Below are 230,686 nucleotides of genomic sequence, written 5' to 3' on the forward strand. Positions count from 1 at the left end.
ACTTCAAATGATTATATGGCCTCTTGTAAAATATAGTAAGAATAAAATTTGTTTGCCGGCTAAATTTTAATCATATGCAACATGAAAGACAGATACACAAAAAACCTCGCTTCAGCGAGGTTTTTTTATTCTTTGATATCTTCATTACAGATTAAAGAGCTTATAAAAATAATAGCAAATAATAAAGAAAAAGCACTGAAAAATTATGTTACAAAATTAACATTTTTATAAAAATCACATATATTATGAAGAAAAATATGGTATAATTTTCAATAGATTCATATAACTTGATATTAATTCGTAGGATTTAAAGGGGTATTGATTATGGAAGCTAACATGGAAAAAACATATGACAATAAAAATTATTTAACATATAAGAAGATATTTTTTACATGTATATATTCAATATTATCTGCATTAATTGTATCCTTTATAATATGCAGGTGGTATTGGGACGCTAATGAAGAATTAATACACGCAGTGTTAGAGTTAATAAGCATTATTATCGGAGTTGCTACATTTTTAATTGTTTGGTATCAAAGTGAATTAGATAATGAAGTAAATAAAATCTTAGGTTTTGGTTTTTTAATTGTATCTATATTAGATCTATTACATGTGCATTATTATAAATACATAGTTTTAAAGGATATAGCTAATGGGCAGTTATCTATGCTACTTGAGATATTGTCACAATTATTTCAAGTTATAACGTTAATGATGTTTTCATACAAACCCTTTTCTTCAAAGAATAGTAAGTATAAGATGCTTAGTTTAACTGTCATTATAATAGTGGTGATACCCTATTTATCAAAATTAACATATAAGTGGATTCCACGGCTATATAATGAAAAAGGAAATACTGCTTTTAGAATTATGTTGGAATTATTAATAATAACCTTGGTAATTGTAACATTAAATAAGTTAAGATCTCGAATTGAAGAAACTCATTTTGTAAGGTTTCAGTATATATTTCTTTCTGTTATTATGATAATTCCTTCAGAGCTTTGTTATATAGTATTTAATAGCAAGAATTCATTTTATGTAGTATTGGCATATTTGTTTAAGATAGGAAGTTATTACTTTCTTTATAAGGCGGTTTTTTCGTGCATGATAAGATATCCCTATACTAAACTAATAGAGGGTAAGCAACGATTAGAAGATATTCTAAACGATATTCCTATTGCTATATATACATATAATAGTAGCAATAGAGTAGACTTTGTAAATAACAAGTTTGAAGAATTATCAAGGCATGAGAAAAGTTCAATAATAGGATTAAATAATAAGGAATTATCGAAGGTTATACCTAAGGCAGGTAATGGAGAAGAAGAAAGGTTATTTGATAAAGAAACATTGCTTGATAAGGTGTACGAAAATGACAAAGAAGCCAAAAATATAGTAAGAACTTATATAGATGGAAATGGAAATCCTGTAAAGGTACTTGTAAATGTGTATAAGATAAGAAATGGTGCACTTGTTTTAATTAATGATATAAAAAGGGAACAAGAGATAGATAATTTACATTTACAAACTAAGGCAATATTAGACTCCATAGCAGTCCCGATAATGATTTTGGATGGAGATAATAAAATAACTGCTTGTAACAATTCTTACTTAGAAATCATAGACAGAAGTGATATAGATTTGGTTGGAATGAGCTACGAAGAACTAAGGAAGGATATAGGCTTTATAGAAACTAAAGGTTCTTTAGCACTAAATCAAGATAAGGATGTTAACAAGGAGTATGAAGGTTATTTAACAACTGGAGATGGTTTAAGTAAGCAAATATCAGGAACATATTCGCCTATACTTAATATTGATAACGAGACAATTGGTGCAATTTCAATTGTGCAAGATCTAACAGAGAAGAAAGAAAAACAGCAAAAGTTAATTAACCAAGAAAAACTAGCACTTTTAGGGCAATTTGGAGCTACTATAGTTCATGAAACTCGAAATTTCTTAACCACCATAAAAGGCAGCAGTCAATTAATTGACCTTTATTCCGAAGATTTAAGAATAAAAGAATATGCAAGAAGGATAGATACTAGCACTGATGAAGTAAATAGAATAATAACTGACTTTTTAAGTTTATCAAAGCCAAGAGAAACAGATCTTTTAGAAGTCTCTTTTAATGACTTGATATTATCAATGAAAGGTATAATTGAAACATCATCTCTACTAAAAGGAATAGATTTAGTACTTGATCTTGATTACGATGAAAGGTATATACTGTGTGATGAAACTCAGATTAGGCAAGTGATACTTAATATATGTAAAAATGCTGTAGAAGCTATGTATGAAGTCAACTCTCCAGTTTTACGTATTAGCAGTGGACTAAGAACAGATTCTAATGAGATATTTATAAAGATATCCGATAATGGTAATGGAATACCAAAAGAAATGATTAAAAAAATAGGTACACCATTCTACTCTACAAAGAAAAATGGTACTGGATTAGGAATGAATGCATGTTTCAACATAATAGAAGAGCATTGTGGAAAAATAGAAATTCAAAGTGTGGTAGGAGAAGGAACAACATTTACTATTGTGATACCTTATATAGATGAAGATTTGGAAGATATAATATAGTAATTAAATTTTTATATAGGAACCATGTGTTAAAAGCACTAATCTTTAAGGGTTAGTGCTTTTAATGTTTCCAAATGAATAAGCTCGTTAAAGCATCTGATGGCTAAACACATAACTTCAACGAAGAGTCTTATAAGTATATATTTATTATTTATTCTTTTTGATTAACATTTCTTCAAAAGATTGAACTGCATTTTTAGTGAAGTTGCCTCCTTCAGCACCGCCTATCATACCGCATACTTTAGAACTTGTGTTGCCCCAATAGCCATCCTTAGGTAACTCTATTCCTAATTCTTTAGCTTGTTCTGACTTTGTATCTAATTCATTTACTTTTTCTCTCATAAAAATATCTCCTTTAAATTTATTAATAATACTGTTGAGAATCTATTTTTAATTAATCTAAGTACACACCTTTATTGATTTCCTTAATGAATTTTTTTATTCTTTTCGAAAATTTTTGTAAGTAATTTACTCATTTCTATGATGTAACAATATAAAATCGCTAAGATAAATTGTAGCAAGATAGATTATAAAAGCTATTATATATAAAAAGGCAATAATATATTTTGTACAAGCTTAGATGAAAATTATAGATAAATATTGATATAGATACGATTTATAAATACCAGTGCTGTAAGGAGAGATAAATTGATTTTAATAAACAGTTTATAGTTTATGTGACTTATCAGAAAACGGAGGATAAGTATGGATATTAAGACGAGATTAAAAAATTATGGATTATGGATTTCAGTAATAGCATTAGTTCCTATGGTTTGTAAAGCCTTTGGATTAACTATACTGCCTGATAATTATAATGAAATTGCAACTGGAATTTTAGGTATACTCGTGCTTTTGGGTATATTGAATAATCCTACAACTGAAACTAATGGTTTTAAAGATGATAAAGGAAGTGGAAATAAAAAAGGTAAACCTATAAGAAAGTATAATTTAAAAGAGGATAAAGTTGATAAAAGAGATTACTATTTTAAGAATCATATTCTTTCAAAATCTGTACAATTGCCTAAATCAATAGATTTAAGAGAAAAAATGCCACCTATATATGATCAAGGGGCACTTGGGTCTTGCACTGCTAATGCAGGATGTGCTAACAAGTCATACTTCATAAACAACAGATTACAGTTTTCAAGGTTATTCCTTTACTATAAAGAAAGATTAATTGAAGGGACCATATATCAGGATAGTGGGGCTTCAATAAGAGATATATGTATTGCTTTAACAAAGTATGGTGTATGTGAGGAGGACTTCTTTCCTTATGACACTACTAAATTTACACAAATGCCTTCATTACTAGCTGATAAAAATGCACTCCGATATACTATAAACTCGTATCATAGAATTACTTCTGTGGAAGAAGTTAAGCAAGCTTTAGCTAATTTACTCCCAGTATTGCTTGGAATAAATGTTTATGAAAGCTTTGAGAAAGTTGGGAAAAACGGTATTGTACCTATGCCTGGAAATTTTGAATCAGTTCTAGGAGGTCATGCTGTACTTTTAGTAGGATACGTTGATGGTGCAACAACAATCAACAATACACCACAAAAACTATGTGATTTTATAAGAAAGAAAACAAGCTCACAAGGGTATTTCATTCTTAGAAATTCATGGGGAACTGATTTTGGAGATAAAGGTTATATGTATCTTCCTTATGAGGTTTTTGAGAAAATTAAGAATGATATATGGGTGATATTTCAATAGGCCTTTACTATATTAGTATTGTAAACTGTATGATTTAAATAATGAAGATGTAATAACTATTAACATTAACGGACATACTACTTAAATATTTGTATTTAAAACAATACCTTCGATAAATCGGTGAAAAATTATTTTTATAGATTTCAATGAGAGTAGTATGTCTAAAGATAGAATATATTACTTGTGCAATTGTATAGATGAACCACTTAGTAATAGAATTTATATTTTTAAATTCTCTCACCACAACCCGTGAGAGTTTTAAAAATAGGTTTCGGATCGAAGTGGTTCATCTTTAATAGAAATAAAAGCTCTTAGTGTTCAATGTTAATATTTATTTAAATGATATAAGTCAATAGATAGATGAAGGTTAACAATATTAATTTTATGTAACATAACCACACAATAAATATTCATCGTTTGTTAAGTTTATGGAAAAGTGTACGATAAATAATTATACTATACATAATAGGAAGTGACTTCTATGGGATACATAAAGGTAAAAAAAGCAGCGTTAAAGGTATTTGCTCAAAAAGGATTCGATGGAACAACAGTAAAAGAAATAGCAACTGAATCAGGGCTAAAACCATCGTCTATATACTCTCATTTTTCTAGCAAAGAAGAATTGTTTATGATTATATGGGAGGAATGTATGAAAAAGGCCTCAATGTCGATAAAGCCATTAATTGACTATGTGGGAACAGCTGAAGACTTCGATGCTAAAGAAATTCTTTACAAGCACTATAATACTATAATTTCTCATTTTACTAAGAATAGAGAAGATTATCTTTTCCTAAAGCAGGCATCATTATTTGCCAATGCTAAAGAAACTGTTAATAATGAAATCTACTCTAACTTTATGATCAATTCTAGAAGTATAGAATTTTACGCAAAATTTTTTTCTAAATTGAAAAATGAAAATAGAATAATTGATGAAAGTAATGAAAATTTATTTTATACATATATTGCCGCAATGTTAGGTTATCTTGAGCAGAGCGTAATTTACAATATCCCTTTAGATAAAAAGTTTTCAGATAGACTTTGGGAAGGATTTTGGAAAAGTATAGAGAAATAAAAAAAATTTTACAAGAAAACGAACGATTATTCGTTTTGTATTAATTTATTAAGAATTGGGGGAAGCAACATGAAAAAATGGTTAGGAAATTTAAAACTTTCAACAAAAATAGTGAACTTAGTTGTTATTATTTCGATTTTTATAGCAGCGACAGGATATTTAGGTCTTAGAAATATGAATAAGATAAATTCTAATGCCACGGTAATGCATGATTATAGTTTAAAGAATATTAATCAAATTAATAAGTTTAGGCAAGCTTATTCGGATATAAGAACAGATTTATTAAATATGGCTTATAAAGAAAAAAAAGATCCAGGCGAGGCTGAGGAAATTGTAAAAGAGATTGATGATTTAACAAAGCAGAGCAATGATATGTTTGCAGCAATAAAGGCAAGCAGTGAAAGTGTAAGGAAATATAAAAGCAAAGAAGATGGTGAAAAGGATAAGCAAATATTAGATAACATAGAAAGCTCCTCTAGGCAGTATTTAGAGGCAGGAAAAAAGATAAGTGAGTATGCTTCAGCGGGAGATTATACATCAGCAATGGCGCAAATGTCTAGCACATCTAAAATTAGAGATAGCCTATTTAATAGTTTAAATGACTTAAGCGCTGTTTCTATAAATGAAGCAGATCAGATTTATGCCTCAAATAATGCTACATACAGCAGTTCGAAAATACAGATAATAGTTATATCTGCATTTGCATTTGTTATTGCACTATCATTAGGATTGATTATTGCAACTATGATTTCAAATAAACTAAAGAAGGTAGTAGTTTTTGCAGAAGACTTAGGGAAAGGTATATTGGATGCAGATATAGATATTGATTCGAAAGATGAAATAGGAAATCTTGCTAAAGATTTAAATAGAGCTAAGGATAATATGAAGGTACTTATATCTGAAATTATATATGGGTGTAGTGATATAAGCTCTGCAAGTGAGCAGTTATCTGCAACTTCTCAGGAAGTTGCATCAAAGATGCAAGTTGTAAATGAATCTACTGAACAGATAACAAGAGGAATACAAGATTTAAGTGCAACTACTGAAGAGATCAGCGCATCAACTCAAGAGATAGGAAATACAACAAATGATTTAGCCGATAAGGCAGAAAAGAGCTTTAAATCTGCTGTAGAAATAAAGAAGAGAGCAGAAGAGGTTAAGGCAAAGGCTACAAATAGTCTTGAAGAAGGAACAAAAATATACACAAGTAACAGAAACAATATCATAAAATCAATTGAAGACGGAAAAGTAGTAAGTGAAATAGGAATCATGGCAAAATCAATAGGAGAAATTGCAGAACAAACTAATCTTTTAGCTTTAAATGCAGCAATTGAGGCTGCAAGAGCTGGAGAAATGGGTAAAGGTTTTGCAGTGGTAGCAGATGAGGTTAGAGGACTTGCAGAACAATCATCTCAAGCTGTTGCAAATATAAATTCACTTATAGAGAGAGTTCAACAGGCTTTCCTAAACTTATCTAAAAGTGGACAAGATGTTCTTAAATACCTTGAAGATGATGTTAAGCCAACCTATCAATTGTTTATGGATACAGGTATACAATATGAAAAGGATGCTGAGTTTGTAAATATGATGGCTAGTGATATTGCATCTGCATCAAAGCAGATGAAGGAAGTTATAGAGCAGGTAGCCTTTGCTCTAGAAAATTTATCATCTACTGCTACGGAATCAGCAATAAGTTCTGAAGATATATTAATAAGTATTAATGAAGTTACTCATTCAGTAACAGAAGTATCAACATCTTCTCAAAGCCAGGCTGGAACGGCTCAAGCTTTAACTGAACTGGCAAATCAGTTTAAGGTTTAGAGGTTATGATTATTTAGCACCCAAAAATATAAAGGAAGTATAATACAAGCATCTATAGTAACTTTCTTGAAGAAGATTACTATAGATGCTTTATTTTTGTAATGGAAGTTCAAATTTGATTTTTATAAGTATAGGAGATAGAATTTTATTTGAGAATTAAGAAATTTGAAATCCTAGCTTAAAGGAAGTGTTTCAAGTGGAAAACCAACTAAATAAAATTAATCAAATGTTTCTTATAGGTTCAACTGGAAGAAATAGTGGAAAGACTACACTAGCAACAGCAGTAATTAAAAAGTTTAAAGAAGAGTTTTCCATAATCGCATTGAAGATAACAACAATTGAACATAAGGATGGAAAGTGTCCTAGGGGCGGAGATGGCTGTGGAGTTTGTACAAATATACAAGGCAATTTTGAACTTATAGAAGAGGTTAGTACTAGTAGCAACAAAGATACTTCACTTTTACTGAAAGCGGGCGCAGAGAAAGTGTATTGGCTAAAATGTTTACAGAGTCATTTAGATGAAGGTATAGAGTATTTTATGTCTGTTTTAGCTAAGAATTCTTTAATTATATGTGAGTCCAATAGTTTAAGAAATGTTATAGTTCCAGGAAGCTTTGTCATGATTAAAAATGTAGGAAGTAATATAGCAAAGAAGTCTGCTAGTGCAGTAATTGGAAAGGCAGATTTTATCCTTGAAAGTGGTTTTTCAAATAGCATAGATGATTTTGTGTCTAAAGTAGTAGTTGATAAAGAAGACATGAGCATAAAAATAAATATTGATGTGTAAGAAAAATGCCTCATGTTAAAATAGCTCGCTGAAGGATGTCGCTTCAGCGACTTTTTTACTGTATGGGAAATTATAAAATTTTCAATGTATCTAAACCTAGATATTTCAATGCTTTTATAAGTTTTTTATGGCTATACAGTAAAAAATAAAACTTATTCGCCTGCCAGATTTTCCTCATATACATTTGGAAAGGCAGATGCGTTAAAAAAGCTCACTGAAGAAGGTCGCTTCAGCGACTTTTTTATGATAATATATATATTAAATGTTAGACATACATAAAGATTTTGATGAATTTATCTAAGTGATTTTTGCCATAGATGCTTGATAAATACAAGCCGGAGTTCTATAAAGTTAAGTATATAACACTAAGAGAGAAGAGGAAAGCGGACTTATGGATAGGATAATTTGTATAGTTGGTGAAAGTGGAAGTGGAAAATCAACTATAGCAGAAGAACTTTCAAAAAAGAATTATAATTATATACAAAGTTATACTACAAGAAAACAGAGATATGAAGGAGAAAAAGGACACATATTTGTTGACTATGAGGCTTATATAGAAAGCACTATAACTAATGATCAGAAATCTAATATAATAGCCTATACATATTTTGATGGAAATCATTACTGGGCAAACAGGCAGCAATATAGAGATAAGGGTGCATCAATTTATATTGTAGATCCAATTGGTGTTCGTGAACTGAAGGAAGAAGTAAAGGATGCTGAAATAATAGTTATATATTTGAATGCAGATGAAAAGGTTCGTTATAACAGGATGTGTAGAAGAAAGTATAATGAGGATAACCTGTATGACGAAGAAATATATATGAGAATAAAACATGATAAAAATGCATTTAAAGTGATAAGATGTGATTATGTTGTTGATTCTAACAGAGAGTTAGAAGAGGTATTATCTGATGTAGAAACAATAATTGAAAGCATGGATAAAAGTAACGTTTAAAAATTTAATATGATAGGTGATTATTTTATCCACTACTTCACAAAATATTCTAAATTTGATAGAATATTTATATAATAATTTTAAATTAGTTAGACAAAGCTCGTCTTCAATAAATATTGGAGCGAGCTTATTTTTCAGGTAGAATTGGGCTAATAAATATAAAGATAACTGCTAATAATTTAGAATTTTTAACAAGACAAAATAGGGGGCAAATAATGATGGTGGAGTGTAATGAATTTACCAAAGAGCAATTTTTGGAGGCAACGAATAGGATAAAGGATGTATTGAAAGAAACCAAACTTGTTTATAGTAATATTTTTAGTAAAGAATCGGGTAATGATATATATATAAAGCCAGAAAATCTTCAAGTAACAGGAGCTTTTAAGATAAGAGGTGCTTACAACAAAATAAGTAAGCTTACTGAAGAAGAAAAGAAAAAGGGACTAATAACATCTTCTGCAGGAAATCATGCTCAAGGGGTAGCTCTTGCTGCTCAAAAATTAGGAGTAAAAGCAACTATAGTTATGCCAAAAGCTACTCCATTAATCAAGGTTGAAGCTACAAAGAACTTTGGAGCAAATGTTGTGCTTCATGGGGATTGTTATGATGAGGCTTATGAAGAAGCGAAGAGATTAGAAGAAAAAAATGGATATACATTTGTGCATCCTTTTAATGATATAGATGTTATAGAAGGTCAAGGAACTATAGCAATTGAAATTTTAAATGAACTAAAAGATGTAGATTGTATAATAGTACCTGTTGGTGGCGGTGGACTTATTAGTGGAATAGCTGTTGCAGCAAAATTAATTAATCCTAATGTAAAAATAATAGGTGTAGAACCAGAAGGTGCAAATGCAGTAAAGCTATCAATTGAAAACAATAAAGTTGTTTCTCTAGATAATTTAAAAACAATTGCTGATGGTGTAGCAGTAAAAACTCCTGGTGATTTAAATTTTAAAATAATTAAAAAATATGTAGATGAGATAGTAACAGTTTCTGACCTAGAAGTTATGGAAGCTTTTCTGATACTTCTTGAAAAGCATAAGCTTATAGGAGAAACTTCAGGGGTGTTACCTTTAGCTGCTTTAAGAAAGATAAATGAAAAAAACAAAAAGATAGCATGTGTAATTAGTGGCGGAAATATAGATGTTTTAACAATTGCATCAATGATAGACCGTGGACTTGTATCTCGTGGAAGAAAGTTCTGCTTTACTGTTGAACTTTTAGACAAGCCAGGACAATTACAAAAAGTGTCCCAAATACTAGGTGATTTAAATGCTAATATAATAAAGCTTGATCATAATAAGTTTAAAACCTTTGATGCTTTCATGCAGGTTCAACTAGAAGTTACGGTAGAAACAAATGGTCATGAACATGTTCAGCTAATTACTGATGAATTAGAAAGAAAAGGCTTTAAAATAGTTAAGGTATATTAAAAGTTAATGAACTAAAGGAAGTTACGTAGCTTTCTTTAGTTCATTTTTATTTAGAAAAATTTATATTAAAGAACATTTATCAAATTAATTCTTTGCGAAGACTCATTAAAGCATCGGATGAATAACCAATTAATTTCTATTTATTTGTACTTTCAAAATAAGAAAAACTTATTTTAATAAAAAATGATATAATTTAAGAAAACTATGCTATTTAGTTGGAGGATTTATTTATGGGTAGAATAGAACTAGTTATCTTCGATATGGATGGGTTAATGTTTGATACAGAGGCACTTACTAAGAGAGCTTGGCAAGAAGTAGGTAAATTACATAATTATGATATTCCAATGCAATTTCTTTTAGGACTTCTAGGAATGAACAGCGCTTCTATATCTAATCAATTTAAAACAGTATTTGGACAAGACTTTCCATTTGATAATATGTATTCAGAGCAAGGCAAGTGCGTAGCTAGGATAATTGAAGAAGAAGGTCTTGGAATAAAGAAAGGACTTATAGAACTTCTAGAATATCTACAAGAAAATAACATAAAAAAAGCAGTAGCTACTTCAAGCAGTAGAGAAAGAGCTTCTAAACTTTTAAAAATAGCAGGTGTTTTTGATAAATTTGATAGAGTTATTTGTGGCGATGAAGTAACAAAAGGTAAGCCAGATCCAGAGATATTCTTAACAGTTTGCAAAAAGCTAGATGTTGCTCCTGAAAATGCCATAGTACTTGAAGATTCAGAAAGAGGATTAGAGGCAGCAGTAGCTGGTGGTATGAGATGTATATTAGTACCTGATCTAGTAGAACCTTCAGAAGAGCATGTAAAAAAGGCATATGCTAAGGTTGCCGATTTAATAGAAGTAATTAATTTAAAAGAGCTATTTGAAGAAATAATTTAAATTTTCATTAGGAAACAGTATAGAAGTATAATTTCTATACTGTTTTTTACTGTATAGGAAATGATAAAAATTTTTTCTAGCTAAATCTAGTGATGTCTAAAAATAAAATATAACGATAAAAAGAATTTATTATATTTAAGAAAACTCTAGATTAATATACAAGAAATGCTATAATTTATATAAGAAAATTCTGTCTATTAAAGAAAGGGTTGCTAGAATGACCTTATGTAGATATATGAATGGAGGATTATGATGGGGTTAAATTGGAGTTTAAAGGAAATATATAGCTCTTTTGAGGGTGAAGATTTCTTAAATGATTTAAAAAGAGCTGATGAATTATCAGGATTATATGAACAACTAGCTGAAAGTATATGTGAGTCTCATGATGATGAGAAAAGTAAGCTTGAAGAGTTTATAAATAAATCTAGTGAAGTTGAAAGTTTATTCAGCAGACTATTTTCTTTTGTTAATCTTACATTAAGTGTTGATACAAAAAATAAAGCAGCGCTTAAGTACTCAGATGTCTTACAAGAAAAAAACAGTAGATTTGCTGAGCCAAATGCTAAGATAGAAAAGTGGATAGGTGAAGTCAAAGAGATTGATAAATTAATCAATTCCTCAGGTCTTTTGAAGGAACATGAGTTTTTCTTAAAAGAAATAGTAGCAGGAAGTAAATACTTATTAAGTGATAAAGAAGAATCACTTATAGCTAAACTTAGAAATACTGGATCAAATTCATGGTCAAAACTTAGAGATCTTTTAACTTCAACCGTACTTGTAGATATTGAAGTAGACGGGGAAATGAAAGCACTACCTCTTACTGTTGTTAGAAATATGGCATATGATAAAGATTCAAAAGTAAGAAAAAATGCATATGAAGCGGAGTTAAAGGCTTATAAAAAAGTAGATGCTGGTATTGCAGCAGCATTAAACGGAATAAAAGGGGAAGTTATAACTTTAGCTAAGCTAAGAGGATATAAATCTCCACTAGAAGAAACTTTGATTAAATCAAGGATGGATGAAGAATCTTTAGAGGCTATGCTGACTGCTATGAAAGAAAGCTTGCCTACTTTTAGAAAATATTTGAGAAGAAAAGCTGAGCTTTTGGGTTATAAAAATGGATTGCCATTCTATGAACTTTTTGCACCTATGGGAGATGTAGATATGGAATTCCCATATGAAAAAGGACAGAAGTTTGTTGAAGATAACTTCAGAACCTTTAGCGATAATCTTGCTGATTTTGCAAGAAAAGCTTTTGATAGTGATTGGATAGATGTTATGCCAAAGGAAGGGAAAGTTGGAGGGGCCTTCTGCTCTAATCTTCATTTTATAAAGCAGAGTAGATTCCTTTTGAATTATGGAAATGCCTTCGGAGATGTAGTAACTTTAGCTCATGAATTAGGTCATGGATATCATGACGACTGTGTTAAGGATAAGAGTGTACTAAACTCTGATTATCCAATGCCTATAGCTGAAACTGCATCAACTTTCTGTGAGACTATTGTTAAAAAAGCTGCAGTTAAAACTGCCACAAAAGAAGAAGCATTCTCAATTTTAGAATCAGAGATAGGTGATTGTACTCAAGTAATAGTTGATATCTATTCAAGATTCTTATTTGAAAGTGAGCTGTTTAGTAGAAGAGAAGAAAGTGCATTAAGTGCAGAAGATTTAAATGAAATAATGCTTAAGGCACAAAAGGATTCTTATGGAGATGGTTTGGACCCTGAATATTTACATCCGTATATGTGGGCCTGCAAGCCACATTACTATGATGCAGAATATAACTTCTACAACTTCCCATATGCTTTCGGATTATTATTCGCAAAAGGTCTTTATGCAGAGTATCTAAAGAGAGGCGAAGAATTTGTTAAGGTGTATGATGATTTACTAGCATCTACAGGTGATAGGAAAATAGCTGATGTTACTAAGATTATAGGAGTGGATATACACTCAGTTGACTTCTGGAGAAGTTCCTTAAAGATAGTAGAAGAAGACATAGAAAGATTTATCGAACTTAGTAACGAAAACTAGTTTTTATAGTGCAGCTTAAAATTCATGACCATAAAACAGGGTTAATTTCAACAGTACCTAAAATAAAAGGTTAAAATATAGAAGCTTTCTATATTTTAACCTTATTTTTTTATAATAATTATTGTGATAAGTAGAGAAAAATAAAGTATAACTATTAGATAATTTGTTATACGGTTATCTCAATTCTATTGCCTTCAGGATCTAGTATACAACTCTCATAATAGCCATCTCCAGTGGTTCTTGGTCCACTGACAAGAGTATAACCGTCATCTACTAGTAGTTTTGTTAATTCATCTACCTTTTCTACACTTCCAACAGAAAAGGCTACGTGAGCATAACCAAAGCACTCATAATCTTTAGAAACATTTATTGAAAGAACAGTGGGTTTCTCCATAATTTCTAGCTTAGAACCATCATTAAAAGATAGAAAATATGAGCTGAATTTTGTTTTTTCGTTATGATACTTTTCATTAGGGACAGCATTGAAATACTTTGTGTAAAAGTTTTTTGTCCTCTCCAAGTCTCTAGTCCATACTGCTAAATGTGCAATTTTCATTGAATCAACCTTTCTTTATTTTTATATAAGTTATCCTTTAATTAACAATATTGTATCATAGTTAAGTAAATATAAACTAGTTTAATTCTAACAATTTTCAAAATTTTCAGTGATAATATAAAAGAATACATTCTTATTGACCGACGGTCGGTCGGTGAAGTATAATAAATTATAATATTTTAATATAAGGAGAATTAATTATGAAAAATAAAAGAAGGCTATTTTTATTAATAATGTTTTTTACATTACCAATTACGCTTAACTTTTTTTCTCCATACATCATAATTGATGGCTTATTTAATAAGATTATATCGGGAGCATTTCTAGTGTGGACAATTATGGCAGTTTCATCGCTTTTTATAGGTAGGGCCTTTTGTGCTTATATTTGTCCATATGGCGCTTGGCAGATGATAATAGATAGATGTATTGAAAAGCCTCTTAAGAAAATCAAAGGCTTAAAGATTTTAAAATATATACTTGGAGCTACTTGGGTTTTTGTAATAGCTTTTGCTTTAATTTCTAGTAGGGAATACAAGTTAAATTTGTTTTATCTTACAGAAGGTTATGTTAGTGTAGATAAGATTTCTAATATTATGGGCTATTTTACTATATTAACATTACTGGCAGTTTTACCACTTGTCTTAGGTAAGAGAGCTACTTGCTATTACTTATGTCCAATGTCTATTTTGAATATAACAGGAAGTAAAGTGAAAAATAAATTTAATATTCCTTCTTTAAAATTAAAAGCAGAACCAAGCAATTGTAAAAAATGCAGTGCTTGCAATAAGAGTTGTCCTATGAGTATTAATGTTATGGAAAAGGTTCAGCATAATAGTATGGAATCTTCAGATTGTATACTTTGTGGTGAATGCAGTAAAGCATGTAAGTTTGGCGCTGTAAATAGAATTTGTGGAAAAGATAGAGTAGATAGAAAGGTCGTAGAAATGAAATGAAGAGAATTGTAAAAGATCCATTGGAAAGAAAAAATGAAATAATGGATAGGTCTCTAGAACTCTTTATTGAGAAGGGGTATGACAATACCTCAATCAATGAAATAGTTAACAGTCTATCTATAGCAAAAGGAACCTTCTATCATTATTTTACTTCGAAGGAAGAAATACTAGGTGAACTTTTGAAAAGGCGGTTAGATGAATATATAGTACCATTAACAGCTATCTATAATTCAAATTTAGATCCTAATTCTAAACTTGAAGCAATTTTAAAAGCAATGTTTTTAGGAACTAATAGTAACCTTATGCTTGTAAATACTGAGAGAGATGGTAGTAACTTAAAGCTAAATAATGCTTTAGAGGAAGAATTCTTTAATAGATGTTATCCTCTTATTTTAGGAGTAATAAGAGAAGGACTTGAACAAGAAAGCCTTCAAGTGGATTTTCCAGAAGAAGTTGTTGAAATACTTTTAAGAGGAATACAGAAATTTATAAATAAGCATTTCAATGAACTATTAGATAAAAATTCCTCTATCCACATACTTAAATCACTTGAAGATATTTTTAATAAATTGATAAAGTTATCAAATGGAAAAATAGAATTAATCCCCAAATACTAAATTTTAATGGAATAAAAAGTAGCATTTATGGACCTCCATAGATTTATCACTTAATATATGATAAAATATACTCATAAATAATAATTATTAGATGTTTCAAATAGCATTATAAATACATATTTATAATACTATGATTTAGATTTTTCTTATGTTTAAGGATATTATTGAAATTGATTAGTTATGCAGGAGATGGCTCACCAATTAGTTTCAACACTATGCTTAACAGCGTCTATATATATGAGTTTAGAGATGGAGGTTATTTGATGATAAAATTAATCGCAACAGATATGGATGGAACATTACTAAATAGCAAGGGGGAACTTCCAGAGGGGTTCTTTGATACTTTGGATGAATTGATAGATAGAGGTGTGATATTTGTAGCAGCAAGTGGAAGACAGTATTATACACTAGCTGATAACTTTGGCAAGGCTAAGGACAAGATGCTTTTTGCTGCAGAAAATGGTTCCTTTGTTGTTCATAACGGAAAAGAATTATTTTCTAAGACATTACCTAAAGAAACTATCATGGAAATTTTGAAAGAAGTAAGTAGTATACCTAACTGTTTTCCAGTAGTATGTGGCAAGAAGTATGGATATTATAAAGATACAAATCCTAAGTTCTTAAAAGAATTACAAAAATATTATTATAATAGAAAGCAAGTAGATAATCTTGAAGATATAGAAGATGATTTCTTAAAGGTAGCAATTTTTGATTTAGAAGGATCAAGCGAGAATTCATACAAAAAGATTGATAAGAAGTTGAAGGAAGAACTTCAAGTTACTGTTTCGGGACAAAACTGGGTTGATATCTTCAGAAAAGATATAAATAAGGGAGTTGCAATTAACTACCTTCAAGAAAAGTTCAACATAACCCATGAGGAAACTATGGTATTCGGAGACTATTTTAATGATATCCAAATGCTTCAAAATGCGTATCATAGCTATGTTATGGTAAATGCACCAGATGAGTTAAAGAAATACGGAAGATTTATGGCTAAAAGCAATGATGACAATGGTGTAATTGAAGTAATCGAAAGAGAAGTTCTTAAAAAGGACGCTTAATTTCAATACGCTGATTTAGCAGTACCAAATTTTCCTCATATTCATTCGGAAAGGCAAATGCGCGAAAAAAAAGCTCGCTTCAGCGACTTTTTTTTTATTTTATATTAACATAATTTTAAATTTTTAACTATTACTTGTAATAAGTTATGGGGAGATAGTAATATTATAACAAGTATTTGGATTATAATATGTATATAGTTCTGTTTGTGGTTTAGGGGGGGGTATATGATAAAATATAAAAATTGTTTAGATGTAACTATTGATGATATATTTAAGGCGTTTCAGGATGGATTCTCGGACTATATAATAAAACTTAATGTTAATAAGGAAGATTTTGAAGAAAGATTCTTTGGTACAGAAGGGAATTCTAAAGAATATTCTTTCGTAGTGTATGACAGTAATAAGCCTGTAGGATTAATGCTAGGTGGTATAAAAGAATATGAAGGAATAAAAACTTTGAGATGTGGAGGCTTAGCAATTCATCCAAGCTATAGGGGTGGTTGGATAAGCAAGAGACTTTTCCAATTACATCAAGAGATTGCAAAGAGTAAAGGTTGTAGTCAATTGTTTCTAGAAGTCATAGTTGGAAATGATAGAGCAATCAATTTTTATAATAAGATGGGATATAGCAAAATTTATGATATATCCTTTTACTCTAATGATAATACAAGCAACTTGAGAAAATACCATAATAAAAAACTGGTTATTAAGGATATAACATTTGGCCAGTATAGAGAAATATGCCATAGATATGATGGACATGTTAGTTGGCAAAATGCTTATGAATATCTAAGTTTATCAAAGGATACATACTATTATGGAGGATTTATTGATGATATTCTTATTAGTGGACTAAGCATAAATAAATCAGGAAAGATAAGTTTTATTTATATAGATAAGAATTATAGATTAAGTGGAGTGGGTTCATCTCTAATTAATTATGCTGTTAAAGAATTAGGGATAAATATGATTACTGCTAGTTTTGTTAATAATAGTCAAGCTTTTGGGTTTTTAGTTAAGAATGAATTTAAGAAAATGCCTATATCCCAATATGAAATGTATAAGATTTTGTAGCATAGTATTTATAATTTATCAATAATTTTCTACTTGAACATTTTAGACATTAGCTATAACATAAGACTAAACATAGGGGGTGTTAATCAATGGTAGCAATAATAAAAGCACTAATGAGAGCAGTGAATGATATTCATGATGTTTTTATACAAAAAGCACAGGGCTCTGGATATAACCTTACGGACAAACAACTTCATTTTATAATTATAGGAATCATAGGTATCTTAATTTTTGCAGGAACCCAAATGCTATTTAAATGGCTCGCAAAGTATAGCATTACAGCTATATCATTCATATATACTTTTACAGTACTACTGGTAATAGTTTTTGGTATTGAAATAGAACAAAAAATAACTAAACGAGGAAATATGGAGTTTGCAGATATAGTAGCTGGTATATGGGGATTCTTATATATATTCATAATTTACTTAATAATAAGAATAGCTGTATATCTAATAAAACAATATACTAATAAAAGAAAAGTTAAGAAGCAGTAATCTTGACTATAATAAATATGAATACTATAATTTAGTTGACAATTTAATAAGTTCTTATTGGTGCTTCAGTTGCACAAATACATTTGTTCAATAGAAGTTAAAAGGGAAAAAGGTGAAAGACCTTTGCAGCCCCCGTTACTGTGATGATGACAAAATTTGCACTAAAACTTAAGATATTTAAGTTTTAATCCACTGAGTTAAGGATGTCTATCTAATAGATTCAAAGTATACCAATGTTTGTATTTTTAGGAGGTATAGTTTGTAGTTAAAGTTTAGATGTCTATGAATGTACCACTTCGTAATAAGTTTTACAATGAATTGGCACATCTATATAAAGAGCTTGGGAAGGAGCAAAAAGTAGGATGATTCAAAGCCAGAAAACCTGCCATAAGAAAAGTTAATTTTCCGGGGGGGAAAAATTACTGTTAATAAAGCAAGTTTTACTGATATAAAATTATTTTGCTTAGGGTTTGAGTACATTTAAACTTTAATACAATGCTAATAATGTTTATATTGTTGAAAAACAAGAGTATTTTGTGTGCGGATATAAAAATACTTTATGTAATTATAGCTTTATTAATTATGAGAGTAAGTTTTATCTATTTTATAAGTTTTAATATAGATATATTGATTCGAAGAGTAATTATAAAGACCTCCTTAGGGAGGTCTTTTATTTTTATGTTGTATAGTATTGAAGCCTAAGGGTAAATAGTTTTAGTTGGGGAGGATTAATATGCAGGAAGCATGTCTAATAGAAGATATAGAACCTTTAAATGAAAAATCTATGGCTGAGGCCAAAGAAAGAATGGATAACTTGGTGAAGCCTATAGGTAGTCTTGGAAAACTTGAAAAAATGTCTATAAAGTTATCTGGAATAACAGGTGAATTATATAATAATATCGAAAAGAAAGCAGTTATTATAATGTGTTCTGATAATGGGGTATGTGAAGAAGGTGTGGCCTCAGCTCCGCAAGTAGTTACTGCGACTCAAACAGTAAATTTTATAAAAGGAGTAACGGGAGTAGGGGTTTTAGCAAGACACAACAATTGCGATTTAAAGGTTGTAGATATAGGTATCAATGAAGAAATAAATCATAGTGAACTAATAAACTGTAAGATAAGAAAAGGTACATCAAACATTGCTAAAGGTGAAGCAATGACAAGGGAAGAAGCTCTTACAGCTATTAGAATAGGAATTGATTTGGTTTCAAAGCTTAAAAATGAAGGATATAACCTGATAGGCACTGGGGAGATGGGAATAGGAAACACAACTTCTAGTTCTTCAATATTAATTGCCTTAACTGGTTGCACTATTGAGGAAGCTGTAGGTAGAGGAGCAGGACTTACGGATGAAGCCTTCGAAAAGAAAAAGAAGGTTATAAAAAAGGTTTTAGAAATAAATAAACCTAATATAAACGACCCAATAGAGGTATTGCATAAGGTTGGTGGCTTTGATATAGCTGGACTTGTAGGAGTATATTTAGGTGCGGCAAAGTATAGGATGCCGGTAGTTATTGATGGATTCATTTCTGCAATTGCAGCATTAATAGCCTATAGGTTAAATAACGTTACTAAAGATTTTATGTTTCCATCTCATATATCAATAGAAAAAGGATATAACTTAGTTTTATCAGAGTTAGGTTTAGATCCTATATTAGATTTATCTATGAGATTAGGTGAAGGATCTGGATGCCCATTAGCTTTCAATATATTAGAAGCTTCTACAAAGATAATGAATGAAATGGCAACCTTTGAAGAAGGTAATGTAGATTTAAATGATTATAAGGGGCTTTGGGAGGGGAAAATATGATTACGTTAGTAACTGGTGGTGCAAGAAGTGGAAAGTCTTCTTTTGGAGAGTCGATACTTGAAAATGAACCAGAGGTTTTATATATTGCAACTTCAATACCTTTTGATCAAGAAATGAAAGACAGAGTTAAGAAGCACAGAGAGCAAAGACCAAGCCATTGGCATACCTTGGAAAGCTATAAGGATTTTCAAGCTGAATTTGAAAAAATATTAGGTGGTAATATAGTTTATAACGGTGTAATCGTTGATTGTATAACCATAATGATTTCTAATATATTATTAGAAAATTTAAGTGACGATGGCAATGATGACTATGATTTAATTGAACAGAAGGTTATGTTTCAGATTGATAATTTAATAAAAGGTCTAAGAAACTTTAATTGCAAAGCAGTTATAGTCACTAATGAGGTTGGAAGTGGAATAGTGCCAGAAAACAAGTTATCTAGGGAATTTAGAGACATAGCTGGACGAGTAAATCAAAGATTAGCAAAAGAATCAGATGAAGTTTACCTAGTTGTGTCAGGTATACCTGTAAGGATTAAGGGGGAATAAATTGAGAAAGTTTATTTTAATCATACAGTTTATGACTAGAATACCTATAAATTTAAGTTTGGAGGTAAAGCGAGAGGATTTTGCTGATGCAGTAAGATACTTTCCTTTAGTAGGACTTATAATAGGTGCAATAGATTTACTTATATATATAATTACATGTAAGCTATTCCATGGCATGCTGCCAGTGGTATTTACTATGATATCACACATTATTGTTACTGGAGGTCTGCATCTAGATGGGTTAAGTGATACTGCCGATGGAATATTTTCAGGTAGGAGTAAGGATAAGATTCTTGAAATTATGAAAGACAGCAGAGTTGGAACCTTTGGAGTGTTGGCACTTGTTGCACTGATGCTTTTAAAGTTTTCAGCAATTGAAGAACTTTCAAGGGTTAACATATACTCAGCGCTTTTAATCTCGCCAGTGATTAGTAGAACTTTAACTACACTTTTGATGTATAAAAGAAGATATGCAAGGGAGAAAGAAGGCTTAGGAGATCTTTTTATAGGAAAGATTTCTACACTAACCTTTAGTATAGCATTGGCTTTGGGTATAATCATAACTTTAGCTGTGGGAAGAACTTATGGACTTATAGTTATAGTTATAGGCTTTATTTTTACAGTATGCTTTAGATCCTATATAGAAAAAAGGCTAGATGGTATAACAGGAGATATCTTAGGAGCCAGTGTTGAGTTAAATGAAGTACTTGTATTGGTAGTTTTCTGTTTATTACAGAATATAATTTAAACATATATTTTACGGTGTGGTTAAGAGTATTATTTGAAATTAAATGGTTATGCAGGAGATGCTATATGAGCGAGCTATTAGAATTAAATGATTTTTTCAGATGGAATGGCGTTAAAAAACTGTACTGTTCGAACGTAGTGAGTTTACAGTTTTAGCCATGGAATATGAGAAAATCATATTAATTCTTTGCACAAGCTCATTAAAGTATCGGATGACTAACCATTTAATTTCAATACAGTGCTTTAATAGTGCCATATTTTAAAGTTGTTCATCTTTAAGAGGAGATAATATGAAACTTATTTTAATAAGGCATGGAGAGACAGAGGGAAATCTTAATGGAATCTATCAAGGAATTAAGGATTATCCCTTAAGTGAGGAAGGAAAACTACAAAACCTAAAGCTAAAGAGTAAGTTAGAAAATATAAATGTAGATAAGGTTTATTATTCTACAATGGAAAGAGCAAAAAAAACAGCGGATGCTATTTTTGATTTTTCAAGCAGTGCAATTTATTTTGAGGAAAACTTGAGTTTTAATGAGATAAATTTTGGACTTTGGGATGGTAAAGATTATAAATATATAAGTAAAAATTACAGCGAACAGTTTCAAAGTTTTATAGATGATTTTAAGATTTTTAAATTTCCTGAAGGGGAAAGCTTTAAAGATTTTTATAATAGAGTTAGTGAAGGAATTAGAAAAATTATAAAAGTATCAAAGGAAGAGGATAATATAGCAATAGTGGCTCATGGGGGAACTATAAGGGTAATATTATGTGAGCTTTTAGGTTTTAATTATGAAGGATTCTATAAATTTAATATTAGCCATGGATGCTATAGTTTGCTCACTGTATGCAAAGACAGTGCTGTTTTAGAATTTCTAAATAAATAGATTGATTTTAAATCATATTTCAGGAGGAACAAAATTTGAAAAATATAAAGAAGTTAGCAATTATAATAATGGCATTAGTATTTACCTTATCACTAATGGCATGTACAAAGAGTGAAACAAAAAAAGAAGAAGTTAAAGGTATAAAAATAACTGATTCATACAATAGAGAAGTTTCTTTGGATAAGGTACCTCAAAGAGTAGTAACATTATCACCAGGGGCTACTGAAACTATATTTGCTTTAAAAAAGGAAAGTATTTTAGTAGGAAGATCAGACTATGATGATTACCCAGCTGAAGTTTCCAAGATAGAAAAGGTTGGTGGGTTAGAAAATCCTAATATTGAGAAAATAACAGAGCTTAAACCTGACTTAGTAATAGCTGGAGCACATTTTTCTAAGGAAGTACTTAAAAAGCTTGAAGATTTAGGCATAAAGGTTGCAGTACTTTATGGAGAAGATAATTTCGATGGAGCATATAAAAATATTCTAGATACAGCAGAAGTTTTAGGAGTTAAGAATGATGGACAAAAGATAGTAGATGAAATGAAGAAAAAAGTTTCAGAGGTTGAAGAAAAAATAAAGAATTCTAAAAAAGTTAAACTATATTATGTTGTTGATTTTGGTAAGCAGGACTTTACTGCAGGTGGAGATACTTTTGTTGGTCAGCTTATAGAAAAAGCAGGTGGAGATAATATAGCTAAGGATGTTAAGGGATGGAATTACAGCTTTGAAAAAATAGTTGAGAATAATCCAGATGTTATAATATTATCTGATAAATATGATGCTAAGAAGAGATTTATACAAGCAGATAGATATAAAGATCTTCCTGCAGTAAAAGCAAACAAAGTCTTTGAAATTGATGATAATATGTTGGTTAGACAAGGGCCAAGGCAAGCTGACGGCTTAGAGGCACTTGCGAAAATATTACATCCAGAGGCTTTTTAAGGAGTAGTTAAATGAAGAAAAAAAGACTACTATCAGTACTTTTTATCTTACTGATAGTTTTAGTAATAGCTTCTGTTACGGTAGGGTCAGCTTCGCTAAAATCTACTGATGCAGTTAGATTAATATGGCTAAAGCTAATTGGTGTGAATATAGATTCAACATATGAAAAAATAATATTTAATATAAGATTACCAAGAATAATACTGGCAGCCTTAGTAGGGGCAGGACTTGGAGTAAGTGGAGCTGCTTTTCAGGGGATATTCAAAAATCCAATGGCAGATCCGTATGTTCTTGGAGTATCTTCTGGAGCAGCAGTTGGTGCTACTATTTCTATTGTTTTTAGGTTAGAAGCTTATGGTATGGCTTTTACCACAGTCCTTGCTTTTTTAGGAGCTTTTATTTCCCTAATTTTAGTTTATAACATAGCAAAGGTAGGAAAAAAACTCCCAACAACCACATTATTACTTGCAGGTGTGGCGATAAATTTTCTCTTTTCATCGGTTATATCACTTTCAATGATTTTACATAGAGAAGCCATGGAAAGAATAATATATTGGACCATGGGGAGTTTCAATGAATCATCCTATAGCCAAATATTGATTATTGCACCTATAGTTATAGTTATATCAATTAGTTTTCAGCTACTTTATAGACAATTTAATATAATAGCTTCTGGAGATGAAGGTGCATATTCTTTGGGAGTTGAAGTAGATAAGATTAAAAAGCTGATTATTGTAGTAAGCTCAATTATGATAGCTGTAATAGTTTCTGTAAGTGGGGTTATAGGGTTTATAGGACTCATAATACCCCATGTTGCAAGACTTATTGTTGGAGCAAACCATAGAGAATTATTTCCTTTTTCTTTTGTTTTAGGAGCTATATTTTCACTTGGTTGTGATACCTTGGCTAGAATACTAATTGCTCCTACAGAATTACCTGTCGGCGCAATAACAAGCCTTTTTGGAGCTCCATTTTTTATATATCTTCTTTGGAAAAGAAAGAGAGCGTGAATATGTCTATAATAGATATCATACAATTACAATATGATGTAAATAAGGTAACTATATTGAAAGATATTGATTTAACCTTTGAAGCGGGAAAGTTCTATTCCATTGTTGGACCAAATGGAAGTGGTAAAACAACTTTGATAAAGAACATTATAAAATATCTTAGTCCTTCTGAAGGAACGGTTATTGTTGAAAACAAGGATGTTAATAAGATAAAAGCTAAAGAATTTGCTAATATAATAAGTTATGTGCCTCAAGATACAGTGCTTGAAATGGAGTTTTCTTGTTATGATGTAGTAATGATGGGGAGAAATAATAAGATAAGCTTTCTTGGAACTGAGACAAATGAGGATATAAAAAAGGTTGAAGAGGCAATGAAAGCAACTGAAGTTTTTCAGTTAAAAGATAAGCTGATTACAGAAATAAGTGGAGGCGAAAGACAAAGAGTTTTGCTTGCTAGAGCCATAGCACAGGATAGTAGGTGCATAATACTTGATGAGCCACTATCTAATTTAGATATAAAGCATCAATTAGAGATTATTGATATTCTAAACAAGCTTAGGGATTTAGGAAAAACTATAATTGCTGTACTTCATGACATAAACTTAGCTTTGAATTACACTGATCATGCAGTGATGATGAAAAACGGGAAAATATTTTATTATGGAAAGACAGAAGATGTTATAAATGATAAGAATATAGAAGAAGTTTATGGAGTAAGTTGTAAAATAGTATCAATTGAAGGGGTAAGGCATATAATATTTACTAGAATATAGATGTACCACTTCATAATTAAATTTATATTTTCAAGTTGTCCTCTCAGAACCCAGAGGAGTTTCGAAAATAGTTATCAGATTGAAGTGTTCATCTTTAAATAAACTTGAAATTATAATAATTTATACGTGTCATAAAATCTTAAATTTGCTTTATTTTATGACACACATGAATTATTAATAATTACCAAAAAGTCGCTGAAGCGACCTTCTTCAGTGAGTTTTTTACGCATCTGCCTTTCCGAATGTATATGAGGAAAATCTGGCAGGCGAATAAGTTTTGTTTTTTACTGTATATCCGTAAAAAACTTTTAAGGCCATCAAAATCTCTAGGTTTAGCTAACTGAAAAATTTTATGCTTTCCTAGACAGTAAAAAGGCATCACTACTTAGCAGGAGGCTTTGCAGTGGTGCTTTTTAATTACTTCTTAGTCTTAAAAATGCTACTGAGAACTCTTCCGTCAGGAGAAGGAAGTTCAGTGCCCATAATCTTTGATATAGTTGGAGCTTCATCTAGCAAACTCATTTCTCCGATATCAAAGTTTTTCTTAATATTTCCGCCACTTATCAAGAAGAAGGTTTGATAATCTTCTTTAAAAGGTGAATAACCGTGAGTTGCTTTGTCGTATTTTTCTCCAACCTCTTCTATAGTTTCACCATCTAGATCGTTTGAAAAATAGTAGCCTTTTTTAGCTTCTAACATAATTGAACAATTGTTGTCTATTCCTAAGTTTTTCAAATCATCTCCACTTAGAATTTCTTCTAAGCAATCATCGTTGTTACTTGAATAGTCTTTAAGTAACTGGATGACTTTGTCCTTCGATTCTATATCATTATCTTTTATATAGATATAGGCTGAACCATCGCAGTTATTTAGGTAAACTTTAGGCTCTTGAAGCTTTCCTTTCTCATCTTTAGTTATATAACCCTCTTTAACAAATAATGTGTTTAACTTTATGACCTTATTTGTATCCATAAGAGAGTGATCTCCTAATACTACAACAGTAGAGTCTTTATAGCAATCATGGCTGTTTAAGGTATCAATAATTCTTCCAAGTCTTACATCATGTCTTCTTAAGGCATTAGTAATCTCATCATTTTCTGTACCATGATGATGTTTATTAGTATCAACATCAGTAAGATGAACCATTAGAAAATCAACTTTCTCTTTTTGTAATAGGTAAAGTGCGCACTCAGTAGAGAAATTATCTAGGTGAGGCTGGTTCTTTCCTTCTCTGAGATAGCCGTATTTAAAATTCATCAAAAGCTGATAAGAAAGCGTTCCACTATATAAAGATATCATAGGCTGTGTTAACCACCAACGATTTGCAAAGATTTCAGGCATATTATAATCTATTGCAGCCTTACCTGTTACAGGCCATAAAATTGCGCCAGTAGTATAGCCTTCCTTTTTAGCTAAATCATAAATTGTGTCACAGTTAACCTGAGATTTAAACCAGAACCAATCAGGGGAGTCCACACCTGGTTGTAATAATATATTGTTAATTACACCATGATTAGCAGGTTTTTTACCTGTTACAATTGACACATGAGCTGGATAAGTTAGCGATGGATATATACTATTAACCTTATAGGAATAAGAACTTGAACTAAGTAATTTACTAAAGTTAGGAAGAGTTTTTAAAAACTCAAAATCTTTTCTTCCAAGACCATCTAGAGAAATTATTATAATAGGATTATCTTTCATTTATTAAACCTCCTAGTTACTTGTTATACCAGTGAATGGTAGTATTATTAGTAACATTGTTTTTTATATAAAGATGCATTAGAGTAGTCCTAAACTATTGTTAATTTTGAAAATAGTTTAGGCCTAGAGAGTCATTATACTTTAAATTAAGTTATACCTGTTTGATAATCGTGGATCTTGGTGATTATTGAACATATGTAACTTAATGATCAAGTTATGAACTATATAAATAACATCTTATGATATGTTTCCTAATTCCAGTATAGGCTTGTACAACAAAAATTTAAACCCTTAGCGTGTTACATTCACTAATATTTAATATTTATAATGCGAGACAAGTCTACATAAAGTACTACTAAATTGCAACTAAATGGATATTATTGTAGTTTTATAAATAGAAAAATATATAAATAGAAAAATATGCGTTTATAAGGCAATAAAAATAGCTTGACAATGTTTACAGTGGTGATATAATTAAAGCATAATCAAATAAATCCATTAGGATTGTTACTACATAGTAGGCAAGACCTAAATTAAAGTATGTTTTTCCAGCATATTTTAATTTAGGTCTTTTATATTTCCGCGGAATATAAAAGATGCTATTATTATCAATCTTAATAGGGTATGAGTTGATAAAATACAATCTCCGGAGTGATAACATGAAAATAGAAAAGATTTTAAATAATAATGTTGTTACAATTATTGATGAAGATGGTATTGAGCAAGTAATAATGGGTAAGGGAATTGCATTTAAAAAAGTGTTAGGTGATGAAATTGAAGAAAAAAATATTGAAAAGATATTTAAACTAGATAGTAAAAATGCATCTGAACGCTTTAAAAGTCTCTTAAATGAAACACCTATGGAATATGTGGAGATATCAAGAAACATTATAAAATACGCAGAAAAGACATTGGAGAAAAAATTTGAAGATGTAATCTTTTTAGCTCTAACAGATCATTTAAACTTTGCAATGAAAAGAATAAAAAAGGGTTTACCAATTAAAAATGAAATGTTATGGGAGATAAAAAGAATATATAGAAAAGAATATTCTATAGGCATATGGTCTATTAATTATATTAAATACAAGCTTGGCGTTGATTTGCCAGAAGATGAGGCTGGATTCATTGCGTTACACATAATTAATGCAACGCTTGGTGAAAGTATGCCGAACACTATGAATATAACAAAGCTTATACAAGATATTTTGAGTATAGTGAAATATCATTATAAGATAGATGTTGATGAGGAAGCTTTGAGTTTTCATAGATTTGTAACCCACCTTAAGTTTTTTGCACAAAGAATGTTTGGCAAAAAGCAGGAAGTGTCAGGAGACGATAGCCTGTATGAAGTGGTAAAGGATAAGTATAATGAAGCCTATCTTTGTGTAAAAAAGATAAGGGATTATATAAAAATTACTTATGATTATGAGCTAACAAGTGAAGAAATAGTATATCTAGTTCTTCATGTGCAAAGGCTTACTAAAGACAAATCAGTTGCAAGTAATATGTAAACTATTATTGAAATAGTAGTTAATATGTTACAGGCTTATTAAGCTAACTTTATTCTTTAGGGAATTATTTCAGATATATTTTTTGATAAGTATGCGTAGCAGAATTAAAAACATAAAATACGTTAAATAATAATTAGGTCTAAAATTAAATAGAAATTTTAGGATTGTTACTGAGTTTAAATTCAGATTTACCTTATATTGTATGATAGCAAAGGAAGAACTTAAAAATATATCATATAATAAGGTATATAGAAATTATACAACTGCAGGCAAAACCTAAATTGTAGCAATATTAGTCTAGATACGCGAATACATCTAGAGTCTATAATTTGCTTCAGTTTAGGTTATTTTTTTTGTTTAAAAACTAAAATTTAAGTTTACATTACTTATATAGGAAGGTGGATGAATCAATGGATTATAAAAAATTAGCATTAGATATCGTACCTCTTTTAGGAGGAGAAAAAAATATAGAAAGTGTTACACACTGTGCTACTAGATTAAGATTTGTTCTGAATAATGATTCTTTAGCAAAGACAAAAGAACTGGAAGATTTAGAGGGAGTAAAAGGAGCTTTTTTAAGTTCTGGACAATACCAAATTATAATAGGGCAAGGAGCAGTTAATAAAGTTTACGAACAACTTATAAAAGGAACTTCCATACAACAGTCAACAATCAATGATCAGAAAAAAGCTGCTACAAAGAAGATGAATCCTCTACAAAGATTTGCAAGAATGTTATCTAATATATTTGTACCAATTATACCAGCAATAGTTGCATCAGGACTTCTCATGGGGGTTCTTGGTATGTGCACAAAATTTGGTTGGCTAGAAGGAAAGAGTGGAGTATTCCAGCTTCTTGATATGTTCTCAAATGCTGCGTTTGTTTTCTTACCTGTGCTTATAGCATTTTCAGCTGCTAAGGAGTTTGGGGCTAATCCGTTTTTAGCTGCAGCACTAGGCGGAATATTAATACATCCAAATCTCCAAAATGCTTGGAATGTTGGAGGTGGAATTGAGAAGTATATAAACATACTTGGATTTAATATAGGAATGGTAGGTTATCAAGGTACAGTTCTCCCAATATTAATTGCAGTCTGGATTATGTCATATATAGAAAGAGGACTTAGAAAAGTAGTACCAAACGTACTAGATATATTGCTTACTCCTTTCTTAACTTTGATGATAACTGGATTCTTCTCATTTATGATAATAGGACCTTTAGGAAGATTTTTAGGTGATGGAATATCTTTTGGATTACAAGGTTTATATAATACAGCAGGGCCAATAGCTGGATTGATTTTTGGTGGATTGTACTCAACTATAGTAATTACAGGAGTTCACCATAGCTTCCATGCAGTAGAAGCTGGATTAATAGCAAACAAGGCTATAGGAGTTAACTTCTTACTACCAATATGGGCAATGGCAAATGTTGCTCAAGGTGGTGCAGCACTTGCAGTATATTTTAAGACAAAGAATGAGAAGATGAAAGCTATTGCGATGCCAGCATCAGTTTCATGTTTACTAGGGATTACAGAAGCAGCTATATTTGGGGTTAACTTAAAGTTAGTAAGGCCATTTATCGCAGCAGCCATTGGTGGTGCCTTAGGTGGTGGTTATGTTACATTAATGAAAGTTGGAATGAGTGGTATAGGAGTAACTGGTATACCAGGAATAGCTTTAGTAACAGGTTCTACAATGATTAATTATATAATAGGGATGTTAATAGCTTTTGGCGGAGCATTTATAGTAACTTTTATACTAGGTTTTAAAGAAGAAAATGAAAGCAGTAAAAACGAAAAAGGTAACATTGAAAAGTCAGTGATAGAAGTTATAAAAAGCCCAATGACTGGAGACGTTGTTCAATTAAAGGATGTTCCAGATGCAACTTTCTCTTCAGGAGTTATAGGAAAGGGGATAGCTATATATCCTAAGGACGGAAAAGTTGTAGCTCCAGTAAGTGGTACAGTATCAGCAGTATTTGATACAAAGCATGCTATTGCGATAACTTCATCAAAAGGCACAGAAGTTCTAATCCATATAGGTATCGATACAGTTAAGTTAAATGGAGAAGGATTTAAGGTTTATGTAGAGAGTGGAGATATAGTGATGCAAGGAGATCTACTTGCAGAAGTTGATGTGGATTTTGTAAAGAAAAATAACTTTTCGCCAATTACTCCAGTAATCATAACAAATTCTGATGATTTTTCTTCTGTTAGTGTTACAAATGAAGTATATAAAGATAGTTTAGAAGAAATTATGGAGATAACGATTTAGTATTGATTAAGCATGCATTAAAATTAGTGCATGCTTAATTATGATATATAGCCTTCATTTGAAAAACAGTTTATGTATTTAAGATTTTATCATTGAGATATGGGGCAATAAAGCTCAGTGATGATTGATATACGTTTACAAATTCAAATATGATATAATGAAGTTAAATGTAAATTACTGTAACTAATCTTTTGATTAATAAGGAGTATGATTTTATGAATAACATTTTTTGTATAGGGGAATTACTTATAGATTTTATTTGCTCTGATATAAATAGCAGTTTAATTGAAGGAAGTAATTTTATTAAGAAAGCAGGCGGTGCTCCTGCAAACGTAACTGCTGCCATTGCAAAGCTAGGGGGAAGCGCCTATTTTGGAGGAAGTGTAGGAGAGGATGCCTTTGGTGTGTTCTTAAAGAATACTATTGAAGTTGTTGGAGTTAATACGTCCTACATGAAGTTTATAGAAAAGCAAAATACAACCTTGGCATTTGTCTCTTTAAAAGATAATGGGGAAAGAGATTTCATATTTAATAGGGGAGCAGATGAAAATTATGAACTAAGTGATTTAGAACAAAAAGAAGTTACTGATGGTAAGATAATTCATTTTGGTTCTGCAACAGCTTTATTAGGAGGAAGTTTAAAAGCAACCTATACTGAACTAATGGAAAAAGCTAAGGTTAAAGGAACTTTTATCTCCTTTGATCCTAACTTTAGAACTGACCTTTGGCGTGGAAGAACTAATGAGTTTATTAAAGTATCTAGATGGTGCATGAAGCACGCTGATTTTGTAAAGGTAAGTGATGAAGAGGCTTTACTTATATCAGGAAAAAGTAATATAGAAGAGGCTGCGAAAGAAATCGCTTTAATTGGAAATAGTATTGTAGCAGTTACTTTAGGAAAAGAAGGAACTATGATTACAGATGGAAATTTTGTTGATATTATAAGGAGTATTAATATAAAATCTATAGATTCAACTGGAGCAGGAGATGCCTTTGTAGGAGCGGTTTTATATAGATTAGCAAATCTAGAAGAGCCTAAGGCTAGTGTTAGAGACCTTGATACAATGAAAGATGTAATAGCTTTCGCCAATAAAGTAGGAGCAATAGTATGCACTAAACTTGGAGCAATAGCAGCTTTACCAACATTACAGGAAGTTAATGATTTTAGGTAGGTGATTCATGTTGAATAAAGAAAAAGAATTAATAGACAGCGCTTTAGAAGAAATTGATAAAAAAATAAGTGTTGTTGAAAGTGATTATTATAGACCTGTATTTCATATAGCTCCAAAAGTAGGATTACTAAATGATCCCAATGGATTTGTATTCTTTAATGGGTACTACCATTTGTTTTATCAATGGCATCCTTTTTCAACAAACCACGGCTTAAAATACTGGTATCATTTAAGATCAAAAGATTTAGTGAATTGGGAAGATCTAAGAGTTGGATTGGTGCCGTCAAACTGGTATGAATCTCATGGATGCTATTCTGGAAGTGCAATAGAATATAATGATGAAATAAGGATTTTTTATACTGGAAATGTAAAGAACTCTGAAGGCAATAGAGAATCCTACCAATGTATGGGCAGCTCTAAAGATGGTATTAACATAGAAAAGAATATGCAAAATCCAATAATAAAGTCTCAGCCTAAGGGATATAGTGCACATTTTAGAGATCCAAAGGTGTGGAAAGAAAATGAATTGTTTTATATGGTTTTAGGTGCTCAAACTGATGATTTAGAAGGAAGAGTGTTATTATATAAATCAGAAGATCTCAGTGATTGGGACTTAGTTGGAGTAGTTTCTGGTAGTAACATAAATGGAAACAATGCTATGGGATATATGTGGGAATGTCCTGATTTATTTTCTATTGGTGATAAGGATGTATTGATAACTTGTCCTCAAGGCATTAAAGAGCAAGGTATACTATACAATAATAGATATCAAGCAGGGTACTTTACAGGAAAGTTAGATTATATGACAGGAGCTATGGAACATGGAAGCTTTAATGAGTTAGACAGAGGTTTTGAGTTTTATGCACCGCAGAGTTGTAAAGATTACTCTTCAAGAAGAGTAATGTATGGTTGGATGGGTATGCCAGAAGAAGAGGAACAGCCAACTAAGGATTTTGGATGGATGCATATGCTTACACTACCTAGAATACTTGAGCTTAAGGAAGAAAAGATATACCAGAGGGTTCCAAAAGAATTAGAAAAACTAAGAAAAGAAAAAACTTCAGTAGAAAATATCCATATTAACAATTGTGAAATAACTTTAGAGAATTTTTATGGCGACGTTTATGAACTACTTTTGGAGTTTGATATAGAAGAATCTCAAGATATAGGGATTAAGTTAAGATGTTCCGATGATGATTCGGAATACACCCTACTTAACTTCAGTTCTAAAACTAATTTATTTACTGTAGATAGAACTAGCTCAGGAAAGTATCTTGGGGGTAAAAGGCAGTGTAAGTTAAATATCAATAATAAGTTAAAACTTCAAATTTTTTCAGATAGGTCTTCTCTAGAAATATTTATAAATGATGGCGAAGAAGTGTTTACTTTAAGAATATTTCCAAGTATAGAAAGTAAGAATATAAGATTTATAGCTAAAGACAAGAAAGTGAAACTAAATAAAGCAACATTATGGACTTACTAGTAAAAAAGCAACCTCATAAAGGTTGCTTTTTTATTCTTTATTAACTGCAAGGGCTTCATTACGTACGTTTAGAAAAAGCATATGCGCAAAAAATTAACTAATGAGAGGCTTATAAGCAATTTTTTTATGTTTTCTTAAATGAAATTATTTTATAAAAAACAATAATACTGTGAAAAATATTAAAATTATATATATTTTATTAATTAATTAATAAAAATAACCTAGAAAAGAAATAAGTATTGATAATTGGTATAAGATGGAATAAAATGTTGTAATGTACTATAAATGTAATTTTATTTTCATATATCAAGCTTTTGTATATAAAGATAAGAAAGCTTGATAAGGTTATAACTTATATTTAAAAGTACAGATAAAACCTTTAATACTAGGTATTATGGGGTTTTATAACAGCCTATTATAAATTAAAAGGGGGTAATATATTGAGAAAAACTAATAATAAGATACTGTCTTTGTTGGTTGCATTTTTACTTTTTTCATCTTTCTTTACCAATATAGGTAGTGTCCAAGCTAAAGCAACGGACAAGCTTGATGCTAGCACAGTTAAACAGAAATTGATTGAAAGTATTAAAAACCAAGAAGCTAAAAAAGCAAGCAAGATTAATACTTCAAGCAAACTTGCTAGTCAAATTTCTAACATTAAGGATGATGATACAAAAAAACTTAATGGCAACGATCCTAATGAAGTTGTAAGGGTAATAGTTCAACTAGAAGGAAAGTCAGCTGTTGAAGGGGAAGCTAAGGGGATTTCATCATCAACTCCAATAAATAACAAGACAGTAACTGGAGCTATACAGAAGGTTGAGGATTCTCAATCAGCTGTTATAAGTAAGGTAGAAAGTATTACTGGATCTAAGGTTAGAAGGACCTATGGTTACTTAGTTAATGGATTCAGTATTGAAACTAAGAGAGCAAATATCTCTAAAATTCAAGCGGTTTCAGGAGTAAAGAGTGTAACAGAGTCAAGAACTTATTATCCTGATATGAAATTTGCTGATGCTCTAACTCAGGCTTATGGTACATGGCAGGACTTAGGTTATAAAGGCCAAGGAATGGTAGTTTCTATTATAGATACAGGAATAGACTATACCCATAAAGATCTTACTATTACCGATCCGTCAAAGGCTAAGTTAACAACTACAACACCAAAGGGACCAGGAAAATTTTACTCTGTAAAAGTTCCATATGGATATAATTTTGCAGATGGTACTGATGATGTTGTTGATAAGAATCCTAATACTGAAATGCATGGTATGCATGTAGCTGGAATTGTAGCTGCTAATGGTAAGGAATCAGGAGTTGACACTTTTAGTACTGTAAGAGGGGTAGCACCTGAAGCACAGCTTTTAGCTATGAAGGTATTTACAAATAATCCCGACAGTAAAGGTGCTTATGATGATGATATCATATCTGCAATAGAAGATTCAGTTCTTCATGGAGCAGATATTATAAATATGAGTTTAGGTTCAGAAGCTGGGTTCCAAGATGCAAATGATCCGACTCAAATAGCAATAAAAAATGCTACAGATAGTGGAACTGTTGTTGTAATTTCAGCAGGAAATTCTGCTATATCTACAGGAGATTCAGCAAATAGGGTACCGCCGTTGAATCTATTTGGAACAACTGATACTGCAACTGTAGGAAGCCCAGGGGTATCAAAGGATGCAATTACAGTAGCATCTTTTGAAAATACAAATATAACAGGAACTGCTTTTGACTATAGTTCAGGAAATGGTTCAGGTCTTGCTCTTTATTCAAAGAGCGAAGTTGATCCTGTAACTGCATTAACCAGTAAATCAGGATACCAGTTAGTAGATTGCGGACAAGGTAACAACACAATTGAAGGTACTGGAGATGATTTCTCTGGTAAAGACCTAGAAGGTAAGATTGCTTTAGTGCAAAAAGTTAGTGGTACTTTCGGAAACAAAAAACTTGCAGCTCAAGCTGCAGGAGCAATAGGAGTTATTTTCTATAATGCTGAGGGAGATGACTCTATTCCAAATACAGCTGCTAAGCCAGGGGTCACTATACCATGTATAAATGTATCCTATTCTTCTGGAGCAAAACTAAAAGGTCTTATAGCTAGTGAACTTTTAGTTCAATTTAATGGGAAATATACAACAGGTGCTAATCCTAATGCAAGTGATTTATCAGCATTTACATCTTGGGGACCAACACCAGAATTAGATTTTAAACCTGAGATATCTGGACCGGGTGGGAATATATGGTCTTTAGCTAATAGCAATCAATATCAATCAATGAGCGGTACATCAATGGCTTCACCTCATGTAGCTGGTTCAGAAGCATTAATAGTAGAAGCAATTAAGGCTAATAATCCAGATATTACTGGAAGAGCTTTAGTAGAATTAGCTAAAAAGACTACAATAAATACTGCTAAGATAGAGTATGACAAGTATAATAATTCAGTTCCATACTCACCTAGAAGACAAGGAGCAGGTTTAATTCAAATAGAATCTGCAATAAAAAATAAAGTTACTATTGCAGATAATAATGGCAATGCAGCGGTTGCATTAAAACAAATAGGACAAACCGTTTCTTTTGATCTTACTTTAACAAACTATGGTAAGGATGCTTATAGTTATGATCTAAGCGATACTGGAGTGCTAACAGAAGTTTCCGATGCACATACTGGTGCTGTGAAAGAAAAAACTATAAGTGGAGCAAGTGTAAAGTATAGCGCAAGTAAGGTAACAGTTCCTGCAAATGGAACAGCAAAAGTTACAGTTACTATAGCTTTGCCTGATGGCTTTACAAAACAAAATTACGTTGAAGGATATATAAAATTTGACTCTTCAAGTGCACCATCATTAGTTGTACCATATATGGGCTTCTATGGAGATTGGTCAGCATTACAAACTGTGGATGCTCCAATGTGGGACTCTAGTAGTATAGTTGGCACAACTAGTCTTTGGGGTAACTTTTTAGGATTCTTTATTCCTTGTGGTATGGATGCAGAGGGTAAAATAAACAAGGATAAGATAGCATTCTCAAAAGGAGAAACTGCACTATTCAACGTGGTAACGCCTAACCTGTATATGCTTAGAAATGCAAAAAATCTACAGGTTCAAGTGTTGGACAAGGGTAAGAATCTAATAAGAACTATTTCTTCTGAAAATAATGTTAAGAAGAATGTTCTTGAAGATGAATTAGCAAAAGACATATATGGTACTATGGACAATCAAGGTACATGGGATGGAACATTATATAATGCAGAAACAGGAGAATATGAAACAGCTCCTGATGGACAGTATTATATAAGAATTCAAACCACAACTGATATTGAAAATTCATCTACTCAATCTGTAGAACTTCCAGTAAAAATTGATAGCGAGGCTCCAGTAATAGATATTGTATCTGAAAAAACAGCTACTAACGGAACTTATAAGCTTCAATGGAAGACTTCAGACAATTATACTGGATTTGATGGTACTTTTGCTATTGTTGTAAATGGAGAGTTAGTATCTGATGAGCAAATGAAAAACTTAACTTTAACAGGAGATACTTATTCAATTGATGTGCCTTTAAAGGATGACACTGTTAATTCTATAGCGATAGCATGTGCAGATTATGCATCTAATATAGGGTTAAAGATAATAAATGTAAAAACAGGTGCAGTACCTGAAGTTTATTTGGCTAATCTAAAGGGTGGTGAAAAGTTTAATAATGATTCTATAAAAATCATTGGTCAGGTTCAGTCAGATGTAAAAACACTTACTATAAACGGTTTAGATGTTGAGATTGGCGATGAAGGAATATTCGATCAAAAGATAAAGGTTAAAGAAGGAAGTAATACTATAAATGTAGTTGCAAAAGATGCCAACGGAGATGAGGTCTATAATCAAAACTATAACGTTTCTGTAGACACTGTAAGCCCAGTTATAAGCATTACTTCACCAACAGTATCAGAAGATGGGTATATTTATACTGATAAGCATAGTGTGACAATTAGTGGAAAAGCAACTGATTCCTCAGGAGTAAAATTAATTGTGAATGGAAGGTCAGTTGATTTAAATGATGATGGAACGTTCTCGGCTAATGTAGATGTATATGGTAATACACTTATACAGATATTAGCAGAGGATGGGTATCAAAATACTACGAAGAAGGATTTAACAGTTGTTTCTCCAGTTAACTCTGATCCTTTTATGCTAGGTTTTGACAATCTATCTTCATTTGCAGTTCTTACTCCACAGGATGTAAAGAATGATATATATACTGTAACTGGTAAGGTAAATCATAAGGTTCCAGTGTTTAAGATTAATGATCAAAATGTTACTGTGAAAGATGATTTAACCTTTAGTACTGATGTTAAGCTAGCTCAAGGTAATAATATAGTTAAGGTTTATGCTGAAGACAACACGGGTACAGTAGTATTTAATTATTCATATAAAATATTATATGATTCAACTGCACCAAAACTTGAGGTAAGTAATCCAGTAGCTAAAGCCGATGGAAATGTGTACACTAACCAAGACAGTATTACATTAAAAGGATTAGTTAATGATAATACTTACGGATACAGCTTGTTTGTAAATGGAAATGCAGTTCTATCTTACGATAGATATCCAGCTACTGGCGAATCACCAGATAAGCCATTTAGCTACACAGTACCATTAACAAGTGACAAGAGTATCGTAAAAATTGAACTTGTTGATGAGTTTGGAAATACAACTGAAGATGTTATAAATGTAGTTAAGGATAAGGTTGCACCAAAAGCTGCTACGTTGAAATCAGATAATACTGAATTAACCAACAAGGATGTCAATGTTACTATAGCAACTGATTCTTCTGATAAAGATATCGATAAAGTTGAATATAGTTTTGATAATAGTGTTTACTTACCATATACTGGACCTATTAAGGTTGTAAGTAATGGAAAAGTATATGCTAAAGTAACGGATTATTCAGGGAACTCAACTACATCTTCTATAGACATATCAAATATAGATAAAACATCACCTGTAATAACTGTTTCAGGAGTAGAGGATGGAAAGACTTATATTAATACAGTAATTACTCCAAAGGTAACAACTGATAAGGATGCTGCAATTGCGTTAGTACTGGATGGAAAGAGTTATGATGGAACTACGGCTATATCATCAGTAGGAAATCATAAACTTACTGTCACTGCAACTGATAAAGCTGGTAATGCAACCGTAAAAGACATTAATTTCACTATTACTGCTCAAACTACTGCAGATACAGCTTCATTAGTTAAGTATATAGATAGTTTAATCGATCAATCCAAACCAGGAGATAAGATTAGTATAGATTCAACAAATGTACCAACAGTTTCAAGCTCAATATTTAAAGTGCTACAGCATGCAGATGTACTTGCAAGCTTTAATACTAACTCACCTTTAGGAGCTGTAACTTGGTCATTTAATGGTAAGGATATAACAAATACTGAGACAAGTGTAGATTTAGGACTTAATGCTACTGCACCAAGTGCGGATGCAATTAAGAAATTAGATGGTAATTCTCAGATATTCTCATTTAAGTTTGAAGGAAATCTACCAGGTAAAGCAGTGGTTTCATTACCGGTTGATACTTCAAAAATTGATATATCAAAACCTATATATTTATATCATTATAATCCTGATGCTAAGAGTGTGGATAAAGTAGGGGATGCATTAACTGCATATAAGAAGGGTTCATTATATTATGTTGATATAACAATAACTCATTGTAGTGACTACTTCCTTTCATTAAATGGCGGGGTTAAGGTAGCGGCTGCAAATCCAACTCAACCAAATACAGGAACAGGTTCTAACACTGGTAATACAAATACAGGTACAAGTACTAATAGTGGTTCTACTAACACTGGAACTACAACAACTTCAACTAGCACTCCAGAAATAATGCCAAAGACTGGATCAGTTATTGATTCTAATATACTTATAGTATTTGGAATCTTAGCAATAGCCGGCGGTGCTGTTATTATAAGAAGAAAAAGATTGAATTAATAAAAAACAGGTATCTCATTTCTGAGATACCTGTTTTCTTATTATTAATCATATTAATTCTTTTCGTAAGCTTATTAAAGCATCGGATGCGTGACCACTGAATTTCAACACACTAATTAGGTAAAAGTATAGTGATACTAGCTAACGGTTATTTAGCATTTAATGCTACTATGTTTAACAAACTCCATGGCTTGTTAAAGTGTGGTTGGAAGAAGAAATCTACGAATGCAAGTTCATCAATAGTCATTTTATTTTGAATTACAACAGACATAGTATTCATTAATTGAGTTAAGTCTGTCTTTGAAATAAGTTGAGCTCCGAGTATTACTTCTGAATCAGCTTCATAAACAACTTTTATTGTCACGGAATCAAAAGTTGGCATGAATTCAGGTCTGTAATTATCAGTAACTGATGTTGTTTTTATATTAAAGCCTGTAGCTTTTGCGGATTCTTCTGTAAGACCTGTTGATGCAATATTGTATTCATAAATCTTTATTCCTGAAGTTCCTTGAGTTCCAAGGTGCTTAGTTGTTGGTTTAACTAAGTTTCTTGCAATTAATGTACCCATTCTAACTGCATTTGTAGCTAGAGGGATGTATTCTCTTTTGCCAGTTGGGTTATAAATTACTGAGCAGCAGTCACCAGCAGCGAAAACATCTTCTTTGCTTGTTCTCATATATTCGTCTACTATAATTGCTCCATTTGGAAGCATATCTAATTTTCCTTTGAATAAATCAGTACTTGGTCTAAAGCCTATGCATAAGATAACAAGGTCAGCTTCATACTCACCTTTATTTGTTATAACCTTAGTAACTTTTCCATCTTCACCTTCAAATTTGCTTACAGTTTCACCTAAAGCAAGCTTAACTCCACGATTAGCAAAAGCCATCTCAGCAGTATCAGTAAATTCTTTATCTAAATATTTACTTAAAATTCTATCCATACTATCTATTAAAGTAACTTTCTTTCCGTTAGCTTCGAAGGCTTCAACAAGTTCAACACCTATGTAACCAGCTCCAACTACTACAATTCTATCTGCTTCCTTAGCTTTTTCTATGATTGTGTTTGAATGATAGAAGTTCTTTGAAAGAAGTATGTTATCTAAGTCAATCCCTTCAATTTTAGGAACTATTGGCCACGAACCAGAAGTAATGATTAATTTATCAAATGAATCTTCGAATTCTTCACTTGAATTTAAATCTTTAACTTTTAACTTTTTAGTATCAAAATCAATATCTAAAACATCATGGGACATCTTTGTCTTAACTCCAAGTTCTGCTAATGCTTCAGGAGAACTATAGAATAATCCTTGAGGATCCTTAACTACTCCTCCAACATACAATGCGATTCCACAAGATAAGAATGATATATTATCATTCCTTTCATACACTGTTATTTCTGCATCAGGATATTTCTTTGCTGTATTTACTATTGCTGCGGTTCCTGCGTGAGTACAACCTATAACTGCAACCTTCATTTTATTTCCCTCCATATAATAAATATAAATTATCTACAAATAATTATTATTGCTTGTATATATTTTAACAAGAGTTTGTTAAAAAATCTATATATTTTTTATTTTTCTTCCCAAAAATAATTATATGCAAGGAAATTCTAGTAGGAGAATAAGTTTTGGTTTTTACTATATATTCTTATAAGGCTTGCAAAGCTATTAAAACCTTCAGGTTTAGCCTGCATAAAAAAATCATTTTCCTATATAGTAAAAAAGATTGCATATAGATAAACTACTTCATACTAGAATTTATCCAAATAAAGATTCGTAGAACCATCGAAATCTTTATTTGGAGTTTAGTGACTGAAGTAGTTTATCTGTACATGCAATCTTTAAAATTTATAAAAATACTAATTTTTATTTAATGTTATATCTCCAGAAGTTGTATGAAGAGATAACTTGTTAGTTCCATTACCGTAAGAACCGCTTAGGCTTCTCTTACCGGAAGAAGTGTTGTTTAGAGAAAATCTGCTATTTATATCACCTGAAGTAGATGAGGAATCAAGAGTAAACGAGCTGCTATCAGGTAAACCTAATCTCATATCTCCAGAGGTTGAGTGAGCATCGATATTACCTATCAAATTAGCATACTTTATAGTTATATCACCTGATATAGTTGAAGCTTTAGTAACTCCTTCAAAATTATCAAAATCTATTTTGCCTGAAACAGCATCCGCTACAAGCTTGTTGCTCGTTATATTAGATCCAGACATATCACCAGAAACTGTTTTTATATTAAGAGAATCTACTGTAATATTAGATAGTTTAATATCTCCTGATGTAGTTACAGCTTCGAGATTAATAAACTTTTTATCAGACAAAAGTATATCTGCAGATACTGATGATACAGAAAGATTTTTTGAGTAATCTTTAGGAAGATATATATCTACCTTTGAATTTAGTGAATAGCTTCCGAAAAAAGAACTTTTTTGAATGGAAACTTTTATAGTAGATCCATTTTTAGAGTATTGAAGTTTTGGGGCAGTTAATTCAGAACTACTTCGTAGACTGCCTGATAAAGTAACTTTAATTTTATTTTCATTATTTTCGTGAAATACTATATCACCACTTACAAAAGATAATTGGATGTTGTCTACACCATCTAAATTTTCATTGATTTCGTCATTAAGATCATAATTATATTTATTAAAGCCGGTACTAAAGTTGAACCCTTTGTTAATATTAAAAGAAAAGTCATTACCATTATTAATTAATTGTGAAAAACTAAAATTAGATAACTTCAGTATTATAGCTGCTGAACCGTAGCATATTAACATTATAGCTGCTAACATTATACAAAATCTTTTCATAAATGTATTTTTCATTTTATCACCATCCCTATCTGAAAACGGATATTATCCATTTTACAAATTTAATTATGAGCATTACAAATGCTTTGATTAGGTAGAAGCATCCTATAGTGCACAATATACCTAGAGCTAAAGTTCCTATACCGATTAATAGAGAAGCAGTTGCAGGTAAAGCTGCAATACCTGTAGGGATGGTAAATATACCGAAAACTGAACCGAAAGTAGTGCCTAGAGCAACAGCAAGACCAGCTATAGCTATTCCAAAAGCTCCAGCAACTAAACCAATCATTCCTCCAAGGATTCCAATTATTATTCCTAGTATTCCTGGACTAAAAAGTAATAATAATACTATCAGTATTATAGCCAAGGCCTTGTTATTGGAATTAACATTGTTGTTATTGTAAGTTTGGCTGCTTTGAGTGTCGTTATAATAGTTTCGATTTGTACCACTTCTATATTGATTTACGATAGCGTGAGGATCTCCTAATTCATTTATTATTTGATCTTCAGTTTTTCCTTGTGCTAAGCCTACGTCAAAATGTTCTTCGTAGTCATAAAGTATGTCCTTGCGTTCCTTATCTGGGAAATCAAGTAATCCGTTTGAAAGTATATTAAGAAATTGATTTTTGTCCATCAGGATTTTCCCCCTTAATAATCATATTTACACTTTTTGAGAAGCTAAACCATTCTGTTTCTAATTCTAGCTTTGTTTTGTACCCGAGTTCTGTTAGTCTGTAATACTTTCTTGGCGGACCTTCTTGAGATTCTTGTAGATAAGTTGTGAAGTAACCTTCCTCTGTAAGTCTTCTTAGTATTGGATATATAGTTCCATCTGATATTTGAATGTTTTTTGATATTTCGTTTACTAACTCATATCCATAACAATCTTTCCTGGCCAATACAGAAAGTACGCATAGTTCTAAAACACCTTTCTTTAACTGTATATTCACTAAATCACCTCTTTATTAATTTTAAATATCCTAAAAACAATTTTTTTTATCTAATGTATTTATTGAAAAGTTTATATTCATCTAAGAAGTTGATTTTCTAATTATTGGATAGCTTCTTCATATCTATAGTATATGAAACGGTATTATATAATGCAAGGTACTAAACAATGTTTAAGAAAATCTTAAGAATTGGATAAGCTGTCAAGAATATATAACGTTAGATTATAAAAATATCTATGAAGCAAGGTATATTTAATAATAGAAATGATGATTATTATGTTTTTTAAATAATGAAGGTAGGATATATGCATCTATAATATAGAAATTATCGAGGAAAAGTTATATTAACTATTCAGTATATGAGGCATATTTGATCTATATACTTAGAAACAGTACCTGGTGTATCAATATAAGAAATACTTATTATTTTTAAGTATTACATAGGAAATTAAATCTAATACACATATTTGGCTGAAATAGAGATATATACAAGATAAGACACATGTTATTATAAAACACGTCGCTGCGACAAGGTTGTAGTGATGAACACAAACTTTTGAATAAAGATTTTTAAATAAATTAAAAAAGTTCAAAAAAATGTGTTGACAAGAAAATCTTACGGTGGTAAGATATAAAAGCTGTCAGAAAAACAGCAAAACAACTTGGTCTTTGAAAATTAAACAGAGAAGATAAACAAAGTCTAAAACTAGACTTAAACTAAACCAGCAATTCTTTTGAAAAAAGACTTACTAAGTAAGTAAGCTATGATTAAACTTTAAATTGAGAGTTTGATCCTGGCTCAGGACGAACGCTGGCGGCGTGCCTAACACATGCAAGTCGAGCGGAGAAAGTTCTTCGGAACTTTCTTAGCGGCGGACGGGTGAGTAACACGTGGGTAACCTGCCTTATAGAGGGGGATAGCCTTCCGAAAGGAAGATTAATACCGCATAACATTTTCGTTTCGCATGAAATGAAAATCAAAGGAGCAATCCGCTATAAGATGGACCCGCGGCGCATTAGCTAGTTGGTGAGGTAATGGCTCACCAAGGCGACGATGCGTAGCCGACCTGAGAGGGTGATCGGCCACATTGGAACTGAGATACGGTCCAGACTCCTACGGGAGGCAGCAGTGGGGAATATTGCACAATGGGGGAAACCCTGATGCAGCAACGCCGCGTGAGTGATGAAGGCCTTCGGGTTGTAAAGCTCTGTCTTTGGGGACGATAATGACGGTACCCAAGGAGGAAGCCACGGCTAACTACGTGCCAGCAGCCGCGGTAATACGTAGGTGGCAAGCGTTGTCCGGATTTACTGGGCGTAAAGGGAGCGTAGGTGGATATTTAAGTGGGATGTGAAATACCTGAGCTTAACTTGGGTGCTGCATTCCAAACTGGATATCTAGAGTGCAGGAGAGGAAAGTGGAATTCCTAGTGTAGCGGTGAAATGCGTAGAGATTAGGAAGAACACCAGTGGCGAAGGCGACTTTCTGGACTGTAACTGACACTGAGGCTCGAAAGCGTGGGGAGCAAACAGGATTAGATACCCTGGTAGTCCACGCCGTAAACGATGGATACTAGGTGTGGGGGTTTCAACACCTCCGTGCCGCCGTTAACACAATAAGTATCCCGCCTGGGGAGTACGGTCGCAAGATTAAAACTCAAAGGAATTGACGGGGGCCCGCACAAGCAGCGGAGCATGTGGTTTAATTCGAAGCAACGCGAAGAACCTTACCTAGACTTGACATCTCCTGAATTACCCTTAACCGGGGAAGTCGGTACCTTTGGTACCGACAGGAAGACAGGTGGTGCATGGTTGTCGTCAGCTCGTGTCGTGAGATGTTGGGTTAAGTCCCGCAACGAGCGCAACCCTTATTGTTAGTTGCTACCATTTAGTTGAGCACTCTAGCGAGACTGCCCGGGTTAACCGGGAGGAAGGTGGGGATGACGTCAAATCATCATGCCCCTTATGTCTAGGGCTACACACGTGCTACAATGGCAAGTACAAAGAGACGCAAGACCGTGAGGTGGAGCAAATCTCAAAAACTTGTCCCAGTTCGGATTGTAGGCTGAAACTCGCCTACATGAAGCCGGAGTTGCTAGTAATCGCGAATCAGCATGTCGCGGTGAATACGTTCCCGGGCCTTGTACACACCGCCCGTCACACCATGAGAGTTGGCAATACCCGAAGTCTGTGAGCTAACCCGTAAGGGAGGCAGCAGCCGAAGGTAGGGTCAGCGATTGGGGTGAAGTCGTAACAAGGTAGCCGTAGGAGAACCTGCGGCTGGATCACCTCCTTTCTATGGAGAAATTATTAAGTACTGATGCATTTCAGACTTAATATATACGAATTCTGGTTAGAATCTCTCTCTGTTTAATTTTGAGATACCAAGTATCTCAGATTGTTCTTTGAAAATTGCACATAAGTTAAAGTAAAGATATTTACTATTCTTTGTAATAAATTGATTGCTAAAATGCACGCTAGTATTTTAGTAAATCAGCAAATTTGTAACTCAAATTTGATTTGATAGGTCAAGCTACAAAGGGCGCATGGTGAATGCCTTGGCATCAAGAGCCGAAGAAGGACGTGACAAGCTGCGATAAGCTTTGGGTAGGCGCAAATAGCCTGTGATCCAAAGATCTCCGAATGAGGAAACTCACGTAGGTAACCCTACGTATCCTATAGTGAATACATAGCTATAGGAGGGTAAACCTAGGGAACTGAAACATCTAAGTACCTAGAGGAAGAGAAAGAAAAATCGATTCCGTCAGTAGCGGCGAGCGAAATCGGAAGAGCCCAAACCAAAGATTTATCTTTGGGGTTGCGGACAGAACATAACATTGGTGGCTATTGTAATTGAAGATATCTGGAAAGATACACCGTAGAAGGTAATAGTCCTGTAAGTGAAACAAGAAGACCATAGTTCTGCTCCAGAGTACCACGAGACACGTGAAACCTTGTGGGAAGCAGGGAGGACCACCTCCCAAGGCTAAATACTACTTGATGACCGATAGTGAAGAAGTACCGTGAGGGAAAGGTGAAAAGAACCCCGGGAGGGGAGTGAAATAGAACCTGAAACCGTGTGCCTACAACCGATCATAGCACCATATGTGTGTGATGATGTGCTTTTTGTAGAACGAGCCAACGAGTTACGGTATGTAGCGAGGTTAAGTACTTAAGGTACGGAGCCGAAGGGAAACCGAGTCTGAATAGGGCGACTAGTTGCATGCCGTAGACCCGAAACCGGGTGACCTATCCATGGCCAGGTTGAAGCGAAGGTAAAACTTCGTGGAGGACCGAACCACGTTGGTGTTGAAAAACCATGGGATGAGCTGTGGATAGCGGAGAAATTCCAATCGAACTCGGAGATAGCTGGTTCTCCCCGAAATAGCTTTAGGGCTAGCGTCGGATATGACTAATGGAGGTAGAGCACTGAATGGGCTAGGGGGCATATCGCTTACCGAACCTTATCAAACTCCGAATGCCATATAGTATTAGTCCGGCAGTCAGACTGCGAATGATAAGATCCGTAGTCAAAAGGGAAACAGCCCAGATCGTCAGCTAAGGTCCCAAAGTATAAGTTAAGTGGAAAAGGATGTGGGATTTCTAAGACAACTAGGATGTTGGCTTAGAAGCAGCCACTCATTAAAAGAGTGCGTAATAGCTCACTAGTCGAGAGATCCTGCGCCGAAGATGTTCGGGGCTCAAACTTATCACCGAAGCTACGGCTAGCAGATTTATCTGCTGGGGTAGGGGAGCGTCGTAATCGGGCTGAAGTCGTACCGTAAGGAGCGGTGGACTGATTACGAGTGAGTATGTTGGCATCAGTAGCGAGAACTAGGTGAGAATCCTAGTGGCCGAAAACCTAAGGTTTCCTCAGGAAGGCTCGTCCGCTGAGGGTTAGTCGGGACCTAAGCCGAGGCCGAAAGGCGTAGGTGATGGACAATCGGTTGATATTCCGATACTACTGCAAATCGTTATTACCGATGGAGTGACGCAGGAAGATAGAGTGTGCTAGCTATTGGATGCTAGTCTAAGCACTTAGGTATACAGGTAGGCAAATCCGCCTGTATTAGCTGAGGTGTGATGGGGAAGGCCTTTTAGGCTGAAGTACTTGATTCTACGCTGCCAAGAAAAGCTTCTAGGGAGAAATGTAGTACCCGTACCGCAAACCGACACAGGTAGGTGAGGAGAGAATCCTAAGGCCGGCGGAAGAATTACAGTTAAGGAACTCGGCAAATTGACCCCGTAACTTCGGGAGAAGGGGTGCCTACGAGAGTAGGTCGCAGAGAATAGGCCCAAGCAACTGTTTAGCAAAAACACAGGTCTCTGCTAAAGCGAAAGCTGATGTATAGGGGCTGACGCCTGCCCGGTGCTGGAAGGTTAAGGGGAATCGTTAGCGGTAACGCGAAGCGGTGAACTTAAGCCCCAGTAAACGGCGGCCGTAACTATAACGGTCCTAAGGTAGCGAAATTCCTTGTCAGGTAAGTTCTGACCCGCACGAATGGCGTAATGACTTGGGCACTGTCTCAACTGTAAATCCGGCGAAGTTGTAGTGCAAGTGAAGATGCTTGCTACCCGCGATTGGACGGAAAGACCCCGTAGAGCTTTACTGTAGCTTAGCATTGAGTTTCGGTATTGTCTGTACAGGATAGGTGGGAGACTTGGAAGCATCCTCGTTAGGGGATGTGGAGTCGTCCTTGGGATACCACCCTGACAGTACTGGGATTCTAACCGGGCACCATGAAGCTGGTGACGGGACATTGTTAGGTGGGCAGTTTGACTGGGGCGGTCGCCTCCAAAAAAGTAACGGAGGCGCCCAAAGGTTCCCTCAGAACGGTCGGAAATCGTTCGTAGAGTGCAAAGGCAGAAGGGAGCCTGACTGCGACACCCACAAGTGGAGCAGGGACGAAAGTCGGGCTTAGTGATCCGGTGGTACCTCGTGGGAGGGCCATCGCTCAACGGATAAAAGCTACCTCGGGGATAACAGGCTGATCTCCCCCAAGAGTCCACATCGACGGGGAGGTTTGGCACCTCGATGTCGGCTCGTCGCATCCTGGGGCTGAAGTAGGTCCCAAGGGTTGGGCTGTTCGCCCATTAAAGCGGCACGCGAGCTGGGTTCAGAACGTCGTGAGACAGTTCGGTCCCTATCCGTCGCGGGCGTAGGAAATTTGAGAGGAGCTGTCCTTAGTACGAGAGGACCGGGATGGACTGACCTCTGGTGCACCAGTTGTTCCGCCAGGAGCATAGCTGGGTAGCTACGTCGGGAAGGGATAAACGCTGAAAGCATCTAAGCGTGAAGCCCACCTCAAGATTAGATTTCCCATAGCGTAAGCTAGTAAGACCCCTCGAAGAACACGAGGTTGATAGGTCGGAGGTGTAAGCATGGTAACATGTTCAGCTGACCGATACTAATAGGTCGAGGGCTTGACCAATACAAGATATTACAAAGTAAACTTAAGTGCAATTTTGAAAGAATAATCTTTCAATATCTAGTGATGATGCGTCTAAGGGTTACACCCGTACCCATACCGAACACGAAGGTTAAGACTTAGACGGCTGATGGTACTGCATGGGCGACTGTGTGGGAGAGTAAGTGGTCGCTAGGTTCATGGCTCCTTGGTCAAGCGGTCAAGACACCACCCTTTCACGGTGGTAACAGGGGTTCGATTCCCCTAGGAGTCACCATAACTTATATAACTCGATTTACTTCCGGAGTTTATCGAGTTTATATATGTGTAGAACGTAATAGGGCTGAAGCCTATAAATGAATATATAAGGAGTTACTCTTAAGGGTAATTCCTTATTTTTGTCTATAAAATTAGTATTTTTTTCGGAGAAAATGTAGAAAAAAGTTGTTTTTATAAAAAGTATTGATTTATTCACAAAAAAGCCGATTTTTATATTAGTTGTCCACATTTTTGTATACAAACCTGTGAATAAATGTGGATAAGTAGTGGGAAAACTAATATTTATTGCCATATGCCATAAGAAAATAATATAATTAGGTTAATTATTAGAGTTTAGCATACTCAATTTAATAAATATGCTACAACAAAATAGTATATAAACCTACAAAAACTTACATAAAAGCAATAATTATAAGGGAAGATATAAATTTTATGGTTAAGTATTAACATTGCACACATTTTATGTGGACAATATGTGTGAATAATGTGGATAACTATCTTAAATATATTATGAAGGTGATTAATATGTTAATAGAGAAACCTGTGCTAGAAGCAGTATTCGTTAAAAGGCCAAATAGATTTCAAGGGTATGTAGTACTAGAAGGTAAGGAAATAATGACTCATGTTCCCAATACAGGGAGATGCAAAGAAATCTTGATACCAGGAACAACGGTTATACTTAGAAAGGAGGATTCGCCGGAAAGAAAAACACAATATGATTTAATAGCTGCATACAAAGGGGAAAATCTCATAAGTATAGATTCACATATCCCAAATAAGGTAGTACAAGAGGCACTGATAAATAAAATGATTCCTTCCTTGGAGAAATATAATATAATAATGAGAGAAAAAACTTTTGGAAATAGCAGATTTGATTTTAAACTTAGTGATGATATTGGCTCAGAATATTATTTAGAAGTTAAAGGAGTGACTTTAGAAAAAGATGGAATTGCTAGCTTTCCAGATGCGCCTACTGAAAGAGGGAGAAAGCATTTATTGGAACTTGTAGAGGTTAAAAGACAAGGAAAAGGAGCTGGAGTTATATTTCTTATACAACTAGATGATATAAAAGCATTTACGCCTCATGATGAAACAGATCCTGAATTTGGTGAGGCATTAAGATATGCAGCTAAAAATGGGGTTGATGTCTTTGCATATTGCTCTGAGGTTACTCCAAACAGCATAACTTTGAAAAGGGAAGTTCAAGTGATATTATAGTATATAGAATATATTGTAAGGTAATTTTAGGGGGAATGACATGAAATTCGTATATTGTCCACTTTGTGGGAAGAAGCTTGAAGAAAGACATAGTTGGGATGAGGGGGGAGTACCATATTGTTCAGAGGATGATATGATGTTTTTTGATGTGCCAAGACCTTGTATTGTTGTTGCCATTATAAAGGAGAATAAGATACTGCTACTTAAGCAAAGCTATATATATAAAAATTCAAAAGTACTTGTTTCAGGTTATATCAGCCCCGATGAAAAAGCTGAAGATGCTGTTTATAGAGAGGTAAAAGAAGAAACGGGATTAATAGTAGACAACATAAAATATTTAGGTAGTGATTATGTTAAAGGGAAAGATCTACTCATGCTTACATATATAGCACACTACAAATCAGGAGAAATTATAAAGTCTTCGGAAGTGGAATGGTTAGATTGGAGCAATATTGAAGATGCAATAGGTGAAATGACTGAAGATAAGATAGGAAAAGCAGTAGTTAGGAAGATACTTAATGAATTAAAATAATTATATTTGTTATATTTTGAATAATATTGTCATATGAATTAAAGAAAAATTAATATAAAAAAAATGACAAGAGAAACTTGTTGTATTAAAATATAGTTAATTTTCAAATTATTTTTATTCTTTAGGAAATTGTAATAAGGCAAAATTCGTTTGTATATATATTTTAATTGTAAAAGAGTTTTTGCTTAATTTCTTTGATATTTACAATTTATTAATTATATATTTTTATGGAAGGGAAAGGGGGATATTTAAATGATAGGAAATACAAATAAAGAGCCAAAGTATGTACCTGAGATTAAAGGAGCTCTAAGAAATCACTTAATAGAAATGCCTGCAGTTATAAGGGATGCAAGTGGAATAAAGATATTCGGCAAAAGAATAAAGTCATTAGTATTTACTACTGATGTTGCAATAATAAAAAACACTAATGCTGATGCAATAATTGCAGTATATCCATTTACTCCTCAGCCTATTATTACTGAAGCTTTGATGCTTGCTGCAGACGTTCCAGTTTTTTGTGGAGTAGGAGGAGGTATAACTCAAGGAATGAGAGTTATAAATCTTGCATTGGATGCGGAATTTAAAGGTGCTATGGGAGTTGTAGTAAATGCACCTACTTCAAATGAGATTGTAAGTAAATTGAGAAATACAGTAGATATACCGATAATAGTTACTGTTGTATCTGAAAACGATGATTTTGAAGGTAGAATAGAAGCAGGAGCTAACATATTAAATGTCTCAGGTGGGAAAAATACTGCCGAAATAGTCCGTAATGTAAGAAAGAAGTTTCCAGACTTCCCTATTATCGCTACAGGCGGACCAACAACTGAAAGTATAAAAGAGACGATAATTGCAGGAGCAAACGCTATAACATATACACCTCCTAGTTCTGGTGAGATATTTAGCGAACTTATGGTTAAATACAGAAGTGATAAAGAATAGCGATATATCTATATAGATGATTTCTTAAGCATAATTTAAGAGTGAATCATCCTTGAAATGTAGACTTTGGAAGTACATTCTATATTAATTATTTCTATTTTGTATTGCATATTTATTTTAATATGATATCATAGTAGTTAAATTATAAATAAAATTGAATAATGTCGAGTCGTTAATAATATTAAAGTATTATCCGATTCAACGTATTAAACGAAACCTAGGGTAGAGGTGCTGTTTTTAAAAGTATTTATTTGGAGCTGGCAAGTGTAGATGAATAAAGAAAGGAAAAATAGCCGAAGAAGATAACTTGGCGAAGTTTTTTTCTGGTTATATATATAATATGTATATAACTGTCACTTTAAAGAAAGATAATTATAGTGTTATCTTTCAATTATTAAAGTGGAGAGCTACAAGGGATTAAGAATTGCGATATAGTATTTTCAAAGGCTTTTGATATATTTTAGAGTTATATCATAAGATAAAAATTCATTTCTGCAATTTCACCTTATAGCGAATTCTACCCGTCACAGATATTTTCTGTGACGTTTTTTACTTTTTTAGAGGCTATAAAATTAAGTATCACAGAATCTTAAATGCTTTGGCTAATTTTACATATGCCTGATTGCACTATTTGATGTTGAAGAATATCATAATTTAGGAGTGGCACTTAAATCATAATAAGGTAAAGAGTAAAAGAGATCTTATTAGTTAAAATTGGGGAGGCAATGTTTATGAAATTGTTTGGAAGTATGAATATTGATGAGAATGTATTATCAATCAATGGGGTTAGAGCTACAGAGCTTGCAGAAAAATATTCTACACCGCTGTATGTTTTTGATGAAAATCTTATTAGACAGAATTGTAGAGAATATTACAATGGATTTAATTGTGAAAATAGAAATAATAGAGTTGCGTACGCTGGAAAGGCATTCTTAACTCTTGCAATGTGCAGGATTATAAAAGATGAGAATCTATATTTAGATGTTGTGTCAGGTGGAGAGCTTTTTACAGCATATAAATCTGGATTCCCGTTGGAAAAAGTATATTTCCATGGAAATAACAAGACAATTGACGAAATTGAACTAGGAATCGATCTTGGTGTAGGTACTTTTGTAGCAGATAATGAAATGGAGATAGAACTTATCGACAAGATTGCTAGAAAGCATAATAAGAAGCAACGAATTTATTTAAGAATAACTCCAGGTATAGAAGCTCATACACATGAGTATATCAAGACTGGTCAGCTAGATTCAAAATTTGGCTTTGCATATATAGGCGATAATGTATTAAATGTTGTTAATAAGGTTTTATCATTACAGAATGTAGAACTTTCTGGGTTACATTGTCATATAGGATCTCAAATATTCGATATAACACCTTATGAAGATGCAACTGAGATAATGCTAACAATTATTAAGGATATTTATAATGCCACAGGATATCTAATAAAAGAACTTGATCTTGGAGGTGGTTTCGGAATTTATTATAATTCTGATGATGAACCAAAACCAGCAAGTGAATACTGTGCAGCAATCTTAAGTAAGGCTGATCAAGTTTGTGAAGACTTAGGATTAGATATGCCTATACTTACTATAGAGCCAGGAAGATCTATAGTTGGAAATGCGGGAATTACATTATATAAAGTTGGGTCAATTAAAGAAGTTCCGTCAATAAGAAAGTATATATCTGTAGATGGTGGAATGACTGATAATATTAGACCAGCGTTATATAATGCTGAATACGAATCAATAGTAGCTAATAAAGTCAATTCTGACGAGCTAGAAGACGTAACCGTAGCTGGAAAGTGCTGCGAATCTGGAGATATATTAATAAATAATATAAGATTACCAAAGGTTCAAACTGGTGATTTATTGGCTATAATGTCAACAGGTGCCTATGGTTATTCTATGGCTAATAATTATAATAAGGTTCCTAAGGCAGCTGTTGTTATGATAAAAGATGGTGAAGATAGACTTGTTTGTAAAAGAGAAACTTATGCAGATGTAATTAGCAATGAAATATAGAATTATATTATAAAATTGAATTTTAAATCAAGTTTAAATTTAGTTTTATTAGAAAGTTTATCTGTATAAACTAGTAATTGAAGATTTACACAGAGTGTTGAATATATCGACACTCTGTTGTTTTTTACTTTCAATGAAACATAATATAAGTTAAACAGTAAAATAGAAGAATGTGGCGCCTATATATTATTTTTAAGGCCAAACTATTTACATAAAGGTAGAAAAGGTATATCATATAATTCACCCAATTAAATTTTATACAATGCATTTACAGCAAGTGGAAAAATAACCTTTAAATTATCTATCTACAATAGAAAAAAAAATTTATTATGATATACTTATATAAGGTGTATTTTAATTGTTAAGTAGTTCAGCTAAAGATGTACTACTTCGATCCGAAAGCTATTTTTTAAGCTCTCACGAGTTCTGGTGAGAGAATTTAAAAATAATAAATTTCATTACGGAGTGATGCATACATAATAGAGGAGATAATATGAAATCATCTAAAGAATATATAATAATAGATAGAATAGAAAACAATATTGCCGTTTGTGAGGTAAATGAAGAAATTTTTAAAATTAATGTCAATAATATTGAAGGAGTACCTAAAGAAGGCGATGTATTGGTAAAAAAAGATTCAATTTATTATATAGACAGAGATTTAACAGATAAAAGGAAATCAATTGTAGAAGATTTAATGAAAGGTATGTGGAATGATGGAGAAAAGTAGTAATAGAAATCCTATGGTCAAATTTTTATTAGATTGGGTAGTACCTATTGGTGCAGCTATATTGCTTGCCATGCTTATTAATAAATTTCTTTTATACAAAGTTTCAGTTCCAACAGAATCAATGTATCCAACTATAAAAAAAGGTGATCAAATGTTTGTGACCAAGATTTATAATCCTCAAAATATAAAAAGAGGAGATATATTGGTTTTTTATTCAAATGAGCTTAAAGACTTACTTATAAAAAGAGTAGTTGGGTTGCCTGGAGAAACTGTAGAGATAAAAGATAATGGAGATGTTTATATTGACGGCAAATATCTTCAAGAAGATTATGTAAAGAATCCAGATAGTAAAACAGGAAGTTTTAAGATTCCTGAAGGAAAGTATTTAATGCTCGGAGATAACAGAGCTAATTCTGCAGATGCAAGATATTGGAACAATCCATATATTGATGCTAAGGATATACAAGGAAAAGCAAGAGTTAGGGTTTTCCCATTTGACAGGATTGGGCTACTAAAGTAGTTTATCCAGAGAAAGATAATTTTAAAAATGTAAGTTCAATTATAAAGAGAGCAATTTATATAATATGACAAATGAAAAGAGGTGCAAATATGTTTAAGAATAATAAGAAATGGCAATATGCTATTATATATGGAATAATAGCTTTAGGGTTATTATTTGCTTTTAATTATACTAAAACTGAGATGATGACAGAGAATATTACATATGATGAATTTCAAAGTATGTTAAAAGATAAAAAGGTAGATACTGTAACTATTACAAGTCAAAAGCTAACTATAATACCAAATAAACAAAGCAGTGATTATGGTAAGATACTATATACAGTGAACCTAGGTGATAAAGATCTTGTTAAAAACTTACAAGATTCAGGTGCAAAATATCAAGGAAAGCTCCCAGATGCATTTCCGGTGGCAGATTTAATACTTTATTGGGTTGCACCTATAATATTCTTCTTTATAATAGGCAGATTAATGTTTGGTAAGATGGATAAGAAGATGGGTGGCGGAGTGATGTCTTTTGGCAAGAACACTGCTAAGCTTTATGCTGAAGATGAGACTGGTAAAACTTTTGCAGATGTAGCTGGTCAAGAAGAAGCAAAAGAATCACTGAAAGAAATTGTAGATTTTCTACATGACCCTAAAAAATATCAAGAGATAGGAGCTAAATTACCTAAAGGAGCTCTTTTAGTAGGACCTCCAGGAACAGGTAAGACTCTACTTGCTAAGGCAGTAGCTGGAGAAGCAAAGGTTCCGTTCTTCTCAATGTCTGGATCAGACTTTGTAGAGCTTTTTGTCGGTATGGGTGCTTCAAGGGTAAGAGATCTATTTAGACAGGCTGAAGAAAAAGCTCCATGTATAATATTCATAGATGAAATTGATGCTATCGGTAAGAGCAGAGATGGGGCTATCCAAGGTAATGATGAAAGAGAACAAACTCTAAATCAATTACTTGCTGAAATGGATGGATTCGATTCTTCTAAAGGGGTAGTAATTCTAGGCGCTACTAACAGGCCAGAAATACTTGATAAGGCTTTATTAAGACCTGGAAGATTTGATAGAAGAGTCATAGTTGATAGACCAGACTTAAAAGGTAGAATATCTATACTAAAAGTTCATGCAAAAGATGTTAAAATGAGTGATAATGTAGATATGGAAGCACTAGCAAAGAGTACTCCAGGCGCAGTAGGAGCAGATCTTGCAAACATAGTTAATGAAGCTGCACTTAATGCAGTTAAAAATAATAGAAAATTTGTACTTCAACAGGATTTAGAAGAAGCAGTGGAAGTAATAATAGCAGGTAAGGAAAAGAAGGATAGAATCCTTTCACCTAAAGAAAAAAGAATAGTTGCTTTCCATGAAGTAGGTCATGCACTTGTAGCGGCCTTACTGAAGAATACTGATCCAGTACACAAGATTACAATAGTCCCAAGAACCATGGGAGCATTAGGTTATACTATGCAACTTCCAGAAGAAGAAAAGTATTTGGTTTCTAAAGATGAGATGATTGATGAAATTACAGTTATGCTTGGTGGAAGGGCTGCAGAGGAGATTGAATTTAATATCATATCTACAGGAGCTTCAAACGATATTGAAAGAGCTACACAATCTGCTAGAAGCATGGTCACTATATATGGTATGACTGATAAGTTTGATATGATGGCATTAGAATCTGTAAGTAATAGATATCTAGATGGAAGACCAGTTCAAAATTGTTCTGCTGAAACTGCAGCTCAAATTGATGAAGAAACCTTACAGATAATAAAGAACAGTCATGAAAAGGCAAGAGAAATATTAAGAAATAATAGAGACTTATTAAATGATATTTCAAATGATCTTTTAGATAAAGAAACTTTATCAGGAGAAGAGTTTATGGTATTTGTATATGATAAATATCCAGAACTAAAAGTAGAAAGAGAAAAAAGAGAAGCAGAAAAGAAAGAGTTTGAAAAGCTAGAAAAAGAAAGAAAGAACAAGAAGAATGATGTTCCAGTATATTCAGATCTGGTTTTAGAATCTAGTATAAATGAAGTTACTTCAGAATTAATGATTGATGGTAATAGTGGTACTGTTCAATCTTAATATCTATATATTGTTAAGTTTATTTTAAGATAGAGAAAAAGTTTCCAAAGGGGAACTTTTTCTTCATTAATTTAAGGGAAAGGTGATTTGAATGGAAGATAATAACTCAAGCAGGGAGAAAGAATTACAATTACTATTTGAGGAAGAAAAGTTAAGTGAAACCTTAAAGATAGTAAATGATGAAATTTTAAATTACCTAGAAAAGCGCAAATACATATCAGAATACATAATAGATTACAGAAAGAATGTAATTGAAGAATACAGAGACGATGAAGATAAGGTTACGGAATACTTTGATCATGAAAGATATGTTAAAGAAGAAGCATTTAAAACCATAGACAGAAAACTAAAAGAGCTTACTATATTAAAGGAAAATCCGTACTTCGGAAAAGTAGGCTTTATCGAAGACGAAGATTTATTAGAAAGTTTGTATATTGGAAGATTTGGAGTTACACAGGAAGGTAGATATGAACCTATAATTGTAGACTGGAGAGCTCCAGTAGCAGCACTTTTTTATCATGGAAGTTTAGGGAAAGCTGCCTACAATTCACCTGCTGGGGACATAGAGACTGATATAAAGGAAAGAAGACAGTTTATTATAAAAAAGGGAAAACTTCAAGGAATGTTTGACTCTGAAGTAGATGTTAAAGACGATATATTACAGATGGTTTTAAGCTCTAACTCAAGCGAAAAGCTTAAAGATGTTATAATGACTATTCAAGGCGAACAAGATACAATTATAAGAAGACCTAGAGAAAAAACTGTGGTTGTAAATGGTGTTGCAGGTAGTGGAAAAACTACTATAGCTCTTCATAGGGTAGCATATCTTTTATATAATAACAGAAAGCAACTTGGGGATAAGGTTTTAATATTAGGACCTAATTCTATATTTATGGAATATATATCTACAGTACTTCCTAGCCTTGGAGAAGTTGGGGTTAAGCAAGATACTATAACTAGCTTTATTATAAAACAAATTTCCTTAAATGAAGAGATTATGGAATTTCCTAAGTACATGGAAAAGGTACTATCGGGAGATAAGGAATTTATTGAAGATATTAAACTTAAGAAATCCAAAGTGTTTATTGGCAAGTTAGATGAGCTTATACAGGATATAGAGCAAAGTTATTTTAAAATTAAGCCTGTTAATTACTTTGGAGAAGAGATAGTAGGCGTAGAAGAAATAAAAAATATGTTTGAAAAAGATTATTTATATATGCCTATATTTAGAAGAAGTCAAAAAATTAAAAGAGTTATCATATCTAAAATAAAAGATAAACGTGATGAAAGAATTTGGAAATTAAATAAAGAAACAGAAGAATATAAAAAGAGTCTAAAGCCAGATGATTTATTGATAGAAGAAAATAATATTGAATTCAATAGAAGAATAAAGATCAGAGAGATAGTAAGAGAACTTATGAACTCTAGAGCGGAACTAGAAGAATGGATAGATAATGAATCAATATTAAATATTTATAATAAATTTAATGGATACAAAAAGCTCACATCAGATGATTTAGCACCTATACTATATCTAATGATAAAACTTGATGGTAAGAAAGCTAAATCTGATATTAGACATATAGTTATTGATGAAGCGCAGGACTATAGTGAATTACAATTTAAAGCTATTAAGGAACTAACAGGCTGTAAAAGCATGACTATAGTTGGAGATACAAATCAAAGACTAGTAGATATTGAGCAAGAAGCAGCTATGCTAAGAATTGAAGACATTTATCCAGAAGATGATGTTGAGAATTATGGCCTAAATATAAGCTATAGATCTACTATGGAAATAATGAATTATGCTAACAAGTTCCTAAAGGAAGAAAAAGTCATTCCACTAGTAAGACAAGGAAAAGAAGTAAAATCAGTAGAAATAGCATCTGAAGAGGATTTAATAGATGAAATACTTATGTCTATAGAAGATTTTAAAGACGAGGGGCTAGAAAGTATCGCGATCATAACAAGAAACTCTGAGGATATGAATAAGATATACTCAAAGGTACGTGAATTTGCTCCTGTTATGAAGTTCCATAGTGAAGATGTAATTTATAATGGAGGAACTGTTATTATTCCATCATACTTTGCTAAGGGATTAGAATTTGACGGGGTTATCATAGTAGATTTTAACTATGAAAAAGATAAAGATGAAGACTTAATAAAGTATATAATGAGTACTAGAGCTTTGCATATGCTAAAAGATATAAACGTTAATTTATAATTATAAATAAAAACTTATAATTATATATATATATCATTAATATATTAGTGCATAAAATGTTTTGAATAAACATTTTATGCACTTTTTATTTTAAATATGCTTAATAAATAATAATTAGAATTGTAATGATAAAATATTGAGTAATCAAGAAATACCAACGGATTTATTTATTTTATTCTTTATTTAAACGATGTAATATTTGCATATTTATAAATGTTAAAAAAATATTAAAAAATACTTGCATAAAAATGAATATATAATGTATAATTATACTCAGTTCAAGGAATAATATTTATTTCTAAATGGTAAACTATATTATGTTTAATTATAGAAAGGGGTCTTAAAATGAAAAAAGGTATATTAAAAACAGTTTTAGCTACTGCCTTGGTTGGGATAATGGCATTTAGCGTGGTTGGATGTACAAAGAAAAATGATTCTACAGGAGCGACTACAACTACTAGCGTTGTAGACAAAATTAAAAAGTCAGGTAAGCTTGTATTAGCTACAAGTGCAGACTATCCTCCATATGAATTCCATAAATCAGTTGATGGTAAGGATACAATAGTAGGTTTTGATATCGAAATAGCAAAATCTATAGCTAAAAAGCTTGGTGTTCAGCTTGAAATTAGCGATATGAAGTTTGATGGATTAATAGCAGCTTTAAAAACAAATAAAGCTGATTTAGTAATTGCAGGTATGAATCCAACTGATGAAAGAAAACAAAGTGTGGATTTTTCAAACATATATTATACAGCTACTCAATATGTAGTAGTTAGAGCCGAAGATAAGGCTAAATATACATCCTTAGAATCTCTAGCAGGAAAGGCTATAGGAGTTCAAAAAGGTTCAGTGCAAGAAGGTTTAGGAAAAGATCAAATAAAGGATTCAAAGCTTCAATCAGTAGGAAAAATTCCTGATGTAATACTTAACTTAAAGAATAAGAAGGTTGATGCTGCTATCGTTGAAGGTCCAGTTGCAAAGCTTTATGTAGAAAAGAATAGTGACTTAGCAATAAGTGATGCTAAATTTGATCTAAATCCATCAGAACAAGGTTCAGCAATAGCTGTTGCTAAGGGTTCAGATGACTTATTAAAGCTAATAAACGAAACTTTAGATGAATTAAAGAAAGATAATAAGATAGATCAATTAGTAATAGATGCAAGTAATTCAGTAGAATAATTTTTTGAAACAAGATTTGATTTTAGTATTTTAAGCAATATGCAGTAATGGGGCTATAAATTTAAATTGGGGCTATGTAAAGATATCAATGAAGTATAGTAGGTAGGGGTGCCTGCTATATTTCATATTATTAGGAGGTAATTGGGTTGGGTTTTGCAGATATTTGGAATAAGTACCATGGCTTCTATATACAAGGAGCAGAGTTAACAATAGTTCTAGCATTTTTTACTGTAATTTTTGGTACAATAATAGGACTTTTTCTAAGTCTTATGAAATTATCAAAAAATAAAATTTTAAAGTTTATAGGATCAGCTTATATAGAAATTATAAGAGGTACACCTATATTAGTGCAATTGTACATCATATTCTATGGATTAGATTATATAGGAATACATCTTTCAGGAATTATGTCAGGTGTTATAACTCTATCTATAAACAGTGGTGCATATGTTGCAGAAATAATTAGAGCAGGAATAAATGCAGTTGATAAAGGACAAACAGAAGCATCTAGAAGTTTAGGACTTACTAAAGGTGCTACAATGAGATATATAATAATACCTCAAGCTTTAAAGAATATACTACCAGCTTTAGGTAATGAATTTGTTACAATAATAAAAGAATCATCAATAGTATCTGTTATAGGAATAGCAGAACTTATGTATAAGGCGGATACAGTAAGAGGAAATACCTTTGAACCTTTTACTCCACTTATAATTGCGGCAGGTATTTATTTTGTAATGACATTTACATTATCTAAATTAGTAGCAGCATTCGAAAGGAGGCTAGGGGCAAGTGATATACGTTAATAATTTGCACAAATATTTCGGTAAAAATGAAGTTTTAAAGGGAATAACTGACCATATCCAAAAAGGAGAAGTGGTGGTTGTTATAGGACCAAGTGGTTCAGGTAAAAGTACTTTTTTAAGATGCTTAAACCTACTTGAGGAACCAACAGATGGGGAAATAATATTTGAAGGAAATAATATAACTGGTAAGAACGTTAATATCAATAAGATAAGAGAAAAGATGGGGATGGTATTCCAACAGTTTAACTTATTCCCACACAAAACAGTTTTAGAAAACATAACTCTAGCACCTATTAAAGTAAAAGGACTTAGTAAAGCACAGGCTGACGAAGTAGCCTTTAAGCTTTTAGATAAGGTAGGTCTTAGAGATAAAGCTACTGCATATCCAGCATCATTATCCGGTGGACAAAAGCAAAGAATTGCAATAGCAAGAGCGCTTGCAATGGAACCAGATGTTATGTTGTTTGACGAACCTACTTCTGCTTTGGATCCAGAAATGGTAGGAGAAGTTCTTAGCGTTATGAAAAGTCTTGCTTCAGAAGGAATGACAATGGTAGTTGTAACTCATGAAATGGGCTTTGCAAAGGAAGTTGGAGATAGAATATTATTCATGGATGGTGGAGTTATAGTAGAACAAGGTACACCTGAAGAAATATTTGATAATCCTCAAAATGCAAGAACACAAGATTTCCTATCAAAAGTACTTTAAAAATTATGCTTTATAATTAAGTGTTTTCAAATTCTCTCTTGAAAGTTAAGGAGAGAATTTGAAACACATAAACATATAAAAGTTTCGCCGTGCTAAAGAAACTACTTATAAAAGATATTTAATTTGAGATTTCTAAGTTTTTGTATATAAGATGTTAAGTGAAATTTATTAATATAGATGTATATGAAGATATAAGACTTCAATCCCAAAACTATTTTCAAAACTTCTCTGGGTTCTGAGAGGCGACATTGAAAATATAAATTTTACTATGAAGTGGTACATCGATAAGAGTAGAAGTTTGAAATTGATTATCTTTAAAGAGTTTTATCTGAAAAGTTATTAAGTTAAGGATAGATTTTACATTTAGCTTAGAGTTAATTTGCCAACCCAAATATAGGTTTTTAGATTGATTATTAATTTATAAAACTTGTTTATTTATCTGATCAATTTATAAGCAAGAGTTATAAAATAATGTTGATTTAAATCCTATACTGTTTTTATATACAAACCCCAATTAGAACACTATTCACTGTTGTGAATAGTGTTCTTGTGTGTATATTGAAACTAGATTTAGATAAATAATATGTTTATGTTTATTAATGTTGTTGAAATCAATTCTTTGCGAATACTCATTAAATATGAATAACTATAAACCTAAAAGCGCAAATTTAATTGTAGAGTTGTCCAACTAAAGAGCATCGGATGGATAACGGATTAATTTCGACGCAATGCTTTACAGAAATTCAAATATTAATAAATTGAAACAATTTCATATTTTTATAGTATATAATATTTAAATAATATATAATAATTCATGGTAACGAGATAAAGATGTAGCACTTTAATCTGAAGATATAATTTTAATTACGAAGTGGTTCATCTATAAGAATAAATTCAGTAGTTGTTTAATGAAAATGACATACATATGAGGTGATTTGATGGGCGAGAAAAGTTTTTTAATGAAGGCTAAAAGACTTAAAAAAGAAATGATAATTCCAGTAATCTTCGGAGTTATACTTATGTTGAAATCCATGGTTTTCTTAGCAATGCTTAGAACTCCAAATTCTTCTTCTTTGGATTTTCACAGGATGTATTTTACTCCACCACCAATATGGGCTCACATAGCTTGTATAGTATTGGTGATTAGTATAAGCTTTTTATTTAGAGCTAAAGGTAGGCTTAGATACCTTATAATACTTGATTTATTAGTTAGTATATTGTTACTAGCAGATATTTGGTACTATAGAGCCAATGGAACCTTTTTATCTATTAGGCATATTTTATACCCTACATTATTTAATCCTGTAAAAAAGAATCTATTCTTGCCTGCGGCAGTTGATATATTATATTTTATTGATTTTGTATTTATTGCGGCTTTAGTAGTTAAGTTCAAGAATAAGATAAAATCTGAGGAAAGATATATATTTGCATTTGCAGCTACTTTTGCATTTTCAATAGTAACATTAGTTTCATCCTATTACTATATAGATGTTATGGATGGTACAAAAGGCGAAAAGATGCTTTTCAAGATTGCATGGGCACCGTTTCAAACAATGTCAGATATGAGCCCGCTAGGTTATCATGGATATGATATTTATAAAACAATTTATGAAAAAAACGCCGTTAAGCTTTCTAGTGATGAAACTGAGAAAATAACTCAATGGTTTGAAGATAATAAAGAAAACTTACCTGACAATGAGTACAAAGGAAAGTTTAATGGTAAGAACTTAATATTTGTACAGGTGGAATCCTTAGAAAACTTTGTTATTGGACAAAAAGTCTACGGTCAGGAAATAACACCAAATTTAAATAGACTTATAAATAATAGTTTGTACTTTAATAATATTCATGAACAAAATAATAACGGTACTAGTTCAGATGCAGACCTTATGGTAAATACCTCAATATTACCTATAAGGCAGGGAGCAACCTTCTTTAATAATCCATATACTCCATTTACTACTCTACCTAACTTAGTGAAAGAAAAGGGGTATAGCACTGTTTCTACTCATCCAGAAGTAGCTGGAAACTGGAACTGGACTGAAGTACATAGAGGTTCATTAGGTTTTGATAATATATGGGATATAAGTAAGTTTAATGTGGATGAAGTTATAGGACTTGGATTATCAGATAGATCATATTTAACTCAAGTTGCTGATAAGTTAAAGAGTATGCCAAAACCATTTTATTCGTTCATGGTTACCCTTACAAGTCATGGACCTTTTGATATGCCAGATCAGTATAAAATGTTAAGTTTACCACAAGAATTTGACAAAACTATACTAGGAGCATATTTCCAAAGCGTAAGATATACCGATGAACAAATAGGAAATTTCATCAATAAACTAGATAAAGAAGGAATCTTAAAGGATTCTATAGTAGTTATATATGGAGATCATACAGGTGTTCACAAGTTTTACCCTGCACAACTTAAACAAGTTAAGCTAGAGGGAGACTGGTGGCAAAAAGATGATAAGGGAATACCATTCATAGTATATAGTAAAGATTCAAAAGGTGAGACTATTTCAAAGGCAGGCGGTCAGATAGATTTCTTACCAACTATATCATATCTAATAGGTATAGATAGAAACAAGTTTGACAGCAGTACTATGGGAAGAGTATTAGTAAACACTAACAGAGACGCAACCATATTAAACTATGGTCAGATTATTGGAACACCTAAAGATGAAAAAGAAAAACAGCATCTAGAGGATTCCCTTCAGATTAGTGATATGTTCATAAGAGGTAAATATTTAAATAATAAATAGTTTTAAAAAGTGCTTTAGGAATATAAATCTTTCCCAAAGCACTTTTTTCTGTGTAGGAAATTATTAAATCCTAATGTTAGCTAGCATAGTAATTTCAATATATTTGAACAGTTCTTTAGGTTGTTAGAATGGCACAAAATATTTCACAAGCAGGAAGATATATATAATGAATCAATGAAGCATACTTAGTTCAAACTCATTTTTCTATAAGTGTAATTATAAGCTTGATAAATGACAATGCGATTGAAAGTACCAGTGAATTTAACGCATTTATTAATTCAATTACTAAGCTAAAAACTTGTGATGAGCAATTTTAGAATGAATACGATGGTTTAAATAATAAATATGCTGCATAGCTTGCTTGCAATATGTGGTAATTGGCATATATTACGTATGACTTAGCACTATTGGATATAAAATTAGATGGTGCTGAGGATATCTCAAGGGAGTCACAAGTGTTATTTGATTTGTAAGTTACAAAGAAAATTAAAAACTTAAAACTTAAAACTACTCTGGAACATGGAATATACATTAACGGAGATAACTTAAAAATTGATCTTACGAAAGTACTGTTTTATGGTATGGTGATATCGACTTGCAAAATGGATTTTGTGTATATTGGTATGTTTAACTTACTTGAAGTAATGGGAACTAATACAAATATAACTCAATTTTATCCCAAGTATGATCTATCATTGAAGATAAAGACAGATAATAACACCACGTTTAATGTTGGTGATTAAGCTATAGTTGTAGGCAATGGGGGTAATCCAATAGACGCTAGTATATTTTATCCTTAATGTGTGACTATAGCTAGAGTTTAAAAAAGAGATACCCATTATTTATACTTAGATTTTTATTCACCTTTTGACTTTTGTAGTAAAAAGGATGCGCATTACTGTGGGATGATTGGAATAGTGAAGTGGACAATCCTATTTTAACAAGTACAAAACTTACTAAAAATAATACCAAGAAAGAATGTTATATTTAAAAATATGGTTATAAACTATAAGGTTATAGTAAGTGGAAGTGTTAATGACGGATATAATACAAAATTTCCATTATTAATTAATTTTCACATACCATTAATCATAAAAATATTTCATTATTTGGTACAGATATTATTGGAGCAGGAGAAGGTTATTTTAGAAGATTTAATAATTGAAATCAATGCCATATAGAAAATACTAAATCAAATGGTGAGCTTTATAATGTTGATTGGAATTCTGGCAGAGTTCATTTGAAAAAAATTAGCTATTGTAATAATTTGGAATATTAATTTGCCTTGTATGGTATGTGTGAACACAATATTGAATTTGAAAATTGTACTGCTTCTATATATTTAGAAGGAAATGGGACTGATAAATTCTAAATATAATTAGTGACATAACTTATAAAAATTGCAATGCAACATTAAGTCCAGCCTCTAACGCATATGTTAAAAATTTAAAGCTTGTTGCATCTACAATAAACATTTGCGTGATAAATGCTTTAAATATTAGTATTAAAAAAAGTATTATAACATATGATATGAGACCACAAAAAAGAGTGACAATAAAAAACACTAGATTTACTTTGTGCAATGACAGTCAACTAATATTAAATGTTATACATAACAGATTAGTTTTTAATGTTTACGACTTAGATAAAATCTCAATTTTATCTTCTGAGGTTATAGCAACAATAATAAGTGTTGTTATTGCTGTTAATTTTCACAATCTTCCGAAAATAATGTTTGATAAAAATGAAATTAATTATATAAGCTTATGTATTTTAATATATCGAGTGAGAGATTCGTTTTAAATTTTATTAATAATTCTGTAAAAAAGATAAAAATAGATAGCACATATGTAAAGCTGTTATTTCAATTAATATTTAAAAATACAATAGGATATTCCAATATTAATGAAATTAAATTTCACAATACTAATACAAATACAGAATATTATCTGAGAATAAACCAAAGTGAGATTTCTCAAACAAATAAGGTTAGTGACTAGACAGATTCAAGTGTTTTTATAAATGATAATGGAAATACGTTATATGATGAGATTGGAACAGTTCAATTTTATTCAGTACAAGGAACTGGATTTGTATAGAAAAACAACTTTACGAATAATATAATTAAAAATTTAGCAATTGGAGATGATTGTGATGCTACACCAAATATTAAATATAAGGATATGAGCAAATGGATAAATACAAAAACACTATCTATTAATCAAATTTGTGATATAATATATTTGCTAGAAAAAGGATATTTAGTTATATAATGGAGGGTATATAATGCTTTTAAAAAACACTGACACTACCGATAAATATTTCATATCTGCATTTTACGTAATAATTATATTTACATTTATATTATTTGATTACTTGCGGAGCTATATTTTCAAAACAGAATATATATATATTAATTTTGTTGCTATATTTTTTACTTTATTATTACTTATGAATAGATTATATAAAAAACAATATAATGAAAAGATATTGTATGCTTTTATTATGTGTGCCTTCTTCGCTATAATTTCAGCATATTCAGCAACTTATAGTAAAGGGAATTATATGTTAATAATGGGTTGTTATATTATGCCTTTGCTGTTAATAGGAATGAATTGCAATGATTTAACTATTGAAAGTATTTATTTAAGATTTTTAAAGCTTTTAAACTTTATAGTATATGTTATATTGTTACTAGGAATAATAGATTATATAAGCAAAGGTAACGTACAACAATTTTTAATTAATAAACAATACTTTACAGGAAGAATGATTGAATTGGTTTATTATAATTTGGAGGGTGGAGTTTATAGATATTATTCATTTTGGGGACATCCTTTAAGAAATGCCGAAATTTTTTTGATATATTTTGTGATTAACAATATTTTTAATAAATATTATTATGTAAAAGAAAATCCTATAAAGATTTCAATAATTACATTAATAGGTGTTACTATCGCAAACAGTAAAATTGGGTTTTTGTTAGCTTTGATTTTAATTATATTTCTGAATTCAAATTCTAATAATAGAGATAAAACAAAACATATATATGGGGGAATTATTCTTCTAATTATAGTGCTATTTATGAACTCTGGTATTTTTAATAGTACAATAGTGCAGAGAATAGCAGGAGATTCAGATCTTAGTAGTGGTAGAAATCAAATTGTCAGCGCTATAATTGATGGATATGTAGATAGACCTCAACTTTTAGGTGGAGGATTAGATTATTCTTATTATATTCGAAATTTAACAGGGTATGGTGCAACAAGTTTTGAATATCCACCTATAATGTTTGCATATGATTTAGGGGTTGTAACAACGGTATTGATGTATATATTAATTGCAATATATCCAATGATAACATTCTTTAAGCATAAAAATTATTATATTTTGTTTTCATTTATAATAATATTGCTAGATGTAACATCTTATAATGGCTTAACTAACAGAGGAGATTTTATGTTTCAATATTGTCTGATAATATTTTTATTGCTAAATATAGATAGAGCAGTATTTACGAATGTAAGATACCAATCTATCCATATTAGCGAAAATATGGATACTAATGTGCTTTGATGGATAGCATTAAGACAAAGTATAGCATGTGATGTATAGTTACCCAGAGAGAGTGGACATCATATGGCAGTATTAAGGCAAGATATAACTTTACATCGAGAAGTTTTAGAGAAATTTTGCGAAATAGCAGGTAAAAAAGAAATTAAAGTTTCTACTGGATTAATTTAAATATGAAGAGTTTATTGAGGAAAAAGAAGCTCTGGAAGAAATAATAAAGAATAAAAATTAAGGCATTCGAGAGAATGTCTTTTAATTTTAATAGAAATGTAGGGATTGAAAGGGGAAAATGTATTAAACTTAAATAATGATAAATTGCAATAACAAATTGAACTAATTTCTATTTATGACTTAAACACTTGTATTTACTTAGATTGCATAAATTTCATCTAGGTGGGCCTCAAATAAATCTTCAGGAGTTTGGTAGTTAAGTATTCTCCTAGGAAGAGTATGCATCCATTCTTCTATGAAAGCAATATCATTACAAGTATAGGTTGAAATACGGTTACCCTTCGGGATAAAACGACGTATCAGAACATTATGACGCTCAGTAGTACGTTTTTCAAAAGATGAGAATGGATGAGTAAAGTACACCTTTGTGTCAGTTTCATTTTCAAGTGTGGATAAATTAGCAAACTCTGAACCATTATCTCAAGTTATAGTTTTGAAAACCTGACTAAACTGCTCGCCAAATGAGCTGCGTACACTATTAAGAGCATCAGTAACAGCTTCATTGGTAAGTCCGTGTTCTTTACGGCTAATAAACCAAGGTCTATATAGTTATACAATGTTTTTGTGCAGACCATTTGAGAACGCTCGAATATACCGTTAGCGATAGGTTCGCCATCACAAGCATCTGGTGACCATGAATCATTTTTTATTTTATCTACAGTATAGTTGATAAAATTACAGCATTTTAAGCGCTTAAAAATACTGCAACAGTTTATGTGGTTCTTTTTATAAACGGCTTCGCCAGTATCGCCAAGGTATACTTCAACGTAATTTCCTCGCTTAATTTGAATGGTAGTTCCACGATGAATTCCATTTAGAATAGTGTTTGATTGGTCCGCCTAGTTCCTTTGCTATCCTATAAGCTGAGTGGCCATCTTTTAGGCGAAGCTGGAAAATCATACACTCTTTAAAATTCAAATATTTATTTTTACGTGATTCTGTATTAGTATTTTGATAGTCCATAGTAATTATCCTCAGTGTATGTTTTGGTTTGGTGATTAAATCATAACACAGAATAATCCACTATGGATTTTTTTATTAGTTCAATTTCATTTTACAACAGGTCAAACTTAAATAATTTAGAAAAATGTTTTTTGTATCAAGTCAACAGGATAAAAAGTATATTGGCGTAGAAATACTAATGCAAGGATTTGAAAAGCCATAAATTATAATAAGCGAAAATACTAATTTCGATGGCAAGCTTGTTTATTATAAGAGATCTTATAACGATGATATAATACTTAAAACTTTCAATGGAATAAAGATTATATGATTCACATATGGAGATTATTTTGCAGATATTGAGAAAGATTTGATTCGCATGTGAAAGTATTAGTATAGATTAGTGTAAACTTAGTGATACCAATAGTTACAATTACATAAGAAGAGGTGAAGAAAAATATTACAATGTAAATAAATCTTTTGTTAGGATTTACAACTGCTTTTATTATATTAATAATGAGGGAGGAGATAATTGTGCGAATTTTTCAGATTCTGTTAAATGAAATAAAGGATAAATACATTGTTTAGAGGGTAATGAAAAAACTTGATGAAGTTGCTGAATATTATTTATTAAAAAAGCAATTTATACGTTATTTAAATCAAATTGAAATTTGCATGAACTTAAAGAATATAAAATATACCATATAGAGTGGGCTGATATACTACTCTAAAGTAGACAAATTGAAAAATAAAAATGTTTTATTAGAATGGGAGTGTTTTTGTGTCTGGAAGAACTAAATATATGGAAGAAGAAAGGTTTGAAATTAAAATTACATACAGCTGCATTTATTTATTCATATAAAGGTTGGTAGTATACAAGTCTTATATTTTACAATAAACTTAAGAAATATAAATTAAATAAATAGATGTTTACATGAGATAATTGCTTGGACAGCAATCCTTAGGAATCGCTCTTTAGGCATTTTAAAGATGAAGTCAATATAAGTGTATGCAAAACTATAAATGAACTAAAAAATGAGGTAGATAACTATATGATTTATTATAATAATTATACATATCAATGTAATAAAAAAAGATAACTCTTGCTCAATACAGGAATCATCTTCTTAATTTAGAGTATCTTTTTTATAATATCATTGCAAATGGTATATTTTAAAGATGGCTTCAGTGAGTTATATAATTTTAGCCATTCAATTGAAGAAAATCATATTAATTCTTTGCTAAGCTCATTGAAGTATCGGAGAGGTGATACCTTAATTTCAAATTGTTATTATATAGTTAGTCAAAGTCCTTATATATTGTTATAACGCAGTTGTATTGAGGACGAGCTTCTTTAATAGAAGTTATAATTTACTCTTTAAGTTGAACCTCAGACATTATTTTTGTAAGCTTCAATGAACTTACCACGATATCAAATATTAGATTCTTCTTCTCCCCTTCTAAAACTATCCTAAAATCATGCAGTGACTTAATTAAACGGTTGTATTTAATTATTTTTTAATTTCTTCTTTAGCAGATTTTATCCCCTCATCTTCAACAGATATAGGATTCATATGGATAACTAGATAGATATTAAGCTTTTGTGAAAGTTCTCTTTCAGTAGTATCTATTATGTTATGTATTTTCATTATGTTTATATCTGCTGGAATTTCCGCATGTATTGATGCCATACATCTTCCAGGCCCATAGTTATGAATTATTAAATCATGAACACCTGCTACAAAGTCGTATGAAAGAAATCCTTAATTTATAGAGCTTACTAGGCTTTCATCTGGAGATGAGCCTATAAGAGGATTCATAGTTTCTCTTACAAGGGAAAAGCCAGAATATAGTATAAATAGCGCAACAACAATACCTATATATCAATCCAAAGGAAAGGTTGTGAATCTTGCAATAAAGAAAGATACAACAACTACACTGGTTGTAAACATGTCTACTAAAGCATCTAATGAAGAAGCCTTTAGAGCAGAAGAGTCGATTTTATCTCCAATGAACTTATTAAATCTGATAAGCCATATTTTAAATATAATTGATATTAAAAGAAGTACAAAAGGAACCCATTCAAAAATAACTGGCTCTGGATTGATTATTCTTTGAAAAGAAGACTTTACAAATTGAAATCAAACAAGCATCACCATAAAGGCAACTATCAATGCTGAAATATATTCTAATCTCCCATGTCCATAAGGATGTTCTTTATCTGGAGGCATATTAGAAAGCTTAAATCATACTATTGTAATTATAGAAGATGCAGCATCAGATAGATTGTTAAAGGCGTCTGCCATAATGGAAATACTTCCTGTAAATAGGTCAACAGTGACTTTTATTAAAAATAAATTCGCTATAATCCCAATAACACCTGCAAAGTAGCCAAGTCTAGTTCTGACTGTATCACTTTTATAATCAGGACTGTTTTTAGAAACCTTTTTTATTAAATAATTAGATAACATATAAATTAAAACCTCCTTCCAAAAGTTATTTAGACGTATAACTTTCTATTTAAATTAGTATTTTCAAAATCTCCCTATTAATATTTTCAAATTTGCATTACAGAATACTGGGTAATTTTTGAAAACAACTAGTAAGTATTAAATTTGCTTATTGTACATACTTTTCTATGGATTTTCAACAGAAAACAGATATATTTATAATTAAATAGAATTTTATATTTAAAATAACACATAAAAAATAAGTTAAAATTAAGCAGAATTTGCTATAAGATGCTATAATATAGATATATTAAGTGGTTTAATGAAAGTTATTTGATAAGTTTCGATTAATTTTGAGGGGTAAATCATATGAAGAAAAAGTTACTAACCGCGCTTATAATATCATCAACTATTACTTCAATGGTTGTTACAGAAGAAGCTGTACAAGCTTTTGGCGAAGAACAAAGTAAAGATACTGCTACCAATTCAGAACAGCAAAATGCTGCTGCAAATTCTGATACGCCAGTGTTAAACGGAATAAAGGTAAATAAGCAGCTAATAGATATAAATTATACGAAAGGTATAAATATAGTACCTAAATACATAGTTATTCATGATACAGATAATAGACAGCTTGGTGCTAATGCAATGAATAACAGAAACTATTTTGCTAACCATCCAGAAGCAGAGGCGTCTGCACACTATACTGTAGATCAAAGCAACATAATCCAGTGTCTTGAGAACACTTGGAGAGGGTGGCATTGTGGAGATAGATATAACCCTATAATAAATAATTCCAATACTATAGCTATAGAGTTATGTGTAAATCCAGATAATAATTTTGATAAAACGTTGCAGAATGGAATAGCACTTACGAAGTATCTTATGCAAAAATATAATATACCAGCTGAAAATGTTGTAAGACATTACGATGTTTCAGGTAAGATATGTCCTAAAATGATGATTAAGGACAGACCAGAACTTTGGACATATTTCAAATCAGTTATTGCAGGACAACAGACAAGTAATGGTAGTGTTCCAGCTACTGCAGAACCTAAAGCTAAAGGAAGCTTAGTTAATGTTTCTAATTCATTAAATGTAAGAGAAAAAGCTAGTGGAACTTCCACAGTAATAGGAAGTATTTTAACTGGTCAAACAGTGAATCTATATGAAGAAGAGAATGGTTGGTATAAGATAGATTTCACTAAAGATGGGCTAAAGCAATATGGATATGTAAGTAAAAATTATATAGTGATTACTCAAGGATCGCTAACTACTACTAATGATAATACTCAATCAGGAAGTGGAAGTACTGGTTCGACTGGATCTTCTAATGGCGGACAAACATCTGGAGGTAGTCAGCAAGGCACAGCTGATAAAAAGGGGAAGGTTACTAATATTTCAACTAATCTAAATGTTAGATCAGCGGCTTCTTCGTCAGCAACTGTTCTAGCTTATCTAAAGAATAATACTGAAGTTAAGATAAACTATGAACAAAATGGGTGGTATAACGTAACCTTTGATAGTAATAAAACCGGATTTGTGAATAAGCAATATATTTCTATAATAGACACTCCATCCACTACAATACCTAGTAATGGAACATCAACGCCATCTACACCAACAACATCAACTGGAGGAACGTCAACCACACCGACAGTACCAACTAGTGGGCAAACTGATAATACAACTACTGTTCAAAAGGGAAAGGTTGTCAATATATCAACTTCCTTAACTATGAGAAAAGGTGCAGGTGCTAATTATTCGGCTATTGCTTATTTACGTAATGGTACAGAGGTTCAGGTAAAATCTCAACAAGGAGATTGGTACCAAGTCGTAAGTGGAGATAAAGAAGGATATGTATCAAAAAATTACATACAAATAACGAGCACTCAAAGTAGTTCCAGTGCAGGAACGAATTCTGGACAAACTACTACAAACCCTAAATCAGCTACCATAATTAATGTTTCTACAAATCTTAATGTAAGACAGGGAGCTGGGACCAATACACTTGTTATAGGCTATTTACTTAATAATGCTAGTGTTAAGGTTATATCTCAGGTTAATGGATGGTGTCAAATAGAATTCACAACCAATACAGGAACTAAGCAAGGATACGTTAAAGCAGATTATATAAAGATATAAAATAATAAATCATTGTTAAAGCGTTGTGTTTAAATTAAGGGTCATGCATCCAATGCTTTAATGAGCTTACGCAAAGAATTAATATGATTTTCTCATATTCCATGGCTAATTTAAACAATATTATTAAACATAGATATTACTAGAAAATCCGTTATTTTAATATAGCGGATTTTTCTATTTTAGCAGGGTTTGCTAAAGTATATTCAATAATTTGATAATATAGGAAATATTAAATATAATATATTAAGATGATGATTATAATAGGATACTATTTAATTAATAATAATTAAGAATAGATATTAAATATTTTTAGTATAAAAACTTTAGCTAAATTATTAAGATGTTAAATTATAAAATTATAGAGGTGAATTATGGAAATACAGTTAGCAAAGGAACTTATAGATTTTTTATATGAAAGCCCAACAGCTTTTCATGCAGTTGAAAATGTAAAAAAGGAATTGACTAAAAACGGTTTTAAGGAACTTAAGGAAGAAGAAAGCTGGAAGCTAAAAAAGGAAGGGAAATATTTTGTTACTAAAAATGATTCTGCACTTATAGCATTCAAAGTTGGAACTGGAAGAATAGAAGAGAACGGATTTAAGATAATAGGTGCACATACAGATTCTCCAACCTTTAGAGTGAAGCCAAATCCAGAGATTACAGCAGAAAACAAATATATAAAGTTAAATACTGAAGTATATGGTGGGCCTATACTAAACACTTGGTTTGATAGACCGCTTTCGTTAGCTGGCAGAGTAACTATAAGAGGAAAAAATCCTCTGTTTCCAGAAACTAGGCTTGTAAATATTAATAGACCAATACTTGTTATACCAAACTTAGCTATTCATATGAATAGAGAGGTTAATGATGGGGTTAAACTAAATAGACAAAAGGACACACTTCCTTTACTATCGATGATAAATGAAAAGCTTGAAAGTGGTAAGTATTTGATTAACACTATAGCAGAAGAATTAAAGGTAGATACTGAAGATATATTGGATTTTGATCTGTTTTTATATGAGTTTGAAAAAGGTTGTATAATGGGATTAAATAATGAATTTATATCTTCATCAAGACTTGATGATTTAGCCATGGTTCATGCCGGGATAAATGCAATGATAAATACTCAAGCATCTGCAGCTACAAATGTTATGGCTTGTTTTGATAATGAAGAAGTAGGAAGTGAAACTAAACAAGGGGCAGACTCGGAGCTTTTAGCTCATATACTAGAAAGAATAGTGCTATGTCTAGGAGGAGATAGAGAACACTATTTTAGAGCACTTGCAAAATCCTTCTTAATATCTGCAGACTTAGCTCATGCAGTTCATCCTAACAACGGAGAAAAGCATGATCCAGTACTTAGACCAGTTGTAAATGGAGGACCTGTTATAAAGATAGCAGCTTCTCAAAGCTATACCTCTGATTCGAACTCTTCAGTAGTTTATGAAGAAATATGCAAAAAAGCCGGAGTGCCTGTCCAAAGATTTGTTAATAGATCGGACCTAAGAGGTGGATCAACAATAGGGCCAATATCCTCAACTCATCTTCATATAAGATCTGTTGATATGGGAACTCCAATTCTTTCTATGCATTCTGTAAGAGAACTAGGAGGAGTAAAGGATCATTATTATTGTATAAAGTCTTTTGAAACTTTTTATAGTATATAGTTTTGATGTGCCTTTAAAATTGTTCGTCAAAACTAGTGAAAGTTTAAATACTGATTTTGGACTAAAGTAAAGGGTTCCTATGGCGAAACTTAATTTATACTTGTTCGAAAATCTCGGCTTCTGGAGATTTTCGGGCATATGTAAATTAATAGTTGAGCTAGTAACCCTATATACGTTTTTAATTGAATAAGATTAATAATATTGTAAAAATCATAAGTGAATTAGGCTCACTTATGATTTTTTTCATTTTATATGGGTTATATTTAGGCGTAAAAATGGAGTTTATGTACAAAAATAAAAAAAACTAATGGACAATCACTATAATTCTGCTACATTTGGAAAAAATAAAATGTACACTATAGAGAGGGAAGGAAAAAACTTATGAAGATACTTGATTCAGTTAACTGCAGAAGGAGAATAATGTATTCTCTAAAAGAGAGTTATAGTAGAATTTTAGAAAACTATCAATATATTAATCAGCAAGTAAAAGAGAATAAAGATATAGTTGGGGCTGCAGAATGGCTTTTAGACAATATTTATGTTATAGAAAAAGAGTATAAAACTATTAAGATAAATATGCCATGGGGATATTTCGAAAATCTTCCCTTGGTTAGTGGAGAAGAGTCATGTCCTAAAATATATCTTTTAGCTAAAGATCTTCTTAAGTCTAATGACGGAAAAGTAGAGGAACACGACACAATAAATTTCCTAAAAGGCTGTGATGATAAAGAGTATATAACTTTAGGAGAGTTATGGGCTTTTCCTTTGATGTTAAGAGTTGCGTTAATAGAAGGTATAGCAACAGTTACCGATAAGCTTGCATATATCCAAAAAGAAAAACAAAGCGGAGAAGAATTAGCTTATAGAATAATAGATAGCAGTAATAATGATAGTTTGGCAGACACAGTTGAAGAAATAGGCAAAAATAATGAGAAGTTCTCAATTGAAATGGGTGAAAAGTTATTTAGAGTTTTAAGAGATAATTCCATAGATAATGATGAACTTTATAAGGTATTAGAAAAGAAGATAACAAAAGAAGAAAATTTTGAAGATGCCATTACAGGAGAGTTTATAAGAGAAAATAAGCTTCAACTTTCTATGGGGAATTATATAACTTCACTTAGAACCATAGATGCTATTAGTTGGAAGTATGTTTTTGATAGTGTATCCCGAATAGAAAAGCTTTTGAGTGAAGATCCTGAAGGAACCTATAGTAATATGGATTTTGACTCCAAGGATTTCTATAGACATAGAGTTGAAGAAATAAGTAGATCTACAGCAAAAGAGGAATGGAAAGTAGTAGAAGAGGCTTTGAAATTATGTGAGATTGCTAAGTCTTTTGAAAACGAGAGATACAAAGCTCATGTAGGTTATTATTTGCTAGATCAAGGAGAAAAAGATTTAGAAAAAAGCATAGGTAAGTTTAGGAGTAAGAAAGCAGTAGCGCCAGGGAGATTTATATTATATCAAATATGTCTAATCATATTATGCGAAATAATAGTTATATCTTTAGCATATGCTTTTGATCCTTATATGTCTACAGGAGAACTAGTTACTGGTGCTTTAATTGTACTATTGCCTATATCTGAGGTTGTGGTCGGGTTTATGAATTGGAGTATAACTAAACTTTATAAGCCGGATTTCTTGCCTAAGCTGGATTTTGAAAAAAATATACCTGAGGATTCTAGAACCTTAGTTGTTATACCTGCTATATTTAGCAGTAGTCGCAAGGTAAAGGAACTTATGGATTCTTTAGAGGTTTACTATATAGCGAATAAAGATGATAACTTTTATTTTGCATTGTTAGGAGATCTAGCTGATTCTAAAAATGAGGAAGAAGAAACAGATAAGGACATAAATTTTATTGGAAAAGAGTCAGCAAAGCTACTAAATGAAAAGTATTTTAAAGGAAAATCAGAACATTTCTTTTTCTTTAATAGAAAGAGAGTGTTTAATGATAGAGATAACATTTGGATGGGCTGGGAGCGAAAAAGAGGAAAGCTCATGGAATTCATGGCTATTCTAAGAAATGATAGAGAAACTAGCTACAATGTTATTAGTGGCAATATAGATGAACTTAAAAAAGCTAAATATTTAATAACATTGGATGCAGACACAGTACTGCCTATGGGGGCAGGGAAAAAACTAGTTGGAGCCATGGCTCATATTTTAAATTCAGCTATTGTAAACAATGAGGGCAGAGTAATAAGAGGATATGGAATAATGCAGCCTAAGGTAGATATGAAGATCGAGGCTTCAGAAAAAACTATATTCACTCAAATATTTGCAGGTGATGGAGGGATAGATGTATACTCTAGCGCTGCATCAGACTCTTATCAAGATTTATTTAAGGAAGGTATTTTCACAGGAAAAGGTATTATAAATATCGATACATTTTATAATATTTTAAAAGACGAAATCCCTGAAAATACAGTTTTAAGTCACGATTTATTAGAAGGTTCATATACAAGATGTGCACTTTTAACTGATGTAAATGTAGTTGATGGATATCCAGCTTCTTATAAAGCTAGCTGTATGAGATCTCATAGATGGATTAGAGGAGATTGGCAGATACTACCTTGGCTATTTAATAAGAAGCTAAAGTTATTATCTAGATGGCAGATATTTGATAACTTAAGAAGAAGTATAGTAGCACCATGGATTGTAATTAGTCTATTCATTACTGTAATTGTATTAAAAAATGGTATGCTGTGGGATATATTCACCCTTCTAGGAGTAATATCACTTGTAGCCTTTGCTTTCACAGACATGATGATTACACCTAAATATAAGAAAAAAGATATACTAAGAAGTTTAAAGCAAGTACTTTTAACAATAACTTTCTTACCAAATCAATGTGTAATAATGTTAGATGCCATAATAAGAACTATATATAGATCAACTATATCTAAGAAAAATATGCTTCAGTGGCAAACTTCAGCAGATGTTGAGGCTGCATGTAGTAAAGATCTATACAGCTATTTCAAGTATATGTGGCTCTCATCACTTATAGGTGTATTGTATTTGATAGCAACCTTTAATAAGTCAATATCTTTAGGAAGTACAAATTTATTAATATCTATTTTATGGATTATAAGTCCTCTAATAGCTTATTTAATAAGTAAGGAAGATAGAAATGCGACAACTACCTTCAATGAGATACCAGAAAAGGATAAGCTGCTTATAAGAACCTTAGGCAGAAGAACATGGGCTTATTATGAGGATTTTGTAAATGAAGAAAATAACTATTTAGCACCAGATAATTTTCAAGAAGATCCTAACAATGGAGTGGCTTTTAGAACCTCACCAACTAATATGGCAATGGGGCTTATGTCAAATATAGTTGCAAGGGATATGGGGTATATTACACTTTTCGATACAGTAGATAGGATAGAAAAAATTCTTAATAGTATGGATAAATTAGATAAGTATCATGGTCATTTTTTAAACTGGTATGATACAAGAACAAGGACTCCATTATGGCCTAGATATGTTTCTACTGTTGATAGTGGAAATTTAGTAGGATATCTATGGGTTATCGAAGAAGCTTTAAGTGAATATTTAAAGAAACCACTTATATCAGATAATCAAAGAAACTCATTGATAGACACAATGAGCATTATTGAAGAAGAAATTAAAGATAACGGAATATTTAAATTAGAAAAAGAGACTATACGTAGTGAAGATATGAATTTGAAGAATTATATGGAGACACTAAAAGATATAGTAGATAAGTGTTTAAATATAGAACTGGAAAACAAACAAAAAGAGTTATATTGGATAGCAAAGCTAAAAAAAGAAGCTGTAATGAAGCTGGCTGAGTTAGGAGAAATTATAGAATCCTGTAGTGAAGAAAATGACGATGATGATAGATTGAATGAACTAGGAAATATATTGTTAAAGGTTCCAGTTACCAATCTCGAAGCTGCTCTAAATAATAGCTTGGCTAAAAAGTCTGAGTCGAATAATAAGGAAATACAGATTAAAACTAGTCCTGTTGCAGATTTAATAGCAAAGATAAACAATATAATCGGAAGACTAGATGTGATGGCTACTGAAACAGATTTCAAGGTTTTATATAATAGTCATAGAAAGATATTCTCAATCGGATACGATATGGAGAACAATACTTTAGGAGATAACTGCTATGATTTGTTGGCATCTGAAGCAAGGGCTGCATCTTTTATAGCGATAGCAAAAGGTGATGTAGAGTATGAACATTGGTTTAAGTTAGGTAGAGCTATAACCACAGCTTTTGGTATAAAGAGCTTAGTTTCTTGGAGCGGAACAATGTTTGAGTATTTTATGCCAGCCTTAATAATGAAAAATTACGAAGGAACTCTATGGGATTTAACATATAACTCTGTAATAGAAGCTCAAAAGATCTATGCCAATAAAAGAGGTATTCCTTGGGGAATATCAGAGTCAGCATTTTATCATTTTGATGTAGCAATGAACTACCAGTATAAAGCTTTCGGTGTGCCAGGAATAGGATTAAAAAGAGGCTTGGTAGATGAGTTGGTAGTGTCACCTTATTCAACAGTAATGGCATTAAGTTTTGCACCATTATCTTCAATAGAAAATATGAATACCTTGATAAATAAAGGCATGATAGGAAGATATGGATTTTATGAAGCTATAGATTTTACTGAAGAAAGAGTAACTAGAGGAAAACAAGAATCTCCAGTTAAATGCTTTATGGTACATCATCAAGGCATGAGTTTAATGTCACTTGATAACTTTGTAAATGAAAACATACTCCAAGAAAGATTTCATAAGCTTCCTCAAGTAAAGGCTTTTGAGTTATTACTTCAAGAAAAACAAGGATATCATGAAATATTTACTAGAAAGCAACAATTTGATTTGCCAGAAATTAAGGTTGAGCAAGAACCACTTATAGTAAGAGAATACTCTTCAGCTACAGAAAATCCAGAGGTTCTTCTGTTATCAAATGGTTCATATTCCACAATCATAACCAATAGTGGAAGTGGGTTAAGTAAAAAAGGTGAAATGACTGTGAATAGATGGAAGTCAGACACTACAGATGAAGGTGGAGGAGTGCTATTCTACATAAAGAATTTGAACTCTAATGAATACTGGAGCCCTTCATATGAACCATGTAGAGTAGCTGGCGATGAAGAAGTAGTTCAGTTTACTTTAGATAAAGCATTCTTTAAGAGAAGTGTTGGAAATATTGAAAGCTCTATGGAAGTATGTGTATCTTCACAATATGATGCAGAAGTAAGAAAAATCACTTTAAAGAATAATTCTGAAAGCGTGAGAAATATCGAGATAACAAGTTATATGGAAGTTACTTTAGCGCCCTTCAGTGCTGATGTGGTTCATCCAACTTTCTCAAATTTATTTATCACAACAGAGTATGATGAAGATAATAGATGTATCATAGCTAAAAGAAGACCAAGAGCAAAAGGACAAAAACAACATCATCTAGTTCAAAAGGTGGTAAGTGATGGTGATATTATAGGAGCAGTATCCTATGAAACTGCTAGAGCAGACTTTATAGGAAGAAATAGAAATCTAAGAGCTCCAAGGGCTATGGATAACGATACTGCATTAAATAATAGTGTAGGTATAATACTGGATCCTATTATATCTATGAGAGTTATGGTAAAGGTACCTCCAAAGCAAAAAGTATCAGTATCCTATGTTACTATTGCAGGTGATAGTAGAGAAGAGGTTATGAAAATTGCAAGCAAGTACACAGATAATAGTTCCAGTGAAAGAGCTTTTATAGGTGCAACTCAGCAGGTAGCTTTAGAAATGAAGTATTTAGGTATAAAATCATTTCAAGCTAACCTATTCCAATCATTAGCCTCAAATATATTATTTCTAACTACTTGGAGAAGAGAAAATGAAAAATACATAAAGGCATTAAGTAAACATCAAAGAGACTTATGGCCTTATGGAATTTCAGGAGACCTTCCTATACTCATGCTTGTGATAAAAGAAGAAGCTGATATGGACCTTCTTAGACAAGTGATTAACATGCATTACTATTGGAGAAGCAAAGGTCTTAAGTCAGATTTACTAATATACAATGATGAAGAAACTTCTTATGATCTGCCAGTACAAAAAAATATAATAGAGCAAGTTAATACATCCCAATCAAGAGATTACTGGAATAAACCTGGTGGAATATACCTTCATAGTAAAAGCACCTTAGGTGATGAAATGAGAGATTTCTTATTAGGTATAGCAAAGCTTGTTATTAGCTCTGATAAAGGCACTTTGTTAAATCAGATGAAGCAATGGGAAGCAAAGGATAAAAAGGTTAGAGATGATGTGATTTTAAGGCACAAAGAGCTTCAAGGATATGATATACCTAGAAGAGAGACTATACTTCGAGAAAATGCCAATACAGATAAAGATAAGAATGAAAAAGATATTAAGTATAATGGATTTAGTAGTTATGAAGGAAGTATAAACTATAAATATAATATAGAAGATTTAGATTTCTTTAACGGTTATGGTGGGTTTAAGAAGGATGGCAGTGAATATGTAGTTGTATTAAATGATCATAGAGATACACCTGCACCTTGGATAAATGTAATATCAAATGGGGACTTTGGATTCCATGTTTCTGAAAGTGGATCTGCCTATACTTGGATTGGAAACTCTAGAGAAAACAAGATTACTCCTTGGAATAATGACTGGGTTATGGATACTGCAACTGAATGTTTATATTTAAGAGATGATATAAACGAAGAGATATGGAGCATAACACCTAAACCATTAAGAGATACAGGGGAATATGTTGTAGAACATGGTTTTGGTTACTCTAGATTTAGCCATGACTATCATAATATAAATGGTAAGACTACTATGTTTTGCTCTATGGAAGATAATATAAAAATATTAAAAATAGAACTTGAAAATAGTGGAGAAGATCAAAGAATAATATCATTATATTATTATGCACAGCTAGTATTAGGGGTTGTTCCTCAACAATCAGCTCAATATGTATCAACTTATATTAGTGAAATGAATGCAAAGGAAAGTAATAAAGATAAAAAGGAAAGATTCATATGGGCTAGCAATCCATACTCTGCAAACTTCGGTAACTATAAGAGCTATCTAAAGTTTTATGGAGGAGATGAAGAGAGCTTTACTGGTGATAGAGTTGAGTTCCTAGGGAGAAATGAAGGACTGGGATATCCAGAAGCTTTAAGACTTGAGAAACTATCAGATACAGTAGGAGGAGGCTTAGATCCATGCCTAGGTGCTCAAACTAAGATTACAATGAAACCAAAAGAAAAGAAAACCCTGATATTAATGTTTGGTGCAGAAGAGAGTGTAGAAGCTATAGGAAATTCTATAAATAAATATAGCAATCTACAATATGTGGATGATACTTTGACTAAGGTTAAAGATTACTGGCAAGGTTTCTTAGGAACAGTCAAGATAAAGACTCCAGATAAGTCAATGGATTACATGGTAAATGGATGGTTGATGTATCAAACAATGAGTTGTAGATACTGGTCAAGAACAGCCTTCTATCAATCCGGTGGAGCTTATGGATATAGAGACCAACTTCAAGATTCAATGTCTTTAGGAATACTAGATGAAACAATTACGAGAAATCAAATTCTTAGGAGTGCTTCGAGACAATATGAAGAAGGAGATGTTCAACATTGGTGGCATCCTGTGGTAAACAGTGGTATAAGAACAAGATTTAGTGATGACTTATTATGGTTACCTTACGTTGTTGCAAAGTACCTAAAAGCTACTGGTGATTATAGTGTTTTAGAAGAGGAAGCCCCTTTCTTATATGATGACCCACTTAAAGATGGAGAAGATGAAAGATACTCAGATAGATTTGAGTCTAAATCTTCTGGAACAGTCTATGATCACTGCATAAGAGCAATAAAATATGCGTTGAAATATGGAGAACATAATATACCTTTAATGGGTAGCGGTGACTGGAATGATGGAATGAGTACTGTAGGTAATGAAGGAAAAGGTGAAAGTGTATGGCTTGGATGGTTCTTATATGAAATACTAGGAGATTTCACTGAAGTAACTAGTTATAAGAACGACAAAGAGAATACGAAAAACTTTACCGACAGCAGAAACTTCATCCTAGAAAATCTTGAAAAGAATGCTTGGGATGGTGGCTGGTACAGAAGAGCATACTTTGATGATGGAACTCCATTAGGTTCTAAAGAAAATGATGAATGTAGAATTGACTCTTTAGCACAAAGTTGGGCAGCAATAACTGGTGGTGGAAAGCCAGAAAGAGTTAAAGAAGCTATGGACGCTATTGAGAATAATTTGGTAAAAGAAGATAAAGGAATCATACTTCTGCTAAATCCACCATTTAATAACTCAAAATTAGAACCAGGATATATCAAAGGATATGTACCTGGAGTAAGAGAAAATGGAGGCCAGTACACTCATGCTGCAGTTTGGGTTATTGTAGCAATGGCAAAGCTTGGAATGGGCAATAAGGCATGGCAATATTTCAATATGATAAATCCAATCAACCATAGTTCTTCAGAATTATCAAGTAAGACCTATAAGGTAGAACCTTATGTAATGGCTGCAGATGTATATCTCCAAGAACCACATGGAGGTAGAGGAGGCTGGAGCTGGTATACAGGTGCTTCAGGTTGGATGTATAAGGCAGCAGTTGAATATATGCTAGGCTTTAATAGAAGTTACGACAAAGGCTTCAAGATAGAACCTTCTATACCAACTAATTGGAAGCAATATGAGATAGAGTACAATAAAGACAATATGCATTATCACATAGTAGTAACACAAGATATTAATAAGGCTACTAATTCCAGTGATAAAAAGCCATCAAAAACAATTATTTTAGATGGAAAAGTACTAAAAGAAGATATTATTCCATACCTAGAAGGAAATCATGAAGTAGAGGTACAGATATAAGTTTAAATTAAAGATGAACTGCTCCAAACCCAAATATAAATATATTTTCAAAACTCTCTCGACCTCTGGCAAGAGAGTTGGGAAACGTAAATTTAAGGCTGAAGTGGTTCATCAATAAAAATGCATGTTCAAAAATCATAATTGATGATTTAGAACATGCATTTTCTTTTAAGATATGTTTAACAATATTGTTAAAATTAAATGGTTAGACAGGAGATGCTATATGCGCAAGCTCATTAAAGCATCGGATGATTAACCACTTAATTTCAACGCAACGCTTTAATAGCAACTTCTTTTAATCTGAGTCCTGATCTTCATATAAGGATTGGTCAGTATAATCAAATTCCATATATGAAATGTTGTTTGATACAATAGGATCTGTCTTAGGATTAGGTAATTTAGTATAGGTATTTCCAGTTTGAGAAAGAGAAATTAAGTCATGTCCTTCAGGTGAATACCAATCTCTATCATTTGGTAAATAAGTTTTATTGGTAACTTTACTTTTGTTTGTCATAAATCTCACTCCTTTAGTTTTTAAAATTAACCACTTCAAGCTGAAAATATAAGCTTAAATATAAAGTGGTTAATTTATAGTATCTCAAATTTTACTAATTTTATATTGTAAAAAAGACCCATGAATTTTATAATAATGATAGGAATATATATTTAATTAGTCCAGATTAAGGATATGGCTTTAAACCTATCAATTAAAGGTGGACCACTTCAATAGGAAATCTATTTTAACATTTGTTTAGGTTTTAAGAGAAGAATTTAAAGATATTGCTATGTTTAATTTCAATATGGTGTTTTAACCGCACCAGAAATATAAATTTTATGATGAAGTGGTCATCTAATATATGTTTAATAAATATATATATTAATTGGGTTAAAGTAAATTTCATCACATAATGAATAGGAGGAGAATTATATGACAGAAGTAAATCAAGTATACAAATGTGAAGTGTGTGGTAACATTGTTGAGGTAGTAAATCAAGCGGGTGGAACTTTAGTTTGCTGTGGAAAGCCAATGACTCTTAAAAAAGAAAATACAACTGATGGAGCAAAAGAAAAGCATGTTCCAGTAGTAGAAGCTGTTGAAGGCGGAGTATTAGTTAAGGTTGGCGAAGTAGCTCATCCAATGACAGAAGAACACTTAATACAGTGGATAGAAGTTATCACTGAATCAAAAGTACTAAGAGGTACATTAAAAGCTGGAGACAAGCCAGAAGTGTATTTTAACACTGGTGATGAAAAGGTAGTAGCAGTTAGAGAATACTGTAACTTACATGGATTATGGAAAGTAGAACTATAAAAATAGCAATATAATTTTTAAAGGAAGCAGAACAAGCTTCCTTTTTTGTGGTATTAATTATCGCTGTTGAAAATTATATATAGTTCCTAGCTCAACTATTAATTAATACATGCTTACATAATTCAGGTGTGTGATTTTCTAACAAGTATAAATTCTATATAGGAGCTCTTTGCAAGTTTTATAAACAAAACTTAACATTAAAATTAACTTATAGATTTGGGTAAGAATGTAGAAAATTTGTTATAATAAATATATAGATAAATTGTTTTACAATTAGATTTGCAAGATAAAGATCGTACTTAAAGTACTTATTTGTATTCACTTATAAATTCTTTAAGTATAGATTAAATTGGTATATCTAAAGATGCACCAGTTCGAACCAAAACTATTTTTAAAACTCTCACGGGTTATGGTGAGAGAATTTAAAAATAATAAGTTTTATTACGAACCGGTACATCTAAAGATGAAACACTTCAATCAGAAATCTATTTTCAAAACTCCTCTGGGTTCTTAGAGGAGAATTTGAAAATATAAGTTTAATTATGAAGTGATTCATCTATATACAGTAATAAATAGGAGAGGATGAACTTCTGATGAAATATAAACTAATATGCCTAGACATGGATGGTACACTCTTAAGTAGTCCAAGTACCATAAGCGAAGAGAATAGAAATGCTGTATTGCAGGCTTATAATAAAGGAATAAAGATTGCTATAACTACTGGAAGATTGTTTACATCAGCAAAATATTATGCGGATTTAATTGGGATAAAGGTGCCAATAGTTGCTTCAAACGGTGCATATGTTAGAGAAAAAGATAGAGAAGAAGTAATATACAAATCTTCACTTAATGATGATCAATTAAGAAGAATTTATGAAGTTATAAAAAAATATGACCTTCTAACATATTTTAATACTCATGATACCTTAATATCAGAGAGCGTCGTAGGAGAAAGTCATGGTTATAAAGTTAATAATAAGGAATTGCCAGAAGAAAGAAGAATAAAATTCGATGAAGGAACAGACTTTAAAGAAGCATTTAAGAGACATGAAGGTGAGATTCTTAAAGCCATATGCGTTGAAGAAGCAGATATAGATAGGCTGATGAAAGCTAAAGCAGAATTGAGACAATATAAAGATCTTGAAGTGGTAAGTTCATGGACTAACAACTTTGAGGTAATGAATGCTGGTACATCTAAGGGAAACGCAGTAAAGAACTTGGCAGAAATGCTTGGCATAAAGCAAGAGGAGATAATATGCATAGGAGATAGCGAAAATGATTTATCAATGATAAGATATGCAGGTCTTGGTATCGCTATGGGAAATGCACCAGATGAAATTAAAAAAGAAGCAGATTATGTTACAGATACAAATGTAAATTCAGGAGTGGCAAAGGCTATAGAAAAGTTTGTATTGTAAGATAGTAATAAATGAAAGAGCTGTGAGATGAAGTACATCTAAAATGTTATACCTAGCATTTTAGAATATATTCAAAAGCAGCTCTTTTTTGTTTAGTTATATGCATAATTTAGGGGAAGTTCAAAGATATTATTGGAAATTAGGTGTTTATACAAGAGACGCTATATGATTGAGTAACTAGAATTAAATGATTTTTTCGATGGTCAATCACTTAATATCAACAGGGTGATTTAACAACATATAAATAAATCTTACATGGATAAAACACAATAAATATTAGTGAGATAAGTATTAATACTTATTTATACTTTTATAGCATAAAGTTAATCTTAAGGTAAAATTTATATTAGTGCTATTTAATAAATTTTCCAATTGTTATAAAATGAATATATTAAATTTCAAATTTAGAGGTGATAAAAAAATGTATGGAATAACTCAATGTTATATTTATAATTCAATAGATTCTTACAATAGTGAAATGCCAGATGTTACAGTGGAAGTAAAGGATGTTAAGCAAAACGGTGATTATCTTACTCTTCAAGATACCAGTGGATATACTCATATTGTGAATTTGACGAAAGTATTTGCTGTGACTTATAAAGCAGGGCAAAGTGCTGGATATTAAAGCAGGAGATAATAATGCGACGAACTGAAATAGATATTTACAAAGTGTATGATAATTGGCAGAAGGGGTTAGAAGAATTTCAATGTTATTTTAAAGTAACCCCTTTTGCTACCATGAAAAATTATACTGATTTTTTACTAGATGGTACAATTTCACCTAGTAGTGATAGTATAGATAAATTCGGTAAATTAAAACATAGATTTGAAGCTGATAGCCTATATATTATTGATTTTGAAGTGAACTTAGCTTTAGATATGGCCCTATTATTAAATAACGAAGTTAAAGTAAAGCCTATTTTATCCTTTAATCATATCTTCCATACTTTCGGAATAGTTGGGGATGAGAATATGGCTCAGAGATTACTAGTATATAGTGATAGGTTAGAGCTTATAAATCCAAAAGCATACTGCTTCGTATTGGACAAAGATAGGTATAAGGAAGATTATACCTGTGATTATATGAAGTTCAATAATCAATATGAAATAACTGAAGAGGAATTGCCTCCTGCAGACATGTTAGAAGCACTTGGGATAAAAAATATTGTATATATTTCTGAGGATTATGTAAAAGAAGATGTAAAGTATTATTTAGAATACCTAAGAAGAAGTGATTTTGATGTTGAAGAAATTCTAGAGTTTTAAGGGAGATATAGTAAATGGATGAAAAGTGGAAAAAAAGGGCTTTAGCATTGTCAGTTGCAACTGCAGTAAGCTTAGCAAGTCCTTTGTACAGTGAGGGAAAGTTGATTGTTAAAGCAAATTCTAATAATGGAATTTCAGAAGATGAGGAACAGGAAACCATAGATCAATTTGAGAATGATGACGCTTATCATGGTACTGGTTCTACTGCAATAATATTTCCATCAAATGTACCTATACTACTTAGGGGAAAGGCAACAAAGTTTTCTTCTGATAGCTGGAAAGCATGGCAAGATGGAAAAGGTCTTTATGGGTACAAAAGTGATAGAATGACAAGCTCTTCGAGTTAATAAGGATGTAACACTTCAAACCGAAAACCATTTTTAAAACTCTCACGGCTTCTGGTGAGAGAATTTAAAAATATAAATTTAAAAATGAAGTGGTACATCAAAAAAAAGAAAAGAGTGATTTTTATGCAAAAAAGTCATTATGATGGATATAAAAGCCTTAGTGACATGATGATGTTTAAATATGATATGGTCCATACCACAAGAAAAAATGATGTGTTTGCTGATGAACCAGCGTTTATAAGCGAAGCTTTAGCAAATAATTTTAAAAAAAGTAGTGAAATTCTAAATACTCTTATAGAAAGAATCCTTAACGGAATCAATAAAGAGTTTGAAGATGTAAAACCATATATACCAGATTTCAAATATAAAGATGAGATAATAGCTATAAAAAGAAAACTACCTGAAACCTTGTGGGTTAGATATGATGGATTTAGAAAAGAAGACGGAATATTTTATAGCGAGCTTAACTATGATAAGCCTTGTGCACAGAGAGAGTGCAGCTTTAATTCAACATTTGAAAATGCTTTTGGTGATAATTTTGATAAGGATTTACGCAGTGTATTCAAAAGGATTTGTACTGAAGAGATTCCAGATAAGAAAGAGCTGAATATTGCATTTTTGACTGCACCTTCTAGATATGAAGAGACCCATCTAGCGATGTATATTAAAGACTTACTTGAAGACAGTAAACATTTCTTTATCTTAGCAGGGCCAGATAATTTCAATGTAGTAGGGGATAAGGTTTATGCCTTTAATAAACAAATCGATGTAATGATAAGATTATATCCTACAGAATTCCTATATGAAGTAAGGGATTTTGAACATATCTTAAGGCTCCATGACAATAATAAGTTCTTAATATTAAATGATCCGAGGGTAATAATAGCTCAAAGTAAAAGCTTATATGCATATTTATGGGCACTAGCAGAGGATAAAGATTCAAGGCTTAGTGAATTAGAAATTAACGTAATAACTTCAGTACTACCTAAAACTGAGATTTTAAGTGAAGACAATTTTTATAAAGCTCTACGTGAAAAGGATAAGTATGTTGTAAAGCCTGTGTTCGGAAGATATAGTATAGATGTATTTATAGGAATTCTTCATGATGAAGCAGAATGGAAGGAAAGTATGAAATATGTTGAAGAACAAATGCAGTACAAAAAATTCATACTTCAAGAATTCTGTGAAATAGAGATGGAGACTGCACCTTATTACGATGAGAGATTTAGCTATGATGTTGAGGCATTTGGTAATTATGGTATATTCTTAAGTGGTCATGATTTTATAGGTAGTTGTATAAGATGGAATGATGACTATCTTACTGAAGAAGAAAGCACTTGGATAAGTTCTGTAAGTATAAATAAATCACCTCAATTAAGGATAATAAGTCCTAATATTGATATGGAAGCTTTAAAAAAAGAGGCTATATTAGAACATGGATTCACAGGGATTTATGCAAAGAATTATGAGTATCTAAGTAAAGAAATCATTGTAATGGAAGATGGCAAGGTCCAAGAATTAAAGGATGCCACTGAAAAATTAGCATCTATTTTTAAGAAAACTGCGAAGTTAATATATAACAATCTAGATTTATACGGAGATATACTTGGAATACAAAATCTAGAAGAAACTATTAAACGAGAATTTACTGATGAGCTCATATTTATAGGTAGAATGGATTGGATATTAGATAAGTACGGAAACTTTAAGGTGCTGGAGCTTAATGCAGAAACACCAGCTGGAGTGTGCGAAAGTCTTGTAATTGATAAGCTTTATTATGATAGGATAATATGTGACAATGGTCTTAAAGTTAATAGAATCAATGATAAATTAGAATCACTGATTAAAGACCAGTTTTATAAGATATTAGAAGATGCAAGAAGAAAGAAAACTGTAAATACAGTGGCTATTGTATCAGCAACCTATTATGAAGATTGGTATACGATAAATAGTATATACGATGCTGTTAAAGGTGAATATATTAAAGAAAATAAAGATACTCGCGTAAAGTTACTTATAGGTAGCATATATGATATTGAAGTTAAAGATGAGCAGTGTTATTTGTATGGAAATAAAATAGATTGTTTTTATAGATTTTATCCTTTAGATTGGTTTTTTGAACCACAATATGAAGTTGAAGCTATAGGCAAATTAATAAATAAAAGCATATTTTCTATTAATCCAACATGGTCCATAATACCTCAAAGTAAAGGCTTTTTTAGTGCAATTTATGAGCTATTAAAGTACAACTTTTATGATGAAAAAGAAAGAATGCTTATAAAAAAATACATTCCGTATACAACCTTTGATCCCACAACTTTAAATGGGGACTATATTGTAAAGCCATTGCTCGGAAGAGAAGGAGACAAGGTAAGATTATCTTATGAATTAGACCAATTACCTGATTATGATTGCATATTTCAGGAGACCATAAAAGGAGCTACTCATAAATTTACAGTAAAGTCTAATTTAAGTACTTGGAAGGAAAATTTATATCCCATAATTGGTACTTATATAGTTGGTGATACCTTTGCAGGAGCATATACTAGAGTTGGCTCTAAAATAACAAATAACATATGCATGTATTCACCTTTATATACAATGGAAGGAGAAGTGGTTAAATGAGTGAAGATGATAAAAAGCCAGCCATAAATAAAAACCTAAATACAGTTCCTAAGAATCCTTCCAAACTTAGGGACGCAAGGTTTAATAATAAAGCTGTTTCTAAAGAAAAAGAAAAAATGTATAACCCTTCATTGATAAAAACTAATAAAAAAGTTAAGAATCCATCTATGAATAAAAAGTATAACTACTTAAATGATGAAGATAAAAAATCATTAACTCTGGCTAGAGTTCTTTTAGGATTATTTAGCGGTGTTGCAATAATAGCAGTATTTATAATCTTGATAGTAAGCAGCAATAGTTCAGATGATAATATGTATAAAGGAAAAGCGTACTTTGAATACTTAGGTATAAGCGAAGCTAGTGCTTATAATGAAAAATTAGACAGCAAATACGACCTTGTAAAAACAGATAACTATTATGCAGGTACCTTTAGTTCAGATGGAGAGAATTATTATAGATTTGAAGTAGAGAAGCAGGGTGAAAAGTCCTATGATATGGAAGTCAGTTCATTGCAGTGTAGTGTATCTGAAGAAGATAATCTAGATAAAGGATATGTTGAGGTATTCAAACGAACCTACAGATCTACATCAGGAAAGTTTTCAGGAAAAGATGTAAATGTATTTTACTACAAACTTCATATACCTAAAGGAACACTAAAGACTTTTGAATAATTTATATAATATTTAATTTCATAAAAAACATTAAATATAAATTTTGAATAATAATAAAAAACAGTAGAAAACTACTATAAGAAGTTTTCTACTGTTTTTCTGTTGTTTTAACATTAAAACAACTTATGAGATTTAATGAGCAAATCTCACAGAGTGACTCTTTGATGATGATGATGATGATGATGGACTTGTTCCTTTAAAAATGAACTCACAAAGCTCATTCTTATTTATCAATATTGCTAAACCTAATGGGATTAGTAACCCTATTAGGGTGAAAATTACGTAGTTATAATTAAACAGTGTTTCAAAATAATGATTTAGTGGAATATGCAAATACATTATTATTAATGAATTTGCTCCAGCAAGTTTAAGGAAGCTTGCGATAGAGCCTAGGTGTTTTAGTTGAGTTAAATGATAACTTATAGAAAGTATAAATATTGTAAATGTTATTGGTACTAATAAATCTAAGAAGTAATATCTAAACTCAGAATATTTTATATTCATATAATAATAAATTTGAAGATCAGTATTTAATTTTAAATAACTGATTGCAAGTACTCCGCTTATTATTAATGTAATTTTATTATTAACAAATTTCAATAAATCTTTAGCATAATAACCAATTGCGTAGTATGGTAATGTAATCATTAGTACATCCAAATTCCAAGGGATATAGTTAGCTGTTGTTATATCTACTACATTTTCAGGTACTGTAGCTAAAACAAATGCATGACCAGCAACATATAATCCGATTAATAACATTATTAAAGCTTGGTTTGATAATAATTTCTTTCCATAATGAAATAATACCTTAGTAAGGAATAAGCAAGGAATAAACCAAAATACACCTGGCATCATTTTACCAGCATATATATGCTCATAACTATAGTAAACTATATTTGGTAGTGAAAAATCCTGAGGATTAGTCATAAATGTTAGCGCCATATCAACTATTGAAAATGCTATATAAGGAATAAAAAACTTAGTAGCTTGTGATTTTATACTTAACTTATTCTTGTATAATAGACCGCTTATTATAAAGAACGCAGGCATATGAAACCAATACATATATTGAGCGAAAGGAAAATCGCTATGACATAGAATAACAGTAATAATTAGGATACCTTTTGCAATATCTAAATAATCCACTCTTTTAGAGCTTCCCATAATGAATCCCCCTGTTTCTATAAATATTTACCTAAAAAGTTTTAACGACCTTTTAACAAAACCTATTTTAGCACAAAAAATGAGGCAATCTTTAGTTTTCAGATATCTTTAAAAAAAAGTTTATCATTGTGGGAAAGTGTGTGACACTTTATGTGATAGAGAGATGGTCAATAAAAAGGCAACACATTTTTTAAACAAGTATTTCCCTTAATATGAAAATAATAATTAGCAAAAAAATAGCTAGTTAATTATAGAATGATAATTTTTTATAATAAATATACAAAATAATTAGAAGGTACTAGAAAAAATAAAACTAGGTGTTACAATATTGTAGAGGTGATAAGTATGGTTAAAAAACTTAACTGTGACTGGTCTGTAATAAAAGCCTTTAACAACAACATTGTTTTAGCAACAAATAATGAGAGTGAAAAGATATTATTTGCAAAAGGGATTGGATTTAATAAAAAACTAGGAGACATTATTAAAAGTGGCACTCTAGTAGAAAAAATATTTACCATAGAAGATGAAAAAAACAAAAACAATTTTAAAGAAATAGTGAATAGAAATGATGAATCTTTCGTAGCACTTTGTGAAGAAATCATAAGAGATATATCAGATAAATTAGGAGAAGAATTAAGTGAAAACATTCATGTTGGGCTTATTGATCATATAGATTTTGCGGTAAAGAGATTGAGGAACAAAGAAGAAATACAGAATCCTTTTATTAGTGAAATCCAAACTTTATATAATTTAGAATTCGAACTTGCAAAGCAAGCGTCTGTAAGACTAGAAAAAGAATTAGGAGTTGAGATTCCTGACGGTGAAGTTGGATTTATAGCACTACATATACATTCTGCTAGAAAGAATGGAAAGTTGTCAAACACTATGAAATACAGCTTTATAAATAATTCGATTTTAGAATTTATAGAAGAGGAACTCAATTTAAAGATTGATAGAAAATCACTAGACTACGCAAGATTTATAACTCATGTTAGATTTGCTTGTGAGAGAATTGTGACGAATAAAACTATTAAGAATGAACTTAAAGACACTATAAAAAGGCGTTATAAACAGTCGTATAAGCTAGCAAAAGAAGCTGCAAAAGTAATAGAAGAACAGTTAGAAGCAGAAGTCACTGTAGATGAAGTTGCGTATCTTGCCATTCACATAGAAAGATTGAAAAATATATAATAAAATTTCATTGAAAACGTTGCAATATTTATTAATATGATATATAATAAGTTTTGTAAAGATGAATAGCTTGATTGATTTATTTCTTTCGGCGTGTTACCTAAGTTAGGGCATTAGCTGAAAAGGGAGTTTTCCCTTTTCGGCTTTTTTTGTTTTAATAAAAACTTACGTAATAACATATATTATTATAAAAGAATTAATCGTCAGAAAGAAAGTCATAGCAATTATCTAATTTTATTTATTAATTAACTATTTTTTCTTTACAAAATTAATAGTAATAGGAGTGTTGAAAAATGAGTAAAGAAACTAACAGAACCTTAGCTTTCCTTCAAAAAATAGGTAAAGCCCTCATGACACCAGTTGCAGTAATGCCAGCTGCAGCAATATTGCTTAGATTAGGTCAAAGCGATGTTTGGGGATGGACAGGAAATGCATATTTAATGAAAAATGGTATTCCAATAATTGCACAAGCTGGAGATGCTATTTTTGGTACATTATATCTTGGTAAAGGACCAACAGCTACACCAATATCAATCCTAGGATTATTATTTGCAATTGGTATAGCAATAGGTCTTGCTGAAGAAAACAATGGAGTTTCAGCATTATCAGCAGCAGTAGGTTTCTTAGTATTACAAAAAGTTGGATCAGCTATAAATCCAGCTATAAACATGGGAGTTTTCGCAGGTTTCATAGCCGGTATAACCGCAGGACTTTTATATAACAAATTTAAAGATATCCAATTACCACAATTCCTTGGATTCTTTGGTGGTAAGAGATTTGTACCTATAGTTACCTCTTTCTTGATGATTGTGCTAGGGGTAGTGGCAGGATATGTATGGCCATCTATACAAAACGGTTTAGATGCATTTGGTAACACAGTTGCTAATGCTGGCCCAGTAGGAACTTTCGGATTTGGACTATTAAACAGATTATTAATTCCATTTGGATTACATCACGTTATGAACTCAATATTCTGGTTTGCATTTGGTACATTTACAAATGCAGCAGGCGAAGTAGTTAGAGGAGATTTAACTAGATACTTTGCAGGGGATCCAAACTCAGGTGCATTCATGACTGGATTCTTCCCAATAATGATGTTTGCATTACCAGCTGCTTGTTTAGCTATGATTACTGCAGCTAAAAAAGAAAAGAAAAAAGAAGTTACAGGTATGCTTTTAGGTATAGCATTAACTTCCTTCTTAACTGGTATCACAGAACCAATCGAATTCTTATTTATGTTCCTAGCACCTCCTCTATATGCTATCCATGCAGTATTAACTGGAGTAGCAGGAGCTGTAACTTATGCATTAAACATGAAATTAGGTTTTGGTTTCTCAGCAGGTTTCATAGATTATGCTTTAAACTTCAGTAAACCAAATACTCATAACCCTATAGGTATTGCTTTAGTAGGTGTTGTATTTGCTGTTATTTACTACTTCATTTTCTTATTCTATATTAAGAAGTTTGACGTTAAGACTCCAGGTAGAGAAGATGATGATGAAGCTGTTACTGATACAAAGAGTAGTGCTTCAAAGTCTAGCAAATTATCTGATAAAGCAGAAGTTATATTAGCTGCAATAGGTGGAAAGAACAATGTAGAATCTATCGATGCTTGTGTAACTAGAATAAGATTAACTTTAAATGATACATCAAAATTAGATGAAAAGGCTTTAAAACAAGCAGGTGCATCAGGTATATCAAGACTTGGTGAAAACAATGTTCAGGTTGTTGTTGGAACATTAGCAGATCCACTTGTTTCACAAATAAAGAAATTAATGAATAAATAATTTTTATTAAATGAATAACTATTGACTCAATTAATTAAGAAACTATTTAATTAATTAAATGACTAATTAAGTATGTGAATAAATAATTAATTAAGAAAATAATAGAGTATGACATTAAAGTTTTGACTTAAATTTCAAGAAAATATAGCCATATCACCGAGTTTCAATTTGGTGATATGGCTTATTTAAATATCAAGAATACAACTTTGAAAAATGAAGATATTGAAGTACCAATTCGGATTTAAATTTATATTTTTAAATTCTTTTACAAAAAGCCGTGAGAGTTTTTAAGATAGATTGCGGTTCGAATTTGTACATCTGTACATATTAAACGACAGGAAAGAAATAAAATTTATTTTTCTGTAAGAATTTTTTCACTAATGTTCAAATAATGTAGATGTGCGAAAAACTGACTGAAGAAGGTCACTTCAATCAGTTTTTACAACATATAAGAATTTGTTAAATAAATGTTGGTACTGATTAAAAACATTAACATGTGGCAAGCATTAAGAGGATAGCTCAATTATTAAATTTTCTTAGAGAGGTGTTCCTTTTGCTACAGCATGACGTTGAATTAAAAAAGTTTGATCTGCATACTAACAAGGTTCTAAAAAGAGATTTTTATAAAGATAGAGTTGTAGAAGTTTGCCCAATTTGTGAATCAAATTGGTATATTAAATATGGTTTTTATAATGGAATTCAAAGATACAAATGCAAAGTGTGTCAAAAAACCTTTTCCCGTACAACTAATTCATTGTGGAGTTATTCAAAAAAGAATGCTAGAACTTGGATGGAATTTACTGAATTAATGACAGAAAATAAGACTTTAAAATTTTGCGCTGAAAAGCTAAATATAAGTATTGGGACAGCTTTTTATTGGAGACATAAAATACTTCAAGCGTTAAGTCTAGATTCCATTCCAGATACTCTATCGGGAGTTGTACATGTAGGAAAAGTTATTATAAAAGAAAGCTTTAAAGGATGTAGAAATGCAGAAATAATTGCTTCATCAACTCCAAGAGAGGACATTTGGGTTATTGGTGCAAAAGGACAAGAAGACTCTATGTTTATAAAACCGATATTTAAATATCAGTGGGATCGAAGAGCTTTCAATGAGAAAGTTTACTGCAAAATAGAAAAGAAATCATACATTGCACCATATGGAGACAGATATATAAATTCAGTTGCATTAAGACATAATAGAAATAAATCAATTAAGGTAGAAACCGAGTATAGAATAAAATATCTTTGGCCAAATTTGAAAAAGTGGCTATCAATCTTCCATGGGGTGGCATCAAAATATCTGAAAAGATACCTTAGTTTCTTTATAATCATGAACTTGGATAAGGTGCTTGATTACATGGATTTGATATATGATAGATTATTTGAAGGAAATAGATTTATAAAAACTGATGAAATAAGAATCATAAATTCACTTTTTTAAAGAAGCTATAGCTTAATATGATTTCGAATAATCCATGAGAGGTATATCGCCAACTCGGATGTTTATTTGATTATAATTTAACATTATTAAAGATAAACTCTTGCTGGTGATGAGAATTAGTAAAGTTGTAAGAGACTTACAGCATTATAAAACATTAATAATACTGTAGAGCGGCTACTGTGACTTTAAAAAAATTAAAAAGAATGGAGAGTAGTATGACTCTGAAGAAATTAACAAGACTGCAGAGCAGCCACTAGTACTCCGAAGAAATTGATAAGCTTTTAAAACAGTTAAGATCACTATGAAGTGATTAAAAAGAGATATAATTTTATTCGAAAGCTGTATCTAAAACTCTATTGGGGTGTGATAGGTTCGGGGAAGATTATTTAAAACACAAATTAAGGTACAAGGTTGTCCACTTATCTATGAATTTTTAACAACATTTAATTGATAAATAATTGTATAAAGAAAAAATAGATTGTAGGCATAGAGATATGGAAGATAATGGTGTGTTTGTTCTGCTAAAATACACGGATATAACTACCATCCTATTTGATCTAGTAAATATTTTAATAAGAAAAACAGATATAACATGGTGATTTTGTAATATATGTTCATATATTATTGAAAACTTCCTTGTAAATTGCTATAATTAGCTTGTTTTGAGTTAAATATATATGTATGGACATAATGCAATTTAAATAGAGGTCTTTGCTATTTTAGCGTAGACCTTTTTTGGAGAGTGAACCAATGTAATAATTATTTATGGTATAATATAATTTTACGCAACGTTTAAGATTATTATTGAATTTAAGAAATGGTTTATGTTGTTCATTAATAAAGGAGGATTAGCTGTGGCAGATTTTGTTGAAGAAATAGAGAAAAGACGTACCTTCGCTATAATTTCTCACCCAGATGCAGGTAAAACTACACTTACAGAAAAGCTTCTATTATATGGAGGTGCTATAAGACTTGCAGGATCAGTAAAGGCTAGAAAGGCATCTAAGCATGCTGTTTCTGACTGGATGGAAATAGAAAAACAAAGAGGTATATCAGTTACGTCATCGGTTATGCAGTTTAACTATGATGGATATTGTATTAATATATTAGATACACCTGGACATCAAGACTTCTCAGAAGATACTTATAGAACCCTTATGGCAGCAGACAGTGCAGTAATGGTAATTGATGCAGCGAAGGGAGTAGAAGATCAAACAAGAAAGCTTTTCCATGTTTGTTCTTTAAGAGGAATTCCTATATTTACGTTTATAAATAAGATGGATAGAGAAGCACAAGATCCATTTACATTATTAGAAGATATAGAAAGAGAACTTGGAATAAAATCATATCCTATGAATTGGCCTATAGGTTCGGGAAAAGATTTTAGAGGAGTATACGAAAGAAATAAGAATTCTATAGAGGTGTTTAACGGTGGAAACCATGGACAGACAGCAGTAAATGCAGTTGAAGGTGATGTTTCTGATCCTGTATTTAAAGATCTTCTAGGTGAAGGGTTACATAATAAGCTAATGGAAGATGTTGAGCTTCTTGATATTGCAGGAGACGATTTTGACATAGAAAAAGTAAGAAGTGGAGAGTTATCACCAGTATTCTTCGGATCAGCTCTTACAAACTTTGGTGTGGAGCCATTCCTAAGAGACTTCTTAAAGCTTACTTCTTCACCACTTCCAAGAAAATCAAACCAAGGTGAAGTAGATCCTTTCAAAGAGGAGTTTTCAGCCTTTGTATTTAAGATTCAAGCAAACATGAATAAAGCTCATAGAGATAGAATAGCCTTTATGAGAATATGTTCAGGAAAGTTTGAAAAGGGAATGGAAGTTAATCATGTTCAAGGTGGTAAAAAGTTAAAGCTTGCACAACCTCAACAATTCTTGGCTCAAGATAGAGAAATTGTTGAAGAAGCATATGCTGGAGATATAATAGGTGTATTTGATCCAGGTATATTCGCTATTGGAGATACTTTATGTGCCAATAGTTCAAAGTTTAAGTTTGAAGGTATACCAACCTTTGCTCCAGAGCATTTTGCAAGAGTAAGACCAGTTGACACAATGAAGAGAAAACAATTTGTCAAAGGTGTAACTCAGATAGCTCAAGAAGGGGCTATCCAAGTATTTAAGGAATACTATGTTGGTATGGAAGAAATTATAGTTGGAGTTGTAGGTGTACTTCAATTTGAAGTTCTTGAATACAGATTAAAAAATGAATACAACGTTGATATTAAGATGGATAGATCTTCTTATAGATATGTAAGATGGATTGAAAATGAAGATATAGATGTTGATAAGTTAAACTTAACTTCAGATACAAAAAAAGTTAAGGACTTTAGGGATAGAAATCTTCTTATATTCCAAAATGACTGGGGTATAAGCTGGGCTCTTGATCATAATAAAGGTCTCGTACTTTCTGATATTGGTAAGACAGAAGAATAATTTTTAAAAATTATTTTATAAAAAGTAAATTTAACACTAATAGTATTTTAAATTAATGCTATTAGTGTTTTTTATTCTTTAGGAAATTATATCTCAATTATATTTGTGGGCAATTATGTAAATAAACTTAAGCATAGTATAAAATTAAAGAATAAAAAAAGACAAAATAGGCGAGAACGCTTTTAATATATTTAATTAGTTATTGATTTTTAAGAAAAAATCAATAGTAAATAATAATAATATGTGATATAATGTCGAATCAAGATTATAAATATTTCATATATATACATATATTGAGAGGTAATGAGAATGAATGTAAAGGAACTTCTTTCTTTTATAGCTTTTATATTTTATATTTATATAGGTGTATATTCTTTTTTTAATATAAAGAAGAATATTGAGAGCCTTTTATTCTTAATTATTTGCGTTAGCTTAGCCTTTTGGTCTTTTGGGTATGTTTATGCTTATGGAAATGTGGTGAATTCGGACTTTTGGACTAGATTCTCCGCAATAGGCTGGATATTTTTCAGCGCATCAACTTTACATTTGATCCTACGTTTTATAGATAATAAGATATTTAATAAAGTATCAACACAGTTTTTATTATATGTGCCAGCAATTATAATTTTTTATATGAGAGTTATAATATGGGGAGAGATACAGGTATCTCAAAGGTTACAGAGATTTTATAGTTTATATGATATTGTTTATAATAATGGATATTTGACTATAGCCTTGATTCTTGTAGCACTTTGGAGCTTAAAGCAGACAAGCATCAGAGAAAGAAGCCAAGGTAGGCTTATATTAATAACTGGAGCAATTTCTTTTCTTTTAAACATTATTGGAGTAATATCTGTAAATACAATTCATTTGAAGTTATTTCCAGCGATAGGACAAGTATATGCAATTCCTATGATATTAGGAATATATTACTCAATTCTTAAATTTCATTTTTTGAAAATTTCTCCAAATATAATTCTAGATGAAGTGTTAGAGGAAATGATGGATGTATTTTTTCTTTTATCCCCAGAGGGAAAAGTAACAAAGATAAATCATAGAACTGCTGACATAGTGGGAATACCAAAAGGCAAGATAGTAAATAAGCATATTGCTAATTTTTTTAAGGAAAGAGATGTTATATTAAATTTAGTGGATATAAGAAATACTGCAGAAAGAATGATTGAAGAAGTAAACCTAATTGATAGAAATTTGGAATTAAAACCTATGCAAATCTCTGTTTCTAGAATTTCTGATAATTTAACTAAGGAACTTATTGGAATTGTTATAATAGGTCATGATATTACTGTAAAAAAACAGCTAGAAAAACAAGTTATAAAGCATGAGGAAATGCAACTAAGACTGACACAGCTGGCTTACCATGATTCTTTAACAGGTTTAGCTAATCGTAAACATTTTGTTGAGAGGTTTGAGGAAGCAATTTCAAAACACAATATATCTATAGAAAAGCTTGGAGTAATTTTTGCAGATTTGAATGATTTCAAAACAGTTAACGACACTTATGGACATGAGATTGGAGATTATTTGCTTTGCCAAGTAGGCGACAGGTTAAAAAAGGCATTAAGTGAAAAGTCATTAATAGCTAGATTAGGTGGAGATGAATTTGCAATCTTAGTGTATGATATTTTAAGTTTTGAAGATTTGAATAAAGTGATGAACAGCATATCACAGGTATTTATTGAACCTGTAATTAGAGATAATATTAGCTTAAGGATTTCGGCTAGTTTAGGAGCTAGTATTTTCCCTGAAGAAGGTAGTACAGTGGATGAGCTAATAAGTAGGGCAGACAAAGAAATGTATAAGATGAAGAATCAAAAAAAGCTTGCACTTAAATAAAGTGCAAGCTTTTAATTTATTCCAAATTAATCATTTCTATGATTTTTTCTGATCTTTCTTTTGTATTACCTTCAATAACTTTATAATTAACATTTTCTGAATCTAAAAAGTGCTTTATAGCATAATCAATGCCTTCGGCGGCAGTTTCATCTTGCCATCTTACGCCATCTTTAGTATATCCAAATTCTCTTGGCACAAAGAAGATATGGTCATAATTGTCCAAATCTCTAAGAGCAAGAGCGTAAAGGTCCTTTAAGATTTCCTTATCTTTTGAAGTTCTTTTTTTATCACCTAACATAAAACGCCCATATATGTATGGTACAAAAGTAGCATAATCAGTTACAGCATAATCAAAACTACTTAATGAATCTTCTATGTTTTTTTGTCCTAAATAAATACCATATTGTTCAGCGATAGATTCTATCATGCCTTTTTCTCTAAGGTATTCAGTACTGTATTCACTTGCAGCACCTACATTTAAACCTTTAATTTTCAAATCTACGTACAGTTGTTGTATTAATGTGGTTTTTCCACACCTAGGACCACCTAGAATTGCAATTCTAATTGGCATCATTAAACCCCCGAATAAATAATTTCCAACTCAAATCTGGAATCTATAATTTTGTGAAAACAAGGTTATTATAGCAGTTTTGGACATGATTTTCAATTATGTAGATGTTCTAGATCCTTGATTTAAAAATATGTCAGCAATAATTTCAGAACCGAGATGAGTTTTGAAAACAAATTTCAGATTAATGTTTTTAATCTTTATATGAATTCAATGTTTTTATTAAGGTTTATACCTCATTAGTATTAATAAAACATCTTAGAATAAAAGAAGATATTATACATCATTCTAATGAACTTACAAGGAACTAAATTGATTTAGTACAAATAAATATCCTTACTTTAAATAACACTAATGAAATTAATTAAACTTCATGGTATAAATCGATTATTTAATATAACAAAGTTCATCATTATTTTATAAGGAAGTGATAAATCTTGTTATTAAATGCATTAATAACTGTTATGAATATATATTCAAAAAGTATATGGACAGGCTTATAATTATTTGTATGAAATTGCCAATTAGCTAATTAAAGAGAATTCATTATTAAAACTATATTAAATATTTATTTTAGAGTAAGTATAGCAATGTATGAAATAAGGCAATAATTATTATATGTAAAAAATTACATAAAAGTGTGAATAAGTTAAAAAAACAATAATATAATTTATTAAAATCATAAGAAGTATATGATGAAGTAATATCTATAGGAGGGGTAATATGAAAAAAGTAAAGATGCCTAGACAATATAAATTTGCTGTTATTCTATATTCTGTAATAAGTATGGGGGCTGGAATTGCATTAACGATTTTAACTAGATACAACAGTAGCTTTAACAATGATACTTTTACAAAGCAAAAGTTTGAAGTAAGTATAGCCATAATAGTGATAGGATTTTTGCTGCTGCTATATGGTATATTTTTCATTAAGGGATATAAGAAGCCAAAGAAAGTAAAGGTTTTTGCAGATTAAATTATTAGAAAACTCAATATATTATAATATACAAAAAAACGAGTGAAATCGTTTCAAAATAAAGGTGTTCTGGTATAGAAGTATATTTCCATTTAAAAGTAATCTGTACATAAGTGCTATAATGAACTCGTAATAATTTTACGGGAGTTGAGTATATATGTACAAACTAATTGCAATAGATATGGATGGTACTTTACTAAAAGAAGATAAGACGGTTTCTGATATAACTAAAAGAGCGATAGCAAGAGCTAAAAAAAGAGGCGTAAAAGTTGTACTTGCTTCTGGAAGACCTATTGAAGGTATAACTAGATATTTAGAAGCTTTAAATTTAATTGATGAAGATGATTATGTATTAAGCTTTAATGGAGCATTAATTCAAAATACAAAAACTAAGGAAGTAATTTCAAAGAATATATTAAAAGGTACAGATATAGCATACCTTTATGGACTAAGCAAGGAATTAGGAGTAAACATACATGCTTTTGATAAGACAGGATGTATAACTCCTAAGATGAGTAAATACACAGAAGTTGAAGGAACTATAAATGGTATTGATGTATCAGAAGTTGACTTTGATAAGGTAGATAGTGATGCAGATATATCAAAGATAATGATGATTGATGAGCCAGAAATACTACAAGCAGCTATAGAAAAGTTACCAAAAGAAGTTTATGACAAGTACACAGTTGTTAGAAGTGCTCCTTACTTCTTAGAATTTTTAAACAAGAAGAGTAATAAGGGTGAAGGTGTTAAAGCCCTTGCAGACTACCTAGGTATTAAGCAAGAAGAAGTTATTTGTGTAGGGGATGCAGGTAATGACTTACATATGATAGAATTTGCAGGACTTGGTGTTGCCATGGGCAATGCTTTCGATGAAGTAAAGCAAATCGCTAACTATGTAACATCAACTAATGAAGATGATGGGGTTGCTGAAGTTATAGAAAAGTTTATATTAGCTTGCTAAAGCTAAAGATATACCGATTCCATCATTGGACTCAAAATAGAAATTTCGATGAAGCGACAAAGCTTTATTTGATAAAATTAAATATGAATTAGTTTAATAGAAAAGAATTGATCAATTTGTTTTACAGTTGATCAGTTCTTTTTTTACTATATTAAGAATCAAAAAAATCATGTTAGCTGAACCGAAGTGCTTCAATGGTTTTAGAAGTTTTATGGCTATATAGTAAAAAACAGAACTTATTTACAGAAAAGTTTCCCTATAAAATATAACAATTCCTATACAGCTTGAAATATCCTTTTACATTATTATTGATATTAGATATCATATATATAATAAGAAATAATAACAGAAATTATAATAAGTTTTTGCATATGGAAGGAGAATATTTTGCTATTAAAAAAATTAAAAATAGGACAAAAATTGTTTTTAGGGTTTGGAATTGTGACCATGATCATGATTATGGTAATAGCATATTCATATATAAATTTTCGAAAAGAATCAGAAGCTGTGGATTGGAGTGTTCATAGTTATAAGGTGATTAGTGAATCTGATGCTATACTTACGAGTTTGATTAATATGGAGACCGGTGCAAGAGGTTATGTAATAACTGGTGATAAAACTTTTTTAGAACCCTTTTATAAAGGGAAAGTTGATTATCAAGATCACTATACGAAAATGCAAGAACTGTCTAAAGATAGTCCAGATCAACTTATAAGACTTGCTATGGTGGATAAATACTATAAGGAATGGTCTGAATGGGAAGATAAAGATATAATAGCTGTCAGAGAAAACGTTTCTTCTGGAACATCTCAAATATCTGATTTAATCAAAACTATTCAATCAGGATTCGGCAAACAAAAGATGGACAGTATACGAGGAGTTCTAAATGATATTAATCAGAAAGAATATAAGACCTTAGGGGAGAGAGATAATGCTTTAAAGATAATGGAGAGGCAAACCCAATATATTATGACCTCAGGTGGTGGATTTGCAACAATACTCGCATTTATTATAGCGGCCTTAGTAATTAGAATGGTTGTTAATCCTGTGAGAATTGTTACTAATACTTTTAAGGAGATAGCTGAAGGTGATGTAGATCTAGAAGTTAGATTAAATATAGATTCAAAAGATGAATTAGGGGATATGTCTAAAAACTTTAATAAATTTATGACGAAGCTTAAAGAATTAATAGACGGAAATAAAAATGAAACTTGGTTAAAGGTAGGAAAAGCAGAACTAAATGAACATATTAGAGGAAAACAAGATATTGAAGAATTATCTAGAGATATTATTAAGCATATTTCAAAATATACTGAAGCTCAAATTGGGGCGCTTTATATTAGAAATGAAGATGAAGTGTTTAAGAGAATCGGAAGTTATTGTTATAGGGAAAATGAAAAAACAATAAGTGAATTTAAATCTGGAGAGGGAATTGTAGGACAGGTAGCTTTAGAGAAACAACCAATAATAATAAGAGATGTGCCAGAAGATTACATGAAAATAGTTTCTGGATTAGGGGAGGTATCGCCTAATAATATATTGGTAGTTCCTTGTATGTATGAGGGAAATGTTGAAGCAATAATAGAAATTGGTGTATTGGGTAAATTAAGTGATTTAAAATTGCAGTTTGTTAATCAAATAAGTTCAAATGTAGCGATGAGTATAAATTCATTAAAAGCACAGATTAAGATGAATGAATTATTAAACAAGACTTTAATACAATCCGAAGAGCTACAGGCACAACAGGAAGAGTTAAGACAAAATAATACTGAACTAAGCCTACAGACAAAAGCTTTAAAAGCATCAGAGGAAAGTTTGCAGGTTCAACAAGAAGAACTGAAAATGATAAATGAAGAATTAGAAGAGAAAACACAAATACTAGAGGAACAAAAGAAAAATATAATAACCAAGAATAAAAATTTAGAAAAAGCTAAACTAGATATTCAAGAAAAAGCTGATGAACTTGAATTAGCTAATAAATATAAATCAGAATTTCTGGCTAATATGTCTCATGAGCTTAGAACTCCATTGAATAGTATATTGGTTTTATCAAAACTACTTGGAGAGAAGAAGCTGAATGAGCCGGTCACAGAGAAGCAACTTGAATATGCGAAAACAATTAATTCATCAGGTAAGGATCTATTGAATATTATTAATGATATTTTGGATATATCAAAGGTTGAAGCGGGAAAGTTAGATATTTCTATTGAAAAAGTAGATATATATGATTTTGTAGATCAATTAAATAGATCATTCATGCCAATAGCTAATGAAAAACAAATTAAGTTTAACATACAATTAGGCAAGCATTTGCCTAAATTCATAAATACAGATGAACAAAGACTTAAGCAAATAGTGAATAATCTATTGTCAAATGCTTTCAAGTTTACTAGTGCAGGAGAAGTTGCTATAAATATAAGTTCTTCCAGTAAGTTAGAAGTCAGTGATACTCATCAAGAAAGCCAGTCTTTTAAACAGGAAAGATGCAAGTACATAAATATATCTATATCTGATACGGGTATAGGTATACCAAAAGATAAGCAAGATATAATTTTTGAAGCCTTTAAACAAGCAGACGGAAGTACCAGTAGAAAGTATGGAGGAACGGGACTGGGGCTATCTATATCTAGACAACTAGCGCAACTTCTTGGTGGAGCAATAACACTAGAAAGCGAAGTGGGACGAGGAAGTAACTTCAAACTAACTATGCCTGTGGATTATTATAATAGCTTGGAATCCGTAGATATTAGCGATGATAATATAAATACTGATATTTTAAGAAAAGCTTCATTGGAAGTGGTTGCAGAAACTGATTTTATAAATTTACCTAAAGAAGAGGCTATAGCAAACAATCAATATAAAGATATAATAGCATATGATGAAAAATCAATACTTATAATTGAAGACAATGAACAATTTGTAAGCGTTCTTTCGGAACTTATTATTGAAAAAGGTTATATGACAATAGTAGCATTAAATGGACAAGACGGAATAGAGAAAGCTATTAAGCATAGACCTCAAGCAATACTACTAGATATAGGACTTCCAGATATAAATGGATGGAAGGTTTTAGAGATGCTTCAACACAATATTGTCACTAAGAACATTCCAGTACACATAATATCCGGTAGAGAAGATATCATGCAGCGTAAGGATATGAACAACTTAATTGGTTATCTAAAAAAACCAGTGGATATGAATGAACTTAATACAGTGTTTATTAAGATTGAAAAAGAAAACTTAAAACAAGGTAGCAAGGTTCTTATTGCTAATGAAAGTGATGATGAAGCTGCTGCAATTGTTAACATCTTAGAGGAAAAAGGCTGTAAGTGTTATATTTCAAATAGTGGATCGGAAGTGGAAAGCCTTCTGGGGGCTCATAAATTTGATTGCTTGATTTTAGATCTGCAACTTAAAGATATGGGAGCTTTAGAGCTATTGACTAGGCTAAGATATGATAATTACATAACTATACCTATAATAATATACACCAATAAAAGAATTGCAAAAGAAGACGCAGAAAATCTTAACAAGTATGCAGATAGTATTATAATAAAAGGAAATTATTCTGTTGAACGATTGATTGATGAAGCTAGCTTGTTTATACATAGCTTAGATAATAAAAGCAATAGTAAAGATATTGAATTGAAAGATATAGATTACGATAAAGAGGATTGTCTAAAAGATAAAAAAGTTCTTATTGTAGATGATGATATGAGAAATGTATTTGCTCTTTCAAATATTTTAGAAAACAATGGTCTGAAAGTAATTGTTGGACGAAATGGTAATGAAGCTATGGAAAGGTTTGAGCAACATCCTGATACAGATTTAGTTTTAATGGATGTAATGATGCCAGAGATGGATGGATACGATGCTATGAGAGAGCTGAGAGAAAAAGAGAAAAATCGAAGAATACCTATAATAGCAATAACTGCAAAGGCAATGAAGGATGACAGACAAAAATGTATAGAAGCTGGTGCTGATGATTACTTAACCAAGCCTATTGATATGGATAAACTTATTTCACTTTTAAGGGTGTGGTTATATAAATGCTAAAAGATCTTGATATATATAAACAAGAAAATGAAGATATAGAAATTTCACTTTTACTTGAGGGAGTATATTTAAAATATGGATATGACTTTAGAAACTATTCTAGAGCACACGTTAAAAGAAGGATTCTTAAGAGGATGCTTGAAGAAAACATAGAAAGTATATCCTATATGCAATATAAAATCCTATATGACAAAAGCTTTTTTTATAGAATGCTAGGAGATCTTTCTATAAATGTTACTGAAATGTTTCGTGATCCTAGTTTCTATAATGAGTTTAGAGAGAAAGTTGTGCCTATTTTAAAAACATATCCCTTTGTTAAGATATGGCATGCTGGCTGTTCTACCGGAGAAGAAGTTTATTCCATGGCAATTTTATTGAAAGAGGAAGGCTTGTATGAGCAAACACAAATTTATGCCACAGATTTTAATAACGAAGTTTTAAAAAAAGCTAAAGAAGGCATATACTCTATCGATGATATTAAAAAGTATACTTACAACTATCAGAAGTCTGGAGGAAAAAATTCTTTTTCTGATTATTACATAGCAAAATATAATTCTGTGATAATGGATCAGGCACTTAAGAAAAAAATAACTTTTGCTGATCATAACCTAGTAACTGATGGAATCTTTGCTGAAGTGAATGTTGTAATATGCCGTAATGTTCTTATATATTTTAATGGACAACTACAGGATAAGGTACTGGATTTATTTTCAGATAGTTTATGTAATGGAGGATTTCTTTGTTTAGGCTCAAGAGAAAGTATTAAACACTCAAATAACATAGATAGGTTTAAGGAATTTGATTATTCGGAAAGAATTTATAGAAAGAAGTATGGAGAATGATTTATAAAATTTAATTAAAGCTGGAGAATTATTATGAAGTTTAGATGTGTGGTTATTGGGGCATCGGCTGGGGGAATTGAGGCTATAGCAACCATATTAAAAGTTATAAACAGAGATTTTCCTGTTCCTATAGTAATAGTACAGCATTTGAGCCCTGAATCCGATGGCTATTTAATTAAATATTTTGATAGTATATGCAGGCTTAAGGTGAAAGAAGCGGAGGAAAAAGAAAAAATTACTTCAGGATATGTATATATAGCTCCTCCAAATTATCACCTTTTGATTGAGAAAGATGAAACTTTATCATTGACAGTAGAAGATAAAGAAAACTATTCAAGACCTTCTATAGATGTACTTTTTGAAACTGCCAGTGACTGCTTTAAGCATAAGCTTATAGGAGTCATATTGACCGGTGCAAATGGTGATGGAAGTAAGGGGTTGAAAACAATAAAGCAGTACGGGGGAATGGCTATAATCGAAGATCCAAATACTGCCGCGGTAAGTCTGATGCCTCAGATTGCTTCAAAAACCTTGCAGGCAGATTATATAATTCCTTTGGGGAAAATTGTCGAAAAATTGATTGAATTAACGATTACAAATGGATATAATGAGTACTGATAAATAAAAATTTATTTTAAAAATCGTATATGTTTTAAAATTGTATATATTTTATTAGTTATAGATGCAGTTGATTATATTGGGGAGATGAAAATGAGTAACAAGGATAAGATGAATATATTAATAGTAGACGATAGATACGATAATTTACTGGTTTTAGAAAGTCTTTTAGAGCATATGGACTGCAATATTATTAAAGCAACCTCTGGAAATGAAGCTTTAAGTTTAATGTTTGATTATGATTTTGCACTAGTTCTCCTAGATGTTCAGATGCCAAATATGGATGGGTTTGAAACCGCAGAGCTTATGAGGGGGAACTCTAAGACTCGATACGTACCTATAATTTTTGTCACTGCAATAAGCAAAGAACCTAGTTGTATATTTGCAGGCTACGAAAAAGGTGCAGTGGACTATTTGTTTAAACCAATTGAACCGGTAATACTTCAAAGTAAGGTGAATGTGTTCTTAGAACTTTATAATCAAAAGAGACTTTATGAAGATCAAACAAAGCTTCTAGAGTTAAAGATAAAGGAGCTAACAAAGCTCCAGCAAGATAATCATAAGCTACAAAATTTATCTACCACTGATGGACTCACTGGTATACCAAATAGGAGAGCTTTTGATAATTACCTCAGTATGACCTTAAGGAACTGTGAACGTTCTAAAAAGCCAGCTTCATTAATAATGGCTGATATAGATTTTTTTAAGGCGTATAACGATAACTATGGTCATCTAAAGGGAGATGATTGCCTTATCCAAGTGGCAAATTCTATTATTTCATCAGTGAATAGACCACTTGATTTTGCTGCAAGATATGGTGGAGAAGAGTTTGCGGTGATCTTACCTGAAACAACAGCAGAGCAGGCTAAGGTAATAGCAGAGAACATAATAGAGGATCTAAAGGAATTGGAGCTTAAGCATGAATACTCATCAGTATCTCAATTTGTTACCCTAAGCTTAGGGGTTAGCGAAATAGTTCCTGATGAAGTCTATTCAATGGATAGCTTTATAGAAAATGCGGACAAGGCTTTATATAGAGCTAAGAAAAATGGTAGAAATCAAGTAGGTTGTTAAAATATAAAAATCAATAATTACATAAAAAACTAACAGCAAAGGCGCAGATATACTTTTTATCTATATCTACGCCTTATTATTGTAATTAAAAAGTACTTTGACTAAGCAGAGGATTATTGACCTTCAGGTACATAATCGTAAGGTGCCTTAGTATTTAAGAAGTAACCGCTTCTGACTTCTGCTGACCAGTTTTGAAGCATTTCTTTCCATTCAGTACTCTTAAAGAAATAATCTACACCTTGAGATGAATCCCAAACCATAGTACGGAAAGGAATTATACCTCCAGATTCATACACATCTTGTCCAGAAACTAAAGCTTCAGTTATAAAAAGTTGAGGTAAACCATATTGGAAGGCCATAGCTGGTTCGATAAATGAGAAGGTAGAGCCAGTCCAATATTCGGTTCCAAGATCTTTATCATAAACTGTAGCACCATTTGTTTCGATAACTCTTACTTTCTTTCTTGCAAGATTCAAAGTTACCATACCATAGCTAGAGTAAATCATTCTTCTTATACTTGTCATTGTTGTTTCTGGATATTGTTCAGTATTTGGAAGTGTCCTAGGAAACAGCAATTCTTTTTTTAATTCTTCCATAAGTCTTAATAAAAAGCTTATTTGAAGGTTGTTCATAGTATTGCTAGTAGGATGACTTAAAAATACAGGTATTTTATAAAATCTATTTGTCTTAGCAACGAAAGCTGGATCTGGAATGACTGTAGCTTTAGATTCTAATTGTTCTTCGGGAAGATCTAAAATGAATTTAGGGCTTGCCATATTATAAATCACCTCTATATATTATATGAAGAAATCTATATAGGTGAATTATTTGATAATAAAACATATTATTAAAATTCTTTCACTGGTTTATTGTTACCTTACCTAATTTCGAAATAGCATATCTTAGCTTAAGTATTAATTTCAACGTCACATTTATGACATATAAAGCATATATAATAAAGCATGTTGTGATTAGCACAATACAATTGTATACTGTTTATTAAAAGTGTTATTAAGAATATAAAAATAAGGGGTTTTAGGGAATATGAATGGTGGGTTTAACATAGCAGAATATATGAGTGGTGGAATAGAGAATATAATCAATAATATAATAAAAGCATCTTTAAAAAATCCAAGAGAAACGGCGTTCATGGTAAAATACATGCTGGCTAGTAAGGAAGCAAAGAAGAAAAGAGATGCATTTCAAGAGAATGGTCAAGATGTGCCTTCATTTTTAATCTCAAGTATAACTAGTACTTGTAACCTATTTTGTAAGGGGTGTTATGCTAGAGCAAATAAAGCTTGTGGAGAAGGCTTAGAATTAAATCAAATGTCAGCACAAAGATGGGGAGAAATTTTCGAGGAAGCAAAGGAGTTAGGAATTCCATTTATATTACTTGCTGGTGGAGAACCACTTATGAGAAGAGAAGTAGTTGAAAAAGCTGCTAAAGTAAAAGAAATAATGTTCCCTATATTTACAAATGGTACAATGCTTGATGAAGCTTATATAAGTCTCTTAGATAAGAATAGAAATCTAGTACCAATTCTAAGTATTGAAGGAGACAGAAATCAGACCGATGATAGACGTGGTCAAGGAACCTATGACACTCTAATGAAGGTAATGGATAGCTTAAAGAAAAAAGGTATATTATATGGTGCATCCGTTACCGTAACCACTGAAAATATAAATACAGTTACAAGTAAAGAGTTTTTTGATAAACTGTATGAAAAGGGCTGTAGAGCAATGGTTTTCGTGGAATATGTACCAGTTACAGAAGCTACTAAAAATATTGCTCCAACGGATAAAGAGCGTGATATTCTTGAAGCTAAGCAGGCAAAGCTTAGAGAAATGTACGAAGATGCTATCTTCTTATCTTTCCCTGGAGATGAAAAATATACAGGTGGATGCCTTGCTGCAGGTAGAGGATTCTTTCATATAAATACAAATGGCGGAGCAGAACCATGTCCATTTTCTCCTTTTTCAGATATGAATTTAAAAAATTGTACTTTGCTAGAGGCACTTAAATCTCCACTATTTCAAAAGCTTAAGGAATATGAAATACTTTCAGGAGAGCATAGTGGGGGATGTGTATTATTCGAAAAAGAAGATGAAGTTAAGAAGTTATTATAGATAAACTACTTCGTATTAGAATTTATCCCAATAAAGATTTTTAGAACCATGGAAATCTTTATTGGGAGTCCAATCAATTCGGTGGAATAGATAATTGAATAATTTAGACTTTTATATAAAGATATGTTATAAAGGTTTCCTGTGTTGAAACATAATTTATACATACTTGAAAAATCTCGGCCTCTGGAGATTTCCGGGCATGTATAAATTAATAGTTGAGCTAAGAACCCTATAGATGGGGAACTCTATAATTAAAAATAAATTTAGGCTTAGAGTTGTCCATTTCTGTATATAAAACTGTTGATAAAATATACAAATAACAATAGGAACTGTGGATAATATTATGGAGGAAGCATATGTTTCGCATACTGGTGGTAGAAGATAATAAAAACATAAGAAAGCTAATGGCTGTAAAGCTTGAACAAGCTGGATATGAGGCTTACCAGGCTGAAGATGGTGAAAAAGCACTGGAGATAATGGACAGTGTTCATATAGATCTTATTATAAGTGATATCATGATGCCAAGACTTGATGGATACGAACTTACCAAGACCTTGAGAGAGGCTGATTATAATATACCTATACTTATGGTGACCGCCAAGGATAGTTTTGAAGATAAGGAAAAAGGATTCCTTGTAGGAACTGATGATTATATGGTAAAACCTATAGATATGAATGAGATGCTTTTAAGGGTTTCAGCACTTTTAAGAAGAGCTAAGATATCCACTGAGAGAAAGATAATACTTGGAGATATAAGTCTAAACTATGATAGCCTAACAGTAACTACAACAGAGGAGACTATAGAACTTCCTAAAAAAGAATTCTATTTATTGTTCAAGCTTTTAAGTTATCCTAATAAGATATTTACTAGGCAGCAGCTTATGGACGAGATATGGGGGATGGATATAGACATAGATGAACGTACTGTGGATAGCCATATTAAGAAGCTACGTAAAAAGTTTGATTATCTAGAGGAATTCAGAATCATCACCATACGTGGATTGGGGTATAAGGTGGAAAAGTATATATGAAGAAGATATCCAAATCAATAAGAACTAAATTTACCTTGATTTTTATAGGCATACTAAGTTTTTCATGTGCGTCATCTCTAATTATTTCCTTAGCAATAAGCCGTATTTTAAAATTGCTTGATATTAATTTTTATAGCCATGGACAGAATATAACTCAAAATGTTATTTTAATAATTACTTTACATATATGCGTATTAATTGGCTCTATTACTGTGTTCTTTGTGACAAAACGCATAGTTAAGCCAATAAAACAGTTTAGTGATAGTACTAAGGAGATTGGAAAAGGTAATTTTGATATACAAATAGATTATAAAAGCCATGATGAGATAGGTGTTCTGGCAGATAATTTTAATAAGATGGTACAAGAACTTAAAAGTATGGAGTACTTAAGGAAAGATTTTATGAGTAGTGTATCTCATGAATTTAAGACGCCAATAGCCTCAATTCAAGGTTTTGTAGAAATATTAAAGGATAAGAACTTACCAAAGGAAAGCTTTGATGAATACACTGACATTATTATAGAAGAAACAAAAAGACTTAATAATTTATGTTCTAATATGCTTAGACTTTCACGACTGGACAATCAAATAATTCAAAATGAAGCAAAAGTATTTTCTCTAGATGAACAGATAAGAAAAACTCTTCTTTTATTAGAGGAGCAATGGAGTAAGAAGAATCTAGATCTAAACCTTAACTTAGAAAAGGTTACCTATAGTGGAGATGAGGAGCTTATGCAGCAGGTATGGGTGAATCTAATTGGGAATGCTATAAAGTTTTCAAATGATCAAGGATGCATAGATATATCACTCAAAAAAGATAAGCAGAACATAATAATTACAATAAAGGATAATGGAATAGGTATATCTGAAGAATCTAAGAGTAGAATATATGAAAAGTTCTATCAAGGAGATGCTTCAAGAGCATCAGAAGGAAATGGTCTGGGGCTTGCAATTGTAAAACGTATTATAGAGATATGTAATGGTGATATAACCTTTGAAAGCAAGGCTGGTGACGGCACTGTTTTTAAGGTTACTTTATAAAAAAAACAAAACTTGTTCGCCTGCCAGATTTACTCATATGTATTCGGAAAGTCAGAAGTGTAAAAAATCGCTAAAAAGATAGCTTTGGCGATTTTTTTATTTGCTATAATATGTAATAATTAAATTAATATATTATTTATATTTAATGTGGGAATAATATTACTTAGGAGTTGATATGATGTTTAACAACATAGATGATAAGAAAAAGCTGTTAGATAGTAAAAGACCTTTAAATATATCAGAGTTAAATAACTTAAAAAAGTATTTTGATGTTGAGTTAACATATAATTCTAATGCAATAGAAGGTAATACGTTAACTATAACAGAAACAAAGGTAATCCTTGAAGATGGTCTTACTATAGGTAAAGGAAAAAGCTTAAGGGAGCACCTTGAAGTTATCAATCATAAAGAAGCCATAGACTATATTGAAGATATAGTGAGTAAAAATATAGATATTTCAGAAAGAGTTATAAAAGACTTACATTATATAATACTAAAAAGTATAGATAATAAAAATGCAGGTGAATATAGACAAAGTAATGTATTAATAAGCGGTAGTAAACATAGACCAGTTGAGCATTTTTTAGTTAAAGAAAAAATGAGTGAATTATTGGATTGGTATAATAACAATAAGATTGTACTTCATCCGATTGAGCTTGCTGCAGAATTTCACTTTAGATATGTTTATATCCATCCGTTTATAGATGGTAATGGAAGAACTGCAAGACTTTTAATGAATTTAATATTAATGAGAAATGGTTATCCAATAAGTATTATAAAGACTGAAAATAGAGATGAATACATGAAGTCACTAGAAATTGCTAGTACAGAAGGAAACTTGAATGATTTTATAGATATAGTTAAAAATGCAGTAGATAAAAGTTTAGAGCTTTATTTGTATATTTTAAACTAATAGTATGCTGAAATTAATTGATTATTCATCCGAAAAAATCATTTAATTCTAATAGCTCGCCTATATAGCATCTACTGTATGTATAATCCATTAATTTCAATAACTTTATTAAACGTAACTTTAATGAAAGCTGATGATAATAAAGTGATATTAAGATAAAAGATAAGCTTCATGGATTTAAAAAATAGATAAATTGATGGCCAAAATTAAATGAGAGGAGAGATGATTATATGAAAGTAAGGTTTGGTATTATAGGGCTTGGAAATATAGCTGCAAGGTTTGCAAAGGTTTTAAATATGGCTCAAGGGGTAGAGCTAAATTCAGTTGCAGCTTTAGATATGGGACGAGCTGAGAGATTTAAAGAAAGTTTTGGTGCAAAGAAAGCTTATGATAAATATATTGATTTGATAAAAGATGGAGAGGTAGATGTAATTTATATAGCACAAACTCATAATTTTCATTTTGATATGGTGAAGCTTTGTTTGAATAACAATAAGCCTGTAATATGTGAAAAACCACTGGTTACAAATAAAAAAGATGCAGAAGAATTAGTTAAGCTTGCGAGGGAGAACAATGTGCTTTTAATGGAAGCGATGTGGTCAAGGTGTATTCCTACTACTCAAAAGGTTAAGCAGTGGGTGAAAGAAGGTAAGATTGGAGAAGTTAAGCTAATAAATGCTTCTTTTGCTTTTAACTTTCCTTTTGATCCAGAACACAGATTGTATAATCCTAAGTTAGCAGGTGGAAGTCTATATGATGTAGGGGTGTACCCTATAGAGTTTGCAACAGGTATATTAGAGGAGAAACCTACTGTTGTAAACAGTGTAGGTACCATCAGTAAGTCTGGTGTTGATGATTTCGTAGTGATGAACATGAAGTTTAATAGTGGTGCCTTAGCTTCCTTAAGCTGTGGCTTTACTGCTGATACTAATAGAGATGCACATATATATGGTTCGGATGGACAGATAGTAGTTTATGATTTTCTAGGACCAAGAAGATGTGAATTGTATGATAGACAAAATAATTTAATAGAAGTTTTTGAGGAAAGCTTTGAAGATGGCTTTATATATCAGATTAATCATTTTGTTGAGTTATATATGAATAATAAAATAGAGAGTGATATAATACCACTTCAAGATACTATTGACTGCGCAGAAATTTTTGATACAGTTCTATCTCAATGTGGAGTTAAGTAAGTTCGTCACAGAGATGTATTGAAATTAAGGGGACACTACAGTCAATACCTTATTAATCAATAGTTTTTCAGCGTAATACAAAAACAAAAAGTACTCATACAGTTAGAAATAAATTGTGTGAGTATTTTTTTATTCCTATATGAAAAAAGTGATAAGTTTATAAAAGGTTAAAAACTAAACCAGGAGGCAATGGGATAAGATATTAATAAATAAAGCGATAAATGTATATAATTCATATATATAGAAGATGTATCATAAGTAACATTACTTAAAGGATTGTATATTATTGAAGCTTGTGTTGAAATTTAACCTAGAGAAAGAAAATTAAGCAATGTACAGTGAGTGCATGAGATATATAAGAAAGGATGGATGTATTATGAAACGAGTAACAAAAGTTGCCTGGTCAACAATAATAATAGTTATAATTGTGCTTATAGGGGTAGGGTTATTCCTTATAAAGCCTGAAAAGGAAGTACAATATTTTGATGCAAGTAAGATAAACTCAGCGGATACTACTTTATTTACAAACAAGGATATCGACCTTAAGACCTTCACTTTAAATGTAAACATTGATGAAAACAAATTAAACACCCTCATCGCAACAAACAGTGATGTTCAAGATTTTAAAGCAGAGATAGCAGATGGGAAAATTATATTTTATAAGAAAGTGCAACTTATAGGGATGCTTAATACTCAATATAAAATGGTGTTTAGTTTAAGAACAGAAAATAACAATATAGCTATGCTGCTTGAAAATGCTTATATAGGGAAAATTAAAATAGCAAATGCCACTGTAATGCAAGAACTGAAGAAAAATGAAAATCAATCCATGTCAGTGGATGAAGCTCAGAATAAGATAACGGTAAAACTTCAAAATGTTAAAGTTTCAGATGCAAAGATTGAAGGCAATATAATAAAGATAAAAGTGGATTTTAGCAAATATCTAAAAAATGGATTAGGATTTATAAAAGATTTGTTTAATAAATAGCAAACTTTCAAATTATTAACATTATTTTGCGTTTTCTAGTGATTTTTTGTTAAAAAGTATTATAATTATAGATATATGAGGTTTCAACTTTAACTTTTAGTTTATATGTGTTGGAAAATTCGGGTGTATTATTTTCGAGCAAGTATAAAATAAGTTTCAGTAGAGAAACCATTTTGTGATTTAAGCAATAAAAGGGGCAGGGGTGATTGGTTTGAATTTTTATAGTCCTAGTGAAAAAATAAGACTAATGAGAAAAAGGTTTAGAATTAACCAAGCTGAGATTGAAGGAGTCAATATGACAAGAGCCTTCATAAGCATGATGGAAAGCGGAAAAAGAAATGTAAGCAAAGCAAGTTCCAAGGCTTTAGCTGAAAAGTTTAATGAAATAGGAAGAAGAATTTCTGTCAATCTAGACTTAGATGATGAATACTTTTCAAGGCAACCAGATGAGGATGCGAGGTTTTATTGTGAAGAAGAGTTACATAAAGACAATGATCATAAAAAACTTGAAGAGCTTGCAAACATAGCTAAGCAATTCAAGTTAGATGATTTATTGGCTAGAATATATAAAATAGACGGTGATAAGTATTTTGCAGAGAAAGAATATACTAAAGCATTTATGAGTTTAAGCAATGCTCTTGGTAAATATAAAGAACTTAAAGATGATAAGGATCAGGTCGTTATTTACAATAGTATGGGAACTTGTAAAACTAGAATGAATGAGTATGAGGAAGCAATATTTTATTACAAACAAGCCATAAGCTATGCTTTACAAGAAAATGATGATACAACTTTTTTAAAGGCCATGAATAATTTATCATTATCTTACTATCACACTAAGCAATATGATAAGTGCATAAATACCATAGATGAAAATATACTCAATAGTAATAAAGGTAGTGAAATAAACAGAGGAATTATCATACAAGCAATGGTTACTAAAGCGGTTAGCCTATATGATTTAGGAAGAAAAGAAGAGGCGGTTAAAGAGTATTTTAGTATAATTGAAGAAATCAAAGATGAAGATGAAGAGCTGTTATCTGTTTTGTATAATAATATAAGTAAATATTATCTTGAAACTAACGATTTTCAGCAAGGATTGAAATATGTTACTGAAGCACAAAGGCTTAAAAGCAAGGTAAGTAAGCATACACTACCTAATACAATAAACACTAAGGGACAAGTGTTTTTTAAACAGGGATTTTATGATGAAAGCATAATGCTGTTTGAATTGGCTATAGACATTGCTGAGGAATATAAAAAGTTTGATATGCTTTTAGAAAATTATAAAGATTTAGTGAAGGTTTATGAATCAACAAATGATCTGGATAAAGTAAAGATTGCTATGGAAAGCTTTCTAAACACTTTAGAGCAATATGATATTGAGATGGGTAAGAGTTATGCTCTATATAAATTAGCAGAAGTATCTGCAAAACAAGGAGATAGTATCAAATCTATTGAATTTTTAAATAAGTTGGAACCATTCCTTGGAAAATAAATCAAAAAATATCAATTAAATAATGTAATGTAAACCATAATATGGTATAATGGTTACATAGATATTTAAGGGGTGATTGGGAATGAGAAATAAAATTGCAAAGGTTGTTTTAAGTGTATTATTGGTAGCAGTAGTTGCTGTTCCTGTTTTAGGGAATGCTTCTCCAAAATTACATGGAGGCATCGTTACTACACAAGGTGGAGAAGTTCCAGAAACAACATATTAGGCTCAATTGATCAAAAAGCTAGGAGGAGTTTTTATGCTCTTTCTAGCTTTTTCTTTTTGTATGTGATAATTTTAGTACCAGTATTTACTTAAATCACTACTTGGAATTATTAATATCTTAGGATTTTGGCCTGGATCAACCCAAGTTATTAACTCTCTCATTTGTGCCTCTGGCATGGATACACAACCTGCAGTTCCGCCACTGCCGTTTATATGAACAAAGATTGCTCCGCCTTTGTTGGCAGTTTGATTAACATTATAATCTGTAACTAGTGCATACTTGTATTGAGTAGGGTAACTTGCAAGATGTTCAAAATCACCACCAGGATTGTTGTGTATAAGTCTATTGTAAGTCGCACTTCCACTATTAAGATCCCAGTACATATCATCAGTAACATTAGCATAGCTATATTTAGTTCCAGGATTATCAGCTACTCCAAAGGCACTTAATATACCAAGTACCCCTGCAGGAGTTTTATTTGTAGATTGCATTCTATTAGATATATAAGCTAAGCCACTTGTGCCCACTCTTCCGTTAGTTTCAGTTTTTAAGTTCCAGTATTCACCACTTTTTTGATAGAACTTTATATTTGCATAGCTAGAGCTCATGCTGCTAGTTGTAATTAAGATAACCTGGCTACTATTTGACAGCTGAGGGGATTTAAACCCTTTTTTTACCTCAGGCGCTGGAGTAGCAGGTGTAGTAATGGTAGATTTAGCTGACGTATTACTATTGGTAGCGGCTTTTGCAGCTTCTGCGCTCTTCTGTGCCGCGGCTGCAGCCTCTTGTTGTTTCCTTGCTGCTTCCTCATCTGCCTTCTTATCATCAGCAGTATACTCAATAAGGTATTTGGAGTTTATCCAACCTTCTTTTGAATCATATTTAACCTTGTACCAAACCTCTTGCTTACCTAAAACCTCAACGATAGTTCGCTTTGCCAATTGTTTTGTTACATTAGCAGTTTCAGCTGGATTGTCTCTAAAGTTAACTATCTCTGTAGTTTTACCAGCAAACTTCTGCTCTACAAATTGAGGTTCCGACTTTGAGGTAGTAGTTTCAGTTTGCGTTTTATCTTTATTTGAAGCAACTTCATTAGTTTTTGTAGTTGTTTCTGCTTTCTTTCCGTCAGTTAAAACAGTTTTATTAGCTTCAGTTTTAACGTTATTATTATTATGTATTAACACACCAGCTACAGCTGCACATAAAACAACACCAGAAGCTGCAAGTATTATAGATTTTTTTCTATTATTAGTAATAAGTTTTAAAAGCTTGCTCATCTAAAAACTCCTTGCCTTAAAATTATAGCGCTGTAAATAGTTTATCAAAAAAGTAAAAATATTAAAATAGTATATTAACTGTAGGGAAAATTCACTTATAGCGCATTAAGAAAATAGTTACTTAGTGTATTGTAACAATTATGGATATATTATACTATTATATTGAAATCGTTTGAATGTAGGATAGGTACTAGAATAGAAATATATAATTAATATGAATAGAATGGATGGAGGGCATGTTTTGAAAAGCATAAAGAAAACGTTAAGTTTATTGCTAATTTGTCTTTTTGTTTTTGCAATGGTTCCAGCAAATGTTTTTGGTGATATTGCTAAAGCTGAGACAAGTGATTCTAAGTTTTTAAAATATAATGAAGGATTTGTTTCAAGTGAAAAAATATATAAAGACAAGGCGCTAATGCAAATATCTTATAGAGGATATAATAAGGGAGTTTATTATTTCAATAATGGTAAAGTATTAGGAGTTGGAAAATTTGTACATTCGGATTTTAGTGAAAATAAAGAAATTATAAATGAATATAATAACGAAAACCCTGGAGTTGGAGCAGTTTTTGATTTGGAACAAGGGGAAGTAACTGGATCATATGATTTAAACGTGTTAGATAATACTTTGAAAAATAAATACGGTAAGGAAAACCTCGATGTTGGTCGTTTAAGCATAGCTGATGATAAAAATGGAATTTGGTATATTTATAATATTTATGAAGGGCATAATATAAAATCCAGAGGCATACTAACTCCTAGTAAGAAGATAGTGGAAGTGGACGCTGGAGATTCTTGGGTAACATATACAGGTTCTTCTGATAAGTTTTATGGAATAATAAAAGGACCTTCTGTTGATTCAGATTTAACTGATACCTATTTACGAACTATAGAAAGTAATGGAACTACAAAGGATATAAAGATTGATGAACGTATATCTCGTAACTATAATATTAGAAATATAATGGTTGCTAATAATAAATTTTATATACAGCTGGAAAGCCCATCTAACTTTATCTATGGTGAAAAAATTATGGATGGTTACTATGAATTGATAGAAGATCAGAATGTGCTTTGCAAGGGCGATATGTTAGTTGAATGTACTGATGTTCAGTTTAAACTAACTAAAGATTCTAATGGATGTATTTGGTATGTAAAGGATGGCGCATTATATAAATTTGATAATAATAAATGGATTATGAAATATGAAGTTGATAAAAGAATGAATAGAGTAGTAGCTTATGATGATAATAATTTCGTTTTATCATATTCGCTTGAAGGAAATAAGATAATTGGTGATAATAACACAACAACGTACACTATGAATGGTGGTTACACGCTGGTTCAAAATGGAAAGAATATAACAATAGATTATGAGGGGCCATCAACACAAGATATAACTGGAAGTGACAAAAGTAATAATGGGAGCACAGGTTCTGATTTAAATAATGCTTCTAATATAAATGCAACAAATGGACAAAGCACATCAATACAAACTAATGGAGTGCCTAATATAATAACTGAAAAAGCAGTTGTAGGTCTAGTTAAAGATGGAGTCTTACCAATACAAGTAAATAAGCTGAATAGAAATGAAGTAAATCTGGTAGAAGCCTCCAGTACAACTAATGCTAATAAATTAGAAGTTACAATAGCAGATACAAAAGCTATAAGAGAAGGCACAGGCTCGCTTCAAATAAAAATGGGACAAAGCTCTGTGATAAACTTACCTTTTTCAGCCATAGATAAGAGTCTACTTACTGATAAAGCTAAAGTAATTTTAAGTACTTCAGCTGAAAGTAACACAGATTTAGTCAAGGGTTTAAAAGCTGTGAAGAAGCTATATAGTATTGATGTTGAAGTGGTTGATGGAGAGAAGAAAACAGCTGTTCATAAGCTTGCTAATGGAGAGTCAGAAATAAATTTCACTTTAAGTGATGAAGAGTTAACTGATTTAAATAAGAGTAATTTAGCAATATTCTACTACAATGAAGATACAAAGAAATTTGAGTACATTGAAACAAAGGTAGATGGAAACAAAGTAACCTTTAAGACACCTCATTTTAGTAAATTTATAATAGCAGAGAAGTCAAAAAAAAGTAAAGAAATAATCCCTAAAACAGAAACAAGGTTTGATGCTAAGACAATAGCTATTATAGCAAGCATATTAGTAGTACTAGGAATCGGGGCTTTAGGATTTAGAAAATTTGTAAAGCTTAATAAGTAATAAAAATGCATATGTGAATAACTTATAGATAGCAAAATAGTGTATATATAAGTAGTCAATTGTAACCTAAGTGCTGGTTTTTATATCTATGAAAGAAATATGTAGAAACGTATAAAATTATTAATGTTAATAATTAATATTAACATTGTTAAATAGATGGGAATTACTTATAATGGAAGAGGTGGCTAGGCCACTTTTTTACTGTTAAGGAAGTAAAGATTTTTATGGCATCTAGATTTAGAAATTTCAAGTGTTTATCATAGCTTTTTAAGGAACACAGTAAAAAATAAAACTTGTTCGCCTGCCAGAATTTCTTCACGTACGTTCAGAAAAGGCAGATGCGCAAAAAAAGCTCACTGAAGAAGATCGCTTCAGCGACTTTTTTAATAATATAGTGACTTTCTTACTGAAAAAATTTTATCAATAAAACTATGTTGATTTGATACTATATTTTAACTGAAGGAGGAGATAGTTTGATTAAAGACGTAATTATTTTTGTTTTACCATTTTTGATTCCCTACACTGTAATTGGATTTGAAGCTGGTAATATACTTTTACCTTTAGTGGCAATCTTATATATTGCGATATATGTAAAAAAAGTTACTTTAAACAGAAATATAATAATTGCATTAGGTATCCTATTTCTTTTGGCTGTAATCTCCTTAGTAAGTAATTTCAATTTTTTAGCTTTAGGAGGAGTAAGTCTATATTTATCTCCTATACTTTATTATGTGATCTATTGTTCTCTGAAGGAAGATAAGAGAAAAGATGACATAATGAAATATACAGTGTATATAATGGCTATAGCTTCTTTTTTGTCAGTTGTTTATAAAAGTATGTATCTAAATCAAAGAGTCTTTGGATTGTTTGGTTATGCTAATACTTTTGCATTAGCACTTTTGGTTCTTATACATATAAACAATATAAGAAAAGAAGATTTTTATAAGATAACCATAGATATTATATTTATAACTTCAATATTTTTTACTGGCTCAAGGAATACCTTTTTATGGTTAGTTATATGTAGCGTAGTTATTGCAGTAAGTAAAAGACAAATTAAGCCTATTATTAATATTTTAATGGGACTTATGGTATATATTTTGATATCAACAATTTCTATAGCAGGACTATTACTTGCACCGATACTTATATACATATATGAATCAATAGCTAAAGGAACTAGTAAAGGCTACAAAAAGAGAAAAATAATCTTTGCTTTAGTTATAATTATTACTGCATTTATAGTTATCTTAGTTACAGGTAGCAGTAATAGTATTGAAAGAATAAGAAATATATCTTTTATCAATAGATCAATTCAGGAAATACTAATAATCTTTGGGGATACTATTAAAGACATTGAAAAAATACCTTTTGGACATGGAATTAATACTTTTAGTAAACTGCAATATTATTTTCAGAGTGCCTATTATAGTGTAAAGTATGTGCATAATTCAATTTTGCAGATAGCTTTTGATATAGGAATTTTTGCAGTTATTCCGTTTTTATATTTGATATTCTATGTTGTAATTAAAATATGCAAGAATTTTAATGATAAAAACAAAGCTATAAATGTTTTAAACTTAAGCATTTTACTTATAATATTTTTTCACAGTTTATTAGATTTTGATTTTTCATTTTCAAGTATATTTGCACTTTATATGCTACCATTTTCAGTTTTACTAGATAGCAATAAAGAGTTTTATTTAAGAAAAAAAAGCATTGTTTCAGCAATCTGTGGAATGTTTATATTCTTATCAGTAATTCTCTATAATGAAGGCACATTAAAATTAGGAAAGTACATGATAAATAGTAGTAACTATGAAACTGGAAGAAGTATTATTTCAACTGTTCTACTTCGAGATAGCAGATATTATCAGCTAATGAGTGATAGCTATAGAGATCAGTATTCCGAAATTCATGATCCTGATATGCTAAAAAAAATGGAAGATAATTTAGGAGCAGCAATTAGATATGACGGGGAAGATCTAAATCTTAAATGGAATATGGCGTATGTAAAAGGTAAGCAGGGAAAGTATGAGGATGCTATTAGTATTTGGAATAATATAATCTCAGTAGAGAAATATAATCCAAAGGTTTATAAAACCTATTATAATTATCTAACTGATTTAGAGGAAAATAGCAGCAAGAGCTTTACTAAGCAGATTGAAAGAATTAAACAAAAGCATGATGAAGCATATTTAAGTCTAAATCCAAGAAGTAAATATGTAAGACATCAATTAAAGAAGAGTTTTAATGAGACTTTGGAGATGGATATAAAAGATTAAAAAGCATAATTATAGCACTATACTATTAAATGATATACAGAAAACTCACTGAGGAAATTTGCTTCAGTGAGTTTTTTTTATTCCCATTATGTGAAAATATGTGATGAATGTATTGAAAAGTCAACTGATTTATATGATACAAAGACTGAGAAAATCCGAGAAAACAGGAGAAAGTATCAGTATATTTAGCTTTATTAACATCAAAATGCATTATTGGAAGATATAAGTGAGAATGAGATGTGATAAATTACAAAAAAAAATAGATAAATTGTATAATATCACAATGGGTTCGACAAAAAAATTTTAATGACAAAAAAGATATCATCAATAAGTTTGTTTACAATATATTCCATAAAAATATTTGTCTATAAAATGTACTTGTGAATAAATATTATAATTCCACTAAACAAAAAGTAAAAATAAGTGAAAAAAATGTGAAAAATTCATGAATAGTAAAATTGGACATACAAAAATTATAGCATTATAATAAAAACGTTACAAAAATGTTAAAAATTAACAAACAAAATTGGAATTTTATATGAACTTTATAAATAAATATATAACATTATAAATTTGGTGTGAGGGGGAAGCATGATGTCTGGCCTTGGAGAAGAATTGTTTGGTGCAGAAATCCAAGATGAATTAGCTATGGAAGAAGAAATAAGTATAAAACAGGAAGTTCAAGATGATTTTGCTATCAATGGCGACAGGAGAATTGTCTATCGAGCAGTAAAAAGACTTCTAGATTTGCTAGGTGCTTTCTTCGGCTTGATAGTGGCATCACCTGTTTTTTTAATCACTTCTATCTTGATAAAGCTAGATTCAAAGGGGCAAGTAATCTTTTCACAAGAAAGAGTTGGCCTTAATGGTAAAACATTTAAGATGTATAAGTTTAGATCTATGGTTACCAACGCTGAGGAACTTAAAGAGAAGCTTCATAAGCAAAATGAGATGAGCGGGCCGATGTTTAAGATAAAGGAAGATCCTAGAGTAACTAAGCTAGGAAAATTTATAAGAAGAACAAGCATAGACGAGCTCCCGCAGCTTATAAATGTGCTTAAGGGTGACATGAGCCTAGTTGGCCCAAGACCAAGTTTACCGAGGGAAGTAACTATGTTTGAGCCTTGGATGCTTGAAAGGCTTAATGTGAAACCCGGTTTAACTTGCTACTGGCAGGTTTCAGGAAGAAATGATATAGACTTTGAGGATTGGATGAAGCTGGATGTTAAGTATGTTAGAGAAAGAAATACTTTCTTAGATATAAAACTTATTTTTAAAACTATAGGTGTATTGTTTGGGGATGAACATGCAAGGTAGGGGGAATTGATAATGAAATTAGTAGTAGCAGGTACAGGGTATGTAGGACTAGTAACAGGAGCTTGCCTTTCAGAAGTTGGACACAAAGTAGTATGTGTTGATATTGATTCTAATAAGGTTGAGATGATGAAAAAAGGTATTTCACCTATCTATGAACCTGGTTTAGATGAACTTTTGATGAGTAATTATGAAAAAGGAAGAATTGATTTTACATTAGACTATGTTAATGCATATAAAGATGCAGATGTAGTGTTTATAGGAGTAGGTACCCCCGAAAGAGAGGATGGATCTGCCAACCTAGAATATGTGTATAATGTCGCAAAACAAATAGCAGAGAATATAGAGAAAGATTGCTTAGTAGTAGTTAAATCTACAGTTCCAATAGGTACTAATGACAAGGTAGAAGACTATATAAAATCTAATTTGAAAAATAAGGTTAGTATAGAAGTTGCTTCAAATCCAGAATTTTTATCTCAAGGGACAGCTATAAAAGACACTTTACATGCAAGTAGGATTGTTGTAGGAGTTGAGTCTCAGAGAGCGGAGTCAATCTTAAGAGAAGTTTATGAAAGATTTAACCAGCCAATTGTTGTCACTAATAGAAGAAGTGCGGAGATGATAAAGTATGCTTCAAATGATTTTTTAGCCTTAAAAATATCTTTTGTTAACGAAATAGCAAATCTATGTGAGATTGTAGGTGCAAATATTGAAGATGTCACTAAAGGGATGTCCTATGATGAAAGAATAGGAAGTAAGTTCTTAAAAGCAGGTATAGGATATGGGGGATCTTGTTTCCCGAAGGATACAAAAGCTCTTCACTGGCTAGCTTCAGATAATGGGTATGAGCTTAAAACCGTAAAGGCTACTATAGAAGTTAACGAAAATCAGAAGTTTAAATTAATTAGAAAGGCAATACAGAAGTATGGAACTCTTAAAGGCAAAAAGGTTGCAGTGCTGGGACTTACCTTTAAGCCAGGAACTGATGATTTAAGAGAAGCTCCATCCATTCCAAACGTAAGAAGACTTTTAGAGGAAGGTGCTGAAGTTATAGCTTACGATCCTGTTGGAATTAAGAATTTTAGAAGAATCTATCCCAGTGGAGTCAATTATGTTGAAAATCCTGAAGATGCATTAAGGGATGCTGATTTGGCTTTTATATTCACTGAGTGGGAAGAAATAAAGAAGGTTAACCTTTTAAGATATAAGGAATTGATGAATAAAGCAGTTCTTTTTGATGGAAGAAACTGTCATGATATTTCTGAGGCATTAACTGCTGGGGTTGAGTACTATTCAATTGGTAAAAAGGAGATAGTTTAGGGGGGATTTTATGCTGTGTGCATTGATAATGGCTGGAGGTAAGGGAACTAGATTCTGGCCTCTTTCAACAGAAGAAAAACCTAAACAATTCTTAAAGCTTTTAGGCGAAGAAACTATGATTCAGATGACTGTTAATAGAATAAAGCCGCTCATACCTTTGGAAAGAATTTTTGTGTGTACTGGAGAGAACTATGTAAACTTGGTTAAAAGCCAGCTTCCTGAGCTAAATGAGAGAAATATAATAGTTGAACCAGAAGGACGAAATACAGCACCATGTATGGCACTTTCAGCTTTTGTTATAAGTAAATATTACAAAGAGTCTACTATGGTAGTTCTTCCTTCAGACCATCTTATTAATAATGATGAGAAGTTTTTAGAAGTTATAAGAGATGGAGGAGAGTTTTTAAATGACTATCCAGAGTCAATAATAACGCTAGGTATGACTCCAGATAGAGTTGAGCCTGGATATGGGTATATTGAATGCTCGAATGATTTTATTCAAATAAACAATAATAAAGCTATAAAAGTTAAGAGATTTGTTGAAAAGCCAGATAAAGAAAAAGCAAAGGAATATCTAAGAGAAGGCACTTATCTTTGGAATGGTGGAATGTTCTTATGGAAAAATGGTTTTATATTAAAATTACTTGAAGAAAATTTGAAGACAACATATGAGGTGTTAAAACCTGTTGAAAATATTGAAGAAGATAAACTATATGAATATGTGAAAGAAAACTACAAACTTACTGAGTCTATTTCTATAGATTATGGAATTATGGAGAAATCAACATCTATACATGTGATTCCTTGTGATTTTGGATGGGATGATATTGGAAGTTGGGCTTCTCTAGAGAGATATAGGAGTAAAGACAATAATTTCAATATATGTGATAATAATATAAAAATTATAGACTCAAATAATAATATAGGAATAAGTCATAAGAAGCCTATAGTTTTTTATGGTCTTGAAGCTGTTTTTTATGTTGAAACAGATGAGGTAATAATAATCACTAAAAAAGAAAAAATGAACGAAATAAAAGAAATAAAGTGTATAATGGGTGATTAGTATGAGAATGAGATTTCTAAATACAGAAATAGATAATTTATCTATGGAAGAAGCCTTGGTAAGAATAGATGCCCTTATAAGAAATGGTAGATATAATTATGTTGTAACACCAAATGTTGATCATATAGTAAAACTAGAAAAAGATCAGGAGCTCAGAGAAGTATATAATAATGCTGATTTAATCCTTGTAGATGGTATGCCTTTAGTCTGGATATCAAAATTAAATAAAGAACCAATCAAAGAAAAGATCTCTGGATCTGATTTTTTTCCTGAGGTTTGCAAGTTATCATCTAATAAAGGTTATAAGGTGTTCCTATTAGGAGCCGCAGAAGGCGTTGCAGATAGGGCGGCTAAGAATTTACAAGTTAAGTATCCTAAACTAAATATAGTTGGAGCATACTCTCCAAGTTTCGGATTCGAAAAAAAAGAAGATGAAGTAAAGAAAATCATAAAAATAATTAATGAAGTTAAGCCAGATATACTTGCTGTGGGAGTTGGTGCTCCAAAACAAGAAAAGTTTATTTATAATTACTTATCAGACTTAAAAGTGCCAGTCTCCTTGGGGATAGGAGCTACAATTGATTTTGAAGCGGGAAATATTAAGAGAGCTCCAAGATGGATGCAAAAATCAGGCCTTGAGTGGTTTTATAGGTTAAGTAAAGAACCAAAACGAATGTTTAAAAGATATTTAGTTGATGATATGAAGATTATATCAATTATTATTAAGTATAGAAAAAAGTGGTGATTTTATGAGTGAAGATATTAAGGATAAAAATATACTATATTTAGCCAAAACTATGGACTATGGTGGAACAGAAAAGGTAATTCTACAACTTTGCGAGAATCTAAAAAATGATTTTAATAAAATAATAGTATGTTCTAAAGGCGGAATACATATGAGTAAGCTTGCTGAATTAGGTATTACTCATTATGAAATTGGAGATTATGATGATAAGAGCTTTGCAAATATATTTAAGACCATTGTAAGATTGATAAATATAGTAAGAAGTGAAAATATAAGTATTATTCATAGTCACCATAGAATGGCTACTTTTTATGCAAAAATTATTTCGAACTTTACAAGATGTAAAGTTGTTTGTACTGCTCATAATACATTCAATGATAGAAAGATATTTACTAAGTTTTCATTGTCTAATATTGATATAGTAGCAGTAGGAGAGAATGTAAAGAAAAATCTTACTGACTATTTTGAACTTAAACCTGAAAAAATAGAAGTTATATACAACGGAATTTCTTTAGAGAATGCTTTATCTTTTGAAGAAGTTAAAGAGATATCTGAATTTAAAAAGAAAGATTTCTTTGTCGTTGGTAACATTGGAAGACTTTCTGAGCAAAAGGGGTTTAAATATTTCAATGAGGCTATAAGTGAATTAATTAAACAAAATAAGAATATTAGGTTTATAATTGTTGGAGATGGCGAACTGAAAGATGAGTTAGTTGACCAATGTAAGTTCTTAAATATAGAGAAGTATGTAAAATTTCTTGGTTTCAGACGTGACATAAGCAATATAATAAGTCAATTAGATTTAGTAGTATTGAGTTCTTTATGGGAGGGGTTACCATTAACTCCGATAGAGGCTTTTTCACAAAGAAAAACAGTTATAGGAACTAATGTAGATGGGACTCCTGAAATAATAAAAGATGGATATAATGGGTTATTAGTTGAAGCTAGAAATTCTAAACAATTATCAGAGGCTATACTTAAATTATATAAAAATAAGGAGGATATTAATAAGTATGAAAAAAATGCCTTTGATACATATCGTAATTTATTTGATTTACAAACTTTTACGCATAATTACAGAAAATTTTACTTAAGAGTTGTAAATGAAACTTAATTTTTGGAGGTATGTATGAAATATAATTCGTTAGTATCTGTCATTATGAGTGCATATAATGAAAATGAAGAATGGGTAAAGAAGGCAATTGAATCCATACTTAATCAAAGTTATAGTAATTTAGAGTTTTTTATAATACTTGATAACCCTGATAACATTTCTTTGGACAAGTTAATATTAAAGTATGTAAAACGTGATGAAAGAATTATTTATATAAAAAATCATAAGAATGAAGGATTAGTTAATAGTTTAAACAAAGGTATAATACAAGCCAAAGGTGATTTCATTGTTAGAATGGATGCAGATGATATTTCATTTAAAGACAGAGTTGAAAAGCAAGTAAGGTTTATGCACGAGCATCAGGAAATAGCGTTACTCTGTACTAAAGCGATTTTTATTAATGAAGCTGGAGTAGAGATAGGAGAGTCAAGGGAGTACAAAGACGTGGATGTTTTGAAAAATTGTTTAAAATATAAAAATGATGTAGTACACCCTACATGGATAATGAGAGCTAAGACTTTGAAAAGTAAAGAAATAAATGGCTATAGAAATATTCCATATGCAGAAGATTATGATTTGCTTTGCAGATTATTATTAAATGATTTTAGAGTTTATCAGTTAAGAGAAAGTACATTACATTATAGAATTAGAAGTAATGGAATTACTCAATCAAAAATCTATGATCAGATAAAGGTTGCAAGTTATATTTCAAAAATGTATAAGGATAAAAAAGAAAATGTTAAGGCAGTTGAAGAAATACAATCAATACTGAATGAAAAAGAAAGTTTTATAGTAAGAAGACTAAGAAGAAAAAAGGTAAGCAAGCTTAGAATTTATATATTTAAAATATTTAATAAGTATGGAAGGAAAATATTGCTAAATACATTTGTTTGTAGATTTAAATATAATATTTAGAAAATGAGGAGTGTATATGAATCCGTACGTAAGTGTAATAATACCAACATATAATCGTATTAATACTATTTCAAATACTATTGATAGTGTTTTAGCACAAACATATAGGGATTATGAAATTATAATAATAGATGATAATTCTAATGATAATACAAAAGATATAATAGATCGATATGTACAACGTTATCAATTTATTACATATCATAAACATACTACTAATAAGGGGGGATCAGGTGCAAGAAATACTGGAGCTAAATTAGCAAAAGGAACTTTTTTATCATTCTTGGATAGCGACGATCAATGGATAGATACTAAGCTAGAAAAAGAGGTTGCTTGTTTAAAAAATGATTCTACTATAGATATGCTTTATTCTAATATGTATTTGGTTGATGTTGAAAAAAGGACAACTACATTATATAGACAAGATGAGTATGAAGATAAGTATTATGGTATGTTATGTAAAAATATAATAGGTAGTACTTCATTGATAACTATAAAGAAAAAAGTATTTGATTCTGTCGGAGGTTTTAAAGAAGGATTACCGAGTTGTCAGGATTGGGATTTTTATTTAAATGTTGCAAGAGAGTATAAGATAATTAAAATAGACGAGCCTCTTTTAAAATATTATATACACTCGAATAGCATCTCTGGAAATATGGATAAAGCTATAGCTGGACATAGATTAATTTTAGAGAAAGTATCAAATCTTATTTCGGATAATGAGACTTATATCAAAAGAAAAAATAATATATTATCTAACCAATATTTGAATATTGCTAATATATATATGAAATTCAGAAAATTTAATGAAGCTAAGGTATATTACTTTAGGGCTTTTAAATATTATCCATTAAATAAATCTGCATTTAAAAACTTAATTTCAATGTTATTAGGGGAAAATTTATATTATAAACTTAAATATAAGTAATATGGAGGAGCTATGAATATACTTATTATTCCGTCGTGGTATCATACAAAAAATAATATGACATTAGGAAGTTTTTTTAAAGAGCAAGCAGAAGCTCTAGCAGAACTAGGCCATGATGTGACTGTTTTGTATGTGGATAGATTTGGAGTTAGTTATTTGAAAAAGTATATTAGTTATTGTGAAAGAACAGAGTATACAGACAATAATGTTAAAGTGTATAGAAAAAAGAAACTGAGAAAATTAAAAAGTGGTCCTATTGGTGATTGCTACTCTTTTGCTAATGGGATATTGGAACTGTATGAAAAGTATATAAAACATACTAAGCAAATTGACTTAATTCATGCCCATTCATGTTTATGGGCTGGTTATGCAGCAATGAATTTAAAAGAAAAATACGGTATACCATACGTTATAACTGAGCACTTCACTGGATACTCTAGAAATATGATGAATGATGATGAAAAAGCATTGATTAGAGTTCAGATTTCTAAAGCTGATAAATTAATCGCCGTTAGTGAAGGATTAAAGAAAGATTTACAACCTTACTGTAACAAGAAAGAGATTGAAGTTATTCCTAATATGGTAGATGTAAGTAGATTTAAACTTGGTGAAGTTAGTGAAAGTAATAAAAAATTTGTGTTTTTATCAATATGTTACTTAATGTACAAGAAGGGAATTGATATACTTATAAATGCATTCGCTAAGGCTTTTAAAGGAGACAATAATTTTCAACTATATATTGGTGGAGACGGAGAAGAAAAGGAAAAATTGATACAATTAACAATATCACTAGGTATTAAAGAACAGGTGAAGTTTTTAGGTGAATTAGATAGAGAATCAGTTGTTAAAGAAATGCAAAATTGTAATGCATTTGTATTGCCAAGCAGATTTGAAACTTTTGGAGTTGTATTTATAGAAGCTTTAGCATGCGGAAAGCCTATCATAGCAAGCAAAACAGGAGGTCCAGACAATATAGTTAGGGATATAAATGGATACTTAGTAGATGTAGGCGATATAGATGATTTGTTTAGAACAATGATTAAATTAGTTAATGAGTATAAAAAATTTGAATCTTTTACTATACGAAAGGACTGTATTGAGCGATTTTCGAAAGAAAATGTAATTAATAGAATTGATCAAATGTATAAAAAAATAGTTTTATAATAAATACTACCAGGTGCAAGGCAGAGGCGAAGTATATGAATATACTTATCTATAGTTTGCTAGTATCAAATCTATTAGTAGTTATTATATATTTTATTATGACATTTAGACATATGCTTTTATTATTTACGAATGATAAAATAGTTGATAACGTAAAGTTTTACAACATGTTAGGCATATTTTTGATTTAATATATATTTTAAATGTTAAATAAATGGATATCAAAATAATATTTATATATTTTTCTTACTTTGTATTGTATAACCGAGTGCTATCTCTTTCTTAATATATAACTAATAAGAGGTTATATATTGGATAGTTTAATGATCATATAATTTATAGAGAAGGAGTTTTTCGGGTAAAGGGAATTGTTGATACAAGTAATGCAGCCGGAAACTTGGAACTATTTAATTTTTAGTTGTACTGTATGATTGCATTGCTTCAAAAAGAAAAATAGGCTGCATTGTTATAATTTTTACATCCTATTGTCTATATTTGAATTGATTATAATAGGTAATTTAGCAATAGTAACAGGTGCGCAATATACCTTTTTTATGGAGATGGAATATCTATAATAAGACTATTTAAAAAGCTATTATTGTGTTAGAGGACTTGTGGAGGTAATGATAGTAACTGTAATTGTAGGAGTTAAGACATACGATATACTGTTTCTCCATATTCTTCAGAGAGGAAATACAGCTATGTCTACAATTATACAATACAATAATATTTTTGAGGATATAGCTACACATTCACAGTATATAAGTATTTTTGTTAAGCAAGGTATTATTTTGCTAATTTATTTTATAATATTTAATATTTATAAAGCTTTCAAAAATGCCATGATATGAAGCAAAAATCATTTGTTTTAAGTTTATTTGTATGGAATATTATTGTCTCTAAATGTAATCCTAATCAATACTATTTAATGGGTAATTCTACTTATTATATTCAAACTTGCAGTTGTATATACATACCTAGGACAAATTAGAATTAATAAATATAAATATAAATATATTAATAAATAATAAAACTTGCTATCAGTGATAGTGTTTTTGTAAGTGGAGGTAATTGTGGGAGTAAGTTCTACTTTAAGAAAAGGAATTTTAATAAATTTTGTATCTAGATATTGTAATATTTTTGTTCAGTTAATTATAAACTCAATTTTAGCAAGACTATTACTTCCATCTGAATTTGGAGTAGTAGCTATAATATCTGTTTTTACTTCATTTTTTGCTATTTTAGGAGATATGGGTATAGGACCAGCTATAATTCAAAATAAATCTCTAAAGGATAAAGAAATTTCTGATATTTTTATTTTTTCCATATTTGCATCAATAATAATAGCTATACTTTTTTATTTCTTTTCTTATTTTGTATCAGATTTTTATGGCAATAAAATATATATAAAACTAGGTTCAATGCTTTCAATTGCTGTTCTTTTTAATATAGCTAATATAGTTCCAAATGCATTATTATATAAGAAAAAGAACTTTAAAATAGTAGGAATTATAAATGTATCTGCTAATATAATAGTAGGATGTATTACTATAACGCTAGCTATTAAAGGCTGGTCTTACTATGCATTAATTTTTGATTCTGTTTTAAAAAGTATAACTATATTCTTATTCAGCACTTTGTCTTCAAAGGTAAAAATATATAGAAGCTTTAATATAACCTCTATAAAGAAGGTAAAGAGTTACTCTACATATCAATTTCTATTTAACTTTATAAATTATTTTACTAGGAATCTAGATAATATACTGGTAGGAAAATACTTGGGAGTAAATACTCTAGCGTACTATGATAAAGCATATAAGCTTATGCTCTATCCAGTGCAAAATTTAACATATGTAATTACACCTGTTTTACATCCTATCTTATCTGATTATCAAGAGGATAAAAAAGTAATATATAATTCGTATTTAAAAATTGTTAAGCTATTGTCTCTTTTAGGAGTCTTTGCGTCTGTATTTTGTTTTTTTTCATCAAAAGAAATAATATTTATTATGTATGGAGGACAATGGACAGATAGTATCATTATATTTCAAATATTGTCACTATCTATGATTTTCCAAATGGTATTATCGAGCATTGGTTCAATATTTCAAGCAACAGGATATGTAAAAAAGCTTTTTTCAACAGGTATTATATCATCAATATTTACTATAACAGGAATACTTACAGGCATTATTACAAAAAATATAGTATATTTAGCTATAGGAATTTCGGTAGCCTTTATTTGCAATTTTATTCAGTGCTTTTATGTTTTATTAACGGATGTTTTTTTGGGAAGTTTTGTTGCTTTTTTGGTGAATCTAAAGAGTACATTAATAATTTTTGTTTTAATGGCAGTTGGTTATTCATTATTTTTAGCAGTAAGTATTGAGAATATATATATAAGTGTGATAGTCAAATTAATTATAGGTTTTCTGACATATAGTACCGGACTTTTGGTTACTAAAGAATATAAATTATTCTTAGGTTTATTTAAAAGAAGTAATGTCTAAATGAAAGTAGGACAACTTTATATATAGTTTTATAGAAGATTATGAAAATGATTTTGTGAATAGGAGAAATAAAAATATGAGCATTCCTAAAATAATTCATTATTGCTGGTTTGGAAAAAAAGAAAAGAGCAATATTATAAACAAGTGTATAACTAGTTGGAAAAAGCTAGATGGATTTATTATAAAAGAATGGAATGAAGATAATTTTGATGTGAAAAGTAATACGTATATAAAAGAAGCATATGAAAAAAAGAAATATGCTTTTGTATCCGATTACGTTAGGCTTAAGGTGTTAAGTGATTTTGGGGGAGTTTATTTTGATACAGACGTAGAAGTGAAAAAGGATATTTCAGGCTTTTTGGATAATGACTTTTTTATAGGATTTATGTATGACAGTTTATTAGGTACAGCAGTTATAGGCAGTGTTAGCAATCATATGATAATTAATGAATTATTGAAGAAATATGATGGTAAATTACTAAAATATGAAGCTAATAATAATCTTTTTACAAAGTATTTTTTAGATAACTTTAGTAAATTTAAGTTGAATAATAAGTACCAAGTGTTAGATAATAATGTTGTTGTATACCCAAAAGAGTATTTTGAGAGACCAACATTTAGCTCTTCCAAAGGTTTTACTGAACATCATTATACAGCTACATGGAAAGAAGGAGACAAATCAAAAAAGATATTGAAAAGTATGGGTAAGTTCTTGCTACGTAAAACTATATATAAAAAAATAACTGGAAAGATAGCCATAAAAAATACACCATTCTATAATATATATAAACTTCATAAAAATAAATAAATTTTTAGGTTTTATGTCAATAATAGAATACTTGTTAAAATAGAAAGAGGTGGAGATACTTTTGGGTAGACATGCATATTTAATTATTGCACATAGTGAATTTAATTTGCTAAAAATTTTATTGCATATGATTGATGATGAACGAAATGATATTTTTATTCATATCGATAAAAAAGTTAAATCATTTGATAGAGATTACATCAGCCGTGAGATTAAGAAATCAAACGTATATTTTTCAGATAGAATAAATGTAGTTTGGGGAAGTGTAAGTCAAATAGAATGTGAGCTTATGCTTTTAGATATGGCTATAAAAGGAACTTATAGTTATTATCATTTATTATCTGGCCAGGATTTACCAATAAAAAATCAAGATTATATACACGACTTTTTTGATAGAAATAATGGAAAAGAATTTATTAGGTTTAACTGTGGAAATTTTAATTATTATGATAGGGTTAAATATTATTATTTTTTTATAAACAAAATTGGAAGGTCAAAAACTTTAACTAGTAAAACGATACGTATGTTAGAAAAAATATTATTGTCTATCCAGAGTATATTAAAAGTTAATAGAATAAAAAATAGTAATATAATATATCAAAAAGGGACTAACTGGTTTAGTATTACAAACGATTTAGCACAATATGTAATTGAAAAATCTAATCAAATATTAAAGGATTATAAATATACTTTATGTTGCGATGAGGTTTTTTTACAAACCTTAGTTGTCAATTCTCCCTTTATTAATAATTTGTATCATTTAAAATTTGATAACGATATACATGCCATAATGAGACTAATTGATTGGGAGAGGGGAGACCCGTATATATTTAGGAAAGAAGATTATAAAGATTTACTAACCTCTGATATGTTGTTTGCTAGAAAGTTTAGTATGAAAACTGATAAGGATATAGTTGATATAATTTATAGCTATTTATGTAATGATGAGGGTGTAAAGCGCTAATTCATAACAAGCATTAAATCCAAGTAAAGATATATTTTTTTATAAGATTTGTTAATTGATAGCATAAGAAATATTTGTAATATCATAACTATTTTAGATCACTTTTATTGTATTGTATGGTATTGTTTAAGGCATGTGTCTATATGATAAAATCTTATAAGAAGCGCTCTTTATTTTTTACAATAAATTTCTTGTTCCTAATGATTAGTAGAGCAATATATTAAAGAGGGTTCATCAGTGTTTTTTAAAGCAATAATAAAAGGTTATTTAGGCCTTAGTATATTTATAAATGAAAAAATGCTGTTACTAATCAAATTATTTTAGTAATTTTATATAATATAGTTTATACTAGGCTGTGGAAGGTAAAACCAGATACTATACCAATGGAATTACGATATGTATTACATATAATAAGTATAATTTTAGTATTTAAAATATTAAAAAAGCTTTCTGTTTATAGTCTATGATTAAATGATTCTTTAATTATTTTGAACTTTATATTTGTAGCATCTTCAATAATGTTTTTTTGTAATTAAGAATGTATTTTCGATTTTTACCTACGTATATTATAATATCTAATTAAAAAATATATGTAATAGATATGGTTTCTATACATTATTTATTTTAAATGTGTTTTTAATTTATGTTCAATATTCTTATGCATCAAGTTTTTCTTATAGATGATATATATGGATTTTTGCTATTTCAGGTGTACAATCATTTCTATTATTTTTATCAATAATATACAATGCATTATTAATACATCCAATTTATAAAAAGTAAGTTTTGTTACTTTTCCTGTTAGTGTGATCATATTATTTATTATATCTAGGATATTCAGAATAAAAATGTTTTTTATTACTGTGCCTATTATTACAGTAGCGGTAATTGTATTTAATGGAAAAGAAGTATTTAAATTCATAAAATTATCAGTACTAATAATTATTATGATGATAGTTGGTATGTGTATATTAATTATTGTTAGCCCTCGGCTAGATTATTTTTTAATGATAACATGACAAATGAAAATGTCTGTAGATTGTCAAGTACTTTTGGTTCTCTCGCAATTTTGGTGAAATTATAACGTGGTTTAGAAAACTAAAATAAGTAGTGATTTTGCTATCAGGGTATACTATGTCAGTTTATAACTTTACTCTTTGAAAGGTCAAAATTACACCGTTCGTAGCTTGTACGTTTTAAGTTTTTTGCATTGTTTACTATTGCATACAGAAGCTTATTATTATATTTTATAGTAATGATATTTTCAATAGACATAATATCGTTTTTTACCCCACATATATAATGGGGGATCTGAAGTGTTTAGCTTAAGCAATGCAATCACATAAGGTGAGAGAAACGTATTTAAAATGTTCTCAAATTCGTTGATAAGGTTCTGTGGACCTACTAACTCAAGATGTTTTTTCTTTAAGCTAACCAGAATATCTAAATCATTGTTATTTAAATTTTCGATATTCTTACATATTGCTTTAATCACTAAGTTTAAATTTACAGTATAATTTTTCTTTGAATCAATATTATTATCTTCTATATAAAGTACTGAAGGTCTCATTATATTTTTGATTATATGAAGACAGGTATGAAAGAGATCTCTTATAGGCTAACTTGCTTAGTTTGATTAAATTTTCCTTATGGGTCTTACCCTGCTTTAATAACTTATTAATGTAATTTTTGCATTTATAAAGCTCACTTACTCTCTTTATTCCACGAGGTCATTGTATTCATTTGTCTGATTTTAAATATTCTTTTTAGTGTTTTTACAAATGAAGTATTCTCTATCTAGCTACCTCAACACTTGTTTCAGAGTGATGCTTATTATTATTTCTTTCATAATATACCACTTAGATTTTATTTTTCCATATATTAATGATAATTTCATGCTGTTTTTATCTTAACTAATATAATTAATCTCTTCTAGATGATTTGATTTAAACGAGTTCTTAGAAAAATTTTTTTGATATACCAATTCACATTGTGAAGAAAGTTTTTTGCTAAATTGATTTTATCAGTTACGTGAATGACATTAGTTAATACCTCGGTAATTGCTCCAGAATTTTATATTGAATCATCTCTATATACTTTCTTAAACGCTCAGATATCACATCTTTATTTTTACTCGTTAATATATATGGAATTATGCTTCTATACATATAGCGGATTAGAGTACAATATTTTTCTATCTTTTTTAATGCAAAAACATCTGAATCTATATTTTTAACTAAATAATGAACTTTAATTGCGTCTTTAAATAAATTTCTTACTAATGTTAATATAGTATCATTATATATATAATTGATACGGTTTCAGCATTAATCATTAAAGCTAAGAATGTTATTAATTTAATAACATTCTTGGTAACTCTTGAGTATGTAGAAACAAAGCTTTCCAGTAAAAGTTTTTGAATATGGCATTGACAACATTATTATCATAAAAATTGATCCAGTATCTGCATATCTTTCACAATCCCATCTAAAAACATAGTTTTTAATTTATTATTAAGTGTAAATCAACAATTCTAATTTACAATATATTAAGCATGAATTAGTTAATGATACTATATATTGAAGTATCATCTACTCGCAAAAGTTTAACTTGCCTTTAATGTGTGGGCAAATATAATAAATCTAATTCATAGTAAAAAAAGAGTTTTCAAGACTTACCTAAGAAAATAATTATTACTTTAAGAATATAGAAAGAATTTTTGGAATAACGAAACTGTTCTAGAAAGTGTTGATATAAATTTTAGGGTTTTTAGAACCTAACGAGAAAAGTTCTAGATTATAGAATGAGTTAATATAATAGATAGGGGTTTCACAATCAAAGTTTGTAAAGATGATTTTGCAATGAAAAAATGTAGTATTTCTGGAACAGTTATGGTTGATATTGAGACAAAAAATATAATAAATATATAGATTCTAAAGATTTAGATAATGTAGTTGAATGATTGAAAGCATATGCAACTGGTATAAAGAGGGTTCATCTGGAATCGATCCGGATCAGTGATAGATTTAATCTATTGAAGAATTAACTGAATAGTTTAAAAACTATCAAACTAATGCCTTGAGTTTTAAGATAAAGTGAAAGAACAAAACAATAGGAATCCTAGGCGATAAATAGCTTGCATTCTTAATTGTATAAATCAATCAAAGACTATATGTGCTAGAGATGAATTTTATAAACAAATAGGATTTGAATTAATGATGGATAGACGTGTTGTTAAGGAATATCTTTCTCCCGAAGGATCTGAGTTAATTCTTAAGGAAAATAATTCTTCAAACTTAAATCATAAAGAAAAAGTTATTAAGAATGAGAAAAGCTTAAATTAAACTCGTAACTTGCATAAGCAAGTCACGGAATAAGAGAAACTATAAAGAGAAACAGGAGTATCATGACAAACTGTTAGAAAATATCTTGATAGTAATGCCTGTGGGGTCCACGGCATATTTAGAATTCGTAAAAGACCTTCTTTATTACCATTTAATAGCGTAATCTATGACTTACTTTAAAAAAATATACATTTAAAAGAATTGGAGAAAATCTGTGCTTAAACGGTTGTACAGACGTTGCTTGACCAATACGAATGATTTTAAAAGAAAAAGAGGATTAATAAGGCAAGTTATAGACCTTACTTATCTGAAGTATGGATTGATTGGTCGCAAATATTTTATAAATTACTATGATAAGCCAACAGATAAAGTTATTTCTATAAAATAATTGGAGGTAATAGGCAAAGAAATCGCCTTTCTTGCCCAAAATATATTTATTATTAATTGATTCATTCAAAGAAATTTTATTTAGCAAGAAGCAAAGTGATTTAGATACTTGGCTTGAAAATGATAATCAGTTAAATATATTTGAAATTAATAGCTTTATTAAGGGGTTAACTAAAAATATAGCTGAAGTTAAAAATTATATCATATAAGAATATATCAGTGGGATAGCAGAAGATAGTTTAAATAATATAAAGACAAAAAAGAGAATAATGTATGGAAGATGTACTTTTAATACTTTGATTAAAAAGTTCTTTTTTAATCGAAGAGTTAATACTTTCAACTAACCTTGCAGAGAATTAAGATTTAATGTATTTTTACTAATTAAAATCATGGATTAATATATTTGATTATATAGAATAAGATACATTTAAAACTGATTATCCGGAAAAGATATAGATATATATGATTTTGTATTTAAAACAAGAGAAGAATATTGTGCATTAATTTATGAGATGGGAAAATAGATGATTCTAGGGCTCAGAACACCATCGTATATTATTAATAAATAATAAAAACTATTGATTTATTGTAGGAGGAACTAAAGTATTTGATACTCTGTATTGTGTCAATATTATATTTAGGAAGATATAGTATTATTAGAAATAATATTATTTAGTATAGGAAGTGGTTGAATGAAAAAAAATAATAGAAGAGTATTTTTAGCCTTGGTTGTATTAATAGTGTTAATATTGTTCCATCCTATCAATAATTATTATAATGCAGATGATAAAGAAAAGCATCAAATTAATAATATAAGCATAATAAAACTATTAAAACAAACTAATAAAAATAATGAACATCCTAGATTGATGATGGGGAAATCCGATATAGAGAGAATTAAAACTTATATAAATAATGATAAATTCGTAAATCAACAATATAATAATTTAAAAAATAAAGCTGAAAAGATTATTAATGAGCCACCTGTGAGATATGATTTGACAGATGGTGTTAGGCTACTTTCTATCAGTAGAAAAGCATTAGATAGACTTCTAACCTTAGGATTACTGTATAACATCACTGGTGAAGAGATTTACGCTAAAAGAGGATGGATTGAACTTGAAACAATCTGTGATTTAAATCCCGATAGAATAAGTTTTTCGTTTTATGATTGGCATCCCCAACATTTCTTAGATACTGCTGAAATGACTACAGCTGCAGCAATTGGTTATGATTGGCTCTATAATTATCTTAATGAAAATCAAAGGAATGAAGTAAGAGAAGCTATATATACAAAAGGAGTTAAAGAAGGCTTAGATGCTTATGTTAAGAAAGATTCATGGACTAAATCTGATAATAATTGGAATGCAGTTTGCTACAGCGGAATAGCAATTGGAGCTCTAGCGATAGGCGGTGATAACGAAAGATATGAGAAAGATGCTGGGGCGTTCCTTGAGATAGCTATTAATAAAATATCGGGATTTTTATCACAATACACATTAAATGGAGGTTGGTTTGAAGGTGCTAATTATTGGGATTATGCTACAACATATTGTGCTTATTTTATATCGTCACTAGATTCATCTCTTAAAACTGATTATGAAATAACTAAAGGAAAAGATTTTGAAAAAGCTGGCGATTTTTTAATATATATGACTGGACCTAAAGCAGTATTTAATTATGCTGATTCACTTCAGTGGAAGATTAAAACTCCAGTAATGGTATGGCTTGCTAGTAAATTTAATAATAGTGAGTATTTATGGTACTACAAGAGCATAGTTTCTACAAGTGATACTTCACCAATGAGCATAATTTGGTACAATGACAAAATAAATGAATCCAAGGTTAAGCAGGAGGATATGTATTTCCCTGGAATAGAGGTAGCTGTCATGCACACGAATATACTAAATAATGACGATACTTTCCTGGCTTTTAAAGCGGGTAAAAATGGATTGTCTCATAGTGATTTAGATTTAGGAACTTTTGTATATGATACTCTTGGAGAGAGATGGTTTGAGGATCTAGGAAGTGAGGATTACAATGTTAAGGGGTATTGGAATATGGGGGATGACGGTTTAAGATGGACTTATTATAGAAAAAGAGCTGAAGGTCATAATACTTTAGTTATTAATGGAGATAAGGGAAAGCCGGATCAAAATGTTAAAGCTGATACAAAAATACAAAGTTTTATTTCAGGAAAGAAAAAATCAGTAGCTACACTACACTTAACTGATGCTTATATGCCGAAGGTATCCTCTTTTACCAGAACTTTTACTCTATTAAAAAGTGAGAAAAAGGTTTATATAGAGGATATAATACGATCTGCAAATAAACTAAGTATAGAGTGGAATGCTCATACAACTGCTGATGTAAAGATATCCTTAGATAAAAGAAGTGCAACACTTTATAAGAATGGTAAAAAAATATTTGTAAATTTAAAATCTCCGAATAAAGCTTTTTTTTATATACAAAAAATAAATAGTAAGGATAAATTATTCAAGCCTGATATTGATAATCAATTTATTTGCAATAATCTTATTATTAATGTTAACACTAGTGACAATGCAATGATTTTAGTTGAGATATCTCAATAGATATGCTTTATTAATATAGAAAGGCTAGTGTTATTTAAAATCCTGACTTCTATTTTTTTGTGTTTGGCAAGCATAAATGATGGACACAATCTTAGTAGATAATAGAAGTTGAGATAAAGAGAAGTTTTTTAATTATATTTGTAAATTATATGTATATATTTAAAAGGATATACTTTCTTTAGGTTATGCTTTAAGATGCTGTTGATTTTTGATAATGATATTTTTTTATGAATCAGTAATTATTAAAATACAATTTAACAGCGATATCTGAAGCTTCATTACATGTTGAATTTCCATATCTTTTTAAAACAGAGTTTTTATTTAAAATTTAAAGAATAATATGACTAATTATTTATAATTAGATAATAAATATTAAGATTTTGTAATTTAATTAAGTATATTTGTATAGAGATGGGGGAGTATGAAGAAATACATTAGACTTAGCTTTATTATTTTGGTGTGCATTTATATTTTATATGTCAAGTAAATCACCAATAATATCTGCCTATAGTTCTAATGACATTGCTTTCATATAAAAATGGATTAATAATCTTCCTGGGAAAATAGTTAATTATAGAAGTTCTTAAGATTTATTTAATCCACATATAGATGAAATTTAGATTTAATTTATGAAGTACATAGGTCGTTTCTCTATGTGTCACCTTTATGTTAAATTGTTTAATAACCCATTTTCTCACTTAATAGTCCGATTCACTTTAGAATCGAAGATTACAGCTTCTATAATTAAATTTCTCTCGCATTGAATTGATTTTCTTATGAGATTCGCCGCAGTGCGTAATGTTTAATACTTAAGATTCTTCTTATTTATAATTTTTTATATAAGAAGCAACAGTATTTTCGCCTATATTTTCAACTTCATCTATTTTTCTTTTAATTCATTGGGATCATCTTCATGTACAGCAATCTTATAAAGAATTAAAATATCCTTATTTAGAACATTACTATAATTTTTATTTTATACTGTGATTTAGATGTCTTAATATTAGTGTATAATTTGACTTAAATATCATATCTAAGCTTTCACCTTACAATATATATATATATAACTAAAAATATATCTTAAAATTATTAATTAATAGTATCGAATAAGACTACCACCAAAATTACAAGAACATCAGTTTTATAAACATAAATTAACAAAACTAAAACCATAAAAATCTAATCATACCGCAAATGTATCTTATTCTGAAATCCTATCCCTTGCAGCAATACAAACGTCTTAGGTACATATATAAAAACCAATTTTTCATTTTCTTTAATCTCGTTAGTTTCGACTACAGCCCACTTTTCTACCGGCCCATGTTCGGACACATCTGTTTTAACTTCATCGTCAGCATACGGAGTATAATTTTTGGCCTCTTTGCTTACCCAAAAGAAAACACGGAAGTGAGGTAAGTGATCCTTTCCTATTATATAATCATAAGTTGGGTTACCTCTTTTTTCTTTATGAGTATCTTTGGATAGTTTTTTACCCACAGGAATAGAATTTATTTCTTTTGCATTTGAGCTATGAATCGGTATACAGCAAAAATAACTAATTATTATTAGAGCAATTGCCGATATTTTTATATGCTTTTTAGATACCATAAGCACACATCCTTGTGCTAATATAATTTATACTAAGTATTAACTTAAAAGGTTTTTAGTATGCAGGAAATCCTATGGAACATACTGATAAGAAAATGTATATAAATTTAGAGATCAGCATTAAGATAAGACGGGGAAGATCAAGAGGGAAATAGTAACACGAACCTTTTTGAAAGTATATAAGTGTATTTACATATTATGATTTATTATGATATGTAAATACATTTTTTTTTGCAGTAAATGTGTGAAAGTATATGATTTTTTGCTTTAAAGTCAAATGATTAACCTAGTATGAAAATTGAGGAAACCGAAGAAAATGCAAGAAATTGCCTGTATTTTTTGATTTAATAATGCTAAAATGTATTGTGAACAGACACGTAAAGATAAAATATGTGGGAAAATACAAAAAAACAAATAATACTATGAAATATTACAATGGTTTCGACGAAAAATCCGTGGTAAAAGTTAGGATTATAAAAATTGAGATACATTATTATGGTTTCACATGCATTAATTTGGGTGTGGAATGTTTGTGTTAATATATGTTATAATTCAATTAAAGAAAATACTATAATAGATGAAAAAAATGTAAAAAGTTATACGTGCCATAAATGGACACGCTGTTATTGTGGTATTATAATTAAAACATTGCAAAAAAGTAGAGAAAATTGACGATTAATGAAGTTTATTTGTAAAAGCTGAATATATATCAATGTGGGATTTTAATTATAAAAAGGGAGAGTGAAATTGTTGAAATACCTTAAATATCATAGGGGCCTGCTTTTAGCATTAATAGATATAATGCTGATAAATCTATCCTATATCTTAGCGCTTTATTTTAGATTTTCTTTCTCCATACCGAAGGAGTATTGGTATAACTACAAGATAAGTGTTGGTTTCATAATTTTAATTTATATGATAAGTTTTTATGTTTTTAGAATCTATAAAAGTCTTTGGACATATGCAGGGACTGATGAGTTTTTGCTGGCGGTAGCCAGTTGCTTTGCTGCAGGTATAGTTGGCACAATCTTCACTAAAATAGTAGGCTTATCATTGCCTTTTAGTGTAGAAATTCTTTCTTCACTATTTGCTACTATGTTTATTTGTGGTTTTAGAATAATGTTTAGGATTTATAGAAGAGTATTAATAATTGTTGGGAGAATAGAGCGAAACAACTTGAAAAGAGTTATGATTGTTGGTGCTGGTTCAGCTGGAGCAATGATAATAAGAGAAATGAAAGCTCATAACGAAATGAATTACGAGCCTGTATTAATTGTAGATGACAATAGTTTTAAAAGAGGAACTTCAATATCAGGAATAAAGATATTAGGAGGCAGAAATAGCATAGAAAAACTTGTTATAGAGAAAAAAATTGATGTAATCTTAATAGCGATTCCATCTCTAGATAGAGAAAATAAAAAACAGATAATAGATATATGTAAAAAGACAGGAGCAAAAATAAAGATAGTTCCTGGAGTTTATGAACTTATAGACGAGAAGTATCTACTAAATAAGATAAGGGATGTAGACGTAGAAGATCTACTAGGAAGAGATCCTATAAAGTTAGATATGGATGGAATTTCTGATTACTTAGAAGATAAAGTTGTTTTGGTTACTGGGGGTGGAGGATCTATAGGCTCTGAACTTTGCAGGCAGATAGTAAGATTTAATCCAAAGCAGCTGCTTATATTAGATATCTATGAAAATAATGCTTATGACCTTCAAAACGAACTTAAGTATAAATATCCAAATTTAAATTTAGAAGTTATCATAGCATCTGTAAGAGATAAAAGAAGATTAGAAAATATATTTAAGGAATTTAAACCTGAAGTTATATTCCATGCTGCTGCACATAAGCACGTACCATTAATGGAACATAATCCATCTGAAGCAGTTAAGAATAATGTGTTTGGTACTTTAAATATTGCTGAATGTGCTAATAAGTTTAAAGTTAAAAGATTTGTGATGATCTCTACAGATAAGGCGGTTAATCCTACAAATATAATGGGTGCGACTAAGAGAATGTGTGAAATGATAATACAAGCTATGGACAAGATAAGTGAAACAGAGTTTGTGGCTGTTAGATTTGGAAATGTGCTTGGAAGTAACGGTTCAGTAATACCGCTATTTAAGAAACAAATTGCTCAAGGTGGACCTATAACCCTTACTCATAAAGAGATAACAAGATTCTTTATGACTATACCTGAAGCATCTCAACTAGTGCTTCAGGCTGGTGCATATGCAAATGGTGGAGAAATATTTGTACTTGATATGGGAAAGCCAGTTAAAATATATGATCTTGCAGTAGATCTTATAAAGCTGTCAGGACTTGAGCCTAATGTAGATATTGAAATAAAGGTTACTGGGCTAAGACCAGGAGAAAAGCTTTATGAAGAACTACTTATGGACGAAGAAGGTTTAGATAGCACAAGCCATGAAAAGATATTTGTAGGAAGACCTATAGTCGATAATATAGATGAACTTAAGAGAAAGCTTAGTGAGTTAAGTTTTATATTAGAGAAGGAAGGTAAAAAAGAGATCTTCTATAAGGTAATGGACATAGTTCCTACCTATTTGAATCCAGCACTTAGTGAGGTAAGTGTTACTATTGAAAAGTAACTTTAAATTTATGATATTAGAATTTCTATAAATACTTAGTAAATGTTATGAAAGTGATATTTGTATTTTAAAATTAAGTTTAGAAAAAAAGTGAGGTAAATAAAATGAATGATATCAATATACGAAATATACCGTTTTCTCCACCAGATATTACAGATCAAGAGATAGAAGAAGTTATAAAAGCGATGAAATCAGGTTGGATTACAACTGGACCAAGAACTAAAGAATTTGAGAGAAGAATAGCTGAATATATCGGGGTAAATAAGGCAGCTTGTCTTAACTCAGCAACTGCTGCTATGGAACTTACACTACGTATTTTGGGAGTAGGGCCAGGCGATGAGGTTATTACTTCAGCATATACATATACAGCATCAGCTTCAGTAATAGATCACGTAGGTGCTAAAATAGTTCTAGTTGATACAGCGCCTGATTCTTTTGAAATGGATTATGAAAAGCTTAAAGATGCTATTACAGAAAAGACAAAGGTTATTATCCCAGTTGATATTGCTGGAAAAATGTGTGACTACGATACGATTTATAGAGTAGTTGAAGGTAAAAAGGAATTATTTAAAGCCAATAATAAAATTCAAGAACTATTTAATAGAATAATTGTGTTGGCTGATGCAGCACATGCATTTGGAGCAGAACAACATGAATTAAAATGTGGACAGGTAGCAGATTTTACTTCATTTTCTTTCCATGCTGTTAAAAATGTTACAACTGCAGAAGGTGGTGCTGTTGTTTGGAGAAGTGACTTAGGATTAGATGATGAGTGGATTTATAAGCAGTTCATGTTATATAGTCTTCATGGGCAGTCAAAGGATGCATTAGCAAAGACTCAAAAAGGTGCATGGGAGTATGACATTGTGTATCCAGCTTTCAAGTGTAATATGACTGATATTTTGGCTAGCTTTGGACTAATACAGTTAAGTAGATATGAAGGTCTTATGGGAAGACGTAAGATAATAATAGAGGCTTATGATAAAGCACTTTCACAAATTGCAGTTGAAAGCCTAGTGCATTATGGAGAGGATTTTGCTTCTACTGGACACCTATATTTAGCTAGAATACCTGGAATCGGTGAAGTTGAAAGAAATGAAATTATTATAAAAATGGCTGAAGCTGGTATTGCAACAAATGTACATTACAAACCACTGCCTATGTTTACAGCTTACAAGAATTTAGGGTTTGATATTAAGGATTATCCAAATGCTTATAAGCAGTATGCTAATGAAATTACACTTCCACTTCATACTCTATTAAGTGATGATGATGTTGAGTATGTGTGTGAAAGTTTGAAAATAGCTATGGGCCATGTTTTAAATAGATAGATTACTAGAGATAGGGGGGATGTGGATGTATAAATTTTTTTTTAAGAGAGTGTGTGATTTAGTAGTATCTATAATCGCATTACCGTTTTGGCTGATTGTACTATTAATAATTGGACCAATCATATATTTTCAAGATAGAGGATCAATTTTCTATAATGCACCGCGCCTTGGCAAGGACGGAAGGATATTTAAAATGTATAAATTCCGTTCGATGAAAATTAACGCTCCAGATATAAGAAATGAGGATGGCTCTACATTTAATTCAGAGGATGATCCAAGATTAACCCACATAGGAAAGTTAATGCGTAAAGCGAGTATTGATGAACTCCCTCAGTTGCTCAATGTTCTAATAGGGGATATGAGTATTATAGGACCTCGTCCGGATTTACCAGAAGATTTAAAACTTTACAATGATTTTCAAAAAAAGAGATTAGAAGTGAAACCTGGTATTACAGGATATAGTCAAGCGTATTTTAGAAATTCAGCAACACAAGAAGAAAAATTCAACAATGATAGTTTTTATGCTGAAAATATTACGTTGTTATTTGATTTAAAAATTGTTCTTAAAACTATTGTAACAGTATTGAGAAAAGAAAATGTTTATAAGAATAAAGGTGAATATGGCAATAAGACTACAATAAAACAATAAATAGCTGTATAGCATATTAAGAGGATAATTATTATGAAAAAGATTATGATTCTAGGAGCTAGTATATTACAACTTCCGGCCATAAGAAAAGCAAAAGATATGGGATTGAAAACTATAGTTGTAGATATGGATAAAAATGCAATTGGTTTTAAAGAAGCTGATGTCTGTTTGTATATAAGTACAATTGATATAGATTCTGTTGTTGAGGCTGCAAAAAAATATCAAATAGATGGAATTATAACACTGGCAAGTGATATGCCAATGAGAACAATAGCAAGAGTAGCTAAAGAGTTGAATATCGTAGGTATTACTGAAGATACAGCATTTAAAGCAACAAATAAAGTAAGTATGAGAACATGTTTGAAAGAAAATGATGTTCCAGTTCCAACTTTTTATCGAGTTAAAAATGAAGAAGAGTACAAAAATGCAATTCGTGGATTTCAGAGTAAATTAATTGTAAAGCCAGCAGATAATTCAGGGAGCCGAGGAGTTTTTCTTATAGAAGATATTCATGACGAAGCAGTAATTAAGTATGCTTACGAATATAGTAGAAAATATTCTAGAAGTGGTGAAATAATTGTAGAAGATTACATGGAAGGTCCAGAAGTGAGTGTTGAAACACTAAGTATAAATGGAGAAGTTAGTGTTATAGCTATTACGGATAAGTTAACAACTGGTGCACCAAGATTCGTTGAAATGGGACATTCTGAACCATCAAAGCTGGAGAGAGGCATTCAAGAACAGATTAGAGATGTCGCAAAACGAGCAGTAAAAGCAATTGGAATTGAAAATGGACCGTCTCATACTGAAATTAAGGTCACAAAAGATGGGCCGAAAATTGTGGAAATTGGTGCAAGACTAGGTGGAGATAACATAACTACCTCTCTTGTTCCTTTGTCAACTGGAGTAAATATGGTTGAGTGTTGCATAAGAATAGCTCTTGGTGAAAAACCTGATATTGAGCAGAAATTCCATAAGAGTTCTGCAATTAGATACTTTGATACTCCGGTAGGGATTCTTAAAGATATTGAAGGCATAGAGGAAGCCAAGAAATTAGACGGAATTAAACAGATAAGTTTCACTAAGAATATTGGTGATAAGGTTGGAATTATACTTAGTAGTGTTGATAGAATTGGCTTTGTGATTGCCCAAGATGAGACAACGGAAAAGGCGATTAAGGATTGTGAAGAAGCTATAAAAAGAATATTAATTACTGTTGAAGATAAATAAATTTGTACTATGTAGAATAATTCTAAATTGGTGCTAGAAGGGAGCTTTATGAAGAAAGTTGTGTTATTAAGTGCTACTAACACGGATTATGAACCAAGAATGCAGTTTGCTGAAAAATACTTCCACGACAGAGGTTACGAAACTACTATAATATTGTCGGATTTTAGTCATATTAATAAGAAAAAAATCGAAACTTTTAACAATAAATTTAAATATATAAAAACAATACCGTATTCAAAAAATCTTTCAGTTATGAGAATAATTTCGCATAGAAATTTTTCGAAAAAGGTATATTATGAATTATGCAAAATAAAACCTGACATTATTTTTGCCGAAATGCCACCAAATTTTATAGGTAAATACATAGCTAAATATAAGAGAAAATATGGTGCTGAAATTATATTTGATATATGTGATTTATGGCCAGAATCACTTCCTATTGAAAAACTTAAAGGGCCATTAAAATTGCCACTTAACATTTGGAGAAATTTGAGAGATAAAAATATAGTAGAGGCAGATAGAATTATTGTAGAGTGTAATCTGTTCAGAGAGGTTCTTTGTTCAGTGACCAAAAATGTGAAAACTGCAACTATTTATTTAAGTAAACATGATAATTTCAAATTAAATGATGTATTAATTGACGCTGAAAAAATTAATGTTTGTTATTTGGGATCAATTAATAATATTATTGACATTGAGACAATAGTGAAAATACTATCTGAGATTAATAAGTATAAAGTGGTAAATGTTCATATTATAGGTTCAGGAGAACAGAAACATAAATTCATCCAAGCTTTAGAAGATAGCAATATAAGTGTTGAGTATTATGGAATTTTGTTCAATGAAAGTGATAAACATAAGATAATGTCTCAATGCAATTTTGGTTTAAATATTATGAAGAGTGGAATACATGTAGGTATGACGATGAAATCATTAGATTATTTCAGTGAAGGATTACCAATATTAAATAACATTCAGTATGATACAAAGGATATGGTGGAAAATCACAGAATAGGGTTTAATGTTGATAATGAAGATATTGTAAATCTGGCTAAATCAATTATTTCAATGGAAAAAAATGATTTTATTAAAATGCGAGAGAGAACTAATGCTGTTTTCAAACAATATTTTACGCCAGACGTATTTAATAAAATGTTCGATGATTTAATGAAATAGAATTGTAGCTAAAGGAGAAGTCCATGAGAATAGTTTTAGTTTTTGAGCATCATTTTTATGAGGATACAGATGGGAATGTGTGGTGTGATCGCATTGTGGATTACAATTACTTGAAGAGATATTTGGATGTATTCAAAAATATTATTGTATTTGCAAGAATTCAAAAGGTGAGCGAAAATTGTCATTCAAAACTTTTGGTAAGCGGAGACTGTGTTGAATTCTATGGAATTAAAAATTTCTATGGGATTAAGGGATTAATACAAAATTATCAATCAATTATAGCAAACTTTAAAAAAGTTCTTGATAAAAGTGATGGTATAATCGTGCGGGCTCCGTCTATATTGTCGATTATTCTATACAAAGAGATTGTGAAGAAAAATAAACCTTTTTTGGTGGAGTTTGTGATGGATGCAAATAAGTTAATAGGGTCAAATAGTATTGTAGCTAAATTAGCAAATAATATAATAGAAAAACGTGCAAAGGATTTATGCCAGAAAGCTATAGGTGTATCTTATGTTACAAAGAATATCTTGCAAGAAAAGTATCCAGCTAAAGTAAGGAACTTGGAAGATAAAAATGTTAAATATTTTGAAGCTTATTACTCATCTATTGATTTGGAAGATTCCTTCTATTTTAAAAGGGATTATAGATATTTAAAGGATGAGACTTTTAAATTAATTCATGTTGGATATATGGATACTTATCAAAAGGGACATTTAATTGCATTAGATACTGTTGCTAGATTGTTAAATGATGGATATAAAGTTGATATTTCCTTTATTGGTGATGGGAACTTAATGGATGAGTTTAAAGAGTATGGTATTAGATTAGGAATTCAAAATCAAGTTTTCTTTTTAGGTAGTATTAATAAGAAAAATGTTATTCGTGAGAATTTATTAAATGCAAATATGTTTATTTTTCCTTCTGAATCAGAAGGACTTCCAAGAGTTTTGATAGAGGCTATGGCGACAGGATTACCTATTACTGCATCAGCTACAGATGGTATTCCAGAACTTGTAAGCGAAGAATGGCTCTCAAAGAGCAATATACCTGAGGAATATGAATCAATTATTAAAAATGCGATTAACAATCCTAATAAACTGATTGATGCGAGTAAAATAAATTATAAAAATTCTCAGGAATACCATAAAGAGATTCTTAGAACAAGAAGAATTGAATTCTATAGTAAATTTAAAAATTATATAAGTTCGTTGGTATAGATAAACAGATATTATTATATTGAAATAATTTACTAGTTAATATATTATTTAATTTTTTAATTGTTTTAATATATTGATTTAGTCAGTGATCTTATGAGGTGGATAGTGTTAAAAAAAATTATAAAAGAAGCTGGCATCTATTTTGTAGGTAGCATAGGAATTGCAATAATTAGCTTTGTATTATCTCTTCTGTATTCGAGAATATTTTCAACTTCTGATTTTGGATATTATTCTTTGGTAATTAATGTTTATAATTTAGTTACAACTTTTTTAACTGGTTGGATGACACATTCTATAGTTCGTTTTTATAATGATTATAAAGCAAAAAATGAATTGAAATTTTTTAGTGGTACATTATTTATATTACATATTTTTGTTAGTATAGTAGTTTTTGTTGTATTCTTTTTGATTGGCATGTTCTTAAAAAATGACTTATTTAGAGATATTATCTGGATATTATCCATAAATTATTTGTTTGATGGTTTATTGCTAATCATAAATGGCTTTTTTAGAGCTGATGGGAAGTCATCAGACTATAGTAAAAGTATATTTTTAAATTCAGTATTTAAAGCTATAATTTTACTTGTTCTCTACTACATAATTGGAAGAAAAAATATTGATATCATTATTGTTAGCTTTTTCATTGCAGGATTAATACAAACTATATATCTATTAATCAAATATAAGGATTATAAGTTCATAAAAATAAAAAATTTTGATTATCAGATATTTAAAAGGAGCTTAAACTTTGGGTTCCCTTTAATAGGGGTTTCTTTGATAAATTGGATTCTAAGTTTATCAGATAGATATATTATTAAAATATTTTGGCCTGCTAAAGATGTGGGATTATATTCTTATGGATATCAAATGGGTAATGCATTATTTTATACATTAACTATATGTATTATGTTAGGAGCTTATCCTAATTTAGCAAAAGAGTGGGAAACGAAAGGAAAAGCAAGTATAGAAAAGTTGATAAGTAAGTATTTGGAATTGTTTTTTTATGTACTTATTCCATGTACTTTTGCAATATTTATTCTTGGTAAAAATGTAATTGAATTGCTATGTGGACAAGAGTATTGGTCATCATATAAAGTTTTTGAAATAACTTGTTTTAGTTATGCAGTTTATGGCTTGATTCAATATACAAATATACCTTGGGTATTAGTTGGAAACACAAAAAAAATACTAAGTTTAAATATCATAGCAGCATTAACTAATATAATATTAAATTTTTTGTTAATTCCTAAATATGGATATATAATTGCTGCAATAAACACTTTGGTAGCGTTTATTGTTTATGTATGTATTTCTTTGATTCAAACTAAGAATATATTCGCAGTTAAAGTAGAATCAAGTTTTTTACTGAAGGTGCTAATATCTTCAAGTATTATGGATATCGTATTAAAATTATGTGTAGTAAATTTCAGAAACACTATTATTAATATGGTAGTAACAGTATTTTTTGGCATATTGTGTTACTTTTTTACGTTAGTTATTTTAAAAGATAAAAATATATATTTATTAATAGAAAATAGAAAAGTATTTAGAAAAAAAAACTATACTAAATAAAATGGTACTAAAAATAACAATTAGGTAAAAGAGGTGTAATAATGTCTAATAATAAAAATAATATTATGATTATCATACCACAGTTAACTGGTGGAGGAGCTGAAAAAGTTGCATGTAATTTAACTTTTAGCTTAAATAAAAAATATACAACTTATTTGGTAACCTTTGATGAAAATAATGCTACCTACGATTATTCGGGCACTATGATTCCTTTAGAGGTACCGAAATCTAAGTATAATGTGGTAAGAGTATTTAATAATATAATAAGAAGCTATAAAATATTGAAGCTAAAGAAAAAATTAAATATAGATTTATCTATAAGTTTTACTGATACGCCAAATTTATTAAATATAGTTACTAGAAATAAGTCAGTAGCAATTGTAAGTGTTAGGCATCTACAGTCATATTTTGATACCGGTTTTTTAAGAAAAATGGTATCAAGAATTACATTTTGTCGGGCAGATAAAATAATTGCATTATCAAAAATGGTAGAAATGGATTTAATAAAAAACTATAATACCAATCCACAAAAGATTAAGACCATATATAATTCTTGCAACTATGAGAAGATAGGAAAAATGGCAGTGGAAGATATTACAGATGAAGAAGAGATAGAGATATTTAATGATGGCTTTGTACTGATTAATTGTGCAAGATTAATACCGGTTAAAGGTCAGTGGCATCTAATACGAGTATTTTCAAAGTTGGTAGATGAAATCCCAAATGCTAAATTAGTTTTTTTAGGTCAAGGTGAGCTTGAGGAATCCTTAAAGAAATTAGTCACTGATTTAGGTCTAGATGGTAAAGTGTTTTTTTTAGGATTTAAAAAGAATCCATATAAATATATAGCAAAATCAGATTATTTCCTATTTTCTTCTTTATCAGAAGGATTAGGTAATGTTTTGTTGGAAAGTATGGCTTGTGGTACACCTATAATTTCTTCTGATTGTATTGCAGGTCCAAGAGAAATTATGAATCCAAAATCAATAAATGAAAGTTACAATAGTGTAGATGTTGTATTTGGAGAATATGGAATTTTGGTCCCAGCATTTAAAAATGATGACTTTAACGCTGTGACACCCTTGAATTTCCAGGAGTTGAAGTTATTTGATGTTTTAAAAGAATGTTATTATAATCCTGAAATTCACGCAAAGTATAAAAACTTAGCACTAAAACGTATTTTGGATTTTTCAGAGAATAGTATTGAAGAAGATTGGGATAAAATGTTTAAGGAACTGAACTAAGCAGGAATAGTGAAGTATAATAATATTTTATAAAGCAAGCTACATATGAAAAATAAATTTATTGGAGGAGACTAAGTTGCTATTATATGAAAAATTAGTTAACAAAGAAGAAAAGTTATCGTTGGTAGGTTTGGGGTATGTAGGGTTACCAATCGCTGTAGCCTTCGCTAAGCAGATAAATGTAATTGGATTTGATACAAATGATAAGAAAATAGAAATCTACAAGAGTGGAGTGGATCCTACAAAAGAGGTTGGAAGTGAAGCTATTAAAAATACAACATTAGAATTTACAGCAGATGAAACAAAGCTTAGAGAAGCAAAATTTCATATAGTTGCTGTACCAACTCCTGTTAATCAAGATAAGACTCCAAACTTAGACCCTGTAGAAGGTGCAAGTCACTTGATTGGTAGAAATCTTACAAAGGGGTCAATAGTTGTGTATGAATCTACAGTTTATCCTGGCGTAACTGAAGAGATTTGTATACCTATTCTTGAAAAAGAATCTGGTTTAAAATGCGGAATCGATTTTAGAGTTGGTTATTCACCTGAGCGTATTAATCCTGGTGACAAGATACATAGACTAGAGACTATTACAAAGATTGTATCAGGAGTGGATGATGAATCTACAATGGAAATTGCTAATGTTTACAATCTTATTATCAAGGGGGGCGTTCACACGGTATCCTCTATTAAGACCGCAGAAGCAATTAAGGTAGTTGAGAATAGTCAGCGTGATATTAATATTGCTTTTATGAATGAGCTTGCAATGGTATTTGATCGTATGGGAATAGATACGAATGAAGTTGTGGAGGGAATGAACACAAAATGGAATGCACTTGGATTTAAACCGGGGCTAGTTGGTGGTCATTGTATTGGCGTTGATCCTTATTACTTCCTATATGAGGCTGAGAGATTAGGATACCATTCTCAAATTATAGCTGCTGGTCGAAGAATTAATGATGGAATGGGAGAATTTATTGCTGATGCTATCATTAAAAACCTTATTCAGGCGAATAAGGTTGTTAGAAGATCTAAGGTTGTTATCTTTGGTATTACATTTAAGGAAAATTGTCCTGATATCAGAAATTCAAAAGTAGAAGATATTATTAAAACATTAAAGGAATATTGTATTGATCCGATAATTGTTGATCCTTGGGCAAATCAAGAAGATGTATGGAATGAGTATAAGGTTGAATTGGTTGATAAAGATGTAATTAATGATGCAGATTGTATCGTATTAGCTGTAGAACATAATGAGTTTAAGGCACTTACATTAGATGATTTTGATAAGATGTTTGTTAAAGATCAGAATGATAAGAAGGTACTTATTGATGTAAAGGGTATTCTAAATAAGGATGAAATACAAGCTAAGGGGTACAGTTATTGGAGATTATAAAACCTAATATACGTGCCATGAAAATATAATGAACTTCATATTACTTTAGCTTTAGCTTGGATTGGGTAACAATAACTTAAGGAATATGTATTATTCAAAGTTTTTATGAAGGTATTTGATTTAAATATAAAGATGTCGTTGATATACTAAATTTATGCTGATAGCGGTGGAAGGGGTCTGGTACTATGACATATCAGATCTAGGTGATTTATGATATTGATACTTGCGCTTATACAATTAATAGTATTTGTTTTTTTAATTTATAAGTTATATAAAATTGAAAATGATTATTTTTTTCCAGCTATAATACTAATTATTAAACAAATCATATGTGAAAGTATATATGCTATTTTGTTGTATAATGATAATAGTATCATGGATTTAAGCATATCTAATTATTTATCTGTTCCATTAAATACTGCTGTTTGTAAAGCTCTTATAATTGATACTATGGCATATATTGTATTATATTGCGGAATAAGATTTAGCAAACCTAAGTCTTATGATGTTAATAAAGATCAATATAATTATGTAACTTCCAAGAAATGGCGTATGAATGCATTAATAGTTATACTTATTGGAATACTTTCAGAAATATTATTTTTTAATAAAGTTGGAGGATTTACATATTATTTTAATAACCTATATAATCGTCAAGTTGTTTCTGCTGGAAGTAATTATATAAACTTCACATTGATCATTTCTATTGGTGTTGCAGCATATGTAGTTAGCGTAATTAGTAATTGGAAGAGAAGAGTAGGGTTGATACCAATTGTTATAAGTGGAATATCACTTTTCGCTATTGTGTTATATGGTGGAAGAAATCCTATTTTATATTTATTAGTAATGGTTTTTGGAACAATTAATTTTCTTTATAAAAAAATATCATTTAAGGATTTTAATAAGTTGAAAGTTATTTTATTAACTGTTGTTGTTGTATTCTTATTTATATTATTACCATCCTTGAGGGATAGCGATTCTATTGAGACTATTAATAATAAGGGATTTTCTTCTGCATTTGAAGTTTTATCAAATACATCTATTCAGACACTAACAACTGCAAATACATTAGATAGAGCAACTTTTATTTATGATTATTATACACTTGATAAATGGTGGTTGGGAAAGAGTTATTTAGAGGTAATTCCGTCATTAATTCCACGAAATATTTATAAAAATAAGCCAGCAATGGATGAAGGATTATATATTAATTCAATATTGAGTACTCATATAGATTATCATCCTTTCATGCCAAGTGATAATTTTCCTGTAAAGTCTTCATTTCCGGTAGGTATATCAATGGGATATATTAATTTTGGAATTCTAGGAATGATTATAAGCATGTTTTTACAAGGAAAATTACTTTCTTATTTATACTATACAGCGAAAAAAAGTAGGTCATTTATGTGGATTTTGATATATTTGATATTTAATTTGAGTTTTAATTTTTCTAATTTAGGAATAACTAGTTGTATTTTTAATAGTGTATTTATTATTTTTATAAGTGTAATATTTTTAAATAAAAGATATATGCAAATTAAAGAGTAATGGAAAAAGATATTAGTAAGCTACAATTAATTCAGGAAATTAGCTATATATAGATTAATTTTAAATACTAAATACTAAATTTGGATTATCTGGAGAATGATTAATGAATGAAAAAATTAAATGTGAATCGTTGAACTTAGAAAATTATAATAAAAGAATTAATTACATTGATATACTCCGTGGAATCGGTATCTTATTTATGGTTATGGGACATATTGGATATGGAGGGGATTTCGATAAATATATTCATGCTTTCCATATGCCATTATTTATTTTAGTATCTGGTTATTTCTTTAGAGTAGAAGAGGTTAATACATTAGATTTTATAAAAAGAAAAATGAAAATGCTATTAGTGCCATATTTGAGTTTCGGAATGATTCATTATTTATTTTGGTTTATATTTTTTGGAAGAGCAAATAATATAGATTCACTAATTGAGCTAAGAAGTTTTCTTTGGTTTAATACGGATGGGAATATGCCTATTGCGGGAGCACTGTGGTTTTTAACATGCCTTTTTATAATAGAAATTCTATTTTATTTTTTTGTAAAGGTAGGCAAGAAAGAAAAAAATGTTGCAATTTTAGTCATAGGAGTTTCAATAGTTGGAAGTATATATTCGACTATAATAAATATAAGATTACCGTATGCAATAGATACAGCAATGGCTGGTATTGGAATTTTTTATGTAGGATATTTGTTAAAAAAATTTAGTAGTAAAAATAAATTGCTTGCAAAGTCAATTAATCTATCCTTGATTGAAGTAGTTTTATTACTAGTATGTAGTACAATATTAATATTTGTAAATTATTCTGTAAATATGAGAACTATAACATATGGTATAATTCCTTTGTTTTGGGTTAATGCAATATTGAGTACAATTACTTATTGGAATATATCACGGTACTTGGATATTTGCAAAGTAAAATTCATAAAAAAAATTAATCATCAACTGATTTATATTGGTAAAAACTCAATTGTCTACTTATGTTTGAACCAGATTGTGATTCTTATTTCTACAAAATGTCTAGAATTTACAATAGACTACAATAGCTCACTTGAGAGGTTGTTAATGAAAGTTGGGATTTTGTTGATTACATTAGTTGGTTTACATGTAGCGTCTATAATTATTAACAAAACAAAGCTTAGAGCGTTAATAGGGAAATAAATAGATGGTTAATTAAGTAAAGTAATTAATTTTTAATTAAGTTTGATATGTATTTTTATAGAATAAGATGGAAGGATTAAATGTCAGAAGAGTGGAATCTAAAAGAGTTTCTATTAGATTTTGCTAAAAATACTTGGAGTTATGAACATAAATCATATATTTAGGCTATTATAGCTGATACCTAGATTTATTGAAAAAATAACAATTATATATTGCATTATAAGCTTTTTAAATGATTGATTTCTAATTAAGCAGAAATTAAAAATAATACATTCGTATAGTGTATAAGTAATTCAATAAATTACAAGGTACCATAATTGGATACAATTTATAATTATATGCCAAAATTATATTAATATGGTAATAAATTTATTTATGTAAATATTTTTAAGCCAGAAACGAATTGAAAAAATTAACAATTATATTGATAAGTAAAGATTTATAATTACAACTTTTGCGTTATATATTTTAAAAGGAAGGTATTTATATTATGTTCAAAATAGCCGTAGCAGGAACAGGTTACGTTGGTCTTGTAGCAGGAGTGTGCTTTGCTGAAGTAGGTCATCAAGTTACCTGTGTAGATATTGATGAAAATAAAATTAACTCAATGAAAGATGGCATCTCTCCAATTTATGAAGCAGATTTAGAAGGACTAATGCAGAAAAATTATGCAAAAGGTACACTTAATTACACAACTGATTACAAATCAGCCTATAAAGATGCAGACGCAATATTTATTGGAGTTGGAACGCCAGAACAGCCAGATGGATCTGCAAATCTTAGTTACATAGCTACCGTTGCAAGGCAAATTGCTGAGACTATAGAAAAAGACTGTCTTGTAGTAGTTAAATCTACAGTGCCTGTTGGTACTAATGACAAGGTAGAACAGTTTATTAAAGATTTTTTGGTTAATGATGTGAAGGTGGAAGTAGCATCTAACCCAGAATTTTTGGCTCAAGGTACTGCGGTGCATGATACTTTACATGCAGCAAGAATTATTATAGGAACTGAGAGTAAGTGGGCTGAAGATATACTTATGAATATATATGAACCATTTAATTTGCCTATAGTATCTGTAAAAAGAAGATCAGCTGAGATGATAAAGTATGCAGCTAATGATTTCCTTGCGCTTAAGATATCTTACATCAATGATATAGCTAATTTGTGTGAGCGTGTAGGAGCAAGTATTGAGGATGTAGCTAAAGGCATGAGTTTTGATGAGCGTATTGGAAGCAAGTTTTTAAATGCTGGTATTGGATATGGTGGCTCCTGTTTCCCTAAGGACACAAAAGCTCTTGAATACTTAGCAAGACAAAACGGGTATGAACTTCGAACCATTAAAGCTGCTATAGACGTAAACAAAGATCAAAAAACCTTATTGTATAAAAAGGCAAGTAGTCGTCTTATTACCTTTAATGGGTTAAAGGTAGCTGTCCTTGGACTTACATTTAAGCCGGGAACAGATGATTTGAGAGAAGCTCCATCTCTAGAAAATGTTCCTCTATTATTGGAACATGGAGCACAGGTTTACGCATTTGATCCTGTAGGTAAAGAGAATTTTGAAAAGAGATTCCCAGAAGGGAAAAATGGCCAAGGTAGCATAAAGTATGTGAATAATGTAGAAGAAGCTTTAAAAGATGCTAATGTATGCTTTATATTTACAGAATGGGGCCATATAAAATCAGTTATGCCAGATAAATATAAAAGTCTTATGAGAACTCCGTTGGTTTACGATGGAAGAAATCTTTATAATGTAAAAGAGATGGAAGAAGTAGGGGTTGAATATTATTCAATAGGTAGATAAACATACTTAATTTTAAGGAGGCACAAAATTGAGTTATAAAACTTTAGATACAAGTAAAACATATTTAGTTACTGGAGCTGCAGGTTTTATCGGATATTACTTATCTAAGAAACTTCTTGAAAGAGGCTGCAAAGTAATTGGAATTGATAATATTAATGATTATTATGATGTAAAACTTAAATACGATAGATTAGAAAAGCTGAAGCCTTTTGAAAAGTTTGTCTTTGTTAAAGGGGATATATCAGATAAAGCATTAATAATGGATTTATTTGAAAAGCATAAGCCTAACATTGTAATAAATTTAGCAGCCCAAGCTGGTGTTAGATATTCTATTGAAAATCCAGATGTATATATACAAAGCAATATTGTAGGTTTTTTCAATATTCTAGAGGCTTGTAGACACAATTCTGTAGATCATCTTGTATATGCTTCTTCAAGTTCGGTTTATGGTTCAAACAAAAAGGTACCTTTTGAAGAGTCTGATTTTGTTGATAACCCTGTATCACTTTATGCGGCTACAAAAAAATCAAATGAGCTAATGGCTCATACATATAGTCATCTTTATAAGATTCCAGCTACAGGACTAAGATTTTTTACGGTTTATGGGCCTATGGGAAGACCAGATATGGCTTATTTTGGTTTTACTAATAAATATTTTGAAGGTGAACCTATTAAAATATTTAATAATGGTGATTTTGAGCATGATTTATACAGAGATTTTACTTATGTAGATGATATAGTAGAAGGAATTGAAAGACTTCTTAATAATCCTTCTGTAGAGACAGTTCCACATAAAGTATTTAACATCGGAAACAATAGTCCAGAGAAGCTTATGACCTTTATAGGAGCTCTTGAGAAAGCATTAAGTAACGCTACAAAAAAAGAAGTGAGTTTTAATAAAGTATTTGAACCTTTGAAACCAGGGGATGTACCTTCTACTTATGCCTCAACTGATTTATTATATGAGGCTATAGGCTTTAAACCTTCTACTAGTATAGAAGAAGGGCTTCAAAAGTTTGCAGATTGGTATGTAAGTTATTATGGAATTAATTAATTCTAGATTTTTTTTTTATATCAATTGAATTACTATTTTTATATATTTATAGGTAAGCGTAAAAAATTAAGTACCTAGATAACACGTCCTCCCATTGATAAAATCAAGGAAAAAGATTATCAATGGGAGGATACCCATGTCTAGAAAATTAGATAATGCCGATTGGGATCAATATATTAGGTAGGACTTTATTTCTTAAAAGATTAAAACCAGCACGCCCAAACATTGATCTTTTAATATATTTTAACCTATTTGTAGATTGTCAAGTACTTTTGGTTCTCTCGTAATTTTGGTGATACTTTTATTGAAAACTATTATTCAATGATTTCAACATAGATTTTCACTTATAATAAATTCAAAACTATGTTTGGAGATGTGAATTTGAAGGATACTAAGATATTGCATCAATTTGATGAGAATAACGTTATCCATATTATAGCCGAAAGCACTTCGGAAGGAAGCTACTGTCCAAGTTGCGGGACAATATCAAAGAGCGAACACTCAAAGTATGCTAGAAAACTTTCTGATGGGGCCTTAGATGGCTTTTCTAAAAAGATAACTATTATTGTTAGAAAGTTTAAATGTAAATCTTCTAGTTGTAGCCAAAAAATCTTTACTGAAAGACTTCCTTTTGCGGCTGCGTATGCAAGAATAACTAATAAGGTTATTGAATTAATTACATTCTTAGCTTTAACAATTAGTGCTGAAAGATTATCATGTATTATGAAGAAGCTAGGTATCAGCATCTCTCATGATACTATATTAAGATTAATAAGAAAGCTACCTAAGCATACAGTTGCAATTGATGATTCAGTTAAAAATATAGGTATAGATGATTTTGCATTAAAAAAGAGAAAAAAATACTGCACCTTAATTTGTGATATGGATAAAAGAATGATTTTAGATATATTACCAAGTAGGAATAAAGAAGCAGTAGCAGATTGGTTAAAGCAATATCCACAAGGCAGATTAGTCAGTAGAGATGGTTCAATATCATATGCAGGTGCAATTACTGAGGCATTGCCAAATGCTCTACAAGTGTCTGATAAATTTCACTTAGTAAAGAATTTACTTGATAACATTAATAGATATGTTAAAAGAAAATATCCTAAAAACTTGATTATACCAAAGAATAAAGAGGAAATTGTTGCCGACTGTTGATTTATACTTAAAACTGGTTCTTCATCAAATTTGACGAAGAACCAAAAGTACTTGACAATCTACAAACCCAAAGCTGCAACATCCCAAGATATTCATGTAAAGCTATTACATTAGTATCAAAACTACTAGCATTAGGTATAAAGGATCTGAGACCAATAGTTAGTTTAGCGTTAGTAAAATAATCAGAAGGATACGGTATAGCACTCTTAATATCAGCATTGGTGAAGTTCATAATTGAACGGTCCATATGAAAAGCTGAAGTTACTAATATTGGCTTGGAAAAATTATGCTCTTTCATAATTTTAGAGGTATATAGTGCATTCTCAGTAGTTGTTCGACTCTTATCTTCAGCTATTATATCTTTTTCGTTTATTCCGAGATCAATAAGCTGTCTTTTAGCAATTTCAGCTTCACTGCCATTTTCACCATAAACTGAACCTCCAGATATAATTATTGGAAGTTTAGTCTTGTTATATAAACGTGCAGTGGTTAACAAACGATTAGCGGAGCTTCCTGAAAGGCTTCCGATGCCGCTAATATCTGGAGAACTAAGTGTAGCTCCTCCTCCAAGCATCACAATTACATCTCCGTCAAGCTTTGAAGGTGGATTAAATTTATATTCTAATGAATGAATTAAAAAGTTTGCAGTTAAAGGAATTGAAGTTATATAAATAAGAGCTGCAACTATTAGTGCTAACTTTGGTATTTTCTTTTCGCGACTATATTGTAGTACTGCCCAAATTATAAGTAATAAAATAAAGCACCCAGGCGGCAATATAAGATTTGCTATGAATTTAAAAACGTATATCATGATTGTTCCCCTTTGTATTTTGATAAGAATATTTTATTCTACGTAACATCTAAAAAATCCTTTTAATGATAGTAAATAGATTTTTCATATCACCCAATGGGTGTCTAAACTTCCTTATATACCACCATCTCAGGTACATTACTTTCATTTAAATTCATGTCACATATAGTGGTAAACCCATTATTATTGTAAAATCGAACTAAATATTCATATGAAATATTATTAGTAGTAGGAACAGTTCCTATTATTAATTTTATTGATTTCTTTAAGAGAAGGTCTTCATTGATTTTAATGTTTACCTTATTTATGATCTCTTCTAAGTTCTTTAGAATAAAGGCTCCGTGTCCTCTCCTTGGATTGAAGGATTGAAAATTGCATAAAAAATTTTTCTTTATAGCACATCTTTAGCCAATCTTTAATATCATAGTATGTATTTCCTATCGAGAATGAAAGTCTTATCAATAAGTTCGTGCTACATCAAATCAAAAGTTACTACAAAATTAGAGAATCGACAACAATTAACGATTTATGTTGGAAAATATTTTTAACGTAACCATAATAATAAATGCTTAACGGTCATAAATAAGTATAAGTGGAAAGTATGTTTATTCATATAAGCAAATAGATGCATATTGTATTGAATTCAAAAAATACTATTTCATTATTTTATTAGCAAAAATCGCGGAGGGTAAATTAGGGTGAAATTCAAAGCAAAGATTAAAAATAGTCAGCTTATAGTAAAAGTAAAAATTTCATCAGATGATGTTATTAGTGAGCGAGAAATAGATATTTTAGAAAAGAAAAATATCAGAGGTTTTCTTAAACCTAAACAGAGTAGAAGCAATCTTATTGAGTATACGGGACCTGCTGGGGTTTCAATGAGTGACCATTTAAAAAATCCATTATCAAAATACGAGTTTTTTTACATAATGGCACAAATCGTAGATGCTACAAAAAAGATTCAAAATAACAATCTTTTTTTAAATAATTTAATTCTTGATTTGAGATATGTGTATATAAATGAGAATACTAAAGAAATACAATTCGTTTATGTACCGGTTATGTCAAATCATATTTGCTTGAATGTTACAGGTTTTATGGAATCAATCGCATATTCTGTGAAGCCAATGGCAAATCAGGATTTTGATTTCGTTGCAAAATATGTAAGTTTCATTAAGTCACTGGGTGGTTTCGATGTTTCAGCAATTGAGAGCTATGTTTCAAGAGAAGATAAGGATGTCGCGAGACAAATTAGAAAACAAAATATTGGGCAAAGTGGGTTTATCACAGATAAACCAAAGGATTACTATGAACACCGCGACCAAAAGAGTCAGGTGGATTACGAAGCTACGGGGCTTTTAGAGGAAGGTGAAGTAACCGGTCTTTTAGAGGAAGATGACGCAACAGGTCTTTTAGATGAATATGAAGCAACAAGTCTATTAAATGATGAAGGAACCTCGCTGTTAGAAGAAAATTCTGTACCTTTTAATGGTGCATCTCACCAAGAAGTTCATTTCCCATCTTTATTAAGAATTTCCACCAATGAAACAATCAGCATAAACAAACCAGTTTTTAGATTAGGGAAAGGGCGGAGTTATGTTGATTATTTTGTAACTGACAATAATGCAGTAAGCAGAAGTCATGCAGATATTATCACAAGAGGTAATCGCTATTTTGTATTTGACCAAAATTCAACAAATCATACCTTTATAAATGATGAGTTATTAGCTGCAAAAGTTGAAACGGAAATATTTGAAGGAAATATTCTTAGATTAGCAAACGAAGAATTTATATTTCATCTATAAAGATGAACCAGTTCGATCCTAAATCTATTTTCAAAACTCCTCTGGGTTCTGAGAGGAGAATTTGAAAATATAAGTTTAATTATGAAGTGGTTCATCTAAAGAATTTTGCCTTGAGCAAATAAAAACATAAGGGAGTGAAAAAATGCAATTTGTAGCCACAGCAGATACCGATATAGGAATCAGTAAAGATACAAATCAAGATAGTGTGCTAATAAAGCATGCAGCTACATCCAGTGGTGAAATTTTGCTGGCCATTGTATGTGATGGTATGGGCGGTTTGGCAAAAGGAGAATTAGCAAGTGCAACGGTTATTCGTTCATTTTCAGAATGGTTTGACAGCGAGATGCCGAGTGAACTACGTTCTCTTGATATGAAAGTTATTGGTGGAAAGTGGGAGTTGATGCTTAAGGAACTAAATGCAAAAATATTGGAATACGGAAAATCTGTTGGTATAAATTTGGGGACTACATTTACTGGTATCTTATTTGCAGACAATCAATATGTGATTTGTCATGTTGGAGATACTAGAGTATATCATATAGGAACTGGCCTTAGACAACTTACGGAGGATCATACATTAGTAGCACGAGAGATAAGTAGAGGAACAATGACTCTTGAGCAAGCTAAGACAGACAGGAGAAGAAATATGTTATTACAGTGCGTAGGTGCATCCAGAGTTGTTACCCCACAAATCATATATGGAACAACTGAAAAAGGTGTGTATATGATCTGTTCCGATGGATTCAGACACGAAATAACAGAAAAAGAGATCTTTGAATCGCTGAAGCCTGTGAATCTTATTAACAAGCAGGCGATGCACGGCAATGCAAAATACTTAATAGATTTAATTAAGTCAAGACAAGAACGAGATAATATATCTGTTGTTCTAGTTAAAACGGAATGAGGTGAGAAGGAATGGCGGATATAGGTTTTGTTGTTGACGGAAAATATGAAATACTTAAACAAATAGGTAAAGGTGGTATGTCAATTGTTTATCTAGCAATGGATAAGCGACTTAATAAGCAATGGGCCGTAAAAGAGATTAGAAAAAAAGGCAATGGAAAAAATGACGAGGTAATTGTTAACAGCTTGCTTGCCGAAGCTAATTTGATGAAACGACTGGACCATCCAGCTCTACCTAGAATTGTTGATATTATTGATAATGGAACAACAATTTATGTTGTTATGGACTATATCGAAGGCGAATCTCTGGACAAAATTCTTTTGCAATATGGAGCTCAGCCAGAAGATTTAGTTATTGAATGGGCAAAGCAATTGTGTGATGCTCTGGGGTATTTGCATGCCCAAAAGCCTCCGATTATTTATAGAGATATGAAGCCTGCAAACATCATGTTAAAGCCTGAAGGAAATCTAAAGTTAATTGACTTTGGTATTGCCCGTGAATATAAAGAGCAAAACTTGGCGGATACAACGGTCCTTGGTACAAAAGGATACGCATCGCCTGAGCATTATGGTTCACGACAGACTGATGCAAGATCAGATATTTTTACCTTGGGTATGACCTTACATCACTTGCTCACTGGCATTGACCCAAGACCAGCTGATTATATGTATGCTTCAATTCGTCAGTGGAATCCACAATTATCAGACGGCGTTGAAGCGATTATAGATAAATGTACTGCCATTGATCCTGAATATAGATACCAAAGCTGTTCGGAATTGATGTATGATTTAGAACATCCTGATCTTATAACAAAAGACTTTAAGAAAAAGCAAAAAAGAAAGTTGAGACTTTTCATTTCATCAGCAGCATTAGCAGTGGTTATGTTGATTTCTGGTTTTACATGTAAAGCATTAGTGACAAAAGTAAACAACAGTGACTATGATACCTTGGTATCGGTAGTTGCATCCACTTCTCTTTCTGAGAAAATATCAAGCTATAAAAAAGCAATAGAAATTTATCCCTATGATACACGAGCTTATATGTGTATATTGGATGCTTACGAAAATGAAGGTAAGTTTGATAAGCAGGAAAATGATGAGTTTTTGGCTCTTTATAATGCAAATAAAGATGGTTTTGATATATCAAGTGTTGAAGTAGCAAAGCTAAATTACCGAATAGGCATGATGTACTTTAATTATTACACAAATGATGATGGTACCTATAGTTTTTCAAACAGAGTGCAAAAAGCATATCCGTTCTTTGCAGCAGATTATGAAAATGAAAAGATGCCTGCAAGTTTTGAAAACAAGGCATTATTAAATTGCTACTATCAGATCTGCTCATTTTATAAGAAGTATATATTAAGTTCTGCCAATGTGGAAGAAGCTTCAAAAGAAAATTATCTAAAACTCATTGAGGTGATTGAACAATCGCTTGATTCTGTAAAGGATTCAGGAGCTTACGACCAGATTACATTATATAATGGAACCTTCATGTTTCTTTATGACCAAAGAATAAATTTACAATCAGTAAATGTGGAACAAGATACAATAGTATCACTTATGGACAAGGTATATAAAAACGCTTCTTCCATTTCAGTACAAAAAGAACAGTCGAAAAAACTTCAAAGTGAGATCCTTGATAACTATGTAGAATACAAGAAGGCAATCGAAAGAACCTATACTAATGCGGAGGAGAGAAAATAATTATGGCAGAAATATTATCCACGATTTCAATAGTTTCTTTTGTATTAGCGGCAGTATTCTTTGTACTTGCGGTTGTCTTTTGGATTAGATTTGGAGTCCTTGGTATTATTGGTGACTTGTCAGGTAGAACTGCAAAGAAATCAATTGCTAAGATGCGAGAGAACAATAAAAAAACAGGCAAGAAACTCTTTAGAACAAGTTCAATAAAGGTTGAACTAGAAAAACTAGAAGACACTAGGAAGAAGCCAATAAAGATATATGAAAAGACTTCTAAACTAGAAAGTGGTGATAACCTTGAAACAGGCCTTTTGGATGACAACAAAGCTGATAACTCTACAGCAAATTCAACAGAGCTTTTGGATGATAACGATGCAACAGGAGTACTAAATGAAGAAGGAACAGCGGTGCTTGATGATAATGCAAATACTGTTTTCAATGAGAAGGTTGTAGACCATTCGCCAAAAGTAGCGAATGTAGATGAGATTAAAATAATTGATGAGGTTATACTCATCCATACGAATGAGGTGATTTGATGATTGGCATAAAGATGAAAAGATAAAAAGGTCAAAAAGGAGAATGAAAAAAATGGGTAAGTGCAAAACCAAGATCACAGATCGTATTTTTGCTATGGTACTCGCTCTTATTACTGTAGCATATTTAATGCCTACAACAGCTTTTGCTGCAAATGAGAGAAATCCAGAAGCATTTACGATTAATGTGAAGGACTCAAATGGTATTGCTGTTAGTGATGCTACTGTAACATATGAAGTTAAAGATACTTCTTCTGTGGTTGAAACTGGAAGTAGTCAAACGGATGCAGATGGTTATGTTGTTGTTACAGAGCTGGCAAATCATACTGATGCAATCACAGATGGCACAATTACTATTAGCTATTCTATTGCTAAATCTGGATATACAACAAAACAAGCTGATGATGTGCCAGTTTCAGATGCAAAAGGCAATATCGATGTAGTCCTATCTGCTACACCACCTGCAACGGCTAACCTGTCTGTTGTCAAGAGTGGAAGTGGTACTGTTAAAATCAATGGTGCTGAAAGCTCAGGTGTTACTGTTAATAAAGAAGATACAATTGCACTTGAAGTTACACCAGTTGATGTTGATGGTGGAAAAGCTTATATAAAATCACTGACAATTGGAACTGAAAGTATTCCTGTTGAAAAATACAAAGCCTATAGCAATAATGCTTTGAAGATTTTAAAGGATACCCAAATCGTTGTTGAGTTTGGTATTGAATATACTATTACAGCTTCAGCTGGTAGCGGTGGAACAATTTCGCTTAATAACAATAAAGTGAATAGTGTTACCGTTGACAAAGATGCATTGGTAAGTGTTTCTGTTACTCCAGACAGTGGATATGAGATTTCAGGTGTTGTAATTGATGGAGTAACTCAGACCGTTAGCGACGTTTCTAAATTCACTAAAGATATTGCTGTCAGCAAAGATGTTACAGTTTCTGCTACCTTTGTAAAGGTATATACAATTGTGGTCACATACGATAATGCAAAAGGAACAGTAGTTACTGATCCTGCTTGTGCGGGTGGACAGGTTACTGTTAAAGAAGGAAATAATATTGAAGTAACAGCTACACCAAACCCAAACTACCGTGTATCAAAGGTTGTAAAGAATGGTTTAACTACAGATTATACGGAGAATGGAAAGTCTTATCAAGATACTGTTATAAAGATAGAAAAAGATTATTCATATGAGATTACTTTTGCTCCTAATATATGTAAAGTGACTGCTAATCAGCCTGCCAATGGTAAAGTTGTAATTGAAAATGCTAACGTAGATTATGACGGCAGCACTAAGGTTACACTTACTCCTGATAGTGGCTACGTTCTCCAATCCGTTACAGTTGATGGAACAAGTGTAGATGTAGAACAGGTGGATAACGATTCTGTTCAGTTCACAATTAATAACATTGTGAATGATAAAAATATAGTTGTTAGTTTCAAACAGATGCCTATTGTAGAGATGACAGATGTGTCTTTTAACTCCAGCGACGCAGTAAGAGTTGATAGTCAGGCTGCTTTGTACGTGTTTAAAAAGGACAGTACAGTTACACTTTCAACTACCAAAGAGGGTATGAGAATTAATGGAGAAAAAGGTGGCATTCTTACGAAAAAGCCTACACGTTCTATAACAGAAACTACCACTATTGAAAAACTTGAAATTTTCTACAAGGATGAATGTTCTTTACATCCAACTTGGCACAAGGTGGAGTTGCCTGATGGTGGCTTAAAGCTTGTAATTGATAAAACTGAACCTACAGTTACCTTAAACCCAGATAAAGCAAATAGCTATGACTATTATAATAAAGATGTAAATGTAGCAATTGCTGCTGAAGACCCTGATTCTTATTCAGGCATTGCTAATGTAGAGTATTGGGTAAAAAATAATGGTGTTGAAACGCAACATGATACTATTACTGTTAATAATGAACCCACATACAATGGAAATATTGTAGTTGATGCAAGCAAAAACAATAGTGATAATGTACAAGTAATTGTGGAAGTAACAGATGCTTCTGGAAATATTACCACAGAAACAAAGAACCTGAAAATCAATACAACAAAACCGGTAGTAAGCATAAGCATTGATGGAACTCTTCATCCTGAAGCGAAAGCTGGATATTATAACTCAGACAGGAAAGCAACTATTACAATTGTTGATAGAGCAACAAGCTTTGATGAAACAGCAGTATTGAACGGATTAAATATTACGGCTAAAAACCAAGCAGGTAACGATGTTATTGTTTCAAAATCTGCAATGTTAAGTGAGTGGTCTCATAGTGGTGATACTCATACAGCTACACTTACGTTTAGCACAGATGCAAATTATAAGTGGCAGTTGTCTTATACAAACAAGGCTGACCTTACAAATGATTCTGCTTCTACTACAGGTGATTCGGTGTATGAATTCGTTGTGGACAAAGCAGCCCCTGTTGGTTCTATTGCATTGGAAAAAACAACCTGGAATCAGTTGCTTTCAACTATTACTTTTGGTATTTGGAAAAACTACTCCGTTTCAGCAGAAGCAAAAGGAACCGATATAACCTCACCTGTGTATGATATTAAGTACTATAAATCCAATACAACAACCGCTTTAACAAAAGAAGAGCTAACTGCTCTTTACGATAGTGGTAAATTTGTTTCTGAAAAATATACTGTGAGTTCTGATGAACAGTTTGAGGTATATGCAAGAATTACTGATTATGCGGGAAATACTTTATACGTCAGCACAAACGGAATTATTGTTGATATGACAGAAAGCGAAATTACATTAACACCTGATGCGCCTAATAAAAACGGTTTATACAATAAAGATGTTGATGTTGCTATTAAGGTAAATGATGGAGTTGTTGATGGAAAGGCTTACTCTGGTATAAAGACTATTGATTATACTGTTGAAAACAATGGAACAGTTACTCAGAGTGGCAATTTGTATACCTTTGATAAAATGAATCCTACACAGGCTGAACTTAAAAAGGATTGGAGTGGAAGTATTACAGTTGATAAGGTAAAAAATAACGATGATCAAGTTAAAGTAACTGTTATTTCTTATGACAATGCAGGGGGAAAATCTGAAAAATCAATTCCTCTTTCTATTAATACAGATGAACCTGTAGTTAATGTATCCTTTAGCGATACAGCCAACAAAGTAGTTGGAGATAATGGATATTTTGGAGTGAATCGAGTTGCAACCATTCAGGTTACTGATAGAGCCTCTGCTTTTAATGCTGAAGCTGCAACAGCTGGAATTGTTATAAATGCAGTAGATGCAAAGGGAAAAGCTGTTACATTAGATACTAGTAGTATGATTAGCAAATGGTCTAGTGATGGTAATGTTCATACTGCAAACATCACATTTTCAGATGATGGAAACTACACTTGGTCTTTTGATTACACAAATAAAGCAGATAATCATATGAAACCAGTTAACGCAACAGGTACTACACCATTCAAGTTTACTGTAGATAAAACTGATCCTACTGGAACAGTATCTGTTGGTACAAGTATTTGGAGTAAATTACTTAATGTACTTACATTTGGCTTGTATAGCAATGCAGATGTTCAGGTTAAAGCAACTGCCGACGATGCCACAAGTCCTGTAGTAATTGAATACTATAAAACAAGTAATCCTATTGCTATGACAGCAGAGGAACTAGATAGTAAGAGTTTTGAACCTTACGAAGATTTCACAGTGAATGCTGATGAGCAGTTTGTTGTTTATTTGAAGATTACAGATCATGCAGGAAACTATATTTACATCAATTCTGATGGATATATTGTAGATAAGGTTAAGAGTGATATAGCCATTACTCCAGATGAACCTAACAAGAATGGCACTTATAAGGATGACGTAAATGTAGCAATTAAGGTTTCAGATGCAGTACCATATTCAGGTATTAAGACAGTGGATTATTGGGTAGTAAAGGATAATGATGCAGCTAATCCTACTCAGAAAGGCAATTTGTATACATTTAGCAAAACTAATCCTACCCAAGCAGAGCTTCTTAAAGACTGGACTGGAAGCATCTCAGTAGATGCCAAAAAGAATAATAGTTGTAATGTTGTTGTGTATGTAAAAACTGTTGATAATGCAGGAAACGAAGATACAAAGTCAATACCTCTTGATATTGATGTTACTGCTCCTTCAATCAAGGTAACTTATGACAACAACACTGATAACAATGGAAACACCTATTTTAATGCAAATCGTATGGCTACTGTTGTTATAACAGAGAGAACTCATCACTTTGATGCAGATGCTGCTACAAAAGGGATTGTTATCACAGCAGTTGATTCAAAGGGAAATAAAGTTGCAATTGACCCTTCAGCAATGATAAGCAGTTGGACAACAAAAGAAGGGGCTACTGCTGATGCAGCAACCCATACTGCTACTATCAAATATTCTAAAGATGCTAACTATACATTTGCAATTTCCTATATTGATAAAGCTGATAATGGAAATAGTAGTGTAAACACAGATACTTCAGTTGCACCTTATAAATTTACAGTAGATACTAATGCACCTACTGGAACAGTTAAGGCGAAATCAGAAGAAGGTCGTGAAGAAACTTGGAATGAGCTTATTGATTCCTTGAAATTTGGTTTCTGGTCTGGAAAGAAAATCGCTTTGACAGGTACTTCAGATGATGCAACCTCTCCTGTTGACAGTGTTGTATATTACAAGACTGATGCAGCAAAAGCTCTTACAGAAGCAGAAGTTAAGGAAGTTACCTCTTGGCAAACATTTGACGGTTTCTCTGTGGCAGCTAATGAACAGTTTACAGTTTATCTTAAGATTACAGATAAAGCTGGTAATGTTAGCTACATCAGCACCGACGGAATGATAGTAGATGATACTTCTCCTCGTGAGGAGTCAATTGCTCCGCAAATAACTATAACACCAGAGAAGCCTATAAATGGTTTGTACAATGGAGATGTAAAAGTTTCAATTAAGGTTGATGATCCATTGGTTGGCGGTACTTATTCAGGCTTAAAGACAGTTAATTATAAAGTCTTGAATATGGGTAAAGAAACACAAAGTGGAACATTATATTCCTTTACTAATAAGACTCCAAGTCGTGATGATTTGCTGAAGACTTGGACTGGTGATATTACTGTTGATAGTAAAAAGAACAACAGCAATGATGTTGTGGTTGAAATTTACGCCGAAGATAATGCTTTGAATTCTTCTAAAGATAAAGTTTCTATAAAGATTGATATTACATCACCTACTATTGACATTAGTTATAGTAACAATGATGGAGACAGTGGAAAGTATTACAAGAAAGATAGAGTAGCAACAGTTGTAGTAACTGAAAGAAACTTCAAGGCTGAAGATGTGAATATTACAATGACTAACACTGATGGAAAGATTCCTGAAATCAGCAGTTGGAAAGAAGTTGTAGGAAGTGGAAATCAGGACAATACCACACACACAGCAACAATTACCTATCATGAAGATGGTGACTACACCTTTAAGATTGAGTATAAAGATCTTGCTGACAATAAATGTGCTGGAGAAAACTACGCAGCTGGAACAACTAATCCTAAAGAGTTTACTGTGGACCAAACCTTACCTGTGGTTTCAGTAAGCTATGACAATAATAACGCACAGAACGATAAGTATTTCAAAGCTAATCGTACTGCAACTATTGTTGTTAAGGAACACAATTTTGATGTAGGCAGAGTTAAATTTACTCAGACTGCAACTAAAGGTGGAACAACAATAGCTGTGCCTTCTGCAGCTTGGAGTAATAATGGAGACGTTCATACAGCAACTATTTCTTATAATGCTGATGGCGATTATACCTTTGACGTTAAGATGCAGGATATGGCTGGTAATGAAAGTGCAGAAGCAAATTATGGAAGCTCAGTGGCAGCGAAGGACTTCACAGTTGATATGGATATCAAAGAACCAGAAATTACAGGAGTTGAAAACGGAAAGGCTTATAAAGGAGACGTTATCCCTGTAATTAGCTTCTCTGATATCAACTACAGCAATTACGAAGTTAAACTTACAAGAACCATTATGGGAGAGAAAGATGTAGATGTTACTAAGGAATTCATCAAGACATTAAGTATTGATGCTCAGGGTGGTTCTGGAAAGAACGATACATTTACAAAAGAACAGAAAAATGATGGTATTTATACACTTTATGTAAAGATGCTTGACAAGGCAGGCAATGAAAGTGAAAAGAAAGTGACATTTACAGTAAACCGTTTTGGATCTGTATATGAATATAGTGATTACCTTAGATCACTAATTGCAAATGGTGGAGCTTACACACAAACATTAAAAAATGACTTGGTTATTACAGAATACAATCCAGATCGTTTAGTAAGTGAGTCTCTTGTAATTAAAATCACTTGTGATGGTAAGCCATTATCAGATGTTAAGTACAATGTTTCTCCTGTAATCAATGACCAAGTTGGCATTGGTAACAGTGGTTGGTTCCAATACCAGTACACTATCAGCAAAGAAAACTTTGCTAAGGACGGTGTATATAAGATATCCATTGCTTCTAAAGATGCTACAGGAAATGCCCCTGAAAATACAAACTATAAAGACAAATCAATTTTGTTTAGAGTAGATAACACAGTTCCTGAATTGACAAGCGTTGTAGGTTTGGAAAAAGCTATTATTAATGCACAGAAAGTAACTGTTAAGTATACATTATTTGATACCATTGGCTTAAAGTCAGTGAAGGTGTATGTTAACGGAAAACAGCAGGGAGATACAATTACAGATTTCTCTGGTGATATGAACAACTATTCTGGTAGCTTCGTAATTAGCGAAAGTAGTTCTAAGCAGACAGTTCGACTGGTTGTTGAGGATATGGCTGGAAACATTACTGATACAGCTTCGGAGAACTTCAAGAGTGCTTATAAGTTTGAAAAAGCAGTAACAGTATCTACAAATAGTTTTGTACGATGGTATGCAGACAAACCGTTATTCTGGGGTTCAATTGGTGGAATTGCAGTATTTGTAGCAGGAATATGGTATTTGATTTACAACAGAAAGAAGAAATTCAAAAATAAATCTGAAATTGGATTATAAAAAATAAGTCTTGCTCATATCCTGTGCAGGGTAAAAACTACACAGGATATGCCGAGACTATTTGTTAGAAATAATATCTTTATTTATAGGAGGTATTATTTGTGATAAATAGCTGAATGTAAAGGATGATGATATATGAATGCATTATTAGAAAAGGGTGTAATTAACGAATTAGCTTGTGGTGCCAATTTTTCATATATATTGAATGATAATAGTCAGTTTTTATTGACTGATTATAAAGTGTTGCAAAGCCAAGGCATTAATGGATTTATCAAATGTATGAAAATGTTACATAATGGAAAGACAGAATTTTTCTATATGTCAGGAAATTTTAAAACATTTGCATCTATACTTACATCCATAAGTACTGAGAGTTTTATGACAATTGTTGCTAACCTTTTTAATAATATTATAGAAGTTAAAAGCAACGGCTTCCTTTCTTGTCAGAACATTGATATTTCTTTTGATAAGATTTTTATCGATGTAAATACCTTAAAGGTTAATTTGGTGTATATCCCAGTAAGTAAAAAAGCTTTTAATGATAATGCTGCCTTTGAGAACGAATTAAGAACCAATTTAGTCAAGTTAATTAATAGCGTATCTTCAATTTCCAATGAAAAAACCATGCAGCTTGCTATGGATCTATCTAATGGAATGTATTCCTTAGAGGATATATTTAATAGAATTAAAGGCATTAAGGTTACAAATGTAAAGCCAAGATTTGAATCAGATAATAGCCATGATAATAAAATAATGCGTATCGTAGCAATGAATGCACCAATGCATGTTGAAATTATAGTAGATAAAAATGAGTTTATTCTAGGAAAAAATGCTTCTATGGTAGATGGAGCTATTACTTTTAATAAATCCATTAGCCGAGTTCATTGTAAGGTTACAAACAATGGGGCACAATTCATGCTGACAGACTTAGGTAGTGCAAATGGGACTTATGTTAATAAAGTCAAGTTATTACCTAACCAGCCCCATCCAATTAAGAATAGTGATGTGATTCGTTTGGCAAATAGTGATTTTCAAATCATGATAGGTTAGGACGGTGTGAAAAATGGCAAAACCAAGAATTATTATCGCTGATACAGATTTAAACTATGTAATTCCACTTCAATTGAAGTTTGTTGAGGAATTTTTCAACAAGATTGAATTAGAAATTATTACAGACAGGGCATATTTTGATAATTTATTTTCAACTCCTCAAAAAGCAGAGATTTTGATAGTATCGGAGGATTTATACGATTCATCGTTACAAAGACATAATATTGGTAATTTGTTCATCATGATGGAACAGTATGAAGAAGGTCAAACAGATGAATTAAATCTTAATCGTTTGTTTAAGTACACAAGTATTAAAGAAATCTTTAACCAGATTTCGGGGAAAGGTGCAAGTGCGTTAAATATAGATGAAAGCGAAAAAAAAGAACCTCAAATAGTGCTTGTTTGCTCAGCTTGTGGGGGAGTAGGAAAAACAACCGTAGCATTAGGAATTAGTTCTTGCTTAACAAAGAGTTATAAAAAGGTAATGTATATCAATGCTGCAAGACTGCAAAGTTTCCAGAGGATACTTGACAATGCAAGTGTCATTTCAGCTACTGATATATATGCAAAGCTTGCAGGAGCAAATGTAAACATATATTCAGAGATAAAACATATTATTAGAAAAGAGATTTTTAGTTATCTTCCGCCTTTCAAAGCATCGCTAATGTCACTAGGACTTCCTTATTCAATTTACCATAAGATTGCACTTTCAGCGAAAAAATCTAATGATTATGACTATATCGTGATAGATGCAGATACTACTTTTGATGAGGACTTAGCCAAACTTATAAATATTGCAGACAAAGTAATTGTAGTTATGGAACAAACAAGTAATTCTGTTTTTGCAACAAATCTTCTCGTAGCCAATATAAATGGTACAAATTCTGATAAATACATATTTGTGTGTAACAATTTTGAGAAGTACGATTATAACGCGCTCATTTCTCCAAATATGGCATTGAAATTTACTGTCAATGACTACATTGAACATTTCAATAATTACGACCAGATGAAATGTGAAGAACTATCAAAAGATAACGGTATTCAAAAAATTGCATTTTTAGTTGTGTAGGGGGTTAATATGGGAAAAGATACAGCCATTGTTATTTTTAACATAAGTAAGAGGAACTATACTGTAGATTTAGATGTTCCGTTAAACATATCCGCAAACGAATTGGTTTTAGCTTTAAATGAAGCATATGATTTACAGATTGATATTTCAGATATTAAGAATTGCTATATGAAATCGGAGAATCCAATTGCTCTGCTTCGTGGAAATAAGACACTTGCAGATTATGGGATTCGAGATGGAAGTAGCATTAACTATACAGAATAGGAGCTGATGGTATGGATAATAGATATAAGATAATTATTTCAAGTAAAAAGTTATATAAAGAAATAGAGTTAGAACCAGAAGCTCAAGAAATTAGAATCGGTACAAGTGTCGATTGTGATGTTCGTTTAAGAAAAGAATTGTTTTTTGGACAGATTGAGTTGACATTTGTAAAGAAAAACTCTGAATGGTCCATTTTCTGCTCTGAAAATCTCTACATTTCTTTAGGAGATGTAAGAAAACTATTAACCAAACAATTAACTCATGGAGAGAAAATTACAGTTAAATATCAAGACTCAGACAATGAATTATTTGAATTGTCCTTTATGATTGATTTTGATTACGAGAAGAAAAATTATAACAAAAAGATTATGATTTCTGGAAGATCTCAAATTAAAATTGGTGGCACAAATGATTGCGACATCAAGATTACAGATAAATATTTGGGTGATGACTGCTTTTTCTTAAAGTATGTTAATAATAAATTTCAAATAGAAGATTATAAAACAAGGTATGGTATTTATGTAAATGGGCTCAAGGTAACTAAAGAAGTAATAAAAGATTGTGACTTTTTCTCAGTTGTTGGGTTTAGCTTTTATTATAAACAAGGTGCAATCTATACAACTTCTGACAATACCCTTCAAGTTAATGGATTGTCATATGAACTAGTGGAAAATCATAATACTCATTTTGAGTATCCAAAATTCAATAGGAATACAAGAATTCAGTATGTTGTACCAGAAGAAGAGTTAGAGATTCAACAACCAATACAAAAACCTCAGAAGCCAAAAAATAATATTGCTATGTCTTTAATTCCTGCAGTAGTAATGCTCGCAATGACCATTGTTCTTAGAGGAGTTATGGGTGGAGGAGGAACTTTTGTAATTTATAGTGCTGTGTCTATGACCTTAGGTATAGTGATGTCTATAACAGTATACTTTCAGGATAAGTCAAATTATAAAAAGGACTATGCAAAAAGAATTGAAACATACAATAAATATATTGAAGAAAAACGAAAAGTAATTGAAGAGGTACGTGCTGACGAACTTCGTATAAGAAATCTAATCTATGAGTCCTTAGAAAACAGTATTCGTGAAGTTGAGTGTTTTGGAAGACGATTGTTTGAAAAGACACCTGGAGATATTGATTTTCTACAAGTTTATTTAGGGAAAGGAAAGATAGTTTCTTCGAATGAAGTTAAATATACCAAACAAGATTTTATAGACTTGGAGGATCCACTGGCGATTTTACCTGAGCAAGTAGCTGAAGATTATAGATATATTGAGGATGCTCCTATTATATCCGACTTCAATGCATCCTGTGGTGTTGGAGTTGTGGGCGAAAAGTCAGAAATTAAGCAAATAATTAAGAACTTTACATTAGATATAGCAGTGCGCTGTTTTTACGGCGAGGTGAAGTTTGTATATATATTTAATGAGAATGATGTCCAGGAAATGAGCTGGATAAGATGGCTACGTAATGTTGAAAATAAACAACTTGATGTTAGAAATATAATATGTGATGAAGAAAGCAAGAATGTGTTATTAGAGAATTTATACATCATACTTTCAGCAAGAGAAAATGCAAAACAAGAAAATAAGGAGCTTTCTTTTGATGAATATTACGTTATTTTTGTTACAGACACTTCGGCTATCAGTAGCCATCCTGTTTCAAAATATATCAAGAACTGTGCAGATTATGGATTTACCTTTGTATTTTTTGAAGAATACGAAGAAAACTTACCTCAAGGATGCACGGAGGTTATTAGAATAGAATCAAAGCAGAAGGGTATAGCATTAAAAACAAAAAATGGTGATGAACTGGCTAGTTTTATATACCCTTCAATAACTAATGAAACTGCTCTAGAGGTTGCATTAAAGCTAGGAGCAGTTACTGTTGATGAAGTCACCCTGGAAGGACAGCTGACAAAAAACATTTCAATGTTTGAACTTTTAGGGATCTTGTCAGTAGAAGATTTAAACTTGTCAGAAAGATGGAATAAAGCACTTGTATATAATAGTATGGCAGCTCCCCTTGGAGTGAAAAGCAAAAATCAGATGGTTTATCTTGATATAAGTGATAAGGCTGGTGCCCATGGGCCTCATGGATTAGTGGCAGGTACCACAGGTTCAGGTAAAAGTGAAATAATTCAGACTTATATTCTTTCTATGGCATCACTATTTCATCCATATGAGGTTGGATTTGTTATCATTGACTTTAAGGGTGGTGGTATGGCAAATCAATTCAAGAGTTTGCCTCATTTGATTGGAACTATAACCAATATAGACGGCCGAGAAATCAACAGATCTCTACTATCTATCAAAGCTGAATTAGTTAAGCGCCAAAGGATGTTTTCAGAATGTGGCGTGAATCATATTAACGATTATATTAAACTCTACAAAGCAAGTAAGGTAGCTGAGCCATTGCCTCATCTAATAATGATTGTGGATGAATTTGCAGAACTTAAAGCAGAATATCCTGATTTTATGAAAGAGATTATAAGTGCAGCACGTATAGGAAGAACCTTGGGAATTCATCTAATACTTGCCACACAAAAACCTGCTGGTGTTGTTGACAATCAAATATGGAGTAATTCTAATTTTAAACTATGTCTTAAGGTTCAAACCAGAGAAGACAGTAATGAGGTTATTAAGACTCCTTTGGCGGCAGAAATTGTTGAGCCAGGACGTGCTTACTTTCAAGTTGGTAATAATGAGATATTTGATTTATTTCAATCCGCTTATAGTGGTGGAAATGTACCAACAGGCAATAGTATGAATGAAAATATCTTTCAGATTTACGAACGAAATGTATGGGGCAAGAAAACTCTTGTATATACTAATCGCAAAAAACAGATAGTTACTGAAACAAAGAGTCAACTTCAGGCAATTGTAGAATATGTAAGTGACTTCTGTGAAGCCAAAGGAATCAATAAACTATCTGGAATCTGTCTTCCATCTCTTGAGGAGATAATAAAAACAGATAAACTAAACTATGATAATAATAGTAATTTTAACATTTCTGTACCTATTGGTATGTTTGACGACCCTGAACAACAGCTTCAGGGAGAAGTAATATTGGAACCTTCAAAAGAAAATATCTTTGTTGTTGGCTCAGCACAATCTGGAAAAACAGTGATGCTTCAAACTATCACATATGGATTGATAAGAAAGTATGATCCTTCTCAGGTGAGTATTTATTTAATTGACTGCGGAAGTATGGTGTTAAAAATATTTGAGAACTCCAAACATGTGGGTGGTGTTGTTTTATCAAATGAAGAAGAAAAATGTAAAAATCTTTTTAAGCTTCTTAATACCATTGTGGTTGAACGAAAAAATATCCTTTCAAGTAAAGGTGTTGGTAATTTCTCTTCATACTTGGATGCAGGCTACAAGGATATACCTATGATTGTTGTAGCTATAGATAATATGGCGGCCTTTAAGGAGTATTTTCCAGATCAGGCAGACGAGCTTAATAGTCTAAGTAGAGAAGCACAGGGAGTTGGAATCTCATTTATTATAACTGCAGCAACATCAAATGCAATAAGCTATAGGGCTCAGGCAAACTTTGGTAGAAAAATCGTACTAAATTGTAACGACACCAATGAGTATAGCAGTGTATTGGGTCATTGCAGAGAAACTCCTAGAGAGAACCCAGGAAGTGGTTTGATAATGATGGATAGACGTATACTAGAATATCAGGTTGCAATTTTTGGTAAAGGTGATAAGGAAGCAGAAAGAAGTATGGAATTAAAACAATTTATTGAACAGCGTAATCCAAGCTGTTCCTGCAAGGCACGAGAAATACCTATGGTTCCTGAGAAACTTATCCTTCAGCAAGCAATGGCAGCTAACAGTACTGAATTTAGAAAGAAGGGCATACTGCCAATAGGAATGGATTTTGCAACAGTTAGCTATTCATCAATAAATTTAAATAATTGTGGTTCAATGACTTTGCTAGGTGATGCTGAGTGTAAAGAAAGGTTTACTTTAAATCTGCTTCGATTGATGAAAGAAACAATCATATTCCACAATATCGAGGTTTATGTAATTGATGATAAGGCTAAAGTATTAAAGGAGAGTTCATCATTTGGGTTTGTAAAAAGATATACAAGTGATGTTTCAGAGGGTATTGAATTTGTTAATGAATATTGTGATGAGATTTCCAGAAGACGAGATGATGAGGATAGACCTTACTTAATCTTAGTGCTTAACAATGCTGAAGTCTTCAAAAAGATATGTAACGATAGAAGTGACAGTAAAGCATTTACAGAAGTTATAAAAGGTGCAAATTCTGCAGGAGCGTTTATTCTACTGACAGTAGTTGATAATCAACCTGTTGGCTTCAATGCTTCAGATGTACTAAAGGCACTTAAAGATGAGCGGAAAGCTATACTTTTTGCTCCATTGTCAGAAAGTAAGATGTTTGAAATTTCAGGGAGAAATCGTAATGAAGGCTCCTTTGATAAAACTATGGGTTATAGATTTGAAGGCGGAGTTTACACAAGAATTAAAATTTTTGATTAAAGCGAGGTGTTATTTATGGCAAGTGATTCGAGTAAAGGGGTTTGCTCTGGGAGTATTGATACAGCGAAAATTTATGCTGCACATTCTCAAATTAAGGCCATTGTGGAGTCATATAAGGAAGTTAATCTTGAAGTTGCTAAAATTACGCAAAGCGTTAGAGAGAATTGGGTTGGAGAAGGTCGTAATGAATTTGAATCACAATATAATCTTCTCATAAGGAAGATTGATGACTTTGGAGATACACTGAAGGAGATTTATGATGCTTTAGTAAAAGCAGAAGCGGATTATGAAACTTCAGATGATAAGTTGCGTCAACAATATAGCATGGCTATGAAAGGCTAGTGAGAGGAGGTTTGTAAATGGCTAGTAGTTCCTATTACTACAGTAAATATAGGGAGAAAAAAAATGAAGTTGAGGATTATGAGGATAACTTAAAAGATTTGCATAAAATTCTGGATAATCTAAACTATGACCTTGGAGATGAAATAAGTTACGTCAACAATGAACTCGATGCTTTAGTAAACAACCTTAATGATGCCGTACGTCATAATAATTTCTTTACAACAAAAGCTAATGCTTTTGAAATGAAAAAGGCGAAATCAGTAGATGCAGATAGCCAATTGGGGGCATCAAAGTATGCACTTGAGGAGGAAATTTCTCGAATAAATAATTTAAGGAATCAGGCGATTTCTGACAGGGACTATTACTATAAAAAGTATTTAGAAAAGAAAGCTGAAGAAAGAGCAGCTGCCGAGAAAGCAGCGGCAGATCTATTAAAGAAAATGCTTTAGAAGGGAGGATTAATATGAGTGTAGTTTCAATATCCTATAATAGTTTATCAAATGCTTCAAGTGAAGCTAAGCATGTTGCTAAAAGACTGGATGATTATGCTGATGCTATAAATAAAAGTGTTTATAAAAAACTAAATAACTACAATGGTCCAAGGTCTTCAAATATTTCAACAGCCTCTAATCATATTAGTTCAAAAATTTCAGAACTCAGAAGTCAATCAGAACAATATGAAAAATATGCTACTAGTCTTACTAACTTAGAAAAAGAGTGCAGAAGTACAGATAAAAGTGTCAGATCAAAAGTCTCAACATTGACAGCTACATTTAAGCAAAATCACGGAATAAGTAATAGCAAGATACAAAATACATTTAATTACTTCCTTACTAGTATAGGAAATTCAACCGCCTTTGGCAGATGGCTTGGTGATGGCGATGATTTATCTGATGCAGAGGACGATTATTTTAAGCAAAAGATTGAAGATTGGTACAACTATGAAGGGGGAGAAGATTTAATTAAAGGGACTATAGTTGCCATATTAGAGATAGCAATTGCTGTAGTAACCGTGGTGGCAGCTATTACTACACTATTAGCAGGTGGGGCTTTGTTTGCTATGATAGTGGCTGTTGCCAGTTTAATTGGTGGCATTATAGCAGGGGTTAATGGAATTACTAATTTGGTTAATGAAGGCCGAGCTTATAATGCTACTAGGAATGGTGATCCCGCCACTGGCAAGAGAAGGAGTTCTGAAGATACTCTTACAGATACAATTAGAACAGAATCTGACAGTAAGTCATTGCACGGCTTAGCTGCAGGTATTGATGTGCTAGATGCTGTTTGTACTATTGTTTCGGTTGTTGGTAGTGCTGGTGAACTTTTGAAGAAGGGATATAAATGGACAAAAGGACTTACCACAGATGTAAAAAATATCAAAATAGGTGAGGTACTAAAAATAGATAACTTCAAAGCATTTGGATTAAAATTAAAAAATACCTTTACAAATGGATGGACCGAAATGAAATGTGCGATAAAAATGAAAGATTCAGTTTATTTTGATTGGGCAAAAGAAAACTTTATAAGTGATCTTAAGAAGAATTTTAACAACAGTTTTAGGAACTTTGACTCAAAATTAGATTCACTTAAAACAACTAAAAATATATTGGGAGTCATAAAAGATACAACAAAAGATGGCTTATTTGCTGGCTTTGGTAGTGTTGCAAGGCCTTGTATTACAGTTGCAGGTTTACCAATAACAGCAGGTTCAAGGTATGATGCTATTGTTTTTGATGATTTTTATGATATTTATGACAAGATTGATTCAAAAGTTGTTAAAAATCCAGCTTTTTCAAAAGATTCACCAGTTAAAGCAGATGTTATGGAAAAACTTTCTAGAGGTAGCCATATAAAAATATCTATACCGGATACACATATACCGGAAATTAATCAAGATTTTTCGAAAATACGAGTAGCTTAAGGAGTGGAAGTATGAATACACCAAATTATGTATTAAAAACTAATGAAGCACTTCTCGTCCCAAAAGATGAAAGTGGCTCACATGCTTTTATTAGAAGGACAGTTTTGATAATAGTGAGTATTCTTTTAATTTTTTCTTTTGTTTTCCATGGAAATTTGTTTTCGCCAATATCATGGGGAGTTCGGCTGCTTTTGATTTTTGTTGGTATTAAAGCTTATTTATGGACAAATAACGAAAGAGTACCATCTCCGATACAACTACAGTTTTATGACGATTATATTATAGTGTACCGTGAAAAACATTATTATAACAAAAACCATATAAGAAAAGAAATTTTCAAGTTTTATTACAAGGATATAGAAACATGTAAATTTAGAACTGCTACTGAGCGAATTAATATTATTGGAGTTGTAGAAGGAATTTTTTATGACTATAACAAAGATGGCAGTTTACCTAATGAACCAACCTATCACAGAACTACAGATGGTGGTATTTGTTTTTTCTATACAAGTGCGGCACCAGAAGTGGATTTTGTAGCAGAAATTGAAAATCACTCCTCTATTAAAGTTGTAATTGAGAATAGCTAATAAATACTTAGGACAATAAATTAAAATACCATAATTAAAGAGTTAATATAATGGAGGTGTACCTTATGGAGGATATAAGTTACTTTGCTAATGCATTAGCAATACAACGTGGGTCAAGAGTACTAAGAATAGGAATGGTGCTCCTAAAAAAGCCAAATAAAACTGAACTTGAAGAGCATGCGGCTAAATCATTTAAAATTTCAATAATTTCAACTCTTATTGTAGTAGGGATAATTATTACTATCATTGGAATTACAATTGCTTATACATTTACTTCTTCCTTTGGACAATATTCTGCAAGAAGAGCAGGCACTGTTGAAGGTACCAAAGTAAGATACGTACAAAACACGCTAAAGTATGTTTCGCTTGAAGAGCTTGGAATTAATGCGAGCTCTGTAAAGCAAGGAGATGAAATTAGATTATACTTTGATGCTCAAGATAAATTGATAGGTGCTGAGCCTACAGCAAACAATGATTCAAAGATAAGTAGATTGTTTATCGTATTAGGGGGAGCCACTGCCATTTTAATTATATTTCCACTACTAATGAGGGTTACATACGGCAAGCCGTGGCACCAATGGTACAAGTCTGTGATCAAGTATTAGTCTGTAAAGAAATTCAAAGAGGTAAAGTGAAACAGGTAAAGAGTTTTTTAATATTTAGGAGGTAGCTATGGAAACAAACGAATTGAGGCTAGAAGCCTTGGACCTAAACCAACAAGGCGCACTTCTTCTTAAGGCGGGAAATATACAAGCTGCAAAAGAAAAATTTGATAAAGCCATAGAAATTGATCCGATGTTAATGGAGAATTATAAAAATTATGGTGATCTTCATATGGCGACTCAAGAATACAGAGAAGCTAAAAGTATGTATAAGAAGGCACTCTTAATTGAAAAGAGAGGAGAACTCTATTTCCTCTATGGTAATGCATGTTTTATGAGTGATGATGTTCATGAAGGTCTTGAATACTATAATCTAGCTATTACTTCAGGCTATGATAGTGACGAGATGCTGTTTTTTATGGGAATGGCGTATGAGTATCTAAATGACCAACATATGGCTTTGAGGTATTTTCAAAAGGCATGTATTAAAAATCCTTCAAGACCAGATTATCTTATTAAGAAAATCACTACTTTAGTTCGTTTAAATATGATTGACGGTGCTGAGGAAAGCAACGATGAATTATTGAAGAATAATCCTGAAATGTATGATGGATATCACCTGAAAACACAATTACTAATTCACAAGGGTGAACTTAAAGAAGCTATGGAATTTGCCAAAGCAGCTTCCATTCGTTTTCCACAAGATGCTGATTTAATGTACGATTATGTTAAATGTGTTGCACTAAGTGGCGAATTGGAGTTAGCTTATAAGCTTATAGAAACTGCTAAAAAAATGAAATATTTTGAGGATTCAAAGCAAGCCTTTACAATGCTTGAGGCCCAAGTTGCAGCTGAGAAAAACGATATAGAACGAGCAATAGCATGCTGCAAGGAATGTATTGCACTTGAGAACGCTGAATATTTTGATGGTGAAGCGCGTTTTATGCTAATGAACTTCTACCTTGCACAAAAAGATTATGATAGTGCACTGGAAATTGCAACAACTCTTATCACAAAGGACCAGGAAGATTCTTATTACTATGCAGCTTTATACTATAAACCGTTTTGTCTGCGCCAGTTAGGAAGAGTGGAGGAAGCAAAGCCTCTATATAAAGAAGCTAATTCTATTTACCGTTTAGCTACTTTAGAAAATCCTTCAGCTATAGATATTTATTTGTATAGGGTTATGTGTTTGAAGGATATAGAGGAGTATGATAAAGCTCTAGAACTTTTGGACTTCATATTTGGAATCAGCGAAAATATCGCTGAAGTTTATACATTGAGAGCTGATGTTTATCGTTCCTTGGGCAAGGCAACTTTAGCCAAAGAGGAACTTCAGAAGGCATATAAATTAAAACCTGACTTAAAAAATGTCTATGAACAGGATGGTAAATAGATATGGCTTTAGCATATGAGATGAATACAGATATGGCATTTGATACAGATGCACTGAGGCAATTTGGAAGTAAGTATGGCAATATTGCTACTGATTTAAGGTCTATGTCTGAGAAACTTGAAACCTGTCTTAAAGAATTAAAGGACAATGGATGGACAACACCTGCTGGAACTGCGTTCTATAAAATGGTTAACACAAATTGGAGAGACAACATTGAAAAATATGCTGACTTGTTAGACACCTTAAGAGAAATTCTTCAGGAGGCTGCCTCTCAATATGATTCATTGGTAGAAAACAATATAGAAAGAACCCAAATTTAGAGCATAACAGCCAGTGGCTGATGCTAGTATAGATTAAATAATAGGAAGGAGATAAAAATTATGGCAAGTATTAGAGTTACCCCTGAAACTCTGAATGGGGAGGGAAATGATCTTATTGGTTACGCTGGAGATCTATCAGATATTCTTAAGACTATTGATAGCAAAGTACATGAAATTATTGATGGATGGGATGGTTTGGCTCAGGATGCATACTTCGAAATGTATACAACAATGAAGCAAAGCCTTGATAAATTTCCAGAGTTAGTGGATACCATAGGAAAAGCTACTGTTTCTGCTGCTGAAGCATTTGCTGGTGTTGATGAGCAGTTACAGAGTGGGTTTAAAGGAGCGCAATAATACTTAGATATTGCTTTTAAAAAGAAATGGATTTTGGGAGGCTGATTTTAGCCTCCTAAAATTGTTTATATCAATTTTTGCTGGTGGTTTATTTTTTAGGAAATAATCAAACATTCTTTGATTTATTAAGGATATGGTCATAGTAATATCTTATAGCATCATCAACCAAAGTATTCATATACACATTTATATCATCATCTAAGGCTTTTATATGATTAAGCATCTTAACTGTAGACTTTCTTAAGGTATAGGTTCTTTTAATAGTGAAAAATTCTCCGTCTACAGGAGGGGTTACTCCATTAGCTGATATTTTAGTGGTTCTAATATCTACTATGTTTTTTTTAGCTTGGGTAGAAGTATCAGTAGCTTTATTTTCATCAGCTTCTTTTATTATAGTCTTATCTTTTGAAGCATCTAGAGTACTGTGAGTATCACTGCTAGTGATATTTTCAGAATTATCATCAAAGAAGTTAAAACGTGCTACTAAAACTTCATTTGGTTTAATATGTTGACCATCTTCAAAGTCAACAAATCCATTCATATCCACTTCTTCTTCTTCGTAACCCAAATCATCAGGTCCTATAACAAAGTCTTTACTCTTTCTTTTTCGTGCCATATTTAAACACCTCTCATTAATATTAATTTTATTATTAAGTGGGACATCTATAGATGAACTACTTCATATTAGAATTTATCCAAGGAGTTTAAGGACTGAACTAGTTTATCTATACATAAAGTATATATGCCATTAATCATTATAACTTTGGCTTTAAATTGTAAATTTTTTAAAAACTTAACTTCTTTAATGGTTAAAAAGGGAAAAATATAGCTTTTTAAAAATAAAAGAAGTTAACCACTTAAATTGATTAAAAGTAAAGTTTTTAACTTCTAAAAAGTTAAAATGGCTTAGAAGTAAAGAAGTTAAAAATTTATTGAAAACATGATGGTTAGAGGGGATATCTTTATAAAAATTATGTTTATGACAGAAGCTATTTGACATATGATAAAGATACAGAAAATTTAAGCAAATCAATAAGATACTTATAAATTCTTTTATAAGTGGAGTTGAATAATTAATACAAAAGCATGTATAGGTATTTGTAATGGATTATAATATTTTAAAGCTAGTATAAACTTATTGTTTATACTAGCTTTTTTGTTACACTAAAAACAAATTCTTACAAATTTCTTAACATTTACTTAGATGTATTGACGCAGTTTGTAAGATAAAATACTATATTCATATAATACAAAATATTCCAAAAAACTAAAACTAAAGATAATGGCTGAAATTACAACAGCAGTCTTTAATGTAATAAAACTAAATAAAAAATTTTACTTAAATAATTAATTAGGGGGAAGGGTTTATGAATTATAAAATAGTTCAGAGAGATTTTTGGCATGATGAGAAGATTATGAGTATGACAACTGAAGAGAGATATCTTTATCTATATTTATTGACTAATCCATATAGTAGTAATATTGGTATCTATAAGATAACAAAAGAACAAATTAAGGAACATACGGGGTATGAAATAGACCAAGTTTGTAATGTGATAAATAGCCTTATAAATAAATATAAAGTGATAGCTTACAATGAAGATACTAAGGAAATTGCTATTGAAAAATGGGGCAAGTACAATCTTATAAAAGGTGGAAAGGTCATGGAAGAGTCCATGAAAAAGCAGTTAAGTCTAGTGGTGGATAAGTCTCTGGTAACTTATGTAGCTTTAAATATAAGAAAGAAATGGGCTCTAGATTTATATACTCAATATTGTGATAAAAAGTTAACCTATTATGATATAAAAGAGCTACAGTTTAGAAGAAGTAATGAAACTGACTCATATAAAAATTAGAGGAGGGGCATTATGACTAAGTTTGAATATTATAAGATGACTCTTTATGAAAGTGAAATTATAAAAAATGAAAGAAGGTTAAAAACTCTACTTAAGACTAATATAATGCTTAGTTTAGATAATAAAAGGCTAAATACTGAAAATATAAGAATAAAAGAGCAATTAGAAGTTTTGCAATTAAAAAATCATGGTTTTGTTGGTAGAGATAGAAAGATTAGAACTATAGGGATCTTATGCGATAATGACCAATATGAAAATCAAGGGGTTTTAAATTGAAGTACTTGAATAATTTTGTAATATGCAACTAAATTAAATGAGGTGAACAAGAAGAATTGAGGAATAATAGAAACACAATATCTAGTAGGAACAAAATAAGAAAATAAATATACTATGTCCATAGTAATATTAGGTGTAATAAACCTAATGATGAATGTTATACTGATACCTAAGTACGGAGCACAGGAAGTATTCCCTTGTAAGTCTTAGTGTATAATTGTAAGTTTAAAAGAATAGACGTCTAGAAAAAAATATTAAATGATAAAATAATCCCTATAGAGCTGCAGTTGATATACTCCATTTATAGTAGACAGTTAAGATAACAAAACCTTGGCACATTCAAATTTTATATTATTTGTCCTGTCTAATTAACAGGGGGGCAGTTCATATATGAATAGACCCAAATTGGGAAACAATGCTAAATAAAAACGCTCAACTTTTACACCAAGTGACAAGTTGGTTGAAATTGATAGAAGTTACATTATCAGTGAAAATAGATAAGTTTACACATGTGGAATTCAAAAAATTTAGCAAGATACAAATCAAATTATTTTAAAATGTGGTTCTTCATTACTAGACGTTCCAACTAGAGTAGGGATAGTGGTGTTGGAGCAAAATATTATACTGTTACTAGAAATTGGGTTAGAGTAAAGATTTTTTTATAGTTAAAAGCCTCATACTTTATTTATTAAAGTTATATTGATATAATCAATGAAGTATGAGGTGATTATATGAATGATTTAATTAAGAGAGTTTTTAGGATAAATAATAGTAATATAAGTGAACTTGATGCAATGAGGGGAATAGCTGTACTGTTGGTGTTTTTTTACCATATAATGGGAGTTGCTGGCATTAGAACCTTAAGTATTAGAAAATTTAATGTTGCACCATTTATGATGTGGGGACATTTAGGTGTAGATATATTTTATATATTGAGTGGATTTTTATTGTTTTTACCATTTGGAAAAGCGTATTATAATAATACTTCAGTTAATTTAAAAGATTATTTTATAAAGAGGGCGCTAAGGATATTACCTGCTTTTTATTTTTTTATTATAATTTATGTTTTTTGTGTTAATACAGATTTATTAACTAAAAGTGGATTTAAAAGTATATTAGGCAATATGATGTTCCTCCAAAACTATCCAGTGTTTAATATTAAGGTTTTTAATGATACAACTTGGACTTTAGCTGTTGAAGTACAGTTTTATATTATATTACCAATAATTGCTAAGTTTTTTACGGGGAATAAAGCAAAAAAATCATTTATAATTTCTATTATAATAGTTATGATATATAGATTAGCAGTAACGGCAATAATTAAACCTACTATGGTAGTATCTGACACAAGGTATTACATGGCATGTGAAGCTAATATTTTAGGTTGTTTCGATAATTTCGCAATAGGAATGTTAATTTCTAATTTATATATTAAAAATAGCTTAAATATCACGGAAATTAAAATTAGTAAAATAATTAATGTCTGTAAGAAATTATCCTTAGTATCTCCATTAGTTTTTACTTTCTTGATGTATAACTATTATAATTCAAGTTTTAATAGTTCAATGTTCCATAATATATTCTTTAGTTTTTTCTTTGATATTACTTTGTATTTATTTGTTGCATCAATAATAGTAGTAGCTCTGTTTAGTGAAGGTAAGCTCATTAATAGCGTTTTGAATAATAGAATTTTAATCTTTATGGGGACAATAAGCTATAGCATTTATATTTGGCATCTATTCTTTCAACAAAGATTAAACAATATTCCTTTCATTATATCTTCAACATCATTACAAACTAAGTATATAAAATTATTTCTAGTTTCCGTTATTTTTATAATCCCCTTTTCGGCATTAATGTATTTATTAGTTGAGAGACCATTTATTGACTTGTCTAAAAAATTGTTTTCTCGTAAGAAAGAGGGAAGTAAAAATGATAATGAATATTTGTCATGCTAGAAAAACATTGAGACCTAACCGCCAGTGATAAAACAGATATTTTATGTTGGGAAAGTATAACTAATTACATAGTTAAATACCCTTTGAGACTAGTGTTTAATTTAGTTGATTGTGCATCATCCATTCTTATTTTTCCTAATTGTAGTTAAAAATCCATTTAAAAACTTTCTTCATTCAAAGTTGCAACATACCAAGATATTCATGTAAAACTATTACAGTAGTCGTAAGATTCATATGTTCAGTTATTATGTCTTTTTTGTTTATTCCGAAATCTACAAGTTGCCTTTTGGCAATTTCAGCTTTGCTATCAATTTTCTCATACACTGAACCTCTAGATACTTAGTTTTATTGTTTTTGTGGTGATTGAATTAAATTAAAGGTTACTGGCTATTTTCTACATAATCTGCTACTGTTTTACAATTTAAGAATATATGCTATAATCCTAATGTTAAGGAGGAATTGAAATGAAAAAAATTAAGTATTTAGACGGTATTAGGGGATTGGCAGCATTATCTGTTGTAATATTTCATTTTGTCAGAAACTTTTATCCAACACTTGATAATGCAAATATAAATCAAATACATACTAATGGTAACATTGAAATTCTATTTGCTACAACTCCATTAAATCTTTTATATAATGGTAACTTTGCAGTTTGTATATTTTTTATACTAAGTGGTTATGTTTTATCATATAAGTTTTTTGCTACAAAAAATGATGAAGTAATAGTATCAAGTGCTTTTAAAAGATATTTCAGACTACTAATTCCGGTTTTATTTTCAGTATTGCTCTATTTCGCTTGTATCCAATCCTTGCCAACAGGAGAAAAATATTTTGGTAACAGAGATGGTTTTACCCTTGGGAAGGCGTTGTATGAAAGCTTTATAGGTATACTTTTCTATGGAGAATCAACCTTTAATTCCGCTTTATGGACTATGTCAATCGAGTTTATAGGATCATTTATCGTTTTTGCTTTTTGCGCTATATTCGGAAAAAGTAACAAGCGTATTATTGCTTATTTGCTCGCTATCATAATTTTTTGGAACTCTTATTATTTAGCATTTATATTAGGTATGCTACTAAGCGATATAAGTAGTTTTGATAAATTCACTATAAAAAAAGCAATATATATTTTACCGTTATTCTTTTTATCGATTTATACGAGTTCGTTTCCTACAAATATAAATATAAAAGAAAATTCAACTATAGGAATTGATTTAACAATATACTCTTTTTTAAATTATATTGTTAAAGGATACTTATTTTGGCATATTGTCGGAGCATTTATATTAATTTTTATCTTAATTAACGTTAAGAAACTTCAATCGTTTTTTTCTTTAAAAATATTCGAATTTTTAGGTAAAATATCTTTTTCAATGTATATAACTCACTTGTTAGTTATAATATTTTTTTCAAGAGATTTTTTCGAATTAGTGCATAAACACTTGGGTTATAATTATAGTGCCTTAGTAACTTTTGTGATTTCACTAGGTTTAATTATAGTTATAAGTTATCCTACATATTATTTCGTAGATAGATTCTCAGTTAAGTTTGCTAATATTTTATATAATCACTTTTTTAAGGTTAATAATTTCAAATTTGAAAGTATAATAAGAAGTTTCACATCGAATGTTAATAAAAACCGCATTTTGCTTTGCTTTTCTTTTATTATTACAAGTTTGATAACTCTGGTTTTTATTTATTTAGTACCTATCAGATTTTTCTATTATAGCAATAAAAATATAAGCATTGAATTAAACTCTATTATACATAAAAATGATTACTACCAACTTTATTACACAGAAACTAATTCAGATACCTTTAGTGATTCTAAAGTGGTACAAGTTCCTGTAATGGCTAGTACAGAAACACAAAAAATCAAGTTTAACCTACCCATCGAAAATATATCTAAATTAAGAATAGATTTTGGCTCTACTCCGGGTGTTTTTTATATAAAAAATATAGAAGTTATTAAAGCTAACAAAAAAGAATCTATAACATTGGCTGATATAACTAACTACAAGTTTAATCAAATAGAAGCAAGTAAAGATAAGAATTACTTAAAATTAATGTCGAATGAGCAAGACCCTTTTATTGTTTCTAATAATTTAAATATTAAAAAGATTAATAACACTAACTTCTTGAACTACTCAAATATAATATTATTCATTTTATGCTTATTTCCATCTATATTTTATATATTATTAAAAGTTCAATCTTTTTGTTTTAAAATTTATATTAAAGAGAATAGTTAATTCTATTCTCTTTTTAATACAATTCTAAATATTTATACCTACATTAAATTAATATTGATGTGAAAATTTTTACACCTATCCATTAAGTGTGCAATAGATATATCAAATCATGTAATAGCAGGTAGGAGATTTAGAAGTCCACAAAGTAATAGAGAAGCTAATATTCTTAAGCTAGTATAAACTTGTTATTTGTACTAGCTTTTTTTGTTACATTAAAAACAAATTCTTACAAGTTTCTAATATGATAAATAGTCTTATAAGTAAATACAAAGTTATAGCTTACAATGAAGATACTAAGGAAATTGCTATTGAAAAATGGGGCAAGTACAATCTTATAAAAGGTGGAAAGGTCATGGAAGAATCCATGAAAAAGCAGTTAAGTCTAGTGGTGGATAAGTCGTTAGTAACTTATGTAGCTTTGAATATAAGAAAGAAATGGGCCCTAGATTTATATACTCAATATTGTGATAAAAAGTTAACCTATTATGACATAAAAGAGCTACAGTTTAGAAGAAGTAATGAAACTGACTCATATAAAAATTAGGGAGGATCATTATGACTAAGTTTGAATATTATAAGATGGCTCATTATGAAAGTAAAATTATAAAAAATGAAAGAAGGTTAAAAACTCTGCTTAAGACTAATATAATGCTTAGTTTAGATAATAAAAGGCTAAATACTGAAAATATAAGAATAAAAGAGCAATTAGAGATTTTGAAATTAAAGAATCATGGTTTTGTTGGCAGAGATAGAAAGATTAGAACTATAGGGATCTTATGTGATAATGAAAGATATGAAAATCAAGGAATTTTAAATTAAATTGCTTCATGAATTTCGCAAAATATGATTAAATCAGATATGATGAACAAGAAGAATTGTGGAATATAAAGGCAGAGAGTGAAATTTAATATAACAATATAAATAAAATCCTTCTACAAAAACAAGAAAAAGTGATATTATAGATGATGTATAAAAAAACTACGGGAGATTTAATATGAGCATAATCAAAAATTACATCTATAATACTTTATATCAGGTTATGATTATGATCATTCCGCTGATAACAATACCTTATCTAACAAGGATCTTTAGCCCAGATCAAATGGGGCTTAATGCATATACATTATCAATAGTTAATTATTTTATGCTATTTGGTATGCTTGGTATGCAGATGTACGGAAATAGACAAGTGGGTTATGTAAGGGATGATAAAGAAAAGCTTAGAAAGTATTTCTGGAGCTTATACGTAACACAAATTGGAACAAGCTTAATAGCGATGGTTGTTTACTATCTATTTGTAGGGATTTTTATAAAGGAAAATCAGTTTATATTTCTTATACAAGGTCTTAACATGCTTACAATAGTACTTGATATATCTTGGCTCTTTATGGGCTTAGAAGACTTTAAAAAGGTTGTTATAAGAAACTCAACAATAAAACTAGCGGGACTACTTAGTATCTTTATATTTGTAAGAAGTTCAGATGACCTAATAAAATATATACTTCTAACTATATTCATAAATGTAGCAGGACTTATAATAATGTGGGCTTACATACCTAAGCATTTAAGAAAGATAGAAGTTGATATAGCTATTATTAAGGAAACTATTTTTCCTCTAATTAGATTATTTTTACCTCAAATATCTGCTCAGGTATATTTATTGCTATCTAGAACCTTAATTGGAGTACTATCAAACAACGATCAAGTTGCTTTTTATGATTATTCTCAAAAAATCATTAATATCATACTATCTCTAGTTGCATCAGTGGGGGTAGTGCTACTGCCTAGAATTTCAAATATACTAGGACAAGGCAAGAAGGAAGAAATGAAAAAACTTGTGGAACAAACCTTTTCTTTTGTTTCATATGTATCTATTCCTATGGCTTTTGGATTAATGGGAATATCTAAAATACTAATATCCTGGTTTTTAGCTCCTCAGTATTATGCTGTAGAGAGACTAACGGTGGCAAGTTCTATTATAATAGTTGCTGTTAACTGGGCTAATATTATAGGAATACAGTATTTAGTAGGAACAAAACAAGAAAATAAATATACTATGTCCATAGTAATATCAGGTGTAATAAACTTAATAATGAATTTTATACTGATACCTAAGTACGGAGCTACAGGTGCAGTAATATCAATAATTGAAGCAGAAGTCTTAGGGATAATACTACAGCTTATATTTGTAAGAAAGCAACTGCCTATTGGTAGAATGCTATTGGGTACAGGTAAGTATTGGATAACTTCTATAATTATGATGTTTTTAGTAAGCTATGTAGGTGATTTTATAAATAATCCTATACTAGCAAATATGATTCAAGTAGCAATTGGAGGAGGCTTCTATCTATTAGTGATGTTTATACTAAAAGATAAGACTCAGAAGCTAGTTTTAAGTAAGGTTAAAGGGGTTATAATGAGAAGATAAAAATTATAAATAAATATATAAATACTTCACGGTGTTGACGTTAGGAGAGGTTTATTTGAAACAAAGATATAGTAAGTTTATAAATATTGCAAAGGCGCTTGGAATAATATCTGTAGTGATAGGTCATAGTGGGTCTCAATTTGCGCCTTATATTTAATTGTATCATATGGCATTATTCTTTTTTATATCAGGATATTGCTATAACGATAAGTACTCAGACGATATATTACTTCTTGTAAAGAAAAGATTGAAAACATTATATGTGCCATTTTTAAAGTATGAACTTTTTTTGTTATTGTTTCATAATGTATTCGTAACAATAAATATATATCCACCGGAGTTAAGATATAGTAGAGCAGAGTATATAGCTAATTTTATTAAAAATTTTTGCTTTATTTCAACAGAGCAGCTTGGAGGAGCTTTCTGGTTTATTGTAAGTTTATTTATTGTAAATATAATGTTTGCTTTGATTAGTTATGTTAGCAACAGAGTATCTAAAAATAATATGGAATCAATTAGAAGAGTAATAGTTTTTTTGTTATTTTCATTGGGAAATATCATATCAATACATAAGTTTAACATAAGTACAGGGTATATATTATATTATTTTAATACCATAACCACTTCTTTGGTTGCACTATTAGTATACTATATGGGGTATATATATAAGCAGTATGAAGAAAAAATCCCACTCAATGCTTCACTTGCTATAATTTCAATAGTATTTTTATACATAAATCATAGATACGGTAATATAAGTATGGGAGGTAATTCTTATAATGATCCAGCATTTTTCTTAATTAGTTCTATATGTGGTATATACATTAATCTGTACATATCTAAATTTATTGCAGAAAGAAAATTATATATAACAATTTTAGAATACATAGGTAAAAATACTATGGTTATAATAGGATTTCACTTCTTAGCTTTTAAGTTAGTTAGCTTAATAAAAATTAAGTTGTATAATTTGCCGATTCAGGAATTATCAAAGTTTCCTGTGATAAATCAAACTAGGTATTGGTGGGTTTTATATTCTCTAGCAGGAATTATTTTACCAATATTATTAGTATATATGTTAGAAAAACTGAAGAACGTAATAGTAAGAGCTCGGGTTTCGTATGTAAGTAATGTAAATAAATAAAAATAGTTTAAATATAGGGTGTATTGAAGTTATTAGTGTAAAAATACTAATAACTTTTTTATTTTTTAAAATCATTAAAAAACTCAATTGTTTTAACATATGTATGTACATGAGTGCAAAGATATAATTGCAAAGTTATTTATACTTAAAAATGTGTGATAATTTCTTGATAACCGTGTGAAAATATGTAAATGAAAGTCGAAATATGGAGAAAATAATTATTATAGTGTATAATTATATAAATTTAAAAATCATATGACGAGGTTTGTTTTCATGGAAGATAAAAGGAATTACTATTTTGACAACGCTAAAGCTTTATTAATTTTTTTAGTTGTTCTCACACATATTATTGAACCGGTATTGGATATAAAGTTCAAGCTAAAAACTTTTTATATAATAACATATACATTCCATATGCCTTTATTTATTTTCTTAAGTGGGTATTTCGCCAAAAAGAGCTCTAGATCTACTAAGAGCAAGGCTAAAAAGATGTTTTTGCTTTTTGTGGTGATACAATTTTTTTACTCTTTATTTTATATTTTTATAATGCATAGTAAAATTGCAAAAATGACATGGATATATCCTAATTGGACCTTGTGGTATTTGCAAGCATTAGTCGTTTGGTATATTATTTCAGACTATTTTAATGGATTTTATAAATGGTTTATAGGAAGTATAATTATTGCACTGTTAGCAGGTTTTGATGAAAATATATACACATTTATAAGTACTTCTAGAATTTTAGTGTTTTTACCTTTCTTTGTCTTAGGATACTACTTCAATGAAAGATATATAGAAGTTATAAAGAAAAATAGAATTTATTTAAGTATTTTAGGGGCGATTATAGGCTTTTTTGTATACAGGTATAACAATAGAATAGATGTACAATGGTTATATGGTTTTGAACCTTATGTGCAAATATCAAGTAATTTAATGGTAGGAATGTTGATTAGATTAAGTGTTTTAGTGATTGCAATAATTTTTTCGTTAATAGTCCTAGGGTGGGTACCAAGAAAAAGAAATATGTTTTCTTTTTTAGGAAAATATACATTGATAGTTTATCTAAGTCATTCTTTAATTATACAGGCTTTTATGAGGTTTGATTTATATAATAGAGATACAAATATTCAGTTGTTAATTACATCTATTTTAATACTTATTTGTGTTTATTCTACAGTGTTTATATATCTGTTTTATGAAAAGTTTAAAATAAAGCTTGTTAAATAACTTATATAGTCCTTTATTAATATAAATTTTTAAAATTTCTAATTTTATGGTATAGTACTATTGTTGATAATTTTAGAAACTATAAAGCTATTATAAAGGAGTTGTATAATAAGTGGAAAATAATTTCAAGCTTTTTAGTGTAGGACCTGTAGAAATGAATGATGAAATAAGAGAAATTGGTGGAGAAAGAATACCATACTTTAGAACTGATGAATTTTCTAGTTTAATGTTAGAAAATGAAAAATTAATAAAGAAACTTATGAATACTTCGGATAAATCAAAAGCAGCATTTTTAACTGCATCAGGAACAGGTGCAATGGAAGCTGCTATTATGAATATGTTTAATCAGCAGGATAAGTTATTAGTAGTTGTTGGTGGAAGTTTTGGAGAAAGATTTAAGCAAATTTGTGAAATATACAATATAAATCATGATGTAATACAGCTAAATCAAGGAGAACAACTGACAAAAGACAGATTGTATGAATACTCAAATAAAGGTTATACTGGCATGTTAATTAATGCACATGAAACTTCTACTGGTGTATATTATGATTTGCAAATGGTAGGGGAATTCTGTTCAAAAGAAAATATGTTTTTTATAGTTGATTCTATAAGTTCTTTTTTAGCTGACCCGTATTATATGGATGAATGGAAAATAGATCTAACTATTATAAGTTCACAAAAAGCATTAGCATTGCCTCCAGGAATATCTGCAATTGTAATGAATGAAAGAACTGTAGAAAAGATATATTCAAATGAAGTAAAATGTTTATATTTTAATTTAAAAGATTATATAGAGAATGGTAAAAGAGGGCAGACGCCATTTACTCCTGCAGTAGGTATCTTAATACAGTTAAATTATAGATTAAAATATGTAGATGAAATTGGTTTAGACAATATAATTGAAAAGACTAAAGTTTTAGCAGAAGATTTTAGAAGTAAAATTGCAAAGTTTCCTTTTACTATACCATCTGAAAGGTTATCAAATGCGGTTACTCCTTTAAAGCCTAAAAATGGATTAAGCGCGTATTATATATATACATATCTTAAGGAAAATTATAATATTTATCTATGCCCAAGTGGGGGAAGTCTTAAAGATAGCTTGGTAAGAGTTGGACATATTGGTGAATTAAATACATCAGATAATGATGTTTTAATAGATGCATTGTCAGATATGGAAAGGAAGGGAATCATATGAGAGCTTTGATTTTAGCAGCTGGAAGAGGTACTAGAATAAGTAGATATCTTAATGGTAAACCTAAATGTACGGTTGATATTGGTGGTATTACATTAATAGAAAATACAGTTATACAACTAAAAAAAGCTGGAATTACAGATATTGCAATTTGCCTAGGATATAAGCAACAAGATATTAAAAGTATATTAAAAGAACATGATGTGAAGTATTACTATAATCCTTTTTTTGATATATCTAACAGTATAGCGTCAACATGGTTTGCTAAAGATTTTATACAGGATGATATAATTATAATGAATGGCGATGTGTTTTTGGAAGAACAATTACTACAAGATATAATAAAAGAAAGTATGAGTCCAGTACTTTTTTGTGATGTTACAAGAAAAGAAGAGGCTGATTATAAATTCTATTTTGAAGATAACCTGCTTATTAAGTATGGTAAAGAACTAGAAGGTGAAGACGTTTCTGGTGAATACATAGGAGTAGCTAAAATTAGTAAAGACAATGTAGATTTATTTAAGGAAAGTTTGGACAAACTTATTAATTCTCAAAATCATGGTTTATGGTGGGAAAATGCACTATACTGTTTAAGCGATAAAATGAATATATATGTAAAAAGTATTGAAGATAGATTTTGGGCAGAAGTTGATTATATAGAAGATTATGAGAGAATCTTAGCATTTAGAGATTATAAGGTAATCTATAATATGAAGATAGAACAGAAAGAGTAAGATAATAAGAACACTATGATTAACTTTATTTGTATATCATAGTGTTCCTTTTTTGTAATTGGAAGAAGTACCTTGAATGTATTATTATGGGAGAATATAAAAGAAAATTTAATACAATTAAAGAAAATTAATAAAAAAAGGATAAAAAAGAATAATGTGCGCATTTGAATGTAGAAATCACGCATATTAAGTAACCTTTTTTTAATTTATTATAGTAGGTACTTAGTGTAAAATAATATATTGTAGTGATAAGAGATTTTTGTGGGTTAATTTGGCAAAAAAGTGGGTTTATTTTTATGGACAAGAATCCTTGTTAAATATATAATATTATTGTTAAATTTATTGTACCTAAGAGATTGGAGGAATAATATGCAGTTAATAGATAACACAGATATAGTAGCGAAGAATCAATCTGCACCAGCAAAAATTACATATCTATTTGTTAAACGAATTTTTGATTTTATAAGTGCTTTGATTGGAATCGTTCTTCTTTCACCATTTTTTTTACTACTAATTCTGTGGGTTAAAATTGATTCTAAAGGTCCTGCAATTTTTGGACATACTAGAATAGGAACAAACGGAAAGAATATAAAAGTTTATAAGTTTAGGTCCATGGTACAGAATGCTGATGAAGTTTTTAAAAATTTTACTCCTGAGCAAAAGAAAGAGTTTGAAATTAATTTTAAATTAGAGAATGATCCAAGAATCACGAAAGCTGGGGAATTTTTAAGAAAGACAAGTTTAGATGAGTTGCCACAGCTTTTTAATATACTAATTGGTAATATGTCCGTAGTAGGGCCAAGACCAATAATACAAAAAGAAGTTGAAAAATATGGACAATTTGCTGACAAGTTGTTTTCTGCAAAACCTGGTTTAACAGGATATTGGCAAGCAAATGGAAGAAGTGACACTACATATGAAGAGAGAGTTGCTATGGATATGTACTACATTGATAATAGATCAACACTACTTGATATTAAAATAATTTTAAAGACATTTTCTTCTGTTATTAAAGGTGAGGGAGCAATGTAGATGAAAGTAGAAGTGATTTGTCCTTTATATAATGCAGAAAAGTACATAGAAGATTTACATAAAAACATAATAAACCAGAAGACTGAATGCGAAGTTAATGTTAGATATGCACTAACAGAATCTACTGATAATACTAAGAGTATACTTGACGCTATGAAATTAGACTACTGCTTGGTAAAAAAAGAAGACTTTTCACATAGTAAAACTAGGGAAATGATGGGGCTTTCTTCAGAAGGTGATATCATAGTATTTATTTCTCAAGATGTTATCATGAAGAATGATAGTTGGCTGAATAATTTAATTAAACCAATAGCTGATAACGAATGCGAGGCTTCATTTAGCAGGCAAATATGTAGAAATACTTCTATTGAGAAATATATAAGAGAAAAAAACTATCCAATTGAGTCTAGAGTTGTGTCGAAATTAGATATAAATAGACTAGGTCTTATGACCTTTTTTTATTCAGATGCATCTTCAGCAATAAAAACGGATATTTACAAAAAATTAAAAGCTTATGATGGTAAAGATCTTATAATAAATGAAGATATGTATCTGGCTTATAAAATAATAGATAATGGATATAAGATAAAATATTGTAGTGACTCAGAAGTATATCATTCACATATCTTTACTTTAACGCAGTTGTTTAATAGATATTTTGATACAGGCGTTTTTTTTAAATTAAATCCACACTTTCTTAACTATGCTGGAAATGAAAGTGGAATATCATTACTTAAGTATGTGTTAAAAAGATCTTTTGAAGAAGTAAATGCGAAAGTTATATTGAATGTTATACCAAATTTTGCTGCAAGATTTATTGGAAGTTTTCTTGGGAAAAAGTATGAAAATATAACTATAAATAAGAGAGTTAAGTATTCTTTAAATAAAAAATATTGGACTAAGGTTGAGGGAGAGTTATAGATGAAAGGTATAATATTAGCAGGTGGATCAGGTACAAGATTGTATCCAGTAACTAAGGCGATGTCAAAGCAAATGGTTCCTATATACGATAAACCAATGATATATTATCCAATGTCGGTTCTTATGTTAGCAGGGATTAGAGAAATATTAATAATATCTACACCAAGAGATATAGTTAACTTTCAGGAGTTATTTAAAGATGGTTCTGAATTAGGACTTAAAATTGAATATGCCATACAGGAAGCACCAAATGGACTTGCTGAAGCCTTTATAATAGGTGAAGAATTTATTGGAGATGATAATGTTGCTATGATTTTAGGAGATAATATCTTCTATGGTCAAAGATTTAGCGATAACTTAAAAAAAGCAGCTGCTTTAGAAAAAGGTGCAATGGTGTTTGGGTATTATGTACAAAATCCAAAGGCCTTCGGAGTAGTTGAATTTGACGATAATGGTAATGTTGTTTCTTTAGAAGAAAAACCAGAAAAACCTAAGTCAAAGTATGCAGTTCCAGGGCTTTATTTTTATGACAACTCAGTAGTAGAAAAAGCTAAGGCACTAAAACCATCACCAAGAGGAGAGTTAGAAATTACTGATTTAAATAAGGTGTATATGGAAGAAGGTACCTTAAAGGTTGAACTTTTAGGTAGAGGTCTTGCTTGGTTAGATACAGGAACACATGGCTCAATGCTTCAAGCTTCTAATTTTGTTGAAGCAGTTCAAAATACTCAAGGAACTTACATCGCTTGTCTAGAAGAAATTTCTTTTAGAAAAGGTTGGATTAGTCCGGAACAAGTAAGAGTGCTTGCAAAGCCACTTATGAAGACTGGTTATGGTCAATATTTAATAGATGTAGTTGAGGAAGTAGAGAATAAAAAAAGATAATACTGTTATATATGAAGGTGAGTTAAGATGGGAAAATTTAATTTTATAGAAACTAAGATAAAAGATTTATATATAATTGAACCTACTGTTTTTGGTGACCATAGAGGTTATTTTATGGAAACTTACAGTAAAAAGGACTTCTTTGAAGCTGGTTTAAAGATGGAGTTTGTTCAAGATAACGAATCAAAGTCAAAGAAAGGTGTATTAAGAGGTTTACACTTTCAAACAAAACATACTCAAGGGAAACTTGTAAGGGCTACTCAAGGTGCAGTATATGATGTAGCTGTAGATCTTAGAAAAGGGTCTCCTACTTTTGGTATGTGGGAAGGGGTTCTTCTTACAGCTGAAAACAAAAGACAGTTTTACGTACCAGAAGGTTTTGCACATGGTTTCCTAGTAGTATCTGATGAAGCTGTATTTAACTATAAGTGTACTGATTACTATGCACCAGAATATGATAGTGGTCTTTTATGGAATGATCCAGAAGTTGGAGTACAGTGGCCACTTGATGGAATAGAAGAACTTCTTTTATCAGATAAAGATAAGAAGCAAAAGACTTTAAAAGAATTAGACGTACCATTTGAATATAAAGGAGAATAATCTTATGAAAACATATTTAGTAACTGGTGGAGCAGGATTCATAGGTTCAAATTTTGTGCTTTACATGCTTAAGAAATATAATGATGTTAAAATAATTAACTTAGATAAGCTTACTTATGCAGGAAATCTTGAAAATCTAAAGGATGTACAAGAAAATACTAATCATGTATTTGTCCAAGGAGATATATGTGATAAGGAATTAGTTGCAGAACTTTTTGAAAAATATGATATAGATTATGTTGTTAACTTTGCAGCTGAATCACATGTTGATAGAAGTATAAAAGAACCAGAAATATTTGCAAATACAAATGTTTTAGGAACTGTTAATCTATTAAACTGTGCTAAAAATGCTTGGGAAAGAGAAAATGGATGGAAAGAAGGAGTAAGATATCATCAAGTATCAACGGATGAAGTTTACGGTTCGCTTGGAGACACTGGATACTTCATGGAAACAACTCCACTAGATCCTCACAGCCCATACTCATCAAGTAAGGCTGGAGCTGATTTTATGGTTAAGGCTTATTTTGATACTTTCAATATGCCAGTAACTATAACAAGATGTTCAAATAACTATGGTCCATATCATTTCCCAGAAAAACTAATACCACTACTTATAAACAACTGTTTAAACCATAAGGATCTTCCTGTATATGGCGATGGTCTTAATATAAGAGACTGGCTTTATGTAGAAGATCATTGTAAGGCTATAGATATGGTTGTAAGAGACGGAAGAGTTGGAGAAGTTTATAATGTTGGTGGACACAATGAAAGAACTAACATTCAAATAGTTAAAACTGTTATAAAGCATATACATGATAATGTTGACGAAACTGTAACAGAAGATTTAATAAAATACGTGGAAGATAGAAAAGGCCATGATAGAAGATATGGTATAGCACCTGATAAAATAAAGGAAGAGTTAGGTTGGTATCCTGAGACTACTTTTGAAGTAGGAATAGTTAAGACAATACAATGGTATTTAGATAATAGACAGTGGATGGAGAATGTTACTTCGGGGGAGTATCAAAACTACTATGAAAAAATGTATGAACACCAAAGATAGAAATAAAAGCGAATCTTTTTTTGTTACAGTTGTTATACCGTATTATAACAACTGTAATACCATAAATAGAGCTATAGAATCGGTTTTTAGGCAAACCTATAAAAACTATGAAATAATCTTAATGGATGATGGTTCAACTGATGAATCTTTTAAAGTTGTAGAAAATACATTAGAAAAGTATCCTGAGATTAAAGCACTCAATTTGACTCAAAAAAATCAAGGACCATCTAAAGCAAGAAATGAATGTATTTTAAGAGCAAGTGGGGAATACATTGCATTTCTAGATGCTGATGATGAATGGTTGCCTGAAAAATTACAAAGACAAATAGAAATATTAAAGAGTAACGATAAAATTGATCTTTTAGGATCTAACTTCTATATAAAAAAAGACAATCAAATTGAAAAGAAGTATTTTGTTAAAGATGATTTGGTGAAAATTACCTTTGACGATATGTTATTTAAACATTACTATGCAACACCTTGTGTTATAGTGAAAAAATCTGTAATAGTTGACTGTGGATTGTTTAATGAAACTCAAAAGTATATGGAAGATTCCCTATTGTTTACTAAGATAGCAAGAAAGTATAATGCATATATGACATCAGATTTTTTGGTATATACATATAAGCTATCCTTTGGAGAAAGTGGTTTATCTGGGAAGATAAATGAAATGGAAAAATATGAGTTGCTTAATTTTCTTAGTTTGTATAGAGAAAACAGGTCTAATGAAAATAAGCTTTCTATACTGTTATTAGTTATATGTCTAGGGTTTTCATTGATTAAATTTATAAGAAGGAAAATTATAGTTGCGCTAAGATAATTGGGGGAAAATATGGAGTCGTTAGTTTATATAGTATTAGTGAATTATAATTCATGGGAAGACACAATTGAGTGTGTGAATAGCTTAGAAACTATTTTCTACAATAATTACAAGATAATTATTGTAGAAAATGGTTCTACAAATAATTCATATGAAATGCTTAATGATAAAATATCTAATCATAAAATAATTAAAAGTGATAAAAATCTTGGATTTGCTGGTGGTAATAATTTAGGTATACGATATGCTATGGAAAATGGTGCTGATTATGTTCTTTTATTAAACAATGATACTACTGTTGAACGAGATTTTTTATCAAAGATGATAGAATGTTTTAAAAGTAACAATAAAATAGGTGTTGTTGGCTGCCAAATTAACTATTACGATAATCCAAAGCAGATAAGTCATGGTGGTGGTGACATAGATTGGAATAACTTTAAATCAGTTACTTATGATGTGGATTTGTTTCAACCAACAGTGTGTCAGTCAAGGGAAGTTACATTCATGTCTGGATGCTGTATGCTAATAAGCAAAAAAGTCTTAGATATAGTTGGATTACTCGATGATAGTTATTTTATGTATTACGAAGATACTGATTATAGTGCTAGAGTAAATGATGCAGGATTTATAATGATGCATGAACCTAAATCTGTGATATATCATAAAATTAGTAAATCAAGTGGAGGGGATTTATCTCCGTTTGTACTTTTCTGGTCGACAAAGAATAGAAGAAAGTTTAAAAATAAATTTGCTTATAAAGTTAGTAGCGTAAAAATGATAAAATTCAATATTACGCACTTTATAACAAGAATTATAAGAATATTTATTTATCTAGTTAAAGGTGAAAAAGAGAAATCTAAAGCAATATGGAAAGGATTGTTTGCCTAACTTAATAAGAGAGGAATATTAAAATGAAGATATTTACTATAGCTATAATTATTCTGTACAATATTATCTTCTTCTATAATTTAGTGAAGAAGAAAGATTTTTTTGGGTTAGGAACCATAATTAATTTTGGTGTTGTCTTAAACTTTTTACTTTATATTTTAAGGTGGTCAACATACATAAATAGCGAGCCTTACCTAGGTACATATATCATAATAGATAGTATAATAATTATATTTATAATAGTTATGTTACTATCAAAATCACCTTTTTTGAAGCCCAGGACAGGTGAGATAGTATTAAAAAATATGAGTTTAAAAATCCTGGGTAGAAATTTAGATATATATGTGATTTTAAATATTATATATATATTCTTATTTTTGCTTGAAAATTATATTGGTAGTCGAAATATTGCGCCATACTTATTTGGTATTGATATTCATACATACTCAGCACCATTGATTTCATTTGTCACTAGAGCGCTATTTGTAATGGTTATTTTAAACTTTTTTTCTTATAAAAGTTTTAATAAAAAGCGTTTTCTATTATTTATTGTTATAGATGTATGTCTATTTATTTTATTAAGAGGTGCTAGAATCAATGTATTTATGGCATTTATACAGTTTGTTTTATTTTATATAATATACAACTATGATTTATTGATTAAGAATAAAAAAGTTATAGCATCAGTTGTTGCTAGTTTTTTAATAGTAATAGTAGTTGGCGTATATATAGGAAATAGAAGAATAGATAATAATCTAAAACAAAGTAGTTTAAGAGGGGTGCTTACATACTCTGATTTTATAAAATACTCTGGACCAAAAGATCCATTTGGAGTATTACCATGGTATTATGGATATTTTCCTATGAGCTACGCTAATCTTAATTTAACTTTAGAGCACATAGATCAAAGTAACATAAGAACATACGGAATTTATACTGTAAGACCTATTTTAGTGGGATTATTTGAACTTGATAACTTCGTTAAGGGATATAAAGATATTGAGTTTTCTAGCTCTTTAGCTCAGCATTATACTGAAGCGGCAACAGTAAGAACTGGATTTATGGAGTTCTACTTAGATTTTGGTTATTTTGCATTTATTAGTGTAGCTATATATGCATTCATAGGTTTGTTTTTCTATAATAAGATAAGAAAAAATGTATATTTTACAGTGTTTTATGCCTTTTTTGGTGGATGCTGGTTCTTTATGTCTTTTCAAAATATGATGATAGATGTTACAACCTTATATGGATTGATATATCTTGCTTTAATAAATCATTTCTTTGTTGATAAAACTAAGTTATAGTGTAAGAGAACCAAACATCTAAAGATGTGTGGTTCTCTTTTTTTTGTACTTATGTGGAAATATGTAAAAAGTAATAGAAGTTTTAAAATAACATAAAATTAGTGGTATAATTATTTATGGTACTGATTTATTCAATTAGTAGATATACAGTATTTTTATTAAGGAGGATTAGAGAATATATGAATAAGGTTATTAAGAGATTTTTTGCTTCTGTAGTAGTATTCGCTTTTTTTATTACTACATTACCAAGTGTTAATGCATTTGCTGAATCAACTAGCAGTTTATTACCAATGACTACTATTGAGTCTCCGGTAGATAATGGTGCTACTCAGGGTCAATTAAATATAAGTGGTTGGGCAATTAATGCTTCAGGTGTAAAAGAAATACAGGTTTTCTTAGATGATAGCTATATTGGTGATGCTAGTATTAATTATACACGAAACGATATAGGACAAACTTATCCTCAATATGCTAATTCCAGCAAGTCAGGGTACGTATTCAAGTATGATGTTAGCAGTATCACTGCTGGTAAACATAAGGTGACGGTTAAATCAATAGGAAATGATAATTCAGTAGATATACCAGGAAGGTATATTTACATTAACATGCCTAATAATGACCCTAAATCTTCAATAGAGTCAATATACAATGGTCAAGTCATTAATGATTCTATTAATATTTCAGGATGGGCTTTAAACTCTTCTAGTGTTAAAAATGTTAAAGTGTATATAGACTGGAAATATGTTGGTGATGCTACAATTGGATATTATAGAAGTGATATTTATAACTCATTTAAAGACCAATATCCTGGTGCAGATAATAGTGGATATACTTATAGTTATGATGCTAAAAAGTTATCTCAGGGAAAACATGTGATAATGATTCAGCCTATAGGGTATGATGGCACTATAGATAATAATGAAGGAACAAATATAAGATATATATATACTAACATGCCTACATTACAACCTGCATCTTATTTAGAAGAGCCAGCCAATAATTATTCCACTGAAGGCAATATAAAAGTTAATGGTTGGGCAGTTAATTCATCAACAATTAAAGAAGTAAAAGTTTATGTAGATTGGAAGTATCATGGATCAGCAAAAATAGGGGGACAAAGAAATGATATAGGACAAGCTCTTTCAAATTATCCAGAAGCTTTTAATAGTGGATTTAGTTATGAAATAGATAGTAGATTCTTAGCTCCTGGAACTCATTCTATAATGGTTCAACCAATAGGTTATGATGGAACGATAGATCAAAATGAAAAAGCTACAATACGAAATGTTAATATAGTAAAAAAATATGCTCCTTATACAATAATTGAAGCTCCTGCTAACAATGACGTGGTTAAAACAGGAGTGAACTTGTCTGGTTGGGCAATTAATCAATCTGGAGTAAAGCAAGTAAATATATATTTGGATGGTACACTCAAGGGAAATGCAAATATAGGCTTTAATAGGAGTGATGTTGGAAATAAATTTACGCAATACTATGATTCGGTTCACAGTGGATATTCTTATTACTTGTCACTTGACAATCAATCTAAGGGTAATCATGTAGTAACAGTAGAAGCTGTTGGTTTTGATGGAACAAAGAAATCAACTACAGTAATTATAAATTTATTTGGAATAATAAATTACACGAACACTAATAAAACTTTAGATGCAGTAGTGCTTCAGCAAATCATTGATGGCAGCCCTGTAAAATACGACAGTTCAGTATCAGATTGGGTTCCTGCTAGTGCTGATGATGTTAAATATTATATGAATCCAAATAACTTTCAAAATAGTGATCAAGGTATATATCAATTTTTGAAACTAAGTTATATGGACGGTATTTCAGCTGATGATTTAAATAATATACTAAAAGGAAAAGGTATTTTAGAGGGAAAAGGTAGTGTATTCATAGAAGCTGGTAAAGCTAATAATATAAATCCAATATATTTAGTATCACATGCATTATTAGAAACAGGGAATGGATCATCAAAATTAGCGAATGGTATTTATGTTAATCAGTTACACTCAGAAGCAGGTAATGTCAATAGTGATTTAACAAATGTGGAAGGTAAAACTGTTTATAATATGTTTGGTATAGGTGCATATGATTCTAATGCGAATTTATGGGGATCTGAAAGAGCGTATAAGGAAGGTTGGTTCTCTGTAGACAGTGCTATTATGGGTGGTGCCAAATTCATTGGAACATCATATATTAATAGCTCGTATAAGCAAGATACTATATATAAGATGAGGTGGAATACAAATTATGTACCACACCAATATGCAACTGATATAGCATGGGCTAACAGTCAATGCTATAATATTAAAAAATTAGTTGATCAATGTAATAATTCGAAAATATACTTTGAAATACCAGTATATAATTAAGCTCAAGTTTGGATGGAATATAATAATGAGAAAAGCAGCTAAAATAGTAGTAATTAATATATTAACAATTATCTTTACTTTGTCCATAGTGTGGACAAGTGGTAAGGTTTCTAATGCAGTAGAAGAAGATATGGTTAAAGTAGGAATAGAAAGCCCATTAAATATAAAATCTGATCTACAACAGTTGTATATTAGTGGTTGGGCTGTAGCAAAAGGGCAATTGAAAAATATAGAAGTTATTCTAGATGGGAAGTCTCTTGGAAATGCAAACTACGGATTTTATAGAAGAGATATTGGAGAAGCTTTTACAAGCTACTCCAATTCCTATAATAGTGGGTTTGTTTTGGCTGTCCCAGATGATACCAGTGAAGGAAAGCATAAAATACAATTAAAGATTTCTATAATAGATAGAAATAATCAATCAAAAGATTTTGTAATTGAAAAACAGTTTATAAAGGCTACGAAAAATCTAGAATCTAAATTAGCAGTAGAAGATATTAAAGATGAGGATTCTTTGTCAGGTGAACTTAATATATCTGGGTGGTCATTAATTTCAACTGGAACATCTAGGGTTCAAGTACTGTTGGATGGAAGTCTTTTGGGTGATGCTCAGTATGGATATTCAAGAAAGGACGTGGCTAACAGTTATAGCCAATACTTTGAAGCTGATAACTGTGGATATAATTTTAAGATTGCGGAAAACTCTGTAAGTAATGGAAAACATAAGATAACGATAAAAGCATTAGGTAATAATAATGAGATAATTAGCAAAGATATTGTATTTTATTATAATTTGAGCATGAAATCTGTGGCAGCAATGGAGTTATCAAATGATTCTATTGTATCAAAAACTTTTACGATATCTGGATGGGCGCTTAATGCAAAAAATATCGAGAAGGTTAAAGTTTATTTTGATTGGAAGTATGTAGGGGATGCTACATATGGTTATCAAAGACTTGATATAGGAAAGGCTTATAGAGATTATCCTAATTCTTCAAACAGTGGATTTTCATATCAATTAGATATAAGTCAGTATGCTGATGGTGATCACAGTGTTATGGTACAACCTATCGGTAAGGATGGTAGTATTCTTAATGATAATGCATTAATAAGAAATGTGATGGTTGCTAATAAAACTGTTTTTTATGGAATTGATGAAAGACTTAGCAATTTGAAAGGAAAAACATCAGCAGGAATTTCTGGTTGGGTTACTAGCCCTGAAAAGATAAATGATATTAACATATTTGTTGATTGGAAGTACATCGGAAAAGCTAATTATAAATATACTAGAAAGGATGTACCGAAAAAGTACTTAGATTTACAAGGGGAAAATATAGGGTTTGGATACTCTTTGGATTTGTTAAAATTGACAAAAGGGACTCATACGTTTATGATACAATTTATAACAGAGTCAGGAAATACTAAATCTGAATATTTTAATTTTGAGGTAAATAGATTTTTAATTGTTGTCGATCCGGGGCATAATAATGCTGGAGACGATGGTGCATACTCAACTATAGATGGTGAAACTTATTGTGAGAGAGAGTTAAATATGCAAGTAGCAGTTAAATTAAAGAGCGCTTTGGAAAACAAAGGGTATATAGTTTTGCTAACAAGGCAACCATTGGAGATTCTTTTGGATGATTTGAGTGAGAGCTTAGCTAAGAGGGTTAATTTGGCTAACAGTTTAAATGCAGATCTTTTTATTAGTATACATCATGATAAGAATGGAGATGCATCGGTATCAGGGGTAAGTACTCATTATAGTTCTTATAGGCCAGATTTAGATAATGATGGCATAATAAGAGGACAAGATCCGGGAGGATGGAGTTATACTGATTTAAAGATAGATAGTACTCCAAGCTATGTAGCTGTGAAAAGTAGGGAATTAGCAAACAAGTTGGTTTCAGCATTGAGCTCTGATTTAAATAGAAATAATCTTAAGGCTCATGACCACGGATTGAATGTGACAAGAAATACAAAAATGCCATCTGTGCTTGTAGAATGTGGCTTTATAAGCAATAAAGGGCAGGCTCAAGATTGCTCAGATGATTCAATACAAGAAAAAACAGCAAAAACAATTAGTGAGACTATAGCTAGTTGTTTTTAGAAAACTGATAATATCAATTGTTGAGGGGAGAACTATAATTGTCTTTTAATTCTATAATTTTTATTTTATTATTTTTGCCTATACTCCTATTTTTTACGTATATAAGCAAGAAGGAATATCGAAATTATATTATTTTACTCTTTAGTATAATATTTTATTTTTGGGGATCTACAAGATCCCTTTATATTATTCTAATCAGTTTAATAGTAAATTATTTTATTGCGGTTATGATGTACAAGAAGATATTTAAGACTAGTAAAATAATTGTTTTTATTGCAGTATGTCTAAATATTCTAATTTTAGCCTATTTTAAGTATTTTAACTTTTCCATTTCTATATATAATGATACAATTGGAAATATTATAGATAGAAGAATTCATATAAGAGATATGATTATACCATTAGGGATTTCTTATATAACTTTTCAGCAGATTAGTTATATTGTAGATGTTTACAGAGATGTTAATAAAGTTATGATAAATTTCTTTGAGTACTCACTATACGTGCTTTTTTTTCCAAGGGTTATAGCTGGACCAATTATCCAGTATAGTGACTTAAGAGCTCAATTGAGAGACAGGATATATAGTGTTGATAAGTTCTCTGAAGGAATTTATAGATTCTCGATAGGTTTAGGTAAAAAGGTTATTTTATCTTCTGTACTTGAAGACGTAGCTAATCGAATTTTTGCCATGCAACCAAACGAGTTAGGTTTTATTTACGCATGGTTTGGTGCAATAGTTTATACATTACAAATATATTTAGATTTCTCTGGCTATTCTGATATGGCTATAGGGATTGGATACATGATAGGCTTTAAACTTCCGGAAAACTTTAATAGACCGTATATATCAAAAAGTATAAGTGAGTTTTGGAAAAGATGGCATATATCACTAACTAGTTTTTTTAGACAATATGTTTATATTCCTTTGGGAGGGAATAGAGGATCATATAAGAGGACCTTGTTTAATAATTTTATAATATTTTTTATTAGTGGATTATGGCATGGAGCAAACTATACATTTATAGTTTGGGGAATATATTATGGTGTATTAATAATATTAGAAAGAATAGGTTTAAAAAAATACCTTGATAAATTACCTGGATTCTTATCTCAAGTAATTACATTTGTTATCGTAGCTATAGGTTGGGTAATTTTTAGGTCTGATAATATATCATATGCATGGAAATATATTAAAACTTTATTTAACTTACATAGTTATGAAAATATGAGCTTTTTAAAACTCGGAGCTGATTCTAAGTTTTGGATTATATTTGTGTTATCATTGATTATATCAATATTACCAGACTTGAGTACAGTTATTAGAAAAAAGATGGATAACAGTATAATATATCTTGTTAAATATGTATTTTCACTTATAATTCTTATATATTCAATAGCAATTATAAGTACTGGTACATTTAATCCATTTATTTATTTTAAGTTTTAGGTGGTGATAATATTGAGTAAGTTTAGTTATAAGAAAATATTATCGGTATTATATATAATTGCTTTTATGATAATTATATTAATGCCAATAATTCAAATGAATTTACATATAGTAAATGAAGGGAAAGGAACAGAAAATAGGTCAAAAGCAGCTAAGCCAGAAATAACATTGACAAAGCCGATTGTTGAGCAAATTAAAGCATACGAAACCTATTTTAATGATAACTTTGGTTTTAGAGATAGATTTATAAAGATGACTAATACAATTGATGTTAATGTGTTTAAAAAAAGTACAAATAGTAAGGTTATATTAGGAAAAGATAATTATTTGTTTACACGAGAAGAGATGAATGATTATAATAATATACCTACTTTATCCCAAGAACAAGTAGAAAACATAGTTATAAGTATGAAAATGTTTCAAGACCAACTTGAAAAAAGAGGGATTTCTTTTGTGTTTTCAATAGCTCCAAATAAAAGTTCAATATATCCGGAGTATGTAGCTGATAGACCTATAAATTCTGTTGGGGATAACAATTATAGCTTTTTTATAAAAGCGTTAGATAAATATAAGGTGAACTATATAGATCTTAAGAAATTGCTCTTAGAAAATAAAAGTAAATATGACTTGTACTTAAAACGAGATACTCATTGGAATAATATTGCAGCAGGATTAGTGACAGATAATATACTTAAATATTATGATAAAAAGTTTAATATAGGAACTGATTTAAATATAACTAATATAAAGTCAATTAATGGTAATGGTGATTTAGATGGAATGCTTGGTATAAATAGTAACATTAAAGAGTTAGATTGTAATTTTAATATAAAAAATACCTCGAAAAAGTTACCAAAGATGGTTATGTATCATGATTCATTTGGTAATACTATGATTCCATTGATAAATAATTACACTTCATTATTTTATGATTATCATATAACCAATAATCCAATGGCTACTAACTTTCCATCAATAAGTGATGATACAAAGATTGTATATTTTGAGATTGTTGAGAGATACTTAATCAATTTATATAATTACGATTTTAATGTTTTTGATGATGAATTAGATAATATATCTACGCAATATAAAGAAATTAGACTTATGCTAAATAATGATAAACGAATAACATATAAAGATTCGTATAATTTTGACAATAAAGATAATGATACAAAAATTATATCAAATGGAGAGAATCCTGAAATTGATTTTAATATTCCACTAGAGAATACAGAATATATAGAATTAAAGTTGTCAAAAATTAAAGAATACTCAAATATAAAGATTTATTATTCTGATAACAACGGCGTTTTCAACGATAAAAATTATATAATAGTTAAACTAAATCCTATGAAAACTAATTATCTAATAAAAGAAGATGAAAATGTAAAACGAGCAAAAAGGTTTAAGATAGTAATGGACAATCGGTCAAACTCAGAGCTTAATATAGATAAACTATCTATATTATCAAAGTAACAATGTTGTTTAGGGGGAAAAACATGACGACAGGAAAAAAATTTGTAAAAGACTCAGTGCTAAGTTTTCTTCTAAAGTTTATTGGGATGGCAATAGGGTTTTTGTTACAAGTAGTTTTAAATAGATACTTAGGTAATGATGGATATGGAAAATATGCTATATTCTTAACAATTATAAACATATTCTCATTAGTATGTGTCTTTGGGATAGATGGTAGTTTAGTAAGGACTTTAGCAAGATTTGAAGATGATGATAACTTAAGAAATGTATTGCTCAAAAGATCATCTGTAGTTTCAATTAGTATTACTTCAATTGTTTCGATACTGCTTATCATTTTTCAAAAATATATATTAGACTTTTTCGCTCTTGATAAAGTACAATATCTCTACATAATAATAGTTGTTCTATTTATAACTTCTTTGTCAAAGATTTTAGATGGATATTTTCAAGGAATAAATAGAACAATAATATCTATATTATGTACTAATTTTTTAGCAAATATTTTTAAAATGGTAATCTTTTTAGTGGTAGTAACTTTTGATAAAAGATATTTGCTTATGTCACTGATTACATTCTTACTAACTGAATTAGGGTTGTTGGTGGTGAAATTATATAAGATTTATAATATAAATAAAAAGCAAATGGTTGTAACTAAGGAAAGTGAGTACACCAAGACTCAATTTAATACATTTTTTAGATATGCTTTTTATCTATCTACGATTAGTGGGGTGGATGTAATAGTAAAGAGCATGGATAAGATAATGTTAAATAGTTTAGTGAATTCTTCTGAGGTGGCTTCATATAAGGTTGCTGAAAATTATTTGGGGATTGTGGGGATATTTGCCAGTACTTTTATAGTTTTTTGGCCTATAATGTCAAGATTATATGAAGAGAATAAAATTAAAGAGTTAGAAAAGAATTTTAATTATGTAACTAAAATAATAACCGTAACGTCTTTGCCGGTATTGGTATTTATGATTACATATTCTTCTGAGTTATTTGCTGTATTTGGCAAAGGATATAGGGGGAGTGCGCCAGTTTTATATATCTTATTGTTTGGTATAGTGATAGACTCATTATCTGGTCCAGTAGGGGCTTTGTTAAATATGACAAGCTATGCTAAATATAATCTGATTGATATGATAATTTTAGCGGTTATGAATTTTGCGTTAAATGTAATACTTATACCTAAATATGGAGCAATTGGAGCAGCGATTGCCACAAGTTCATCTTTATCTCTTATAAATTTGATAAATATTGTTCAAAATAAAATATTTTTAGGTGTATTTCCATATGACTTAAAAAATATTTACTTGTTAATAGGCAGTGGTGTTTTACTATTTTTGGATAAGCTGTTATACGTGAATATCAGTTTGGGAAATACTTATGTAAATATGTTTGTTGTATTGATAATTAATTACATAATATATACTATATTTTTCATGGCTATATCCAAAAAAGAATTTATGTATTTAGTAAACTTAATAAAGGAAAAAAGGAGCGGCAAAAAATGAACTATTCAGAAATAAGAAAATATCAAAACAGAGATTCAGAGATGCTAATAGATAAGTATGGGTATCTTATTTCACCTTTAATAACTAAAAGACTATTAAAGACTAAGCTAAGACCAAATCATGTAACCTTATTAATGATAATAAGTGGATTAATTGGAGGAGTTGCATTTTGTTTTAATAACTTCTATTTGAAGATCGTGGGTTTGATATTTATACATCTGTGGTATGTTTTTGATTGCTGTGATGGGGAAGTTGCTAGAATAAAAAAAATCTACTCTAAGTTTGGAATGGAGATGGATTTTACTGCGCATATAATTAATCATCCACTATATGCATTTGCTTTCTTTTTATCAATGTATCAATTGAATAAGTATAACGTATTTTTGCTTATAACTATATTTGTTCTTCTTATAGTATTTGATTTAATATTTAGAAATCTACTTTGCTTTTATAAAGTTTACGAACAACGTATGGCAAGCGATAGTGGTAATGGTGAAAGTAATAGTAATCTAAGTTTAAAACAAATTATTATAAATATTTCTAATAATATATTTTTATTCCCTAGTTTTGCGTTAGCTTTTCCAATACTATATGTAGTAGACTATGGTTTTGGATATAGCATAAGCATATATTACAGTATTTTTGTTTTATTAGTGGCTGTATTAATAGTTAGTCTAAGAATGCTTGGATGGATAAGAAAAATAATAAATATATAATAAAGAGGATGTGAATGAAAGTGAAGATTTTAATAACAGGGGCAAAAGGTCAATTAGGAACGCAAATAATAAATATAATAAAAGCAGGGAAGTCAGAACTTGGAGTAATTCCCCAAAATGTTGCTAGTGCAGAAATTATAGGTATAGACGTAGATGAACTTGATATAACAAGCTTATCAGCTACAAGAACTTATCTAAAGGAAGTTAAGCCTGATGTGGTTATAAATTGTGCAGCTTATACTAATGTAGATGGTTGTGAAACTAATGAAGATATAGCTTTCAAAGTGAATGCTATAGGGCCAAGAAATCTTGCTATAGTTTGTGAAGAATTGGATACAAAGCTTATACATATATCAACAGACTATGTATTCAGTGGTGTTGGAACTAAAGCCTTAAAGGAATATGACCTAACAGGACCTGTGAGCGTTTATGGAAAAACAAAGCTTGCAGGAGAGGAGTTTGTAAAACAATTCTCAAGTAAATACTTTATAGTTAGAACGGCTTGGTTATATGGCTATAATGGTAAGAACTTTGTTTATACTATGATGAGATTAGGAAAAGACAAGGAATTTATTAACGTAGTAAATGATCAAAGAGGTAATCCTACAAATGCTGAAGATTTAGCTCATCATCTACTTAAACTTGTAGAAACTGAAGAATATGGAACTTATCATTGTACTGGTACTGGAGAGTGTACTTGGTACGACTTTGCTAAGAAGATAATGGAGCTTTCAAAAATAGATTGTGAAGTTAGACCTTGTACTTCAGATGAATTTCCTAGCCCAACAAAGAGACCAGAATTTTCTTCTCTAGATAACATGATGCTTAGATGCACAGTTGGAGATGAAATGAGAACTTGGGAAGAGGCTCTTAAGGTATTTATAGACAACTTAAACAAACAAATCTAACTAATATAATTGAATTATTATAAAGTTAGATTGGATAGAAACTCTAATAAGGCTAAAAACTAGGAAATAACTAGTTTTTAGCCTTTAAACTTAAGGGGAAATATAAAGATAGAACTTGTTCGACTGTAAGTTTCCGCATATAAATCCAGAAAAGTAGATGAGTTAAAAAACTTACTGAATAAATTTACTTAAGTGACTTTATTGTGGACAAGTACTAATGTCAAATATATAATAATGATAGTGTTATAATGAATAAAAAAAATTGATAATGATTTATAATATAAACATAGACTATAGTCACAATGATGTGTAGACACATGGGGAAATAATATTTATTGAAATTAAAGTGTAAGAGAGGATTGAGAGTATGTTCTCAGTTGTTATAGCTAATTGGAATGGGGAAGCATTACTTGAAAAATGTCTTCAAAGTTTTGTTAATCAAAGCTTTAAAGAGTTTAAATTATACTTAGTAGATAACGGATCAAAGGATTCATCAATAGATATAATTAATGGGTACAATGATGAATTAGATATAGAACTTATAAAATTAGATAAAAACACAGGTTTTGCTTATGCAAATAATGTTGGTATGTTAAGAGCTTTTAATGATGATAATCCGTATATAGTTACTTTAAATAATGATTTAGAATTAGAGAAAAACTGCTTTAGAGTACTAAAGGGTTTTATTGAAAATAATAAAGAATATGATGTCTTTCAGATAACAATGATTAATTATTATAATAGAAATGTAACTGATGCTACTGGTTTATCCTTTAATAAAAGAAATTTTGTATCTCAAATGGGATATGGAATGAGTATTAATGAAATTCCTAATATGCCCGTAGATATAGATGGCGCTTGTGCAGGGGCTGCAGTTTACTCTAAAACTGCTCTTAAGAAGGTTCAAGATAGAAATGGAATTTTTGATTCAAGATTCTTTGCATACTTTGAAGATACGGATTTAGCTTTACGCCTTAAAAATGCAGGTTTCAGAGCTGCATTAGTAAAGGCTGCAATAGTTTATCATATGCATTCAGCTACTGGAAAGAAAGATTCTCCATTTAAAGAATATTATTTAACTAGAAACTTCTTTCTATATCAGAAAAAGAATAATAGCAATATGAGATACTATATGAATATCCCTTTCTATATAAAAGCAATGACAGATAGAATTATTCAGTTATTGAAAGCTAAGGAGTCTGATTGTGCTAAGGCAAGAGTAAAAGGCATATTTGATTATCTACGTGGTGTTTAAATATTTATGAATTAGATAAATTGAGGCTGAAGGTTACATAGTGTAACTTTCAGTCTTTTTAGATTCTAGGGGAAATATAACTTATGAATGTTTTAAGGTGTTGATAAATAAAGATGTTTTTAGAGAAATTTACTAATAGCAGAGGTAATCACTGTGATGTTAATTGGTTAATATTTCTTGTGAAGAAATATCCAAAAGCTACGATAAAATTTATGATGCGTAATTATAAGGGGCTAGAATACTCTTTATCAGTATCAAAATTTTAGGGTCAAGCTGGAGGTGTTTATGAAAAGGATAATTTTATTTTTGGTACCACTGGTAATGTTCTTATTAGGTCTTAAAGTTATAGTAAAGGCAGATGAATTACCGGGAATTAGGTACCAAAGCCATGTGCAAAATGTTGGATGGCAGTCTTATGTATCAAATGGAAGTGATTCTGGTACTACTGGTAGAGGATTGAGGATGGAAGCGATTAAGATAGAACTAACTAATCCTACCGCAGATATGAAGCTTAAGTATCAGGCGCATGTTCAAAACATTGGGTGGCAGAATTGGGTAGAAGGCGGGCAGCTTGCTGGTACTTCTGGTCAGTCACTTAGAGTTGAAGCAGTTAAAATTCAACTAGACAATACTTCTGGATACTCAGTGCAGTATCAAGTTCACGTGGAGAGTATAGGGTGGACAAACTGGGTGAAAAATGGAGAGCTTGCAGGGACTACTGGAAAAGGTCTAAGAGTTGAAGCTATTAGAATTAAGTTAGTTAAGAATAGTGATACTACTACTAACCCTCCAACTAATAATAATACTAATAACGCCAATACAAATATAAATAATAACAGTGCTATTACAACTCTAAAATACAGCGCACATATTCAAAATGTTGGCTGGCAGCAACAAAAGAATGAAGGTGAAATTGCTGGATTACCAGGGCAAGGACTAAGAATCGAAAGCTTAAAATTAAATCTTGAAAACGCACCAAGTGATTTAGCGGTGGCATATCAAGCTAATGTGCAAAACATAGGATGGACTAGCTGGGTACATAATGGTGAAGTTTCAGGGACAACTGGACAAGGATTGAGAGTTGAAGGAGTTAGGATTAAGCTCGAAGGAAATGTTCAGGATTATCATATAATATATAAGACTTATGTAGAAGGAAGAGGCTGGCAAGGTTGGATTAAAGATGGTCAGATTTCTGGATACATAGGAAGAAGCTTGAGAATTGAAGCGGTGCAAGTAAAGCTAGTAAAAACTAGTGAATTGGCAAACTATGTGAAACCTAAAGTTGCAATAGATATTGGGCATAATACAGATTATGACTCTGGTGCAAAAGGTATAAGACAAGAAGATGAGTTAACAATGGAGGTTGGTACTAGAGTTATAAGTAAGTTAAAGGCTCTTGGTTATACTGTTATAGATACATTACCTTCAAGTGCTACTAGCACTAGTGACTCGTTAATTCAAAGATCTGATTTTGCAAATAAAAATGAGGTGGAAAGGTTTGTATGTATTCACTTCAATGTATTTGATGGTAGTGCATATGGGTCAGAAGTATACTATCAAACCAATTCAGATGTATCTAAAAGTTTAGCTACTGCTATACTGAATAACCTAACAAGTTTAGGTTTTACAAACAGAGGAGTTAAAACTGCGAATTATGCAGTTCTAAGAAATACCACTGCTCCTGCAGTTCTAATAGAGAGTTGTTTTATTGACAATGCATCAGATATGAATAAATACGATCCTGAAAAAATAGCTAATGCTATAGTTAATGGATTAGTGAACAATGTTAATTAATTAATAAAAAAGTAACAATTTGTCGAAAATAAACACAATAAGAATAGTTATTCTTATTGTGTTTATTTTTTTGTAAAAGGGTAAATAATATAGTTGGAATGTCAATTTTCGATGTTAAAATGTTTATTGATAGATTTTAGTTGCATTTTTATAGATTAATATGTAGAATATAATTGTAAATATTATATTAAATATTATATTAAATATTATATTAAATATTTAATGGCATTAAAGAAGTGATTATATTTAAATAGTTAGTATAGTATTTAAGATGTTATACGCTGGATTTGAAGGGAGGATAAATTTTTTGGGAGAATTAAGATTATATAGATGTACTATAATTGGGGAAAATGATAAGTACTTCATAGGAAAAGATGTTTTAGACAACAAGTTATTAATTGCTAAGAATAATAACACAAGAAAGTACAAAATGGGAACAAACGATTCATTTTATGCTTCTATAAAAAAAGAAGGGCTATTAGTGAAAAAAGATATATTATATCCTATAAGTTCAGCGGAATATGAAGAATTAGCATCAAATAATGGAATGCATAGTATAGATGATGAGATAATCCAAAAGCTGAAAAGAATATAATTACATAATGGTAATTTGAAGTTAGTTTTAACATAAAAAGAGTTGCTCTTGGGTTGAGCAACTCTTTTTGCTTAGTTTAGTTGATATTTAGACTATCTTTGAAATTAAGTGGTTAGGCAGGAGATGCTATATGAGTGAGCTATTAGAATTAAATGATTTTTTCAGATGGAATGGCGTTAAAAAACTGTACTGTTCGAACGAAGTGAGTTTACAGTTTTAGCCATGGAATATGACAAAATCATATTAATTCTTTGCGTAAGCTCATTAAAGCATTGGATGACTAAACGCTTAATTTCAATACAGTACTAAAGAAGACGTAGATTATTCAAAGGCTATTTCTAATATTTTGTAGACATCGTCTCGCTCTAGTCTCTTTAAAGAACCTAATACTCCTTGCTTAGCAACGGTATCAGCTATAAAATCTAAATCCTTCTTTTCAACTCCAACTTCTTTTAGAGTTATTGGAGCACCTATTTCTTTATAGAAAGCTCTTAAAGTTTCTATAGCTTTTAATCCCTTTTCTTCTCTAGTTCCTTCTGTTATGCCAAATATCTTTTCAGCAAATCTTTCGAATTTTTCAGGCCATGTACTGTGCACGTATTTCATCCAAGCTGGCATAACAATTGCAAGACCTGAACCATGAGCTATATCATTGAATACGCTAACTCCGTGTTCAATTCCATGAGAAGACCAGTCGCCTCTTCTGCCAACTCCATTTATTCCATTTAGTGCAAGAGTAGCTGACCAAGCTAATTCACTTCTTGAATCATAGTTTGAAGGATCTTCTATTAAAATTCTTGTATGCTTAATAATAGTTCTTATGATACCTTCTGAAAGTTCATCTTCCATATCTGTATTTGAAGTGCCTCCAAAGTAAGCTTCAAATACATGACTTAAACCGTCTACAGCTCCATTAACTGTTTGAATAGTTGGAAGAGTTGCTTGAACTGATGGATCAAGGATTGAAACCTTTGGGAAAAGTAGATGAGAACCAAAGCCCCATTTCTTGCCTTCAGCTTCATTTGTTATAACTCCACCAGCATTCATTTCTGATCCAGTTGCTGAAATAGTAAGTATAGGGAATATAGGTAGAGCTTTAGTAATCTGAGCTTTTCCTTCAAAGAAATCCCAGACATCTCCATCGTAGAAAGCTCCAGCTGCAATTGCCTTTGCAGAGTCTACAACGCTTCCTCCTCCAACTGCCACTATACCTTCTAGATTATTATTCTTAACTATTTTAATAGCCTCATGGACCTTTGATAGTACAGGATTAGGCTTAACCCCAGAAACTTCGATAAAATCTATATTATGTTCTTTTAGTGATGCAATAGCTGTATCATAAACACCATTTTTAAATATGGAGCCTTTTCCATATAAGAATAAGACTTTTTTAATTCCAAAGCTACTTACATGATTTCCGATAGTCTTAATAGTATCTTTACCGAAGACTAATTGAGTTGGGTTATAATAAGTAAAGTTTAACATTTTGAATTATTCCTCCTTCAAGTCAATAGTAATATATCTATATTTTAGAGTATTAGGTATACAATATACAATAGCGCTATTATAAAATTGTGTAATTTTTATAGTAAGTATAAATATGTTAGTATATAGATAAGAAATATTTGTTTTAATTATAAATTTCAATATGGCACTTTAACATTTACAGATATGGAGGTACCACTTCGGAATAAAATTTATTACTTTTAAATTCTCCCATCAGAAGCCGTGAGGGTTTTAAAAATAGATTGCGGTTCGAAGTAGTACATCTTTAATAAATATTTAATCAGTAAACATCGATATAACTTTCTAAGCTTATTTCTAGTTGGTAATCGTTAAAATATGGTTATGTAGTTTAAATAATATTTATTTGGATATATTTATAAATGGAAAACAACAAAGATGTTTATATAGTTTGCGTTGTGACTAATTTTATACAAAATAAATTGTTATAATTTTACCAGTATGTTAAAATGTAAATGTTAAACTTATTGATTGGAGGACATTTGTTATGAGAGTTAAAAAAGCAATAATTCCTGCTGCAGGACTTGGAACTAGATTTTTACCAGCTACAAAAGCACAACCTAAGGAAATGCTTCCTATAGTTGATAAACCAACAATTCAGTATATAATCGAAGAAGCTATAGATTCAGGAATAGAAGAGATACTTATAATAACAGGAAGAAATAAAAAGTGTATAGAGGACCATTTTGATAAATCTGTTGAACTTGAAATGGAACTTGAGAAATCAGGAAAAAGCGAGCTTTTAGAGCTAGTTAGAGATATAAGTGATATGGTTGATATACATTACATAAGACAAAAAGAGCCAAAGGGGCTTGGTCATGCAATTCATTGCGCTAAGGCTTTCGTTGGTAATGAGCCTTTTGCTGTTATGCTTGGTGATGACGTTGTGTACAATGATAATCAGCCATGCTTAAAGCAACTTATGGACTGCTACAGTGAGTATAATACTACAATCCTAGGAGTTCAAGAAGTAGCTCACGAAAATGTTAATAAGTATGGAATAGTAAACGGTATCCATATAGAAGATAGAGTTTACAAGGTAAAGGATCTAGTGGAGAAGCCATCAATTGATGAAGCTCCAAGTAATGTTGCTATTTTAGGAAGATATATAATAACTCCAGCAATATTTGATATACTAGACAATACAGCTCCAGGAAAAGGTGGAGAAATTCAGTTAACAGATGCTCTTAAGACTTTAATAAAGCAAGAAGCTATGTATGCTTATAACTTCGAAGGAAATAGATACGATGTTGGAGATAAGCTTGGATTCTTACAAGCAACTGTAGAGTACGCTTTAAGAAGAGATGATTTAAAGGATAGTTTCACAGAATATCTCAATTCAAGACCTTGGGACAATGCTTAAGTTATAATTACAATTTCAGAGCTCTTAGGCTGAAAATAGGAGATAGAAATTATGCTCCTATTTTTCCTTTTTACATATATAAAGTTCAGACTTCAACAATTAGTTTATATAGCCTACGAGTCATAGGTGCAATTTTCAAGCAAGTGTAAATTAAAAATACACTTTCACAAAATTTTTACATAATTATCGCATATTTGGGCAACAAATTTAAAGTTATAATGAGTTTAATGTTTATATAGATGTATCATTTCGAACCGAAGTCTATTTTTAAAACTCTAACGGATTCAGGTGAGAGGATTTAAAAATATAAATTTTATTACGAAATGGTACATCCGTAAATATATTTTTTGTGGTGATGAAATGAAGGAATTATTAAGATTCATAAGATTTGGAATAGTAGGAGTTATGAACACTCTAATTACTATTATAGCATTTTGGATATTAGGTAAGTTCGGAATGAATTATATTTTAGCTAATACCCTTAGTTACCTTATAGGTGTAGTAAATAGTTATTTTTTAAATAGTAAATGGGTGTTTAAAGTAGATGCCAAGAACAGTGAAAGAAGCGTAAAATTTGTTATTATCAATCTTATTGTATTAGCTATTAATAACTGCCTACTGATATTATTTGTAAGTAAGTTTGGTATAGATAAGCATATAGGTCAGATATTAGTTATCGGAATATGTATGGTGCTAAATTACTTCTTAAATAAAAAATGGACGTTTTCGGAGGATGTAAAGAATGGATAAAAAGCTTTCGGTTGTTATCCCTATGTATTTTGAAGAGGAAGTTGCTGAAGAATGCTACAACAGAATGACAGAAGTTATGAAAAACAACAATTATAACTATGAGCTTGTATTTGTTAATGATGGTTCTACAGATAGAACAATGCCAATACTTAAAGGTATTGCTGCAAATGACAAAAATGTAAAGATTATAGGCTTTTCAAGAAACTTTGGTCATCAAACTGCAGTAACTGCTGGTATGTTTAATGCTACAGGCGATGCTGTTGTAATAATTGATGCCGACCTTCAAGATCCCCCTGAATTAATAGTTGATATGGTTAATAAGTGGAATGAAGGTTATGAAGTTGTATATGCAAAGAGAAGAAAAAGAGAAGGAGAAACTTGGTTTAAGCTAATAACTGCAAAATATTTCTATAAGTTTTTAGCCAGCATGTCAGATATAGAGATACCAAAGGACACAGGTGATTTTAGACTTATAGATAGAACTGTAGTAGAAGCTTTAAGAGCGATGCCAGAAAGAAATAGATTTGTAAGAGGTATGGTAAGCTGGGTTGGCTTCAATCAAACTTACATAGAATACAATAGAAACGAAAGATTTGCTGGAACTACAAAATATCCTTTAAAGAAAATGCTTAAATTTGCTTCAGATGGAATAGTTGCTTTTTCTTCAAAACCATTAAAAGTAGTATCTCTAATTGGTACCATAACCATATTTATATCTTTCATAATGCTGATATATTCAATAATAGTTAAACTATTTGGCTATACAACACAACCAGGCTGGACATCTCTAATGGTAGTTATAACACTATTCAGCGGAGTACAATTATTATCCCTTGGAATTATAGGAGAATATATAGCTAGAATTTACGACGAAAGTAAAAATAGACCACTATATATAATTAAAGATAAGATTAATTTTGAGGAAGAAAAATAGATTTTTTAAATTTTTCTCAAAATAAAAAGTTCACGATTTTGTTGTGAACTTTTTATTTTTTTATAATTGCATTTTCTGAACGAAGCTCATCAAAGCTTCGGCTGTATAGCTCCAGGTATTCCAGTTAACATTACATATCAAAATAAAGTGCTTCTACAGGAGATGCTATATGAATAAGCGGTTAGAATTAAATGATTTTTGGAGGTGAATTAGCGTTAAAAAATTGTATTGTCTAAGCGAAGCGAGTTATACAATTTCTATAATGTATCAAATGGATGACTAGATTAGGTCAATGTATAAAAATTTAGGCACTTCTACAGTAGATGCCATATGAGCGAACAACTAGAATTAAATGATTTTTGGAGCTGAAACAGCGTTAAGAAACTGTATTGTCTGAGCAAAGCGAGTTATACAGTTTTAGCTGTTTAAGAGGAGAAAATCATATTAATTCTTTGTGCAGCTCATCAAGGCATTGGATGTAGGAGTGCCTAAATTTAAGTTATATGACTATCTAGGAATAAATCCTATCTTCTTTTGCATTTTTCTTAGGGTCTTAGTAGCTAAATAGTTAGCCTTTTCAGCACCTTTCTTATAAACTTCTTCAAGATAAGACTTATCAGCTAAAAGCTCTTTAACCTTTT

At 30.7% G+C, this 230,686-nt stretch carries 165 protein-coding genes, 1 tRNA gene, 3 rRNA genes, 3 pseudogenes and 2 riboswitches (1 of these 174 only partly in view); of the genes and pseudogenes, 152 read left to right on the forward strand and 20 right to left on the reverse strand.

Features of this window, described 5'->3' with window-relative positions:
* Positions 1–324: 324 nt before the first annotated feature.
* Positions 325–2,589, forward strand: coding sequence for an MASE3 domain-containing protein (locus bsdtw1_RS00715; RefSeq protein ID WP_183275690.1), 2,265 nt, complete (start codon positions 325–327; stop codon positions 2,587–2,589).
* 147 nt (positions 2,590–2,736) lie between these two features.
* On the opposite strand, the gene bsdtw1_RS00720 is transcribed toward bsdtw1_RS00715, so the two are convergent.
* The gene (locus bsdtw1_RS00720) at positions 2,737–2,931 is read right to left on the reverse strand and encodes a small, acid-soluble spore protein, alpha/beta type (protein WP_183275691.1); all 195 of its coding nucleotides are present in this window, start codon (positions 2,929–2,931) and stop codon (positions 2,737–2,739) included.
* 363 nt (positions 2,932–3,294) lie between these two features.
* On the opposite strand from bsdtw1_RS00720, the gene bsdtw1_RS00725 reads away from it, so the two are divergent.
* From bsdtw1_RS00725 to bsdtw1_RS00760, 8 genes are all read left to right on the forward strand, one after another.
* Positions 3,295–4,305: a C1 family peptidase gene (locus bsdtw1_RS00725; RefSeq protein WP_244638084.1), complete on the forward strand. Its 1,011-nt coding sequence runs from the start codon at positions 3,295–3,297 to the stop codon at positions 4,303–4,305.
* Positions 4,306–4,786: 481 nt separating this feature from the next.
* Complete coding sequence (locus bsdtw1_RS00730; RefSeq protein WP_183275692.1) at positions 4,787–5,377, forward strand: TetR/AcrR family transcriptional regulator; 591 nt, start codon at positions 4,787–4,789, stop codon at positions 5,375–5,377.
* 69 nt (positions 5,378–5,446) lie between these two features.
* Positions 5,447–7,198, forward strand: a complete 1,752-nt coding sequence (locus bsdtw1_RS00735; RefSeq protein WP_183275693.1) for a methyl-accepting chemotaxis protein — start codon at positions 5,447–5,449, stop codon at positions 7,196–7,198.
* Between the two features lie 196 nt (positions 7,199–7,394).
* Positions 7,395–7,985: a hypothetical protein gene (locus bsdtw1_RS00740; RefSeq protein WP_183275694.1), complete on the forward strand. Its 591-nt coding sequence runs from the start codon at positions 7,395–7,397 to the stop codon at positions 7,983–7,985.
* A 391-nt stretch (positions 7,986–8,376) separates the two neighbouring features.
* Positions 8,377–8,943 carry an AAA family ATPase gene (locus bsdtw1_RS00745; protein WP_183275695.1) on the forward strand — a complete coding sequence of 189 codons (567 nt, stop codon included), beginning with the start codon at positions 8,377–8,379 and terminating at the stop codon, positions 8,941–8,943.
* Positions 8,944–9,158: 215 nt separating this feature from the next.
* Positions 9,159–10,379, forward strand: a complete 1,221-nt coding sequence (ilvA, locus tag bsdtw1_RS00750; RefSeq protein ID WP_183275696.1) for a threonine ammonia-lyase — start codon at positions 9,159–9,161, stop codon at positions 10,377–10,379.
* Positions 10,380–10,609: 230 nt separating this feature from the next.
* Complete coding sequence (locus tag bsdtw1_RS00755; RefSeq protein WP_183275697.1) at positions 10,610–11,278, forward strand: HAD family hydrolase; 669 nt, start codon at positions 10,610–10,612, stop codon at positions 11,276–11,278.
* A 252-nt stretch (positions 11,279–11,530) separates the two neighbouring features.
* Positions 11,531–13,309 (forward strand): M3 family oligoendopeptidase, encoded by a 1,779-nt coding sequence (locus bsdtw1_RS00760; RefSeq protein WP_183275698.1) that lies wholly within the window; start codon positions 11,531–11,533, stop codon positions 13,307–13,309.
* Positions 13,310–13,475: 166 nt separating this feature from the next.
* On the opposite strand, the gene bsdtw1_RS00765 is transcribed toward bsdtw1_RS00760, so the two are convergent.
* Positions 13,476–13,865: a VOC family protein gene (locus bsdtw1_RS00765; protein ID WP_183275699.1), complete on the reverse strand. Its 390-nt coding sequence runs from the start codon at positions 13,863–13,865 to the stop codon at positions 13,476–13,478.
* A gap of 200 nt (positions 13,866–14,065) precedes the next feature.
* Between bsdtw1_RS00765 and bsdtw1_RS00770 the strand changes: the two genes are divergently transcribed.
* The 12 genes from bsdtw1_RS00770 to bsdtw1_RS00825 all read left to right on the forward strand — a co-directional run bounded on the left by bsdtw1_RS00770 (position 14,066) and on the right by bsdtw1_RS00825 (position 24,789).
* Positions 14,066–14,818, forward strand: coding sequence for a 4Fe-4S binding protein (locus tag bsdtw1_RS00770; RefSeq protein WP_183275700.1), 753 nt, complete (start codon positions 14,066–14,068; stop codon positions 14,816–14,818).
* Positions 14,815–15,435, forward strand: a complete 621-nt coding sequence (locus bsdtw1_RS00775) for a TetR/AcrR family transcriptional regulator (RefSeq protein WP_183275701.1) — start codon at positions 14,815–14,817, stop codon at positions 15,433–15,435. The genes bsdtw1_RS00770 and bsdtw1_RS00775 overlap by 4 nt, the downstream gene beginning before the upstream one ends.
* A 263-nt stretch (positions 15,436–15,698) precedes the next feature.
* A complete protein-coding gene (locus bsdtw1_RS00780) occupies positions 15,699–16,496 on the forward strand; it encodes a Cof-type HAD-IIB family hydrolase (protein ID WP_183275702.1) in 798 nt (265 codons plus the stop codon).
* 225 nt (positions 16,497–16,721) lie between these two features.
* Entirely contained in the window at positions 16,722–17,570 is an 849-nt protein-coding gene (locus bsdtw1_RS00785; protein WP_183275703.1) for a GNAT family N-acetyltransferase, read from the forward strand.
* Positions 17,571–17,659: 89 nt separating this feature from the next.
* Positions 17,660–18,067: a hypothetical protein gene (locus bsdtw1_RS00790; RefSeq protein WP_183275704.1), complete on the forward strand. Its 408-nt coding sequence runs from the start codon at positions 17,660–17,662 to the stop codon at positions 18,065–18,067.
* 41 nt (positions 18,068–18,108) lie between these two features.
* Positions 18,109–18,471, forward strand: a riboswitch (cobalamin riboswitch).
* Positions 18,472–18,800: 329 nt separating this feature from the next.
* Positions 18,801–19,877 (forward strand): nicotinate-nucleotide--dimethylbenzimidazole phosphoribosyltransferase, encoded by a 1,077-nt coding sequence (gene cobT / locus bsdtw1_RS00795; protein ID WP_183275705.1) that lies wholly within the window; start codon positions 18,801–18,803, stop codon positions 19,875–19,877.
* Positions 19,874–20,428 (forward strand): bifunctional adenosylcobinamide kinase/adenosylcobinamide-phosphate guanylyltransferase, encoded by a 555-nt coding sequence (gene cobU, locus bsdtw1_RS00800; RefSeq protein ID WP_183275706.1) that lies wholly within the window; start codon positions 19,874–19,876, stop codon positions 20,426–20,428. Before cobT ends, cobU begins: the two co-directional genes overlap by 4 nt.
* A gap of 1 nt (position 20,429) precedes the next feature.
* Positions 20,430–21,176: an adenosylcobinamide-GDP ribazoletransferase gene (gene cobS / locus bsdtw1_RS00805; RefSeq protein ID WP_183275707.1), complete on the forward strand. Its 747-nt coding sequence runs from the start codon at positions 20,430–20,432 to the stop codon at positions 21,174–21,176.
* A 289-nt stretch (positions 21,177–21,465) separates the two neighbouring features.
* Positions 21,466–22,062 carry a histidine phosphatase family protein gene (locus bsdtw1_RS00810; RefSeq protein ID WP_183275708.1) on the forward strand — a complete coding sequence of 199 codons (597 nt, stop codon included), beginning with the start codon at positions 21,466–21,468 and terminating at the stop codon, positions 22,060–22,062.
* A gap of 68 nt (positions 22,063–22,130) precedes the next feature.
* Complete coding sequence (locus bsdtw1_RS00815; protein WP_371874744.1) at positions 22,131–23,006, forward strand: ABC transporter substrate-binding protein; 876 nt, start codon at positions 22,131–22,133, stop codon at positions 23,004–23,006.
* A gap of 11 nt (positions 23,007–23,017) precedes the next feature.
* Positions 23,018–24,016 (forward strand): FecCD family ABC transporter permease, encoded by a 999-nt coding sequence (locus bsdtw1_RS00820; RefSeq protein WP_183275710.1) that lies wholly within the window; start codon positions 23,018–23,020, stop codon positions 24,014–24,016.
* 2 nt (positions 24,017–24,018) lie between these two features.
* Complete coding sequence (locus bsdtw1_RS00825; protein WP_183275711.1) at positions 24,019–24,789, forward strand: ABC transporter ATP-binding protein; 771 nt, start codon at positions 24,019–24,021, stop codon at positions 24,787–24,789.
* Between the two features lie 417 nt (positions 24,790–25,206).
* Here bsdtw1_RS00825 and bsdtw1_RS00830 read toward each other — a convergent pair whose 3' ends face one another.
* A complete protein-coding gene (locus bsdtw1_RS00830; protein WP_183275712.1) occupies positions 25,207–26,493 on the reverse strand; it encodes an alkaline phosphatase family protein in 1,287 nt (428 codons plus the stop codon).
* A 659-nt stretch (positions 26,494–27,152) separates the two neighbouring features.
* Here bsdtw1_RS00830 and licT point away from each other — a divergent pair.
* The 5 genes from licT (at position 27,153) to bsdtw1_RS00855 (ending at position 38,937) form a co-directional block, all read left to right on the forward strand.
* Positions 27,153–28,004 carry a BglG family transcription antiterminator LicT gene (gene licT / locus bsdtw1_RS00835; protein ID WP_183275713.1) on the forward strand — a complete coding sequence of 284 codons (852 nt, stop codon included), beginning with the start codon at positions 27,153–27,155 and terminating at the stop codon, positions 28,002–28,004.
* A gap of 410 nt (positions 28,005–28,414) precedes the next feature.
* Entirely contained in the window at positions 28,415–30,277 is a 1,863-nt protein-coding gene (locus tag bsdtw1_RS00840) for a sucrose-specific PTS transporter subunit IIBC (RefSeq protein ID WP_183275714.1), read from the forward strand.
* A gap of 215 nt (positions 30,278–30,492) precedes the next feature.
* On the forward strand, positions 30,493–31,449 hold the full coding sequence (locus bsdtw1_RS00845) for a carbohydrate kinase family protein (protein ID WP_183275715.1): 957 nt from the start codon (positions 30,493–30,495) through the stop codon (positions 31,447–31,449).
* A gap of 10 nt (positions 31,450–31,459) precedes the next feature.
* The gene (locus bsdtw1_RS00850) at positions 31,460–32,932 is read left to right on the forward strand and encodes a glycoside hydrolase family 32 protein (protein ID WP_183275716.1); all 1,473 of its coding nucleotides are present in this window, start codon (positions 31,460–31,462) and stop codon (positions 32,930–32,932) included.
* 440 nt (positions 32,933–33,372) lie between these two features.
* The gene (locus tag bsdtw1_RS00855; RefSeq protein ID WP_183275717.1) at positions 33,373–38,937 is read left to right on the forward strand and encodes a S8 family serine peptidase; all 5,565 of its coding nucleotides are present in this window, start codon (positions 33,373–33,375) and stop codon (positions 38,935–38,937) included.
* A 148-nt stretch (positions 38,938–39,085) separates the two neighbouring features.
* Here the strand turns inward: bsdtw1_RS00855 and bsdtw1_RS00860 are convergent, their stop codons facing one another.
* From bsdtw1_RS00860 to bsdtw1_RS00875, 4 genes are all read right to left on the reverse strand, one after another.
* Complete coding sequence (locus bsdtw1_RS00860) at positions 39,086–40,414, reverse strand: FAD-dependent oxidoreductase (RefSeq protein WP_183275718.1); 1,329 nt, start codon at positions 40,412–40,414, stop codon at positions 39,086–39,088.
* Between the two features lie 386 nt (positions 40,415–40,800).
* Entirely contained in the window at positions 40,801–41,775 is a 975-nt protein-coding gene (locus bsdtw1_RS00865; RefSeq protein WP_183275719.1) for a DUF4097 family beta strand repeat-containing protein, read from the reverse strand.
* 13 nt (positions 41,776–41,788) lie between these two features.
* Positions 41,789–42,394 (reverse strand): DUF1700 domain-containing protein, encoded by a 606-nt coding sequence (locus bsdtw1_RS00870; RefSeq protein WP_183275720.1) that lies wholly within the window; start codon positions 42,392–42,394, stop codon positions 41,789–41,791.
* Positions 42,372–42,710 carry a PadR family transcriptional regulator gene (locus bsdtw1_RS00875; RefSeq protein ID WP_183275721.1) on the reverse strand — a complete coding sequence of 113 codons (339 nt, stop codon included), beginning with the start codon at positions 42,708–42,710 and terminating at the stop codon, positions 42,372–42,374. Before bsdtw1_RS00875 ends, bsdtw1_RS00870 begins: the two co-directional genes overlap by 23 nt.
* A gap of 776 nt (positions 42,711–43,486) precedes the next feature.
* Between bsdtw1_RS00875 and bsdtw1_RS00880 the strand changes: the two genes are divergently transcribed.
* The 18 genes from bsdtw1_RS00880 (at position 43,487) to bsdtw1_RS00965 (ending at position 67,703) form a co-directional block, all read left to right on the forward strand.
* Positions 43,487–45,006, forward strand: a 16S ribosomal RNA gene (locus bsdtw1_RS00880).
* A gap of 230 nt (positions 45,007–45,236) precedes the next feature.
* Positions 45,237–48,142, forward strand: a 23S ribosomal RNA gene (locus bsdtw1_RS00885).
* Between the two features lie 56 nt (positions 48,143–48,198).
* Positions 48,199–48,316 (forward strand): 5S ribosomal RNA (rrf, locus tag bsdtw1_RS00890).
* The 16S, 23S and 5S rRNA genes sit together here with 1 tRNA gene alongside, the layout of an rRNA operon.
* Before the next feature lie 4 nt (positions 48,317–48,320).
* Positions 48,321–48,395, forward strand: a tRNA-Glu gene (locus tag bsdtw1_RS00895).
* Positions 48,396–48,922: 527 nt separating this feature from the next.
* Positions 48,923–49,615 carry a DNA/RNA nuclease SfsA gene (gene sfsA / locus bsdtw1_RS00900; RefSeq protein ID WP_183275722.1) on the forward strand — a complete coding sequence of 231 codons (693 nt, stop codon included), beginning with the start codon at positions 48,923–48,925 and terminating at the stop codon, positions 49,613–49,615.
* A 40-nt stretch (positions 49,616–49,655) separates the two neighbouring features.
* Positions 49,656–50,147 carry an NAD(+) diphosphatase gene (locus tag bsdtw1_RS00905; protein ID WP_183275723.1) on the forward strand — a complete coding sequence of 164 codons (492 nt, stop codon included), beginning with the start codon at positions 49,656–49,658 and terminating at the stop codon, positions 50,145–50,147.
* A gap of 252 nt (positions 50,148–50,399) precedes the next feature.
* Positions 50,400–51,089: a beta/alpha barrel domain-containing protein gene (locus tag bsdtw1_RS00910; RefSeq protein WP_183275724.1), complete on the forward strand. Its 690-nt coding sequence runs from the start codon at positions 50,400–50,402 to the stop codon at positions 51,087–51,089.
* Positions 51,090–51,304: 215 nt separating this feature from the next.
* Positions 51,305–51,507, forward strand: a riboswitch (Lysine riboswitch).
* Positions 51,508–51,820: 313 nt separating this feature from the next.
* Entirely contained in the window at positions 51,821–53,113 is a 1,293-nt protein-coding gene (lysA, locus tag bsdtw1_RS00915) for a diaminopimelate decarboxylase (RefSeq protein WP_183275725.1), read from the forward strand.
* 493 nt (positions 53,114–53,606) lie between these two features.
* Entirely contained in the window at positions 53,607–53,843 is a 237-nt protein-coding gene (locus tag bsdtw1_RS00920; protein ID WP_183275726.1) for a DUF3006 domain-containing protein, read from the forward strand.
* Entirely contained in the window at positions 53,830–54,363 is a 534-nt protein-coding gene (lepB, locus tag bsdtw1_RS00925) for a signal peptidase I (protein WP_244638085.1), read from the forward strand. Before bsdtw1_RS00920 ends, lepB begins: the two co-directional genes overlap by 14 nt.
* Before the next feature lie 89 nt (positions 54,364–54,452).
* The gene (ftsH, locus tag bsdtw1_RS00930; protein WP_183275727.1) at positions 54,453–56,441 is read left to right on the forward strand and encodes an ATP-dependent zinc metalloprotease FtsH; all 1,989 of its coding nucleotides are present in this window, start codon (positions 54,453–54,455) and stop codon (positions 56,439–56,441) included.
* Positions 56,442–56,532: 91 nt separating this feature from the next.
* The gene (locus bsdtw1_RS00935; RefSeq protein ID WP_183275728.1) at positions 56,533–58,665 is read left to right on the forward strand and encodes a HelD family protein; all 2,133 of its coding nucleotides are present in this window, start codon (positions 56,533–56,535) and stop codon (positions 58,663–58,665) included.
* Between the two features lie 345 nt (positions 58,666–59,010).
* A complete protein-coding gene (locus bsdtw1_RS00940; RefSeq protein WP_183275729.1) occupies positions 59,011–59,844 on the forward strand; it encodes an ABC transporter substrate-binding protein in 834 nt (277 codons plus the stop codon).
* Positions 59,845–59,990: 146 nt separating this feature from the next.
* Entirely contained in the window at positions 59,991–60,650 is a 660-nt protein-coding gene (locus tag bsdtw1_RS00945) for an amino acid ABC transporter permease (RefSeq protein ID WP_183275730.1), read from the forward strand.
* Positions 60,637–61,359, forward strand: coding sequence for an amino acid ABC transporter ATP-binding protein (locus tag bsdtw1_RS00950; RefSeq protein WP_183275731.1), 723 nt, complete (start codon positions 60,637–60,639; stop codon positions 61,357–61,359). Before bsdtw1_RS00945 ends, bsdtw1_RS00950 begins: the two co-directional genes overlap by 14 nt.
* Positions 61,360–62,297: 938 nt before the next feature.
* Positions 62,298–64,127: an LTA synthase family protein gene (locus bsdtw1_RS00955; protein ID WP_371874631.1), complete on the forward strand. Its 1,830-nt coding sequence runs from the start codon at positions 62,298–62,300 to the stop codon at positions 64,125–64,127.
* A 602-nt stretch (positions 64,128–64,729) separates the two neighbouring features.
* Positions 64,730–64,870: a hypothetical protein gene (locus bsdtw1_RS00960; protein WP_183275732.1), complete on the forward strand. Its 141-nt coding sequence runs from the start codon at positions 64,730–64,732 to the stop codon at positions 64,868–64,870.
* A 1,543-nt stretch (positions 64,871–66,413) separates the two neighbouring features.
* Entirely contained in the window at positions 66,414–67,703 is a 1,290-nt protein-coding gene (locus bsdtw1_RS00965; RefSeq protein WP_183275733.1) for a hypothetical protein, read from the forward strand.
* A 366-nt stretch (positions 67,704–68,069) separates the two neighbouring features.
* Here the strand turns inward: bsdtw1_RS00965 and bsdtw1_RS00970 are convergent.
* Positions 68,070–68,894 (reverse strand): annotated as a pseudogene (locus bsdtw1_RS00970) (IS30 family transposase).
* A 956-nt stretch (positions 68,895–69,850) separates the two neighbouring features.
* Here bsdtw1_RS00970 and bsdtw1_RS23695 point away from each other — a divergent pair.
* A pseudogene (locus tag bsdtw1_RS23695) lies at positions 69,851–69,973 on the forward strand (hypothetical protein); the annotation flags it as partial.
* Between the two features lie 199 nt (positions 69,974–70,172).
* On the opposite strand, the pseudogene bsdtw1_RS00980 reads toward bsdtw1_RS23695, so the two are convergent.
* Positions 70,173–71,344, reverse strand: a pseudogene (locus bsdtw1_RS00980) (cation diffusion facilitator family transporter).
* A 348-nt stretch (positions 71,345–71,692) separates the two neighbouring features.
* Between bsdtw1_RS00980 and bsdtw1_RS00985 the strand changes: the two are divergent.
* From bsdtw1_RS00985 to bsdtw1_RS00995, 3 genes are all read left to right on the forward strand, one after another.
* Positions 71,693–73,468 (forward strand): N-acetylmuramoyl-L-alanine amidase, encoded by a 1,776-nt coding sequence (locus tag bsdtw1_RS00985; RefSeq protein ID WP_183275734.1) that lies wholly within the window; start codon positions 71,693–71,695, stop codon positions 73,466–73,468.
* Positions 73,469–73,839: 371 nt separating this feature from the next.
* Entirely contained in the window at positions 73,840–75,135 is a 1,296-nt protein-coding gene (locus bsdtw1_RS00990; RefSeq protein ID WP_183275735.1) for a M18 family aminopeptidase, read from the forward strand.
* Positions 75,136–75,516: 381 nt separating this feature from the next.
* Positions 75,517–84,048 (forward strand): glycoside hydrolase family 94 protein, encoded by an 8,532-nt coding sequence (locus bsdtw1_RS00995; RefSeq protein WP_183275736.1) that lies wholly within the window; start codon positions 75,517–75,519, stop codon positions 84,046–84,048.
* Between the two features lie 295 nt (positions 84,049–84,343).
* On the opposite strand, the gene bsdtw1_RS01000 is transcribed toward bsdtw1_RS00995, so the two are convergent.
* Entirely contained in the window at positions 84,344–84,562 is a 219-nt protein-coding gene (locus tag bsdtw1_RS01000) for a hypothetical protein (protein ID WP_183275737.1), read from the reverse strand.
* A 414-nt stretch (positions 84,563–84,976) separates the two neighbouring features.
* Between bsdtw1_RS01000 and bsdtw1_RS01005 the strand changes: the two genes are divergently transcribed.
* From bsdtw1_RS01005 to bsdtw1_RS01035, 7 genes are all read left to right on the forward strand, one after another.
* Positions 84,977–85,360, forward strand: a complete 384-nt coding sequence (locus bsdtw1_RS01005) for a desulfoferrodoxin (protein WP_183275738.1) — start codon at positions 84,977–84,979, stop codon at positions 85,358–85,360.
* A 593-nt stretch (positions 85,361–85,953) separates the two neighbouring features.
* A complete protein-coding gene (locus bsdtw1_RS01010) occupies positions 85,954–86,778 on the forward strand; it encodes a Cof-type HAD-IIB family hydrolase (RefSeq protein ID WP_183275739.1) in 825 nt (274 codons plus the stop codon).
* A gap of 421 nt (positions 86,779–87,199) precedes the next feature.
* Positions 87,200–87,403, forward strand: a complete 204-nt coding sequence (locus bsdtw1_RS01015) for a hypothetical protein (protein WP_183275740.1) — start codon at positions 87,200–87,202, stop codon at positions 87,401–87,403.
* A 14-nt stretch (positions 87,404–87,417) separates the two neighbouring features.
* Positions 87,418–88,044: a hypothetical protein gene (locus bsdtw1_RS01020; RefSeq protein WP_183275741.1), complete on the forward strand. Its 627-nt coding sequence runs from the start codon at positions 87,418–87,420 to the stop codon at positions 88,042–88,044.
* A gap of 14 nt (positions 88,045–88,058) precedes the next feature.
* Positions 88,059–88,391 carry a hypothetical protein gene (locus bsdtw1_RS01025; protein ID WP_183275742.1) on the forward strand — a complete coding sequence of 111 codons (333 nt, stop codon included), beginning with the start codon at positions 88,059–88,061 and terminating at the stop codon, positions 88,389–88,391.
* Between the two features lie 123 nt (positions 88,392–88,514).
* Entirely contained in the window at positions 88,515–91,016 is a 2,502-nt protein-coding gene (locus bsdtw1_RS01030) for a glutathionylspermidine synthase family protein (RefSeq protein WP_183275743.1), read from the forward strand.
* Positions 91,013–91,687, forward strand: a complete 675-nt coding sequence (locus bsdtw1_RS01035; protein WP_183275744.1) for a hypothetical protein — start codon at positions 91,013–91,015, stop codon at positions 91,685–91,687. The genes bsdtw1_RS01030 and bsdtw1_RS01035 overlap by 4 nt, the downstream gene beginning before the upstream one ends.
* Before the next feature lie 132 nt (positions 91,688–91,819).
* On the opposite strand, the gene bsdtw1_RS01040 is transcribed toward bsdtw1_RS01035, so the two are convergent.
* Positions 91,820–92,854 carry an acyltransferase family protein gene (locus bsdtw1_RS01040; RefSeq protein WP_183275745.1) on the reverse strand — a complete coding sequence of 345 codons (1,035 nt, stop codon included), beginning with the start codon at positions 92,852–92,854 and terminating at the stop codon, positions 91,820–91,822.
* 345 nt (positions 92,855–93,199) lie between these two features.
* On the opposite strand from bsdtw1_RS01040, the gene glcT reads away from it, so the two are divergent.
* The 5 genes from glcT (at position 93,200) to bsdtw1_RS01065 (ending at position 101,580) form a co-directional block, all read left to right on the forward strand.
* Positions 93,200–94,045: a glucose PTS transporter transcription antiterminator GlcT gene (gene glcT / locus bsdtw1_RS01045; RefSeq protein WP_183275746.1), complete on the forward strand. Its 846-nt coding sequence runs from the start codon at positions 93,200–93,202 to the stop codon at positions 94,043–94,045.
* Between the two features lie 293 nt (positions 94,046–94,338).
* Positions 94,339–95,832, forward strand: a complete 1,494-nt coding sequence (locus bsdtw1_RS01050) for a PTS transporter subunit EIIC (protein ID WP_183275747.1) — start codon at positions 94,339–94,341, stop codon at positions 95,830–95,832.
* A gap of 553 nt (positions 95,833–96,385) precedes the next feature.
* Positions 96,386–97,276 carry an IS1/IS1595 family N-terminal zinc-binding domain-containing protein gene (locus bsdtw1_RS01055; protein ID WP_183275748.1) on the forward strand — a complete coding sequence of 297 codons (891 nt, stop codon included), beginning with the start codon at positions 96,386–96,388 and terminating at the stop codon, positions 97,274–97,276.
* A gap of 854 nt (positions 97,277–98,130) precedes the next feature.
* Positions 98,131–99,726 carry a peptide chain release factor 3 gene (locus bsdtw1_RS01060; protein WP_183275749.1) on the forward strand — a complete coding sequence of 532 codons (1,596 nt, stop codon included), beginning with the start codon at positions 98,131–98,133 and terminating at the stop codon, positions 99,724–99,726.
* 309 nt (positions 99,727–100,035) lie between these two features.
* Positions 100,036–101,580 (forward strand): diguanylate cyclase domain-containing protein, encoded by a 1,545-nt coding sequence (locus bsdtw1_RS01065; RefSeq protein WP_183275750.1) that lies wholly within the window; start codon positions 100,036–100,038, stop codon positions 101,578–101,580.
* 16 nt (positions 101,581–101,596) lie between these two features.
* Here bsdtw1_RS01065 and bsdtw1_RS01070 read toward each other — a convergent pair whose 3' ends face one another.
* Positions 101,597–102,151, reverse strand: a complete 555-nt coding sequence (locus tag bsdtw1_RS01070) for an ATP/GTP-binding protein (protein ID WP_183275751.1) — start codon at positions 102,149–102,151, stop codon at positions 101,597–101,599.
* A gap of 720 nt (positions 102,152–102,871) precedes the next feature.
* On the opposite strand from bsdtw1_RS01070, the gene bsdtw1_RS01075 reads away from it, so the two are divergent.
* The 6 genes from bsdtw1_RS01075 to bsdtw1_RS01100 all read left to right on the forward strand — a co-directional run bounded on the left by bsdtw1_RS01075 (position 102,872) and on the right by bsdtw1_RS01100 (position 110,677).
* On the forward strand, positions 102,872–103,123 hold the full coding sequence (locus tag bsdtw1_RS01075; protein WP_183275752.1) for a hypothetical protein: 252 nt from the start codon (positions 102,872–102,874) through the stop codon (positions 103,121–103,123).
* Positions 103,124–103,280: 157 nt separating this feature from the next.
* Positions 103,281–104,087: a sugar-phosphatase gene (gene yidA / locus bsdtw1_RS01080; RefSeq protein ID WP_183275753.1), complete on the forward strand. Its 807-nt coding sequence runs from the start codon at positions 103,281–103,283 to the stop codon at positions 104,085–104,087.
* Positions 104,088–104,474: 387 nt separating this feature from the next.
* Entirely contained in the window at positions 104,475–108,143 is a 3,669-nt protein-coding gene (locus bsdtw1_RS01085; protein ID WP_183275754.1) for a response regulator, read from the forward strand.
* Complete coding sequence (locus bsdtw1_RS01090; RefSeq protein ID WP_183275755.1) at positions 108,137–108,985, forward strand: CheR family methyltransferase; 849 nt, start codon at positions 108,137–108,139, stop codon at positions 108,983–108,985. The genes bsdtw1_RS01085 and bsdtw1_RS01090 overlap by 7 nt, the downstream gene beginning before the upstream one ends.
* 33 nt (positions 108,986–109,018) lie before the next feature.
* Positions 109,019–109,603 (forward strand): chemotaxis protein CheB, encoded by a 585-nt coding sequence (locus bsdtw1_RS01095; RefSeq protein ID WP_183275756.1) that lies wholly within the window; start codon positions 109,019–109,021, stop codon positions 109,601–109,603.
* A 93-nt stretch (positions 109,604–109,696) separates the two neighbouring features.
* Positions 109,697–110,677: a GGDEF domain-containing response regulator gene (locus tag bsdtw1_RS01100; protein WP_205245262.1), complete on the forward strand. Its 981-nt coding sequence runs from the start codon at positions 109,697–109,699 to the stop codon at positions 110,675–110,677.
* Between the two features lie 113 nt (positions 110,678–110,790).
* Here the strand turns inward: bsdtw1_RS01100 and bsdtw1_RS01105 are convergent, their stop codons facing one another.
* On the reverse strand, positions 110,791–111,453 hold the full coding sequence (locus tag bsdtw1_RS01105) for a hypothetical protein (protein ID WP_183275758.1): 663 nt from the start codon (positions 111,451–111,453) through the stop codon (positions 110,791–110,793).
* A gap of 268 nt (positions 111,454–111,721) precedes the next feature.
* On the opposite strand from bsdtw1_RS01105, the gene bsdtw1_RS01110 reads away from it, so the two are divergent.
* The 8 genes from bsdtw1_RS01110 to bsdtw1_RS01145 all read left to right on the forward strand — a co-directional run bounded on the left by bsdtw1_RS01110 (position 111,722) and on the right by bsdtw1_RS01145 (position 119,699).
* A complete protein-coding gene (locus bsdtw1_RS01110; RefSeq protein WP_183275759.1) occupies positions 111,722–112,807 on the forward strand; it encodes a radical SAM/SPASM domain-containing protein in 1,086 nt (361 codons plus the stop codon).
* Positions 112,808–113,163: 356 nt separating this feature from the next.
* Complete coding sequence (locus bsdtw1_RS01115; RefSeq protein WP_183275760.1) at positions 113,164–113,838, forward strand: response regulator transcription factor; 675 nt, start codon at positions 113,164–113,166, stop codon at positions 113,836–113,838.
* Entirely contained in the window at positions 113,835–114,878 is a 1,044-nt protein-coding gene (locus bsdtw1_RS01120; RefSeq protein ID WP_183275761.1) for a sensor histidine kinase, read from the forward strand. Before bsdtw1_RS01115 ends, bsdtw1_RS01120 begins: the two co-directional genes overlap by 4 nt.
* Positions 114,879–115,056: 178 nt before the next feature.
* Complete coding sequence (locus tag bsdtw1_RS01125; protein ID WP_183275762.1) at positions 115,057–115,791, forward strand: Fic family protein; 735 nt, start codon at positions 115,057–115,059, stop codon at positions 115,789–115,791.
* Positions 115,792–116,021: 230 nt separating this feature from the next.
* Positions 116,022–116,987 (forward strand): Gfo/Idh/MocA family protein, encoded by a 966-nt coding sequence (locus bsdtw1_RS01130; RefSeq protein ID WP_183275763.1) that lies wholly within the window; start codon positions 116,022–116,024, stop codon positions 116,985–116,987.
* A 376-nt stretch (positions 116,988–117,363) separates the two neighbouring features.
* Positions 117,364–117,975 (forward strand): hypothetical protein, encoded by a 612-nt coding sequence (locus tag bsdtw1_RS01135; protein ID WP_183275764.1) that lies wholly within the window; start codon positions 117,364–117,366, stop codon positions 117,973–117,975.
* A 211-nt stretch (positions 117,976–118,186) separates the two neighbouring features.
* The gene (locus tag bsdtw1_RS01140) at positions 118,187–119,473 is read left to right on the forward strand and encodes a helix-turn-helix domain-containing protein (protein ID WP_183275765.1); all 1,287 of its coding nucleotides are present in this window, start codon (positions 118,187–118,189) and stop codon (positions 119,471–119,473) included.
* Positions 119,474–119,555: 82 nt separating this feature from the next.
* Positions 119,556–119,699, forward strand: coding sequence for a hypothetical protein (locus bsdtw1_RS01145; RefSeq protein WP_183275766.1), 144 nt, complete (start codon positions 119,556–119,558; stop codon positions 119,697–119,699).
* 71 nt (positions 119,700–119,770) lie between these two features.
* On the opposite strand, the gene bsdtw1_RS01150 is transcribed toward bsdtw1_RS01145, so the two are convergent.
* The gene (locus bsdtw1_RS01150) at positions 119,771–120,976 is read right to left on the reverse strand and encodes an SH3 domain-containing protein (RefSeq protein ID WP_183275767.1); all 1,206 of its coding nucleotides are present in this window, start codon (positions 120,974–120,976) and stop codon (positions 119,771–119,773) included.
* Positions 120,977–121,217: 241 nt separating this feature from the next.
* Between bsdtw1_RS01150 and bsdtw1_RS01155 the strand changes: the two genes are divergently transcribed.
* From bsdtw1_RS01155 to bsdtw1_RS01220, 15 genes are all read left to right on the forward strand, one after another.
* Entirely contained in the window at positions 121,218–123,200 is a 1,983-nt protein-coding gene (locus bsdtw1_RS01155; RefSeq protein ID WP_183275768.1) for a hypothetical protein, read from the forward strand.
* Positions 123,201–123,673: 473 nt separating this feature from the next.
* The gene (locus tag bsdtw1_RS01160; protein ID WP_183275769.1) at positions 123,674–125,485 is read left to right on the forward strand and encodes an O-antigen ligase family protein; all 1,812 of its coding nucleotides are present in this window, start codon (positions 123,674–123,676) and stop codon (positions 125,483–125,485) included.
* Positions 125,486–126,079: 594 nt separating this feature from the next.
* Complete coding sequence (locus tag bsdtw1_RS01165) at positions 126,080–126,802, forward strand: sugar transferase (protein ID WP_371874636.1); 723 nt, start codon at positions 126,080–126,082, stop codon at positions 126,800–126,802.
* A 12-nt stretch (positions 126,803–126,814) separates the two neighbouring features.
* Positions 126,815–128,119 carry a UDP-glucose dehydrogenase family protein gene (locus bsdtw1_RS01170; protein ID WP_183275770.1) on the forward strand — a complete coding sequence of 435 codons (1,305 nt, stop codon included), beginning with the start codon at positions 126,815–126,817 and terminating at the stop codon, positions 128,117–128,119.
* Positions 128,120–128,129: 10 nt separating this feature from the next.
* The gene (locus bsdtw1_RS01175; RefSeq protein WP_183275771.1) at positions 128,130–129,182 is read left to right on the forward strand and encodes a mannose-1-phosphate guanylyltransferase; all 1,053 of its coding nucleotides are present in this window, start codon (positions 128,130–128,132) and stop codon (positions 129,180–129,182) included.
* Positions 129,183–129,189: 7 nt separating this feature from the next.
* A complete protein-coding gene (locus bsdtw1_RS01180) occupies positions 129,190–129,927 on the forward strand; it encodes a WecB/TagA/CpsF family glycosyltransferase (protein WP_183279696.1) in 738 nt (245 codons plus the stop codon).
* A gap of 4 nt (positions 129,928–129,931) precedes the next feature.
* Positions 129,932–131,041, forward strand: coding sequence for a glycosyltransferase family 4 protein (locus bsdtw1_RS01185; RefSeq protein WP_183275772.1), 1,110 nt, complete (start codon positions 129,932–129,934; stop codon positions 131,039–131,041).
* Between the two features lie 15 nt (positions 131,042–131,056).
* Positions 131,057–131,956 (forward strand): glycosyltransferase, encoded by a 900-nt coding sequence (locus bsdtw1_RS01190; RefSeq protein ID WP_183275773.1) that lies wholly within the window; start codon positions 131,057–131,059, stop codon positions 131,954–131,956.
* Positions 131,957–131,972: 16 nt separating this feature from the next.
* Positions 131,973–132,884 carry a glycosyltransferase family 2 protein gene (locus bsdtw1_RS01195; RefSeq protein WP_183275774.1) on the forward strand — a complete coding sequence of 304 codons (912 nt, stop codon included), beginning with the start codon at positions 131,973–131,975 and terminating at the stop codon, positions 132,882–132,884.
* A 12-nt stretch (positions 132,885–132,896) separates the two neighbouring features.
* The gene (locus bsdtw1_RS01200) at positions 132,897–134,048 is read left to right on the forward strand and encodes a glycosyltransferase (RefSeq protein WP_183275775.1); all 1,152 of its coding nucleotides are present in this window, start codon (positions 132,897–132,899) and stop codon (positions 134,046–134,048) included.
* Between the two features lie 1,073 nt (positions 134,049–135,121).
* Positions 135,122–136,558 (forward strand): lipopolysaccharide biosynthesis protein, encoded by a 1,437-nt coding sequence (locus bsdtw1_RS01205; RefSeq protein ID WP_183275776.1) that lies wholly within the window; start codon positions 135,122–135,124, stop codon positions 136,556–136,558.
* A gap of 31 nt (positions 136,559–136,589) precedes the next feature.
* On the forward strand, positions 136,590–137,366 hold the full coding sequence (locus bsdtw1_RS01210; RefSeq protein WP_183279697.1) for a glycosyltransferase family 32 protein: 777 nt from the start codon (positions 136,590–136,592) through the stop codon (positions 137,364–137,366).
* Between the two features lie 61 nt (positions 137,367–137,427).
* Positions 137,428–138,330, forward strand: a complete 903-nt coding sequence (locus bsdtw1_RS01215) for a beta-1,6-N-acetylglucosaminyltransferase (RefSeq protein ID WP_244638087.1) — start codon at positions 137,428–137,430, stop codon at positions 138,328–138,330.
* Between the two features lie 3,215 nt (positions 138,331–141,545).
* Positions 141,546–141,674, forward strand: a complete 129-nt coding sequence (locus tag bsdtw1_RS23570) for a hypothetical protein (RefSeq protein WP_280514116.1) — start codon at positions 141,546–141,548, stop codon at positions 141,672–141,674.
* A gap of 1,079 nt (positions 141,675–142,753) precedes the next feature.
* Entirely contained in the window at positions 142,754–144,655 is a 1,902-nt protein-coding gene (locus tag bsdtw1_RS01220) for a heparinase II/III domain-containing protein (RefSeq protein ID WP_183275777.1), read from the forward strand.
* A 1,179-nt stretch (positions 144,656–145,834) separates the two neighbouring features.
* On the opposite strand, the gene bsdtw1_RS01225 is transcribed toward bsdtw1_RS01220, so the two are convergent.
* A complete protein-coding gene (locus bsdtw1_RS01225; protein ID WP_183275778.1) occupies positions 145,835–146,263 on the reverse strand; it encodes a hypothetical protein in 429 nt (142 codons plus the stop codon).
* An 801-nt stretch (positions 146,264–147,064) separates the two neighbouring features.
* On the opposite strand from bsdtw1_RS01225, the gene bsdtw1_RS01230 reads away from it, so the two are divergent.
* From bsdtw1_RS01230 to bsdtw1_RS01295, 14 genes are all read left to right on the forward strand, one after another.
* On the forward strand, positions 147,065–148,882 hold the full coding sequence (locus bsdtw1_RS01230) for a polysaccharide biosynthesis protein (RefSeq protein WP_183279699.1): 1,818 nt from the start codon (positions 147,065–147,067) through the stop codon (positions 148,880–148,882).
* A 104-nt stretch (positions 148,883–148,986) separates the two neighbouring features.
* Positions 148,987–150,213: a DegT/DnrJ/EryC1/StrS family aminotransferase gene (locus tag bsdtw1_RS01235; protein WP_183275779.1), complete on the forward strand. Its 1,227-nt coding sequence runs from the start codon at positions 148,987–148,989 to the stop codon at positions 150,211–150,213.
* A gap of 25 nt (positions 150,214–150,238) precedes the next feature.
* Positions 150,239–150,862, forward strand: coding sequence for a sugar transferase (locus bsdtw1_RS01240; protein ID WP_183275780.1), 624 nt, complete (start codon positions 150,239–150,241; stop codon positions 150,860–150,862).
* 33 nt (positions 150,863–150,895) lie between these two features.
* On the forward strand, positions 150,896–152,092 hold the full coding sequence (locus tag bsdtw1_RS01245; RefSeq protein ID WP_183275781.1) for an ATP-grasp domain-containing protein: 1,197 nt from the start codon (positions 150,896–150,898) through the stop codon (positions 152,090–152,092).
* 48 nt (positions 152,093–152,140) lie between these two features.
* A complete protein-coding gene (locus tag bsdtw1_RS01250) occupies positions 152,141–153,268 on the forward strand; it encodes a glycosyltransferase (RefSeq protein WP_183275782.1) in 1,128 nt (375 codons plus the stop codon).
* A gap of 23 nt (positions 153,269–153,291) precedes the next feature.
* A complete protein-coding gene (locus bsdtw1_RS01255; RefSeq protein WP_183275783.1) occupies positions 153,292–154,488 on the forward strand; it encodes a glycosyltransferase family 4 protein in 1,197 nt (398 codons plus the stop codon).
* Positions 154,489–154,593: 105 nt separating this feature from the next.
* Positions 154,594–156,060 (forward strand): lipopolysaccharide biosynthesis protein, encoded by a 1,467-nt coding sequence (locus bsdtw1_RS01260; RefSeq protein WP_183275784.1) that lies wholly within the window; start codon positions 154,594–154,596, stop codon positions 156,058–156,060.
* Positions 156,061–156,101: 41 nt separating this feature from the next.
* Positions 156,102–157,304, forward strand: coding sequence for a glycosyltransferase (locus bsdtw1_RS01265; RefSeq protein WP_183275785.1), 1,203 nt, complete (start codon positions 156,102–156,104; stop codon positions 157,302–157,304).
* Positions 157,305–157,380: 76 nt separating this feature from the next.
* Positions 157,381–158,700: a nucleotide sugar dehydrogenase gene (locus tag bsdtw1_RS01270; RefSeq protein ID WP_183275786.1), complete on the forward strand. Its 1,320-nt coding sequence runs from the start codon at positions 157,381–157,383 to the stop codon at positions 158,698–158,700.
* A gap of 210 nt (positions 158,701–158,910) precedes the next feature.
* The gene (locus tag bsdtw1_RS01275; RefSeq protein ID WP_183275787.1) at positions 158,911–160,248 is read left to right on the forward strand and encodes an O-antigen polymerase; all 1,338 of its coding nucleotides are present in this window, start codon (positions 158,911–158,913) and stop codon (positions 160,246–160,248) included.
* 103 nt (positions 160,249–160,351) lie between these two features.
* Positions 160,352–161,413, forward strand: coding sequence for an acyltransferase family protein (locus bsdtw1_RS01280; RefSeq protein ID WP_183275788.1), 1,062 nt, complete (start codon positions 160,352–160,354; stop codon positions 161,411–161,413).
* A gap of 490 nt (positions 161,414–161,903) precedes the next feature.
* Complete coding sequence (locus bsdtw1_RS01285; protein ID WP_183275789.1) at positions 161,904–163,217, forward strand: UDP-glucose dehydrogenase family protein; 1,314 nt, start codon at positions 161,904–161,906, stop codon at positions 163,215–163,217.
* 28 nt (positions 163,218–163,245) lie between these two features.
* Positions 163,246–164,271 carry a GDP-mannose 4,6-dehydratase gene (locus bsdtw1_RS01290; RefSeq protein ID WP_183275790.1) on the forward strand — a complete coding sequence of 342 codons (1,026 nt, stop codon included), beginning with the start codon at positions 163,246–163,248 and terminating at the stop codon, positions 164,269–164,271.
* Positions 164,272–164,652: 381 nt separating this feature from the next.
* Positions 164,653–165,432: an ISL3 family transposase gene (locus bsdtw1_RS01295; protein ID WP_183275791.1), complete on the forward strand. Its 780-nt coding sequence runs from the start codon at positions 164,653–164,655 to the stop codon at positions 165,430–165,432.
* Between the two features lie 7 nt (positions 165,433–165,439).
* Here the strand turns inward: bsdtw1_RS01295 and bsdtw1_RS01300 are convergent, their stop codons facing one another.
* A complete protein-coding gene (locus bsdtw1_RS01300) occupies positions 165,440–166,243 on the reverse strand; it encodes a YdcF family protein (RefSeq protein WP_183275792.1) in 804 nt (267 codons plus the stop codon).
* A gap of 698 nt (positions 166,244–166,941) precedes the next feature.
* Here bsdtw1_RS01300 and bsdtw1_RS01305 point away from each other — a divergent pair.
* The 17 genes from bsdtw1_RS01305 (at position 166,942) to bsdtw1_RS01385 (ending at position 190,682) form a co-directional block, all read left to right on the forward strand.
* Entirely contained in the window at positions 166,942–168,048 is a 1,107-nt protein-coding gene (locus bsdtw1_RS01305) for an FHA domain-containing protein (protein WP_183275793.1), read from the forward strand.
* Positions 168,049–168,190: 142 nt separating this feature from the next.
* Positions 168,191–168,952 carry a PP2C family protein-serine/threonine phosphatase gene (locus bsdtw1_RS01310; protein ID WP_183275794.1) on the forward strand — a complete coding sequence of 254 codons (762 nt, stop codon included), beginning with the start codon at positions 168,191–168,193 and terminating at the stop codon, positions 168,950–168,952.
* An 11-nt stretch (positions 168,953–168,963) separates the two neighbouring features.
* Entirely contained in the window at positions 168,964–170,658 is a 1,695-nt protein-coding gene (locus tag bsdtw1_RS01315; protein WP_183275795.1) for a serine/threonine protein kinase, read from the forward strand.
* A 2-nt stretch (positions 170,659–170,660) separates the two neighbouring features.
* Positions 170,661–171,191 (forward strand): hypothetical protein, encoded by a 531-nt coding sequence (locus tag bsdtw1_RS01320; protein WP_183275796.1) that lies wholly within the window; start codon positions 170,661–170,663, stop codon positions 171,189–171,191.
* Positions 171,192–171,243: 52 nt separating this feature from the next.
* Positions 171,244–178,248 (forward strand): InlB B-repeat-containing protein, encoded by a 7,005-nt coding sequence (locus tag bsdtw1_RS01325; protein ID WP_183275797.1) that lies wholly within the window; start codon positions 171,244–171,246, stop codon positions 178,246–178,248.
* A 135-nt stretch (positions 178,249–178,383) separates the two neighbouring features.
* Complete coding sequence (locus tag bsdtw1_RS01330; protein WP_183275798.1) at positions 178,384–179,298, forward strand: FHA domain-containing protein; 915 nt, start codon at positions 178,384–178,386, stop codon at positions 179,296–179,298.
* Positions 179,299–179,311: 13 nt separating this feature from the next.
* On the forward strand, positions 179,312–180,370 hold the full coding sequence (locus tag bsdtw1_RS01335) for an AAA family ATPase (protein WP_183275799.1): 1,059 nt from the start codon (positions 179,312–179,314) through the stop codon (positions 180,368–180,370).
* 9 nt (positions 180,371–180,379) lie between these two features.
* The gene (locus bsdtw1_RS01340) at positions 180,380–180,634 is read left to right on the forward strand and encodes an EsaB/YukD family protein (RefSeq protein ID WP_183275800.1); all 255 of its coding nucleotides are present in this window, start codon (positions 180,380–180,382) and stop codon (positions 180,632–180,634) included.
* Positions 180,635–180,645: 11 nt separating this feature from the next.
* Positions 180,646–185,157, forward strand: a complete 4,512-nt coding sequence (essC, locus tag bsdtw1_RS01345; protein ID WP_183275801.1) for a type VII secretion protein EssC — start codon at positions 180,646–180,648, stop codon at positions 185,155–185,157.
* A gap of 15 nt (positions 185,158–185,172) precedes the next feature.
* Positions 185,173–185,499 (forward strand): WXG100 family type VII secretion target, encoded by a 327-nt coding sequence (locus bsdtw1_RS01350; RefSeq protein ID WP_183275802.1) that lies wholly within the window; start codon positions 185,173–185,175, stop codon positions 185,497–185,499.
* Positions 185,500–185,516: 17 nt separating this feature from the next.
* Positions 185,517–185,948, forward strand: a complete 432-nt coding sequence (locus tag bsdtw1_RS01355) for a hypothetical protein (protein ID WP_183275803.1) — start codon at positions 185,517–185,519, stop codon at positions 185,946–185,948.
* 14 nt (positions 185,949–185,962) lie between these two features.
* Positions 185,963–187,420, forward strand: a complete 1,458-nt coding sequence (locus bsdtw1_RS01360; RefSeq protein WP_183275804.1) for a hypothetical protein — start codon at positions 185,963–185,965, stop codon at positions 187,418–187,420.
* A gap of 11 nt (positions 187,421–187,431) precedes the next feature.
* Positions 187,432–188,007 carry a hypothetical protein gene (locus bsdtw1_RS01365; protein ID WP_183275805.1) on the forward strand — a complete coding sequence of 192 codons (576 nt, stop codon included), beginning with the start codon at positions 187,432–187,434 and terminating at the stop codon, positions 188,005–188,007.
* Positions 188,008–188,072: 65 nt separating this feature from the next.
* A complete protein-coding gene (locus bsdtw1_RS01370; RefSeq protein WP_183275806.1) occupies positions 188,073–188,612 on the forward strand; it encodes a hypothetical protein in 540 nt (179 codons plus the stop codon).
* Between the two features lie 67 nt (positions 188,613–188,679).
* Positions 188,680–190,005 carry a tetratricopeptide repeat protein gene (locus tag bsdtw1_RS01375; RefSeq protein ID WP_183275807.1) on the forward strand — a complete coding sequence of 442 codons (1,326 nt, stop codon included), beginning with the start codon at positions 188,680–188,682 and terminating at the stop codon, positions 190,003–190,005.
* 2 nt (positions 190,006–190,007) lie between these two features.
* Positions 190,008–190,325: a WXG100 family type VII secretion target gene (locus bsdtw1_RS01380; protein WP_183275808.1), complete on the forward strand. Its 318-nt coding sequence runs from the start codon at positions 190,008–190,010 to the stop codon at positions 190,323–190,325.
* 60 nt (positions 190,326–190,385) lie between these two features.
* Positions 190,386–190,682 carry a WXG100 family type VII secretion target gene (locus bsdtw1_RS01385; RefSeq protein ID WP_183275809.1) on the forward strand — a complete coding sequence of 99 codons (297 nt, stop codon included), beginning with the start codon at positions 190,386–190,388 and terminating at the stop codon, positions 190,680–190,682.
* Between the two features lie 106 nt (positions 190,683–190,788).
* Here bsdtw1_RS01385 and bsdtw1_RS01390 read toward each other — a convergent pair whose 3' ends face one another.
* Positions 190,789–191,298, reverse strand: coding sequence for a hypothetical protein (locus bsdtw1_RS01390; protein WP_183275810.1), 510 nt, complete (start codon positions 191,296–191,298; stop codon positions 190,789–190,791).
* A gap of 751 nt (positions 191,299–192,049) precedes the next feature.
* Here bsdtw1_RS01390 and bsdtw1_RS01395 point away from each other — a divergent pair.
* From bsdtw1_RS01395 to bsdtw1_RS01405, 3 genes are all read left to right on the forward strand, one after another.
* The gene (locus tag bsdtw1_RS01395; RefSeq protein WP_183275811.1) at positions 192,050–192,538 is read left to right on the forward strand and encodes a hypothetical protein; all 489 of its coding nucleotides are present in this window, start codon (positions 192,050–192,052) and stop codon (positions 192,536–192,538) included.
* A gap of 12 nt (positions 192,539–192,550) precedes the next feature.
* On the forward strand, positions 192,551–192,814 hold the full coding sequence (locus tag bsdtw1_RS01400; protein ID WP_183275812.1) for a hypothetical protein: 264 nt from the start codon (positions 192,551–192,553) through the stop codon (positions 192,812–192,814).
* A gap of 731 nt (positions 192,815–193,545) precedes the next feature.
* The gene (locus bsdtw1_RS01405; RefSeq protein WP_183275813.1) at positions 193,546–194,772 is read left to right on the forward strand and encodes an acyltransferase family protein; all 1,227 of its coding nucleotides are present in this window, start codon (positions 193,546–193,548) and stop codon (positions 194,770–194,772) included.
* A gap of 174 nt (positions 194,773–194,946) precedes the next feature.
* Here the strand turns inward: bsdtw1_RS01405 and bsdtw1_RS01410 are convergent, their stop codons facing one another.
* The gene (locus bsdtw1_RS01410; RefSeq protein WP_183275814.1) at positions 194,947–195,096 is read right to left on the reverse strand and encodes a hypothetical protein; all 150 of its coding nucleotides are present in this window, start codon (positions 195,094–195,096) and stop codon (positions 194,947–194,949) included.
* A gap of 140 nt (positions 195,097–195,236) precedes the next feature.
* Between bsdtw1_RS01410 and bsdtw1_RS01415 the strand changes: the two genes are divergently transcribed.
* The 26 genes from bsdtw1_RS01415 (at position 195,237) to bsdtw1_RS01540 (ending at position 225,474) form a co-directional block, all read left to right on the forward strand.
* The gene (locus bsdtw1_RS01415; RefSeq protein WP_183275815.1) at positions 195,237–197,027 is read left to right on the forward strand and encodes an acyltransferase family protein; all 1,791 of its coding nucleotides are present in this window, start codon (positions 195,237–195,239) and stop codon (positions 197,025–197,027) included.
* 241 nt (positions 197,028–197,268) lie between these two features.
* On the forward strand, positions 197,269–197,571 hold the full coding sequence (locus bsdtw1_RS01420) for a hypothetical protein (protein ID WP_183275816.1): 303 nt from the start codon (positions 197,269–197,271) through the stop codon (positions 197,569–197,571).
* Between the two features lie 11 nt (positions 197,572–197,582).
* A complete protein-coding gene (locus bsdtw1_RS01425; protein WP_183275817.1) occupies positions 197,583–197,846 on the forward strand; it encodes a hypothetical protein in 264 nt (87 codons plus the stop codon).
* Between the two features lie 175 nt (positions 197,847–198,021).
* Positions 198,022–199,455: an oligosaccharide flippase family protein gene (locus bsdtw1_RS01430; protein WP_183275818.1), complete on the forward strand. Its 1,434-nt coding sequence runs from the start codon at positions 198,022–198,024 to the stop codon at positions 199,453–199,455.
* A 166-nt stretch (positions 199,456–199,621) separates the two neighbouring features.
* On the forward strand, positions 199,622–200,599 hold the full coding sequence (locus bsdtw1_RS01435; RefSeq protein ID WP_183275819.1) for an acyltransferase family protein: 978 nt from the start codon (positions 199,622–199,624) through the stop codon (positions 200,597–200,599).
* Between the two features lie 273 nt (positions 200,600–200,872).
* Complete coding sequence (locus bsdtw1_RS01440; protein WP_183275820.1) at positions 200,873–201,826, forward strand: acyltransferase family protein; 954 nt, start codon at positions 200,873–200,875, stop codon at positions 201,824–201,826.
* Positions 201,827–201,938: 112 nt separating this feature from the next.
* Positions 201,939–203,024, forward strand: coding sequence for a pyridoxal-phosphate-dependent aminotransferase family protein (locus tag bsdtw1_RS01445; RefSeq protein ID WP_371874637.1), 1,086 nt, complete (start codon positions 201,939–201,941; stop codon positions 203,022–203,024).
* Positions 203,021–203,755, forward strand: coding sequence for a phosphocholine cytidylyltransferase family protein (locus bsdtw1_RS01450; protein ID WP_183275821.1), 735 nt, complete (start codon positions 203,021–203,023; stop codon positions 203,753–203,755). Before bsdtw1_RS01445 ends, bsdtw1_RS01450 begins: the two co-directional genes overlap by 4 nt.
* A gap of 369 nt (positions 203,756–204,124) precedes the next feature.
* Positions 204,125–204,787, forward strand: a complete 663-nt coding sequence (locus tag bsdtw1_RS01455; protein WP_183275822.1) for a sugar transferase — start codon at positions 204,125–204,127, stop codon at positions 204,785–204,787.
* Entirely contained in the window at positions 204,788–205,708 is a 921-nt protein-coding gene (locus bsdtw1_RS01460) for a glycosyltransferase family 2 protein (RefSeq protein ID WP_183275823.1), read from the forward strand.
* The gene (gene rfbA, locus bsdtw1_RS01465; RefSeq protein WP_183275824.1) at positions 205,709–206,593 is read left to right on the forward strand and encodes a glucose-1-phosphate thymidylyltransferase RfbA; all 885 of its coding nucleotides are present in this window, start codon (positions 205,709–205,711) and stop codon (positions 206,591–206,593) included.
* Positions 206,594–206,620: 27 nt separating this feature from the next.
* Positions 206,621–207,193, forward strand: a complete 573-nt coding sequence (gene rfbC / locus bsdtw1_RS01470) for a dTDP-4-dehydrorhamnose 3,5-epimerase (protein ID WP_183275825.1) — start codon at positions 206,621–206,623, stop codon at positions 207,191–207,193.
* A gap of 4 nt (positions 207,194–207,197) precedes the next feature.
* Positions 207,198–208,256 (forward strand): dTDP-glucose 4,6-dehydratase, encoded by a 1,059-nt coding sequence (gene rfbB / locus bsdtw1_RS01475; RefSeq protein WP_183275826.1) that lies wholly within the window; start codon positions 207,198–207,200, stop codon positions 208,254–208,256.
* A complete protein-coding gene (locus bsdtw1_RS01480; protein WP_183275827.1) occupies positions 208,228–209,076 on the forward strand; it encodes a glycosyltransferase family 2 protein in 849 nt (282 codons plus the stop codon). The genes rfbB and bsdtw1_RS01480 overlap by 29 nt, the downstream gene beginning before the upstream one ends.
* Positions 209,077–209,088: 12 nt before the next feature.
* Positions 209,089–209,964, forward strand: a complete 876-nt coding sequence (locus bsdtw1_RS01485; RefSeq protein ID WP_183275828.1) for a glycosyltransferase family 2 protein — start codon at positions 209,089–209,091, stop codon at positions 209,962–209,964.
* A gap of 23 nt (positions 209,965–209,987) precedes the next feature.
* Positions 209,988–211,268 (forward strand): O-antigen polymerase, encoded by a 1,281-nt coding sequence (locus tag bsdtw1_RS01490; RefSeq protein WP_183275829.1) that lies wholly within the window; start codon positions 209,988–209,990, stop codon positions 211,266–211,268.
* Positions 211,269–211,447: 179 nt separating this feature from the next.
* Positions 211,448–213,655 (forward strand): Ig-like domain-containing protein, encoded by a 2,208-nt coding sequence (locus tag bsdtw1_RS01495; RefSeq protein ID WP_183275830.1) that lies wholly within the window; start codon positions 211,448–211,450, stop codon positions 213,653–213,655.
* Between the two features lie 25 nt (positions 213,656–213,680).
* The gene (locus bsdtw1_RS01500; RefSeq protein WP_183275831.1) at positions 213,681–215,765 is read left to right on the forward strand and encodes an N-acetylmuramoyl-L-alanine amidase; all 2,085 of its coding nucleotides are present in this window, start codon (positions 213,681–213,683) and stop codon (positions 215,763–215,765) included.
* 230 nt (positions 215,766–215,995) lie between these two features.
* Positions 215,996–217,213, forward strand: a complete 1,218-nt coding sequence (locus tag bsdtw1_RS01505; RefSeq protein ID WP_183275832.1) for an MBOAT family O-acyltransferase — start codon at positions 215,996–215,998, stop codon at positions 217,211–217,213.
* Between the two features lie 12 nt (positions 217,214–217,225).
* The gene (locus bsdtw1_RS01510; RefSeq protein ID WP_183275833.1) at positions 217,226–218,692 is read left to right on the forward strand and encodes an alginate O-acetyltransferase AlgX-related protein; all 1,467 of its coding nucleotides are present in this window, start codon (positions 217,226–217,228) and stop codon (positions 218,690–218,692) included.
* Between the two features lie 23 nt (positions 218,693–218,715).
* The gene (locus bsdtw1_RS01515) at positions 218,716–220,206 is read left to right on the forward strand and encodes a flippase (RefSeq protein ID WP_183275834.1); all 1,491 of its coding nucleotides are present in this window, start codon (positions 218,716–218,718) and stop codon (positions 220,204–220,206) included.
* On the forward strand, positions 220,203–220,922 hold the full coding sequence (locus tag bsdtw1_RS01520) for a CDP-alcohol phosphatidyltransferase family protein (protein ID WP_183275835.1): 720 nt from the start codon (positions 220,203–220,205) through the stop codon (positions 220,920–220,922). Before bsdtw1_RS01515 ends, bsdtw1_RS01520 begins: the two co-directional genes overlap by 4 nt.
* 20 nt (positions 220,923–220,942) lie before the next feature.
* Entirely contained in the window at positions 220,943–221,830 is an 888-nt protein-coding gene (gene rfbD, locus bsdtw1_RS01525; protein WP_183279701.1) for a dTDP-4-dehydrorhamnose reductase, read from the forward strand.
* Between the two features lie 367 nt (positions 221,831–222,197).
* Positions 222,198–223,085: a glycosyltransferase family 2 protein gene (locus bsdtw1_RS01530; protein WP_183275836.1), complete on the forward strand. Its 888-nt coding sequence runs from the start codon at positions 222,198–222,200 to the stop codon at positions 223,083–223,085.
* 285 nt (positions 223,086–223,370) lie between these two features.
* Positions 223,371–224,879 carry an N-acetylmuramoyl-L-alanine amidase gene (locus bsdtw1_RS01535; protein ID WP_183275837.1) on the forward strand — a complete coding sequence of 503 codons (1,509 nt, stop codon included), beginning with the start codon at positions 223,371–223,373 and terminating at the stop codon, positions 224,877–224,879.
* 307 nt (positions 224,880–225,186) lie between these two features.
* Positions 225,187–225,474: a hypothetical protein gene (locus bsdtw1_RS01540; RefSeq protein ID WP_183275838.1), complete on the forward strand. Its 288-nt coding sequence runs from the start codon at positions 225,187–225,189 to the stop codon at positions 225,472–225,474.
* A 321-nt stretch (positions 225,475–225,795) separates the two neighbouring features.
* Here the strand turns inward: bsdtw1_RS01540 and bsdtw1_RS01545 are convergent, their stop codons facing one another.
* Positions 225,796–226,959 carry an iron-containing alcohol dehydrogenase gene (locus tag bsdtw1_RS01545; RefSeq protein WP_183275839.1) on the reverse strand — a complete coding sequence of 388 codons (1,164 nt, stop codon included), beginning with the start codon at positions 226,957–226,959 and terminating at the stop codon, positions 225,796–225,798.
* Between the two features lie 526 nt (positions 226,960–227,485).
* Between bsdtw1_RS01545 and galU the strand changes: the two genes are divergently transcribed.
* The 3 genes from galU (at position 227,486) to bsdtw1_RS01560 (ending at position 230,045) form a co-directional block, all read left to right on the forward strand.
* Positions 227,486–228,361, forward strand: a complete 876-nt coding sequence (gene galU / locus bsdtw1_RS01550) for a UTP--glucose-1-phosphate uridylyltransferase GalU (protein ID WP_183275840.1) — start codon at positions 227,486–227,488, stop codon at positions 228,359–228,361.
* A 360-nt stretch (positions 228,362–228,721) separates the two neighbouring features.
* The gene (locus tag bsdtw1_RS01555; RefSeq protein WP_183275841.1) at positions 228,722–229,111 is read left to right on the forward strand and encodes a GtrA family protein; all 390 of its coding nucleotides are present in this window, start codon (positions 228,722–228,724) and stop codon (positions 229,109–229,111) included.
* The gene (locus bsdtw1_RS01560; protein ID WP_183275842.1) at positions 229,104–230,045 is read left to right on the forward strand and encodes a glycosyltransferase family 2 protein; all 942 of its coding nucleotides are present in this window, start codon (positions 229,104–229,106) and stop codon (positions 230,043–230,045) included. The genes bsdtw1_RS01555 and bsdtw1_RS01560 overlap by 8 nt, the downstream gene beginning before the upstream one ends.
* 507 nt (positions 230,046–230,552) lie before the next feature.
* Here bsdtw1_RS01560 and trpS read toward each other — a convergent pair.
* Positions 230,553–230,686: the 3' portion of a tryptophan--tRNA ligase gene (trpS, locus tag bsdtw1_RS01565; RefSeq protein ID WP_183275843.1), read on the reverse strand. Its footprint extends 865 nt past the window's final position; only the last 134 of its 999 coding nucleotides appear in the window; its start codon lies beyond the right edge, outside the window — the gene reads right to left on this strand; the stop codon is at positions 230,553–230,555.

This window comes from Clostridium fungisolvens (assembly GCF_014193895.1).
Classification (GTDB): Bacteria; Bacillota; Clostridia; order Clostridiales; family Clostridiaceae; genus Clostridium_AR; species Clostridium_AR fungisolvens.

Bases quoted from the DNA above. Each gene is read 5' to 3' on its own strand.
- bsdtw1_RS01265 (WP_183275785.1), top strand. From the start codon at position 156,102: ATGTCTAATAATAAAAATAATATTATGATTATCATACCACAGTTAACT.
- bsdtw1_RS00775 (WP_183275701.1), top strand. From the start codon at position 14,815: ATGAAGAGAATTGTAAAAGATCCATTGGAAAGAAAAAATGAAATAATG.
- bsdtw1_RS01030 (WP_183275743.1), top strand. From the start codon at position 88,515: ATGCAAAAAAGTCATTATGATGGATATAAAAGCCTTAGTGACATGATG.
- bsdtw1_RS01435 (WP_183275819.1), top strand. From the start codon at position 199,622: ATGGCATTATTCTTTTTTATATCAGGATATTGCTATAACGATAAGTAC.
- bsdtw1_RS01515 (WP_183275834.1), top strand. From the start codon at position 218,716: ATGACGACAGGAAAAAAATTTGTAAAAGACTCAGTGCTAAGTTTTCTT.
- bsdtw1_RS00810 (WP_183275708.1), top strand. From the start codon at position 21,466: ATGAAACTTATTTTAATAAGGCATGGAGAGACAGAGGGAAATCTTAAT.
- cobU (WP_183275706.1), top strand. From the start codon at position 19,874: ATGATTACGTTAGTAACTGGTGGTGCAAGAAGTGGAAAGTCTTCTTTT.
- bsdtw1_RS01185 (WP_183275772.1), top strand. From the start codon at position 129,932: ATGAGTGAAGATATTAAGGATAAAAATATACTATATTTAGCCAAAACT.
- bsdtw1_RS00840 (WP_183275714.1), top strand. From the start codon at position 28,415: ATGGATTATAAAAAATTAGCATTAGATATCGTACCTCTTTTAGGAGGA.
- bsdtw1_RS01370 (WP_183275806.1), top strand. From the start codon at position 188,073: ATGGAGGATATAAGTTACTTTGCTAATGCATTAGCAATACAACGTGGG.
- bsdtw1_RS01315 (WP_183275795.1), top strand. From the start codon at position 168,964: ATGGCGGATATAGGTTTTGTTGTTGACGGAAAATATGAAATACTTAAA.
- bsdtw1_RS01505 (WP_183275832.1), top strand. From the start codon at position 215,996: ATGTACAAGAAGATATTTAAGACTAGTAAAATAATTGTTTTTATTGCA.
- bsdtw1_RS00745 (WP_183275695.1), top strand. From the start codon at position 8,377: ATGGATAGGATAATTTGTATAGTTGGTGAAAGTGGAAGTGGAAAATCA.
- bsdtw1_RS01285 (WP_183275789.1), top strand. From the start codon at position 161,904: ATGTTCAAAATAGCCGTAGCAGGAACAGGTTACGTTGGTCTTGTAGCA.
- bsdtw1_RS01350 (WP_183275802.1), top strand. From the start codon at position 185,173: ATGGCAAGTGATTCGAGTAAAGGGGTTTGCTCTGGGAGTATTGATACA.
- bsdtw1_RS01100 (WP_205245262.1), top strand. From the start codon at position 109,697: ATGAGTAACAAGGATAAGATGAATATATTAATAGTAGACGATAGATAC.
- bsdtw1_RS01095 (WP_183275756.1), top strand. From the start codon at position 109,019: ATGAAGTTTAGATGTGTGGTTATTGGGGCATCGGCTGGGGGAATTGAG.
- bsdtw1_RS00785 (WP_183275703.1), top strand. From the start codon at position 16,722: ATGATAAAATATAAAAATTGTTTAGATGTAACTATTGATGATATATTT.
- galU (WP_183275840.1), top strand. From the start codon at position 227,486: ATGAGAGTTAAAAAAGCAATAATTCCTGCTGCAGGACTTGGAACTAGA.
- bsdtw1_RS01460 (WP_183275823.1), top strand. From the start codon at position 204,788: ATGAAAGTAGAAGTGATTTGTCCTTTATATAATGCAGAAAAGTACATA.
- bsdtw1_RS00960 (WP_183275732.1), top strand. From the start codon at position 64,730: ATGGATTTTGTGTATATTGGTATGTTTAACTTACTTGAAGTAATGGGA.
- bsdtw1_RS00920 (WP_183275726.1), top strand. From the start codon at position 53,607: ATGAAATCATCTAAAGAATATATAATAATAGATAGAATAGAAAACAAT.
- bsdtw1_RS01530 (WP_183275836.1), top strand. From the start codon at position 222,198: ATGTTCTCAGTTGTTATAGCTAATTGGAATGGGGAAGCATTACTTGAA.
- bsdtw1_RS01015 (WP_183275740.1), top strand. From the start codon at position 87,200: ATGTATGGAATAACTCAATGTTATATTTATAATTCAATAGATTCTTAC.
- bsdtw1_RS01560 (WP_183275842.1), top strand. From the start codon at position 229,104: ATGGATAAAAAGCTTTCGGTTGTTATCCCTATGTATTTTGAAGAGGAA.
- bsdtw1_RS00860 (WP_183275718.1), bottom strand. From the start codon at position 40,414: ATGAAGGTTGCAGTTATAGGTTGTACTCACGCAGGAACCGCAGCAATA.
- bsdtw1_RS01190 (WP_183275773.1), top strand. From the start codon at position 131,057: ATGAAATATAATTCGTTAGTATCTGTCATTATGAGTGCATATAATGAA.
- bsdtw1_RS01200 (WP_183275775.1), top strand. From the start codon at position 132,897: ATGAATATACTTATTATTCCGTCGTGGTATCATACAAAAAATAATATG.
- bsdtw1_RS01230 (WP_183279699.1), top strand. From the start codon at position 147,065: ATGCTGATAAATCTATCCTATATCTTAGCGCTTTATTTTAGATTTTCT.
- bsdtw1_RS01395 (WP_183275811.1), top strand. From the start codon at position 192,050: ATGAATTATAAAATAGTTCAGAGAGATTTTTGGCATGATGAGAAGATT.
- bsdtw1_RS01135 (WP_183275764.1), top strand. From the start codon at position 117,364: ATGAAACGAGTAACAAAAGTTGCCTGGTCAACAATAATAATAGTTATA.
- bsdtw1_RS00905 (WP_183275723.1), top strand. From the start codon at position 49,656: ATGAAATTCGTATATTGTCCACTTTGTGGGAAGAAGCTTGAAGAAAGA.
- bsdtw1_RS01455 (WP_183275822.1), top strand. From the start codon at position 204,125: ATGCAGTTAATAGATAACACAGATATAGTAGCGAAGAATCAATCTGCA.
- bsdtw1_RS01555 (WP_183275841.1), top strand. From the start codon at position 228,722: ATGAAGGAATTATTAAGATTCATAAGATTTGGAATAGTAGGAGTTATG.
- bsdtw1_RS01400 (WP_183275812.1), top strand. From the start codon at position 192,551: ATGACTAAGTTTGAATATTATAAGATGACTCTTTATGAAAGTGAAATT.
- bsdtw1_RS01130 (WP_183275763.1), top strand. From the start codon at position 116,022: ATGAAAGTAAGGTTTGGTATTATAGGGCTTGGAAATATAGCTGCAAGG.
- bsdtw1_RS01450 (WP_183275821.1), top strand. From the start codon at position 203,021: ATGAGAGCTTTGATTTTAGCAGCTGGAAGAGGTACTAGAATAAGTAGA.
- bsdtw1_RS01145 (WP_183275766.1), top strand. From the start codon at position 119,556: ATGAGAAATAAAATTGCAAAGGTTGTTTTAAGTGTATTATTGGTAGCA.
- bsdtw1_RS01195 (WP_183275774.1), top strand. From the start codon at position 131,973: ATGAATCCGTACGTAAGTGTAATAATACCAACATATAATCGTATTAAT.
- bsdtw1_RS01105 (WP_183275758.1), bottom strand. From the start codon at position 111,453: ATGGCAAGCCCTAAATTCATTTTAGATCTTCCCGAAGAACAATTAGAA.
- rfbB (WP_183275826.1), top strand. From the start codon at position 207,198: ATGAAAACATATTTAGTAACTGGTGGAGCAGGATTCATAGGTTCAAAT.
- bsdtw1_RS01385 (WP_183275809.1), top strand. From the start codon at position 190,386: ATGGCAAGTATTAGAGTTACCCCTGAAACTCTGAATGGGGAGGGAAAT.
- yidA (WP_183275753.1), top strand. From the start codon at position 103,281: ATGTACAAACTAATTGCAATAGATATGGATGGTACTTTACTAAAAGAA.
- bsdtw1_RS00725 (WP_244638084.1), top strand. From the start codon at position 3,295: ATGGATATTAAGACGAGATTAAAAAATTATGGATTATGGATTTCAGTA.
- cobT (WP_183275705.1), top strand. From the start codon at position 18,801: ATGCAGGAAGCATGTCTAATAGAAGATATAGAACCTTTAAATGAAAAA.
- bsdtw1_RS01480 (WP_183275827.1), top strand. From the start codon at position 208,228: ATGAAAAAATGTATGAACACCAAAGATAGAAATAAAAGCGAATCTTTT.
- bsdtw1_RS01220 (WP_183275777.1), top strand. From the start codon at position 142,754: ATGAAAAAAAATAATAGAAGAGTATTTTTAGCCTTGGTTGTATTAATA.
- bsdtw1_RS01425 (WP_183275817.1), top strand. From the start codon at position 197,583: ATGACTAAGTTTGAATATTATAAGATGGCTCATTATGAAAGTAAAATT.
- bsdtw1_RS01545 (WP_183275839.1), bottom strand. From the start codon at position 226,959: ATGTTAAACTTTACTTATTATAACCCAACTCAATTAGTCTTCGGTAAA.
- bsdtw1_RS00825 (WP_183275711.1), top strand. From the start codon at position 24,019: ATGTCTATAATAGATATCATACAATTACAATATGATGTAAATAAGGTA.
- bsdtw1_RS01490 (WP_183275829.1), top strand. From the start codon at position 209,988: ATGAAGATATTTACTATAGCTATAATTATTCTGTACAATATTATCTTC.
- bsdtw1_RS01300 (WP_183275792.1), bottom strand. From the start codon at position 166,243: ATGATATACGTTTTTAAATTCATAGCAAATCTTATATTGCCGCCTGGG.
- bsdtw1_RS00720 (WP_183275691.1), bottom strand. From the start codon at position 2,931: ATGAGAGAAAAAGTAAATGAATTAGATACAAAGTCAGAACAAGCTAAA.
- bsdtw1_RS00735 (WP_183275693.1), top strand. From the start codon at position 5,447: ATGAAAAAATGGTTAGGAAATTTAAAACTTTCAACAAAAATAGTGAAC.
- bsdtw1_RS01245 (WP_183275781.1), top strand. From the start codon at position 150,896: ATGAAAAAGATTATGATTCTAGGAGCTAGTATATTACAACTTCCGGCC.
- bsdtw1_RS01430 (WP_183275818.1), top strand. From the start codon at position 198,022: ATGAGCATAATCAAAAATTACATCTATAATACTTTATATCAGGTTATG.
- bsdtw1_RS01415 (WP_183275815.1), top strand. From the start codon at position 195,237: ATGAAAAAAATTAAGTATTTAGACGGTATTAGGGGATTGGCAGCATTA.
- bsdtw1_RS00995 (WP_183275736.1), top strand. From the start codon at position 75,517: ATGAAGATACTTGATTCAGTTAACTGCAGAAGGAGAATAATGTATTCT.
- lysA (WP_183275725.1), top strand. From the start codon at position 51,821: ATGAAATTGTTTGGAAGTATGAATATTGATGAGAATGTATTATCAATC.
- bsdtw1_RS00965 (WP_183275733.1), top strand. From the start codon at position 66,414: ATGCTTTTAAAAAACACTGACACTACCGATAAATATTTCATATCTGCA.
- bsdtw1_RS01520 (WP_183275835.1), top strand. From the start codon at position 220,203: ATGAACTATTCAGAAATAAGAAAATATCAAAACAGAGATTCAGAGATG.
- bsdtw1_RS00865 (WP_183275719.1), bottom strand. From the start codon at position 41,775: ATGAAAAATACATTTATGAAAAGATTTTGTATAATGTTAGCAGCTATA.
- bsdtw1_RS01320 (WP_183275796.1), top strand. From the start codon at position 170,661: ATGGCAGAAATATTATCCACGATTTCAATAGTTTCTTTTGTATTAGCG.
- bsdtw1_RS01000 (WP_183275737.1), bottom strand. From the start codon at position 84,562: ATGACAAACAAAAGTAAAGTTACCAATAAAACTTATTTACCAAATGAT.
- bsdtw1_RS01125 (WP_183275762.1), top strand. From the start codon at position 115,057: ATGTTTAACAACATAGATGATAAGAAAAAGCTGTTAGATAGTAAAAGA.
- bsdtw1_RS00815 (WP_371874744.1), top strand. From the start codon at position 22,131: ATGGCATTAGTATTTACCTTATCACTAATGGCATGTACAAAGAGTGAA.
- bsdtw1_RS01035 (WP_183275744.1), top strand. From the start codon at position 91,013: ATGAGTGAAGATGATAAAAAGCCAGCCATAAATAAAAACCTAAATACA.
- bsdtw1_RS01340 (WP_183275800.1), top strand. From the start codon at position 180,380: ATGGGAAAAGATACAGCCATTGTTATTTTTAACATAAGTAAGAGGAAC.
- bsdtw1_RS01420 (WP_183275816.1), top strand. From the start codon at position 197,269: ATGATAAATAGTCTTATAAGTAAATACAAAGTTATAGCTTACAATGAA.
- bsdtw1_RS01150 (WP_183275767.1), bottom strand. From the start codon at position 120,976: ATGAGCAAGCTTTTAAAACTTATTACTAATAATAGAAAAAAATCTATA.
- bsdtw1_RS00870 (WP_183275720.1), bottom strand. From the start codon at position 42,394: ATGGACAAAAATCAATTTCTTAATATACTTTCAAACGGATTACTTGAT.
- bsdtw1_RS01235 (WP_183275779.1), top strand. From the start codon at position 148,987: ATGAATGATATCAATATACGAAATATACCGTTTTCTCCACCAGATATT.
- bsdtw1_RS00990 (WP_183275735.1), top strand. From the start codon at position 73,840: ATGGAAATACAGTTAGCAAAGGAACTTATAGATTTTTTATATGAAAGC.
- bsdtw1_RS00940 (WP_183275729.1), top strand. From the start codon at position 59,011: ATGAAAAAAGGTATATTAAAAACAGTTTTAGCTACTGCCTTGGTTGGG.
- ftsH (WP_183275727.1), top strand. From the start codon at position 54,453: ATGTTTAAGAATAATAAGAAATGGCAATATGCTATTATATATGGAATA.
- bsdtw1_RS01405 (WP_183275813.1), top strand. From the start codon at position 193,546: ATGAATGATTTAATTAAGAGAGTTTTTAGGATAAATAATAGTAATATA.
- bsdtw1_RS01360 (WP_183275804.1), top strand. From the start codon at position 185,963: ATGAGTGTAGTTTCAATATCCTATAATAGTTTATCAAATGCTTCAAGT.
- bsdtw1_RS01375 (WP_183275807.1), top strand. From the start codon at position 188,680: ATGGAAACAAACGAATTGAGGCTAGAAGCCTTGGACCTAAACCAACAA.
- bsdtw1_RS00910 (WP_183275724.1), top strand. From the start codon at position 50,400: ATGATAGGAAATACAAATAAAGAGCCAAAGTATGTACCTGAGATTAAA.
- bsdtw1_RS00780 (WP_183275702.1), top strand. From the start codon at position 15,699: ATGATAAAATTAATCGCAACAGATATGGATGGAACATTACTAAATAGC.
- bsdtw1_RS01010 (WP_183275739.1), top strand. From the start codon at position 85,954: ATGAAATATAAACTAATATGCCTAGACATGGATGGTACACTCTTAAGT.
- bsdtw1_RS00730 (WP_183275692.1), top strand. From the start codon at position 4,787: ATGGGATACATAAAGGTAAAAAAAGCAGCGTTAAAGGTATTTGCTCAA.
- bsdtw1_RS00985 (WP_183275734.1), top strand. From the start codon at position 71,693: ATGAAGAAAAAGTTACTAACCGCGCTTATAATATCATCAACTATTACT.
- bsdtw1_RS01240 (WP_183275780.1), top strand. From the start codon at position 150,239: ATGTATAAATTTTTTTTTAAGAGAGTGTGTGATTTAGTAGTATCTATA.
- bsdtw1_RS01310 (WP_183275794.1), top strand. From the start codon at position 168,191: ATGCAATTTGTAGCCACAGCAGATACCGATATAGGAATCAGTAAAGAT.
- bsdtw1_RS01535 (WP_183275837.1), top strand. From the start codon at position 223,371: ATGAAAAGGATAATTTTATTTTTGGTACCACTGGTAATGTTCTTATTA.
- bsdtw1_RS00955 (WP_371874631.1), top strand. From the start codon at position 62,298: ATGGGCGAGAAAAGTTTTTTAATGAAGGCTAAAAGACTTAAAAAAGAA.
- bsdtw1_RS01280 (WP_183275788.1), top strand. From the start codon at position 160,352: ATGAATGAAAAAATTAAATGTGAATCGTTGAACTTAGAAAATTATAAT.
- bsdtw1_RS01175 (WP_183275771.1), top strand. From the start codon at position 128,130: ATGCTGTGTGCATTGATAATGGCTGGAGGTAAGGGAACTAGATTCTGG.
- bsdtw1_RS00830 (WP_183275712.1), bottom strand. From the start codon at position 26,493: ATGAAAGATAATCCTATTATAATAATTTCTCTAGATGGTCTTGGAAGA.
- rfbA (WP_183275824.1), top strand. From the start codon at position 205,709: ATGAAAGGTATAATATTAGCAGGTGGATCAGGTACAAGATTGTATCCA.
- bsdtw1_RS01365 (WP_183275805.1), top strand. From the start codon at position 187,432: ATGAATACACCAAATTATGTATTAAAAACTAATGAAGCACTTCTCGTC.
- bsdtw1_RS01390 (WP_183275810.1), bottom strand. From the start codon at position 191,298: ATGGCACGAAAAAGAAAGAGTAAAGACTTTGTTATAGGACCTGATGAT.
- bsdtw1_RS01040 (WP_183275745.1), bottom strand. From the start codon at position 92,854: ATGGGAAGCTCTAAAAGAGTGGATTATTTAGATATTGCAAAAGGTATC.
- bsdtw1_RS01380 (WP_183275808.1), top strand. From the start codon at position 190,008: ATGGCTTTAGCATATGAGATGAATACAGATATGGCATTTGATACAGAT.
- bsdtw1_RS01075 (WP_183275752.1), top strand. From the start codon at position 102,872: ATGAAAAAAGTAAAGATGCCTAGACAATATAAATTTGCTGTTATTCTA.
- bsdtw1_RS01355 (WP_183275803.1), top strand. From the start codon at position 185,517: ATGGCTAGTAGTTCCTATTACTACAGTAAATATAGGGAGAAAAAAAAT.
- rfbC (WP_183275825.1), top strand. From the start codon at position 206,621: ATGGGAAAATTTAATTTTATAGAAACTAAGATAAAAGATTTATATATA.
- bsdtw1_RS00820 (WP_183275710.1), top strand. From the start codon at position 23,018: ATGAAGAAAAAAAGACTACTATCAGTACTTTTTATCTTACTGATAGTT.
- bsdtw1_RS01330 (WP_183275798.1), top strand. From the start codon at position 178,384: ATGAATGCATTATTAGAAAAGGGTGTAATTAACGAATTAGCTTGTGGT.
- bsdtw1_RS01110 (WP_183275759.1), top strand. From the start codon at position 111,722: ATGAATGGTGGGTTTAACATAGCAGAATATATGAGTGGTGGAATAGAG.
- bsdtw1_RS01495 (WP_183275830.1), top strand. From the start codon at position 211,448: ATGAATAAGGTTATTAAGAGATTTTTTGCTTCTGTAGTAGTATTCGCT.
- essC (WP_183275801.1), top strand. From the start codon at position 180,646: ATGGATAATAGATATAAGATAATTATTTCAAGTAAAAAGTTATATAAA.
- bsdtw1_RS01180 (WP_183279696.1), top strand. From the start codon at position 129,190: ATGAGATTTCTAAATACAGAAATAGATAATTTATCTATGGAAGAAGCC.
- bsdtw1_RS00715 (WP_183275690.1), top strand. From the start codon at position 325: ATGGAAGCTAACATGGAAAAAACATATGACAATAAAAATTATTTAACA.
- sfsA (WP_183275722.1), top strand. From the start codon at position 48,923: ATGTTAATAGAGAAACCTGTGCTAGAAGCAGTATTCGTTAAAAGGCCA.
- bsdtw1_RS01050 (WP_183275747.1), top strand. From the start codon at position 94,339: ATGAGTAAAGAAACTAACAGAACCTTAGCTTTCCTTCAAAAAATAGGT.
- ilvA (WP_183275696.1), top strand. From the start codon at position 9,159: ATGATGGTGGAGTGTAATGAATTTACCAAAGAGCAATTTTTGGAGGCA.
- bsdtw1_RS01250 (WP_183275782.1), top strand. From the start codon at position 152,141: ATGAAGAAAGTTGTGTTATTAAGTGCTACTAACACGGATTATGAACCA.
- bsdtw1_RS01120 (WP_183275761.1), top strand. From the start codon at position 113,835: ATGAAGAAGATATCCAAATCAATAAGAACTAAATTTACCTTGATTTTT.
- bsdtw1_RS01070 (WP_183275751.1), bottom strand. From the start codon at position 102,151: ATGCCAATTAGAATTGCAATTCTAGGTGGTCCTAGGTGTGGAAAAACC.
- bsdtw1_RS01225 (WP_183275778.1), bottom strand. From the start codon at position 146,263: ATGGTATCTAAAAAGCATATAAAAATATCGGCAATTGCTCTAATAATA.
- lepB (WP_244638085.1), top strand. From the start codon at position 53,830: ATGGAGAAAAGTAGTAATAGAAATCCTATGGTCAAATTTTTATTAGAT.
- bsdtw1_RS01090 (WP_183275755.1), top strand. From the start codon at position 108,137: ATGCTAAAAGATCTTGATATATATAAACAAGAAAATGAAGATATAGAA.
- bsdtw1_RS01440 (WP_183275820.1), top strand. From the start codon at position 200,873: ATGGAAGATAAAAGGAATTACTATTTTGACAACGCTAAAGCTTTATTA.
- bsdtw1_RS00790 (WP_183275704.1), top strand. From the start codon at position 17,660: ATGGTAGCAATAATAAAAGCACTAATGAGAGCAGTGAATGATATTCAT.
- bsdtw1_RS01485 (WP_183275828.1), top strand. From the start codon at position 209,089: ATGGAGTCGTTAGTTTATATAGTATTAGTGAATTATAATTCATGGGAA.
- bsdtw1_RS01335 (WP_183275799.1), top strand. From the start codon at position 179,312: ATGGCAAAACCAAGAATTATTATCGCTGATACAGATTTAAACTATGTA.
- bsdtw1_RS00770 (WP_183275700.1), top strand. From the start codon at position 14,066: ATGAAAAATAAAAGAAGGCTATTTTTATTAATAATGTTTTTTACATTA.
- bsdtw1_RS00935 (WP_183275728.1), top strand. From the start codon at position 56,533: ATGGAAGATAATAACTCAAGCAGGGAGAAAGAATTACAATTACTATTT.
- bsdtw1_RS00845 (WP_183275715.1), top strand. From the start codon at position 30,493: ATGAATAACATTTTTTGTATAGGGGAATTACTTATAGATTTTATTTGC.
- bsdtw1_RS01020 (WP_183275741.1), top strand. From the start codon at position 87,418: ATGCGACGAACTGAAATAGATATTTACAAAGTGTATGATAATTGGCAG.
- licT (WP_183275713.1), top strand. From the start codon at position 27,153: ATGAAAATAGAAAAGATTTTAAATAATAATGTTGTTACAATTATTGAT.
- bsdtw1_RS01005 (WP_183275738.1), top strand. From the start codon at position 84,977: ATGACAGAAGTAAATCAAGTATACAAATGTGAAGTGTGTGGTAACATT.
- bsdtw1_RS01325 (WP_183275797.1), top strand. From the start codon at position 171,244: ATGGGTAAGTGCAAAACCAAGATCACAGATCGTATTTTTGCTATGGTA.
- bsdtw1_RS01275 (WP_183275787.1), top strand. From the start codon at position 158,911: ATGATATTGATACTTGCGCTTATACAATTAATAGTATTTGTTTTTTTA.
- bsdtw1_RS23570 (WP_280514116.1), top strand. From the start codon at position 141,546: ATGATGGATAGACGTGTTGTTAAGGAATATCTTTCTCCCGAAGGATCT.
- bsdtw1_RS01115 (WP_183275760.1), top strand. From the start codon at position 113,164: ATGTTTCGCATACTGGTGGTAGAAGATAATAAAAACATAAGAAAGCTA.
- bsdtw1_RS01065 (WP_183275750.1), top strand. From the start codon at position 100,036: ATGAATGTAAAGGAACTTCTTTCTTTTATAGCTTTTATATTTTATATT.
- bsdtw1_RS00755 (WP_183275697.1), top strand. From the start codon at position 10,610: ATGGGTAGAATAGAACTAGTTATCTTCGATATGGATGGGTTAATGTTT.
- bsdtw1_RS01500 (WP_183275831.1), top strand. From the start codon at position 213,681: ATGAGAAAAGCAGCTAAAATAGTAGTAATTAATATATTAACAATTATC.
- bsdtw1_RS01170 (WP_183275770.1), top strand. From the start codon at position 126,815: ATGAAATTAGTAGTAGCAGGTACAGGGTATGTAGGACTAGTAACAGGA.
- bsdtw1_RS01025 (WP_183275742.1), top strand. From the start codon at position 88,059: ATGGATGAAAAGTGGAAAAAAAGGGCTTTAGCATTGTCAGTTGCAACT.
- bsdtw1_RS01165 (WP_371874636.1), top strand. From the start codon at position 126,080: ATGTCTGGCCTTGGAGAAGAATTGTTTGGTGCAGAAATCCAAGATGAA.
- bsdtw1_RS00760 (WP_183275698.1), top strand. From the start codon at position 11,531: ATGGGGTTAAATTGGAGTTTAAAGGAAATATATAGCTCTTTTGAGGGT.
- bsdtw1_RS00765 (WP_183275699.1), bottom strand. From the start codon at position 13,865: ATGAAAATTGCACATTTAGCAGTATGGACTAGAGACTTGGAGAGGACA.
- glcT (WP_183275746.1), top strand. From the start codon at position 93,200: ATGGTTAAAAAACTTAACTGTGACTGGTCTGTAATAAAAGCCTTTAAC.
- bsdtw1_RS01255 (WP_183275783.1), top strand. From the start codon at position 153,292: ATGAGAATAGTTTTAGTTTTTGAGCATCATTTTTATGAGGATACAGAT.